This window comes from Bacillus tequilensis, assembly GCF_012225885.1.
Classification (GTDB): domain Bacteria; phylum Bacillota; class Bacilli; order Bacillales; family Bacillaceae; genus Bacillus; species Bacillus tequilensis.
This window is the reverse complement of record NZ_CP048852.1, coordinates 102501-333186: the sequence shown is the minus strand read 5'-3', so window position 1 is coordinate 333186 and position 230686 is coordinate 102501. Positions and strand designations below refer to the sequence as shown.

At 44.8% G+C, this 230686-nt stretch carries 220 protein-coding genes, 11 tRNA genes, 9 rRNA genes, 10 pseudogenes and 3 other annotated features (2 of these 253 only partly in view); of the genes and pseudogenes, 49 read left to right on the top strand and 201 right to left on the bottom strand.

The genetic code is table 11. The annotated features are described in order from the left end of the window. From putR to G4P54_RS01800, 7 genes are all read right to left on the bottom strand, one after another. A protein-coding gene (gene putR / locus G4P54_RS01830; protein ID WP_024715506.1) for a proline utilization transcriptional regulator PutR crosses the window boundary here: on the bottom strand, positions 1 to 49 show its 5' end (the start). 1187 nt of this gene lie to the left of the window's left edge; 49 of the gene's 1236 nt are visible here — the first part of the coding sequence; the start codon lies at positions 47 to 49; its stop codon lies off the left edge, out of view. Positions 50 to 201: 152 nt separating this feature from the next. Continuing rightward, complete coding sequence (putP, locus tag G4P54_RS01825) at positions 202 to 1656, bottom strand: sodium/proline symporter PutP (protein ID WP_167873800.1); 1455 nt, start codon at positions 1654 to 1656, stop codon at positions 202 to 204. Positions 1657 to 1749: 93 nt separating this feature from the next. Continuing rightward, positions 1750 to 3297, bottom strand: coding sequence for an L-glutamate gamma-semialdehyde dehydrogenase (gene pruA / locus G4P54_RS01820; protein WP_167871597.1), 1548 nt, complete (start codon positions 3295 to 3297; stop codon positions 1750 to 1752). Between the two features lie 16 nt (positions 3298 to 3313). Next, positions 3314 to 4225 (bottom strand): proline dehydrogenase PutB, encoded by a 912-nt coding sequence (gene putB / locus G4P54_RS01815; protein ID WP_167873799.1) that lies wholly within the window; start codon positions 4223 to 4225, stop codon positions 3314 to 3316. Positions 4226 to 4414: 189 nt separating this feature from the next. Further along, the gene (locus G4P54_RS01810; protein WP_167873798.1) at positions 4415 to 5197 is read right to left on the bottom strand and encodes a nucleotidyltransferase domain-containing protein; all 783 of its coding nucleotides are present in this window, start codon (positions 5195 to 5197) and stop codon (positions 4415 to 4417) included. A gap of 83 nt (positions 5198 to 5280) precedes the next feature. Beyond that, positions 5281 to 6237, bottom strand: coding sequence for a cephalosporin C deacetylase (gene cah / locus G4P54_RS01805; protein ID WP_167871596.1), 957 nt, complete (start codon positions 6235 to 6237; stop codon positions 5281 to 5283). A gap of 71 nt (positions 6238 to 6308) precedes the next feature. Continuing rightward, positions 6309 to 7283: a LysR family transcriptional regulator gene (locus G4P54_RS01800; protein ID WP_167871595.1), complete on the bottom strand. Its 975-nt coding sequence runs from the start codon at positions 7281 to 7283 to the stop codon at positions 6309 to 6311. Between the two features lie 118 nt (positions 7284 to 7401). Between G4P54_RS01800 and G4P54_RS01795 the strand changes: the two are divergent. After that, positions 7402 to 8162: pseudogene (locus G4P54_RS01795) on the top strand (class I SAM-dependent methyltransferase). Between the two features lie 57 nt (positions 8163 to 8219). On the opposite strand, the gene G4P54_RS01790 reads toward G4P54_RS01795, so the two are convergent. The 4 genes from G4P54_RS01790 to G4P54_RS01775 all read right to left on the bottom strand — a co-directional run bounded on the left by G4P54_RS01790 (position 8220) and on the right by G4P54_RS01775 (position 11838). Then, a protein-coding gene (locus tag G4P54_RS01790; RefSeq protein ID WP_167871594.1) for an IS3 family transposase occupies positions 8220 to 9370 on the bottom strand; the annotation gives its coding sequence in 2 pieces (ribosomal slippage) (positions 8220 to 9097 and positions 9097 to 9370; 1152 coding nt in all). Between the two features lie 109 nt (positions 9371 to 9479). Continuing rightward, positions 9480 to 10040, bottom strand: coding sequence for a shikimate kinase (locus G4P54_RS01785; protein ID WP_024715514.1), 561 nt, complete (start codon positions 10038 to 10040; stop codon positions 9480 to 9482). A gap of 250 nt (positions 10041 to 10290) precedes the next feature. Next, positions 10291 to 11109, bottom strand: a complete 819-nt coding sequence (gene nadE, locus G4P54_RS01780) for an NAD(+) synthase (protein ID WP_167871593.1) — start codon at positions 11107 to 11109, stop codon at positions 10291 to 10293. Between the two features lie 132 nt (positions 11110 to 11241). Next, complete coding sequence (locus tag G4P54_RS01775; RefSeq protein WP_167871592.1) at positions 11242 to 11838, bottom strand: DUF1989 domain-containing protein; 597 nt, start codon at positions 11836 to 11838, stop codon at positions 11242 to 11244. A 129-nt stretch (positions 11839 to 11967) separates the two neighbouring features. Between G4P54_RS01775 and G4P54_RS01770 the strand changes: the two genes are divergently transcribed. After that, positions 11968 to 13308 carry an amino acid permease gene (locus G4P54_RS01770; protein WP_167871591.1) on the top strand — a complete coding sequence of 447 codons (1341 nt, stop codon included), beginning with the start codon at positions 11968 to 11970 and terminating at the stop codon, positions 13306 to 13308. A gap of 1 nt (position 13309) precedes the next feature. Here G4P54_RS01770 and G4P54_RS01765 read toward each other — a convergent pair whose 3' ends face one another. The 3 genes from G4P54_RS01765 to G4P54_RS01755 form a co-directional block, all read right to left on the bottom strand. Further along, the gene (locus G4P54_RS01765; protein ID WP_167873797.1) at positions 13310 to 14071 is read right to left on the bottom strand and encodes a YqcI/YcgG family protein; all 762 of its coding nucleotides are present in this window, start codon (positions 14069 to 14071) and stop codon (positions 13310 to 13312) included. Positions 14072 to 14140: 69 nt separating this feature from the next. Beyond that, the gene (locus G4P54_RS01760; RefSeq protein WP_024715520.1) at positions 14141 to 14770 is read right to left on the bottom strand and encodes a LysE family translocator; all 630 of its coding nucleotides are present in this window, start codon (positions 14768 to 14770) and stop codon (positions 14141 to 14143) included. A gap of 74 nt (positions 14771 to 14844) precedes the next feature. Continuing rightward, positions 14845 to 15309, bottom strand: a complete 465-nt coding sequence (locus tag G4P54_RS01755; protein ID WP_024715521.1) for a MarR family transcriptional regulator — start codon at positions 15307 to 15309, stop codon at positions 14845 to 14847. A gap of 112 nt (positions 15310 to 15421) precedes the next feature. Between G4P54_RS01755 and bmr3 the strand changes: the two genes are divergently transcribed. Beyond that, complete coding sequence (gene bmr3, locus G4P54_RS01750; protein WP_167871590.1) at positions 15422 to 16960, top strand: multidrug efflux MFS transporter Bmr3; 1539 nt, start codon at positions 15422 to 15424, stop codon at positions 16958 to 16960. A 40-nt stretch (positions 16961 to 17000) separates the two neighbouring features. Here the strand turns inward: bmr3 and G4P54_RS01745 are convergent, their stop codons facing one another. The 5 genes from G4P54_RS01745 to G4P54_RS01725 all read right to left on the bottom strand — a co-directional run bounded on the left by G4P54_RS01745 (position 17001) and on the right by G4P54_RS01725 (position 24058). Beyond that, positions 17001 to 18626, bottom strand: a complete 1626-nt coding sequence (locus tag G4P54_RS01745) for an L-lactate permease (RefSeq protein WP_167871589.1) — start codon at positions 18624 to 18626, stop codon at positions 17001 to 17003. Between the two features lie 32 nt (positions 18627 to 18658). Beyond that, positions 18659 to 19618, bottom strand: coding sequence for an L-lactate dehydrogenase (locus G4P54_RS01740; protein ID WP_167871588.1), 960 nt, complete (start codon positions 19616 to 19618; stop codon positions 18659 to 18661). 175 nt (positions 19619 to 19793) lie between these two features. After that, positions 19794 to 21773, bottom strand: a complete 1980-nt coding sequence (amyE, locus tag G4P54_RS01735; RefSeq protein ID WP_167871587.1) for an alpha-amylase — start codon at positions 21771 to 21773, stop codon at positions 19794 to 19796. Between the two features lie 244 nt (positions 21774 to 22017). Further along, positions 22018 to 22509, bottom strand: a complete 492-nt coding sequence (locus G4P54_RS01730; protein ID WP_167871586.1) for a DUF6773 family protein — start codon at positions 22507 to 22509, stop codon at positions 22018 to 22020. Between the two features lie 115 nt (positions 22510 to 22624). Next, positions 22625 to 24058 (bottom strand): YfcC family protein, encoded by a 1434-nt coding sequence (locus G4P54_RS01725; protein WP_024715527.1) that lies wholly within the window; start codon positions 24056 to 24058, stop codon positions 22625 to 22627. 148 nt (positions 24059 to 24206) lie between these two features. Here G4P54_RS01725 and G4P54_RS01720 point away from each other — a divergent pair, with 148 nt between their 5' ends. Continuing rightward, positions 24207 to 25358, top strand: a complete 1152-nt coding sequence (locus tag G4P54_RS01720; protein ID WP_167871585.1) for a M20 peptidase aminoacylase family protein — start codon at positions 24207 to 24209, stop codon at positions 25356 to 25358. A 37-nt stretch (positions 25359 to 25395) separates the two neighbouring features. Here G4P54_RS01720 and opuAC read toward each other — a convergent pair whose 3' ends face one another. The 3 genes from opuAC to opuAA are packed head-to-tail and all read right to left on the bottom strand — an operon-like array spanning position 25396 to position 28383. After that, positions 25396 to 26277, bottom strand: coding sequence for a glycine/proline betaine ABC transporter substrate-binding protein OpuAC (gene opuAC, locus G4P54_RS01715; protein ID WP_024715529.1), 882 nt, complete (start codon positions 26275 to 26277; stop codon positions 25396 to 25398). Continuing rightward, the gene (opuAB, locus tag G4P54_RS01710; protein ID WP_003241221.1) at positions 26277 to 27125 is read right to left on the bottom strand and encodes a glycine/proline betaine ABC transporter permease subunit OpuAB; all 849 of its coding nucleotides are present in this window, start codon (positions 27123 to 27125) and stop codon (positions 26277 to 26279) included. Before opuAB ends, opuAC begins: the two co-directional genes overlap by 1 nt. Position 27126: 1 nt before the next feature. After that, on the bottom strand, positions 27127 to 28383 hold the full coding sequence (gene opuAA, locus G4P54_RS01705) for a glycine/proline betaine ABC transporter ATP-binding protein OpuAA (RefSeq protein ID WP_167871584.1): 1257 nt from the start codon (positions 28381 to 28383) through the stop codon (positions 27127 to 27129). Between the two features lie 286 nt (positions 28384 to 28669). On the opposite strand from opuAA, the gene G4P54_RS01700 reads away from it, so the two are divergent. Beyond that, the gene (locus G4P54_RS01700; protein ID WP_081719893.1) at positions 28670 to 28972 is read left to right on the top strand and encodes an ArsR/SmtB family transcription factor; all 303 of its coding nucleotides are present in this window, start codon (positions 28670 to 28672) and stop codon (positions 28970 to 28972) included. A 68-nt stretch (positions 28973 to 29040) separates the two neighbouring features. Further along, a complete protein-coding gene (locus G4P54_RS01695; protein WP_167871583.1) occupies positions 29041 to 30198 on the top strand; it encodes an MFS transporter in 1158 nt (385 codons plus the stop codon). A gap of 36 nt (positions 30199 to 30234) precedes the next feature. Here G4P54_RS01695 and niaP read toward each other — a convergent pair whose 3' ends face one another. The 7 genes from niaP to G4P54_RS01660 form a co-directional block, all read right to left on the bottom strand. Further along, positions 30235 to 31437 carry a niacin permease NiaP gene (niaP, locus tag G4P54_RS01690; RefSeq protein ID WP_101562676.1) on the bottom strand — a complete coding sequence of 401 codons (1203 nt, stop codon included), beginning with the start codon at positions 31435 to 31437 and terminating at the stop codon, positions 30235 to 30237. A gap of 121 nt (positions 31438 to 31558) precedes the next feature. Beyond that, the gene (locus G4P54_RS01685; protein WP_024715534.1) at positions 31559 to 32650 is read right to left on the bottom strand and encodes a toxic anion resistance protein; all 1092 of its coding nucleotides are present in this window, start codon (positions 32648 to 32650) and stop codon (positions 31559 to 31561) included. Between the two features lie 15 nt (positions 32651 to 32665). Further along, a complete protein-coding gene (locus tag G4P54_RS01680) occupies positions 32666 to 34279 on the bottom strand; it encodes a YceG family protein (protein ID WP_167871582.1) in 1614 nt (537 codons plus the stop codon). Between the two features lie 83 nt (positions 34280 to 34362). After that, positions 34363 to 35136, bottom strand: a complete 774-nt coding sequence (locus G4P54_RS01675; RefSeq protein WP_024715536.1) for a TerC family protein — start codon at positions 35134 to 35136, stop codon at positions 34363 to 34365. A gap of 51 nt (positions 35137 to 35187) precedes the next feature. After that, positions 35188 to 35766, bottom strand: coding sequence for a TerD family protein (locus tag G4P54_RS01670; protein WP_024715537.1), 579 nt, complete (start codon positions 35764 to 35766; stop codon positions 35188 to 35190). A 34-nt stretch (positions 35767 to 35800) separates the two neighbouring features. Further along, the gene (locus G4P54_RS01665) at positions 35801 to 36382 is read right to left on the bottom strand and encodes a TerD family protein (protein ID WP_024715538.1); all 582 of its coding nucleotides are present in this window, start codon (positions 36380 to 36382) and stop codon (positions 35801 to 35803) included. 21 nt (positions 36383 to 36403) lie between these two features. Further along, positions 36404 to 37003 carry a TerD family protein gene (locus G4P54_RS01660; RefSeq protein ID WP_024715539.1) on the bottom strand — a complete coding sequence of 200 codons (600 nt, stop codon included), beginning with the start codon at positions 37001 to 37003 and terminating at the stop codon, positions 36404 to 36406. Between the two features lie 283 nt (positions 37004 to 37286). On the opposite strand from G4P54_RS01660, the gene G4P54_RS01655 reads away from it, so the two are divergent. Next, entirely contained in the window at positions 37287 to 38282 is a 996-nt protein-coding gene (locus G4P54_RS01655) for an LLM class flavin-dependent oxidoreductase (protein ID WP_167871581.1), read from the top strand. A gap of 37 nt (positions 38283 to 38319) precedes the next feature. Here the strand turns inward: G4P54_RS01655 and znuB are convergent, their stop codons facing one another. The 6 genes from znuB to rapJ all read right to left on the bottom strand — a co-directional run bounded on the left by znuB (position 38320) and on the right by rapJ (position 44726). Further along, positions 38320 to 39162, bottom strand: coding sequence for a zinc ABC transporter permease ZnuB (znuB, locus tag G4P54_RS01650; RefSeq protein WP_167871580.1), 843 nt, complete (start codon positions 39160 to 39162; stop codon positions 38320 to 38322). Continuing rightward, the gene (gene znuC / locus G4P54_RS01645) at positions 39120 to 39815 is read right to left on the bottom strand and encodes a zinc ABC transporter ATP-binding protein ZnuC (protein WP_167871579.1); all 696 of its coding nucleotides are present in this window, start codon (positions 39813 to 39815) and stop codon (positions 39120 to 39122) included. Before znuC ends, znuB begins: the two co-directional genes overlap by 43 nt. Positions 39816 to 39869: 54 nt before the next feature. Further along, positions 39870 to 40823 carry a metal ABC transporter substrate-binding protein gene (locus G4P54_RS01640; protein ID WP_024715543.1) on the bottom strand — a complete coding sequence of 318 codons (954 nt, stop codon included), beginning with the start codon at positions 40821 to 40823 and terminating at the stop codon, positions 39870 to 39872. Positions 40824 to 41004: 181 nt separating this feature from the next. Continuing rightward, a complete protein-coding gene (locus G4P54_RS01635) occupies positions 41005 to 42696 on the bottom strand; it encodes a glycoside hydrolase family 13 protein (protein ID WP_167871578.1) in 1692 nt (563 codons plus the stop codon). A gap of 24 nt (positions 42697 to 42720) precedes the next feature. Beyond that, the gene (locus G4P54_RS01630; protein WP_167871577.1) at positions 42721 to 43497 is read right to left on the bottom strand and encodes an SDR family oxidoreductase; all 777 of its coding nucleotides are present in this window, start codon (positions 43495 to 43497) and stop codon (positions 42721 to 42723) included. A 107-nt stretch (positions 43498 to 43604) separates the two neighbouring features. Next, positions 43605 to 44726 carry a response regulator aspartate phosphatase RapJ gene (rapJ, locus tag G4P54_RS01625; RefSeq protein ID WP_024715546.1) on the bottom strand — a complete coding sequence of 374 codons (1122 nt, stop codon included), beginning with the start codon at positions 44724 to 44726 and terminating at the stop codon, positions 43605 to 43607. A gap of 122 nt (positions 44727 to 44848) precedes the next feature. On the opposite strand from rapJ, the gene cwlK reads away from it, so the two are divergent. Further along, entirely contained in the window at positions 44849 to 45352 is a 504-nt protein-coding gene (gene cwlK / locus G4P54_RS01620) for a peptidoglycan L-alanyl-D-glutamate endopeptidase CwlK (RefSeq protein WP_024715547.1), read from the top strand. A gap of 5 nt (positions 45353 to 45357) precedes the next feature. On the opposite strand, the gene G4P54_RS01615 is transcribed toward cwlK, so the two are convergent. Then, positions 45358 to 46719, bottom strand: coding sequence for a YcdB/YcdC domain-containing protein (locus G4P54_RS01615; RefSeq protein ID WP_167871576.1), 1362 nt, complete (start codon positions 46717 to 46719; stop codon positions 45358 to 45360). A gap of 185 nt (positions 46720 to 46904) precedes the next feature. Next, entirely contained in the window at positions 46905 to 48320 is a 1416-nt protein-coding gene (locus tag G4P54_RS01610; protein ID WP_167871575.1) for a YcdB/YcdC domain-containing protein, read from the bottom strand. A 173-nt stretch (positions 48321 to 48493) separates the two neighbouring features. Between G4P54_RS01610 and G4P54_RS01605 the strand changes: the two are divergent. Continuing rightward, positions 48494 to 48645, top strand: a pseudogene (locus G4P54_RS01605) (hypothetical protein). Continuing rightward, positions 48646 to 49710 (top strand): DUF4352 domain-containing protein, encoded by a 1065-nt coding sequence (locus G4P54_RS01600; RefSeq protein ID WP_167871574.1) that lies wholly within the window; start codon positions 48646 to 48648, stop codon positions 49708 to 49710. 37 nt (positions 49711 to 49747) lie between these two features. On the opposite strand, the gene G4P54_RS01595 is transcribed toward G4P54_RS01600, so the two are convergent. From G4P54_RS01595 to natA, 3 genes are all read right to left on the bottom strand, one after another. Next, positions 49748 to 50680: an aldo/keto reductase gene (locus tag G4P54_RS01595; RefSeq protein ID WP_024715551.1), complete on the bottom strand. Its 933-nt coding sequence runs from the start codon at positions 50678 to 50680 to the stop codon at positions 49748 to 49750. A 135-nt stretch (positions 50681 to 50815) separates the two neighbouring features. Continuing rightward, positions 50816 to 51976: an ABC transporter permease gene (locus tag G4P54_RS01590; RefSeq protein WP_167871573.1), complete on the bottom strand. Its 1161-nt coding sequence runs from the start codon at positions 51974 to 51976 to the stop codon at positions 50816 to 50818. Then, positions 51977 to 52717 carry a sodium ABC transporter ATP-binding protein NatA gene (gene natA / locus G4P54_RS01585; protein ID WP_167871572.1) on the bottom strand — a complete coding sequence of 247 codons (741 nt, stop codon included), beginning with the start codon at positions 52715 to 52717 and terminating at the stop codon, positions 51977 to 51979. Positions 52718 to 52860: 143 nt separating this feature from the next. Here natA and natR point away from each other — a divergent pair, with 143 nt between their 5' ends. Together natR and natK are read left to right on the top strand one after the other, a co-directional pair. Then, positions 52861 to 53562, top strand: coding sequence for a two-component system response regulator NatR (gene natR / locus G4P54_RS01580; RefSeq protein WP_024715554.1), 702 nt, complete (start codon positions 52861 to 52863; stop codon positions 53560 to 53562). A gap of 12 nt (positions 53563 to 53574) precedes the next feature. Beyond that, the gene (gene natK / locus G4P54_RS01575; RefSeq protein WP_167871571.1) at positions 53575 to 54531 is read left to right on the top strand and encodes a two-component system sensor histidine kinase NatK; all 957 of its coding nucleotides are present in this window, start codon (positions 53575 to 53577) and stop codon (positions 54529 to 54531) included. A 38-nt stretch (positions 54532 to 54569) separates the two neighbouring features. On the opposite strand, the gene G4P54_RS01570 is transcribed toward natK, so the two are convergent. Next, complete coding sequence (locus G4P54_RS01570) at positions 54570 to 55646, bottom strand: helix-turn-helix domain-containing protein (RefSeq protein ID WP_167871570.1); 1077 nt, start codon at positions 55644 to 55646, stop codon at positions 54570 to 54572. Between the two features lie 233 nt (positions 55647 to 55879). On the opposite strand from G4P54_RS01570, the gene G4P54_RS01565 reads away from it, so the two are divergent. Continuing rightward, positions 55880 to 56263 (top strand): RDD family protein, encoded by a 384-nt coding sequence (locus G4P54_RS01565; protein ID WP_167873796.1) that lies wholly within the window; start codon positions 55880 to 55882, stop codon positions 56261 to 56263. A 34-nt stretch (positions 56264 to 56297) separates the two neighbouring features. Here G4P54_RS01565 and estA read toward each other — a convergent pair whose 3' ends face one another. Continuing rightward, positions 56298 to 56939 carry a lipase EstA gene (gene estA / locus G4P54_RS01560; RefSeq protein WP_167871569.1) on the bottom strand — a complete coding sequence of 214 codons (642 nt, stop codon included), beginning with the start codon at positions 56937 to 56939 and terminating at the stop codon, positions 56298 to 56300. Between the two features lie 158 nt (positions 56940 to 57097). Next, positions 57098 to 58231, bottom strand: a complete 1134-nt coding sequence (locus G4P54_RS01555) for a type II asparaginase (protein ID WP_167871568.1) — start codon at positions 58229 to 58231, stop codon at positions 57098 to 57100. Positions 58232 to 58443: 212 nt separating this feature from the next. On the opposite strand from G4P54_RS01555, the gene lmrA reads away from it, so the two are divergent. Both lmrA and lmr(B) read left to right on the top strand, forming a co-directional pair. Beyond that, positions 58444 to 59010 (top strand): transcriptional regulator LmrA, encoded by a 567-nt coding sequence (gene lmrA / locus G4P54_RS01550; RefSeq protein WP_167871567.1) that lies wholly within the window; start codon positions 58444 to 58446, stop codon positions 59008 to 59010. 46 nt (positions 59011 to 59056) lie between these two features. Then, positions 59057 to 60493, top strand: coding sequence for a lincomycin efflux MFS transporter Lmr(B) (lmr(B), locus tag G4P54_RS01545; RefSeq protein WP_277348619.1), 1437 nt, complete (start codon positions 59057 to 59059; stop codon positions 60491 to 60493). Between the two features lie 61 nt (positions 60494 to 60554). On the opposite strand, the gene G4P54_RS01540 is transcribed toward lmr(B), so the two are convergent. Beyond that, a complete protein-coding gene (locus G4P54_RS01540; RefSeq protein WP_167871565.1) occupies positions 60555 to 61667 on the bottom strand; it encodes an aminotransferase class V-fold PLP-dependent enzyme in 1113 nt (370 codons plus the stop codon). Positions 61668 to 61746: 79 nt separating this feature from the next. On the opposite strand from G4P54_RS01540, the gene pcp reads away from it, so the two are divergent. Next, on the top strand, positions 61747 to 62394 hold the full coding sequence (pcp, locus tag G4P54_RS01535; protein ID WP_024715563.1) for a pyroglutamyl-peptidase I: 648 nt from the start codon (positions 61747 to 61749) through the stop codon (positions 62392 to 62394). Here the strand turns inward: pcp and tatC are convergent. The 7 genes and pseudogenes from tatC to G4P54_RS01500 all read right to left on the bottom strand — a co-directional run bounded on the left by tatC (position 62391) and on the right by G4P54_RS01500 (position 67037). Then, entirely contained in the window at positions 62391 to 63116 is a 726-nt protein-coding gene (gene tatC / locus G4P54_RS01530; protein WP_167871564.1) for a twin-arginine translocase subunit TatC, read from the bottom strand. The genes pcp and tatC overlap by 4 nt on opposite strands. Positions 63117 to 63175: 59 nt before the next feature. Then, positions 63176 to 63388 (bottom strand): sec-independent protein translocase protein TatAD, encoded by a 213-nt coding sequence (tatAD, locus tag G4P54_RS01525; protein WP_003223835.1) that lies wholly within the window; start codon positions 63386 to 63388, stop codon positions 63176 to 63178. A 13-nt stretch (positions 63389 to 63401) separates the two neighbouring features. Beyond that, positions 63402 to 65153: an alkaline phosphatase PhoD gene (gene phoD / locus G4P54_RS01520; protein ID WP_167871563.1), complete on the bottom strand. Its 1752-nt coding sequence runs from the start codon at positions 65151 to 65153 to the stop codon at positions 63402 to 63404. An 18-nt stretch (positions 65154 to 65171) separates the two neighbouring features. Continuing rightward, on the bottom strand, positions 65172 to 65348 hold the full coding sequence (locus tag G4P54_RS01515) for a hypothetical protein (RefSeq protein WP_167871562.1): 177 nt from the start codon (positions 65346 to 65348) through the stop codon (positions 65172 to 65174). Between the two features lie 5 nt (positions 65349 to 65353). Continuing rightward, positions 65354 to 66135: pseudogene (locus G4P54_RS01510) on the bottom strand (vWA domain-containing protein). Positions 66136 to 66223: 88 nt separating this feature from the next. Then, positions 66224 to 66652 (bottom strand): cell wall hydrolase CwlJ, encoded by a 429-nt coding sequence (gene cwlJ, locus G4P54_RS01505; protein ID WP_024715566.1) that lies wholly within the window; start codon positions 66650 to 66652, stop codon positions 66224 to 66226. An 82-nt stretch (positions 66653 to 66734) separates the two neighbouring features. Continuing rightward, positions 66735 to 67037 carry a serpin family protein gene (locus G4P54_RS01500; RefSeq protein ID WP_167871561.1) on the bottom strand — a complete coding sequence of 101 codons (303 nt, stop codon included), beginning with the start codon at positions 67035 to 67037 and terminating at the stop codon, positions 66735 to 66737. A gap of 122 nt (positions 67038 to 67159) precedes the next feature. On the opposite strand from G4P54_RS01500, the gene G4P54_RS01495 reads away from it, so the two are divergent. Further along, positions 67160 to 67546 carry a YndM family protein gene (locus G4P54_RS01495; RefSeq protein ID WP_014112528.1) on the top strand — a complete coding sequence of 129 codons (387 nt, stop codon included), beginning with the start codon at positions 67160 to 67162 and terminating at the stop codon, positions 67544 to 67546. Positions 67547 to 67591: 45 nt separating this feature from the next. Here the strand turns inward: G4P54_RS01495 and G4P54_RS01485 are convergent, their stop codons facing one another. The 9 genes from G4P54_RS01485 to glnK form a co-directional block, all read right to left on the bottom strand. Then, positions 67592 to 68278 (bottom strand): ABC transporter permease, encoded by a 687-nt coding sequence (locus G4P54_RS01485; RefSeq protein WP_167871559.1) that lies wholly within the window; start codon positions 68276 to 68278, stop codon positions 67592 to 67594. Then, entirely contained in the window at positions 68278 to 69219 is a 942-nt protein-coding gene (locus tag G4P54_RS01480; RefSeq protein WP_167871558.1) for an ABC transporter ATP-binding protein, read from the bottom strand. The genes G4P54_RS01485 and G4P54_RS01480 overlap by 1 nt, the downstream gene beginning before the upstream one ends. 94 nt (positions 69220 to 69313) lie before the next feature. Further along, the gene (locus tag G4P54_RS01475; RefSeq protein ID WP_167871557.1) at positions 69314 to 70249 is read right to left on the bottom strand and encodes a HAMP domain-containing histidine kinase; all 936 of its coding nucleotides are present in this window, start codon (positions 70247 to 70249) and stop codon (positions 69314 to 69316) included. A gap of 1 nt (position 70250) precedes the next feature. Next, complete coding sequence (locus tag G4P54_RS01470; RefSeq protein ID WP_167873795.1) at positions 70251 to 70931, bottom strand: response regulator transcription factor; 681 nt, start codon at positions 70929 to 70931, stop codon at positions 70251 to 70253. A gap of 96 nt (positions 70932 to 71027) precedes the next feature. Then, positions 71028 to 71963, bottom strand: a complete 936-nt coding sequence (locus G4P54_RS01465; protein WP_167871556.1) for a DMT family transporter — start codon at positions 71961 to 71963, stop codon at positions 71028 to 71030. Between the two features lie 20 nt (positions 71964 to 71983). Then, on the bottom strand, positions 71984 to 72145 hold the full coding sequence (gene rtpA / locus G4P54_RS01460) for an anti-TRAP regulator (RefSeq protein ID WP_024715573.1): 162 nt from the start codon (positions 72143 to 72145) through the stop codon (positions 71984 to 71986). A gap of 93 nt (positions 72146 to 72238) precedes the next feature. Next, positions 72239 to 72487, bottom strand: a binding site (T-box leader). Between the two features lie 56 nt (positions 72488 to 72543). Beyond that, positions 72544 to 73458: a macrolide 2'-phosphotransferase MphK gene (mphK, locus tag G4P54_RS01455; protein ID WP_167871555.1), complete on the bottom strand. Its 915-nt coding sequence runs from the start codon at positions 73456 to 73458 to the stop codon at positions 72544 to 72546. Between the two features lie 353 nt (positions 73459 to 73811). Beyond that, on the bottom strand, positions 73812 to 74756 hold the full coding sequence (glnL, locus tag G4P54_RS01450) for a glutamine utilization two-component system response regulator GlnL (RefSeq protein WP_167871554.1): 945 nt from the start codon (positions 74754 to 74756) through the stop codon (positions 73812 to 73814). 10 nt (positions 74757 to 74766) lie between these two features. Further along, a complete protein-coding gene (glnK, locus tag G4P54_RS01445) occupies positions 74767 to 75999 on the bottom strand; it encodes a two-component system sensor histidine kinase GlnK (protein ID WP_167873794.1) in 1233 nt (410 codons plus the stop codon). Positions 76000 to 76288: 289 nt separating this feature from the next. Here glnK and G4P54_RS01440 point away from each other — a divergent pair, with 289 nt between their 5' ends. From G4P54_RS01440 to mmuP, 4 genes are all read left to right on the top strand, one after another. Further along, positions 76289 to 77272 carry a glutaminase gene (locus G4P54_RS01440; RefSeq protein ID WP_167871553.1) on the top strand — a complete coding sequence of 328 codons (984 nt, stop codon included), beginning with the start codon at positions 76289 to 76291 and terminating at the stop codon, positions 77270 to 77272. Between the two features lie 22 nt (positions 77273 to 77294). Further along, positions 77295 to 78731, top strand: coding sequence for an alanine/glycine:cation symporter family protein (locus G4P54_RS01435; RefSeq protein ID WP_167871552.1), 1437 nt, complete (start codon positions 77295 to 77297; stop codon positions 78729 to 78731). A 126-nt stretch (positions 78732 to 78857) separates the two neighbouring features. Next, on the top strand, positions 78858 to 79805 hold the full coding sequence (mmuM, locus tag G4P54_RS01425) for a homocysteine S-methyltransferase (protein WP_167871551.1): 948 nt from the start codon (positions 78858 to 78860) through the stop codon (positions 79803 to 79805). A 120-nt stretch (positions 79806 to 79925) separates the two neighbouring features. After that, complete coding sequence (gene mmuP, locus G4P54_RS01420; RefSeq protein ID WP_024715579.1) at positions 79926 to 81338, top strand: S-methylmethionine permease; 1413 nt, start codon at positions 79926 to 79928, stop codon at positions 81336 to 81338. Positions 81339 to 81373: 35 nt separating this feature from the next. On the opposite strand, the gene G4P54_RS01415 is transcribed toward mmuP, so the two are convergent. The 3 genes from G4P54_RS01415 to gamR form a co-directional block, all read right to left on the bottom strand. Continuing rightward, the gene (locus G4P54_RS01415) at positions 81374 to 82444 is read right to left on the bottom strand and encodes a branched-chain amino acid aminotransferase (protein ID WP_167871550.1); all 1071 of its coding nucleotides are present in this window, start codon (positions 82442 to 82444) and stop codon (positions 81374 to 81376) included. Between the two features lie 208 nt (positions 82445 to 82652). Next, positions 82653 to 82928, bottom strand: coding sequence for a DUF1648 domain-containing protein (locus G4P54_RS01410; RefSeq protein ID WP_167871549.1), 276 nt, complete (start codon positions 82926 to 82928; stop codon positions 82653 to 82655). A gap of 31 nt (positions 82929 to 82959) precedes the next feature. Further along, entirely contained in the window at positions 82960 to 83667 is a 708-nt protein-coding gene (gamR, locus tag G4P54_RS01405) for a transcriptional regulator GamR (RefSeq protein ID WP_167871548.1), read from the bottom strand. A 217-nt stretch (positions 83668 to 83884) separates the two neighbouring features. Here gamR and nagB point away from each other — a divergent pair, with 217 nt between their 5' ends. From nagB to gltP, 3 genes are all read left to right on the top strand, one after another. Continuing rightward, positions 83885 to 84634 carry a glucosamine-6-phosphate deaminase gene (gene nagB / locus G4P54_RS01400; protein ID WP_167871547.1) on the top strand — a complete coding sequence of 250 codons (750 nt, stop codon included), beginning with the start codon at positions 83885 to 83887 and terminating at the stop codon, positions 84632 to 84634. A gap of 20 nt (positions 84635 to 84654) precedes the next feature. Beyond that, positions 84655 to 86550, top strand: a complete 1896-nt coding sequence (ptsG, locus tag G4P54_RS01395; RefSeq protein WP_167871546.1) for a glucose-specific PTS transporter subunit IIBC — start codon at positions 84655 to 84657, stop codon at positions 86548 to 86550. A 145-nt stretch (positions 86551 to 86695) separates the two neighbouring features. Next, positions 86696 to 87940, top strand: a complete 1245-nt coding sequence (gene gltP / locus G4P54_RS01390; RefSeq protein ID WP_024715585.1) for a glutamate-aspartate/proton symporter GltP — start codon at positions 86696 to 86698, stop codon at positions 87938 to 87940. Between the two features lie 35 nt (positions 87941 to 87975). On the opposite strand, the gene trhO is transcribed toward gltP, so the two are convergent. The 11 genes from trhO to purT all read right to left on the bottom strand — a co-directional run bounded on the left by trhO (position 87976) and on the right by purT (position 97574). After that, positions 87976 to 88944: an oxygen-dependent tRNA uridine(34) hydroxylase TrhO gene (gene trhO, locus G4P54_RS01385; RefSeq protein ID WP_024715586.1), complete on the bottom strand. Its 969-nt coding sequence runs from the start codon at positions 88942 to 88944 to the stop codon at positions 87976 to 87978. Positions 88945 to 89152: 208 nt separating this feature from the next. Continuing rightward, positions 89153 to 90031 (bottom strand): helix-turn-helix domain-containing protein, encoded by an 879-nt coding sequence (locus G4P54_RS01380; RefSeq protein ID WP_167871545.1) that lies wholly within the window; start codon positions 90029 to 90031, stop codon positions 89153 to 89155. A gap of 105 nt (positions 90032 to 90136) precedes the next feature. Then, positions 90137 to 91477, bottom strand: a complete 1341-nt coding sequence (locus G4P54_RS01375) for an erythromycin esterase family protein (RefSeq protein ID WP_167871544.1) — start codon at positions 91475 to 91477, stop codon at positions 90137 to 90139. A gap of 105 nt (positions 91478 to 91582) precedes the next feature. Further along, a complete protein-coding gene (locus G4P54_RS01370) occupies positions 91583 to 91861 on the bottom strand; it encodes a hypothetical protein (RefSeq protein ID WP_167871543.1) in 279 nt (92 codons plus the stop codon). Between the two features lie 36 nt (positions 91862 to 91897). Continuing rightward, complete coding sequence (locus G4P54_RS01365; RefSeq protein WP_167871542.1) at positions 91898 to 92710, bottom strand: phosphatidylserine decarboxylase; 813 nt, start codon at positions 92708 to 92710, stop codon at positions 91898 to 91900. Beyond that, positions 92703 to 93191 (bottom strand): DedA family protein, encoded by a 489-nt coding sequence (locus tag G4P54_RS01360; protein WP_024715591.1) that lies wholly within the window; start codon positions 93189 to 93191, stop codon positions 92703 to 92705. The genes G4P54_RS01365 and G4P54_RS01360 overlap by 8 nt, the downstream gene beginning before the upstream one ends. Next, on the bottom strand, positions 93182 to 93715 hold the full coding sequence (gene pssA / locus G4P54_RS01355; protein WP_024715592.1) for a CDP-diacylglycerol--serine O-phosphatidyltransferase: 534 nt from the start codon (positions 93713 to 93715) through the stop codon (positions 93182 to 93184). The genes G4P54_RS01360 and pssA overlap by 10 nt, the downstream gene beginning before the upstream one ends. Before the next feature lie 200 nt (positions 93716 to 93915). Further along, positions 93916 to 94800, bottom strand: a complete 885-nt coding sequence (gene cesB, locus G4P54_RS01350) for an enantioselective carboxylesterase CesB (protein ID WP_167871541.1) — start codon at positions 94798 to 94800, stop codon at positions 93916 to 93918. Between the two features lie 173 nt (positions 94801 to 94973). Then, a complete protein-coding gene (locus G4P54_RS01345; protein ID WP_167871540.1) occupies positions 94974 to 95372 on the bottom strand; it encodes a YbfJ family protein in 399 nt (132 codons plus the stop codon). After that, positions 95335 to 96276 (bottom strand): serine protease, encoded by a 942-nt coding sequence (locus G4P54_RS01340; protein WP_167871539.1) that lies wholly within the window; start codon positions 96274 to 96276, stop codon positions 95335 to 95337. The genes G4P54_RS01345 and G4P54_RS01340 overlap by 38 nt, the downstream gene beginning before the upstream one ends. 143 nt (positions 96277 to 96419) lie before the next feature. Then, positions 96420 to 97574 carry a phosphoribosylglycinamide formyltransferase 2 gene (gene purT / locus G4P54_RS01335; protein ID WP_240939711.1) on the bottom strand — a complete coding sequence of 385 codons (1155 nt, stop codon included), beginning with the start codon at positions 97572 to 97574 and terminating at the stop codon, positions 96420 to 96422. 305 nt (positions 97575 to 97879) lie between these two features. Here purT and G4P54_RS01330 point away from each other — a divergent pair, with 305 nt between their 5' ends. From G4P54_RS01330 to G4P54_RS01315, 4 genes are all read left to right on the top strand, one after another. Beyond that, the gene (locus G4P54_RS01330) at positions 97880 to 98905 is read left to right on the top strand and encodes an ADP-ribosylglycohydrolase family protein (protein WP_167871537.1); all 1026 of its coding nucleotides are present in this window, start codon (positions 97880 to 97882) and stop codon (positions 98903 to 98905) included. Positions 98906 to 99056: 151 nt separating this feature from the next. Continuing rightward, on the top strand, positions 99057 to 99884 hold the full coding sequence (locus G4P54_RS01325; protein ID WP_024715597.1) for an AraC family ligand binding domain-containing protein: 828 nt from the start codon (positions 99057 to 99059) through the stop codon (positions 99882 to 99884). Then, complete coding sequence (locus tag G4P54_RS01320; RefSeq protein WP_167871536.1) at positions 99881 to 100801, top strand: DMT family transporter; 921 nt, start codon at positions 99881 to 99883, stop codon at positions 100799 to 100801. Before G4P54_RS01325 ends, G4P54_RS01320 begins: the two co-directional genes overlap by 4 nt. A gap of 490 nt (positions 100802 to 101291) precedes the next feature. Continuing rightward, positions 101292 to 101717, top strand: coding sequence for a hypothetical protein (locus G4P54_RS01315; protein WP_167871535.1), 426 nt, complete (start codon positions 101292 to 101294; stop codon positions 101715 to 101717). Between the two features lie 26 nt (positions 101718 to 101743). Here the strand turns inward: G4P54_RS01315 and G4P54_RS01310 are convergent, their stop codons facing one another. The 3 genes from G4P54_RS01310 to G4P54_RS01300 all read right to left on the bottom strand — a co-directional run bounded on the left by G4P54_RS01310 (position 101744) and on the right by G4P54_RS01300 (position 104252). After that, a complete protein-coding gene (locus G4P54_RS01310) occupies positions 101744 to 102997 on the bottom strand; it encodes an MFS transporter (RefSeq protein ID WP_167873793.1) in 1254 nt (417 codons plus the stop codon). Further along, positions 102994 to 103911, bottom strand: a complete 918-nt coding sequence (locus G4P54_RS01305; RefSeq protein WP_167871534.1) for a bifunctional helix-turn-helix transcriptional regulator/GNAT family N-acetyltransferase — start codon at positions 103909 to 103911, stop codon at positions 102994 to 102996. The genes G4P54_RS01310 and G4P54_RS01305 overlap by 4 nt, the downstream gene beginning before the upstream one ends. Before the next feature lie 92 nt (positions 103912 to 104003). Next, on the bottom strand, positions 104004 to 104252 hold the full coding sequence (locus G4P54_RS01300) for a YbeF family protein (RefSeq protein WP_024715602.1): 249 nt from the start codon (positions 104250 to 104252) through the stop codon (positions 104004 to 104006). 295 nt (positions 104253 to 104547) lie between these two features. Between G4P54_RS01300 and glpT the strand changes: the two genes are divergently transcribed. Both glpT and G4P54_RS01290 read left to right on the top strand, forming a co-directional pair. Then, a complete protein-coding gene (gene glpT / locus G4P54_RS01295) occupies positions 104548 to 105882 on the top strand; it encodes a glycerol-3-phosphate transporter (RefSeq protein WP_167871533.1) in 1335 nt (444 codons plus the stop codon). A gap of 91 nt (positions 105883 to 105973) precedes the next feature. Beyond that, positions 105974 to 106852: a glycerophosphodiester phosphodiesterase gene (locus G4P54_RS01290; protein WP_167871532.1), complete on the top strand. Its 879-nt coding sequence runs from the start codon at positions 105974 to 105976 to the stop codon at positions 106850 to 106852. Between the two features lie 37 nt (positions 106853 to 106889). Here the strand turns inward: G4P54_RS01290 and aimA are convergent, their stop codons facing one another. Next, positions 106890 to 108509, bottom strand: coding sequence for a glutamate/serine transporter AimA (aimA, locus tag G4P54_RS01285; protein ID WP_024715605.1), 1620 nt, complete (start codon positions 108507 to 108509; stop codon positions 106890 to 106892). Positions 108510 to 108777: 268 nt separating this feature from the next. Between aimA and G4P54_RS01280 the strand changes: the two genes are divergently transcribed. Continuing rightward, positions 108778 to 109038 carry a YbyB family protein gene (locus G4P54_RS01280; protein ID WP_024715606.1) on the top strand — a complete coding sequence of 87 codons (261 nt, stop codon included), beginning with the start codon at positions 108778 to 108780 and terminating at the stop codon, positions 109036 to 109038. A 38-nt stretch (positions 109039 to 109076) separates the two neighbouring features. On the opposite strand, the gene cypC is transcribed toward G4P54_RS01280, so the two are convergent. The 5 genes and pseudogenes from cypC to G4P54_RS01255 all read right to left on the bottom strand — a co-directional run. Then, complete coding sequence (gene cypC, locus G4P54_RS01275; RefSeq protein WP_167871531.1) at positions 109077 to 110330, bottom strand: CYP152 family fatty-acid peroxygenase CypC; 1254 nt, start codon at positions 110328 to 110330, stop codon at positions 109077 to 109079. A gap of 237 nt (positions 110331 to 110567) precedes the next feature. Then, complete coding sequence (locus G4P54_RS01270) at positions 110568 to 110759, bottom strand: DUF5370 family protein (RefSeq protein WP_024715608.1); 192 nt, start codon at positions 110757 to 110759, stop codon at positions 110568 to 110570. A 17-nt stretch (positions 110760 to 110776) separates the two neighbouring features. Then, positions 110777 to 111025, bottom strand: coding sequence for a sigma-G-dependent sporulation-specific acid-soluble spore protein CsgA (gene csgA, locus G4P54_RS01265; RefSeq protein ID WP_167871530.1), 249 nt, complete (start codon positions 111023 to 111025; stop codon positions 110777 to 110779). A 111-nt stretch (positions 111026 to 111136) separates the two neighbouring features. Then, positions 111137 to 112525, bottom strand: coding sequence for an amino acid permease (locus tag G4P54_RS01260; protein WP_167871529.1), 1389 nt, complete (start codon positions 112523 to 112525; stop codon positions 111137 to 111139). A 293-nt stretch (positions 112526 to 112818) separates the two neighbouring features. Then, a pseudogene (locus G4P54_RS01255) lies at positions 112819 to 112950 on the bottom strand (DUF4885 family protein); the annotation flags it as partial. Between G4P54_RS01255 and G4P54_RS01250 the strand changes: the two are divergent. Next, a pseudogene (locus tag G4P54_RS01250) lies at positions 112931 to 113342 on the top strand (hypothetical protein); the annotation flags it as partial. The pseudogenes G4P54_RS01255 and G4P54_RS01250 overlap by 20 nt on opposite strands. Positions 113343 to 113427: 85 nt before the next feature. Continuing rightward, positions 113428 to 114198, top strand: a complete 771-nt coding sequence (locus G4P54_RS01245) for a serine/threonine protein kinase (RefSeq protein WP_167871528.1) — start codon at positions 113428 to 113430, stop codon at positions 114196 to 114198. On the opposite strand, the pseudogene G4P54_RS01240 reads toward G4P54_RS01245, so the two are convergent. The 30 genes and pseudogenes from G4P54_RS01240 to G4P54_RS01095 all read right to left on the bottom strand — a co-directional run bounded on the left by G4P54_RS01240 (position 114183) and on the right by G4P54_RS01095 (position 140052). After that, a pseudogene (locus tag G4P54_RS01240) lies at positions 114183 to 114445 on the bottom strand (hypothetical protein). The gene G4P54_RS01245 and the pseudogene G4P54_RS01240 sit on opposite strands and share 16 nt — an antisense overlap. A 58-nt stretch (positions 114446 to 114503) precedes the next feature. Beyond that, positions 114504 to 115490 carry a two-component system sensor histidine kinase YbdK gene (gene ybdK, locus G4P54_RS01235; protein ID WP_167871526.1) on the bottom strand — a complete coding sequence of 329 codons (987 nt, stop codon included), beginning with the start codon at positions 115488 to 115490 and terminating at the stop codon, positions 114504 to 114506. Beyond that, complete coding sequence (ybdJ, locus tag G4P54_RS01230) at positions 115487 to 116158, bottom strand: two-component system response regulator YbdJ (protein ID WP_167871525.1); 672 nt, start codon at positions 116156 to 116158, stop codon at positions 115487 to 115489. The genes ybdK and ybdJ overlap by 4 nt, the downstream gene beginning before the upstream one ends. Position 116159: 1 nt before the next feature. Beyond that, complete coding sequence (locus tag G4P54_RS01225) at positions 116160 to 117137, bottom strand: alpha/beta fold hydrolase (protein ID WP_167871524.1); 978 nt, start codon at positions 117135 to 117137, stop codon at positions 116160 to 116162. Between the two features lie 165 nt (positions 117138 to 117302). Then, positions 117303 to 117728 (bottom strand): TlpA family protein disulfide reductase, encoded by a 426-nt coding sequence (locus tag G4P54_RS01220; protein WP_167871523.1) that lies wholly within the window; start codon positions 117726 to 117728, stop codon positions 117303 to 117305. Between the two features lie 5 nt (positions 117729 to 117733). Next, positions 117734 to 118249, bottom strand: coding sequence for a HEAT repeat domain-containing protein (locus G4P54_RS01215; RefSeq protein ID WP_167871522.1), 516 nt, complete (start codon positions 118247 to 118249; stop codon positions 117734 to 117736). A gap of 45 nt (positions 118250 to 118294) precedes the next feature. Next, a complete protein-coding gene (skfF, locus tag G4P54_RS01210; protein ID WP_167871521.1) occupies positions 118295 to 119710 on the bottom strand; it encodes a sporulation killing factor system integral membrane protein in 1416 nt (471 codons plus the stop codon). Next, entirely contained in the window at positions 119703 to 120425 is a 723-nt protein-coding gene (locus G4P54_RS01205; RefSeq protein WP_167871520.1) for an ABC transporter ATP-binding protein, read from the bottom strand. Before G4P54_RS01205 ends, skfF begins: the two co-directional genes overlap by 8 nt. Before the next feature lie 17 nt (positions 120426 to 120442). Next, positions 120443 to 121933: a CPBP family intramembrane glutamic endopeptidase gene (locus G4P54_RS01200; protein WP_167871519.1), complete on the bottom strand. Its 1491-nt coding sequence runs from the start codon at positions 121931 to 121933 to the stop codon at positions 120443 to 120445. Then, positions 121926 to 123161, bottom strand: coding sequence for a sporulation killing factor system radical SAM maturase (skfB, locus tag G4P54_RS01195; RefSeq protein WP_024715628.1), 1236 nt, complete (start codon positions 123159 to 123161; stop codon positions 121926 to 121928). Before skfB ends, G4P54_RS01200 begins: the two co-directional genes overlap by 8 nt. A gap of 66 nt (positions 123162 to 123227) precedes the next feature. Then, complete coding sequence (skfA, locus tag G4P54_RS01190; RefSeq protein WP_024715629.1) at positions 123228 to 123395, bottom strand: sporulation killing factor; 168 nt, start codon at positions 123393 to 123395, stop codon at positions 123228 to 123230. A gap of 415 nt (positions 123396 to 123810) precedes the next feature. Further along, positions 123811 to 124162, bottom strand: a pseudogene (locus G4P54_RS21145) (hypothetical protein); the annotation flags it as partial. A gap of 102 nt (positions 124163 to 124264) precedes the next feature. Beyond that, positions 124265 to 125437 (bottom strand): MFS transporter, encoded by a 1173-nt coding sequence (locus tag G4P54_RS01180; protein ID WP_167871517.1) that lies wholly within the window; start codon positions 125435 to 125437, stop codon positions 124265 to 124267. 130 nt (positions 125438 to 125567) lie between these two features. After that, a complete protein-coding gene (locus tag G4P54_RS01175; RefSeq protein ID WP_024715632.1) occupies positions 125568 to 125870 on the bottom strand; it encodes an ArsR/SmtB family transcription factor in 303 nt (100 codons plus the stop codon). Positions 125871 to 126133: 263 nt separating this feature from the next. Beyond that, a complete protein-coding gene (locus G4P54_RS01170; RefSeq protein ID WP_167871516.1) occupies positions 126134 to 126499 on the bottom strand; it encodes a Na-translocating system protein MpsC family protein in 366 nt (121 codons plus the stop codon). Between the two features lie 57 nt (positions 126500 to 126556). Continuing rightward, positions 126557 to 126847, bottom strand: a complete 291-nt coding sequence (locus G4P54_RS01165) for a DUF6407 family protein (protein WP_167871515.1) — start codon at positions 126845 to 126847, stop codon at positions 126557 to 126559. Continuing rightward, positions 126832 to 127387, bottom strand: a pseudogene (locus G4P54_RS01160) (carbonic anhydrase). The gene G4P54_RS01165 and the pseudogene G4P54_RS01160 overlap by 16 nt, the downstream one beginning before the upstream one ends. Positions 127388 to 127447: 60 nt before the next feature. After that, positions 127448 to 130063, bottom strand: coding sequence for a DUF2309 domain-containing protein (locus G4P54_RS01155; protein ID WP_167871514.1), 2616 nt, complete (start codon positions 130061 to 130063; stop codon positions 127448 to 127450). Between the two features lie 14 nt (positions 130064 to 130077). Next, positions 130078 to 131595 (bottom strand): NADH dehydrogenase subunit 5, encoded by a 1518-nt coding sequence (locus G4P54_RS01150; protein WP_167871513.1) that lies wholly within the window; start codon positions 131593 to 131595, stop codon positions 130078 to 130080. Between the two features lie 591 nt (positions 131596 to 132186). Continuing rightward, complete coding sequence (glmS, locus tag G4P54_RS01145; protein WP_024715638.1) at positions 132187 to 133989, bottom strand: glutamine--fructose-6-phosphate transaminase (isomerizing); 1803 nt, start codon at positions 133987 to 133989, stop codon at positions 132187 to 132189. Positions 133990 to 134418: 429 nt separating this feature from the next. Then, positions 134419 to 135765, bottom strand: coding sequence for a phosphoglucosamine mutase (glmM, locus tag G4P54_RS01140; RefSeq protein WP_167871512.1), 1347 nt, complete (start codon positions 135763 to 135765; stop codon positions 134419 to 134421). Between the two features lie 18 nt (positions 135766 to 135783). Beyond that, positions 135784 to 137232 (bottom strand): CdaA regulatory protein CdaR, encoded by a 1449-nt coding sequence (cdaR, locus tag G4P54_RS01135; protein ID WP_167871511.1) that lies wholly within the window; start codon positions 137230 to 137232, stop codon positions 135784 to 135786. Next, complete coding sequence (cdaA, locus tag G4P54_RS01130; RefSeq protein ID WP_003223651.1) at positions 137225 to 138046, bottom strand: diadenylate cyclase CdaA; 822 nt, start codon at positions 138044 to 138046, stop codon at positions 137225 to 137227. The genes cdaR and cdaA overlap by 8 nt, the downstream gene beginning before the upstream one ends. A 160-nt stretch (positions 138047 to 138206) precedes the next feature. Beyond that, complete coding sequence (gene rsiW / locus G4P54_RS01125) at positions 138207 to 138833, bottom strand: anti-sigma-W factor RsiW (protein ID WP_024715641.1); 627 nt, start codon at positions 138831 to 138833, stop codon at positions 138207 to 138209. A 13-nt stretch (positions 138834 to 138846) separates the two neighbouring features. Next, on the bottom strand, positions 138847 to 139410 hold the full coding sequence (sigW, locus tag G4P54_RS01120) for an RNA polymerase sigma factor SigW (RefSeq protein ID WP_024715642.1): 564 nt from the start codon (positions 139408 to 139410) through the stop codon (positions 138847 to 138849). Positions 139411 to 139638: 228 nt separating this feature from the next. Next, a tRNA-Gln gene (locus G4P54_RS01115) sits at positions 139639 to 139710 on the bottom strand. A 4-nt stretch (positions 139711 to 139714) separates the two neighbouring features. After that, positions 139715 to 139799, bottom strand: a tRNA-Tyr gene (locus G4P54_RS01110). 22 nt (positions 139800 to 139821) lie between these two features. Then, positions 139822 to 139894 (bottom strand) — tRNA-Thr (locus G4P54_RS01105). Positions 139895 to 139898: 4 nt separating this feature from the next. Then, positions 139899 to 139974: transfer RNA gene (locus G4P54_RS01100), tRNA-Val, on the bottom strand. A gap of 3 nt (positions 139975 to 139977) precedes the next feature. Continuing rightward, positions 139978 to 140052: transfer RNA gene (locus tag G4P54_RS01095), tRNA-Glu, on the bottom strand. Positions 140053 to 140232: 180 nt separating this feature from the next. Between G4P54_RS01095 and G4P54_RS01090 the strand changes: the two genes are divergently transcribed. From G4P54_RS01090 to G4P54_RS01030, 13 genes are all read left to right on the top strand, one after another. Next, a complete protein-coding gene (locus G4P54_RS01090; RefSeq protein ID WP_167871510.1) occupies positions 140233 to 140688 on the top strand; it encodes a 2-thiouracil desulfurase family protein in 456 nt (151 codons plus the stop codon). Between the two features lie 12 nt (positions 140689 to 140700). Beyond that, entirely contained in the window at positions 140701 to 141189 is a 489-nt protein-coding gene (locus G4P54_RS01085) for a GNAT family N-acetyltransferase (RefSeq protein WP_024715644.1), read from the top strand. Positions 141190 to 141292: 103 nt separating this feature from the next. Continuing rightward, positions 141293 to 142213, top strand: a complete 921-nt coding sequence (gene murQ / locus G4P54_RS01080) for an N-acetylmuramic acid 6-phosphate etherase (protein WP_167871509.1) — start codon at positions 141293 to 141295, stop codon at positions 142211 to 142213. A 16-nt stretch (positions 142214 to 142229) separates the two neighbouring features. Further along, positions 142230 to 143081 (top strand): MurR/RpiR family transcriptional regulator, encoded by an 852-nt coding sequence (locus G4P54_RS01075; RefSeq protein ID WP_167871508.1) that lies wholly within the window; start codon positions 142230 to 142232, stop codon positions 143079 to 143081. Positions 143082 to 143106: 25 nt separating this feature from the next. Next, entirely contained in the window at positions 143107 to 144468 is a 1362-nt protein-coding gene (locus tag G4P54_RS01070; RefSeq protein ID WP_167871507.1) for a PTS transporter subunit EIIC, read from the top strand. A 53-nt stretch (positions 144469 to 144521) separates the two neighbouring features. After that, positions 144522 to 145838: a penicillin binding protein PBP4B gene (pbp4b, locus tag G4P54_RS01065; RefSeq protein WP_167871506.1), complete on the top strand. Its 1317-nt coding sequence runs from the start codon at positions 144522 to 144524 to the stop codon at positions 145836 to 145838. 27 nt (positions 145839 to 145865) lie between these two features. Beyond that, the gene (locus tag G4P54_RS01060; protein WP_167871505.1) at positions 145866 to 147779 is read left to right on the top strand and encodes a glycoside hydrolase family 3 protein; all 1914 of its coding nucleotides are present in this window, start codon (positions 145866 to 145868) and stop codon (positions 147777 to 147779) included. A 14-nt stretch (positions 147780 to 147793) separates the two neighbouring features. Next, the gene (locus G4P54_RS01055) at positions 147794 to 149038 is read left to right on the top strand and encodes an exo-beta-N-acetylmuramidase NamZ family protein (protein WP_167871504.1); all 1245 of its coding nucleotides are present in this window, start codon (positions 147794 to 147796) and stop codon (positions 149036 to 149038) included. Between the two features lie 189 nt (positions 149039 to 149227). After that, positions 149228 to 150820, top strand: a complete 1593-nt coding sequence (btr, locus tag G4P54_RS01050; RefSeq protein WP_024715651.1) for a bacillibactin transport transcriptional regulator Btr — start codon at positions 149228 to 149230, stop codon at positions 150818 to 150820. Between the two features lie 90 nt (positions 150821 to 150910). Next, on the top strand, positions 150911 to 151864 hold the full coding sequence (gene feuA / locus G4P54_RS01045; protein WP_024715652.1) for an iron ABC transporter substrate-binding protein FeuA: 954 nt from the start codon (positions 150911 to 150913) through the stop codon (positions 151862 to 151864). Between the two features lie 18 nt (positions 151865 to 151882). Continuing rightward, positions 151883 to 152887 carry a FecCD family ABC transporter permease gene (locus G4P54_RS01040; RefSeq protein ID WP_024715653.1) on the top strand — a complete coding sequence of 335 codons (1005 nt, stop codon included), beginning with the start codon at positions 151883 to 151885 and terminating at the stop codon, positions 152885 to 152887. Beyond that, the gene (feuC, locus tag G4P54_RS01035; RefSeq protein WP_167871503.1) at positions 152880 to 153890 is read left to right on the top strand and encodes an iron ABC transporter permease FeuC; all 1011 of its coding nucleotides are present in this window, start codon (positions 152880 to 152882) and stop codon (positions 153888 to 153890) included. The genes G4P54_RS01040 and feuC overlap by 8 nt, the downstream gene beginning before the upstream one ends. After that, positions 153887 to 154639 carry an alpha/beta hydrolase gene (locus tag G4P54_RS01030; RefSeq protein ID WP_167871502.1) on the top strand — a complete coding sequence of 251 codons (753 nt, stop codon included), beginning with the start codon at positions 153887 to 153889 and terminating at the stop codon, positions 154637 to 154639. The genes feuC and G4P54_RS01030 overlap by 4 nt, the downstream gene beginning before the upstream one ends. A gap of 9 nt (positions 154640 to 154648) precedes the next feature. Here the strand turns inward: G4P54_RS01030 and G4P54_RS01025 are convergent, their stop codons facing one another. Beyond that, on the bottom strand, positions 154649 to 155569 hold the full coding sequence (locus G4P54_RS01025; RefSeq protein WP_167873792.1) for a bile acid:sodium symporter family protein: 921 nt from the start codon (positions 155567 to 155569) through the stop codon (positions 154649 to 154651). A 146-nt stretch (positions 155570 to 155715) separates the two neighbouring features. Then, a pseudogene (locus G4P54_RS01020) lies at positions 155716 to 156480 on the bottom strand (SulP family inorganic anion transporter); the annotation flags it as partial. On the opposite strand from G4P54_RS01020, the pseudogene G4P54_RS01015 reads away from it, so the two are divergent. Further along, positions 156477 to 156734: pseudogene (locus G4P54_RS01015) on the top strand (MFS transporter); the annotation flags it as partial. The pseudogenes G4P54_RS01020 and G4P54_RS01015 sit on opposite strands and share 4 nt — an antisense overlap. 105 nt (positions 156735 to 156839) lie before the next feature. On the opposite strand, the gene rrf (G4P54_RS01010) reads toward G4P54_RS01015, so the two are convergent. The 15 genes from rrf (G4P54_RS01010) to G4P54_RS00940 form a co-directional block, all read right to left on the bottom strand. Further along, positions 156840 to 156955: ribosomal RNA gene (gene rrf / locus G4P54_RS01010) — 5S ribosomal RNA — on the bottom strand. A gap of 54 nt (positions 156956 to 157009) precedes the next feature. Next, positions 157010 to 159937 (bottom strand): 23S ribosomal RNA (locus tag G4P54_RS01005). 169 nt (positions 159938 to 160106) lie between these two features. After that, a 16S ribosomal RNA gene (locus G4P54_RS01000) occupies positions 160107 to 161656 on the bottom strand. 188 nt (positions 161657 to 161844) lie between these two features. Next, positions 161845 to 161960 (bottom strand): 5S ribosomal RNA (gene rrf / locus G4P54_RS00995). 54 nt (positions 161961 to 162014) lie between these two features. After that, positions 162015 to 164942, bottom strand: a 23S ribosomal RNA gene (locus G4P54_RS00990). Positions 164943 to 165111: 169 nt separating this feature from the next. Beyond that, positions 165112 to 166661 (bottom strand): 16S ribosomal RNA (locus G4P54_RS00985). Between the two features lie 173 nt (positions 166662 to 166834). Continuing rightward, positions 166835 to 166910: transfer RNA gene (locus G4P54_RS00980), tRNA-Ala, on the bottom strand. Positions 166911 to 166917: 7 nt separating this feature from the next. After that, a tRNA-Pro gene (locus tag G4P54_RS00975) sits at positions 166918 to 166994 on the bottom strand. A gap of 26 nt (positions 166995 to 167020) precedes the next feature. Further along, positions 167021 to 167097 (bottom strand) — tRNA-Arg (locus tag G4P54_RS00970). A gap of 32 nt (positions 167098 to 167129) precedes the next feature. Next, positions 167130 to 167204, bottom strand: a tRNA-Gly gene (locus G4P54_RS00965). A 62-nt stretch (positions 167205 to 167266) separates the two neighbouring features. Then, positions 167267 to 167339: transfer RNA gene (locus G4P54_RS00960), tRNA-Thr, on the bottom strand. 2 nt (positions 167340 to 167341) lie between these two features. Next, positions 167342 to 167416 (bottom strand) — tRNA-Asn (locus G4P54_RS00955). 44 nt (positions 167417 to 167460) lie between these two features. Continuing rightward, positions 167461 to 167576, bottom strand: a 5S ribosomal RNA gene (gene rrf / locus G4P54_RS00950). Positions 167577 to 167630: 54 nt separating this feature from the next. Further along, positions 167631 to 170558, bottom strand: a 23S ribosomal RNA gene (locus G4P54_RS00945). A gap of 169 nt (positions 170559 to 170727) precedes the next feature. Further along, a 16S ribosomal RNA gene (locus G4P54_RS00940) occupies positions 170728 to 172277 on the bottom strand. The 16S, 23S and 5S rRNA genes sit together here with 6 tRNA genes alongside, the layout of an rRNA operon. Positions 172278 to 172694: 417 nt before the next feature. On the opposite strand from G4P54_RS00940, the gene pdaB reads away from it, so the two are divergent. Then, positions 172695 to 173459, top strand: a complete 765-nt coding sequence (gene pdaB, locus G4P54_RS00935) for a polysaccharide deacetylase family sporulation protein PdaB (protein WP_024714067.1) — start codon at positions 172695 to 172697, stop codon at positions 173457 to 173459. On the opposite strand, the gene kbaA is transcribed toward pdaB, so the two are convergent. Further along, on the bottom strand, positions 173460 to 174056 hold the full coding sequence (gene kbaA / locus G4P54_RS00930) for a KinB-signaling pathway activation protein (protein WP_167871501.1): 597 nt from the start codon (positions 174054 to 174056) through the stop codon (positions 173460 to 173462). 109 nt (positions 174057 to 174165) lie between these two features. Between kbaA and gerD the strand changes: the two genes are divergently transcribed. Then, on the top strand, positions 174166 to 174723 hold the full coding sequence (gerD, locus tag G4P54_RS00925; protein WP_167871500.1) for a spore germination lipoprotein GerD: 558 nt from the start codon (positions 174166 to 174168) through the stop codon (positions 174721 to 174723). A gap of 35 nt (positions 174724 to 174758) precedes the next feature. Here the strand turns inward: gerD and salA are convergent, their stop codons facing one another. The 70 genes from salA to mcsB form a co-directional block, all read right to left on the bottom strand. After that, positions 174759 to 175817: an iron-sulfur carrier protein/transcriptional regulator SalA gene (gene salA, locus G4P54_RS00920; RefSeq protein ID WP_167871499.1), complete on the bottom strand. Its 1059-nt coding sequence runs from the start codon at positions 175815 to 175817 to the stop codon at positions 174759 to 174761. 95 nt (positions 175818 to 175912) lie between these two features. Further along, positions 175913 to 176626, bottom strand: a complete 714-nt coding sequence (cwlD, locus tag G4P54_RS00915) for an N-acetylmuramoyl-L-alanine amidase CwlD (RefSeq protein WP_167871498.1) — start codon at positions 176624 to 176626, stop codon at positions 175913 to 175915. Between the two features lie 59 nt (positions 176627 to 176685). Continuing rightward, a complete protein-coding gene (locus tag G4P54_RS00910) occupies positions 176686 to 177129 on the bottom strand; it encodes a YbaK family protein (RefSeq protein WP_167871497.1) in 444 nt (147 codons plus the stop codon). A 194-nt stretch (positions 177130 to 177323) separates the two neighbouring features. After that, positions 177324 to 178091 (bottom strand): class I SAM-dependent methyltransferase, encoded by a 768-nt coding sequence (locus G4P54_RS00905; protein WP_167871496.1) that lies wholly within the window; start codon positions 178089 to 178091, stop codon positions 177324 to 177326. A gap of 456 nt (positions 178092 to 178547) precedes the next feature. Further along, the gene (rpsI, locus tag G4P54_RS00900; RefSeq protein WP_003225846.1) at positions 178548 to 178940 is read right to left on the bottom strand and encodes a 30S ribosomal protein S9; all 393 of its coding nucleotides are present in this window, start codon (positions 178938 to 178940) and stop codon (positions 178548 to 178550) included. A gap of 20 nt (positions 178941 to 178960) precedes the next feature. After that, the gene (gene rplM / locus G4P54_RS00895; protein WP_003225844.1) at positions 178961 to 179398 is read right to left on the bottom strand and encodes a 50S ribosomal protein L13; all 438 of its coding nucleotides are present in this window, start codon (positions 179396 to 179398) and stop codon (positions 178961 to 178963) included. Positions 179399 to 179559: 161 nt separating this feature from the next. After that, positions 179560 to 180303: a tRNA pseudouridine(38-40) synthase TruA gene (gene truA / locus G4P54_RS00890; protein WP_167871495.1), complete on the bottom strand. Its 744-nt coding sequence runs from the start codon at positions 180301 to 180303 to the stop codon at positions 179560 to 179562. Positions 180304 to 180312: 9 nt separating this feature from the next. Next, positions 180313 to 181110 (bottom strand): energy-coupling factor transporter transmembrane component T family protein, encoded by a 798-nt coding sequence (locus G4P54_RS00885; protein WP_024714059.1) that lies wholly within the window; start codon positions 181108 to 181110, stop codon positions 180313 to 180315. Continuing rightward, positions 181107 to 181976, bottom strand: coding sequence for an energy-coupling factor ABC transporter ATP-binding protein (locus G4P54_RS00880; RefSeq protein WP_167871494.1), 870 nt, complete (start codon positions 181974 to 181976; stop codon positions 181107 to 181109). Before G4P54_RS00880 ends, G4P54_RS00885 begins: the two co-directional genes overlap by 4 nt. Beyond that, a complete protein-coding gene (locus tag G4P54_RS00875; protein WP_014112350.1) occupies positions 181952 to 182797 on the bottom strand; it encodes an energy-coupling factor ABC transporter ATP-binding protein in 846 nt (281 codons plus the stop codon). Before G4P54_RS00875 ends, G4P54_RS00880 begins: the two co-directional genes overlap by 25 nt. Positions 182798 to 182927: 130 nt before the next feature. After that, a complete protein-coding gene (gene rplQ / locus G4P54_RS00870; RefSeq protein WP_003225836.1) occupies positions 182928 to 183290 on the bottom strand; it encodes a 50S ribosomal protein L17 in 363 nt (120 codons plus the stop codon). Between the two features lie 83 nt (positions 183291 to 183373). Beyond that, a complete protein-coding gene (locus tag G4P54_RS00865) occupies positions 183374 to 184318 on the bottom strand; it encodes a DNA-directed RNA polymerase subunit alpha (protein WP_024714056.1) in 945 nt (314 codons plus the stop codon). Positions 184319 to 184494: 176 nt separating this feature from the next. Then, positions 184495 to 184890 (bottom strand): 30S ribosomal protein S11, encoded by a 396-nt coding sequence (gene rpsK / locus G4P54_RS00860; RefSeq protein WP_009966385.1) that lies wholly within the window; start codon positions 184888 to 184890, stop codon positions 184495 to 184497. Positions 184891 to 184909: 19 nt separating this feature from the next. Continuing rightward, entirely contained in the window at positions 184910 to 185275 is a 366-nt protein-coding gene (gene rpsM, locus G4P54_RS00855; protein WP_003235095.1) for a 30S ribosomal protein S13, read from the bottom strand. A 22-nt stretch (positions 185276 to 185297) separates the two neighbouring features. Continuing rightward, positions 185298 to 185411, bottom strand: coding sequence for a 50S ribosomal protein L36 (gene rpmJ, locus G4P54_RS00850; RefSeq protein ID WP_003156543.1), 114 nt, complete (start codon positions 185409 to 185411; stop codon positions 185298 to 185300). Between the two features lie 33 nt (positions 185412 to 185444). After that, the gene (gene infA / locus G4P54_RS00845) at positions 185445 to 185663 is read right to left on the bottom strand and encodes a translation initiation factor IF-1 (protein WP_003156508.1); all 219 of its coding nucleotides are present in this window, start codon (positions 185661 to 185663) and stop codon (positions 185445 to 185447) included. A 310-nt stretch (positions 185664 to 185973) separates the two neighbouring features. Continuing rightward, complete coding sequence (gene map, locus G4P54_RS00835) at positions 185974 to 186720, bottom strand: type I methionyl aminopeptidase (RefSeq protein WP_167871493.1); 747 nt, start codon at positions 186718 to 186720, stop codon at positions 185974 to 185976. After that, positions 186720 to 187370 carry an adenylate kinase gene (locus tag G4P54_RS00830; RefSeq protein WP_024714055.1) on the bottom strand — a complete coding sequence of 217 codons (651 nt, stop codon included), beginning with the start codon at positions 187368 to 187370 and terminating at the stop codon, positions 186720 to 186722. The genes map and G4P54_RS00830 overlap by 1 nt, the downstream gene beginning before the upstream one ends. A 54-nt stretch (positions 187371 to 187424) precedes the next feature. Next, complete coding sequence (gene secY, locus G4P54_RS00825; protein ID WP_024714054.1) at positions 187425 to 188720, bottom strand: preprotein translocase subunit SecY; 1296 nt, start codon at positions 188718 to 188720, stop codon at positions 187425 to 187427. 1 nt (position 188721) lies between these two features. Beyond that, positions 188722 to 189162: a 50S ribosomal protein L15 gene (gene rplO / locus G4P54_RS00820; protein WP_003225819.1), complete on the bottom strand. Its 441-nt coding sequence runs from the start codon at positions 189160 to 189162 to the stop codon at positions 188722 to 188724. A gap of 30 nt (positions 189163 to 189192) precedes the next feature. Beyond that, the gene (gene rpmD, locus G4P54_RS00815) at positions 189193 to 189372 is read right to left on the bottom strand and encodes a 50S ribosomal protein L30 (RefSeq protein ID WP_003156497.1); all 180 of its coding nucleotides are present in this window, start codon (positions 189370 to 189372) and stop codon (positions 189193 to 189195) included. Positions 189373 to 189385: 13 nt separating this feature from the next. Further along, positions 189386 to 189886 (bottom strand): 30S ribosomal protein S5, encoded by a 501-nt coding sequence (gene rpsE / locus G4P54_RS00810; RefSeq protein WP_003328273.1) that lies wholly within the window; start codon positions 189884 to 189886, stop codon positions 189386 to 189388. Positions 189887 to 189910: 24 nt separating this feature from the next. Then, positions 189911 to 190273 carry a 50S ribosomal protein L18 gene (rplR, locus tag G4P54_RS00805; protein ID WP_003241994.1) on the bottom strand — a complete coding sequence of 121 codons (363 nt, stop codon included), beginning with the start codon at positions 190271 to 190273 and terminating at the stop codon, positions 189911 to 189913. A 32-nt stretch (positions 190274 to 190305) separates the two neighbouring features. Next, positions 190306 to 190845 (bottom strand): 50S ribosomal protein L6, encoded by a 540-nt coding sequence (gene rplF, locus G4P54_RS00800; protein WP_004399690.1) that lies wholly within the window; start codon positions 190843 to 190845, stop codon positions 190306 to 190308. 29 nt (positions 190846 to 190874) lie between these two features. Beyond that, positions 190875 to 191273 (bottom strand): 30S ribosomal protein S8, encoded by a 399-nt coding sequence (rpsH, locus tag G4P54_RS00795; RefSeq protein WP_003241998.1) that lies wholly within the window; start codon positions 191271 to 191273, stop codon positions 190875 to 190877. 31 nt (positions 191274 to 191304) lie between these two features. Continuing rightward, on the bottom strand, positions 191305 to 191490 hold the full coding sequence (rpsN, locus tag G4P54_RS00790) for a 30S ribosomal protein S14 (RefSeq protein ID WP_003156488.1): 186 nt from the start codon (positions 191488 to 191490) through the stop codon (positions 191305 to 191307). 22 nt (positions 191491 to 191512) lie between these two features. Continuing rightward, positions 191513 to 192052, bottom strand: a complete 540-nt coding sequence (gene rplE / locus G4P54_RS00785) for a 50S ribosomal protein L5 (protein ID WP_003225809.1) — start codon at positions 192050 to 192052, stop codon at positions 191513 to 191515. 26 nt (positions 192053 to 192078) lie between these two features. Continuing rightward, a complete protein-coding gene (rplX, locus tag G4P54_RS00780) occupies positions 192079 to 192390 on the bottom strand; it encodes a 50S ribosomal protein L24 (protein ID WP_003156486.1) in 312 nt (103 codons plus the stop codon). A gap of 36 nt (positions 192391 to 192426) precedes the next feature. After that, a complete protein-coding gene (rplN, locus tag G4P54_RS00775) occupies positions 192427 to 192795 on the bottom strand; it encodes a 50S ribosomal protein L14 (RefSeq protein ID WP_003225805.1) in 369 nt (122 codons plus the stop codon). A gap of 40 nt (positions 192796 to 192835) precedes the next feature. Then, on the bottom strand, positions 192836 to 193099 hold the full coding sequence (rpsQ, locus tag G4P54_RS00770; RefSeq protein ID WP_024714052.1) for a 30S ribosomal protein S17: 264 nt from the start codon (positions 193097 to 193099) through the stop codon (positions 192836 to 192838). Between the two features lie 22 nt (positions 193100 to 193121). Next, complete coding sequence (rpmC, locus tag G4P54_RS00765; RefSeq protein ID WP_003225802.1) at positions 193122 to 193322, bottom strand: 50S ribosomal protein L29; 201 nt, start codon at positions 193320 to 193322, stop codon at positions 193122 to 193124. Continuing rightward, positions 193312 to 193746: a 50S ribosomal protein L16 gene (rplP, locus tag G4P54_RS00760; protein WP_003225801.1), complete on the bottom strand. Its 435-nt coding sequence runs from the start codon at positions 193744 to 193746 to the stop codon at positions 193312 to 193314. The genes rpmC and rplP overlap by 11 nt, the downstream gene beginning before the upstream one ends. A gap of 1 nt (position 193747) precedes the next feature. After that, the gene (rpsC, locus tag G4P54_RS00755; protein WP_014478628.1) at positions 193748 to 194404 is read right to left on the bottom strand and encodes a 30S ribosomal protein S3; all 657 of its coding nucleotides are present in this window, start codon (positions 194402 to 194404) and stop codon (positions 193748 to 193750) included. 3 nt (positions 194405 to 194407) lie between these two features. Then, positions 194408 to 194749 (bottom strand): 50S ribosomal protein L22, encoded by a 342-nt coding sequence (gene rplV / locus G4P54_RS00750; RefSeq protein WP_003156475.1) that lies wholly within the window; start codon positions 194747 to 194749, stop codon positions 194408 to 194410. 16 nt (positions 194750 to 194765) lie between these two features. Beyond that, complete coding sequence (gene rpsS / locus G4P54_RS00745) at positions 194766 to 195044, bottom strand: 30S ribosomal protein S19 (RefSeq protein WP_003156472.1); 279 nt, start codon at positions 195042 to 195044, stop codon at positions 194766 to 194768. A gap of 57 nt (positions 195045 to 195101) precedes the next feature. Further along, positions 195102 to 195935, bottom strand: coding sequence for a 50S ribosomal protein L2 (gene rplB, locus G4P54_RS00740; RefSeq protein ID WP_024714051.1), 834 nt, complete (start codon positions 195933 to 195935; stop codon positions 195102 to 195104). A gap of 31 nt (positions 195936 to 195966) precedes the next feature. Beyond that, on the bottom strand, positions 195967 to 196254 hold the full coding sequence (gene rplW / locus G4P54_RS00735; protein ID WP_003225793.1) for a 50S ribosomal protein L23: 288 nt from the start codon (positions 196252 to 196254) through the stop codon (positions 195967 to 195969). Then, positions 196254 to 196877, bottom strand: coding sequence for a 50S ribosomal protein L4 (gene rplD / locus G4P54_RS00730; protein WP_024714050.1), 624 nt, complete (start codon positions 196875 to 196877; stop codon positions 196254 to 196256). The genes rplW and rplD overlap by 1 nt, the downstream gene beginning before the upstream one ends. 27 nt (positions 196878 to 196904) lie before the next feature. Next, the gene (gene rplC / locus G4P54_RS00725; RefSeq protein ID WP_024714049.1) at positions 196905 to 197534 is read right to left on the bottom strand and encodes a 50S ribosomal protein L3; all 630 of its coding nucleotides are present in this window, start codon (positions 197532 to 197534) and stop codon (positions 196905 to 196907) included. 39 nt (positions 197535 to 197573) lie between these two features. Further along, positions 197574 to 197882, bottom strand: a complete 309-nt coding sequence (gene rpsJ, locus G4P54_RS00720) for a 30S ribosomal protein S10 (protein WP_003156464.1) — start codon at positions 197880 to 197882, stop codon at positions 197574 to 197576. A 236-nt stretch (positions 197883 to 198118) separates the two neighbouring features. Then, entirely contained in the window at positions 198119 to 199075 is a 957-nt protein-coding gene (locus G4P54_RS00715; RefSeq protein WP_024714048.1) for an alpha/beta fold hydrolase, read from the bottom strand. A gap of 101 nt (positions 199076 to 199176) precedes the next feature. Beyond that, positions 199177 to 200367: an elongation factor Tu gene (gene tuf / locus G4P54_RS00710; protein ID WP_024714047.1), complete on the bottom strand. Its 1191-nt coding sequence runs from the start codon at positions 200365 to 200367 to the stop codon at positions 199177 to 199179. 119 nt (positions 200368 to 200486) lie between these two features. Further along, positions 200487 to 202565: an elongation factor G gene (gene fusA, locus G4P54_RS00705; RefSeq protein WP_024714046.1), complete on the bottom strand. Its 2079-nt coding sequence runs from the start codon at positions 202563 to 202565 to the stop codon at positions 200487 to 200489. 51 nt (positions 202566 to 202616) lie between these two features. Continuing rightward, on the bottom strand, positions 202617 to 203087 hold the full coding sequence (gene rpsG / locus G4P54_RS00700; RefSeq protein WP_003225784.1) for a 30S ribosomal protein S7: 471 nt from the start codon (positions 203085 to 203087) through the stop codon (positions 202617 to 202619). 41 nt (positions 203088 to 203128) lie between these two features. Then, positions 203129 to 203545: a 30S ribosomal protein S12 gene (gene rpsL / locus G4P54_RS00695; protein ID WP_003225781.1), complete on the bottom strand. Its 417-nt coding sequence runs from the start codon at positions 203543 to 203545 to the stop codon at positions 203129 to 203131. 113 nt (positions 203546 to 203658) lie between these two features. After that, positions 203659 to 203907 carry a 50S ribosomal protein L7ae-like protein gene (locus G4P54_RS00690; RefSeq protein WP_024714045.1) on the bottom strand — a complete coding sequence of 83 codons (249 nt, stop codon included), beginning with the start codon at positions 203905 to 203907 and terminating at the stop codon, positions 203659 to 203661. A gap of 178 nt (positions 203908 to 204085) precedes the next feature. After that, on the bottom strand, positions 204086 to 207685 hold the full coding sequence (rpoC, locus tag G4P54_RS00685) for a DNA-directed RNA polymerase subunit beta' (protein WP_024714044.1): 3600 nt from the start codon (positions 207683 to 207685) through the stop codon (positions 204086 to 204088). Between the two features lie 61 nt (positions 207686 to 207746). Beyond that, positions 207747 to 211328, bottom strand: a complete 3582-nt coding sequence (gene rpoB, locus G4P54_RS00680) for a DNA-directed RNA polymerase subunit beta (RefSeq protein WP_024714043.1) — start codon at positions 211326 to 211328, stop codon at positions 207747 to 207749. Positions 211329 to 211572: 244 nt separating this feature from the next. Continuing rightward, positions 211573 to 212178, bottom strand: coding sequence for a class I SAM-dependent methyltransferase (locus tag G4P54_RS00675; RefSeq protein ID WP_240939709.1), 606 nt, complete (start codon positions 212176 to 212178; stop codon positions 211573 to 211575). Positions 212179 to 212267: 89 nt separating this feature from the next. Continuing rightward, positions 212268 to 212639: a 50S ribosomal protein L7/L12 gene (gene rplL, locus G4P54_RS00670; protein ID WP_003156436.1), complete on the bottom strand. Its 372-nt coding sequence runs from the start codon at positions 212637 to 212639 to the stop codon at positions 212268 to 212270. Positions 212640 to 212685: 46 nt separating this feature from the next. Continuing rightward, positions 212686 to 213186 carry a 50S ribosomal protein L10 gene (rplJ, locus tag G4P54_RS00665; protein WP_024714041.1) on the bottom strand — a complete coding sequence of 167 codons (501 nt, stop codon included), beginning with the start codon at positions 213184 to 213186 and terminating at the stop codon, positions 212686 to 212688. A gap of 65 nt (positions 213187 to 213251) precedes the next feature. Then, positions 213252 to 213392: a sequence feature (ribosomal protein L10 leader region), on the bottom strand. Between the two features lie 45 nt (positions 213393 to 213437). Further along, positions 213438 to 214136 (bottom strand): 50S ribosomal protein L1, encoded by a 699-nt coding sequence (rplA, locus tag G4P54_RS00660; RefSeq protein WP_024714040.1) that lies wholly within the window; start codon positions 214134 to 214136, stop codon positions 213438 to 213440. A gap of 94 nt (positions 214137 to 214230) precedes the next feature. Beyond that, positions 214231 to 214656, bottom strand: coding sequence for a 50S ribosomal protein L11 (gene rplK / locus G4P54_RS00655; RefSeq protein ID WP_003156430.1), 426 nt, complete (start codon positions 214654 to 214656; stop codon positions 214231 to 214233). A 167-nt stretch (positions 214657 to 214823) separates the two neighbouring features. After that, positions 214824 to 215357 (bottom strand): transcription termination/antitermination protein NusG, encoded by a 534-nt coding sequence (gene nusG, locus G4P54_RS00650; RefSeq protein WP_010332761.1) that lies wholly within the window; start codon positions 215355 to 215357, stop codon positions 214824 to 214826. Between the two features lie 178 nt (positions 215358 to 215535). Further along, entirely contained in the window at positions 215536 to 215715 is a 180-nt protein-coding gene (secE, locus tag G4P54_RS00645) for a preprotein translocase subunit SecE (protein ID WP_010327716.1), read from the bottom strand. 33 nt (positions 215716 to 215748) lie between these two features. Next, positions 215749 to 215898: a 50S ribosomal protein L33 gene (gene rpmG / locus G4P54_RS00640; RefSeq protein ID WP_032681880.1), complete on the bottom strand. Its 150-nt coding sequence runs from the start codon at positions 215896 to 215898 to the stop codon at positions 215749 to 215751. Between the two features lie 92 nt (positions 215899 to 215990). Next, entirely contained in the window at positions 215991 to 216647 is a 657-nt protein-coding gene (gene sigH, locus G4P54_RS00635) for an RNA polymerase sporulation sigma factor SigH (RefSeq protein WP_024714039.1), read from the bottom strand. 62 nt (positions 216648 to 216709) lie between these two features. Then, positions 216710 to 217222: a ribosome-dependent mRNA decay endonuclease Rae1/YacP gene (gene rae1 / locus G4P54_RS00630; RefSeq protein ID WP_024714038.1), complete on the bottom strand. Its 513-nt coding sequence runs from the start codon at positions 217220 to 217222 to the stop codon at positions 216710 to 216712. 6 nt (positions 217223 to 217228) lie between these two features. After that, positions 217229 to 217978 (bottom strand): 23S rRNA (guanosine(2251)-2'-O)-methyltransferase RlmB, encoded by a 750-nt coding sequence (gene rlmB / locus G4P54_RS00625; protein ID WP_167871492.1) that lies wholly within the window; start codon positions 217976 to 217978, stop codon positions 217229 to 217231. Continuing rightward, positions 217962 to 218393 carry a mini-ribonuclease 3 gene (locus G4P54_RS00620; protein ID WP_024714036.1) on the bottom strand — a complete coding sequence of 144 codons (432 nt, stop codon included), beginning with the start codon at positions 218391 to 218393 and terminating at the stop codon, positions 217962 to 217964. Before G4P54_RS00620 ends, rlmB begins: the two co-directional genes overlap by 17 nt. Positions 218394 to 218396: 3 nt before the next feature. Beyond that, positions 218397 to 219797: a cysteine--tRNA ligase gene (gene cysS, locus G4P54_RS00615; RefSeq protein ID WP_167871491.1), complete on the bottom strand. Its 1401-nt coding sequence runs from the start codon at positions 219795 to 219797 to the stop codon at positions 218397 to 218399. Continuing rightward, positions 219794 to 220447: a serine O-acetyltransferase gene (cysE, locus tag G4P54_RS00610; RefSeq protein ID WP_024714034.1), complete on the bottom strand. Its 654-nt coding sequence runs from the start codon at positions 220445 to 220447 to the stop codon at positions 219794 to 219796. Before cysE ends, cysS begins: the two co-directional genes overlap by 4 nt. 70 nt (positions 220448 to 220517) lie before the next feature. Beyond that, positions 220518 to 220748, bottom strand: a binding site (T-box leader). A gap of 2 nt (positions 220749 to 220750) precedes the next feature. Further along, positions 220751 to 222202 (bottom strand): glutamate--tRNA ligase, encoded by a 1452-nt coding sequence (gene gltX, locus G4P54_RS00605; protein ID WP_167871490.1) that lies wholly within the window; start codon positions 222200 to 222202, stop codon positions 220751 to 220753. Between the two features lie 89 nt (positions 222203 to 222291). Next, on the bottom strand, positions 222292 to 222768 hold the full coding sequence (gene ispF / locus G4P54_RS00600; RefSeq protein WP_167871489.1) for a 2-C-methyl-D-erythritol 2,4-cyclodiphosphate synthase: 477 nt from the start codon (positions 222766 to 222768) through the stop codon (positions 222292 to 222294). Continuing rightward, positions 222761 to 223459 (bottom strand): 2-C-methyl-D-erythritol 4-phosphate cytidylyltransferase, encoded by a 699-nt coding sequence (ispD, locus tag G4P54_RS00595; protein WP_167871488.1) that lies wholly within the window; start codon positions 223457 to 223459, stop codon positions 222761 to 222763. Before ispD ends, ispF begins: the two co-directional genes overlap by 8 nt. A gap of 14 nt (positions 223460 to 223473) precedes the next feature. Continuing rightward, positions 223474 to 224574 carry a PIN/TRAM domain-containing protein gene (locus G4P54_RS00590; protein WP_024714030.1) on the bottom strand — a complete coding sequence of 367 codons (1101 nt, stop codon included), beginning with the start codon at positions 224572 to 224574 and terminating at the stop codon, positions 223474 to 223476. Positions 224575 to 224691: 117 nt separating this feature from the next. Next, positions 224692 to 225774 carry a DNA integrity scanning diadenylate cyclase DisA gene (disA, locus tag G4P54_RS00585; protein WP_024714029.1) on the bottom strand — a complete coding sequence of 361 codons (1083 nt, stop codon included), beginning with the start codon at positions 225772 to 225774 and terminating at the stop codon, positions 224692 to 224694. Positions 225775 to 225777: 3 nt separating this feature from the next. Beyond that, the gene (gene radA / locus G4P54_RS00580; RefSeq protein WP_024714028.1) at positions 225778 to 227154 is read right to left on the bottom strand and encodes a DNA repair protein RadA; all 1377 of its coding nucleotides are present in this window, start codon (positions 227152 to 227154) and stop codon (positions 225778 to 225780) included. Between the two features lie 91 nt (positions 227155 to 227245). After that, on the bottom strand, positions 227246 to 229678 hold the full coding sequence (clpC, locus tag G4P54_RS00575; protein WP_024714027.1) for an ATP-dependent protease ATP-binding subunit ClpC: 2433 nt from the start codon (positions 229676 to 229678) through the stop codon (positions 227246 to 227248). Then, positions 229675 to 230686, bottom strand: the 3' portion of a protein-coding gene (gene mcsB, locus G4P54_RS00570) for a protein-arginine kinase McsB (protein ID WP_167871487.1). It continues 80 nt past the right edge of the window; 1012 of the gene's 1092 nt are visible here — the last part of the coding sequence; its start codon lies beyond the right edge, outside the window — the gene reads right to left on this strand; the stop codon is at positions 229675 to 229677. The genes clpC and mcsB overlap by 4 nt, the downstream gene beginning before the upstream one ends.

The window sequence follows — 230686 nt, the reverse complement described above, 5'->3', positions numbered from 1 at the left end:
GCTTATCAACATCTGAAAATGAAAAAACTCTCTCTAAAAGCTCTTCCATACCTTTTTCTCCTATACTTTTTTTACTTTAATCATATCCATACGGGGTCTATTTGTATAGAAAAAAATACGTTTGTTTCCAAAAGACAAAAACACTCGCTTAAAAGGAGAAAAGAGGAAAAGGGACAGCCCCCTTCCTCCTCCTTTCAATCTTTATTGTGACATTGTATCTTGGTAGTCGTTGAACTGATCTGTGACAGCTTGTGACGGAGCCTGCGTCAATACGCTGACGACAAAAACAGATAATAGACTCGCAGCAAACCCAGGTATCATTTCATACAGAAAGTCCGAAAGACCGGCATTCGCCCAAATGATTACAGTTGCTGCTCCCACAATCATGCCGGCGAGTGCCCCCCATTTGGTCATTCGTTTCCAAAACAGACTGAGCAGTACAACCGGCCCGAATGAAGCGCCGAAGCCCGCCCACGCGTAGCTGACTAATCCAAGGATCGTATTGTTTTTCTCCCAAGCCAGCACCAACGCGATGATTGAAACAGCCAGAACAGCCAAACGGCCTAAAAACACTAGCTCTTTATCAGAAGCCGAACGTCTGAACATCGACTTATACAAATCTTCTACCAGAGAGCTTGATGTCACAAGCAGCTGGGAAGAAATTGTACTCATAATCGCGGCCAAAATAGCCGAAATCAGAAAACCGGTAATAATCGGATGGAACAAAATATTTCCTAATTGAATAAAAATCGTCTCAGGGTCCTTCAGTGTCATACCCCGCTGATGGTAATAAGCGATTCCGCCCAAACCGGTCAGCACGGCGCCGACTGCCGACAAAACCATCCAGCCCATTCCGATTCTGCGCGCTCTTTTGATCTCTTTGACAGACGTGATCGCCATAAAACGCACAATGATATGCGGCTGGCCAAAGTAGCCCAACCCCCAGGCAAACAAAGAAATAATGCCAAGGACGCTCGTTCCTTTAAAAATATTAAACATATCTGGATCAACAGAGCGGATTTCAGCAACTGTATCACTTGTCCCTCCCGTGTGGAAAAACGTAACGATCGGCACAAGAATGAGTGCGGCAAACATAATAATTCCCTGAACAAAATCTGTCCAGCTGACAGCCAAAAAGCCGCCAAACAGGGTATATGCCACAACAACACCAGTCACAACCCACAATCCGGTGTGATAATCCATCCCCAAAATACTGTTGAATAAAACACCGCCGGATACCATTCCGGACGATACATAAAATGTGAAGAAGACTAAAATGACAATCCCCGAAAACAGTCTGAGAAGCTTCGTTTGATCTCCGAAGCGATTTTCAAGGAATCCGGGAATTGTAATGGAATTCCCCGCTTTTTCAGTATAGGTTCTCAGCCGCGGCGCAACGTAGAGCCAGTTTGCCCACGCTCCAAGACAAAGTCCGAACACAATCCAAACTCCGCTCAGACCCGTTGAAAACATCGCGCCCGGAAGCCCCATCAGCAGCCAGCCGCTCATATCGGCGGCACCCGCACTGAGAGCGGTTACAGCTGGACCTAAGGAACGTCCTCCCAGCATGTAATCCGTCAGATTCGACGTACGCTTGTAAGCAAAGTAGCCGATCAGCAGCATCCCCGCCATATAAATACAAATCGAAATAATCAGCTGTGTGTTTTCTATGGCACTTCCTCCTCTTTTTTATAGTTTTATGGATGAAATGGACACCCTCCGCAGGGAGGATGCCCATTTAGTCCCGCTTTAGAACATTTCACTAATTGTTTTTGCCTGCATGTGCAGTGCCAAGTAATCCGGTCCGCCCGCTTTTGAATCTGTTCCGGACATTTTGAAGCCGCCAAACGGATGGTAGCCGACGATAGCGCCTGTACAATTGCGGTTGAAGTACAGGTTTCCGACATGGAATTCCTGTTTCGCACGCTCAATGTGCTTGCGGTTGTTTGTGATCACCGCGCCTGTCAGACCATATTCAGTATTGTTTGCCACTTCTAAAGCTTCATCAAAGTTTGACACTTTAGAAAATGCCACGACAGGTCCGAAAATTTCTTCCTGCATGAGTCTTGCTTTCGGATCAAGGTCAGCGAAAATCGTCGGTTTGATGAAGTATCCTTTCGAATCGTCACCAGTACCGCCGCTTACTAAACGGCCTTCCTGTTTTCCGATTTCAATATAGCTCATAATTTTATCATAAGAACCTTGGTCAATGACAGGTCCCATATAAACATCTGCGCTGTCAGGTTTTGCTGTTACTTTTGATTCCGTAATTTCAATGACACGCTCCAATACTCGATCGTACACTTTTTCATGGACAACTGCACGTGAACCTGCAGAGCATTTTTGTCCCGCGAAGCCGAATGCTGATGTAAAGATGGATTGAGCCGCCAATTCAATGTCCGCGTCCTCATCGACAACAACCGTATCTTTACCGCCCATTTCAGCGATGACACGCTTTAAGTGCTGCTGGCCCGGCTGAACTTTCGCCGCGCGTTCGAAGATTCTCGTACCAACTTCTCTTGACCCCGTAAATGTGATCAGGCTTGTTTTCGGGTGGTCAACAAGGTAGTCGCCGACTTCCGCTCCGCTGCCGGGAACAAAGTTGACGACACCTTTCGGCAGACCGGACTCTTCAAGAACCTCAACAAATTTCGCAGCGATCACAGGTGTAGCGCTCGCAGGTTTCAGAACGACTGTGTTTCCAGTAACGATCGGCGCCACTGTTGTTCCCGCCATGATCGCGAACAAGAAGTTCCACGGAGGAATGACGACTGTTACACCAGTCGGCGTGTACACATATTGGTTTTTCTCGCCTTCACGGCTGTTGACCGGTTTGCCTTTTGCCAGTTCGATCATTTGGCGGGCATAGTACTCCATAAAATCGATCGCTTCAGCCGTATCAGCATCCGCCTCGTTCCATGGCTTTCCTGCTTCTTTTACAAGCAAAGCGGAGAATTCATGTTTTCTTTTGCGGACTTTGGCAGCAGCGCGGAACAGGACAGCCGCTCTTTCTTCAGGAGACGTGTATCTCCATTCTTCGAATGCGTTCGCAGCCGCTTCAATCGCTTGCTCAGCGTGCTCTTGGGAAGCTTTTGACACTCTGCCGACGACCTCTTCTTTATCAGCCGGATTGATCGAAACGATTTTCGCTTCTGTTTCCACTCTCTCGCCGTTAATGACAAGCGGGTAGTCTTTTCCTAAATATTCGCTTACTGTCGCAAGCGCTTTTTTAAACGCTTCTACGTTGTTTTGGTCTTGGAAATTTGTGAATGGCTCGTGTTTGTAAGGTGTTGTCATGATAATCTCTCCTTTTTTACTTCTTTGTCATTCCTTTGAAAGCAAATGCAATGTTTGACGGACGTTCTGCAAGGCGTCTCATAAAGTAGCCGTACCAATCTTCGCCGTATGGCAGGTAGACTCTCATGTTATAACCTTCTTTTACGAGGCTGAGCTGGGTTTGCGACCGCATGCCGTACAGCATCTGAAATTCAAACATGTCATTGGCAATGCCATGTTCCTTGGCAAGCTGTTTTGTATAGTCGATCATTTTGTCGTCATGTGTGGCAATCGCTGTGTAGTGGCCGTTTAAGAGCTGCTTTCGGATGATTTTTTTGTAATTGTCATCGACATCGCTTTTCTCCGGGAAAGCTACTTTTTCTGATTCTTTATAAGCTCCTTTTACAAGGCGAAGGAACGGGTTTAAAGAATCCAAATCGTCAATGTCTTTTTCCGTCCGGTACAGATAGGCTTGCAGCACTGTGCTCACATGCTCGTATTTTTTTCTGAAATCTTTGAAAATATCGAGCGTTTTCTGGCATCTGACTTCATCTTCCATATCAATGGTGACCATGATGTTATGCTTCTCAGCCGTCTGAAGGATTTTCGTCATATTTTCATACACCAGATCCATATCGATATCCAAACCCAGAGACGTCATTTTTAAAGAAACGTGTGAGTTCAGCTGCTGATCCGCAATGGTCGCAATGGTTTGAATGCACTCTTCCGTACGCTCCCGCGCGACCTCGGCGCTGTTCACAAACTCGCCTAAATGATCGACAGTAACTGACAAGCCTTGGCTGTTAAGCTGTCGAATGGTCGGGATTGAACTGTTAAAATCATTCCCGCCGATAATTTTACCCGCTGCTACCCGGCTTCCCCAGTTCTTCGCCATTTTATTGAGAAAGCCGCTTTTGGATAAAAATAAGAAAAAATCTCTTGTGATCACTTCCAACCTCAACACCCCGCAATCTAAGAAGTATTTGTATGAGTTTATTGTAAATGGACAAAACCATCGTTCACAATATTCTCAAAATACAAAGATTCTGATAATTTTTGTGGGTTTGCCACAATCAGATGGTTAGAAAGTCGGGGGACATTCTGTCGAATAAAGGAGAAAAGGAAGCGACAAAAATCATCAGCTTCCTCCATTCTTCCACACTTCTTCAACTGTATTCAAAAGCAAACGATTCAATTCAGGTGTCATATCCTTTTGTTCTGCTTTCAGCATTTTTGCCGCTTCCATGATTCTGTCGATTTCCGTTTCAATGAATTCGTGAATGACATGAATTCTTGCCTCGAGATCAAGCTCTTCGCCTCTTCTTTTCCGCTCAAGCAAGGTTTTCATTTCTGCCTTCAGTTCAGGGTCAGTCACAAGTTCATTCATTAAAACCGTAAAGTCCATAGGCGGAATGGTTCCGTGCTTTTCAATCCATTTGCAGGCCAAAATAGGCCGGAGCACGTAGAAATACTTTTTGATTTTGACCTCTTGCCCTTGAAGGTAATCCTTGACGTTCCTTCTCGCCATGTTGATATAGTGATAGACGCTTGCTTCAGGCTTAAATGCTTCCATCCGCAGTTTTCTTAACTGCTCTGCGGTCGTAAATGCTTCGTAATACACAATGTCAGAGGACAGCCATTCAAGGAGCGGCGGGTTGGACTTTTTAAAGAGGCGCAGCGTCTTTCTCAGCTCCCAGCCGCTGACATCCAGCAAATCGTGAATCGGTTCCTCAATGACATCCCGCTCCTGTTCAATCGAAAAATACCACTCCTTTTTCGGCACATAAATAAAGCGGACATCGTAATCACTGTCCTGCGAGGGAAATCCCCATGCGCGGCTTCCTGACTCAACGGCATATACGATTTTGACTCCGTATGACTGCTCAATCCGTTTTAATTCATCAATGATTCTTTGTTTCATATCTATTCGTCTCCAGTCTGTTCTCATTCCGGCAATTTGCAGAAAAAAACCGCCTGATGAAGCACGGCGGCTTTTCACGTTTATCAGCCTTTAAGATGCTGCTTAAAGAAAGCGAGTTTTTCCGTTTGAAAGGCAGGAATATACTCATGCCCAAAGTAGCGGTACACCTTAAGCTCTTTTTCTGTCTCCAAATGGTTGTAGGCGGCAAACACGGTGGACGGCGGCGTAACCTTGTCAATCAGACCGATCGACATCAGGACAGGCACTTTCACACGGTCAGCGAGATTCATAATATCGAAATATGAAAGTGTCTTCATCGCCTGCACCTCTGTTTCCGGGCTGCCATTTCTTCTAAAGAAGGAATTGATTTCAAGGTACGGCTGTTCAAGCGCCACATCAATGGCCCGCTCAAAATTGCTTAAATAGGGATAATCGGCAACTGCGGATTTGGGAATGTTTGACAGAGCCGCCGCGGCAATGGTTAATCCCCCGCCTTGGCTTCCGCCTGTCACACCGATTCGTGTTTCGTCAACTTCGTCAAAGCTGCTGATCACTTCAAGCGCGCGTACGGCGTCCATATAAACGCCCCGGTAATAGTATGTATCTTTATCAAGAATGCCTTTTGTCATCCAGCCCAACGCGTGGCCGTGCGGAGAAATACTCGTATCCTCGCTGCTTTGCTGGCCGCGGACAAGCATTCCGAATGCGGCATATCCGTGAAGCGCCCAATTCACCATTTCATGAATCTCACCGTCATAGCTTGCGTTGTAACCGTGATATTTGACGATCGCCGGATGCGGGCCTTCCTTGTCAGGCACAGCGTACCATCCGGCAATGCGGGCGTTCCCGAAGCTTTTATAAGTGAGGCGGTACACCTTGACTCCATCAGCAGGATAATCAACCGGCTGTAAATCAGGTGATGCTTGGATTTTCGCAAGTTCGTCCAAAGACGATTTCCAAAACTCAGAAAAATCATTCGGAGTTGTTTTTTCAGGCTTATACGTTTGCAGTTGGTCGAGCGGCAGATCGAATAGTTGCATTTCCGATTATCCCCCTTTGTTTTATAAGATTTGATTTGTATTCTTATATTACCACGTTCCGAACCTATTTTCTAAATATTTTCACTTTTATTTTCCACACTGCCTTCATCAAACGTTTGTTTAAGACTTTCCCGGCTTAGTTCAATAAAGGACTGAGCTGTCAAACTGATATAGCGGTTCTTTAGAAATACAAAGACGAGGGTTCGTGATGGCGCGGATTGAATCGATAAATAGATCACAGCCGGATCTTTATCCCTTTTGACCATATTCGGCGCCATTGTCACACCTAAACCATTGGCCACAAGAGATTGGGCGGTTTCAATATGGCTCGTCTTAAAGGCTGCATTCGGCTTAAAGCCGCTTTCCGCACAGAGATCAAGCACCGTCCGTCGAAAACCGAATCCTTCTTTTAACAAAATAAATGGTACGTTCCTTACCAAATCAAGCGGCACGCACGGCCGCCGGCCCTCCTCGCCCTCCAGCGCTTTCTCAATCAGCGCGGCCATTTCCGGCGGCATCCATCGTTGTTTTTCCTTTGGCACTGCAAGGACAATCGGTTCCGTGAGCAAAGGTGTAATGGCGAGCCGCTCATCCTCGATTGGCAAGGATAAAACAGAAAGGTCAACCTCTCCCTTTGCCGTCATTTCCTCTAAAGAAACCGGATCTTTTTCAACAAGCTGAACCTCCACATGAGGATAACGCGCCAAAAACTGTTTCAGCAGCGGCGGAAAGAGGTACCTCCCCGTTACAGCAGGAATCCCAATGGAAAGCTTGTGCCCGATCCCCTGCGACCGCTCCTGCATCTCCCTGAGCAAGTCATCTCTGGAACGAATGATGTCCTCGGCTTTTTCAATGAACCGCCGGCCGTGGGGTGTCAGCGTAACAGAGCCGTGAGATCTGTGAAAAAGAGGAAGCCCCAGCTCAGCCTCAAGCTTTTTGATTTGCTGACTAAGAGATGGCTGAGCGATATGAAGATGCTCTGCCGCCTTTGTAAAACTTTGGCGCCGGGCGATTTCCGCTGCGTACTCCATCACTTTAATATCCATTTCAGCCTCCATAGGTTGAACCTATCGTTTTTATCATTTTTATATCTTGGACGAATCATAACAAAAATTGCTAACATAATCCATATCATCATTTGCAAAAAAAAAGGAGCTGGTCCAGATGACAAACGAAACACCGTTTTCTAAAAACGCCGAAATGTATCGGGATGAGAAAGTTTTTGCCGAGGGAGAAGATTTGGGGTTAATGATCAAAACGGCAGATTGCCGGTCAGAACATCGGGTGCTGGATATCGGAGCGGGCGCCGGCCATACTGCACTGGCATTTTCCCCATATGTACTGGAATGCGCAGGCATTGATGCGACGAAAGAGATGGTAGAGGTTGCGTCCTCCTTTGCGCAAGAAAAAGGAGCTGGAAACGTACGCTTCCAGCAAGGAACAGCAGAGTCTCTCCCCTTCCCCGACGATTCATTTGATATCATCACCTGCCGATACGCTGCCCACCATTTTTCAGATGTCCGTAAAGCCGTCAGCGAAGTGGCACGCGTGCTGAAAAAGAACGGCCGTTTCCTCTTGGTCGATCATTACGCGCCAGAAGCCCCGCTCTTGATGAGTTTGTCAATCACCTGAACCGGCTCCGAGACCCCTCCCACGTCCGGGAAAGCTCATTATCAGAATGGCAGGCGATGTTCGCCGCCAACCAGCTGGACTATCAGGACATCCAAAAGTGGAATTTGCCGATCCAATACGAAAGCTGGATCAAACGGGGCGGAACCCCGGCCGATCGGGAAAAACAGATTATCAGCCTTTTACATCAAGCATCAGAAAAAGCACGTGATACGTTCTGCGTCAAATTCACCCAAAACGGACATCCCGACTCCTTTTGCTTAAAAGCGATTTTGATACAAGGCATAAAACGATAAAAAAAGCCGTGCGCACGGGACTGACCCCCGTTTTTGAGACAGGGATCAAAACACCTTTTAAACAGCCAATTGCCGATAGTTTATCGGTGATTGGTTGTTTAGTTTAGTTTGGATACGAATATTGTTATAATAATGAATGTATTCTATGACAGTGCGTTCTACGATGGCGGTCGTAGTTCGATCAATGCTGTTAAGATAGAACGTTTCAGACTTTAGTGAGGAATGAAACGATTCGATGGAGGCATTATCAGCGGGCGTCCCTTTGCGGGACATGCTCATGGTAATGCCTTTTGTTTTAACAGCTTTTTGATACTCGTAAGATGTATACACAGAACCTTGGTCACTATGTAACACGCAGTTCTCAGGCAACATTGGCAGCTGATCAAGTGTGTCTAAGACAAAGGCTGTATCCTGCTTATCCCCAATCGTAAAAGCAATCACTTCTCCATTGTATAAATCCAATATACTGGAAAGGTACAATTGTTTCTGTCCATAAGGCAAATACGTAATGTCCGTTACTAGTTTTTCAAGAGGGCGATCAGACTGAAAGTTCCGATCCAATATATTATCGACCACGGCATATGGCTGCCCATCCTTCTTGCGCTTTTTCACCTTAACCCGGCACTGCCATTGATTTTTCTGCATAATACGTTGAACCGTTTTATGGTTAATATGCATACTCTTTTTTAGTATAGCTGTGATTTTTCGATATCCATATCGATACTTGTGCTCTCGGCACAACGTGCCGATTTGTTTTTCCAAATGGCGCTTGGGATGATCCTTCATCGGATTCTTCTTCCAGCGATAATAAGACGCTCGAGAGATACCTAAATGAATACAGATATCCTGTATGGTCATTGTGCTGTTCAATATTTCTACAAGTTCGACTGACGTTTCGCTATCAACTTCCTTTCCAATTCGTTGTACTTTTTTAAAACTTCATTCTGTTGTCTCAGGTAACGAATCTCTGCCTGCATTTTCTCTAATTCGGAAGAATACTCCGGACCTTTTCCGTAAGTGTATTGCTTTCCAACAGGCTGTTCGAATCGATGTGTATCCCCAGCCTTATGCCATCTAACCCATGTCTGAACCTGTGTCTTATTCTTAATATTCAACTCCTGCATGATCTCTTTCATAGGTACGCCTGCCAATCTCATTTCTACAGCCTTCTGTTTCACTTCAACCGGATAACTCACTCTTGTCCCCATAGAAAAAACACCTCCAAGTCTAATTTCGGATAACAATCATCCGTATTCAAACTTGAAGGTGTTTTTTATTTGTCTCATCTTATGGGGTCAGTCCCCACCGCACGGCTTTTTACATGGGCTGATAAAGATCCCAGCCGATTTTTAATGTCTCTACAATGTAATCGGCGACCTCTTCCGGGGAAAGGTTGTCTGTCGCCACTTTTGAATTGTGTTTGTCGTAAATGACTTTTCTTTCATTAAACAGCTGTTCCATTTCATCCATTGAACGGTTATGCAGCACCGGGCGGCTCTCGATCAATAGATTCGCGCGCTGCTTCCAGTTCTCCCAAGACAGATCCAAATGCAACACGAGACAGTTTTCCAGACAGCACGTTCTGATTTCCTCTTGTTTAAAAGACCCGCCGCCCAGAGACACGATCTTGAATCGTTTATGATGGCAGATGTCCAAGATATATTCCTTCTCCGTTTTCCGGAAAAAGTCTTCTCCCTTTTCCTCAAACATCTCAGGAATTGTCATGTTGAAATCTTTTTCGATCTCTTGATCAACATCAATAAAATCTCTATATAATTTCTTAGCGACCAATTGGCCGATTGTCGTTTTCCCCACACCCATGAATCCGATCAGGACGATATTTCTTTCTCTTACTGGGATGGCTCGTTTAGCGTTCATCTTCGGCGAAATCCTCCTAAGGAATGAAATTTTATATTCATTATATGCTTATTTAGCGAATATTTATATAGATACCGGCTTGTGTCCATTTCCGTTCAAACGTTTTTGCCTGAATGACATTCATTTTACAACATATCCGCAGGCATTTTAATACTTCGACGCAAAAAAGCATTAAAACAATATAGACAGCGCTTCATCATACCATCCCGCACATAACAAAAGCCCGCTCCGAGAGCGGGCTTTCTTCATTTTATTTCCACCAGTCATCAAACATAGATGCCGGAACCTGACGTTTATGCTCAGTTATGCTATAGCGTTTTTCCAGTGCTTCTGACACTTTCGCTGACACTTCTTTCCCTTCGAGATAATCATCAATTTCCTCGTAGGAAATGCCCAGCTCTGTTTCATCCGTCTGCTGCGGCTTTTCGTCGAGCAGATCGGCAGTTGGCTCTTTTAAGTATAAACGTTCCGGTGCGCCCAGCTCTTTCAGCAGGCTTCTTCCCTGGCGCTTCGTCAATCCAGTCAGCGGCAGGAGATCCGCTCCTCCATCACCGTACTTCGTAAAGAAACCGGTGACAGCCTCAGCTGCGTGGTCAGTGCCAATGACAAGAAGGCCTTCTTGTCCGCCGATCGCGTATTGAGCGATCATTCGCGTTCTTGCTTTTACGTTTCCTTTATTAAAGTCAGTCAGCTGATCACCCGTCTCCTGCTGATACTGATCAGAAAACGCGCTGACTGTCGACTTAATGTCAAACTTCCATGATTTATCCGGTTTAATGAACTTCAATGCAAGCTGGGCATCGTCTTCGTCCTGCTGTGTGCCGTGCGGAAGGCGTACCGCGATAAATTGAGCGTCTCCGCCCTCTTCGCGAATGCGCTCAGCCGCAAGCTGAGCCAGTCTTCCCGCAAGTGTGGAATCCTGTCCGCCGCTGATTCCCAATACAAAGCCTTTAGCACCGGTTTTCTTTACATATTGTTTTAAAAAATTGATTCGGTCCTCAATTTCTTGCTTTGGATCAATTGAGGGCTTCACATGTAATTCACGCATAATCTTTTCCTGCATGCTCATCCCAATCATTCCTCCTGTACAATTCGCTGTTTCTTATTTGATCATTTCCCGAAATTGATGAAAATGAATCATGACAATGATGTATCCCTATTAAATATAGCACAGGTCTTCATTCACAGTGAACAAGAGAGATCAGCTGATTTCCACCCGTATAGACGTGACACTTTCGCCATTGCACTTTCCTTTTTCAATCGGGCAGGAAGAAAACGCGACGATCAAATCCATTTCCGCCCGCAGCCTTACATAGTCCCCGGCATTCGAGAGCGGCGTTTCCACAGACAGGTTCCCTTTTTCATCAAGAACCGTGTTCATAAAAATCGCAAATGGGTAATGCATGTGGGGCTTTGGCACGCCAAACTGTTCAAGCGCACGGTTCATATTGTCATAGCACGTATCCTGGAATTCATCCTTTTGCTTGCCGTATAACAGCCTGTTCATATCAGGGCGGCAGGCGGGAAGCAGCAGATCATGCTTGCCGACCGTATCCTCGATCAGCGTCAGCATCGGTTTGTACAGATTAGAGTAGATATGGTCATTCACCTTTACGTTTATGGAATGATTGGCATCAATTGTCGCTCCCTGATCAAGATGCTCGTAAAAATCCTTGGCATGGTACGCGACAAAATCAGCCACCTGCTGCCCTTCAACGTCAACCACCTTCAAAATCTGCCCCTTTTTCAGCTTCAGTCCAAGCCCTTTTTTCGGCTCTACGATATATTGCTGTGCCATAGCTTTACTCCTTTTTTCATTAGTATGAGCGTTCGCCGCCTTCTCCATGTAAAAAGAGGCAAAAATCCGATGCATATAAGCTTCGGGCGGGTCACAATCTAATCTTAGAAAAAAGGGGTTGAAATGATTATGGGTCAAACTAAAAAAGACCAGCAAAAAGGGAATCTGGCTTGGTGGCAGCTGTCTCTGATCGGAGTCGGCTGCACAATCGGAACAGGATTTTTTCTCGGGTCCAGCATCGCAATTGTCAAAAGCGGTTTTTCCGTTCTCCTTTCATTTCTTATCGCAGGGATCGGTACTTATTTTGTCTTTGAACAGCTCGCCAAGCTGTCGGCGAAACAGCCTGAAAAAGGCTCGTTTTGTGCGTATGCGCGAAAAGCGTTTGGCAAATGGGCTGGCTTCAGCAACGGCTGGGTGTACTGGTCCTCAGAAATGCTGATTACCGGAAGCCAATTGACAGCCATTTCGCTATTTACAAAGCATTGGTTTCCTCAAGTTCCGTTATGGGTGTTTGCTTCAATCTACGCCGTACTCGGGCTTCTCATTATTTTCACCGGGCTGTCTGTATTTGAGAAGACTGAAAACGTGCTGGCCGTCATCAAAACAGCCGCTATTTTTATGTTTATTGTCATTGCCATCCTGGCATTATGCGGCATCCTGTCCGGCGGAAAGCCTGATGTACAGGTTCCAAACAAGACAAGTGAATTTTTTCCATACGGCGCTATGGGACTGTGGACAGGCTTAATTTACGCGTTTTACGCCTTTGGCGGAATTGAAGTCATGGGGCTGATGGCGGTTCACTTAAAAAAACCAGAGGAAGCGTCAAAATCAGGGAAGCTGATGCTGGAAACACTGGCGATTATTTACATTATTTCAATCGGGCTGGCTTTGCTTTTGGTTCCGTTAAACACGTTTACAGAAGAGGACAGCCCGTTCATTACGTCGTTAAAAGGGCATCACCTTGAGATCATCCTCGATATTTTTAACGGGATTTTCATTATCGCCGGGTTCTCGACGCTTGTCGCTTCGCTTTTCGCGGTTACGACATTGCTTTGTACGATGGCAGATGACGGCGACGCGCCGAAATGCTTTACCTTAAAGGAAGGCAAAAAAATATGCTGGCCTGCGCTGGGACTGACGTTTGCGGGGCTTGTTTTATCGATTATTCTGTCTTTAGTGCTGCCGAAAAACATTTATGAGCACATGACGACAGCAGCCGGGCTTATGCTTTTATACACTTGGCTGTTTATCCTGTTCTCCAGCAAAAAGCTGACCGAACCTGGGGGCATGGGGAAAACGCAAATTTATTTGGCGGTGATTCTGATTGCTGCGGCTGTGTCCGGTACATTGTTTGAAAAATCAAGCCGGCCCGGATTTTTTGTGAGCATAGGCTTTCTCGCGATCATTGCCGTCGTGACCATGATCTATCAAAAAAAACAGGGACATAAAGACCGCCCTGCCAGCTCGTGATTTATTTTAATTTGTTGAACATGTTCTTTAAATAAGAAAACGGGCACTTCGATACCTGTTTTTCATCATCACGGAGGAAATACTGTTTCCATTCGCGGTTATCCTTTCCTCCGTACCAGCCTAATTCCGGGTGAACCGGGGCTTGATCGTAGGCCTTTAACCGGGATCGGATCAGTCTGCTCATGTTGCGGCCAAAAGCGGTTGATCCATTTAAGTCTTCAAACACCCATCTTGGCTGAAACGTAATCATAAAAAAAGGAAAGCTTCGGCTTCTTCTCGCCTCGTGACCCGGCGTAGCGCACAGAATGAAGTACGGCTCGCCGTCAAAACAAAACTCCCATTTATAATGCTCGGGATCGGCCGGAATATCTTCCGGCCACTCTTTTTCGTCTTGTTCACTCAGTCTATTTAAAAAGCGCCAAAACAGCTCTTCATACGCTTCAATCGAATAATGCTCTGCCAAATCTTCCGGCGTATCAAACAACACAACGAGGGATGCGTATTTTCCGGTGTTCCGCGATATCTCGCCGTACGCCGCAAGCAACGGAGCCAGTTCCTCCGCTGTACGGTTTTCCCGCGGATCTCCGGCAAAAGCAATGCGAAGCTGGTCTGTCAGAAACGCCTGGCGTCCGGGAATGCACGGAAACGTATCCGCATGATCCGCCACAGTTTCAGCCAAAAGCTCAAAAGCGATTCGCTGCCAATCAGAAAGCTCATCTTGATTACGTTCCAGAAAACTTTTGGTGTAAATCCCATTCACTATCGATCCACCTCCAGTATCATCTGGATACTATATTAAAACGGGAGGCGGCAGGTGACTGTCCTTCATGAATCAGCCCAATAACTGTTTGATGCCCTGATAACCGAAGTAAAAGCCAAACACAAGGAGAGATATACCGGCGATTCCGGTCAATCCTCTCAACAGCTTTTCATGAAGCAGATTTCTGAACGTACTGGCTGTAATCGCCATGCAAAAATCCCAGATTAAAATGCCGATCATGATGCCGGAGCTATAGATAAGAAGCTGATTCATATTGTAGGCCTCTGCTGTTTTCGCAAGGATGCTTCCGTAAATCCCAAGCCAAAAAAGGATGCTCAATGGATTTGACAGTGAAATGAGAAAACCCGAGGCGAACGTTTTCCTGTATGACACTTTTCCCCGTGAGCTTCGCACATCCATTGCTTCTCTGACATTTTTCAGCGTTTCAATACCGGTATAGGTCAGCACAAAGAAGCCAAAGAGCCATAAAAACGTTTTCACGAATGGAGCGGTCAAAAACTGCGACAGTCCGAAATAGATGAAAAGCATGTACAGTCCATCAGCTGTCATGGCGCCTAAACCAAAAATCCATGCATGCCAGAAACCGTTTTTAATTCCTTTGTCTATTTGCGCCGCATTCACTGGTCCTACAGGCGCAGACAAGGACAGCCCCAGCACAATATAGCTCAAAAAAATGTTCACCGGCCCGTACTCCCTTCTCTTACGTAACTTGTACAATGTATTCGGGAACGGGCCAAGCTATGCACAAAATTCGCTTACTGTTTCAGACGTTCAAGCTCTTCCTCCATAATATCGGCGGCTTTGCCTACGAAGCTGAAAATGAGTTCCAGTTCTTCTTCCGTATACTCACGGCACAAATCCATCGTTGACTCGGACAGAGAGCGGAATAAATCCTTCACGTGTTTTTTCGAAGCGGTTAAAGGGACGATTATGACTCTTCTGCGGTCGTTCGGGTCCTTTTCCCGCGCCACATACCCCGCTTTTTCCAGCCGGTCAACAAGCGCGGTGACGGAACCTGTGCTGAGGCCTGTCTTTTTCCCCAGCTCTCCGGCGGTCATCGGCCCCGCTTCATTTAAGATGTCAGCTGATTTCAAATCGGTGGGAAACAGACCGAGGGCTTGAGCGGCTGCCTGATGAAACAGAACCGTTCTGGTGCCCAATTTCCGAAAAAGCTGAACGGAAGTCTTTTCCAACTCACTTCTAGAATTTCTTGTTGACAACTGACAGTCCTCCCTATAGAATCAAATTTATCTTGATAATCGAGATATTTAATGATCAAGCTATTATCATGATATCAGAACTTACATAGAAAAGTAAGAGGAGGTAGAACAAATGGACACAACAACTGCAAAACAGGCTTCCACCAAATTTGTGGTCCTCGGTCTCCTGCTGGGCATCTTAATGTCTGCAATGGACAATACGATTGTTGCCACCGCGATGGGCAGCATCGTAGCGGATCTTGGAAGCTTCGATAAATTTGCATGGGTCACGGCATCCTATATGGTGGCGGTCATGGCTGGAATGCCGATTTACGGCAAGCTCTCCGATATGTACGGCCGAAAACGTTTTTTCCTGTTTGGACTTATTTTTTTCTTAATCGGATCGGCTTTATGCGGGATTGCACAGACAATGAATCAGCTGATCATTTACCGGGCCATTCAAGGGATTGGAGGCGGCGCGCTCCTGCCGATTGCCTTTACCATTATCTTTGATTTGTTTCCGCCGGAAAAACGCGGAAAAATGTCCGGCATGTTCGGCGCTGTCTTTGGCTTATCCAGTGTTCTTGGGCCGCTGTTAGGTGCGATCATTACAGATGCGATCAGCTGGCATTGGGTATTTTACATCAACGTGCCGATCGGCGCATTGTCATTGTTTTTCATTATTCGCTACTACAAAGAATCTCTGGAGCACAGAAAGCAGAAAATTGACTGGGGCGGCGCGATTACTTTAGTCGTATCCATTGTATGCCTGATGTTCGCCCTTGAGCTTGGCGGCAAAACATACGATTGGAATTCCATTCAGATCATCGGCCTGTTTATTGTATTCGCCGTTTTCTTCATTGCCTTTTTTATTGTGGAGAGAAAAGCGGAAGAGCCAATCATTTCGTTCTGGATGTTTAAAAACCGTTTATTTGCCACAGCGCAGATTCTCGCTTTCCTGTACGGCGGAACATTCATTATTTTAGCGGTATTTATTCCGATTTTCGTTCAGGCGGTATACGGCAGCTCAGCGACAAGCGCGGGCTTCATTTTGACGCCGATGATGCTTGGATCAGTCATCGGGAGCATGATCGGCGGGATCTTCCAAACGAAGGCCAGCTTCCGCAATTTGATGCTGATATCTGTTATCGCCTTCTTTATCGGCATGCTGCTGCTTTCCAATATGACGCCTGACACAGCACGGGTATGGCTGACCGTCTTTATGATGATCTCAGGATTTGGTGTCGGCTTTAACTTCTCCCTGCTGCCGGCGGCATCGATGAATGATCTTGAACCTCGTTTTCGAGGGACGGCCAATTCTACAAATTCATTTTTGCGGTCACTCGGCATGACCCTGGGCGTTACTATTTTTGGAACGGTGCAAACAAACGTATTCACAAACAAGCTGAGCGACGCTTTCAGCGGCATGAAAGGCTCAGCGGGCTCCGGTGCGGCGCAACATATCGGCGACCCGCAGGAGATTTTTCAAGCGGGAACACGTTCCCAGATTCCTGAGGCGATCCTGAATCGCATCATTGACGCGATGTCATCAAGTATCACATATGTCTTTTTGCTCGCTTTGATACCAATTGTCCTCGCTGCGGTTACCATTTTATTTATGGGAAAAGCCAGAGTGAAAACAACAGCTGAAATGGCGAAGAAAGCAAATTAACACAAAAAGCAGTACATGCCAGCATGTACTGCTTTTTCTATTACAATCCTAATCTCGCAAGAATAAACGTCCATATACAAATGATCAATAACAGAATCAGGCTGTACGCTACTGTACGCTTAAACAGTTTAGATTCCTTGCCTGTCTGGCCGACCGCTGCGGCGGCGATGGCGATAGACTGAGGAGAAACAAGTTTCGCCATGACCCCGCCGGCCGTATTGGCAGCTAACAGCAAATCAGAACCCGCACCGATCTGCGCTCCGGTGACAACCTGCAAATGCCCGAACAAAGCGTTATTGCTGACAACAGAGCCGGTAATAAACACGCCGATCCAGCCAAGAACAGGACTGACAAACGGGAACAAGTCTCCTGTCTTCGCCAATGCCAGCCCAATTGAAGAGCTGAGCCCTGCAAAGTTGGCCAGATTGGCAAATCCCATCACAAAGCAAATCGTGATAATCGGCACCCACAGCTCTTTTCCCGTCTCCTTCAAGGAAGCAAAAGCATCCCGAGTCGAGAAGTTTTTACTGAACAGCCCTGTCACAATGACAGCCGCTAAAATCGCTGTGCCAGTCGCTGACAGCAGATCGACTTTAAAGACTGCATCTAACGGCAGGGAAGATGGCGCAATCGGCGGCATTTTCATGATTTGCTGATGCAGAACAGGCATTTTCAAAAGAAGTGTTGTCTGATATAACAGCCCGCCTTCTTGGAAAAGCGCTTTGAAGGCAGGAAGGCTCCAGATCGTGATCGCCGCGGTTAAAATATAGAAAGGAGACCACGCTTTCGCAATGTCAGCGGCACTGTATGTCTTTTTATCACCCGCTTCGCCGGCTCCTTCCTCCCGATAAATCTCCTTCGGCTGCCATTTGTGGAGGAAGAGCGCAAGCCCGCCCATGCTGCATAAGGCCGCCAAGATGTTTGCTAACTCCGGTCCGAGCACTGCCATTGTCAGTGTCTGAACAGCTGTATACAGACCGCTCACAACCAGCAGGGCAGGCCATGTCTGTCTGATTCCTTTCATCCGGTCCAACAGGAAAACGAGCAGAAACGGAATCAAAAACGAGATCAATGGCAATGTCCACATCAATGTACGTGACAGTTCAAGTGCTGATAAATCACCGATCTGCGCTCCTGTAATGACAGGAATTCCGATCGCTCCAAAGGCTCCTGAGGCTGCATTGGCAATCAAGCAGAGCGCCGCCGCTTTTAACGGTTTAAAACCAAGCTCGACAAGCAGCGCCGCGCTAATGGCAATCGGAACACCAAAACCGGCCGCGCCTTCCAAAAACGCGTTAAAACAAAAACCAATTAATAATAGCTGTATTCTTTGGTCAGGCGAAATGCCGGCAATGCTGGAACGGATAATGGTAAACTTTCCGGTTTTTACTGCAATTTTATACAGCCAAACCGCCATCAGGACGATGTAGCCAATGGGCCACAGTCCATTCCCAATCCCTAGCAAAACAGAAGAAATCGCTTTTTCAACCGGCATATGAAATGCCAAAACGGAGACGAAGAAACTGACGGCTAGAGTAAGAAATGCCGCAAGAATGCCTTTCATTTTAAAAACAGTTAAAGCCAAGAGAAAAAAGAGAATCGGAGTGAGCGCCACAAGTGCGCTCACATACTCATTTCCAAACGGATCATACAACTGCTCCCACATTGACAATCAGCCCTTTACTCTATAGTTGCGAATTAGATGACCTGAAGTTCTGCAAAATGCGGTTTTAAGATGTTTTTAAGGACGTCTGCACTGTGAAGGAACTGTTCTTTTTCTTTCTCATTTAAATTCAGCTCAGTGATGCCTGCAATTCCTCCGTGGTTCACGACAGCCGGAACGCCGATGTACACGTCATCTGTGCCGTATTCTCCGTCCAAATATGTGCTGACAGTTAAAATGCTGTTTTCATTATGAAGAATGGCTTTTGTAATGCGGGCAAGGCTCATCGCCACCCCATAATAAGTCGCGCCTTTTTTCTCAATAATATGGTAAGCGGCGTTTTTCACGTCGTCTACGATCTGGTCAAGTTCTTCTTGTTTATATGCATCGTTTTTCTCAACAAGTTCACTGACCGGCACACCGCCGACGTTCGCGTGGCTCCAAACAGGAAGCTCTGTGTCCCCGTGCTCTCCGATAATATGCGCGTGCACGTTTTGAGGCGCTGCACCGAAGTATTCGCTCAGCATGTAACGGAATCTCGCAGTATCCAGTGTTGTACCGCTTCCGATCACCCGCTCTTTTGGCAGGCCGCTGAATTGCCATGTTGCGTAAGTCAAAATATCAACCGGATTTGTCGCGATTAAGAAAATGCCGTCAAATCCGCTCGCCATGACTTCCCCGACGATGCCTTTGAAAATGTTTAAGTTCTTTTCTACTAATTCAAGGCGTGTCTCACCAGGTTTTTGGTTTGCACCGGCACAGATGCAAACAATATCAGCATCCCTGCAGTCTTCATATGTTCCATAAGATGTTTTGACCGGCTGCGGCGCAAACGCCTTTCCATGGTTTAAATCCATTACATCGCCCATTGCTTTTTCTTTATTTAAATCAATGATCACAAGCTCATCTGTGATCGCTTGGTTAATTAACGCAAATGCATAACTGCTTCCAACAAAACCTGCTCCGATTAAAGCTACTTTATTTACATGGTTCATATGAATCATCCTCCAAGTATGTTTATCTTTGATGTTTTGTTTGTGAAGTATTTCACATTTATATTGTGCAACATTTCACAAACTTTTGCAAGAAAAAAGTTTTACTGATTTGTGAACAAAAAAAAGAAACCATCTGAGATGGCTTCTTTGGGATTTTCATTTTGATCGCTTGCCTTCAATGAGGAAGAGAAGCGATTATGCCTGAGTCATTATATAAACCATTCTGCACATAATCAAAGCCAGGCTGATTTTGGCCGGGCACTTGGGCGCTGCCATTATTAAAAATCACTTTGGCGTTTGTTGTATCTGTATCTGCAGGCAGTGTCAGCGTGTAAATTCCATCTGCATTTTTAATCATTGCTTTACCCGGCCAAGATCCGGTCAATTCTATTGCCCGGCCCCCATCTTGTTTATAAATATAAGCATTTACTTGGCCCCAATGATTAGGATTTTGATAGCCGATGGTTTTAGCTGAAGACGGATCTCTTTTTACAAAACTGTATTTCTGGGTCCTCGTTACACCATCTTTGTTTATTCCTTTTAACGTGATGTTGTATGTTTTGCCAAACGGATCTCCTTTTCCGATCGTTAATTGGTCTCCATCCTTAAACGCAGTCTCTTGCCCATTATTTATTTGATACACGGCTTTTGTTGTATTCGCATTTGCACGCAGGGTGATCGTCAGCTGATCATTGAACGAATGCGTGATCTCTGTTTTGTAATTCTCAAGAGAGACGTGAGGCGCGCTGGCAGCACCGGCTGGGTACAGAACAGCCACAGATCTGGCCTCGATCGTGCCTGACAGTTTACCATCCGTTACTTGAAATGAACCGGCTCCCGCCTTATTATCATACTTGCCATCTGGTAACTTCGTTGAGGCATTGATGGCGACTGAAGATGAACCGGCATTCGCCAACACAACGCCGTGCGAGCCGCGTTCATTCATGAAGACCTGATTGTTTCCATTCGGATTTGAGAGCTTCTCAGGCTGCCCGGCCATTGCATTGTGAAATGCATTGATCGCAATGATAGCCTGATCTTTAAACAAAGCACTCCCGCGATCGCCTATTTGGGTTTTCCCCGGGAATCTCACACCGCTTCCGCCGCCCTCAGGCCTGGAAAAGAAGAGAGGCGTACTGCCTGAGCGAGAAGCAATCACTGCCCAGCCTAAACGGATGTCGTCATCGCTCATCCATGTTGACTCTTCCTCATCATTGGCATACGTATCATGCGATTCCACCCATGTGACCAATTTGTCGGCGGACACATCAGATGCATAATGGGAAATATTCGATACGCTCAGATTACGATTCTTTAAAGCGGATCTTATGGAATGTCCATAGTTAGATGCTGTCACATTCATATAATTCGCGTATGCTGCATCTCTGGAGGCACTATCTTGCAGGATTTCTCCATATTGGAACTCGGCAGATGTGTTTGTGATGTTCGTCCAGAATTGGCTTCCGTAATTCCCGTCATCCGGGAGCTCTATATGCTTGGCGGCATCATAGCGGAATCCGTCTGCTCCGTCATTCAATGCTCTTTCCAAGAAGCGTTTCAAATAGGCTTGTACCTCAGTATTCTGTGTATTCCAATCATACAGCCCGAGCAATGAATTCTGCGTGACATCCCATCGATCAGACCAGTTTTTAATTTGTGTGTTTCCATGCGTCCAGTTTGGAATACTCTTAATCTCATTGGAAATCGCGGCATAGTCACTTGTCGTATGATTGATGACCGCATCAACAATGACTTTTACGCCATATTTTTCTGCGGCTGCACACATTTCTTTAAATTCTTGTTCTGTGCCTAAGTAACGGTTGCCAATTTGGTACGATGTCGGCTGATACAGCCAGTACCAATTCGACATGCTTTTATTTCCTTGATTCCCTTCCTTTACTTGGTTAATCGGTGACGTCTGAATAGCTGTATATCCTGCATCATGAATATCCTTCATATTTTGTTTTAACGTATTGAACGACCAATTCCAAGCATGAAGAATGGTACCGCTTTCAATTGGTGGCGCTGCCAGTTCATTTGATGTGTTCTGCGCTTCAGCATTCGCAGCCGCCGGCCCTGCCAGAACCATATGAACCAGCAATAAAAATCCAGCAAATAACGGCAGTAAAGAGTTTTTGAATCGTTTTTGAAACATCCTTCACACTCCTTATTTGATTTTTGAAAATGACTGTGTAGCCAAAAATCCCTCTTACTTCATTCTTCCGCTTCCTCCTTTCAAACGAATATGAAGACTGGAGAATTTTGTTAGCGCTTACATCTCAAATTATCATATTCACTCTATCAAAACAACTTGATAGAGTGAATTCAAACCTATATTCCTATGAAATAGAAACGCCGCTCGTTTCCTTACTTTACAAACAAAAAAGAAACCACCTTTTCTAAGATGATTTCTTCCTTATTTCTTCTTTTATCGCTCTTCTGTATGCCAGCTTCACAATCACATATCGAAGCAGAAACAGAATGCCTCCGCAGACGACAAAAAGAAGAATCATTTTCAGCCAAGCGAAGAATGTATGGGGAATCCCCCTGTCGTACATCGTAAGCACCACTACCGCAAAGGCAACCGCAATTGATTCTATCCGCTGCTGCTTCACCCGTTTTTGCAGTTCTTCTTTGGTGTCTATTCTCGGCATGAGCATTCCCGACGCTCCTGCCCTGATGCAGTAATATAAGATGATGAGGAACAAAAACACAAGGCTTGCAGCCCATTCTTTAAACGGAAATTCAAACATAATGCCGCGAATGATCACATCAAGGAGCGCAAACGCTCCCGCTATCATCCCGATCTCCGACCAGATTTTTTGTTCTTTCTCTTTTACTCTCTTACTTTTCCCATTCACGCCTGAAAGTCTATTACGCAGATTATTCATGACCTTCCTCCCGCATTTTTACGAATGGCTTATGGCTTACATGTTACAATAACAGCCTGCGCCTCTGCAATGAATAACTCAAAAGCCCGCCGTACAAGCCGGCGGGCAGCAATCGTTAAAACGGCCCCCAATTCATCATGACACCGATCACAATAAAAACAAGCCCAATCAAAAACCAAATCAGAGCAAGCGGCACCATAAACCGCAGCCACTTGACGTACGGAATGCCGCTGGCCGCAAGCACCGCCATGAGAACACCCGACGTTGGGTTCACACAGTTGACGACTCCTTCTCCGAGCATAACCGCCTCCACAGCAACCTGTCTTGTTATCCCCATCAAATCAGCGAGCGGCGCCAGAATGGGAATAAATACAACGGCTTCGCCAGACCCTGAAGAAATGAGAAAGTGAAGAAGCGCACTGGCGATATACATGCCGATCGCGCCAGCAATCGGGCTGAAGCCGTCCAAAAGCGAAGCCAAAGCATTGACGACTGTATCGAGAAGCTTGCCATTTTCAAGAATGACGGAAATGCTTCGCGCCATCCCGACAATCAGCGCCCCGTATACAAGGCCTTGGCAGCCCGTAATGAAGGTTTTGGCAATATCGTTTGCCGCAAGCCCGCCTATTAAACCCGCAAGGACAGAAATAAAAATAAACGTCGCAGCCATCTGTGAGTCAGACCAGCCCAGCTTCAAAGCCCCATATAAAAATCCGATCAGCGACAGTCCCGCCGCAGCCAAAATCAGCTTATGGCGAACGGTAAACGGAACTGACTGATCTTCTTCTGTACCCGCTTCGCCCATTCCTGCCGCGGGGAACCAATTTGTTCCTAACACACTGGCATCCTTTGATTTTTTTAATTTTCTCGTATACAGATAGATATAAAAAATAGAAGACAGCAAAAAACATAAGTATATCACAACACGCAGTCCGATCCCCGAAAAGAGCGGCAGCTCCGCGATTGATTGTGATAAACCGAGCGGAGACGGCGATAAGATGGTAGAGTTAAATCCAGCGTAACAGCCGATGTAAATAACGGCGGCGCCCGCGACTGCGTCCCATTTTAAGGAGCGTGCGACAATGAGGCCGATGGGGATAAACCCAATCACTGAATTCACGACAATTCCGGTTGTTCCGAGAATAGAGAACAACGCGCCGACTATACAAATAAATAATAATTGCTTTGTGCGGAATTTGCTGATGACATTGTAAATCAGGCCGTTGATGGCACCCGTTTTTTCTAAAATCGCAATGGTGCCGCCTGTGAATAAAATCAGAAAAATGATGGGTGCTGATCCGACCATTCCATCCTGAAGAGAAGTAAAAAAGCTGATCAAGCTGACCGGAGACTGTTGAATGGAATGATAGCTGCCCGGAACGGCGGTCGTGACATCCCCCTTTGTTACGCGGTCAAATTCACCCGCAGGCACAATATACGAAGCAATGGCGCAAATGAAAGCAATGATAAATAAGAGGACATAGGCGTCAGGCATTTTAAATGTCGTTCGTTTTTTCTTAGGCTGTGTGTCGGCTGCTGGCATATTCATATTTTGATCCATCTCCTCTGTTTGAAAATATTAATTATTCTGAAAAGTCGCAATATGTGCTATATTATATACAGCCTATCTTTCTGTTTCAATAGAAATAAAGGAAAGCAGGTAAAATTCATTCTGATAAAAGGAGGTACTTCTTACCATGCAAAAGCTTTCCGAAGACATGAAACAAACCATTATGGACATCTTCGAGCATCTGCACGCGAACCCTGAAGTCAGCTGGAAGGAATATGAGACAACGGCATTTCTAAAACAAAAGCTTGGGGATTTAGGGTGCCGGACGCGCACGTTTTCAGACTGCACCGGAGTTGTCGGCGAAATCGGCTCGTGCTCGCCGGTTGTAGCGGTGCGTGCTGACATTGACGCATTATGGCAGGAGGTCAACGGGACATTTCGCGCCAATCATTCCTGCGGCCACGATTCACATATGACAATGGCATTGGGCACGTTAATGCTGCTGAAAAAACAGCCAGAGCTTCCGAAGGGAACAATCCGTTTCATTTTTCAGCCGGCAGAAGAAAAAGGAGGCGGCGCCTTGAAAATGATAGAAGAAGGCGTGCTTGATGATGTCGATTATTTGTACGGCGTTCACGTCCGTCCGATTCAGGAAACACAGAACGGCCGCTGCGCTCCATCTATTCTGCACGGATCAAGCCAGCATATTGAGGGGACGATTATCGGAGAGGAAGCCCACGGCGCACGCCCGCATCTCGGGAAAAACAGCATTGAAATTGCGGCATTACTTGTACATAAGCTCGGACTCATTCATATTGACCCGCAAATCCCGCATACCGTCAAAATGACCAAACTTCAAGCCGGCGGAGAAAGCTCTAACATCATTCCAGGAAAAGCATCGTTCAGCCTTGATTTGCGCGCGCAGACCAATGAAGCTATGGAAACGTTAATTGCCGAAACAGAAAGAGCCTGCGAATCGGCTGCCGCGGCATTCGGCGCGAAGATCGAACTGCAAAAGGAGCACAGCCTTCCTGCGGCAACACAAAACAAAGAAGCAGAAGCGATCATGGCAGAAGCCATTACGGATATCATCGGTGCAGAGCAGCTTGATGACCCGCTTGTCACCACCGGAGGCGAGGATTTCCATTTTTACGCCGTGAAAGTGCCGAACCTGAAAACAACCATGCTCGGTCTCGGCTGCGGACTCCAGCCCGGACTCCATCACCCGCACATGACCTTTGACCGAAACGCGATATTTACCGGCATTCACATTTTGGCTAATGCCGTAGTCAAAACCTTTCAGAAAGCGGAAACATCCGCTGCCGCTAACGCTTCTTAACGAAAAAAAGCAGCCTGGCTACAGGCTGCTTTCTCCATTACTTCTTCAAATCTTCAATTGAATTGACATTTTTCATATATTCCGGCACAACAAGGCCCATTTTCACGCCAGTCATGCTGGTGCCAATATCGTCATATTTGCCTTTATATTTGGCGGCGTATGCTTTATGGGTATTCGGCAGCCATGCGGAAAGGGATGCATCCGCGCTTCCCGTCGCAATTGCGGTCCACATTGGCCCGGCTTCTACCTGAGTAAGCGTCACGTCATAGCCTAAGTCTTCTAAGACTTTACCCATCACGTTTGTACTTGCAATCTCACTGTCCCACGCTACATAGGCAAGATTGATTTTATCACCATTTACCTTTTGAACACCTTTTGTCCACTCTGCAATCTGGTCCTTATGCTTTTTCACATAATCAGCAGCGACTTTGGCAGGTTTCTCGCCTTCTTCCACTCTGATCATCACTTCTCCCATCTCGTCTTGCGTCCATTTAAACTGGCTGAGAAGCTTTGCGGCATTCGGCTGTTCTTTGCTGAAGCCTTTGCGTGTGACCGTATGGATTTCCTCTGCGCTGCCGTAGGATTGCTTCGGATCATCGAGATATTTTAGCTTATATCTAGAGAACATCCAGTGCGGTGTCCACCCAGTAATGATAATCGGTTTCTTACGATCGTATGACTTTTTAAGCGTTGCGGTCATCGCAGCGCTTGACGCCGAAATCACTGTCCAGTCATTCAGGCCATAATCCTTCATCGCTTGGTCGGTCAGGGCCATAATCCCTGAACCGGGGTCAATCCCGATGATGGTCTTATTCACCTGTTCAGCCGCGGTTGCATTTTCATCGCTTTCTGAACCACAGGCCGCGAGTGAGAGCGCCAGCATGGCGGAAACGCCGATACCGATGATTTTTTTAAGCATCAGGCATTCCCCCTGCTTTTCTTCTTCACTTTGATATTTTGCGTAATACGGTCAAGCGTAATGGCAACGATAACGATAGCGATACCCGCCTCTACACCGACCCCTGTTTTCAGCTGTGTAACGGCGCTGTATACTTCAGAACCAAGTCCAGGCGCACCGACCATCGCGGCGATAACAACCATTGATAACGCAAGCATGATACTTTGGTTGATTCCGGCCAGAATGGTTTTTGTCGCAAGCGGAAGCTGAACTTTAAACAAACGCTGAGCTGTCGTAGAACCGAACGCCTCAGTCGCTTCAATCAGATCCGCCGGCACTTGTTTAATACCGAGAACAGTCATGCGGATTGTCGGCGGCATTGCAAAGATAACGGATGCAACAACCCCCGGTACAACACCGATGTTGAAGAAGAAAATTGCCGGCAATAGATATACGAAAGCAGGCATTGTCTGCATTAAATCAAGAATAGGCGTGACAATACGGCGAACCGTTTCTTTCTGGGACGCCCAAATTCCGATCGGAACCCCGACCACAATCGAAATAATCACAGATGTCAAAACAAGCGCCAATGTTTGAAGCATTGGATCCCAATAGCCTAAATAATCGATCAGGAGGAATCCAATCAATGTAAATAACGCAATTCCTCTCGTACTGATCCACCACGCGAGTGCGGCGAAAATAATCGTTAACAAAATAGATGGGATAAATCCAAGACCGCTGACAATTCCATTTACAAAAGCGGCCAATCCGTTTGCGATTCCGTCGAAGAATCCGCCAAATGTCATCGTAATCCAGTCAACAAAACGGTCAATGATATCTGCTAAAGGTATTCTAGGCAGTCTATCCATCTTATTTCACCTCCTGTACAGAAGGATCTTGTGTTTGTTCGTCAGTGCCTTCAGCGTTGATATACTCGTTATTGCCGGCAAGCGCGCCAATCAGTGCGCCTTTTACGACAATCCCTTTCATTCTTTGCTTCTCATCTACAACCGCAATTGGAATATTCGCATCAGAAACAGCGTCAAAAATCTCTGTCAGATACGTATTCTCTGGTACAGTCGTAAATTCTGTGTTCAAAATGTCTTGAAGAGGCATTTCAGACTCAGCCGCTTTTTTCGCATCAGACGCATAGACTACGCCCAACAATTTCTTTTGTTTGTCAACTGCGTAAATGGAAGAGATTCCAAGGTTTTTCATCAGTGTCAATGCTACGCGAGGCCCTTTATCAATCCGCACTGTTTCAGCGCGTTTCATAATGTGGCCTGCTGTGAGGACCTTAGATAAATCAACATCCTCAACGAATTTCTCAACATATTCGTTAGATGGATTCATCAGGATTTCCTCAGGCGTGCCGATTTGGACGATGTTACCGTCCTTCATTAGAACAATTCGGTCACCGATGCGCAATGCTTCATCCAAGTCGTGCGTAATAAAAATAATTGTTTTTCCGACATTATCGTGAAGATCAAGAAGTTCATCCTGCATATCTTTACGAATCAATGGATCGAGCGCACTGAAGGCTTCGTCCATCAGAAGAATGTCCGGATCATTTGTCAACGCGCGGGCAAGGCCGACACGCTGCTGCATCCCGCCTGAAAGCTGGTCAGGATATTGGTGTTCAAATCCTTCAAGGCCTACAAGCTTTAGAGACTCAAGCGCTTTTTGCTGGCGCTCTTGTTTGTCTACACCTTGAAGCTCCAGTCCGTATTCTGTGTTTTCAAGTATCGTTCTGTGCGGGAACAGAGCGAACTTTTGGAAGACCATGCTGATTTTTTTCCGGCGTACTTCCCGGAGCTGGTCTTTAGACATATTTGTTATCATGTCACCATCAATGTAAATATTTCCGGCAGTCGGTTCAATAAGCCGGTTTAATAGCCGTACTAACGTTGATTTACCGCTCCCTGATAGACCCATGATGACAAATATCTCACCATCATATACATCAAAATCAGCTTGATTTACCCCAACGGTTGATCCAGTCGCTTTCAGGATCTCTTTTTTTGTCTTTCCGTCGGCAAGCATCTGAACTGCTTTCTTTGTATGTTTCCCAAAAATTTTAGAGACTTTCTCGACTTTTATCTTAATTGGTTTCTCATCTACACTCATATTTTCCCTCCATATTAAGCAATCTTAATTAACGTAACATTTATGTAACATCTCCACAAACAGCATATTTCCTATTATTCTGTATCATTTCTTTATAAACATCCCTGTGGCCGTTTGACCTTATTTATGCTTCTAAATACTCTGTTATACTCCTTTATGATTGTATTTTACAGGTGATATTTCGCTCACCTATATTTGAAAGCGCTTTTAATGGAACTTAATTCCTCTTTTTTTCTATAATTGTTCTCCTTTACTGGAAAAATAAGTTGCTTTTCCACCTCCCATTATGTATTATAGTTTCATGACTATGAAACAATCAGATGATCAAATCAGAGCCCAAATCTTTAAAGCGCTGTCTGATGAATCAAGGCTTGCCATTATTCGAACGCTTTATTACAGCGGAAAAGAACTCAGCTGCGGTGAAGTAGGTGAAAAATGCGATATTGTCAAAACCACAGCATCCTATCATTTTAAAACGCTGCGGGAAGCGGGATTAACGGCAACCCGGAAAAATTCACGGACAAAATACGTCAGCCTGCGGGAAGACACATTTCAAACATACCTGCCCGGCTTTTTGGAAACCCTTTAACAAAGGGTTTCCTCTATACATATCTGTTTCATAGTTTCAAAGTTATAAAACTATAGGAGTGATAACATTTGAATCGTATTTGGCTTTTCTTCAGTGTGATGTTTGTCATTGGCACGGATACTTTTTTACTTTCTCCGCTTCTCCCGCTTTTACAGGATCAGTTTCATGTCTCTACCGATTTGTCGGGCTGGATGGTCAGTGCTTATGCACTCGGTTATGCGCTGTTCGCTTTAATTGCGGGCCCGATCTCAGACAGGCTTAACAGGAAAACAGTCATGCTGTGGGGACTTGCAGGCTTTATCGTATCCACGTTTTTATGCGGCATCGCACCCTCTTTTGCCGCCATGTGCCTGTTCCGTTTTGCCGCAGGCGTTAGCGCTGCGTTTGTGACGCCTCAAGTTTGGGCGTCCATCCCTGTCCTCGTCCAGCCTTCTCAGATCATGAAAAGCATGGGGATTGCAACAGCGGGATTGGCCGCTTCACAAATGCTCGGACTGCCGATCGGAGGTTTTTTCGCTTCCTTTACATGGCATACGCCCTTTTTCGTTTTGTCAGCGTGCTCGCTTATTCTTCTATTGATTCTGGCGGCTGTTATGCCTGATATTCGACCTACTGAACAAATAGCGCGCACGTCAATTTCCGCTCCATATCGGGAGCTGTTTTCGCTGCCGAAAACAGCGGTCATTTTGCTGGCCTATTTCCTCTTTCAAACCGGAAATTTCGCATCGTTCAGCTTTCTCGGCACTTGGCTTTCTGCGGATTATCATTTAACCGTGTCGCAAATTGGCGCCGCTATGCTTGTACTCGGACTGGGAAATATGCTCGGAAGCCTGCTCGGAAGCCGGATTTCAGAAAAGCTGGGCATGTTTAAAACATTGATCGGCGGCATGCTGCTGATGGGCGCTCTCTATTTCGCTCTTCCTTTCTTTCCTAACTTAATTTTAGTAGAAACAAGCTTTTTTCTCACATTCTTTACAGCTGGCATCATCTTTCCGTTAATGATGGGTGTTTTTCAATCCATTTCACCGAATGCGCGAGGAACCATCGCTTCCCTTTCCAATGCCGCTATGTATGCAGGTACCACTGTCGGCACATGTGCTGCAGGTTTTTTATATCAAAGCGCACACCATTTCGGAGCCGTCACAGGATTTACAGCCATTCTATTCATCCTGTCGATGACGCTCTACCAGACAACCGGGAATCGCCAATCCGCAGCCCGGGCGTAAATGTAAGAAAAGCACCTCAATCGCGAGGTGCTTTGCTTATTCAAGCTCAGTTTGTTTTGTTTCTTTCCCCATAATCAAAATACAAGCAACTGCGAGTAAGATGGCAATGCAAAAGATTGAAAAGATGACTGAAAACGAAATATGGCGGGCTGCGAGCGTTCCGACGAGCAGCGGGCCGAAGATGCCGCCGATTCTTCCAAACGCCGCTGTCGTTCCTGAACCTGTTGCGCGAATCGCTGTTGGGTATTGCTCCGGTGTATAGGCATACAGCACGCCCCACGCACCAAGATTGAAAAACGATAACAGCATGCCCGCCGTAAGCAGAAGGCCTAAGGAATCAGCTGTTCCGAAGAAATAGGCGCTTCCTGCCGTACCGATCAAGTAAATGACGAGTATCCGCTTCCGGCCCGCTTTTTCAATCAGCCATGCAGCGGAAAAATAGCCCGGAAGCTGAGCAAGCGTCATCAGCAGGACATATTCAAAGCTTTGAATCATGCTGAAGCCTTTCATCAGCATGACACTCGGCAGCCATAGGAACATGCCGTAATAAGAAAACACCACGCAGAACCACACGATCGACAGCATCACAGTCGGCCTTATATACTGTCTTGCCCAGACGCTTTTTACATTCTCCCACACCGATTTCTTTTTGGCAGAAAGCGACTCATATTTCGGCGAATCAGGCAGACCCGTCCGCAAGTACAGCGCATAAAAAGCAGTCAGCGCGGTTAACAGCAGGGCAGCCTGCCAGCCGAAGCTTGGGATCACAAAGTAAGAAATCAGTGCCGCTGCGAGCCAGCCTGCGGCCCAAAAGCTTTCCAGGAGCACAATCACTCTGCCGCGCTTCTCAGGCACAACCGCTTCCGATACAAGTGTTGAAGCAACTGGGAGCTCTCCGCCAAGCCCCATCCCGATGACAAAACGAAGAATGAGAAATGCTGATAAGCTCGTTACAAAAGCGGAAATGCCGCTTCCGATGGAAAAGCACAAAAGGGTAATGATAAACACTTTTTTGCGGCCGATTCGATCAGCCAGTAAACCAAACAAAAACGCACCCGCGGCCATGCCGATGGAATTGACGCTTCCGATCCATTTCATTTCTTCAGGCGACAGATTCCACTCCACATGGAGCGCGGCGATAATAAACGATAATATTCCGACATCCATTGCATCAAACAGCCACCCTAAGCCGGCGACGCCCAGCAGTTTACGCTGGGAAATAGGCTGTCGTTTTCCCATTGCCAACACCTCTGATATGCAAAATGATTACCGTTTAAGTTTACACCTGTCTTTACATGTTGTCATTAACAAAATGAAGGAAATGAAAAACCCCGCTTATGTTTCACAAGCGGGGTTCCTTTTATTGCTGCAAGGCTGCTTTTTTAATATTATCCTGCAGCTGGGCAATACGTCTCGCGCCTTCTTCGCGGAGGCGTTTGTTTTCTTCTTCGATTTGTTTTGTTTCCTGCATGCCGCTGACGATCGTGTTCCAAGACGATTCGATTGTTTCAATATCTATGCTTGGTCTGCCGGCCATTCTGGCAATTTCAACACTTTGGTTCGAGATGTTTTCGGCATTTCGTCTCAGCATCTCGTTTGTCCGGCGGTCAAGCTCGCTCATGGAGTCAGCCACAAGCTTTTGGCGTTTCACGGTAACAGCCTGAATAATGCCGTTTTTAAAAATCGGAATGGTGATAATGAACGCTGAATTGATTTTCCCGATCAGCTTTGCATTTCCGCGCTGCAGGAGACGGATTTGAGGTGCCGTTTGAAGAGCCACCATCCGTGCCATATCCAGATCATACACCCGTTCTTCAAGCGCCTGAATGCCATTGCGCAGTGTATCGAGCTGCATTTGCGCCAGCTGATTTCCGCTTGCCGCTTTTTCTTCATATGAAGGAAGGACCGACTGCATTTCTTCCAGCTTCATTTGCCCGGCAACGACGTATTTTTCAAGCTCCATATAGTATTTGATATTGTTTTCATACATTTCATCGAGCGTGTAGTTCGTCTTTGTCATCTCATCTTTGTATTTCGAAATCTCAACGTTGATTTTTTCAATCTCCCCGCCGAGTGTCTGATACTTTTTAAAGATTTTTTCAATCATGCTTCCGCCGCGTTTGAAAATTTTCGCCATTAATCCCTTCGGCTCATCAAAATCGTTTTTATCGAAGCGGTCCATGATTTTCCCGAGCTGAGTCAGCATTGTGCCGGAGTCTGTCACGCTTGTTGTTTTCATCATTCCCAGGATGCGGTCAGAGAACTTGGAAATTTCAACGGCCGGCTCCTTGCCGTACTCAAGCAGCTCCATTTGGTTTTTGACGTCTATTTGCTGAACAAGCCGCTTCACCTCTGGTTCCTGACGGAGCTGGAGACGGATATCGTCAGCTTTTTGCTGGGAAATTTCTTCGTTTTTATCGAGAACAAGAGGATTTTGGTTTTCAGTTGTCATGCTTTTCTTCTCTCCTTATTTTTGGGTAATCGTTCTGAACAGCCTGCTCACAATCGAAGGCTCTTTATAGTCCTGCTGAAACACCATGTCGTCGAGCCAGTGGATATCATACTGATCCTCTTCAATAAACTGCTCAATATCTTGATGGCCGGGAGGGTTATAAATCATGATGTCGATCCCGATTTCATTTAGGAACAGCAGAGCCACAGCATCCGAACGCGTGAGTCCGCCGCTCATTTCCGTATGATATAAAACGAGTTTCGGAACGGTTTGCGCGTAGTCGAACATGTGAATCAGTTTCAGCAGATGAGCAGGCAGGTTTGTTGTTTGTTTAAACAAGTAAATTTGAACATCTTTGATTTGTTCCTGAGGCAGGGCCTTAAGCCGCGGGTGTCTGCACATTCTCGAAATGGTCTTGGCAATGGCAGTCTGAACGCCCGCCGGCAGCTGCTTGTACTGCCACACATTGCTTGCCATCAGCTTGTCCGGATCAATGTTCCCCTCGTGATCAAGTGCGTGGCTGTAGTGAAATTGATAGTTTGACTTTATTTCTTCAGTAAACGGAAAGCTTCTGACCATTTCTGTTTCCTGATAATCCGCTAATGTATGAAGCCTGTTCCAATATTCTTTATTGTCTTTCGACACACCCATAATTTTGGCGAATACATTCGGAATCTCGATGGAATGTTTATCAGCTTTGAAATTCGGCCGAATAAAGGCGCGCTCTTTCGTGATTAAAAACAGTTCATCATAGGTCGTTTTCAATGTAACAGATACCGGTGTGTGATCTCTGAACTGCCATGGCTTGTACAGCATGGATTCTTCGTGATTGAGCACATGTTCAATTTCCTTTGTTGAGCGGTAGGCGACTGTTGATTTCCGGTCCGGTTTTTCTTTTGGAAATGGCTGAAGCTCTGAAACGTCGGGGAGCTTTTCCGTAAAACTGAGCTCCTGCTTCGGATCAACAAGCGTCAGCTGATCGGTACCCGCCGGATGGAACAACAGAACATCGCAGCCGACTAGCATCAGATAATATAAGAAATAGAGCTGGCTTTTCGTCGCGTCTCCGTACCAAACAACCTTTGGCATCTCCCGCTCTATATCGGTTTTTTCCAGCCAAGGATTCAGGTGATTCAAAGAAAACTTCGAAACATCAAGCAGCACTCTGCGAAAATCAGGATGATTCAGCCCCTTGTCATGACTGTCCGCAAAGGTATGTAAAAGCGTCATCAGCGCTTTTCTTAAATGGCGGTGCATCAAGGGATTTGAGTGCTTCGCAATCAGCTTTTCCCCGTCCAGAAAGGCAACAAAACGGCTGACTGACAGCCCTTTTTCTTTCTGATTGATGGAATGAATATGCTGAAGCTTTTGAAATGTTTCCGGTTCGATTGTTTTATCAAGCGTTTCACTCAGAATGGTAATGCGGTCGTTTACAGACAGCTCATACAGCTCGTTATAGTAGTCTGTCTCATCAATAGGCGTGCCTAATATCTGCCCGGCAAGACGAGAAAATGAAAGGCCTTGTTCTGTTTCATAGTGATCCCGCTCGGGCAGTGGCTGAAACAGCAGGCTTTTCCACTCTCCCTCCGCCGGAAGTGCTTTATGAATGGTTAGTTCTTCTTGTCTCATCTTATCCTCCTTTCCGGTTTGTCATGAGAAGATATTTCTGTAACAAAAAAGGAAGGACATTGAACCTCCCTCCTTGTTTTGTTTTATTCTTCTTTTGAAGCGGCTGTTTGTTCGCGCACCTGCTTTTGTTTGTTGATGTAGTGAATGATCAATGTTACCGCAAATGCTGCGATAATGATCATGAAGAATACAGAGTGCGGCATTTCGTAATGGAAAGCGCTCGCCGCCATTTTCAGCGCGATAATACCGATTAACACGAATGCTGTGTTTTCCAGCTCAGGAATTTTATCAATCAGGACAAGGAATACTTTCGCCACTGTACGCATCATCAGAATACCGAGCATACCGCCGATCAAAAGCACCCATACTTTTTCAGATACCGCAAACGCGGCAAGGATGCTGTCCACAGAGAAGGCAAGGTCCATTAATTCAACTGAAACGACAGTCGCCCAGAAGATCCCGAACGTGCGGACCATCCAAGAGTTTTTCTTCATGCCGTCCGCTTCCTCATCATTTTCGCCGATCCAGAAGTGCTTAATGACGAGCCAAGCCAGGTAGAGGGCGCCAAGCACCTTGATCCACCAGAATTTGATGAGGAGCATACCAAGCCCAATGAAAATAAACCTGAAAATATAAGCTCCAAACAAACCATACGTTAACGCTTTTTTCCGCTGTTTTTCCGGCAGGTGTTTGACCATGACCGCAAGAACAAGCGCGTTATCGGCCGATAAAAGGCCTTCCAGAACAACAAGGGAGCCGATCAGACCCCAGGAAACAGGATCAGTCAGCACTTCCCCCCACATTTTCCAATCGAAAAATGAAGCATACGTAGACATGATATGATGTAAAAAGTCCAAATTTTTTCCTCCTATTAATTTGAAACGGTGACTTCTCTATTTGTCACTCGCTTACACTTGCAAACCGTAGTTCCGGCACAATGCAGCCAGCCCGCCGGAAAAACCGCTGCCGATCGCATTGAATTTCCACTCTCCGCCGTGTCTGTAAAGCTCACAAACAACAACAGCCGTTTCAATGGAAAAGTCTTCTCCTAAATCAAAGCGAAGAAGCTCATTCTGCGTTTCTTCATCCACAACGCGCACAAACGCATTGGAAACTTGTCCAAAGTTTTGGCTGCGTGCGTCAGCGTCGTGAATGGTCACTGTGATGCCGATTTTTTCAATGTGAGCAGGTACCTTTGAAAAATCAACGATAATCTGCTCATCATCTCCGTCGCCCTCACCCGTGCGGTTGTCACCCGTATGGATGACACCGCCGCTTGGATGTTCAAGGTTATTATAGAAGACGAAATCGAGATCATTCACGCAGTTATCATGCGCATCAACTAAAAAGGCTGAAGCATCCAGGTCAAAATCGTCTCCGCCGGAGTACTTGTTTGTATCCCAGCCTAAGCCGATCACCGCTTTTGTGAGTCCCGGATTTGTTTTCGTTAAATCGATTCGCTGTCCTTTTGATAATTGAATGGCCATACTGCCTCTCTCCTTTCTGCTCTTCGTATTTGTCTTAACCGACTTGCAAACCGTAGTCCGTTGCGATGCGGGCAAGGCCGCCTTGGTAGCCTGAGCCCATAGCGGAGAATTTCCACTCGCCGTTATGTCTGTAAAGCTCCCCTGCAATGATTGCTGTCTCAATAGAGAAATCTTCCGCAAGGTCGTAACGGATGAGCTCTTCATTTGTTTCTTCATTTACGATGCGGACGAACGCGTTTGATACTTGTCCAAAGTTTTGGCTGCGCGCTTCTGCGTCGTGAATGGTGATAACAAATGAGATTTTATCAATGTTTGCCGGTACAGCGCTGAGATTCACTTTTACATTCTCATCATCGCCTTCGCCAGCGCCAGTCAGGTTATCGCCTGAATGAACGACTGAACCGTTGCCGCCTTCAAGCTGGTTGTAGAAAATAAAGTCGTTTGGAGACGCGCATTTGCCCGCCGCATCTAACAGAAACACGCTTGAATCAAGATCAAAGTCGTGCCCGCCGTCATACTTGTTCGTATCCCAGCCTAAACCGACAACAACCTTTGAAAGACCCGGATTTGTTTTTGTTAAATCTACTTTTTGTCCTTTTGCCAATGAAATTGTCATGTTTCATCCACTCCTTTTCTTTTATACGTATCGGTTGATAATATCTTCTAATCTCGTATCGTTTGTGCCTTCACCAATCGCCGCAAACTTCCACTCACTGCCGCTTCGGTAGATTTCTGCTGTAATGAGGCTTGTTCTGCCGGCATAATTGTCTCTCAAATTGTATTTGAGCATTTCTTCATGATTAGATTGGTTAACGACGCGGATAAACGCGTTTTGAATCATGCCGAAATCTTGTTTTCTTCTGACACAATCGTAAATGTTCACTACAAATACAAGCTTATCGATGTTTGCAGGCACTTTATTCAAATCTATCATAATTTGCTCGTCATCGCCCGCGCCGTCACCCGTCAAGTTGTCGCCTGTATGCTGTACACCGCCGCAGCGGCTTTTCAGGTTCCCGAAATAAACCAAGTTATTCTTATCAGTGAATTTTCCGTTTTCCAGCATCACCACTGAAGCGTCACAGTCGATATTCGGACCGCCTCCGCCAAGCAGTTTGCTGAAGAATCCTCCGCCTGAAGACACCGGGTCCCAGCCGAGACCGACCATCAATTTTGACAGGCCGGCTTTTCCTTTTGTTAAATCAATTCGCTGACCTTTTTCTAAAGAAATTGCCACACGATTCACTCCTACTCATCGAAATGTGAAGATAGTCACATTTATTTTTACGCTCACAAGGTAAATAAGCGGTAAATTATTAATATATACGTTTGTTATTATATCAAAGTTTCGTAAAAGTTAAGAATAATTGACGAAAAACCTCGAAAAAAAACTTCCATATTTGATATATGTTTTGCAGATGCTATGAAGTACGCATCTTAAACAAACCATTTGACGCGAGCGAGCCATTTTGCCTATTCTTGTGTCACATTCTAAAAACAGACAGAAAGGAAGCGGCCTTTTGATTCATTTAAGCGTACTTGATCAGGCACCTGTTTCTAAAGGAGAAAGCCCTGTGACGACTCTTCAGCATTCGGTTGAGCTTGCCGCACTGAGCGAGCAGTGGGGCTATAAGCGTTATTGGTTTGCCGAACATCACAGCACGAGAGGACTGGCAAGCACGGCGCCTGAAATTATGATCGCACGCATCGCGGCACAGACAAGCACGATTCGTGTCGGGTCAGGCGGCGTGCTGCTGCCCCAGTACAGCCCGTTTAAAGTGGCTGAGACCTTTCGCCAGCTTGAGGCGCTGTATCCAAATCGGATTGACCTTGGTGTCGGCCGTTCCCCCGGCGGCACGACAAAAACCCGTCTTGCGCTAACGGACGGGGTGAAAAAAAGCTTAACCGAATTTAACAGACAGCTGCAGGACGTCTCTTATTTTCTCACCGATTCCCTGCCTGCCGGGCATCCGTATATTGGAATCAAAGCGGCGCCCCTTATTGACACTGCACCTGAGCTATGGGTGCTCGGTCTCGGTGAAAACAGCGCAAGACACGCGGCGCAGCAGGGGATTGGATATGTGTTTGGGCATTTCATTAATCCAGAACGGGGTGAAAACGCGTTTCGCGTATATCGAGAAAGCTTTCGGCCTTCACCCCATTTTTCGTCTCCAGCAGCACTTTTTACGATTTTTGTCATTTGCGCAAAAACAGATGAAGAGGCAGAAGAGCTTGCGTTAAGCCAGGATTTATGGCTTCTTCGCGTCGGAAAAGGCTTGGACAGCCGCGTGCCGAGCATTGAGGAAGCAAAAGCGAATCCCTATACAGCGTCTGATAAAAAATTGATAGAAGAAAACAGAAAGCGGATGGTGATCGGTTCTCCAACCACTGTCAAACAGCAGCTTTTAGAGCTCAAAAACCTTTATGACACAAATGAAATTATGGTTCTGTGCAATGTGTTTGATTTTGAAGCGAAAAAAGAATCGTATGAGCGTCTTGCCGAGCTGTTTCTATAAAAAAAGCAGTTTTCCCTGTGGGAAACTGCTTTTCAAGCTACTGGCGCGCCTTTTTGCGCTGGGTTTCTTTTTTGATAAATGTCCAAACACCTTGAACCGCAAATCCGATCAAAAGCAGCACGATCAAAAGCAGGGTAATTGACGGCCCTGGGGGCGTTCCAAGCTGATAGGACGATGTCAGTCCCATAAATACGCTGAATAATGAAATCAGTATGGCTGTTATAAATACCATGTTAAAGCCTTTTGCAATTCTGATGGCGAATGCTGCCGGCAATACGAGCAGGGCTGATACAAGAAGAACCCCGATGATCGGAATAATGACTGAGATCGCAAGGCCTGTAACGATACTGAATGACATCGACAGGAAGTTTGTATTAATCCCCGATGTTTTCGCTGTTGCTTCATCAAATGTCAGCAGGTAGAGCGGTCTTTTCAGGACGATAAAGTAAAGCAGGATCAGCAGTGTAATGATACTGATAATGTACACCTGCTGCTGGTTTACCGTCACGAGCGATCCAAATAGGTATTGATCGATGCTCAGATTAGCGGTGCCCTTTGAAAGGCTGATTAAAAACATCGCAAATGACAAGCCGGCCGCCATTAAGATGGCAATGGACACTTCTGAATACGTCCGATATGCCCGCCGCATGTATTCAATCCCGATTGCGCCGGCGGTCACCACAACTATGCTCGCCGCGGTGATATTGGTGCTGAGAAAAAAGCTGATGGCAACACCCGATAAAGAAATATGTGAAAGCGTGTCAGCCATTAAGGCCTGTCTTCTGAGAACGAGATACACCCCTAAAATCGGGGCCATGATGGCGATCATGCCGCCTGCTAGAAAAGCTCGTCGCATGAATTCCAAGTCAAACATTTCCATCCGCCTTTTTCTCCTCTCTCTAATCGAATCACTTTATCTAAAAATTGCTGTACTTCATTTTGTTCATGAGTAACCATTACCACTGTGCGGTTGTGATTTTTCACGAGATGGTGCATAAATTCGTAAAATCCTTTTCTGCTGTCATAGTCAACGGCTGTTGTCGGTTCGTCCAGCATGAGAAGGTCAGGATTGCTGGCTAGCATTCTGGCGATACAGATTTTTTGCTTTTGCCCGCCTGATAAATCGCCGATTTTACGGTGGCGGAACTCCCACATTTCCACCATTTTCAGTGCTTTTTCTACCTCGATATGATCTTCTTCATTTAACCGTTTAAACCATTTCCCTTTTGCATAGCGCCCTGACTGAACAAGCTCGAGCACTGTGCTTGGAAAGCCGGCATTAAATGAAGAAATTTGCTGCGGGACGTATCCTATCGTCAGCCGTTTTCCTTCTGTATTCCTTTTACTGATCGTCACCGTGCCTTCCCACGGTTTCAGCATGCCGAGCATCACCTTTATAAGCGTCGATTTAGAGGCGCCGTTTGGTCCCGTGATGCCGACGAACTCACCGCTTTCAATATCCAGTGATACTTTATCTAAAACAGGCGTGTGGGAGTAGCCGAATACGATATCTTTCAATGAGACGAGATTCATGTTAATCTTCCTTTCTCACAAAGAAATAGTGTGCACCCTCCGGCGCACACCATCTTATGATTTAACCAATAGTGAATCTTTCAGAGCATCGAGGTTTTGTTTCATCACGTCGATATACCCTAAACCTTTGTCCTGTTCTTCTTTGCTTAAGCCTTCCAGTGTATTCAGCACTTCTGTCTTCGCGCCGATTTCACTGGCTAGCGTATCTGCGACCTTTGAGGATGCAATTTCTTCAAAGTAAATGACTTTTACGTTATGTTCTTTGGCATATGTTTTCAGCTTTGCCAAGTCGGCTGCGCTTGGTTCTTGGTCAGGCGAAAGCCCTGCAATCGGAACCTGCGTCAGGCCGTACTCTTTTGCCAGATAGCCAAAAGCTGTATGCTGCGTGATAAATTCTTTCTTCGCCGCTTTTTTTACGGTTGTACGATATAGTTTATCAAGATCCTGCAGTTTTGCAATATATTCTGCACTATTTTTCTCATAGTATTCTTTATGATCCGGGTCCTGCTTCACGATTTGCGCCGTAATATTTTTAACTTCCTTCTGCGCCAAAACAGGGCTGAGCCATATGTGAGGGTCTATTGCATGGCTGCGCTCATGCTCTCCATGCCCGTGCTCTTCTTCCTCAGAGCCTTCCATTAAATCAATGCCTTTGCTTGCATTGACGAAAACGGAATGACCTTGGCCCATGCTTTTTTCAGCTGACGGTACCCACGTTTCCATGTACTCACTATTATAAATGAACAAATCGGCATCCTGAATGTTGGCAATGTCTTTCGGCGTCGGCTCCCAATCATGCGGTTCAACTGAAGAAGGGATTAACAAATCCACATCGCCTTTGTCTTTTACTATTTGTTTTGTAAATTCATACATTGGGTAGAACGTTGTGACAATGTGCAGTTTATCACCTTTAGAATCCGCCGACCCTTTTGTTGATGAGTTGCCGCATGCTGCAACTAGTAAAAAGCACGCCGCAATCACGAACAAACCGCCCCATCTTTTAAACATATCGGATATCCCCTCTTTTCATAAACACTTAAATCAAAATGATAACGATTTTATAATCCTATATCATAATAAACCGAAGTCATTACGTTTTGCAAGATTAAATTTCATTTTGATTTTATTCTTCCCGGCTATGGCGCGAATATATGTACCTAAAAAACCCGGCTGAAAAAGCCGGGCTGAGTCATTTTATTGTATTGTCGAGAAGATACACTCTGCTCTCGAAAGGCTGGAACACCATTTCATCAGCAAGATCACCGCTGTTGCTATAATTGCTGAGAAGCAGAGATGCCTGGGCCATGCCGCAGTGCTCAGGCCATCGGAAAACGGCTTGCTCTTTTGAAAAGTTATTGACCGACAAAAGCTGCTGTTTGCCGTTTTCTCTCATGTATACAAACAGCTGCGGATCATCCGGAAGCAAAAGATCATAGCTTCCTTTGATGAGATCAGCGTACTGCTTTCTCAGGCGGATCAGCTTTTTGTAGTAAGTGAAGATCGAATCAGGGTCTGTCAGTGCTTCCTCGACATTGATGGATGTGAAGTTCGGGTTGACCTTCAGCCAAGGTGTGCCGTCAGTAAATCCGGCATTTTTGCCGCTGCTCCACTGCATCGGCGTCCGGGCGTGATCCCGGCTTTTAGCTAAGATTGATCTCATTACATCTTCTGGATCATAGCCTTTTTCAAACACCCGTTTATGATACATATGAATCGTTTGGATATCTTTGTAGTCCTCAATTCGGGTAAACGGCGCGTTTGTCATCCCGATTTCTTCTCCCTGATACATATACGGCGTGCCTTTCATGAGATAAAGAACGGTAGCCAGCATTTTCGCGGATGCTTTGCGGTATTCCCCCTCGTCTCCAAATCTGGACACAATCCGGGGCTGGTCGTGGTTGCACCAATATAATGTATTCCAGCCTTGATGTTCAAGCTTTTTTTGCCATGCTGTCAGTACCGATTTTAAATCAGAAAGCTCAAGGGGCTTTACATCCCAATGTTCTTTTCCGGGCTGCTGGTCAAGCTCCATATGCTGAAAATGAAAAATCATATTCAGCTCGTGCTTAGCTGTTCCCGTATACTTCAGGCCCTCTTCCGGTGTGACACTGCCGACCTCTCCCACAGACATGACATCATATTGAGAAAACACTTCATCTGTCATTTCTTTTAAGTAGTCATGGATTCGTTCGCCATTTGGCTGGAAAGGCTTCGGCTCAGCCTGCTGATTGACATAGTCCTCATACGAGGGAAGATATTCTTTCTTGGAAATGAGATGGAGCTGGTCTATACGCAAGCCGTCGACCCCTTTATCCAGCCAAAATTTCATCATGTCATACACCGCTTGGCGAACTTCGGGATTTTCCCAGTTTAAGTCAGCTTGTTTGACGGCATTCATATGAAGATAATATTCTCCCGTGTGCTCCTCATATTCCCAGACCGGTCGTCCATAGTTAGACACCCAGTCTGTCGGCGGACCGTTCTTTGTGCCGGGGCGCCAAATATAATAGCTGCGGTATTTGCTGTTTTTGTCCATTTCAGCCTCTTTAAACCACGGATGCTCGACAGAAGTGTGGTTTAACACAAAGTCCATCACCAGCTTTAACCCGCGCTGATGCACCTGGTCAACCAGTTCGTGAAAATCGTCCATCGTTCCATATGAATCCATCATTGCTTTATGGTCCGTCACATCATAGCCATAATCAACATTTGGAGAAGGATAGAGCGGGCAAATCCAAATCACATCCGCCCCGAGCTCCTTTATGTAATCAAGGCGGGACATGATCCCCCGCAGGTCTCCAATTCCATCTCCATTACTGTCCTGAAAGCTTCTCGGATAAATTTGATACACCACCGCATCCTTCCACCAGTCTGTTTTCATCCCGCAGTCCCCCTGTTTTGTGTTCTATTCAAGCTGAGACGGATAAAGTGTCATTCCGCCGTCGACGAATAGTGTTGTGCCGGTCACGTAGCTCGCTTCCTCAGATACGAGCCATGCCGCTGCCGCCGCTACTTCTTCCGGCTTTCCAAAGGCTTTCATCGGGATTTTTTCCAGTTGTTTTTGCCTGCTTTCTTCCTTTTTGGTATCCACATTTGATTCTGTCGCAATGGTACCGGGCGCTATCGCGTTGACGCGGATTCCTTTATCCGCATAGTTGACCGCCAGCGTTTCTGTCATCATCTTGATGCCGCCTTTGGACGTGGAATACTGGACGTTGACGGGGCGCGGGATCTGCTGGTGAACACTTGAGATATTCAGCACATTGCCTTTGATGTTGTTTTTCATCATGTGGTTAAGCGCTGCTCTCGCTCCCAGAAAGGTTCCCGTGACGTTAACATCAATGACTCTCTGCCAATCTTCAAGAGTCATCTCATGCGGCATAGCCTCCGCACCATTAAAGCCGGAGTTGTTCACCATCACATCGAGCGTGCCGAAATGCTCTAAAGCGGTATCCAAGAGCGCCTGAATCCCTGCTTCTTTTGACACGTCCGCCTCAATTGCGACAGCTTTTCCTCCGTTATGCTTAATGATGTCCACCGTTTCATCAGCTCCGGTCGGATCGCTGTGGTAGTTCACGACAACATTCATGTTCTCCTGACCGAACCGCTCCGCTATGGCTTTCCCGATTCCTTTTGAAGAACCTGTCACAATCGCTGTTTTACCTGTTAAATCTTTATACATAAACGATATCCTCCTCTGATTTTCCATTATGCAGTGGAAAATACCCCATTTTTCCGGGTTGAAAACAGCATAAAAAAGCAGAGAACCTGTATGTTCTCTGCCATCTTCTATTGAAAACGCTGGTCAGTAAGCTTCTTTTTAATATCCATTAGCCTGCGGTAAAAGAAAGCCGCGGATTCGTAACGTTCTTGCTGATTGAAACGTTCCGCTGTATCATGCAGCAGATCTTCTGCATCGGCAAGAAGCTGGCGGGATTCCAGCAGGTCAAAGCATTCTGTAAGCACGTTCCGGTCGCCGCTTCCAAGATACAGCTCATGAATGAGGCGGAATTTCGTCAAGTACATGTCATCGTCCCATTCAGTTGCACTCTTTATCCCGAGGCCATACGTCTCTGCCGCTTTATCGTATTTTCCTTCTTTACAGTAGATATGGGTCAGTGAAAAAAAAGCTTGAACGGCTTGCTGAAAGTTGTGCTCCTCAAAAATAGCGGCGGCTGTTTTGAAATAGTCCTCCGCTTCCTTGTAATCGCCCAGACTGTATTTACAGTGGCCGACATTATAATGGGCGGCGGCGATCATATACGCTTCTTCAAGCTGTCTGGCATGATCTAAGGCGCTGCACAGGTGTGTCAGTGCTTTTTCGTAATGATAAACATCGGCCAAATTCCCGGCGATAATAAATTCACACTGCACACGGCGGCGCCCGTACAATTCATATTTCGTATAGATATCAAGCGCCTGGCTCGCGTAATTCATTGAAAAATACGTTTGTTTGATGTGATAATACACTTCCGCAACCTTAAAAAGAAACTCGGCTTTTTCGATCTCATCCTCGACATACTCGAGCTTTTCCTCAGCATGCTTGTAATGGTCAATCGCTAAAATAAAATTTTTCTGCTTAAATTCGTACATCCCTCTGAAATAATAAAAGTAGTATTCCAATAAGCCCGTAAGTTTTTGCTGATTGCTTTCAATTTCGTTCAGCATATCAGAGAACGGAGGCTTGGTGTCGCTGTCTTTTACTGGCATCAGCTTATCAAGCATGATTCGGTGCCGGAATTCCATCAAAGAAAAATATAAAAGCAAGTCCTGATTTTCTTCCATATCTTCTAAATCGTATTCAATCTCCCGTTTTAACGCCTCTGCTTGGTCCGCTTCAAATGCGCGAATGAGCTTGTACCATTCATTTAGCTTTACTGCTACATCTTCAGATGGAATCTTTGCTCTCATCAGTCTGCCTCCTTCCTCCTGCTACTATTTATGTTATATTTTATCATAGCTGTTCACTTTTAGAGAGAGTCAATCACTTAAAAGCGTTAACATGCAGCACACCACGAGAAAGTGAGACTGATATGAAATTATCCGCGAAAACATCTGTTGTCTTATGTATTCTGTTTCTTCTTGATCTGTGTTTTAGCTATATACGGCATGAATGGCAATCTCAAAACGCCTTGCAGCATATGCCTGTCCCTTCGGATCTTCATCCGATTGTGAAGCAGAATGCCGATGCCCTCAAAGCAGCAGCAGCGAATCAAGGCATTACCGTCGTCATGACTGAAGGATTCAGGTCCTTTAAGGAACAAGACGAATTATATAAACAGGGACGTACAAAAAAAGGGAATATTGTCACCTATGCAAGAGGAGGGGAATCGTATCATAACTATGGCTTAGCTATTGATTTCGCTCTTCAAAAAAAGGATGGCAGCATCATATGGGATATGGAATATGACGGCAATCAAAACGGAAAATCAGATTGGCTGGAGGTTGTCGAAATCGCTAAGAAACTCGGTTTTGAGTGGGGCGGGGACTGGAAACGATTCAAGGACTACCCCCACTTGGAGATGGTTCCTCGCTAGACACCTCACAGCCTTTTCTTTTTCCTTATATGCGCATCAATATAGGGAGGATATACCGGATGATAGACAAGCTTGTATTGCTGATCGATGCCTGTTGGAAAATCAGGCTGCCACTTCAGCTTCACATCAAACGCGGCTAAAAATGTTTCTCTCGCTTCTTCAGCTGAAACATCCGGCCTGTGATTGATAGTTTCTAACTGTTCAGGATCAATATCCGGGGCCATAAAAGCGTCAATCATCCCGGTTTCCGGATTGACAATGATGCGGGCGGCGCCGAACCGCAGCGGCACGCCTTTATACCAGACAGAAAAATGATTGCGGACCCTCCCTCTATCATCAATTCGGACGGGATTCACTCTGAAAAATTCAGCCGCTCTCGGATAGAGGGCGTACAAAAACTGAAGCGCTGCCCTTTGACATTCTTCCGTTGAGCATGGGCGGCCGTTCTGCGGGTCAATAAAAGAGATCGCTGCTTTTAATTTCCCTGTTCTTTTATCAGTCTTCATTTTGATTGTATTTTTATTTCTCGTTTCAAAATAACTCCCTATGCTTAAATCCTTACGCTCCGGCGTATTGCCTTTGCGCCATGTGCTTCCTATTTCTTCTCCAAAGTCTCTTTCACTGACTTTCTGCATATCAGAGGTGAGTCCCAGCATGGCGTATATATCGATTTGTTCGTTGTTCTGAAGCGGCGGCAGAGGCGTCCCGTTTTCTATTCTTTCATCGGCGATATGCTGGTCAGGCACGATGTCGTCTACATCCGCAGGATAGCTGTATCCCGGCAGAATCGGTTCATACACAAGGCGGGGGGTTTGTTCGCCATCAATGACATCGTACATCAGCTGCAAAGACATTGTATTTAAGTAATGAGACACAACCTTCTCTTTTGCTACAAATTCCTTTGGAACTTCGGCTTTATACCCTTCTCCGTAATATAAAAAATGGACGATCTGTCCGCTTTTTGTCATTTCAATTAAAAAGCCTGAATTGGGAAGCGGAAGCCCTAATTCCATTTTGGTATAGATAAAACGAATGTGCTGTCCTCGCTCTTCCTTGCCTTGGAAATGAAAATTCATAAACGTATTGGGATGATTGGCAGCGGCGAACTGAAGAGCCGTCAGCTTCAGCTCGGCTTCCGGAAGTTTTTTGTCTGTCTCGGAGCGCACGGTTGTTGAAAAGGTAAGCAAAGCGCCGTCATTACCGAGTTCCACTGTAATGTGCTTTTCCGGATTTTCGGGGTCCTTCCAGATGAAGTATGCCTGCCTCTTCTTCTTTTGCTTTTGGTCGTAATCTTCTATTTCAAGCTCATAATGCGGCGGTACATTCCCGATCTCTTGCGCCTTCTTTTTCAGCTGTTTATTTACCAATGAAGTCATCCTTTCAAAGAGTCTACGACAAAGAGAATCCTGTTTATTATATATAAAGACCTTTCTTCATTTAAAGTGAAGAAAGGTCCTTTTCTATTATTGTCATTGCTTTTCAATATTCCTTCTGTTACTTTCGTCCTATATCACCTTTTATATCTCCGGCATTTGCGTGAATTTCAGCCGCTTTACCATGAACTGATCACAGGCTCTCCTGTATGGGCTTCTATAAAACGCGGATATACCGGCTTGTAGACGAGCCTGTAGCAGTGCGCTTCATCATCACGATATTCTCTCTCCCAGCCCAGCTCAACTTTAAAATGCTGCCAAAACATAGACTTGGCTTGTTCTGCTGAAATGGCCGGGACGGGATGAATGGCTTCCAGCTCTTTCGGGTCAATATCCGGTCCCATATAAACGATAATGTGACCCGTCTGGCAGCTGACGCAGATTCTGATCTGCCCGAACCGGAGCGGAACTCCGTGACAGTGCGCTTCAAATGTAAAACCAGCGACTGCGTTTTCTTCTTCATCCGGTTCTTTGTATCTGATCTTAAAATATTGATCGGCATTCGGAAATAAAGCAAACAGAAAACGAATGGCAATTTTTTCGCACTCTGCCTCACTTACTGTCAAAGGCCCTTTTTTCTCCATAAATGACATGACGCCTTCGAGTTTTCCGGTTTCTTTATTATGGATGGTTTTCACCACTTGATGATTCCGGCCTTTAAACCAGCTGTCCAAGCTTTTATCCTCCGGCTGATACAAAGGATCATTGGGATTTCGCCAAACGGTCCCGATTCTCCCGTCTCCCAAATCCGCTTCCCGCTCTTTGACAAAACCGTTTTCGATGCCGATCATGCTGCCGGGATCGACCTTATCGTGAATGCCTTCGAATAAAGGGAGGGGAAAGCTTTCCCGCTCCATGTCATCCTCATGATCAAGTTCTTGTTCTTCTTGAACCAAATCCGCAGGCACTGTAATGGCCCTGCAGTCAGGCTCATACACCAAATGCGGCTGATCGTCCCCATTTTTGTAAACAGAACGATGAAGGACCTCAAACAAAAGGTCGAACTCCACGTCCTTCTTCATAAAGGCAAGTGCCTCCTTATCATCGGCCACCCGCTGCGGCTTGATGATGCTGCCCACTTTGCCGTAATAACTGAAAGACATGATCTCACCTGATAAGGAAACGTCGGCCATAAATCCGCTCCTGGGCAGAGGAAGACCCTCCTCCATTTGAACATATGAAAATCTCACTTTATCGTCGTATGTACGGTCATCTTCTTCACGGACAAAGGCAGAGAGCGCTGCCGGATAATAAGTCTCAACAAATTGGCGCATGGTATCCTCCAATTGCTCCTCAGACAGCCTTTCTCCGCTTTCAGGCTCCATATCTCGAGAAAGGGATTCGAGCTGCCCGTCCGGTCCAAGTTCCACGCTAATGCCAGTATGCCCATCCTGAGGATCTGTCCAACAAAAATAGGTTCTTTTTTCATCACCGCCATCATTTTCAATTTCCAGTTTAAAGTGTGCCGGCACCCGGCCGATTTCCAGTGCTTTTCGTTTCAGTTCCTCTTTTTTCACAAATACGGCCCCTTCCATCGTTCTTATGTCCTCTTCAACTAATCAAAAAGTAATAGTCTGAAATACACAAATTTCTGAGTTTGCCAGTTTTACCAGAACATTTTTCACCAAAAATAGGTTAATAAACCTATTCAATATAAATGCTAATAATCTTAAAATTAATTCCGTTGTTACTTTTTACAGGTCCATTCATGACTAAGGAGGGCGGAGTTTCCAGAAAGCCCGGTGCAAATCGTGAGAAAAGAACCGATTTTTTGGTTATAAAATGCTAACCATTCAAAAAGATCCATTTTCTCAAAGACAAAAGACTCCCTTTCCCAAAACCATTTTAGGAGGAAAATGAATGTTTCAGAAAAAAACGTACGCTGTTTTCCTAATTCTTCTGCTGATGATGTTTACAGCTGCTTGTTCCGGCAGCAAAACAAGCGCGGAGAAGAACGAATCAGAAACAGAAAAAAGCTCAGATATCGCTCAAGTTAAAATCAAGGATGTCTCTTATGCGCTTCCGTCTAAATATGATAAGTCAACTTCGGATAACCAGCTTGTGTTAAAAGTCAATGTCGCTGTGAAAAACACAGGAAAAGATCCGCTGAGTGTAGACGGCATGGATTTTACTTTATACCAAGGTGATACCAAAATGTCCGACACAGACCCTGAAGACTATAACGAAAAGCTTCAAGGCAGCACGATCAACGCTGACAAATCCGTTGAAGGAAACTTGTACTTCGTTGTAGATAAAGGCGAGAAGTACGAACTTAACTACACGCCGAAATCTTACGGTGACAAAAAGCCAAAATCAATGACTTTTAAAATTGACGGTAAAGACAAAAAAATCCTGGCGACGGCAGATAAGCTCCAAGATTCCGCAAAAGCGTTATCGGCTTATATTGATGTCCTTCTTTTTGGTAAAAACAACGCTGATTTCGAAAAAATCACCGGCGCCAATAAAAATGAAATTGTAAATGATTTTAACAAGTCAGCCAAAGACGGCTACCTATCAGCTTCTGGCCTTTCAAGCACATATGCGGACAGCAAAGCACTTGATAATATCGTAAACGGCATTAAAGAAGGATTAAGCAAAAACTCATCCATTCAGGCGAAAACAACTTCACTCTCAAAAGACGAAGCCATTGTTGAAGCCACAATTAAACCTGTAGATGCGTCTTCACTTTCTGACCGCATCGAAGACAAAGTGAAAGACTACTACAGTAAAAATTCTAACGCCAGCTATGAAGAGGCTGTGAAATACGCGCTTCAAGTCTATCCTGAGGAATTCAAAAAGCTCGGACCTGCTTCATCAGAAAAAACGGTTGAAGTGAAAATGAAGAAAAATGACATCGACCAATGGCAGCTTGATATGGACGATTACAGAGCAGCAGAATTAGTCGAAGCATTCATCAAAGAATAAAACACCAAAAGGAAATAGCCTTCAGCTATTTCCTTTTTTATTTAAAAATCCCGCTGATAAAATTCGCCTCATCTTCGGTCAGTTCAATGTCCAAGGTCTTGAGATTATCTTTCAGCTGTTCAGGACGTTTGGCGCCTGGAATGATGGCGTCTATCGCCGGTCTCGTTAACAGCCACGCCAAGGCGACATGTGCCGTCTCCGCTTGTTTTTCCTCCGCTGCGGCTTTCAGCTTGTCTACTTTTTTGAGATTGTGAATAAATGTTTCTCCCTGAAATTGCGGCTTGTCCTTTCTGGAGTCTTCAAAGACCGTGTCTTTCGTGAATTTTCCCGTCAGCAGCCCGGACGCGAGCGGAAAATAAGGAATAAAGGAAATGCCGTGTTTTTCACAGTATGGAAGCAGCTCTTTCTCAGCATCACGCTGAATCAGCGAGTATTCTCCCTGAAAAACCTCTAAATAGCCGTCCGCATTATATTCCTGCAATTGCTGATAGTTGAGGTTCGAAGCGCCGATGGCTTTGATTTTCCCTTCATCCTTCAGCTCCTTCAGCGTGCCTGCCACTTCAGCAAGAGGCGTTTTGCCATCGGGAAAATGAACATAATACAAGTCAATGTAATCTGTTTTCAGCCGCTTCAGGCTCTTTTCCACCTCGCTGCGGAGAAAATCCCGGCTGTTGTCTAATTCAATGCTGCCGTTCACTTCTTTATGGGCCCCTTTGGTGGCGATGATGAGCTCATTCCGCACGCCGCGTTCCTGCACGACTTCGCCGATTAATTCTTCAGAACGTCCCAACCCGTATATAAAGGCGGTATCGATAAAATTCACGCCGCCATCCAATGCCGTGCGCACCAAATCTTTCCCTGTTTCATCATTCAGATTCGGAAATAGATTATGCCCTCCGACCGCGTTTGCGCCGAATCCGATCCGCTTCACCTGCAGCTTCGTCTCGCCAAGTGTACGTGTTTGATCCATTGTTCCTTCTCCTTTGAAACCAATTTTGATGAAAAATAGCGCAGGGTCACTTTCTGTATTAGATATCCTTTTTCTATTTTCCTTCTTTTTTCAGGATATACAAAAAGGAGAAAGTGTATTTCTCCTTTTGCAAGTTTATTTTGGCAGAACCCATTTGTCTTTCAGGAAGCAGGCTCTGGCCAGTAAAAAGAAAATGACGATGAGCACGGCGATAGTTCCTGATGTGTACAAAATAGCCGCCGGCTCAACCATTCCGAATAAAAGCTGTTTAAATAACGCGTGCAGATTCAGAAACGGGATGAGAAAGTACGATAAATCAAATTGATTCGGTCCTTTGCTCAGGATGAAAAACATCGGGAGCGTAGGCAAAAAGACGACGAGAGACATATAGCTTTGTGCTTCCTTTACCGAGCTGGAAATAATGCTGATGAAAAGCTCCATCGCAGCGATCAGCAATGCAGAAAGCACGATAATTAAGGCGGAAGCGCCGATTACACTCCACATATGATCTCCCAGCTGGAAGGCCGTTTTTAAATTTTCGGTAAATAACACGGTGGCCAAAATCAAAAACACCAAAGCCAATACACCCGAAGCAACTCCAAAAGTAGAAACCGCAAGCCACTTACCGACCAGCACTTTGTTTCTGCTGACTGGCGTTAACAGCAGCGCCTCAATTGATTTCCGATCCTTTTCACCGGCCATGATATCAAGAGCGATCGGCATTGCGCCGGAAACAATGGATGTCAGAATCAGCATGGGCAGAATGGCGGAAAGCATAATAGCGGAAACCCCTTTTTCCTCATCCGCTTCCTTTTGCTGAATCGTAAATGGCTGGATGACCGATTGATCGATGTGTTGATTTGTTAAACGTTCCTGCACAATTTCATTTTTGTACTGATCTAAGGCAGACTGTACAAGCTGCATGGCATTTGACGACCCCTGATCGACTGAACTGCCGTAAACATCAACCGTAAAAGGCGTCATGCTGTTGACATATGACTCGAACTCTTTCGGGATGTTCAGATAGGCATCTGCTTTTCCGTCATCGACCGCTTCTTTAGGCTTCGCAAATGTTTTTACGCTGATCTCGTCAATCGCATTAAGCTTGCTTTCCAGCGCGGGCGGCAGCGAATGGCCGACAGCCAATGTGTACTGCTCCCCTTTGTCCGACAGCATGCTTTCATAAAAAAAGACAAGTCCTAGCATTGTAATCATCGGCACTAATATTGTGAGTAAAAGTGTTTTTCTGTCGCGCAAAGCGTCGATCATTTCTTTTTTATAAATATGGCTCAGCATTTAAGAAATCCCCCTGACAAGCTTAGACATAAAGATGTAATTCAAATCCTCGCTGCGCTCGCTCTCGTATAATGATTCAAGCGCTCCCCGGTAAATCACCTCTCCGCTGTGAATCATGATGACACTGTCACAGAGCGCTTGCACTTCCTCCATAATGTGGCTGGAAAATAGAATCGTTTTTTGTTCTCTTTTCAGCTGCTGGATGAATTCGCGGAAGATGTTGCTGGATGTAATATCAAGCCCGGTAGTCGGTTCATCAAATAAAATGATGTCCGGGTCGTGAATCAGCGCTCTGGCAATTGCGACTTTCTGCCTCATGCCTTTCGAAAACCCGCCCACTCTCCGGTTCATATAATCGCGCATGCCGAACCGTTTCGATAAATCTTCTATTCTCGCTTTGATCTCGTGGCGATTCAGTCCGTACAGTCTGCCAAAATATTGCAGGTTTTCTTTAGCAGTCATCCTGTCGTAAAGCCCGGTTTCTCCCCCGAATAAGACGCCGATTCTTTTTTTGACCTCGGACGGCTGCTTGACCGTGTCAAACCCGGCTACCGTGATTGCACCCTGAGACGGTTCAAGCAAGGAAGCAATCATTCTCAGCATCGTCGTTTTGCCGGCACCGTTTTCTCCGAGAATACCGACAACCTCTCCTTTTTCAATGGTTAAGCTTACATCTCGCACCGCTTTGACTACTTTTTTCTTATCATGAAACCTGCGGCTGCAATCGGTCAGTGTAATCATGTCACAATCTCCCTTTTCGTTATGTCTAGTAATGACTATATACGAAATGCTGGATTTGTTGGATAAAGTTGTCGCGAAGAGTTCTTTTTATGTCGCGAAATGGGATAGAATAAAGATGATTCTATGTAACTAGGGGAATGATAATGGTAAAAGTCGGACTTGTCGATGACTATCGAGTAGATTTAGAGAAACTGGAAGCGATTGTATCCAGAATGCAGAATGTCGAAATTGTCTTTTCCACCGATTCAGCGGAGGAAGCCTACAGCCGGGTGAAGAGCGGAGACATTGATCTGCTGCTTGCAGATATTGAGATGCCTCATATGTCTGGCTACGAGCTTGCCGATTTGATCAGGTCCCACTCGCTTGATGTGGATGTGATTTTCGTGACAGGTAATGGCGGATATGCCGTTCACGCCTTTGACCTCAACGTTCATGATTATATTATGAAACCGTACCACGCCGACCGGCTGAATGCTTCATTCGACCGTTATTTGAAAAAGAAAACGGAAACGAGTTTAAATGGGCGGATATTGATCAAACAAAAATCTGAAATGCACGTCCTGCAAAAGAAGGATATCATTTTCGCAGAACGGACGGGACGTTCGACGACGATCGTGACAACTGCTGAAGAGGTGCAGACGTATCAAACATTAAATGATATTAAAGGCGACCTGCCGGAGAAGGATTTTCTCCGTTCGCACCGTTCCTTTATTATCAACATTCATTACATAAAGCACTTTTCCGCTTATACTAAGCATTCGTTTACGGTTTCCTTTGAGGGAACGGCTAAAAAAGCGATGATCACCAAGCAGCAGCTTGATTATTTTCAAAACTACTATTTTTGAGGAGTTCAGAACGTGATTGCTTTTTTTCAATGTCTTTATTTGTTTTTATTTAGTTTCATATTTTATCAGGGGGCGGCCGCTCTTTCGCATAGTACGGCTTGCTCTTTGCTCGCAGCTGCTCTAAGCGCGGCTGCTGCAGGATTTTACCTATGGAAAACGAAGCGGGTGTGGGGCCGCAGTTCCTTCCAGCTTTGTGCGTGGATCGCCGTGATTCAAGTGATGTCAGCGGCGGTGGTGCTGATCGGCACAGACACAATGCCGGCATTGTTTGTCATCGTGATATTCGCAGCGTGTGAAGGGCTCCGTATCGGACAGGCTGCCTCACTGGCTCGGTTTTCTGATCAAATTGATAAGCTCGCTCAAGCTGAACAGCATGCCAATCGCATGCTGATGGACGTCAGAAGCCGGAATCACGACACAATGAAGCATATAACAGCGATCCGTTCAGCGCAGTCCAAGGAAGATACACAAGCATATATCCAAAACTGGACGGATCAGTACAGTCAATATGACCGTTTTTTAAAGGGCGAGAATGCATACGTTGCAGGGGTGCTTTATGATTTTCTTGAAAAAGCGCACGCCTCGGATGTGAATGTTTCACTGCATATGCATACACCGCTTTCTGCACTTCCGTTTTCACCCGCTGATCAGGTCAGCTTGGTCGGCAACATCTTGGAAAACGCGCTCGACAGCGCGGCGGGGACACGAGAAAAAGCGGAGATTAAGCTGGAAACTTCGTTGCGCAGCGGACTTTATGTGCTGATTTGTGAAAACAGCACGCCCGGAATGGACGCAAAAGTGCTCGATACACTGTATCAATCGTTTGGCCTTTCAACGAAAAGCGGCCCCCATGAAGGAATGGGCACGTATATCATTCAAAAACTGGTGAAGAGCGCTAGCGGCAGGCTGGATTTCACCTATCGCCACCCCGTCTTCCGGCTGGAAATTAAAATTCCGTTCCAAAAATAAAAAACCTTGAAAAGCCCGGCTTTTCAAGGTTTTTTTCATTACGATGATAATGCTTGTGCAAAACGGTCCGCTTCATCTTGAAGCGTGCTTTCAATTTCTTTGTAGCGGCTGGAAATCGTTGATGCGCTGACGCCGTATTTTTTCGCCAGTTTGGCTTGAGAAACAGACGCACCGTTAAGAGAAATCGCATTTACATAATACTCAACTGCCGCCGCAAAAGCTTCCGGTTTTCTAATGACAGGTGATTTTTTCTCGCAGAATGTTTTCCAGATGTCAATGACGGCCGGAATCAATTCAGTCGGATACTCATCTCCGCTCAAACCTTCTTCAATAGCCGCGGCTGTTTCTTTCTCCATGTCATTTGCCCACTCAACACTGCTTTCTTCCGCTGCCTCTGCTTGCGGCTCTTCGTCTTTCTCGGCTAACAGCGCGAACAGAACGTTGTTGAATTCTTGCTTCATGAAGTCCTCCGGCGTTTTGCCGTTCTTCACAGCGGCATCCGCATATTTCTTCACTTTGCTGATCAGTGCTTCTGTTCTCTTCACCGGGAAGATCGTGAATTGCATGAAGAACTCCGCTTTTTCCGCTTCGTGGATTGGATATCCGAGAATCAGGCTTCCCACTGGCGGAAGGTCTTGATTGCTGGCGTCCATTTCCACTTCGAATTGTTTATTCGTAATGACATCCTCAAAGTGAATGACACCTTCTTTCAAGTCTTGCAGCAGCAATAAAGCAGGCGTCATGCTCTTCCATGATTCAACGATCTCGCGCGTTTTCGGACGAGTGATCGAATCGCCTTTTTTCTGAAGGTACTCTTCGAAAATCGTCTTTTCACCAGCAAGCGGGTGGAAGAAGATACCCCAGATTCCCAAATTAAATACGCTGATGTCTTTCGTCTGTCTGTCCATAGCTGAAAGAAAATCATGCTGGTTGATAAAGCCTGAAATGCTTTCTCTATGTACTGTGAAGGCATACTCCACTAGGTCTTCCTGAATTTGTTTTGCTTCTTTTGCCGCTAGTTCAGTCGGGAAGTCGACAACTTTGCTTCCGCAGCATTTTTTATATTTCTTGCCGCTGCCGCATGGGCAAGGGGCATTTCGTTTCACTTTTCCCACAATAAACCCTCCGAATTCTGTTGTAACTTTTCTATTTTAACAAAAATAACTTCTGAGGGCTTGTTTTCAGGCTAAAAAAGAATTGGTAATATGACCAGCTGGCTAAACATGCCAATTCACCTATGACATTTTTATCATCTTTTGTGATTTAAGACTTATAACCTATTCCCTCTTTAGGCCCTTCTTTTTTACAATCATTAGGTATTTATCTCATATTTTAAGGAGTGTTTATGTTGGAACTAGCTGGTTTTATGCTGCGCGCCTGCGCTCTTATACTGGATGCGGTCATTGCCGCAGCAGTCATTTTGGCGGCCGGATTTACGTTTGGCGACGGCTCTGCAGGCGTCATTATTGTCGCCATACTGATGCTGCTTGTGTACCCGTTGCTGATGCCGCTGACAAAGTGGAAGGGCACGCTCGGCAAAAAAATCATCGGACTGCAAATCGTAAGAGACGAAACACACGAGAACATTTCTTTCTTACAGGCGATTGTCCGCTACATAATAGCGTGGGTGCATGTGTTCTCCCGCCTGATCTATTTGACAGCCGCATTTACGAAGAAAAAACAAGCCGTTCATGATATGGCGGCGAAAACTATTGTGCTAAAAGCAAAATAACCTTGAAGAATAGGACTCTTCAAGGTTATTTATCTCATTGGTTTGTATTTTGGCCCCCGCCATTCAGCCCTTCTTTAATCAGGCTGTTGACTTGGCTGCTGTACAGAAGGCCGATGTGTCCAACACCATGAATTTGAACGTTTCTAGCACCGTCTAATCTTGATATATAATTCATGACAATCATATCGGCACTGCTGTAAATGGATGTGTATAAAATCTTTTGATTTGGATCAGTTCCCGGAAGCGCCTTGCCTGTCGTCAAACGGTTCGCGCCGCCAAGCGTCACGACGTTTTCAATTTTGTTTCCGCCGTCCAGATTTTTTATGTAGTAAAGTGTGTTTGCGCCCCCCATGCTGTGAGCGACAATATCCACTTTTTTCGCACCCGTTTCATCTAAAACCTTTTTCACAAATCGTGATAATACCGGGCCATTATTAAAATTCGTGCCTGTCTTGTCCCAAAAATCAACTGCATACAGCTTGTCCCGCGACCAGCCCTGAGATACGAGATAGCTTTTAATTCCCGCAAAATTGTATGATGCTCCTCCAATACCGTGAACCATAACCACTGGATTGTGTTCAGCGGCTTTTGCTGACGGCTGCAGCGCAAAAAGCGATGTAGCAGACAGCATCAAAATTGTTACAAGTGTAATGACCTTACTTTTTACAAATTTCATAATATCCTCCTTTTTTTGTAACAAATTCTTCAAATATATTACGTTACCAAATTAATTAAGTAAAGGGTATTTTTTACTTATTTTAAAGAAATTTTAAGATTTGGAGGATATTTTTTGAAAATGCCGAAAAAAAAGAAGGCTTATTCGCCTTCTTTACTTTAATACTCATTGAAATACTCTTGGATTTTTTGCGAATCGTTTGTTTTAGTGAGCGCCAGCATCAGCAATATCCGTGCTTTTTGCGGGTTTAAAGAATTCGATGCCAGCAGGTCTTTTTTCGCATACTCTTGGTTTGGTGTCACGACTCCATTTCCCGTACGGGATGAACGCACAACAGTGACGCCTTTTTTGACGGCGCTGACCGCTCCTTTTTCGGATGCATCAGATAAAGATCCGTTTCCTGTACCAGCGTAGACAATCCCTTTTGCTCCGGCTTTCACAGCAGCATCAAACAAATAGCTTCCTTCATTTTGGTATCCATAGACAATGTCTACTTGGGGCAGCTGATCAAGATCAGAAACAGAGAAATCCGTGTCCTTCGTATGCTTGCGGGTCATTACATTATTAAAATAAATATCATCAGCAATCGTTCCGATATAGCCCATTTCCTCTGATTTAAATGTATCCGTTGTGGTTGTGTTTGTTTTTGAGACATAACGTGCTGAAGCAATTCGGTCGTTAAGAACGACGAGTGCCCCTTTTCCTTTAGCCTCAGGTGTGCCTGCTACTTTAACCGCATTGTACAGGTTAGAAGGCCCGTCAGCGCTGATGGCTGTGGAAGGTCTCATCGAACCGACAACAACAACCGGTTTATCGCTTTTCACAGTGAGGTTCAAAAAGTAAGCTGTTTCTTCCAATGTATCAGTTCCGTGGGTCACGACGACCCCGTCTACATCATCTGAAGCGAGCAATTTGTTGATGCGTTTTGCCAGCTTCAGCAAGATTTTATTATCAATATTTGTGCTCCCTACGTTGACAACCTGCTCGCCGCTGACGTTCGCAATGTCCTTCATTTCCGGAACTGCCTCAATCAGTGATTCAATGCCAACGACACCTGCTTTATATTCAGTGGTTGAAGTTTTTGATTTATCGGCGCCTGCAATCGTGCCTCCTGTCGCTAAAATTTTAATGTTTGGCAAGTCCTTTTTTCCAGAGGCAGAAGCCGAAGAAACTTTTTGTGTTTGCGGTTTTTCTTTCGGAGATTCTTTTGTTTCAGGAGATTGTGAACATCCAGTAAACGTAAATAATAGTGCGATAAAAAGAGTGAATATGATCCATCGTTGTTTTTTCATCTATTTCTCTCCTAACATCCTTATAATGTTTGATTATCAAATATTTTTCCTATTCTGTCAAAATATATATTAATTTTTCTTTAAGCTTTTTTGTAATATCCTTCTTTTTTTGTCTTTTTATTCACTGAATTTCTCTTGACAATGAATAAGCAAATCATGATAATAGACCAGTCACTATATTTTTGATTGCAATTCAGTAAGGTGGGAATGTTATGAGTTATGGAGATTCCCGTGAGAAAATCCTTTCGGCAGCTACCCGGCTATTTCAGCTGCAGGGATATTATGGCACGGGGCTGAACCAGATTATAAAGGAAAGCGGCGCGCCTAAAGGCTCTCTTTACTATCACTTTCCGGGCGGCAAAGAACAGCTGGCGATAGAAGCGGTGAATGAGATGAAGGAATATATCCGCCAGAAAATCGCGGACTGCATGGAAGGCTATGCAGATCCGGCGGAAGGCATTCAAGCCTTTTTGAAGGAGCTCTCCTGCCAATTTTCTTGTACGGAAGACATTGAAGGCTTGCCTGTCGGGTTGCTTGCGGCCGAGACGTCATTGAAAAGCGAACCGCTGCGGGAGGCCTGCCATGAAGCCTACAAAGAGTGGGCCTCTGTTTATGAGGAAAAGATTGTGCAGGCGGGCTGCAGTGAAGAGCATGCCAAGGAAGCCAGCACTGTGATTAACGCAATGATCGAAGGCGGTATTCTTCTATCGTTGACGGCAAAAAACAGCACACCGCTCCTTTATATCTCCAGCTGCATTCCTGACCTGCTGAAGAGATAAAAATAAGACGCGTATATTACATTCAGTTGATTGAGAGGGGAAATGTATTTTGGAAACAGCAGCTAAAGCATCTCAGCCATACAAAGTGATGCCGATTATGATTTCCTTGCTGTTGGCCGGTTTTATCGGCATGTTCAGTGAAACAGCGCTGAACATCGCGTTAACCGATCTGATGAAGGAATTAAACATAACAGCAGCAACCGTTCAATGGTTAACGACTGGCTACCTGCTTGTACTCGGTATCCTCGTTCCTGTATCGGGACTGCTATTGCAGTGGTTTACAACAAGACAGCTTTTTACCGTGTCACTTATCTTTTCAATAATAGGGACGCTGATCGCGGCGCTTGCGCCAAGCTTCCCGTTTTTATTGGCGGCGAGGGTCGTTCAGGCACTCGGAACCGGTCTTTTACTCCCGCTGATGTTTAACACGATCCTGGTGATTTTCCCGCCTCATAAACGGGGCGCGGCGATGGGTACGATCGGGCTTGTCATTATGTTCGCGCCCGCCATCGGCCCGACGTTCTCCGGATTGGTTCTGGAGCATCTTAACTGGCACTGGATTTTCTGGATTTCTCTTCCGTTCCTTGTGCTGGCGCTTGTTTTTGGTATTGCATATATGCAGAATGTATCTGAAACGACAAAGCCAAAAATCGATGTGTTGTCTATCATCCTGTCTACGATTGGCTTCGGCGGCATTGTCTTCGGATTCAGCAACGCGGGTGAAGGCTCCGGAGGATGGTCCAGCCCGACTGTGATCATCTCACTAATTGTCGGCGTTGTCGGTCTTATCCTGTTTTCAATCCGTCAGCTGACAATGAAGCAGCCGATGATGAACCTCCGTGCGTTCAAATACCCGATGTTTATTTTGGGTGTGCTCATGGTGTTCATTTGCATGATGGTCATCCTGTCATCTATGCTGCTGCTGCCGATGTATCTGCAAGGCGGCTTAGTCCTGACGGCATTTGCTTCTGGCCTCATTCTCTTGCCGGGCGGTATTTTAAACGGATTTATGTCCCCTGTTACAGGCCGTCTGTTCGACAAATACGGACCGAAATGGCTTGTCATTCCGGGATTTGTGATTGTCACTGTTGTCCTTTGGCTCTTTTCAAACGTCACGACTGCTTCAACGGCTGTGCTGATTATCATCCTGCATACCTGCTTGATGATCGGGATCTCTATGATTATGATGCCTGCGCAGACAAACGGTTTAAACCAGCTTCCGCGCGAGTTTTATCCAGACGGCACCGCCATCATGAACACGCTGCAGCAAATGGCGGGCGCTATCGGAACAGCGGTTGCGGTCAGCATTATGGCTGCAGGACAGCATGATTATATGAGCAAAGTCAAAAACCCCGCTGATCCGGCAGTCATCCCGCATGCCTTGACAGCGGGCGTGCAGCACGCGTTTGTGTTCGCAATGATTGTTGCGATTATCGGTTTAATTGGCGCTTTCTTTTTGAAGCGGGTTAAGGTCGATCATTAATATGAAAAGCCCCTGATCACAAGGTCAGGGGCTTTTGTATGTGTACATGTGTGATCCGCAATCAGCGCGCGGCTAAAACCGCTGCGATTTCATCAATGGCATGATGCAATTCTTCACTCGTGTTATAAAAGTGAGGAGCCAGACGGATGACAGCGTCCCGCGGCGCGCAAATCACTTTTTTCTTTCTCAGCAGCATCGCTGTTTCCGATGCCCGTTCATCCCGGATCGCAACCATGCCCGGCTGACATCCCGCTTGTGCCGCCGCCGGCTGAAGGCCTTTTTCAGAAGCGTATTGACATGCATCGGCACAGATCGTTTTCACATGATCCCGGATATGAGAAACCCCGATATGATTCAGCAGCGATAAAGCCGCCGCAGCTGCATACACGCTGATAAAAGCTGGGGTGCCCGTTTGAAAACGCCGCGCGCCTTTCGCATATTCCGCAGGCAATCCGTTCTCCCGTCCAAACCAGGCTGATGCTTTCGGCTTCAGTGCGTCCGCCAGCTCCTTTCTCACATAAAGAAACGCCGCACCCGGTATGCCGAGCAAATACTTTCGGGTGCCCGCCGCCAGCATATCAACGCCCCACTCCTTCACATCAATGGGAATATGCCCCGCAGATTGATAGGCATCCACAAACAACAAAGAATCCTTTCTCTTAGAAATCTCAGCGACCGCTTTTATATCCTGAACAAAACCGTCACGGTAATGAACGTGCGGAACACACGTCAGCACTGTTTCATCCGTTATATGCGTTTCATATTGCTCGGGCGGCAGGCCTCCGTCTATTGACGGAATCACAGATACGTTATAATCGGATTGTGCCTGCCATACATGAGACACTGCCGGAAAATCCATCTCCGTATACACAACATGCTTCTTTCTGAAAGCAGACAAGGAGGATACTGCAGAAACCAGCGCGTCAGAAACTGATGGCACAATCGCAATTTCATCCGGTTCCGCCCCTATCAGCTTTGCAAACTCGATTCTGGCACTCTCTGTTTTTTCGATCGCTTCATTCCAGTTCGTCCCCATATGCAGCAGGCTGTCGTGATAATCTTTGATCGCTCTCGATACAGGCTCTGCCAGCGCGCTTTGAGAACAGCTGGCAAGCATCGTATGTGTCTGCACGGTTGGGAACAGCTGGCGATACCGCTGCGGCAAATGCTCCATTGTGATTCACCCCTTTTCATTATTTTGATGAAAAATCCAAAAATAAACAATAGAATAAAAGAAAAAAGGAGATGGGAAGATGCGAAAAAAAGTGCTGATCACAGGCTTTGACCCTTTTGATAAAGAAACCGTCAATCCATCGTGGGAAGCAGCAAAACGGCTGAATGGCTTTGAGACAAACGAAGGAATCGTCGCGGCAGAACAAATTCCGACTGTCTTTAGAACCGCTCTGGACACATTAAGGCAAGCCATTCAAACACATCAGCCGGATATCGTGATTTGTGTCGGCCAAGCCGGAGGGCGGATGCAGATCACGCCGGAACGGGTGGCGATCAACCTTGCAGACGCACGCATCCCCGACAATGAAGGACAGCAGCCGATCGATGAAGAGATTTCTCCAGGAGGACCCGCCGCTTACTGGACGGGACTTCCCGTGAAACGAATGACTGAAAAAATGAAGGAAAACGGCATTCCAGCCGCCGTTTCCTATACTGCCGGCACATTTGTATGCAACTATTTGTTCTACGGATTAATGGATCATATCAGCCGGACATCCCCGCACATCCGCGGCGGGTTTATTCATATCCCTTTCATCCCGGAGCAGACTATAGACAAAACAGCGCCGAGCCTCAGCTTAGACACGATTGTCCGGGCATTGAGGATCGCCGCTGTTACGGCCGCACAATATGATGAGGATGTGAAATCACCGGGCGGTACGCTGCACTAAGCAGCCGCCGTTTCGTCTGTCAGCCTCTTTTTGTAGACAAACGCCGATAGGGTGACACTCACTTCAAACAGGACAAGAAGCGGAATCATCACGAGAAAATCAGAAATAAAATCAGGCGGTGTAATCAATATGGACACGACGATCAGCATAAAATAAGACAGCTTTCTCGCTTTGGCCAGCCTGTAAGGATTTAAAATGCCCAGCCTTGTTAAAAACATCACCACCAAAGGCATTTCAAACAGAAAACCGAACGGCAGGCTCAAATTCACCATAAACCTGAAATAGCGGTCAGCCGTAAACATCGTTTCGAAGTGGCCGGAAGACAAATGAGTCAAAAAGCTGAGCACGATCGGAAACAAGACAAAGTACCCGAAAGAAATGCCCGCCAAAAACAATGCAAATAATCCCGGTATGTACATGAGCGTCACCTTGCGCTCCGTTTTCGTGAGCGCCGGCGCAACGAATCGCCACAGCTGGTACGCGGCAACAGGGATGGAAGCCGCAATGGCACAAATGCCGGAAAGCATCATATACACCCAGAGGATTTCACTCGGCCCAAGCACCGCCAGCTTTCCATCCAAATCCCTGATCAGCCAGTCATAAATGTCCTGCACAAACAAAAAAGCCGTGATCAGAAATAGAAGAAATGCCGCGAGGGTGATGATAATCCGGCGGCGAAGCTCTTCAAGATGCCCAATCAGATGGGTTTCTTTTTTATCCATTCAAAAAGGCCCTCCCTTTCATAAAAAAGAGGCAGACTAGGTGTCTGCCTCATCAGCACTCAGCCCGCATTTTTGTCCTGCTTTACCGCTGTCAGCTCAGCTGATTTTTCTTCTTTTTCATCACCAGACACAAGTGATTTTGTGGCGCTTTTAAATTCCAGCAGTGTCCGTCCGGCGGCACGCCCGATTTCCGGCAGCTTTGAAGGGCCAAAAATAATCAGAGCGATGACAAAGATCAGAATCAAGCCAGGTATTCCAATGTTTGAAAACATGTTTTTTCACTCCTTAATTCGTGATTTTTGCCCGTTTCTTAATCATTTGTTTTTCGTGGGCTTTGTTGTGCGCAAAAAAACGATCCTCTTCGACCTCGTTAGATTGCTTCACTCCGCCTTGGATCGTTGTAGATGACACCTTTCTCAAGCCGGTTTGTTCTTTCTGGTAAACAAATGAAGCCCGTGTTGAAATGGCTGCGCCCGGCTCTGTCACAAACGGCATCACCCGATAATCAGCTTTCCACTGGTGAGGCGTCACTGTACAGCGGACATATCCGCGATAATCGTTAAAGAATTTGATATGCGGATTTTCCTTTAAAATTTGGTCTGTATCCGCCCGCTTATCCGCGCCGTTTCCTCCGGATGTGATCGAGGTTCCCACAAATTCAGCTCCGAAAATTTTTGAGCTTGTCTTCTCAAAGTCGACATGCAGATTCGACGCCCAGTTTGCGTGCACATCTCCTGTCAGCACGACAACGTTATTCAGATTTTTACTATTAATGAAATTGATAACTCGTTCGCGCTGAGCCGGGTAGCCATCCCACGAATCCATACTGTAGATCGGGCTTGCGCTTGTCCCGAAATTCCACTTCGCAAAGAAAATCTGCTGCGCCAGCACATTCCAATGGGCTGTCGAGCTGCTCAAATTGTTGAAGAGCCACTGCTCCTGTTCTTTTCCTAACAGGGTCCGATTCGGATTGCGCCATTCATCAGAAGGCGGCTTATTGCCATCGTTATTGGCTTGGTCATCCCTGTACTGGCGGGTATCAAGAACATTGAAGGACGCCAGATTTCCGTACGTAAAGTGCCGGTACAGCTGCATATCCGGACCATTCGGCAAAGAAGAGATGCGAAGCGGCATATGTTCATAGTATGCCTGATACGCAGCCGCGCGGCGGAGCACGAATGCTTCAACCGATTGTCCCTTTTCCGGTATTTTATTGGCATAGTTGTTTTCGACTTCATGATCATCCCACGTCACAACCCAAGGGAACGCTGCATGTGCAGCTTTCAGATTCGCGTCGGAACGGTATTGGGCGTGGCGGTTCCGATAGTCCTGCAGCGTATAGATTTCCGCACTGCTATGGGTGCGGACATTGCCTGTTTTTGACACATATTCATTTGGGCCGTATTCATATATGTAATCACCGAGATGGAAGACAAGATCAAGCTTTTCCTTCGCCATATGCTTGTAAGCCGTATAATACCCGTGTTCATATTGCTGGCAGGAAGCGAATGCAAAGGTCATTTGCGGCACATTGGCGCCAGGGGCTGGCAGCGTTTTCGTTTTTCCGACAGGGCTTAGTTCATGTCCGGTTTTGAAACGGTAATAGTACACTTTGTTCGGCTCAAGTCCGTCTGCTTCGACGTGAATGGAGTGGGCGAGACTTGGCTTGGCCATTTCAGTGCCCTTTCTCACAATTTTGCGGAAATGCTCATCCGTTGCGACCTCCCATTTGACAGGCACCGCCTGATTCGGCATTCCCCCGCCGTTCAGCGGATCTGGCGCCAGGCGCGTCCACAGCACGACACTGTCAGAAAGCGGATCACCTGACGCGACCCCCAATGTAAACGGATAGCTTGAAAACTTAGGCGCGGCATTTACTTCAAATGCACCAACTGACTGAGCAATGGTCAATCCAAGAGAAAGTCCAGCAATCTTCCCCGCTCCTTGAATAAATTTGCGGCGGTCAAACGTATTGTTTTGAAAACTTTCCTCTTTCAATTTCTGTACCCATTCATCAAAACGACTGTCGTGTGCCATTCAAGATCCCCTCTCTTTTCATTGATCGTCTCCATTATAGGAAATCATTGTTAAATGATTATAAAGAAGTGTGAAGCGATTGTAAGCACTGAACATCAGAAACAGGTCTTCACTCACAAACTTGTCGCTGAAAGATGCCGAAAACTGGCTGAATGGCGCGTTTTCGGCATATCCTGTCGTTTGCAAGCCGCCCATTCGGACTATTTTTCTTCACATGATCTTAAAAAAACAAAAACACCGAGCCATTTCGCAGAATGACTCAGTGCCGTATCCATTATTTCGAAAACAATCGGCTTTTCAGCAGGGGGCTCTTGTTCTCTTACAATTCCTTTTTCCCTCGCTTTTTTTGAGCCAAAATGGAAATTCAGTAAGAAGAGCATGATAAAGCTCATCATCAAATGCGGTCAATCTCTTCGATCTGCAGGGAGTTCGTGTTATCAACAACGCGCCCTTCTAACGTATCCAGTTGATTGAGAAAATCGAAGTTTCCGTTTCCGATGCCGACAAACTGCCAGAACACCGGTTTATCAGAGGAGGCTTCAATGATCGGTTTGATCGATTTCTTACAGCCCCCATCATTGATAAATACGGTGAATGCCGGATATGAACTCGCTTCCTCCGTAACATATTTGCGCAGCACGTCTTTCATGACCGGCGGCTCATCATTTCTGCCGAATTTATGCAAGCTGTCATTATTTAAAATTTCACGATCGACATAGCCTGAAAAATCCTTTTCAGAAACTGGCTTTCATCGGGAGAATTCGTTATCATACACCCATACATCCAGCGAGCCGTTATCATCAAATTAATCAGCCACTGCCAAAATCCGCTCCACCACGTTTTAGACCGTGCCGTTTTTGTAGAGCGTTCTCATTGAACCCGTAATGTCAAGCACCAGTCCGACACGAGCCGTCACCTTCGTTAATTGCTTTTTCTCAAGTACGATCTTTACGCTTTTCTCTTGCAGGTCGATTGTTGCCAATTTTTCATCTCCGTCAGCTCTCTCTTTCAATTACCTATGTGTCTGTTTTCAAAGAAAAACACCGTTCAATTTGAACGGCGTCCTGCCTCTAAAATGTGTTATAAACATTTTCACATGTTTCTGCCGTCGGCTGATAGAAGCAATGCGACTTAAATCTGGCCACCAAAGGCTGGTTATACCACTGGGCTGGACAGTTTCCCTCCGGCTTGAAATACCATAAACTAAATTTTGCAGGCCAGCGCCTTTCGCCATTAATCGACCGGCGTGCAAGGGATCGCTCAGTATCACGGGCCCTTTGATAAAAATATCCATGAGTCACTGCCTCAAACGCGTGCGGCTGATAAATCATCTGCCTGATGGTGCGGAGGCCTTTAAAATCTGAGCAATTCGCCCGCAGCCGATTCACTCCCACGTTGCCGACAAGCAGCATCCCCTGCTTTCCTTCGCCTTCCGCTTCCGCTCTGAGCAGCCTTGCCATTAAATCGACATCCGCACTCGTTGCTCTTACGACCGCCATCACGTCACCTCCCCTTGATCTCTTTTCATCATATTTCATTACTTCAAAAGTGATGACGGAGGGACAGGAGAAGTTTTTAAATTTATTCATTCGGATTTGCAGCAAAGCCCAAAAACAAAAGACTTGCTGTTTGTTCGTCTATGATGGCAAAGAAAAATAGGCGGTTGGCCGTCAAGGCAGCGTCTGGCGCGAGCTGGGACTCAACAATTTCAGCTGACGAGGCAGCCGCAGCCTCGGTTCCGAATATACGCTCCGCTTCAATGAAACCGTCATGAATATCATAAGCTTTGTTTTTTGCAGAACCAGATGGAGCAGGTGATGCCAATTTTTCAGCAGGTTGGCAGCCGCCTCCGACAGGCATAAACATCAGCAGGATTGTGAACATTTTCCCTTTCGTATAAACGGCTCACTCCCTTTACTTGAGGTAAAAACGCAGTATAAGGTTTAACTTTCTGAATTTGAGGAATCATACATAACAAATCGAATCACAGAAGGAGGTACTTTGGAATGACACATGTGAAAGCGCTCGCGATTAAAGGTATTATGACGATTATTGTATTATATCTAGTGCTTGGTCTGGGCTTTGGTTTCACGTTTGGTGATACGCTCTTAATGACGATTGTGTTAGGGGTTATTTCTTATTTGCTGGGCGATCTTTATGTATTGCCGAGATGGAATAATATGATTGCGACGTTAGCTGATTTCGGTTTGGCCTTTCTCGTTATTTGGCTGATGGGCATGCCGCTTTCTATGGGAATGACTGGCGGTGAAGTTGCTTTGGCGGCTTTATTTGGCGCGATCGCCATGGCCATCGGTGAATATTGCTTCCATTTTTATATGATGAGCAAAGAGATTGGCAAGAAGCATTATCTTGAAACAAGAACAGACTCATAATGAAAAGGCCGATGCTGGCAGCATCGGCCTTTGTAGACGCCGCATTCAAGCATCCTGTTTGTCTGCATTCATGATCGCCATGTAGGAAAAAATGAAACCGACGGCTGCTAAAGATAAGGGGATATACACAACAGATGAAATTGAGAAGCCCGGACTTGTTGAGCTGATGAGCATCACAATCACAACAGACGAAATGATGGTTGCCGGAACCGAGTGTCTACGCATCCCAAAAAAGATGGGCACTAAACTCGTGCCAGCGGCGCCAAAAGCGAAAACCGCCATTTTCACCGCCTGCTGAGAAATGATTTCGGATGTCAGCTCCCCCTGTATGAACTGGTAGATCGAGTTCAGCCAAAAGAAACCCGTTACTATAAGTATATTTGATAGTAAAATCGTGATAAACGTCAGTCCGGCCGCAATCATGAGTTTAGCAGTGAGCAGTTTTTTACGGCTGATCGGGTACGTGAACATCACAAGAATGGTTTTGTTTTTATATTCCGAAATCACCAATTTTACGAGCAGCACAGCGCCAAATACGATAAATACCGCTCTGACGAAGGTTCCGATGATGAGAAACGCTTCATCCATGCTTTGGAACGAAACCCCGCCATCGACTTTCTCGGAATAGCTGATCAGCCACATAAAGCCCATAATGATCACGTTGGCAATGAGGACACCTCTGACATACCAGCCCATCTTCATTTTTCTTAATTCGATTCTGATCAAATTCATCAATGTGTCTCACCCCTTTTCACACCGATGCTATTGCCGTTGATCAAGTTGATAAAATAATCCTCCAGCGACGTATACTTTTTGTTCATTGATTCAATGTCTACATCATTTAAAATGAGCGCTTTAGATATGGTAGCTTGAGAAGCTTCCGTTTCGTAAATACGGATTGTTTTCTCGTTTAAGATTTTAAAATTGGTTAATTGCAGCTCTTTCTCCAGCACAAAGCAGGCTCTTGTCTGATTTGGCGTGACGAGCTCGATGTATTCAGTGTTCTGGCCTCTGACATCCTCCATTGAGACCTCTTCAAGCAGACTGCCGTCTCGAATAACCCCAATCGTGTCCGCAATTTGTTCGATTTCACCCAGCAAATGGCTTGAGATCAACAGCGTCATGCCGTACTCTTTGCTCAGCACCTGAAACAGCTGCCTGATCTTTTTAATGCCTAGAGGATCAAGCCCATTCACCGGTTCATCTAAAATAAGCAGGTCAGGCTTCGTGAGGATGGCACGCGCAATCCCAAGGCGCTGCTTCATACCGAGTGAAAATGTTTTGACAGGCTTCTTGTCGATTTGCTTTAAGTTCACCATATCCAGCACTTCTTGAATGGCTTTTTTATTATGGTACCCCATGTATTCACAATGCAGATCTAAATTTTCTGCCGCTGTCAGGTTTTCATAAAATATCGGATATTCAATCATGCTGCCGATGCTCCCCAGCATCTCGTATGATGTATGGGTGAGCTTATTCCCTAGGATGCTGATTTCACCGCTTGTCGGTTTGACAAGGCTCGTCAGCATTTTCATAATGGTTGTTTTACCCGCGCCGTTCGGGCCGAGAAAACCATAGATCTCGCCTTTTTTAATATGCATGCTGACATTGGAGACGACTTCTTTACCCTGATACGTTTTGGTTAGTCCGTTTGTTTGTACGATATACGTCAACTTTGTTTCTCCTTCCCTCTCTTTTCCTGTTTTCTATTGTAGCGGCGGGTCCTGTCATTTTTATTTCTCAAATCTTAAGAAATTCTTACGTTTGTTAATAAGTCATTCGTTTCAATGTGATCGTAAACGCAGTCCGTTCGTACGGCTTGCTTTGAACGGATATAGAGCCTCCCATTTTTTCTGTAAGCCGTTTCGTGATGGTTAAACCGAGACCGCTTCCTTGAAAAGCTTTATTTCTGGATTCTTCAAGTGTGTACAGCCTCTCAAACACCCGCTGCTGATCGGTTTCACTGATCCCCTTTCCGCGATCCCATACGGTAACGGCAATGTTCGTCTCATCATATGACAGTGTCATGCCGATTAACTTGCCGGCTGCGCCATATTGAATCGCATTGGATAATAGATTTTGCAGGATTCTGTCCAGCGCTTCTTCATTCGCCTGTGCATACACCGGCGTATCCGGGATATCGATGGCAGCTTGAAAGCCTTTTGACTGAACAGCGTCATAATAATGCAGGATATTTCGTTTACATATGTCGTTCATATGTATTTTGGTAATCGGAATGTCTTTATCTTCAGATTCTAATTTCGCTAAATCAAAAAAGGAGTTGATCATCTGAATGAGTTCATTTGTTTTCTGACGGAGCTTCTCCAGCAATCTTTCCCGCTCTTCGTCCGGCATGTCCGGGTCACTTTGAATGGCCTCGATATAACCGAGAATGACCGTTAACGGCGTTTTCAGATCGTGCGACATATTGGTCAGCATCCGCTTCATGGATTGCTCTGTTTTGGCGAACTGAGCGCTGATCTGCTGACGATTCTCAACCAATCGGTTGATGTTGACAAGTAAATCTTTAAGCGCCTGATCGTCTGTCTGAAGTAAAATCCGTCCTGCCGACTCACGATTGAGCATGGCGCCAAGCTGTTCCGCCGTGTATCCCAGATTCCCGTCCCGCTTCTTTTTCATCATAAACTGAATCACATTCAGACATGCCAAAACGATGACAGCGGCCATCCATAACACTGTCATGCTAAAACTCTCCTAATTTATAACCGATGCCCCATAACGTTTTAATGTATTGAGGTGCAGAGGGGTCATCTTCAATCTTTTCTCTAAGCCGCCGCATATGTACGTTAATAATGTTTTGATCGCCAAAATACTCTTCATTCCAAACGGAACGGTAGATTTGTTCTTTCGTAAACACTTTTTTAGGATTTGCCGCAAATAGGCACAGCAGCTGCCATTCAGTTGACGTCAGCTGAAGCGGCTCTCCATTTTTCATCACTGAGACGTTATCTATATCTATCGCAAGCTGGTGAATCCGGATCACCTTTTTCTCTGCCGGTTCCTCCGCCGAATATTGCGTCGCCCGCCGTATCGCGGCTTTCACTCTTGCTGTCAGCTCAATCATTGAAAATGGTTTGGCAATATAATCATCCGCCCCAAACCCCAGTCCCAATGCCTTGTCCACTTCTCCGTCTTTCGCCGAAATCATCAAAACCGGAATGTTGCTTTTTTCGCGGATGATTTTCAGAAAATCCATGCCGTTCAGCTTCGGAAGCATGATATCAAGGAGAATCAAATCGTATGAACCCTGATGAAACAGCCGTACGCCCTCTTCCCCATCGAAAGCATGCACCATCTCAAATCCTTCTTTTGTTAAATAATGGCCCACCATTTCACTGATGGATTGATCGTCCTCCACAAGCAATATGCGCTTCATCTTCTCACCTAACCTTTGCAAAATCAAAAAACATACACGTAATTACACTTATTGTAATTGAAAAACGTGTATGTTTTACAAACATTATTTTTTTCCTCTTTTTAGTTTCCTGTATTCCATGCCCGTAATGATCAAAAATACGGCTGTACATCCGATGGCTTGAATAAGCCGTAGCCGTTCACCAAGAAATAAAGCCCCATAGAAAATCGTCAGGACAGGTCCTGCCATTGAAATGATGGCAGCTCGCTGTGCTCCTATTCGTTTGATGCCCTCAAGCATCAGCACAAATGGAATCACAGTGGTCACGACTGCGATTAACACAAACAAACCATAGACAGCGGGCGGATATGCTGCTATTGGTATATTCAGACCGATCGTCGATTTGATGCCAATGTAAAGCATCATGGCCGCTCCGGCAGCTGTCATCCCGTACGCATTAAGACGGATGCCTCCGATTTGATGGACGAGCCGTCCGGAAAGGACAAGATAACCCGCATAGACGGCTGAGGATAACAAAATGCATGCAGATCCAATCATATTTGCTTGAAAGAGCTTATTATCCCAGCCGCCAAGCGCAAAGAAAAGGGCGAACATGACCGCCAGCACTGTGAAAAGGTCCTGTATGGTAACCATTTTCCGGTCACGGCATGCGGTAAATACGATTACAAATATCGGGCAGCTCATCAGCAAAATACGCTCAACCATTGCGGATACATGGTTCAGCCCGATAAAATCAAGCAAGGGAGACAGGAAAAAACAAAACACGCCCGCGACACACGCCCTCCATCGATCTCCTTTTTTCATACCGTCAGGCATTGGAGGACGGTATAGCAAAAAAATCAGCCAAAACAGCGGAACAGCAAACAGCTGTCTGTATAACAACACCGCGTCTGGATCAGCACCCATTTCAAATGCCCATTTAATCCAAATAGACTTGGACGCAAAACAAACCGTTCCGATCAGCAAAAAAATTGTACCTATTGCGGCCTCTCGAATCTTCCTCTTCTCTTCTGCTCTCATCTCAGCTCAGCTTTTCTCCTTTACTTATTCAAATGCTTTTGTATAAAATCCAGCAGCGTATTTCCTTGAGCCGTCAGAATGACGCCTTTCCCGCCGCAAGCCGGACATGGGCTGCCTTCGATTTCTCCGGCTCTTTCACATCTAGGACATGCGGCCTCAAGATCATCAGTTGCTATGACCATTTGAATCCTCCTTTCTATTGATCTGTTATGCACCACCAGCCATCATCCATCGGCCGTCACCTCCTTTAAGAAACACAAAAAACCCCGTCCTATGCAAAGGACGAGGGTCTCGCGGTACCACCTTTATTAACAGCTATACAGCCGTTCACTCTCAGTACAGAAAACATCCGTTTCGATACTCCTCTCTTGGTAACGGGGAGAGAATCCCGGCATCGCCTACTATCCGTTCAGCAAAGCAATTCAGAAGCCCATTCGGCATCATAGGAGGATCGGTTCACACCAGCCACCGACTCTCTGAACCTCACACATTGATGCGTACTTACTCTTCCTCACAATTGTTGATCCGTTCTATTATTTGTAGAGTTTATAATACTCTGATTATTTTTTGAAGTCAATTCTTACACCGATTTAACACCAAGTGCTTCCAGCGCCATATTCATATGCTCCTCCTGCTGTGTCTGCTGAGCGAGCATAGCAATTTCCAGCGGATACGCCGCCTGCATCTCTGAGATGTGTTCCTGCATTTTTGCCCATATCCGGCCGCCTGCTTGATCATAGTATTCAAGTAAACGGGCAGTTTCTTTTTCTCCGAAAATGGTTTGATAAAGGACAAAATCCTTGGCTGGATCGGCAACCTTCGCTTCTGTCCAATCCAGAAGACCTGTGACACGTTCGTTTTGATTGATCAGAATATGCGGCGGATGGAGATCGCCGTGTATCAGTGCAGAGAAATCAGGCCAGTATGCATCATCGTTTATCCACGTTTGCCATCTTTCCCAAAGCTGACTAGATACGCCAAGCTTACTCTTCACATCAGCCATAGACTTTGCTGTCATTTGTCTGAAATCCTCTGGCATGATCACTTCGATTCCGGATTGTCCGGCAGATGTTTGATCCATGCCATGTAATTCAGCCAGTATACCGGCAAGTGATTGGACAAAATCGTCTGACGGCGGCTGATGATTCATATTCCACACATATTGTTTCTGTTCCAGATCAATCCCAGCCGCCGGCGTTCCTTTTAACATGGGGTAAGCGATCAATTCCGGTGTATGAATTCTCCAATCCGGCACATCAGCTGTAAGATTTGCGCGGAGAAAGGCAAGCGTTCTGCCTTCTGAAGCCGCTCTTTCCACAACATCGCTTCGCCGCGGTTTTCGCAGCACCCATGGGATACAATCATCATCCTCGGCGAATACAACTTGAAAATCCATTCCAGTCTCATTCAATTGCGCGTTTTCGGAGCGGACCGCCAAACCTTGGCTGCGTGCAAGCCCGACAATCTCAGTAATAAGCCGTTTCTTGTTTGTCATTTCTATTCCCCTTTCTCATGTTCCGCCTGTCGTAGAGAAGGGATGTTTTGAAGGCACAAAAAAGGGGGCACTTTTTTGACGATATAAGGCCTTATCCATAGGCAGACCCATCCCGCTTCTCCGCATTTAGGCGAGAGTCATTCACTATTGAATTTGTGATAATCGGAATCTCATGAATGTCATGCGGCAGACCCTCCGTTCTTTGTACACCAACCACACTTTTGATTATATTGCAATTCGAAATCCTAAAAAAGTAAATATTTTCATTTTGTGATCTTTCATAAAAATACCGTGAATTGCTGACCCACAGATTCCGGCACAGCAAAAAACAGCCGGGGACCCGGCTGTTTTGGTTATATCCTTCTTTCTTTCATCGTCTCGCACAAAAGTTTCGCTTCCAAAAAGAACACGTGAATGAATTTTTTCATATTCACTTTGGCTGGGGCGAGAGGTTTTGCATCCTTTGATTGGAGTTCTTTCATTTTCTGGCTGACAACTGAAAAGTCAAAGAATCTCGATGCATAGGTTTCAAATTTCGGATTCGAAAAATCAGTTGTGCCCAGTGAAGCAAAATGGTGGAGCGAATGGATAATCGCTCTGCGGATGCGCTGCTCCGAGGCTTTCATTTCGCGATTGACTTCCGTTTCAGATGCCCCTGCCCCCAGCTTTCGTTCCGCTACTTGAGTGAAAATCTGTTTGAGCGAAGGGATGTGTTTTTCATAGGGCTCAGATTGCTCGTGCTCTGATAAATACTGCAGCACAGCCATGAGATCATGTGAGCCGCCTTCCCCCATCATGCCCAGCTCGGACAACAGAAATGTTCCCGCTTCTTTTAAGCCGCTGTCACTTTTCTGCTGTGGACGCGCTTTCGGTTCAGTCCGGTTGCCGAGCCGGCTTAGAGAGTGCTGAATAGCCCCAATCGACTGCTCAAGCTCAATCCGCTCCTTCACCTTTTGGAGAACTTTGACAATTTCAACGCGGTTAATCGGCTTATGGATAAAATATTCGATGCCGAGCGAGTATGCTTCTCCAACCATTTCCTTCGCTTCCACTTGAGAGATCATCACGATTTTGCCGGAGTATGTATTCTGGAGCTGGCGAATCGTCTCAATGCCGTCTCTTTCGGGCATTAACAAATCGATTAATAAAATATCAATCTGCTTGAATTGCAGCATATGCCCTTCCACTTGGCTCCCGTCTTCCGCTTCACCAGCAGCTTCCCCGAGATCCTCATCCTCAATGATCTGCCTTAAAATCGACCGTACTGCGCGGTCATCATCAGCGATAAAAAAACGCATAGCTTTCGGTTCACCCTTTCTGAATCAAATGCCGTACAGGCAGCCTGATGGCAAACACCACTCCCCGCTGCTGATTATGAAATGTAATGTCTCCATCTAGTTCAGTCACCATTTCCTTCACATAGGAAAGTCCGATTCCCGTAGAAGGGGTGCCAAATTCATCATATTTTGAAGTAAAACCCGGATCAAACACAATGTCACCGATTTTCTCCGAAATGCCGGGACCATTGTCTTCCACCTGGAATTCTACCACACGCTCATTTGGCCTAAGGAGCCTCAGGCTGATCGTTCCCCCTTCGCCCATAGCTTCTACCGCATTTGCCGTTAGATTATTAATGATCGAAAGCACGATAAATACGTGATATTCGCCATGCTCCCCTTCGATCGAGCAGTGAAAATCAATCTGCTTCCCCAGTGCTTCAGCGTACTTTTCATTCATTCGAATCACAAGCCGGAGCAAATCAGAAGCCCTCATATAATCTCTCAAACTCTCATTCGAAATCAGTTTTGAAAGCCCTGCGAATATCCGCTGGTTGTCCTTTTTCACTTCATGAATCTCTCCGGCCAGCCTCAAAATTCTTCCGCTAAGCTGATCATCCTTGCCCTTTACTTCCCGATAGAGCTGATACGAATCGTTTGTCACTTTCTCTGTCGTTTTCAATGTCTTTTTTAAATGCACCGTCTCTTCATACAGATTGGAAACGATCATCAGCATATGCTCATGCTGCTGCCTTGTCTGTTTTTCTCTCGACTGCGTTTCATACAGCTTCAGCACAGTATAAAAACTCATCACGATAAATGTGTGAGAAATCGCAATTACCGCGATATCGGTAATTTTCTCAGGCGTCACAACCGTATGGAAAATGAGAAACTGCACAGCCAGCTCGACACAATCCGACACAATTTCAATCATAAATCCGATGAAACCGAGCATAACCGGGCGTTCGTGGAAACGATTAGCCTTTAATACGGAAAACAGACAAGCATAAGACATATAAAAGAAAAACCCAGACGCTTGGTCATACAGAATCGGAGTCAGTCCATCGTGTCCCCCGCCCCATAACTCCAGAAGGACGCGAAACACGAAAACCGCCGCTCCAGTCAGAACCCCCGGCAGCACAGCGGGCACATGCCGCAGCAGCGATAAGAAGAAGAAAAAAACCGGTGCGCCAAAGCTGATCCGGAATTCTTCATTAAGGGGATAAAATTTCAGTTCACCGGCCAGCGGCACCGTAATCAGCATAAGAGCCAGTATATATCCGTCTTTTTCGAAAAAGCGTTCCAGTTTTATGATGATCACATCCTCGCTTTTATTTTGGGGAAACAGCAGAAAACCTGCAAATTTCTTTTGACCCAGTACATGAGGTTTTTATAAATCCAACGGCTTATTTTCAACATATTTTTGTCGTATTTTGTATGATTCTGTAGTCGCCATTGTACAGTAAATATACCTTCCGCTTTTATGAAAGCGTTTAATGCCCCTTTAATCTTCTCTCAATCCTTAAAGAAGAAAAACAGTGAGGAGGAATTCGATGAAAGAACTCATCATAGAGCGCCAACAAGAAAAAGATCCAACGTCACAGCTGCATGATTGGGTGGAGCACTATCGCCCCTTTGCCGCCAATGGACAAAGTGCAAATTACATCCCCGCTTTAGGAAAAGTCAATGACTCACAGCTCGGCATTTGTATATTTGAGCCCGACGGAACAATGATACACGCCGGTGACTGGAACGTTCCTTTTACCCTGCAAAGCATTTCAAAAGTGATCAGCTTTATCGCCGCCTGCATGAGCCGGGGCATTCCCTATGTGCTCGATCGCGTAGATGTAGAGCCGACAGGCGATGCCTTTAATTCCATCATTCGGCTTGAAATCAACAAGCCGGGGAAGCCATTTAACCCTATGATCAACGCAGGTGCCCTCACCATCGCCTCGCTCCTTCCGGGTGAGTCGGCACACGATAAGCTCGAGTTTCTTTACTCGGTAATGGAAACTTTAATAGGAAAACGGCCGAGAATTCATGAGGAAGTGTTCCGGTCTGAATGGGAAACCGCCCACCGCAACAGAGCGCTGGCCTACTATTTAAAAGAAACAAACTTTTTAGAAGCGGATGTAGAAGAAACGCTTGAGGTGTACTTGAAGCAGTGCGCCATGGAGGGCACGACAGAGGACATCGCATTGATCGGCCTGATCCTTGCCCATGACGGGTATCATCCGATTCGACGCAAACAGGTCATTCCAAAGGATGTGGCCAAGTTGGCCAAGGCGTTAATGCTGACGTGCGGCATGTACAACGCTTCAGGCAAATATGCTGCGTTTGTCGGCGTGCCTGCCAAAAGCGGCGTCTCCGGCGGCATCATGGCTCTTGTTCCTCCAAGCGCCAGAAGAGACCAGCCTTTTCAATCCGGATGCGGCATCGGCATTTACGGACCTGCCATTGATGAATACGGCAACAGCCTCACCGGCGGTATGCTGCTGAAGCATATGGCACAGGAGTGGGAGCTCAGCATTTTTTAAACTATAAAAAAGAGGTGATTGTATGCAGAAAATCCTGGAACATATCGTCGGTATCGCCAATGATCTTTTGTGGTCAAAGCTGTTAATTGTATTGCTCCTTTCACTAGGAATCTATTTTACGTTTAGGCTTAAGTTTTTGCAGGTTCGCATGCTGAAAGAAATGGTGAGAGTGTTAAGAGAAGGTGCTGCATCCCGGTCGAAAAACAGCATTTCTCCGTTTCAAGCCTTTTGCATCAGCATGGCAGCCCGTGTCGGCACGGGAAATATTACGGGCATTGCCATCGCCATTGCGCTCGGCGGACCCGGTGCGATCTTCTGGATGTGGCTTATCGCCATTATCGGATCAGCATCAAGCTTTGTGGAAAGCACATTGGCTCAAATTTATAAAGTAAAGGATACAAACGGCTTCCGCGGCGGGCCGGCGTATTACATGGAAAAAGGGCTGAACAAAAGGTGGATGGGCGCACTGTTCGCTGTGTTAATCACCCTATCGTTCGGTATTGTCTTTAACTCGGTTCAATCAAATACAGTCAGCCTCGCCTTTGAAAACGCGTTCGGCACAAACCGCCTGACATTGGGACTCATTTTTATTGCTGTATTCGGCATGATTATTTTTGGCGGTGTAAAACGCATTGCGAAGCTGGCTGAATCCATTGTCGTCGTATTGGCTGTCGTGTATATCGGAGTCGCGTTTTTCGTGATTTTCACCAACATTACGCAGCTGCCACACGTGCTTGCGCTTATCGTAAAAAACGCATTTGGCTTTGACCAGGCCGCTGGCGGCGCTTTGGGAGCGGCATTAATGCAGGGCGTCAGACGGGGAATTTTTTCAAATGAAGCGGGAATGGGAAGCGCACCAAATGCCGCTGCCACCGCAACGACAAGCCATCCTGTCAAACAGGGGCTGATTCAGGCGTTTGGTGTGCTGACAGATACACTCGTTATTTGTACGAGCACCGCTTTTATCATCCTGTTTTCGGATGCCTATCATACGCCGGGACTAAGCGGAATCGCCTTGACACAAGCCTCTCTAAGCTCCCATGTCGGATCATGGGCATCAGGCTTTCTCGCCATTCTGATTTTGTTATTCGGTTTCTGTGCTTTAATCGGAAACTATTACTATGGCGAAACCAATATCGGCTTTTTAAACAAAAGCAAAAAACTGATATTCGTCTACCGTATCGGCGTGCTGGCAATGATTGTGTTTGGCTGTGTGGCCAAAGTCCAGCTCGTCTGGGATCTGGCTGATTTGTTCATGGGCTTGATGGTCGTCGTGAACTTAATTGCGATTTTCTTATTATCAAAAGTCGTGTTTACGGCGCTGAAAGACTATACAAGCCAGAAAAAAGCGGGCAAAGATCCGGTCTTTTATAAAGATGTGCTCCAAAACCACAATGGCATTGAGTGCTGGCCGCTTTCTGATACAGAGGCTGACAGCCCCAATAAACAAATATCGTAAAAAAAGGGTGTTCAGACATACGGCTGAACACCCTTTCCTTTTTCATTCATTGACAAATATGTAAGCGTCCATTACGATTTTCATATCTTTTTCAAAAAAATCTGAAAGAAGGCATCGGTACATTTTATGAATCCTATCCAACACATCCTAGATACATACCCGCTTATTGTGCTAGACGGCGCCATGGCGACCGAGCTTGAACGCAAGGGCTGTGATTTGAACGACAGTCTTTGGTCGGCAAAAATCCTGATAGAAGAGCCGAACCTGATTAAACAAGTTCATATTGATTATTTCGCGGCAGGCGCCGACTGTGCGATCACCGCCAGCTATCAGTCTACGTTTGAAGGCTTTGCCGCACGCGGGCTGAGCGAAGCGGAAGCACGCCGGCTCATCGAGATGTCCGTCAGCATCGCAGCGGAAGCACGCGATGAATTTTGGGCGCTTGAAGAGAACCGTATGAACCGGCCAAAACCGATTATTGCCGCTTCTGCAGGCCCTTATGGCGCTTATCTTGCAGACGGGTCTGAGTATCGCGGCGACTACGGAATCTCAGAGGATGAACTGATTGAATTTCATCGTCCCCGGATCAAAGCGCTGATTGAAGCGGGAGCTGATGTATTGGCATGTGAAACGATTCCGTGTCTGACCGAAGCGAAAGCAATTGTGCGGCTGCTGAAGGAATTTCCTGAAACATATGCGTGGATCAGCTTCAGTGCAAAAGACGGTCTGCATATCAGTGACGGAACACCTGCCGCTGACTGTGCGTCGTGGCTCAATGAGCACCGCCAAATTGCAGCGCTCGGCATCAACTGCACGCCGCTTCAGCATATCCCTTCCTTGATCGAGGAGTTAAAAAAGCACACATCAAAACCGATCATCGTCTATCCGAATTCAGGTGAACAATATGATCCGGAGACAAAAACGTGGAACGGTATGGCATGCGCAGCACCTTACGGAGAAACCGCCCGAACTTGGCATGAAAAAGGTGCGAAGCTGATTGGCGGATGCTGCCGGACAACACCTGAAGATATTGCAGAAATTGCGGCTTGGGCACGCTCTTTAAAAACAACTTGACTTATCGGAATTGTTTGTATATTCTATCTAAAAGCCGGTTCGCCGGAGTCTCGTGTCACTCGCTGGCATGGGATTTTTTATTAGGAAGGAAATAAACCGCCGATAGAAAGTTGGTAAAAAATGAAACCTGCTCACAACAAGAATGAGACAAACTTTCAAAGAAGTATGAAAAGCCGGCACCTCTTTATGCTTTCCTTAGGAGGTGTCATCGGAACCGGTCTGTTTTTAAGCTCAGGCTATACCATTCAGCAGGCAGGCCCGGCGGGAACGATACTCGCCTACTTAGTCGGCGCCGGAATCGTCTATTTGGTCATGCTGTGCCTTGGTGAACTCTCTGTAGCCATGCCCGTGACAGGAGCCTTTCACACTTATGCAGCCAAATACATAGGACCTGGCACCGGATTTACGGTAGCATGGCTGTACTGGCTGACATGGACCGTGGCATTGGGATCAGAATTCACAGCAGCAGGCCTGTTAATGCAGCGCTGGTTCCCCCATACGTCCGTTTGGATGTGGAGCGCCGTCTTTGCGCTGGTCATTTTCTTACTTAACGCATTTTCGGTCAAGTTTTTCGCAGAATCAGAATTTTGGTTTTCCAGCATCAAAGTATTAGCCATTGTATTGTTTATTCTTTTAGGCGGCTCTGCCATGTTCGGCATCATCCCGATCAAAGGGGGAGAGGCCGCTCCGATGCTGTCCAGCTTCACAGGGGAAGGCGGGCTCTTTCCCAATGGATTTGTCCCCATCTTAATGACGATGCTGTCCGTCAATTTTGCTTTTTCGGGAACGGAACTGATTGGTATCGCCGCGGGTGAAAGCGTTGATCCCGACAAGACGATACCAAAAGCGATAAAAACAACGGTCTGGCGTCTCTCACTCTTTTTTGTCGGAACCATTTTTGTGCTGTCAGGGATGATTCCGATTCAGGATGCAGGCGTCATCGAAAGCCCGTTTGTCGCAGTCTTTGACAGAGTCGGTGTCCCGTACGCAGCCGATATCATGAACTTTGTCATTCTGACAGCAATCCTGTCAGCGGCAAATTCCGGACTCTACGCTTCATCAAGGATGCTGTGGTCTTTATCAAAAGAAAAAACGCTTCATCCGACATTTGCAAAGCTGACATCAAAAGGAACCCCGTTTAACGCGCTGGTGTTCAGCATGATTGGCGGGATTCTGGCACTGCTGTCCAGCGTATTTGCGCCGGATACTGTATACGTTGCGCTCGTGTCGATTTCCGGTTTTGCGGTCGTTATCGTGTGGATGGGAATCGCCGCTTCTCAATTCATGTTCAGAAAACGTTATATTGAAGCGGGAAACAAGGTCGCCGATTTAAAATACCGGACTCCCTTGTATCCGTTCGTGCCGATTGCCGCGTTTCTGTTATGTCTGGCTTCTGTTATCGGCATAGCCTTTGATCCGAACCAAAGAATCGCATTGTATTGCGGCATTCCGTTTATGGCCGGCTGCTATGCAGTGTATTATGCGAAAAACCGAAAAAGACAGCCGGCTGCTGATATGACGCATGCCAAATAAAAAGAACCTGCCTCCGCGCAGGTTCTTTTTCATCTTCAAACTTCCACCGTCCAGTTGACCGGCCCTTTCACTTTGCCAAGCTGAATATCTGTTATCGATTCATACAGTTTTTTCGAGATGCCCCCGATTTGCCCGTCGCCTACAATCACGGTCTTCCCATGAATATTGAGTTCACCCACAGGCGTAACGACCGCTGCCGTACCGGTGCCAAAAACCTCTGTCAATTCTCCGCGTGCAGAGGCCGTGTAAATCTCATCAATTGAAATCCTCTCTTCACGAACCGGAATGCCCCAGCTGCGGATCAGTTCAATCGCAGATGCTCGTGTAATTCCGCTTAAAATGCTTCCGCTTAAAGCAGGTGTGACAGCTTCCCCGTTGATGACGAAAAAGATGTTCATGCTTCCTACTTCTTCCACGTACTTCTTTTCAATGGCATCAAGCCACAGCACCTGGTCATAGCCCAGATCATTCGCCTTTCGCTGCGCCTGAAGACTGGCGGCGTAATTTCCAGACGTTTTTGCATTGCCGACTCCGCCATTTACCGCCCGCACGTATTCATCTTCGACATAGATTCTGACCGGCTTCAGCTGATCGTCGCCATAATAGGAGCCGACAGGCGAAAGCACGATCATAAATGTATAGCTTTTGGATGCCTTTACCCCGAGACTCGGTTCTGTGGCAATGACAAACGGACGAATATACAGTGACGTTCCCTTTTCCTTAGGAACCCAATCTTTCTCCAGCTCAACTAATTGTGTCAATGCTTCGAGCACAAGCACTTCGTCTAAAGGAGGCATGCTCATGCGCTCACACGATCTGTTCAGCCGTTTGATATTTTGATCCGGCCGGAACAGCAGCACCCTGCCATCTTCTGTTCTGTACGCTTTTAACCCTTCAAAGACAGCCTGGCCGTAATGAAAAACAGATGCAGACGGATCAAGCGTAAGCGGAGCGTATGGTGCAATTCTCGGATGGTACCAGCCCATTCCCTCTTCATAGTCCATTACAAACATATAATCTGTGAAATATTTCCCGAATTCCAAGGATGACGGATCGGGTTTCACCTTATGAAATGTGATTTTTTCTCGTTCAATAAGCTTATTCAATCTAATCAGCACACCTTTCACTCGTAGTTGTTTAAATATTCAGTCTTTTTAAAGCTACAAAAAAATAAAGCCTCAATTGATGATACGCCCGCTCCACGCTATTAAATTTCAGAATATTCTTTATTATCATCAGCTATTATACACTACTTTCATGATCAGATGAAGCTGAAATTAAAGAAAACAGCCAGATTTATTCTGGCTGTCTGATTTAGACCGCTAAACAAAGGATGACAATGTGGCAAATCAGCAAAATATACACTACAATCACAAATTGCCAATTAACCTTCTGCGCCCATGCAAACACCAGCATCAAAATAGGCAGCATCACTGATCCCGCCAGCTTGTTAACCGTCAGATCCGGGCTGTTCGCTGCATCATAATGAATCGGCATCTCCGACGGAAGAAAAGGATAAAACACGATTGAAAGGATGAAAGCAGCAACGACAGACCCCCACATTAACTTTTCATTCGTCAATAGAAACATAGAACGACCATTCCTTTCCTATCACATATTGTTATGAATCATATGATTGTTCTACGGTGAATTTCGTTCGGTCTCCCCGCGTAATAATTTGCGCATACTCCACTACTTCTTCATTTTTATCATAGGTGAGAGATTCTGATAAAAACGCCGGCGCTCCGACATTGGTTAATAAGTGGCCGCTGATCGTTTCATCCGTTAAAATCGGCTCAATCGATTCCGTCCCTCTGCTGATTTCAATGTTGTATTTTGTCCTTAACAGCTCAAACAGCGAACCGGTGCACTCTTCCTGTGCCAGGCCCGGTGCCGCTTTCCAAGGAATATATGAGATGTGATACTGCAACGGCTCCCCCTCGGCGTATCTGACTCTGACAAGCTTGTTGACAGGTTCATTCTCTTTCATCTTCAAAATCTCGGAAATGGAGTGATCAGCAGGGATCACCACAAGCTCAAGCACTTTTGATTCAGAACGCAGACCCCTCATTTGTTTTGCAAAGCTCGTAATCTTATGCGGAATCGGTGTTTGTATTTTTGCAGCCGATACAAATGTTCCTTTTCCTTGAATTCTCTTAATATATCCCTCAAGCTCAAGCTGCTGCAGAGCCAATCTCACAGTTGTTCTGCTGACATCATATTGCTCGCAAAACTCGCTCTCGGTCGGCAGCTGATCATTCGCCTGATATTTCCCTGACTTCATTAATTCAATGATTTTACATTTGATCACAGAATATAAAGCTGTCATTTCATTCTCCCCATTCCTATGGAAACCGTTCTTTTTGATCGAGACCATAATACCATTCGCCTTCCCAATATAAAAGATTTGTATTCTTCTTTTATAACGAATTTTCAGAAATTCATATTGACAGTTTGACAAGAGCGGTGCTAAATTCGTAATAACAACTATCAGAAAATTGACATAACAAATATGATGCTTGTCTATCTCTTTGAGGGGGTGTCACATGAAGATTATAATCGCTGAGCACTATGACGAACTCTGCAAGTTAAGCGCTGTCATTATTAAAGAACAGATACAAGCTAAGAAAGATGCCGTCCTCGGACTGCCGACAGGAAGCACGCCGGTCGGCTTGTACAAGCAGCTGATTTCATACTATCAGGCAGGCGAAATTGATTTTTCAAAAGTTACTACATTTAATTTGGATGAATACGCCGGCCTCTCTCCATCTCATCCGCAAAGTTATAACCACTTTATGCATGAGCAGCTTTTTCGGCATATCAACATGCAGTCCAGCCATATCCATATCCCGCAAGGAAACAATCCGCAGCTTGAGGCTGAATGCAAGGTATACGAGGAGCTCATCCGTCAGGCGGGGGGCATTGATGTACAGATTCTCGGCATTGGCGCCAATGGCCACATCGGTTTTAATGAACCGGGATCTGATTTTGAAGATCGGACACGAGTGGTGAAGCTGTCAGAAAGCACGATACAAGCAAATGCCAGATTCTTCGGCGGCGATCCTGTGCTGGTGCCGAGACTTGCGGTGTCAATGGGCATTAAAACCATCATGGAATTCAGCAAACATATTGTGCTTTTAGCGAGCGGCGAGGAAAAAGCTGACGCCATTCAAAAGATGGCTGAAGGCCCTGTCACAGCTGATGTGCCAGCCTCCATTCTTCAACAACACAATCATGTAACCATTATCGCCGATCAAAAAGCGGCTCAAAAATTAAGAGAGGCATCATACTCATAACATCATAAAAGGAGACTGTCATGTTTAAAAAGGCATTTCAAATTCTGCAGCAGCTTGGGCGCGCGTTGATGACTCCGGTTGCCGTCCTGCCGGCAGCCGGTCTTTTGCTCCGTTTCGGAGACAAGGATTTACTGAACATCCCTATTATAAAGGATGCGGGCGGCGTTGTATTCGATAACCTGCCGCTGATTTTCGCCGTGGGGGTCGCGATCGGTTTAGCCGGCGGCGAGGGTGTAGCCGGACTTGCCGCTGTCATCGGGTACCTCATTTTAACCGTCACCCTTGATAACATGGGAAAACTGCTCGGCCTTCAGCCTCCGTATGAAGGCGCCGAGCACCTGATAGATATGGGGGTTTTCGGAGGAATCATCATCGGGCTTCTCGCCGCCTATTTATATAAGCGGTTTTCATCCATTGAGCTGCATCCGGTCCTTGGATTTTTCTCTGGAAAACGCTTTGTCCCGATTATTACTTCTGTCAGTTCATTGGTGATCGGCGTGATTTTCTCATTCGTTTGGCCTCTGATCCAAAACGGAATTAACGCAGCCAGCGGTTTAATTGCCGATTCAACCGTCGGCCTGTTCTTTTACGCAACGATCTATCGTTTGCTGATTCCTTTTGGCCTGCATCATATTTTTTATACACCTTTCTATTTTATGATGGGAGAATACACAGACCCGTCCACAGGCAATACCGTAACCGGCGACCTGACAAGGTTTTTCGCGGGAGACCCGACAGCCGGGCGATTTATGATGGGAGATTTCCCTTACATGATTTTCTGTCTGCCGGCAATTGCTCTCGCCATTATCCATACCGCGCGTCCGGAAAAGAAGAAAATGATCTCCGGCGTTATGATATCTGCGGCGCTCACATCTATGCTGACGGGTATTACAGAGCCGGTTGAGTTTTCATTCTTGTTTGTTGCGCCCGTGCTCTATTTCATTAACTCGATTCTTGCCGGCGTCATCTTTGTCGTTTGTGATGTATTCCATGTGCGCCACGGCTATACATTCTCAGGCGGCGGAATTGACTACGTCCTGAACTACGGGCTGTCGACAAACGGATGGGTTGTCATTCCTGTCGGGATCGTGTTTGCCTTCATTTATTATTATTTGTTCCGATTCGCGATTTTGAAGTGGAACTTGAAAACGCCAGGCCGTGAAACAGATGAAGCCGATCAGACTGAGGCAAAAGCGCCTGTCGCAAAAGATCAGCTTGCCTTTCATGTGCTGCGGGCCTTAGGCGGACAGCAAAATATCGCCAACCTGGATGCATGCATTACAAGGCTTCGTGTGACCGTTCATCAGCCGAGCCAAGTCAGCAAGGATGAATTAAAACGGCTTGGCGCAGTAGGTGTGCTTGAAGTCAACAACAACTTCCAGGCGATATTCGGAACAAAGTCCGATGCCTTAAAAGACGACATCAACACGATCATGGCCGGAGGAGTTCCTGACACCGCCGCTGCGCTGGATACGGAAACTGATAAACGGCAAAAGCCGGCTTCCAGTGAGACCTTTATTTATCCGATTAAAGGCGAAACAGTCTCTCTGGCAGACGTGCCTGATCAAGTCTTTTCAGAGAAAATGATGGGCGAAGGGTTTGCGATTGATCCATCAGAAGGAAAAGTCGTTGCTCCTGCGGACGGGGAAATCGTCTCCATTTTCCCAACGAAGCACGCTATCGGCTTTAAAAGCGCCGGCGGCACAGAAATCCTGATTCACGTCGGCATTGATACAGTCAAATTGAACGGGGAAGGCTTTGAAGCCCATGTCACGAGCGGACAAGCCGTCAAACAGGGCGAACTGCTTCTTACATGTAATCTCGACTATATCAAGCAGCATGCCGCATCGGCTGTGACACCGGTTATTTTCACGAATGCATCTGAAGAAGAGATGAAACACATCCACATGAAGTAAAAAAGACCCCCTTCTTAGCAAGGGTCTTTTTTACCAACATAATGAAAGCGCTATCAAAATAAAATAATCTGAAAAAAGGTGTTTGCCTTTGATTCACGAATGATATGAATATGCCTGTATTCTATCATTCTAAAGGGGGATTCATTTGAAAAAATTAATTGCATTTCAAATTTTAATCGCTTTGGCAGCCGGTGCAGTGATCGGACACTTTTTTCCTGATTTCGGAATGGCACTGCGGCCTGTCGGTGACGGGTTTATCCGTTTGATTAAAATGATTGTCGTGCCGATTGTGTTTTCTACTATTGTCATCGGAGCCGCAGGAAGCGGAAGCATGAAAAAAATGGGCAGCCTCGGCATCAAGACGATCATTTGGTTTGAAGTGATTACCACGCTTGTATTGGTGCTTGGCCTTTTATTAGCGAATGTCTTAAAACCGGGTGTCGGGCTTAATCTCTCCCATTTGGCGAAAAAAGATATCAATGAACTGTCAGGCTACACAGATAAAGTTGTTGATTTCAAACAAATGATCCTCGATATTATCCCTACAAACATTGTTGATGTGATGGCCAGAAATGATTTGCTTGCCGTTATTTTCTTTGCCATTTTATTCGGTGTCGCCGCTGCCAGTATTGGCAAAGCCTCTGAACCAGTGATGAATTTCTTTGAATCCGTTGCTCAAATTATGTTCAAACTCACGCAAATCGTCATGGTGACTGCTCCTATCGGCGTATTAGCCTTGATGGCGGCTTCTGTAGGCCAATATGGCATCGAGCTCCTTCTCCCTATGTTTAAACTTGTTGGCACGGTATTCCTTGGTCTGTTCCTGATCCTCTTCGTCCTCTTTCCGCTTGTCGGTCTCATTTTTCACATTAAATATTTCGAAGTGTTAAAAATGATATGGGATCTGTTTTTGATCGCTTTTTCCACCACCAGCACAGAAACCATTCTCCCCCAGCTGATGGACAGAATGGAGAAATACGGCTGTCCGAAACGAGTGGTATCATTCGTCGTTCCCTCCGGCTTGTCATTGAACTGTGACGGCTCCAGCTTATATTTATCGGTTTCCTGTATTTTTCTGGCGCAGGCCTTTCATGTAGACATGACCTTGTCCCAGCAGCTGCTCATGATGCTTGTGCTGGTCATGACCAGTAAAGGCATTGCAGCTGTTCCGTCAGGCTCGCTTGTTGTTCTTCTGGCGACTGCCAATGCTGTAGGGCTGCCGGCTGAAGGTGTTGCGATTATAGCGGGCGTTGACCGCATCATGGACATGGCGAGAACAGGCGTAAATGTGCCAGGCCATGCGATAGCCTGCATCGTCGTATCAAAATGGGAAAAAGCCTTCCGTCAAAAAGAATGGGCCTCCGTAAACGGACAAACCGAAAGCTTATAAAAAAAAGAACACCTCATTCCCGAGGTGTTCTTCCTTTATTGAGCAGCAGCTTGATCTGCATTTTCAATCGCTGCCAGTCTTGCATTTATTTCTTCCTCTGTCATATTGTGCTCTTTGACATACATATTTCTCGGGTTCGTGCGGCATTCGTGGCTGCAGCTGCGCATATATTTATACTCATTTTCCGGTGTGCATATCATTTTTTTGTTGCATGCTGGATTTGCGCAGTTCACATAACGCTCACACGGCTCGCCTGTAAAGTAGTCTTTTCCGACAATCACATGCTCAACACGGTTGACCGGCACGCTGATTCTTTCATCGAATACGTAGCACTGGCCGTCCCAAAGCTTACCCTGCACCTCAGGATCTTTTCCGTACGTCACGATTCCGCCGTCAAGCTGTGACACATCTTCAAAGCCTTGCTTCATCAGCCAGCCAGAGAATTTTTCACAGCGCACGCCGCCTGTGCAGTACGTTAAAATCTGTTTGCCTTCAAGCATATCTTTGTTTTCTTCGATCCATTCAGGCAATTCACGGAAGGCTTCAATGTCAGGGCGGACAGCGCCTCTGAAATGGCCAAGATCATACTCGTAATCGTTGCGAGCGTCGATCACAACTGTATTTGGATCCTGCATTTTCTCATAAAATTCCGCAGGCTTCAAATGCTGTCCTGTTGTTTCATTCGGATCCACATCATCATCAAGACGAAGCGTTACAAGCTCCTTCTTATGACGGACGAAGATTTTTTTGAACGCATGACCTTCTTCTTCATCAATTTTAAATACCATATCAGCAAAACGAGGATCAGCTTTCATTGTTTGCATATATGTTTCGGTCTGCTCAAACGTACCTGATACCGTACCGTTAATTCCTTCAGAAGAAACAAGAATACGGCCTAATAAACCAAGCTCCTTACAAAAAGCCAGATGCTGTTCTCTGAACGTCTCTGGATCTTCAATCGGAACATATTTATAGTAAAGTAATACTCTGTATTGTTTTTCCATGATTTAAACACCCTGTTCAATTATAGTTAGTTGCTATGCACACTCTTACTATATCATACAGGAAAATGCCGCAAAGATGAACATATCCGCCCAGACTGATAAAAATATCCAAGCTCTTACAAACTCACGCGGCACAAGGGGTTATAAACACAGAATGGTATTTCCCATTAACTTACTAACTAAAGTAGTTATCTGAAAACTAATTTTATCATTCTTCTTCAAAAGATAGATTTACCGGCTCATCCAAGAGTTCTCCCGGCATTTCAAGGTTTGTTGAAGGAACGCTCTCATCTACCTCTTCAAAAACAACATGATCCATCCACACTTGACCAGGACCTGATAATTGGACACCAAAAGATATCACAGCGCTGTTTTCAGGGACATCTAAAACGACAGCATAATGATTCCAATTGGTTGTTCCAGTAATAGGCCTGTTGCTCATATTATCAAATTGGAGAACATCATCAGCGGCACTGTCAACCCTCATCCAAAGGGAGGCAAAATGCTGCACTCCTTTTGTTTTGATAAAACTGGATAGACGAAGCCTTTTCCCCAGATAGCGATCTGCTTTAAATTGCTGCATCATCGTCGCAAATTCGCCGATATCCTGCACCATCGTTGATTTTAAATACCCTGACACTTTTCCCTGGTGTACATTTTCCCGGTCAACCCCCATTTCGAATTGGAATGGATGGCTCCCGCTCAATACCCAGCCTTTCATTTTTTTCTCCATGCAAGATTCCTCCTTTTTTGAAGTGAAACGCTTCATAAATGTTCGATATGCTCCAGGCGGCATGTGGTACAGTTTTTTGAACGTCCTCGTAAATGCTTCTTGAGATTCAAACTGATAACACAAAGCAATATCAATAATGCGAACATCTGTATAAAGCAAAGCTGCCGCTGCATTTGCGAGACGTCTTAACCGAATATAAGAAGCAACCGACATGCCGACTTCTTTTTGAAAAATCCGATGAAAATGGAATTTGGAAAAGCCTGAAACACTTACAATATCCTCGTGTGATATTTGTTCATGTAAATGTGATTCAATCCAATCGATTGTTTTCTGGACAGCTTTTTCATAATACATTCACGCTTCAATCTCCTTTCTGTTTTAGACTAATGGATCACAGCTTTCTTGTTTTGATTATTTTTGCGATATGTAAAAATCCCCTGTTGCCACAGGGGATATCTCTCACTTGATAATGACTGATGGCGTGATATGCTCCAGCCAAATGATACCGTCATATTGTTCCTTCACGATCATCTGCTCTTCCGTGCGCCCCCAATAGAGTGCTGCCCGCGGGGTATACATCCACGAAGTGCCTTTCTTGTTTTTGGTATGGAGAACATCAACAAAGACAGCTGGATGGCCTGCAGATTTGAGCAAAGCTTCAAGGCTTCCAGCCGGCGGCGGGCTTGTGACTGGGATAACCGTCTTATTATCAATGCTGTCCAGACTCGCACCTGAATACGCATAAATGCCAATCGTATATGTTTGTTTTTTCAGCCTGTCCGGTAAATAATCACCCATGTTAGGTCCGTTTGCGTACGTCCAATCTTGTATCATTTTGGTATTCTGTTTGCGAAGATGGTAATTGTGGCCCCAGACGATGATTTTCTGTTTCGGATAAAGGGTATCCGCGACCCACTCAAATTGTTCAGCCATCATGCGATCTCTTAAAATAAACGGGACATCTTCTAATCTCTCCAGTGGTTCTTTTAGATTTTGTTTCATTTCTTGGGGCATATATATTTCCATGACGTCAATTCTCAGCTGAAGAGAATGCATAAAGATCTCATAAGCCTTTGGCTCTTTCGGAAGGTGTGCTTTTAGCGCTGAAGCGTTATTTTCAGCGAACTTGATAAGCTCCTGATAGTTTTTTACAAGCGCTTCCTTCTTTTGCGTAAATTCTGCAAACGTGCTGCTGTCTGTCACCAATTTTGAAAAATCGTTTTCTGATTGGGAGAGCAGCTCCGCTTTTTCCGGGTCCACGGCTTTTACCCATTGATTCGCGGCATCATTGAATGAATTCTTCATGCCTTGAATATCAAAACCGGTAAGAATCAGCGGATCGCCTTTCTCTTTTTGCTCTTTCATATAATCAAACAGCTCAACGACATCTTCTGTGTGCCATACAGCATAAATGGAGTTTTTCATCGTGCTCTTAGGTGTGGATTGGTCCATATTGAGGTAGGAGGCATTAGTATCGGTAAAGGCAGATTCAAAGGCCAACACATCATATCCCAGTTCTTCATGAAGGTATTTGATCATGCGTACCTTGGTGGCGTTGATTTCGCCAGCACCGTGTGTGGTTTCTCCTAATTGAACGATTCGTTTTCCTTTCAGCACCTTCTTCAGAAAGCGCAGGTCTTTGTTTGAAGCAGCGGAAGCATCCAGCGGTTGTGCATGTTTTTCAATCCAGCGCCCCCAATGCTTTTCTTCAGAAGCAGCACGCGCGGAGGCTGAAAAAGAAGTAAACACCAAACAGACAATCAGCAGCGGCAGGGCCGTTTTCACTATCATTCGTTTCAAATCTATCTCTCCTTTTCTATTAGGTTCTCTAGGAGTTACGAGATTGACATAGAAAAAGTTTCCTTTTTTTAATCAACAAAAAAAGCTTCTCGATTGATAGAAGCTTTATCTGGTCCCTCTCATCACCTGATGAAAGTAAAACCGATACGTATTTCGTAAAAATGTCTCAACCGGAAGCTGCACACCCGCTTGATATTTGCTGATGATGAACGGAAACCGCTCGATTCCTTTCTCACGCAAATCACTCACTTGCTCTTCATCCGCTGCCTTCTCCCGCAGAACCGATTCAACGATCGGCCAGCACGCTTCCCGCAGCTGTCTCAGGACGGTTTCATCTCCGGTGTTCTGATAATCCGTGATCCAGCTGATGATTTGTTTCTCCATGAGCCTCACCTTTCTTCAAAAAAAGAGGCGCTGCGTCTATGCAAGCTCCTCTTTATGCTCTTCATAACCTATCAGTTCTCCGACTTGAACTTCCTGGCCTTCTGTTATATTGGCAGATGGCTGGAACGCGTCCTTTTCAAAAATCAAAATGACGGTTGAGCCGAATGAAAAGTAGCCAAGCTCCTCGCCGATCGCCAGCTCGTCCCGTGTGCTCGTCTGCACGATAGAATTAATATTCATCGCCCCGACGGGAATCATCAGGACATTTTGACTGCCGCCGCCATTCAGCTTGTATACAAGCCGGTAGTTTTTCGACAGCACATCTTTTCCGTACTTTAACCCTAATTGATTTACCGGGTATGAGCGATTTCCAAGCTCGGCCAGTTTTTGATACTTGCAGCTGATCGGAGAATGGAAACGGTGATAATGACGCGGGCTTAAATACAGAACGATAAAGTATCCGCCGTTGTATTGATGGTCTGCGCTTTTACAGCCGGTCAGCTCAGCGAATGAGTAATCTTTTCCCTTTACCGTAAAGGTTTGATTCGGGTTAATCTTTCCTATCGTCTGAACAACACCGTCAACCGGGCTGACCACCGCATGCGACTCTTTTGAAACAGGGCGCCGCTCCAAATTAATACGCCGGATGAACAATTCGGACAGTGATCCGTAATCAGCAGACGTGCCATCTACATCATCCCAGTTGATCCGAAAATGCTTCGAGAAAAGCGGAATAACCGGCTTACTGATCTTTGACTCGCAAAACCCTTTAATCATATAAGACGACAGACGATGATTTGTCAGCTCTATCAATGATCGATACAGAATCTTTACAGCCGTATTAAACATGAATAATCCCTATAACCCTTCCGATTGTAATAAAAATAAAGCACCATAAAAAGGCGCCGATTGCCGCAAACGCAATATACGTTTTTAGGTCCATTTTGCCGATTCCCGAGAAATAACACGTTACATGTCTGACACCGGGAATGAAATAACCTAAAATAAGAGAATATGGACCGTATTTATTCATCCATTTTTCTACTTTTATCATTCTCTTTTCTTTTAAACCGACCCACTTGCCATACTTGTCGATGAACGGGCGCCCGGCTTTTCTGCCGATCATGTAGCTAATCAGCATACCTAACAAAGCGCCGACGAAGCTGATCAAAATCGAAAGCTCATAATTCAGCACATGCGTATGTGTAAAGTAGCCGACGACTGTCATCATCACTTCATCTGGAATCGGCAATCCAACAATTCCGAGCACCAGCATTAAAAAAATAGCGAGATAACCGTAATCCGCTATGAGTTGCTGAACTAATTCCATCTTTCAGACTCCAGGTTGTCTGCCGCATGTTTTTTAAAGTGAGGAAATTTGATTTTACTCACCATTAAATATGAAAGTCCGCACGTTCCGATCGCCAGCAGAATCGGGTTATAGACGAAGCTTAGAATAACGAGACACATGCCCGCAAATGGAATCGGCATCCCGATAAATGTCGGAAGCTTGCTTTGTTCAATGTTAAATTTAGAGAGTCGAAGCATTCCGCAAATGCTGTACGTCAATGCGCATAAAATCCCGATAAATGGAAGGGCGTACAATGCGACACTGTAAGCCAGCATAGAAGGGGCCACGCCAAACGTCACCAGGTCGGCAAACGAATCCAGTTCTCTTCCCATATCAGAAACGGCATTCAGCTTACGTGCAGCCAACCCGTCAAAGAAATCGAGTAACATGCCGGTAAAAATGAAAAGCACTGCTGAATGAATATTGTGATATAACAATGAGTGAATCGCCAGCAGTCCGCAAGTAAAGTTTCCTATCGTAATCATACAGGGGATATAATTCACAGTGTAACCAAACCTCCAATTGTAAAAACCATCTATATCATTCGACGATATGGATCGAATAGCGTTACAGGAAAAAATTTTCTCTATTAAGCATGATAACATAGAATGCTCTCAAAAAAAGCAGCACCAAATTCTATTATTATACATCATTTGTTACCCTTTGAACAATGAATGCCAATCTTTACATGTTTCTTACAATTTTACTCCCCGCTTAAAAAGGATAGGACACGCTGATTAACGTACTCAGGCTGCTCCAGAGATAACAGATGTCCGGCGTTCTTCACGATTTCAGCCTGAATTCCAGGTACCAATACCGAAGCCCGCTCTAAAGCCATTTGCTGATGGAACATGACCTCGTGCTCACCGAGCATCAGCAGGATCGGGACCGCAATCGATTTCAATTCCCGGTCTGTGAACACGTATGGGAAACCGTTTTCTGTCGGCCTAAGGGTTCTTTGTTCATCCTGCCATTCAACACCTGCCGCAATTTGTCTTTGCAGCACAGGATGCAGATCATAACGGCCATCCGTGATCCACTTGATATATGCCTCGGCTCCGCTTGCACTTGTAAGCGCCGCAGCATATTTATAGACATCCGGATGAAATGAAATAAACGCCTCAGCAGGACTCATCACAACCGCCCGCTCTACTCTCTCAGGCGCTTGGAGCAAGAAATTGACGATATATGATCCTCCAAGCGAAAAGCCGGCCAAATGTGCCGTCTGAAGCTCGAGCGAATCGCATACGTCTTTCAGCCATTCGGCACAATCAGCTCTCGTATGCAGAGCAGCTGTTGGTATGCTTTTATTTTTGTCTCCTATTATATCGACAGCATATGTACGAAATTGACTGCTCCACGCCGCAACATTCGGATACCACATTGCAGAGCTGAAAAGTCCCCCGTGAAGCAAAATGAGCGAAGGTGCGTCCTTTGGCCCACTTGCTATGATATGTGTTTTTCCAAAACGAGTAGAAACATAAAATGCTTCCGACTCAATTTGCCACAAAGAAAGGCTTTGATCATATGCCTGGTAAAAGCGAAGACCGCTTTCAGCCGCGGCAAATTGCATCGAATCTTGTGTCATCTTCTTCTTTTTCCTCCAGATTTTGATTGATATAAAATAAAGGCTACTGCCCTTTTTGTCTCGTAAGAAAAAATACCTATTTCTTATTATCTCACATTATAAATTTCCAGTATATAGATTGACTTCCTTGGTGCATAAAAAAAGACAGTTCCCCTTGAAATCAGGGAAACCGCCTATTCTTTGAAGACTAATGGAATGACCTTATCTTTTTTATCCTTCATTAAGGAGATGTGATGGCTTACCGATTTTTCACCCTTCGTCAATGCGACTGAGTAGTCACCTTTTCTGCCAGTATCCCATTTGATGTCTCCGTTTTTGTCTGTTTTTCCGAGGATTTCGCCAATCTCTGTAGTTGGCTGCTGATCTGAGGCGGGCGCTTGGACAATCGTCACTTGAACCCCTTCGACCGGCAGCCCCTTGGCATCCTCTACATGAAGAGTGACAGGGATAGCCGTTTCTTTCTGGACAGAATGCGTCTGAGAGCTGCATCCGCATAAAAACAAAATAGACATAAAAACCGCTAGTTTGCTGTATTTATTGATTTGCCCAATATTTAATATTGTTGAATACATCGTTCGTCACCCTTGTTCCCAAGTTATATGACGATCCTCCGTTCGTGTGAATCGCAATGGCTGTCTGCCCTGTATCACTGTAGTTTCGATAAACAGGCGAGCCGCTTTGGCAGCCGTACGTATCGGTTGTATAAGTCAGTTTATACGTTTCAGCAGAGCGAATCGGCTTGGTGTCGGACCACATCGTGCCAAATGTCTTGTCACACGGGAATCCTGTTACAGACGAGGAAAGGCCCGCGGGACTGCTGCTGTTTGTTGTCCGATAGCCGTACCAGCCAACCGTGTTTCCAGGAGAACCGTTTAATTTGATAGCTCCGTAATCATAATTGGTGTTTTTGTTTTCCGTCCATCCTTTGACGGAGTAAAACATCGTGCCAGCATACGTTCCGTATGGATATGATGAATCATTGCGTCCCGGTGCCGCAGTTATTGTCGAAGCCCATCCGTGATCCTGGCTGTACACACAATGTCCAGCCGTTACAACAGTATTCGGGTTCACTAAAAATCCGGTACATCCATAAGTGCTTGAAGTGTTGGGATACTTGATTGAAAGTTGAACAGTTGCTCTGTAAGGAAAAGACGTTGTGCTGGAGATTCTCGTGCGTTCATCGGTTCCGATGATGCTTGAAGGCTGTAAGGTTTGAATGTTTTTTTCCAGTTCCGTTTGGCCGCCGAATAATGATTTACTTGTTTTCCCGGTTCCCTCATAAGGGGCTGAAACCTGTTCTGATTTTGACGTTTGGTTTTTCGAGGCATCTGCTTCTTCACCGATATTCGATACAGAAGTTTGCGGGTTCTCTGCCGCTTGCGCCCGTGCGCCGAAAGGTACCGCCGCTGCCAAAGCCAGGCACAAAACCGTTAAGTAAACGAACCATTGTTTTTTGAAAATTAGAACTAATTTCATTTTGTCATCTCCCTCCTTTTGTGTCAACCACCCTTTCAGGTGGAAGACTTTTACATTATAATCAGGTTTCTGATTCTTATGATAAAACTTTTAGCTGGATGAAAAAAAACAGACCTTTGTCCAAGACAAGGCCTGCTCAAACTCTATTTGATAGACAGCTGATCCAATGCTTTCTTTGCGTTCTCTCTCGCTGTTTCGACTGTATCGGCAGCAGAAAGCGCAACCGCCATACGGCGTCCGGCTTTCGTTATCGGCTTACCAAAGACGCGCACTTGGGTCTTCGGCACTGCCAGTGCGTTTTCCAGTCCTTCAACAGTATAATCCGCTGCTTCTTCCGGTGCTTTGAGGGGCCGGCTGGCGCCAGGTGAAAGCTGTGTGATTTCTGTAATTGGAAAGCCGAGAATCGCCCGGACATGCAGCGCAAATTCTGACAAATTTTGCGTCACCAGCGTGACAAGGCCCGTATCATGCGGACGAGGAGATACCTCACTGAAATACACCTTATCTTTTGCAAGGAACAGCTCAACGCCAAACAGGCCGTACCCGCCAAGATCATCCGTAATGGCTTTTGCAATATGTTTCGCTTCTTCCATCTGCTGCTCTGTCATATGATGCGGCTGCCATGATTCGATATAGTCTCCGTCCTTTTGCACATGACCGATCGGCTCGCAAAATGTCGTGCCGTTAACCGCACGTACGGTTAAGAGTGTAATTTCTGATTCGAATGGAATAAACTCCTCTACGATCACGCGCCCGTTTTTCACCCGACCGCCTTCCATCGCCGTCTCCCAGCACCTTTCTAAATCCGCTTCAGAGCGGCACACGCTTTGGCCTTTTCCAGATGAACTCATTAACGGTTTAACGACACAAGGGAAACCGATCTGAGCTGCCGCTTGTACAAATTCATCATATGTATTCGCAAACTCATAGCCTGCCGTCGCAAGTCCAAGCGTTTCCGCCGCAAGCCGCCTGATACCTTCCCGATCCATCGTCAGCTTCGCCGCACGCGCATTCGGGATGACGTGAAATCCTTCCTCTTCAAGCTTCAGCAATTCATCCGTCGCGATGGCCTCAACCTCAGGCACAATCAAATCCGGCTTTTCTTTCTCAATGATGGTTCTGATCTGCTCGCGGTCCAGCATGTCAACGACATAGCTATGATGCGCGACCTGCATTGCCGGAGCATGCCCGTAACTGTCAACCGCCACCGTCTGTACCCCAAGACGCTGCGCTTCAATCACTACCTCTTTTCCTAACTCACCCGAACCTAACAATAAAACCTTCTTTGATTGATACATCTTTGCCCCTCCTATCTGTTTCCCAATCATTATAACTGAAATGTTTGAAAAATGAGTTTTTATTAAAAATAAAAAATAGGGAGTCATCCGAAGCTTTTATCTTCAGAGGGGGTTCAAAAAACCTTGTGCGACATTTGGACTCTTCAACAAGTCGTTGACTCCATAAATGAAGCATATAAAATATTCTTGAAACAAAAAACACATATGAAGGACGGACAACAGAAAATTCAAAAATTCCTTTACTAATGACATTTAAGAAATATAGGACGATGATTATAAAACATTTCTATTAAGCGGGTGAAAAAATGAGAGGCAGAAGAATGATAGACAGATGGGAAGATGACAATAAGAGCTTTCTTAGACTTAATATAAAAAACAAAGTTCTTCCAACAATATACGGCGGCATTATAGGAGATATGTTAGGAGTTCCTGTTGAATTCAAAAAAAGAGAAGATTTTCATGTTCAGGATGTAGTAGGATACGGCACCTATAATCAACCTCCTGGCACTTGGTCTGACGATACGTCTCTGACCTTGTGCTTGGTGGAGAATATGATTGAAAAAGGGAACACAAATGATTTAATGCAGAAATTTAAGCAGTATCAAGATGAAGGTTACTGGACGCCGTATGGGGAAATGTTTGACATTGGCAGGACGACTGTTGAAGCGATTACCCGATTTAGGAGAGGGGTTCTGCCAGAAAAATGCGGCGGTCAGTCAGAATTTGATAATGGAAATGGAGCATTAATGAGAATTTCACCATTAGTATTTGTTTTGCATAAGGAATTTGATTTTGTAAAAAAAGCGGAGATGATCAAGAAATACACTGAAATAACCCATGCCCATCCACGTGCAATAGTTGGTTCTATTATTTATGTTGAGCTATTACTAAGACTATACTATAACAATTCAATTGATCAATCTTTAAGAGAGGTAAAAGAGCTTTTCGATGAGAATTTCACAAAAGAACATATATACCATAAAGAGTTAACACATTATGAAAGAATTTTCGACCAAAGTTTTTTAAATACACCAAGAGAAGAAATACGGTCGGACGGGTATGCCGTCCACACTTTAGAAGCGGCAATATGGTGTTTCGGCACTACAACTTCATTTACCGAAGCTGTACTGACGGCAGTGAACTTAGGAGAAGATACTGATACCGTAGCATCAATAACTGGAGCAATAGCGGGAATGTATTATAAGATGGAGGGAATTCCTGAAAATTGGTTAGCTAAAATAGCTCGTAAACAAGATGTTGATAAATTAATTAAAAATTTCTATGAGTATTGCGCGGATAAAGCGATTATCGATGAGTATGGAAATATTTAATTGTTTTTAAAGCATATAATAATACATGGAAACAAAAGCAGACCGCCAATAACGGTCTGCTTTTTCTATTCCTAACAGCAACATCATACAAGAAATTCCCAAAAATCATGCTACACTTAACCCAAGACACCATATCGACAGGAGGCATCCCATGCAAAACGAAACCCGCACACTGCATCTCGACCCGCATCTTAATATCGAGGCCTACCGTTTCCAGGGAATTATGCAGAAATTCCCGAACCACTTTCACGATTATTATGTGATCGGCTTTATTGAAAAAGGACAGCGGTATCTGGCCTGTCAGGATCAGGAATATATCATCAATCCGGGTGATCTTCTCCTCTTTAACCCCCGTGACACGCATAGCTGTGAACAGATTGACGGCCGGACGCTTGATTATCGGTGTATTAACGTAATGCCGGATGTTATGGAGAAGGCTGTTAAGGAGATTACTGGCGCCGAGCATCTCCCTTATTTTTCCCAGCATGTGTTATTCCGCCACGAGCTGACATCCAGCCTGCAGGAATTGCACATGTTGATATCCGATGAAAAACAGGCTTTGCACAAAGAGGAGCTGTTTCTACACCTGCTGGAAGAGCTGATTCGCCATTATTCTGACGTGACGTTCCTCAACAGCATTCCCGAACCATCCGACGAAGTCAAAATGGTTTGCGAATTTCTAGAAAAACATTATGCCGAAAATGTCACGCTCAATGATTTAAGTGAATTAACAGGCTGGAGCAAGTACCATTTACTGCGTTCATTTACAAAACAAAAGGGAATTACGCCAAATAGCTATCTAGAAACAATCCGGATTAATCAAGCGAAGAAACTTCTTGAACAAGGGGTAAGACCGATCGACGCGGCAGTTCAGACAGGATTCAGCGATCAAAGCCATATGACGAAGTTTTTCAAACGGCAGGTGGGGCTGACACCGAAGCAATACATGAAGATTTTTGAAAAGGAGCTTCAAAGATGAGCATACAAAGTGAAACTTCCGGGCATATTGCAGCCATTGTGACCATCCTGATTTGGGGGACGACCTTTATTTCGACAAAGGTGCTGCTGGCAGACTTCACTCCGACTGAAATCTTATTTTACCGGTTTTTGATGGGCTTTATTGCTCTTATCCTCGTCCGCCCCAAAATGATTCCGTTCAGAAATTGGCGGCATCAGCTGTTATTTGCCGGGGCTGGTTTATTTGGCGTAACCTTATACTTTCTATTAGAAAATATAGCTCTCACCTATACATACGCATCCAATGTCGGCATGATCGTGTCCATTATTCCGATGATTACTGCTATACTGGCTCACTTTCTGCTTGAAGGCGAAAAACTGCGGCTGACCTTTTTCATTGGATTTGGAGCGGCACTGATCGGGCTTTTATTAATTACATTCAACGGCAATATCGTACTGCGTCTGAATCCGTTCGGAGACATCCTGGCAGCCGGTGCCGCTCTCGTATTTGGCGGCTACTCGATTTTCATGAAAAAATTAAGCGATTACAATTATCATATCATCGAACTGACACAGAGAGTGTTTTTGTACGGTTTGTTGTTTATGGTTCCCGCTTTATTTTTGTTCGACTTCCACTTTGACCTGAGCCGACTTTCATCTGCTTCGAACGTACTCAACATGCTTTTCCTCGGCATTGGCGCTTCGGCCCTGTGCTTCGCCACTTGGAACTATTCAGTCGGCGTGCTTGGCGCCGTCAAATCCAGCGCGTATATTTACATGGTGCCGGTTATCACAATCGCCGCTTCCGTCCTGATCCTGCATGAAAAGATGACATGGATCGCTCTTCTGGGAGGTGCGCTCACGCTTTTAGGCCTCTACATTTCAGAGCTGAAACCGAAAGCGAAGCTGGTGAAAGACGGATATCATATGGATGCTTAGCGGACTTCATTTCTGTAGGTTGCCATTTGTTCTTATTATATGAGCTAATTTTAATACAAAACTGCATGAACATAAGTTAAAATATGCTCATGCAGTTTTTTAGCTTTTTTTGAAGGTTTATCAATTTTTAAAAAACAAAAACATCGTTCAGGATATCGATCAGATGCAAAATCAACAGGAGATAACAGATTATCCTTTTCACCAAGTTTCTCTTACACTCGACCAGTTAAAGCACTAATATGCTGACCTTTCCCTTCCGCTACAGTTTCTAGTGAAAGTAGCAGTTTTGCATGTAGACAGCAACGACTTTAGGACAAATCAATTACATTGATTTACCAGACATGTTTAAGTGATTATTCTGGAATTTGGACAAAAAACCGAATAGTTGCGGATGAAAGATATTCTTACAGTAAGATATAACACAAAAATCCTTTAGATTTGTTACCCTAACTAAAAAATATGTAATGATTGTACCTAGGAGATGTATGTATTGAATGTAGACCAACAAACATATAAAGAAACAGAAACAGCGGCAAAGTTTATTTTAGAACATAGAAAAGATGATAAAGAACTCCTGATTTTCCTAAACAAACAGGATTCTATCATGCTGAATCAACTAAAAATATTCTTTAGCGAGCCCCAGCTCACATTCAAACACACCGTCAAAATCGTTTGTTTCGTGACATTTGTAACTTTATATATTTATTTTTTCAGCACTCGTTTCAATGAGTTAATAGAATTAACTGTACAAATGTTTTTTGCTTTGATCGGTCTTATCTGGGTATTTGGCGTTTTTCCATTTTCAAGAAAAGTTCAAATTTCTGATCGCTTCAAACAAAAATCCGAAAACGCCCGTATTGTCGGAATGATTGATTTCGTATTAGAACAAAAATATAAAAAAAGCATCTCTGAATAACCCTCAGAGATGCTCCTCAAACTTTCCTACACCTTCTCCGCCACAGCCGCACTGTCACGTGTGACCGCCGCGGGCTCCCTCAGCATCACATTCATCACACTCGCCAGCACAAGCATCCCGATCGACAAATAAAAAGCCCATGTATACTCACCCGTTACCGTATAGATGACGCCTGGCACATACGCGCCGAGTGCCGAGCCGATTTGATGGGCGAGCGACAGCCAGCCGATCATGAGGCCGATCGAGTAGTTTTGAAAGTACTGTGTTGCAAGCATTTGAGTCGGCGCCACCGTTGCGAAGTCCACTAACCCAAACAGAATCGCAAAGGCTAAAAGCAAGTAGGGCTCGTGGCTGTAAATGAGAATCACAATCGACAGCGCGCGCACCGCATATAAAAAGCACAGGATTTTCCGGCTGCTCCACCGGTCCGCTACAATTCCGGACAGCAAGATGCCAGCGATATTAAAGCCTGCCAGCAGACTGACAGCGGCACTTGTGACTGTCGTTGAAAAGCCGTGATCGTGAGAAAACGGAATCAAATGAGTATCCATCAGCCCCACGGTCGTAAATCCGCAGATCAAAAACGGCAACATCAAAAACCAGAATGGCTTCATGCGAAACATCCCTGTCACTGAAAGAGCTGTTGTTTTGGGTGCTGTTTCTTTTTCTGAATCAGCCTGTCCGCCTATCGGCTCTGCATTCATTTCTGAAGGGTTGTTCCGCAGCATCAGCAGGGCAGCCGGAAAGACAATCACCATTAACAGCAGTCCCAACACCACCACCGTCAGCTTCCAGCTAAACCAATGGATCATCATAAGTGAGCCGGGAACGAGAAGCATTTGCCCCGCTCCAAAACCTGCTTCCATAATCCCAAAGGCTAGTCCCCGCTTTTTGCTGAACCAATTGACGACCAGCACACTTGCGGCCACATTCGACGCGCCGCCCACTCCAAGCGAGACACCCAGCCCATAAAGCAGAAACAGCTGCCAAGGCGAGGCGGCAAAGTATGTTAAGAAAATACTGACTCCTGTCAGTAACGCGCTCCATGACAAAACTGCCCGGGCACCCCATTTGTCAACAAGCCGCCCGATCACAGGCTGTGATATGCCATACACAATAAAACTCAGTGTAGAAATCAGCGAGATGGTGCCTCTGCCCACTGAAAACTGCTGTTCCCACGGCTCCACAAACGCTCCAAACGACAGCCGCACCCCCTGAACAGCCAACAAGGTCAAAAAAGTGACGGAGACGATGATCCAAGCATAGTGCAATCGTTTCATGACAGCACCAAATCCCAGCGTTCTTCTGTCAGCCGCTGCCCCCATAATGGCGCTTCTTGTTTCACTTCACTTATCCTGAATCCACATTTTTCGTAGAGCGGACGGGCCTCAGCCATGGTGCTCACCGTCCAAAGGAAAATACGGTCAAACTTCATGTCCCGGCAGTATGCAATAAGATGCTCCAGCAATTGCGTGCCGAGCCCTCTGCCTCGAAAAGCGGCATCAACCAGAAACCATCTAAGCTGCACTGTCTTTTCATCATGTTTGACCAGCCCAACACATCCGGCAAATTTCCCGACGCTTTCAGCAATCCATATGTTTTCGATTTCCGCATCAAATGTCTCAAGAAGATAAGCTAAAAACGTGTCGTCCCAGCCATGAGCCTCAGCATAAAATTGTCTCTGTTTCTCAATAATGAGCTGAAGATCATCAGAAAGATAATAATCTCTAATTGATATCTCTGACGTTCTGGAAGAAAGCGAGTGTGAAAGGATTGCCTCAATTTCTGCCATCGCTTCCGCAAGCTTATGCTGGTCTTTTTGATTGATTTCCCCCAGCATCAGTTCCACTTGTTCGTTCGCTTTTCCCTCCAGCTTTTTATAAATCGTTTTCCCCGTTTCCGTAACAAAAATATAATGGTGGCGGGCGTCCTCTTTGCTCTTCTGTTTATAAATTAAATCTTCTTTTTCAAACTGCTTCAAAATTCTGCTGACATAGCCCCGGTCAAGCCCAAGCTGATCCTGAAGAGCTTTTGCTGTACAATTCGGCGTATGATAAATCTCAAATAAAATCCGTGTTTCTGTTAAGGAAAACGGACTGTCGTAAATGTGCTCATTAAGGAAACCAAGGACATTTGTATAAAATCGGTTGAACTTTCTGAATTTTAATCCGACAGATGATTCACTGGTTTTCAAACTCATTCCCACTTTCGTATATCGTTGATTAAGGCAATTATAATCAAACATAGTTGCCAAAGTCAACGACATGTTAAGAAAGTGAGGTATTTTCATTTACCTGATGCTTTCCTTTTCCTGATTACAATCAATGTAATATAGGATAAAACCAGTGACATCAAGCAATAAACAACAACCCACCCTAAAAATGATTGATTAAAAATGGTAAAGGTGAGCACGAGCGAAATGATCAAACTAAGCACCGGCATCAAATACACGTTTTTACAAACACACGTCCCGACAATTGATAACACCATAATTCCTAACGGCAAAATAACGAACGCGATATCTAATTCATCCACCTGTAACAGCCTCCCTCCAAATTTTTATGCTACTAACAAAAAAACATAACCGCAACAGTAAAAGGATAATATTCACATTTAGTTTTCCTTTTGAAAATTATCCGTTTACATACACTCCAGACTATGATAATTTAAGAAAGCGCTATCATTATAAGTTAATAGCTTGGATGGAGATGAGGAGAGCCAGGATTCCAACCCCTTTTGACAAGGGGTATTTTCTGGCTCTTTTCGTTTTTCGTAAAGGAGGCATGCCTCACCTCACATCCAGCATAAACAGCAAAGGGGGATGATGTTGATGCTTCACATCTTTAAGCCGGCTCCTCATATTGAGAGATTGGATGATTCAAAGACGGATGCTGCTTATAAACGGCTTAGGCTGCAAGTATTCATTGGCATTTTCATTGGCTACGCGGGCTACTACCTGCTGCGGAAGAACTTTGCCTTTGCCATTCCTTACCTGCAGGAGCAGGGTTTTTCAAAAACGGAATTGGGCTTGGTGCTGGCCGCTGTGTCGATTGCGTACGGATTTAGCAAATTCATCATGGGAATGGTGTCCGACCGCTGCAATCCGAGGTATTTTCTCGCGACAGGCCTATTTTTATCAGCAATCGTTAATATTCTCTTCGTCTCAATGCCTTGGGTGACTTCGAGCGTCACCATCATGTTTATTTTTATGTTTATCAACGGATGGTTCCAAGGAATGGGCTGGCCGCCATGCGGCAGGACAATGGCCCACTGGTTTTCCATTAGTGAACGCGGCACAAAAATGTCCATCTGGAATGTCGCCCACAACATTGGCGGCGGTATTCTCGCCCCGCTTGTCACTCTTGGCATCGCGATGTTCGTGACGTGGAAAAGCGTTTTTTTCTTTCCTGCCATCATCGCCATCATCATTTCATTTTTGATTGTTTTATTGGTTCGCGATACGCCTCAATCCTGCGGACTCCCGCCAATTGAAGAGTATCGGAATGATTACCCAAAACACGCTTATCAAAATCAGGAAAAAGAATTAACAACAAAAGAAATCCTTTTTCAATATGTACTCAACAACAAATTCCTCTGGTACATCGCGTGTGCGAATGTATTTGTTTATTTTGTTCGCTACGGCGTGGTTGACTGGGCGCCTACTTACTTAACAGAAGCCAAAGGCTTTTCTCCTGAAGACTCGCGCTGGTCGTATTTTCTTTACGAATATGCCGGCATACCGGGAACCATCCTGTGCGGCTGGATCAGTGACCGATTCTTCAAAAGCCGCCGGGCACCGGCAGGCGTTTTGTTTATGGCGGGCGTTTTCATTGCCGTATTGGTGTACTGGCTGAATCCGGCCGGCAATCCGCTCGTAGACAACATCGCCCTGATCAGCATCGGCTTCTTAATCTACGGGCCTGTTATGCTCATCGGCCTGCAGGCGATTGACCTCGCGCCGAAAAAAGCAGCCGGAACTGCAGCCGGTTTGACCGGATTTTTTGGCTACATCGGCGGATCTGCTTTCGCCAACGCCATTATGGGCTTTGTCGTTGACCGGTTTGATTGGAACGGCGGTTTTATCATGCTGATTTCTTCCTGTATTCTGGCTGTCGTCTTCTTAGCGATGACGTGGAACACAGGAAAGCGGGCTGAGCACGTTTAAGAAACAAACATAAAAGATTAATCATTTTCCAACACGCCGTTTACATCTGTTTTTTAATATGAAAGACAGTTATGGATAAGGAGGGGAAATTATGCGGAAAAATAGAATACTAACCTTGGTTCTTCTGTCGCTGGGCTTACTCTTATTTATGATGACGCCGGTGTCGGCGGCAAAAGGAAATCTGCTGTCACCTGACCGTATCCTGACGGTCGCGCACAGAGGGGCTTCCGGATATGTACCTGAGCACACGATCCTGTCTTATGAAACCGCACAGAAAATGAAAACGGACTATATTGAATTGGATCTGCAAATGACAAAAGACGGAAAATTGATCGTCATGCACGATGAAAAACTGGACCGCACCACAAACGGAAAGGGCTGGGTAAAAGACCATACGCTCGCAGACATTAAGAAGCTTGATGCCGGTTCTTGGTTTAATGAAGACTATCCGGAAAAAGCAAAGCCGCAGTATGCCGGCCTTAAAGTTCCTACATTAGATGAAGTATTAGACCGTTTCGGAAAACACGCGAACTACTACATTGAAACAAAATCGCCTGACACCTACCCGGGCATGGAAGAAAAACTGATCGCTTCTTTGCAGAAACATAAATTACTAGGCAAACATGCTAAGCGCGGCCAAGTGATCATTCAGTCGTTCAGCAAAGAAAGCCTGGTAAAAGTCCATCAATTACAGCCAAACATACCGACGGTTCAATTGCTGGAAGCCAAGCAAATGGCATCAATGACAGATGCTGCTTTGGAAGAAATCAAAACATACGCTGTCGGCGCGGGTCCGGATTACAAAGCGCTGAATGCAGAAAACGTCCGTATGATCCGCAGCCACGGCCTCTTGCTCCACCCTTACACAGTCAATACAGAAGCGGATATGCGCCGTCTGCTTGACTGGGGTGTGACAGGAGTGTTCACCAACTATCCTGACCTTTTCCGCAAAGTAAAAAAAGGGTACTAAAAGAAAAAACCTTGCGCCCTCCGCGCAAGGTTTTCGTTTATTCTTTTCCGGCAGCAGCTTCTGACTGACTGTTCAGCAGCTGCGAATTAATCTCTTTCGCATCCTTTAAGTATTCTGTCTGGTAGCCGCTCTTCAGCGCCCACACATAGAATACGAGCGATACAATTGCAATCAGAACCATATCCCAGCCGTAATGAATGACATTCAGGCCGCCGAATTTATCACTGCCCAAATAGGAAATAATCATCATAACGAGCAGATAAAACACCATCCAGATGCCGCCTTTGAAGTTCTGGCCGAACCCTTTCCATTTCGCCTTCGCTTGATAATAGAAATAAATCGGAAGACCGATCAGGATGATAAACAGAACCTGACCTGTTAACGGCCAGCGGGCCCAATACAGCACGAGCGACGCAAAGATAAATCCAAGCGGCGCAATCACGTTTAAGCCTTTTAAACGAAGAGGCCTGTACAGGTCTTTCCCCGTCCGTCTCAATGTCATCACTGTAACCGGGCCGGTGATATAAGAAATTAACGTGGCGACAGAGATGATTTCCGCTAACACGCCCCACCCTCTGAACAGGAACAAAAAGATGAATGAAACAATCAAGTTAAAAAACATCGCTTGGCGCGGAACGCCGTAAATCGGATGAAGCTTTCCGAATATACTTGGCATATATTTGTTTTTCTCCATACCGTAAATCATGCGGGATGTTGTCGCCGTATACGTAATACCAGTTCCTGACGGTGACACAAATGCATCCGCATATAACACGATGACAAGCCAGTTGATATTCAATGCAATCGCCAAATCAGCAAAAGGAGAATTAAAATTCAGATGGCTCCAGCCATGAGCAATATCAGAAGGATTCACTGCTCCGATGAAGGCGATCTGCAGCAGGACATAAATGACTGTTGCAACGATAAGGGAGCCGACAACCGCGATCGGAATCGATTTCCCCGGATTTTTCGCTTCTCCCGCCATATTAATCGGGCTTTGGAAACCGTTAAACGCGAAGACGATACCGGAAGTTGCAACCGCCGTCAGCACACTCGCCCAGCCATTCGGTGCAATGCTTTGACCAGACGTAAAGTTTTCTCCGTGGAATCCAACAAACAGCAAAGCCCCGATTGTCAGACCCGGAATGATAATTTTAAAAATTGTAATGAATGAGTTCGCTTTGGAAAATAGATTGACTGTCCAGTAGTTCAGCAGGAAATAAATAAGAAGCAATACAGAGGCAAATGCTAATCCTTCCCCAGTCAGCGTTCCATTCTTCACCAAACCGCTTGTCCATTTTGCCCACTCCCAAGGCCACGAGCTCATATATTGAACAGAGGCCACTGCTTCAACCGGAATAACGGACACAATCGCAATCCAGTTGGCCCAGCCCGCGATAAACCCGATGAACGAACCGTGTGAATATTGCGTATATTTTACCATTCCCCCGGCTTCAGGGAACATAGAACCTAATTCACTGTAAGAAAGAGCAATAAATAAAATGACGACCATTCCAATAATCCATGAAATGATAGCAGCTGGTCCTGCTATTTGGGCCGCACGCCAAGCCCCGAACAGCCAGCCTGAACCGATCATAGATCCGAGCCCGACCATCATGAGGGAAAACGTTCCCATTCTTCGATGCAATTGATTCATATCGTAAACACCTTTCATGTATGATGACATTTTCTTGCTAATTATATTATTATTCTGATTACTTTACTTTGTCAATATTTATCGAATTATGGCTAAAAATAATAATACGTCAATGTATATTACCTTCCAATACAGGAATGAAGTCACTAGTTTCTTCACAAATGGTTTTTATTGTAAATTTCATCAGTAAAAACACAAGAGGTTTAGCGATAACCAAAACGGGAATGATACAGGAAACACTACTCTTAAAATAGAAAGGAGTATCACCATGAAACAAAAGCTGTTACTTTCAGGTCTCGCTGTTTCAACCGTCGGCATCACTTCTTATCTATTAAAAGATCCGTCAAATCGCCAAAAAGCAAGAGAATTCATTCACAGCATGAAAATGAAAATGACCAAACAGCCAAGTATGGAATCGTTCCCAGTCGATAAAGCAGGACACCCGCACCCGGAAGATATTGAAGATAACAAAATGGTATCAGAAGGCTCCATGTACCCTGTCCAATATTACGATGAAAAAAAGAAGTAAACCAAAAGCTCCCTTCATTAAAAAGGGAGCTTTTTGATTTACCTCTTCCATCTGATGCCGCTCATCACAAATCCGCTTTCAGGCAATGACGGCATTCTGGCGAGACTGTAATGCAGCGATTGTTCCGGAACGTCGTATTCAATCCGATTAACGAGAAAATCCAAACTTGCTTTCATAACCTCAATCGTAATGCCTTCCCCAGGACAGCGATGACCTTTCTCCGCGTCGCCTCCGCCTTGAGGAATCAAATCAAACGGATTTTCTTCTCGTTCTTCAAAACGTTCCGGCTGGAATTCATCGGGACGATCCCAAAGGCGAGGGTCGTGATTTGTTCCATATACATCAAGCAGCACCGATGTGTCCTTCTTAAACACACAGTTATTCCATACAAAATCCTTTTTGACAAGCGCCCCCAAAAACGGGCCGAACGGATAGTATCTGCGGACCTCCTGTACAAACATTTCTCTTTCCCTGCCGCTTCCCGACCGCAGCCATTCCTTATACTTCGGATGCTCATGAAGCGCCAACGCTGAAAAAACAAGAAAGTAAGAAATGGCAACAATCGGCCGCAGAACATTAATCAGCTCAATGGCTGCCATCCGGGAATCAAGCTCGTTTCCATCTTCTTGCGTGTGGAACGCCATTTCATGCAGCGCAGTATTCGCAGGTGTTTTCAGCAGGCCGGCACGAACATCTTCAATCATTCTTTCAATCCACTCTTCCGCACGCGGCCTTGCTCTCCTTCCCTTCCAATGCCTCGGCCCCACAGCACCGAACGCGTCGACCATATCAATGAAATCATCCGCTCTCTCTTTGACTTCTGTTTCCTTCAGCGGAACACCCGCCCAATAGCACGCTACCCGGCATAGAATTTCTTTTGCTTCCTCAAATAGCACAACCTGATCTGCCTTCTCCCATCTTGTGACTGCCGCTTCCCACTCCTCTGTCATCAGTTCAGCCAGCCGCTTTTGATGCGCTGGCGTCATTAATGACAAAAAAAGCATCTTCCGATGGATATGCGCGCTGCCATCCATCGTCTGAATCGCATTCACGCCAAACAGCGTTTTCTGCACCCGCTTCGGCAAAGCATTCTGCCGCTGAAACCGCTCCGTATCATAAAACAGCTTCGCCGCCTCAGCGCCGGTCATGCAAATAAACGTTTTTCCCAATAAACGAGCCTGAAACAAATCTGATTGATAGCGCTCTGTTCTGTTTTTTACAAACAAATATCCTTCCTGCATCAGCGTCAGGCTGTTGTCGAGACTTTTGTCATGTGGAATCTGCTCATTCATCCGCTAAGCCGCCTTCCTTTTTACCCTCTTTTTTCACGTGATTTGATATGTATAAACCCTATAACAGTATTTGTTTACAGAATCCGATTCAAGCACTAGTAAGTGCTTTTCAGCTGTCATGAACATCTTTATCGGGCGGAATACGAGATAAGGGTGAACCTGTTTGGCATTCCGACACAAAAACCATAGACGACCTGATCCATCCTAATTAATGTAGAAGCCCTGCAATGCAGGGCTCTAAATCTCATGCTCAAAACAATAATGATTCACAAGCTCTTCAATCAAATCGTGATCGGGATATTCCCCGTTAAATTCAAATTCGATTTCTTCCACAAACTCTCCGTAATGGTACACATGGATGGCTCCGTTTTGACGGACGACGCTAAACTCCGGCTGAAATGTATATCCGCTTCGTTCAATTGCTCCCATTTCTCACCCCGCCTTTCTCAAAGCAATAATTCATACACCTCGTTTAATTCTTTGGCCCGCTTTTGATCCTGTTCACTCTGGGCATACTTAATTTCTTTTTCTAAGACGTGGTTCAAAAAAGACATTTCATTGTCATCTAAATCTTTTACAAATTCCTCTTCATTCACATACCGCTTCGCGAGCATTTTCTTGCAAATCCGCTGGCAAACTTCATTTTCAAGATGGTTTGAAAGTGATTCGCGCAAATAACCGAGTGTAACATCCATTTTATGAACACCTTTCCTTTTGCTATCTTTACCCTATAGCTTGCTGAAATAGGAAAAATCCATACGCCAAAAAACAAAAAAAAGAGACATCCGTGAATGTCTCTTTTCCTATTATTCAACCGCTTGATCGCTTTTTGCTAAATTGGCCTGCGAACGCTTGCCAATCCCGAACACATAATAACTAATGACCACAAACGCTAAGAAAATCACGCCTACAATCAGAGAGATACGAGTATCATCATTGAACCACATGCCGACCAGAACCATCAGTAAGAAAGCAATCGTCATATAATTCGTGAAAGGGGCAAACGGCATTTTGAATGGATGTTTATCTAATGCAGCGCCCTTCGCTTTTCTGAATCCGATGTGGCTGATCAAAATGATAAACCAAGGAATCATGCCAGGCAGCACGCTTGCGCTGTATACATATACAAAAATCTTCGGCGGCGCGATATAATTCAGCACAACACCGGCAGCCAAACCGAGCAGCACCGCGATTGTGCCATAGAGCGGCACCCCATTGCGTGACACCTTCGTAAAGAATTTCGGTGCTTGTCCATTTACACCCAGAGTATAAAGCATACGGCCCGCGCTGAAAATTCCGCTGTTACAGCCGGACATTGCCGCTGTAATCACGACAAAGTTAATGATGCCGGCCGCTGCCGTTATTCCGATTTTCGAGAATGTAGACACGAACGGACTTCCGAGTGAGTTCAGCTCATCCCATGGATACACTGTTACGATTACAAAAATAGCGCCAATATAGAAAATCAAAATACGCCAGATAATACTTTGAATCGCACTTCTTAGCGTGTTTTGCGGGTCTTTCGCCTCACCGGCTGTAATCCCGATCAGCTCAACCCCTTGATAGGCCGCAATAACAAGTGACAGTGCAAAGAAGAATCCAGAGAAACCGCCTGCAAAGAAGCCCCCGTGAGACCACAGATTCGACAAGCCGATCGCATCCCCGCCGTTGCCAAATCCAAAGAAAATAATTCCAATTCCAGCAATAATCATCAAGATAATTGTCACGATTTTAATCATCGCAAACCAAAATTCAAACTCGCCAAAAGACTTAACAGAAATTAAATTCGCCGCACCAAGAATCACCATTGCCACGATACCAGGTATCCAAGCAGGCAAATCCGGGAACCAATACTTCATATAAGAGCCGACAGCGATAATTTCTGACATGCCGACGATAATCCACTGGAACCAGTTGCTCCAGGCTGTTATATAGCCTGCCAGCGGGTGAATATATTGATGGCCAAATGTCGCAAAAGAACCTGTGCTCGGCTCGACATAAAGCATTTCACCCATCGCACGCATAATAAAAAAGATAAAAATTCCGGATATTGCATACGCCAGAAGGACAGACGGGCCAGTCCATGAAATGGTGCTGGCAGAACCCATAAACAAGCCAACACCGATCGTACCGCCCAAGGCAATCATCTGAATATGACGCGCGCCCAGGCCCCTCTTTAATTCTTTATTTGCCACTTCTCTTCCTCCTCTTAACCACATACTCGAAAATGAGAAAACAGCAGAACAGCTTGCCTTCTCAACAATCAGAAAATTCAAACTCAAAATTGTTATATAATCTCCAAAATTACTTATTTCATCATAATAAATTTCTCTGGAAAATACAATTGTTTTTTTCAGGTAAACACATATATCCAGAGTTTTTCACCAAAACTTCAATTAAAATCTTTTATATAAATATAGTTAAATTATTAGAATATTAAAATTTTATTTCCTGTAAAAAAATAAGCTGTTCTCAATGGACAGCTTACCTAATAATTCACGCCAGTTTGGCGCTTTAATGTTTCAAGCCACCCGGTATCTCCGGTGCCATAGCTCTTGCTTTGCCCCACATCTCTCAAAGATCCATTGCTGTAATCAATTGATAAAATAAAATCCGGCAGCGGAACGTTCCCATTCAGCGGTGTTGCTGAAAATAAAGGAAACACAGCCCTTAGCCCCTCAGGTTCTGACTCCAGCGTGATCAAGGTTGATTTAACAAACCAAACCGGCATATCGCGCGATGCCATTGTAACCAGAGTCCAAACAACCGCCACTCAAACACCAAGCCAGGGAAATGCATGCCACTTCATCATGACAAACGAAAACAACGAATGGCCGCCGGGCACTTGTCATTAGCTCGACGTCAGGGTCTTATGATATATCATTGTCAGATCAACTCAGTGTCGCAAAGGTATGGAGTTTTAAATATAATACATTAGCGACGGTTAGATCGACGATGAGTAATGTAAAAGCTAAAATAGACTATGAATACGATGTTACAAAGCAGTTTTAACTTATATCGAGCCGGTTTTCCGGCTCTTTTTTATTTTTAGCTTAGAAGGTAAACTATAGTCAGTACAACCAAGGGAAGTGCAGACATGGCATTAAAACAGCTAAAAAAGTTATTTTTTGACCGCCCTCTAAAGGACAGCGTTATCCTAAATCATCATTACAGAATCGAAGAATGCCTCGGCATGGGCGGCTATGGCTTGGTTTATTTGTGCACGGATGTTCATACTCAAACACCTTATGTGCTAAAACAGCTGCGGCCCACAAAAGCCAAAAAGGAAAAAGAAAGAGTCCGGTTCCAGCAGGAAATGAAACTGCTCAAAAGCATTCATCACCCGCAAATCCCAGCCTTTATAGAAGATTTCATCATAGACGGACAGGCATATTATGTCATGCAGCTCATTGAGGGAGAGAATATAGAAGAATTATTATTTTTCCAAAAACAGCCGTTTACAGAGCTCATGGCGTTACAGCTGCTTTCACAGCTGCTCGGGATCGTCGAATACCTGCATGATCGCTTCATATTTCACAGCGACATCAGAACGCCTAATATCATCATCAATGACGGCAGGCTCTGCCTCATCGATTTCGGCCTTGCAAAGCAATTGACTCCTGAAGAAACGGAGGAAATAAAGGTGAGAAAACAGGATGATTTCTTCGATCTCGGAGAAACGCTGTTGTTCCTGCTCTACTCTCAATATAAAGGGAAAAAGAAGAAAAACGGCACCTGGCTGGAAGAATTAACGCTCACAAATGAAATAACCCTGCTGCTGAAAAAATTATTAGGCATTGATGAAGAGTACCAGCACACCGCTTTCATTCGCGAAGACCTAAACCGCGCCATTCAATCGGTCACATAAAAAAACCCTTGTCCCAAAAGCGGAACAAGAACTTTTTTGGATTAACTGCTGCTGTAGCTCCGACGTTTGTAACGATGACTGCCGCCATAACGATCATAGTGTCTTCTTTTGCCTGAGCTGCTGCTGTAACTTCGGTAATGTCTGCGCCGGCTGCTGCTGTAATGCCGGTGTCTGCGATATCGGTCACTAGAGCTGCTTGAGAGGTGCTTGATCGTTTTGATGAATTTTTTAAACATATGCTGATCACCTCATTTCTTTCTTCCTATTATAAATAGTTTATGGGAGAAAGAAAAACATCAGCGGGGTCACTCTTTTGTAAACAAAAACCCCGTTCCATTTTCATTTGTCTGTAGCTCATATGTTATCGCAAGCAGCCTGCATACGTCCTCAATAATCTTCAACCCAAGCCCCTCACTGTTCTCATTCTGATCAAATCCAGTCCCATCATCGCGAATAGAAACAGTGCCATCTTCGATCATGACTTCCATCTTTTCAGCTTTTGAATGCTTTAACGTATTTTGAAAAATATTATCAAACAGCCTTTGCATCCATAACGCGTTGCTCATCCATATCACATCTTGATCTGCCGGCTTATAGTGCAATTCAATCCCATTCATACTGTATAAATAATCCCACTTTTTCACCGTTGTTTCTAACAGCTCGTTTAGACGCACTTCTTCATTTACAATATAAGAGCTTTCCAGCGTCTCAGCAGAATATAGATTGAATTCATTGGTTAGTTCCGAGATATAACCGATTTGCTGATACAGCGATTCGAATACGGCCTGATCATGACATTGGCCCTCCAAATAAAACAACTGCAGCCTGAGAGCGGTCAAAGGTGTATTAATGTCATGCCGCAGTTTTTGCAAAAGCTCTTTTTTGATTTCCTCCTGCTGTTTCAGTTCCAGTTCACGATATGTCGTCCGTTCAATTAACAAATTGACAGACTTAATCAGCTCCCCGATTTCATCAGCTCGTTTCACCTCTATTTTATCCGGCACCTTTTGATCACTCGCCAGATGCCGAATGGTATGATGTAATAGATTGATTTTATGCAGCAGAGAATGAATCGACTTCGAAAATAAAAAAGCTAACAATAAGAGTGATAACAAAAATACAACGAGCATCGCCGGATACGCAAAAGACCTATGAAAAGGCGTACCGTGATTCATTGATTTAAACATGTTTTCATAAATGACAGACATCAAAATACTAACCGCCAGCAATAGCACCGGCACACTAATGACAGCCGTACATAATAACAACTGATATTTTGTCTTTAACTTCATTTCTTCACAACGGTATTCAGCCGATACCCTTCTCCATATATATTTTCAATAATCTCACCCGCTTGATCATTGATTTTGGCTCTGATTTTTTTAATGTGCACATTGACGATATTCGGGTTTCTGTCTTCGAGCTGCCACAGATATTCAAAGAAATGATCCTTTGTCAGGGTACTGTCCCTATTTTCATATAAATAAAAGAAAATTTTCCGCTCAATCGCAGTAAACAACACCTCATCATGCAGGCTTTCATTGAACACTTTTTTGGTTTCAGCATCAATATACAAGTGCTTGATTTGCGTAAAGGTCCCATAATGATGCTCAAGCATATTCTGTATTCTTAACAGCAGCTCTCTCGGATCAAAGGGCTTCACCATATAATCCTCGCCGATCTGCAACCCTTGGAGCTTGCTGTCCATATCATTGCGGGCCGAAAGAAAAATGACCGGAATACGAAGCCCCAGCTTTTTGATTTTTGCAGACATTTGATACCCGTCTTCACCCGGCAGCATCACATCCATAATGACCAAATCCGCCTTTTGAATCACTGAAAGCACATCCGCCCCATCTGTTTTCCACATCACATGATAGCCCTCACGCTGCAAAATCTTCTGCAGCAGATCACCAATCATCACATCGTCTTCCACGATTAAAATATGATAACTCTTCATCCTAGCGAACCTTTCTAATAAACTCCATGGAAAGTTTATATATTTGATCAGGCTGATATAAATAAATACTGTGTGTTCCCCTCAGTTCCTTTATATCGGCTGTATTGAATTGAGCCGCAAACGCTTCATAATCTTTTCGGTTTCGTATGGCATACTTTGAATTTCTATTTTGGTCAGAAACCGCATCTAACAATAAGACAGGAGTTTCTTTCGGGGCCGGCAGATTCACAGATTTGTTACCGTTTTGGTAAAACTGTAAAAGCTCATGCTCCATATCAGCATTAAAAAATTGCTTAAAGTTAATGGCTTTATAGATTTCTTTTTCTTTATCGGTTAAAAACGACTGACGAATCACCTCAGGGTTATATACAGCGGAAGGCATAAATCGATGAAAACCAATCGACGTTAACAGATGGAATCCTCTCACTTTCAATCTGTCAATCCCACTCAACTTATATGTGACATACTGCTGAGGCAAGCCAATATCCATCGCAATAATGGCTTTGATTTCTTTAGGATATTTCTGTGCCCAATAAATCGCCTCAATCCCGGATATGGAATGAGGCATTAAAATATAAGGAGGCTTATTCCCGCTTTTCATAAGCGCTTTCCTTGTCTGTTCCAGTATCGTATCAATATCTCTATCATCGTTAGACACATCACTGTATCCATAACCTGCCCGATCAACAACAGCAATCTTATTTTCTTTTGAAAATTTGCTGTACAAACCTTTCATCTCATAAGCAGGCGCAGCAATCCCCGAACCGGACATAAACACAAACGTATCCTTCCCGCTTCCCTCTTCATACACATTCAGCTTTTTCCCATCAACATCGACTACTGTGCCTTTACCTTTAAGAAGTGCCGCTTCCTTATTTAATTGATAGTGGTGATAAATAAATACCGAGACGGATACAAGCAAAATCAAAGCAGCCAAAACGCCAAAAACGATCTTTAGGACTTTCCATAATGTTTTCATATGATGCTCCTTTCACGTGATACGGAAAGGATACGATATGAAAATAAATTTCTGATTAACTTTGGGAAATTTTATTTTGACATTAAAAAACCTTCCCGCTCATAGGAAGGATCGTTTAATCATAGTATTAACCGTTTGTCGTACATACTTATAAGACGGAAAAATTCACAAGTCTTGAACCTTTTTTATCATCTTACCCCAACCGATATCTCCCATCGTTTTAGCTACGACCTGACCGTATTGACTTATTAGACAAAAGCTAGGAATACCTTGTATATGACAACTTGTGACGATATCATAGTTTTGGTCTAATACTATCGGAATAGATATTCCCCTATCAAGAGCGTACGTCGAGACAACCTCCACAGATTTCTCTTCTTCTATATAAGGGACATGTACTCCGATTACTTTCACATTCATATCCTTTTTATCTTGAAGGACTTTGTCAGTTAATTGGTGACAGTTTGGACAGCTCATTGACCAAAAATAAAGAAGATGATATGTGTCACTTGGAAATATCAAATCATTCTGTGATTGATTCAACCAGGGTAAATGACTTGGCCATTCATTCATTATTTGTTCAGGTTTCATCCTTTCTAATCCCCCTTATCTTTCAGCTGAAAAGCAATCAGCTTTCCCAATGCCTCTTCAGCCGCAAACGGAGCAACCATCCCTGAAGGATGTTCATGCTCATGTTTCAGGCATTCATACATCTTCGGTTCAATACGAGACGGATCGATCCATGCAATACACCATGACGCCCAAAAGCATGATTCCCCTTCATTTTCTTGAGCGATTTTAATGACAAAGGGCAGACTGGGCTTCCCGATTCTCATTAGCGAAATAGCTGCAGCCATTCGAGTATCTTCGGCATGACTTTTTAATAAACGTGACAGCTCCTCCGCTGCTTCACTCGCATCTTCCCCAAACTCGCCTAAAACAGCCGCAGCGATATTCCGCAAAGCGCCTTCCTCTTTTAAGGCCTCAACCAAAACAGGTATCGCATCTTTTCCTGATTTCTTTAGCTCCCCTATCGCTTGAACAATTGTGATCTCATTTGTATTTGCCAAATTCTGAACAGATAACGACAATTCATCACCATTTGAATTCATAAAAGAGCCCCTCTCCTCGTTAAAAAGCAATAATTCTACAATCCACTATCTGAAACGATAAAACAGGCACCAACAAAGGCTCCCTATACAGACGACCAACACTAATGTATACCAGCCGGCAGTCAATAAATGAATGACATACAAACAAATGCCGCTCAGCCCTAACGCCATAAAAAATGACTTGTAGTATTGAGGCAATGAAAGCTTAAAATCATTTCGGTTTGTATTGGTAAAAGCAAACAGTCTTATTGTCATGAACCATATATATATCCCTAAGCCATATATATACCAATAAACTAAATTCTCAACCCCCATGAAAGCAATAGAGACACAGTAAAGAATAAACAACCAGACTGTATTCGTCAGTTCTAGAATCATGATTTTCCCCAAAAGTGCACCAGGGAATAAATGAAGGGCCCCTGATTGCGAATGCCTGACTATTCCTGAATAATAGGAACTCAACATGACTGCCGAGACGACGAGAAAGAAGAGAAGATTAAACCATTCTGGATATATAAAAATGACGACATAAAAGACGCAGCCCATCATGACGGTATGAATGCTATGAAAAAATAAATGTTTTTTCATGAGCAACAGTTCCAACCACAGAAATGACCAAATACCATTTAGACTTTGTAGTCCCCACCAAGTTGTCCTTGTTTTCTGCATAATTTGCCCTGATCCAAATTGACGTTCTTGAAACTCCTCCCAGAATTCAGCTTCCTTCACCAACGATTCCTTCATTTCTACCTGGCTGCTCGTAAAAGAAATTGTCATAAAAGAAACCGCAATGATCCCAATAAATACAGCCGCATACAATGGTGACAATGTCTTAAACACTACACCTACACCACTAATAAAACGACCAATATCCTCCCACAGCCCAGGTGAAGGTTGTAGAAAGTAGAGTTGAAAAAGACATATAGAGTAAATACCTAGCATTAAAAGAAAGACTGAAATGTATATCCTTTTCATTTTCTTCACTGTTCTGGCACATGAGACTGACATCAACCATACTTCAGCGATAAAAAAGAGCCCTACAAAAATTATGGATCTGCCTATTAAATTGATATGCTCACCCGACAGAAGAACAATCACTACATTACTGAAAATGGCTGAAATGATCCAAAGCAAAGCCTTCCAAGTGACACTGAAAAATAAAACACTATACACAACTTTTGAAAAAGATGTTGGAGTGCCATACAGCCACATGATATCGGCCATCTGACTTGGCAATCGATTGGAGAAAAGTCCAAATGCCGTATAAAGGATAAAAACACCTGTAAGCACCCAACCAGTAACACTCATATCCCATATTGCAGATCTTGAAACAAAACTTACTTGAAATCCGGTGGCTCCAACAAAAAGGAGCATGATCAGAAAAGGCATTCTTTTTTCCTGACCTTGATTAACAAAACGCCTTTTTGACTGAAGCCATAAAAAAGAAATGATATTATTCATCTGACCATTCCCCTAGAAGACGAATCACTTCTTTTCTCCATTCCGATTGTTCCTCTTTGAATTGAGGAACAGACAAACTCTTCATAAGTTCCCCATCTCGAATTAATAACACTCTGTCTGCTGTCTCTAATACAAACTCAAGACTATGAGTTGACACAAATGCTGCGCAGCCTTGATCAGTCTTGGCTTTTAACCAGTTTGAGAGCCACTGTTTTGATGGAATATCGAGACCTACAGTCGGCTCATCCAATATATAAAGCAAGGCATCCTGAACTATTGCCCCCGCTAAGACAACCCGCTGCTTCTGGCCTCTTGACAGCTGACCACACAATTCATCTGCTTTCTCCTCCAAGTGTACTTCCTTCAATGCATCATAAACCCGTTCTTTTAAATCCTTTTTATCTTGATGAAATCCTCTTGCCCTGAACTGAATATGTTCAGCAGCTGTTAATGTAGGGTACAGGTGAGGCTGATCCGGAATGAGCGCTACTTTTTTTTGAACATTTACATGGCCCGGAGGAGAACCATCGATGAGGATATTTCCTTTATCTGGCTTGTAAAGCCCCGTCAAACATCGAATTGTCGTAGTTTTTCCAGCTCCATTTGGTCCTAATAGCGCCACAATTTCTCCTCGCTGAATTGAGAAAGACAAATGTTCAATCCCATCACCATTCCGGTAGCACTTGCTTAAATCTTGCACTTGCATTAATTGCATCAAATCTTCTCCTAATATTAGAATGAAGTAGTCTTTGGTTTATCGTTATGCATATGTCTCTGAAGTTTAAACTGCCACAGCGGCATACAGACGAGCACTAAATTATGAATGAAATGAGCTGCTAATACACATATAAAACCAAATTTGATAAATAGAACTCCCAAAAAGCAACCGAATATAAATAGATGCAGCCAACGTATCCACCTTGGGTCATATCCAGTTACTTGGTGCATAACCGCCCACAAAAAGGAAGATATAACAATGGAAATAATGATATTTCCACTCAGCCACCAAATGACTGAAATCATTAGCAGCCGATAGATAACCTCCTCTCCAGCCGAACTTTGTATGCTCATATTCAATCCTTGCCTAAAAGTAAAACCTGATAGAAAGACGGTTCGGTTAGAAAGCTCAGGAGATATACTTACATAATGCTTTTTCTCTAATAAGTTAAACAGCAGTGAAGTCACTCCCAAACTAATGAGCCCCGCTCCTATTCCGTAGAAAACCTGAATCATTGGCTGTTCAAACGTTTTCCATCCTAATTCACCAGTAAGCGCATTTCCTGCCAATGAACATATAAATACTACAAACCCTGTTAATAATCCTGTAAGAAGTGTGGACAAAACGCCTAAAATGCTGACCGTTTTGACACTCATTCTTGCATCATAGGCATTTACAATTGTCAATTGGATATCTTCTTTTAGTGTCAAAGACTGGCACATGATAATCAACAAACCCAGCACAAGGCTGGCGATTATGCTTGTTTGCACATCCATAAATACAAGGATGAGAATCGCAACTATCATCGCTACAGCTGAGCCCAACATACCAGATACTCCGAATGTCGACTCCACTTGTTCATCTCGAATCACTTTACTCATTTGATCAGTTAGTATTTCTTGTTCAGTACCAATATATGAAATTCGGCCGCCCTGTAATTCAACCGTCACCTTAAGTCGGATATCTCCCGCTTCCGCTATGTACCAATAAGTACTAACCTCATGAAAATCCTCTTCTTTTTTACCGCTACCAGTCATATTTGCTCTAGACCAAAGTCCATCAGGCGAAACCATTAACCTCTGCTTGAGTGCCTCTGGAGAAACTTGTTCGAACTTCCCAGAGAGAGATTTTTTCGGAACATCCGCATAAAAAAAAGTAATTTCTCGATTGGCATTGACACCGACTACAAATGATTGATTTTGGTGAACGAACCGGACTCTCCATGCTTCGACCAACCCAATATTATATAAAACCGTTCTGTTTTTCTTAAGTATACCTAAGTGATGAAGTTTATTAACTGTATCATGGTCATACCAATATACTGAGTAAAAATCCCAGTTCTCCACATCAATCCCAACAAATTCTCTTATAAATTGCACACTTATTTCTTTTGCCTCATCTTTGCTTAAGAGCAGTGAAGCAATTGTTGGAGGTTTAAATTTAATAAATAACAGTAATCCAACAATCGCCAAAATAATCCAAAATACTACTGGTAGACTATTCATTCCTGATCCCTACCTTGACTTCTTTTTGAAAAGGCAAGTCCGGTTCAGATAACTCGATTTTCCCAATACATTTGCAATTTTTAGCATCACATTTTAATTGAAGCAGACGAGCAGGTGAACCAATGTCTGCCATGCTATCTTCTAAAATATGGCCTAGTGGCAAATCCTCTAATTGGCAGGGAGTTACATATCCATCTGCTCTAATGTACCAGGCAAGATATCCTGGTGTACAAAAATCTGTTGTGAAAGAACTTTCTTCATGCTCCCAATCAATAATGTTCAGGCGGTCTCCCCATCGGTCACGGGCTTCCCTAAGCTGCTTTTGAACCAGCTCTTCAAAATCAACAGCCAAACCCCTAAAACCTTCTGTTGCTCGTCCGACAGATAACGTTTTTCCTGCACGAAAGATAAAAGCACCAGCATTGGCACATTGCTCCACCACATCAGATACCTCGCCGGCATTAGACTCATTGATGGTCATAGCAACAATCACTGGGATGTTTGCTTCTGATAATTTTTTGATGGTATTCATACTTTCTTTAAAACCGCCTTTTCTGCCTCTTAATTTGTCATGCGTATTATCAATACCATCAATGCTGATCTGCACAGAAACATTACCTAGGTGACTGAGTAATTCAACTTCATCGTCTCGCCAGTTCAATCCATTACTAAATACATTTACATTGGTAAATAGCGAACTTGCAGCAACGACTAATTCTTTAAACCCTTTTATTAGCTTAGCTTCCCCTCCGGTCAGTGTAATATCTGCAACTCCGTGGGCTGCTAGCTTTTGCATAACCAAAATCCATTGTTCACTATATAGTTCCTGCGGATATGGTTTTCCTGAGCTGGCATAACAAAAAGAACAGCTTAAATTACAGGCATTTGTCAACTGCAGGGTACAACTTATAGGTAAATATGAATCTAACGAACCTGAAACATGTAAAGGCTGATCCAACAGCCCTTGCGTCCAAGCCTCTGTAAAGGGATGGGCACTAAGCTCTTCTTTTAATTGTTCAGCACTCATCTCTTCTTTCTTTACAATCTCCCAAATACGTGCCGTTTTGTGGAGGTTTTTGTTTTTTGATAAAAGAAACGCCAACTGTGCTCCACGTCCGCTGAGTCTAAAATAAAACATGCTTTTTCTATCAATCATTACTGCACCATGAGGCTGTAAATGAACCGCTAACTCTGGTAAATCAAAATCTTTAACACGATCATTCGACATATAAAATCCCCCTCAAGAGAAAATAAGGAGTATAAGCAAATATGCTCAACTCCCTATTCTCAAATGTTAAATTGCTTTCATAGCAGGATGCGGAAGTGCACAAACACGTGTCATAGCAATACTCTTCGAGGCCCAACAGCCCATACAGCCAGCTGCCTTTACAATCGAAGTACCCCCTGGCTTTATAAGGCCTTTTTTACTCACAGATTCCCATTCTTTTTGGTTTCTTTTCATAAGTAAAACCTCCTCTCAATTTTTGCATAGAGTCTATAGACATAGCTTCCATGCGATACGATAATACCAGAATGCAAATGTCGAAGTAAGGGGAATTTTGTATTTTATCCTAAATATTACATTAAATAGATATAAATAGAATATATTAACCCTTTAAAGATAGAAAATCTTCCATGCTATCCTCTCGAGAAAAACATGAGCTCACCCTAATTTTCACTTATGTTTTGAATATTGTGTTGTTCTATGAACAAAACCTCAAAAAGGCGATCTATTTTTATATAAAAATTCTGATGCCTATTAGATTGACAAACAACCTCTTTAAGGAAATTAAATCAAGAGATGATTTTCCAAAACTTTAGTGATTATATAAATACAATGACTTTAGTTAAATGAATGAAGTCTCCTATAATTTATATCAATTATCCATACTAAAAACCCCTTCGGCTAAATAACCAAAGGAGTTAAACTTATTAATACGCGATTTATTAACATCACAGCCGCGGTGCAGTGCAGCATACATAGTAAGAGCGATCAGCTGCAATGGAACAACTGAACCCAACGAGAATGATGCACTAAATGTGCTTTCGACAGTAGGAATCTGTCATCGGCATCGTTTAGGTCATTCAAGATGATGCATGTGTTTGCTCCGCCTTCTTTGACATTTTCGCGAATGCTGACGAATACTTAAGTGCTTTGTTCAAGACAATCATACCGTGCTTCAGCTCTCCGTCGGCAAAAATCTCTTTTGGCTTCTGCGGACCTTCTACTTGACGGAATTTCACAAAAAAACACCCGCTTATATTACAAGCGGATGCTAGATCTTTCGAAATAAAACCATTGAATGTTAAGGATGAAAACAAAGCATTGTATTATTGATTAATATCTTTTAGCATCTGTTTCGGCTGTGAATAAAAAATCAGCAATGATGCAATAATCGCAATCATAACTCCTAACGCGCCAACCCAGGTAATCGAAGCCAATGATACGTTTTCTACAAAAACTCCCCCTATTCCTGCGCCGACTGCCATGGCAAGTTGCATCATGGACTGATTCATGCTGAGCAATACACCTGACATTTCCGGTTCTATTGTAGCCAGATGGAATTGCTGTGTCGGACCGGTGGACCATGCGGCAAATGACCATAATACAAGAGTCACCAACACGCCGATATAGGAATGAGTGACAAGTGACAGCAGAATCAATGTGATAATGTGCAATGTCATCCCGCCAACAAGTGTGATCGGCACTCCCCATTTGTCTGTGCTATATCCCCCAAACTTCGATCCAACCAAACTGGCAATTCCAAATATAAGCAAAACACCGCTAAGCAGTTTGCCGCTTATTCCGGAAATGTGCAAGAGATACGGCGACAGATAGGTATAAGCAACAGAATATCCCCCGAGCCAGAAGAAAGTGATTGATAACCCCATCGCCACTTTCCGTTTTTTGAAAAGAGCAAGCTGCTGAAGCAAGGGTACAGGCTTATCCCCTTCAGTATGCGGAAGAGTCAAGAATATAACGATCATTGCGATTAATCCCAATAAAGCAATTGCACCAAATACAGACTTCCAGCCGAATGCTGTTGCTATCATTCTTCCAAGCGGAACACCAATGATTAAAGAAGCGGTAAATCCCATCACGACAGTAGCGATGGCACTGCCTTGCTTCCCTTCCGATGCAATCTTAGCGGCAATTGTTAATGCGGTGACAACAACCACACCCGCTCCCATCGCCATAATGATCCGCGCTGCAATAAACCATCCATAACCAGGCAGGATAAGGGCCAAGATGTTGCCGAACACAAACAAACCGAGGGCATACATCATCAATTTGCGTCTATCCATACTTGCTGTCAACGCCATAAGTACAGGTGTGGAAAGAGCATATACAAGTGAAAAGATTGTAATAAGCTGGCCCGCGGCAGCCAAGGTTATCCCCAGTGTATGAGCGATCTGATCCAAAATACCGGAAATGATGTACTCTGAGGTTCCAACTAAAAAGCTGACAATGGCTAAAATGTAAATTTTCCAAGTGTTAGACATAAAAACATTCACTCCTTCAGCATTAATAAAACAACATATCACGAAATGTCGATATATAATTTAAAAAATAAACACATCGCAATATGTCGATATGTATGACGTAAAAATAAACATCAATTGATGTTTATTTTTATATCTCTGTTTTAAGAAAGTCAGCAAGTTTCCCAATGGCTTCTTCATCTCTTTTGTAATACGTGTACTTCCCGATTCGTTCGGCCTTAATCAGACCGGCTCTTAAAAGGATGGTAAGATATTGAGATGCCGTCGATTGCGTCATTTTCAATTTGTCGGTTATTTGACTGACACATACCCCGATTGTGTTCATATCAATCCCTTCATGGGGAGCAAAATGACGATCAGGCTCCTTCAGCCAATGTAAAATTTGCAGCCTTGATTCATTTGATAAGGCTTTGAATACTTCAATTGGTTCCATATGGATTATTATATCGTTATATTCCGATATGTCAATTCGTTTTTTGAATTTCTGACTAATTCCACGAAATGAAACTGAAGACAGCATATCAAAAATGGCCTCTAATCAAGTCATTGTACGCTTTTGGGAACCCGGCGTTGGCTTTGTTAGTTGCCTTTTACCAGTCATCAATGAAAAGAAGCGGAAGATGATGATGTTCAATCAGCTTCCAGCCCCTATGAAAATTCAAGCTCTGCTTGGCTTGAATAGTATTGTTTCATTCTTCATCTCAAAGATTTTTCTAGATCATTAACTAATTTAAATACCATCACTCGTTCACCTGTACGCGAGCTTAAATCAGTATGAAAACTTGTCACTTCTTCTCCGGTTATCCTCAGGATAATATCCTTAAGTTCTTCTATACCTGATTCAACTAATTCCGAACGAGTTTGTTTGATAGATAACATACCCTCTTTTGATTCACAAACTGCATATTCAGCCGGTGTTAAAACTCCTTTTAAATTAACAATGATCATATCCCGCAGTATATCGGTCTTAACAGATACAGACCCGCGCCCAAGATAATCTTTTTCCCATTGAGTGATTGTCTTGCTGATCTCTGATTCAAAAGAACCTTTCGACTTTTTCATATATCAAACATCTCCTGAGCAAATAAATTGGCATATTCTATTTATTATATCGTCTCATTAATATTCTCTTATCACATGTCCTTCATATACACCTTCAATATCCAAATCAGTTTTACCGTTTCTTAAGACGACTATCATTTTAGATAACATATTTTCTTCCATCATAGAGTGTATATGCAAAAACCGCACACTTTCTAAATCGGTTTTCTCAACTTCTTCATAAGATTTTAAATGATAATAATCAATTGCTTTTCTCATTACTTTTTTCAAACATTCCATATTTTCACGATCAAACGGACTCATTTCCTCTATTGTTTTCGTTACAAAATCAGTTAAATTAGATTGCATACATTCTCCTTAGGTGACAAGCAATAATCAGATAAGGCTTGACGCTGTTTTAATAGCAGGAACAGGAACCTCCATAATTGAGGATTCTCCATCCTTATGATTAACGATTAACCCTCTCACTTTAACAGATGACGGCACTAGTGGATGTTGGCGAATGATATCAACGCTTTTTTTAATACCGCCGCTGCTGTTTTCATTTAACCATTCATCGACCGTACCGCCTAAAAACTCAGGCTTGCAATGTTGGAAAAGATAATCCAATGTTTGTATTTTATCTTTCATTGTTTTAAGTTGCGTTAGTCCATTACCTGTGGAAGCTCTCTTATCTTTTGTTCCTACAACAAAAATCTCCTCAACATTTTCCTGATAAATCGCAAAAATAACAGACCGCATGATTTCTCCATAAGGATGCGAGACACTGGCACCGTAGCTTTGTATCGTCAGCATATTTTCCGCTGGAGTGTCAGTCACTTCTTGTAAAATAGGCTCCAAGCCGTTTTCAATGTCCGTCAAAAACAATACTTTTTTATTTACATTCATACAGCACACCTCTTCTTTATATTGAGTAAGGAATCCATCGGATAATGTTTATATGAATAGTTACCAGCTTTCCCAACGTCCTTCTGGATCAATACTGGCCAGTCGGACCCATCCATTTTGAACTTTTTGCAGAAATACTGAGTTGTTATTTAATAGCCGTTCTACATATTCCCTCGGTGCTTGAATAACGATCAATAAACGAAGGGGAGAATGATAAGCCTCGTGATCTGATTTCATGACGGATTGCCAAGGCAGTCCCGTTAACAAGTCACTTGCATTTCCCTGCATAACGCCAAGACCCGCAGTAACGGTTTGAGTCGCTTTATTTCCGCTGCCATAATAATGAGGTGCTACTGTTGATGCGTAATACTGTAAATTAATCCATTGGGCCACGGTTCCAGGACCTGCAATAATATTTGCCAGGATATCACCGCTTTCGTCCTGTTTCCAATCATAATTATGAAGAAAGGCTCTTCCTTCTAAATCACAATCCTGAGTGAGTTCACGTTGGCCGATTATAAAAGATGCATTACGAGCCAGTCCCCATTCCGGACGTATCTCACTCCAATCCTCCGCATATCGATGTGCCTCTGCCATCGGATTTTTACGTTTCGATTGGAAATTAGGCAATTGGGCCAGACGTTCTGCATTTACGTGATGCTTCACTTTCGGCATAACAGCTTCGATGCGTTCAAATGCTTCTTGTGCAGCTTCAGAAAGCTCTGGTACATAAAGCCAATGTAATTCATCCACCGTTGTATCATGTTCAGCGGCTGCAAACACCGTATCCTCAGGGATTGCAATTCCTTCAGTTAAAAGAGCTTCTCTTACCTCTGAAAGATTACATAAAGCAGCTAAAACTCTGGCATTGAATCCGCCGGCCGCTCCGCCGCAGGCACCACAATCAAGAGCAGCGGCATAAGGATTATTCGTACTTTGACTGCCATGGCCGCAAATCACGACTAATGGAGCGAAGTTCTTTGTTAATCCCATCATTTTTAATGCTTGGCGAGCATAGTTCACTTTTTCTTCATCAGTAAAACCTACAGGTATTTCTGCCTCTGTGTCACCATCATAATGAAGTGAAAGTTTTGTATCGGGTTTACGTACCCAAGCATCACGGAGATGACGAATGAAACGATCCGTTTTTCTTGGCACAAAGGTGCGTGCTGCCATTTGCAGACTAAGCCAAGGCCCGCTTAGCTCAGGCAGAAGCAAGCTCGCAAGTACATTCTGTTTCATCGTTTTAAATGTATGGCTTACGGAATGAACTGCTTGCTTGCGCTGCTTATATGTTTGGAAGACATCTTCATCTGCGAACTCTTTTATTTTATGTTGCGGTTTTTGTATGATTGGCAAGGAGGCATGACTGTGTTTACTGCCAAGTTCACAAGTTGCAATCGGCACCCCAAAGAAACCGGCAATACCAATCGTTTCAAACGGACCTTCTTTTTCCAGCTGACGGCGAAAAGGTTCTGATCGTACGTCGATGCAGAATGCTAATTGAGCTAATGCGGATTTTTTATTGTTTTCACGTTGCTTCGAGATGATCTTCTGACTTAATCGATCAGTGTATGTTTGCTCCCAAGCCTCTAGCCAAAGTTTCCGACGAAGTTTCTCATCAAAGAGATAAGCAAACGATAAATATTCGTTTTGTTCACTGGCCGGCATCTGAGACCATTCCTCCAGTGTAAGGCCCCCCCAATGAATCCAAGCTGCTAAAAGGGGAGTCATCGGAATCTTTTTCTCAGATCGTACTTTTTCCAAAGGCAAATATGGCTTTGTAAGGGCCAACTCCATGGATAGTCGAACCGCTAAATATTCCGTCAGGAGTGCATGTTCATGGCTCGATTGTTGAGAGCGCCAAAGCATCATCCCTGCCCATCCAGGCAAGGAAAGCAAATGGCCTTCAAGATAAGTCTGGATTTCTGATTCTGGGATTTCCAGTGCGAATAAAGCTTCTTGTAAAGCCATATGGGCGTCTTGCGGCCAACTTTTTAATCTTTTACGCTCCTGTTTAGTAAGTGCTGGATCATATTGAATGAGATGCTGCCATGCACGATAGAATCCTTCCTCACGATTGGGCATAGTCCAACCCGCTTGAGAGTCATCAAGATATAATTTACTCCACTTAATGACATGCTGATCAAGTATATTGACTACCCTTTCACCATCTTGATTCTCTATATATGAACTTATTGGTTGTGCATAAAAACTCTCGATGCGATCAAATCCACTACATCCATTCACCAATTTCTCCAGCTTATGCGATGATAAGAGGCTGGAAGGCAGCGGATCTAATTTTAATCCAGCACGGCAAAATCGCTCCGCTACGTCCTGCGGGATGGTAAAGGAATGCGAATCAAGCCAGCGCTGCAGTCCCATTTCCAAAAAATCTTCATCAATCTCACCTTTATTCTTTGCTGAATGGATCATAGCTGCACTAGGGTATATATCAACATCACGAGTGTTTTTCAACCAGCCTGCAACCTGATCAAAAGGTTGGTTTTCAAGCCCCATCCACGGATTGCGTGCAGCAAATGTAGAAATAGGCCAGAGCGGCGCGATCACTCGGCTGGCGGACTGAATGAAAACGTTAAGATCATTTCCTTGAATCTCAATATCTGTATCTTTCTTTTTTACATTTTCTTTCGTTAATACGGATGTCATGCCCATCTCAGATTAGCTCCTTATGATAAATATTGTTTAAGGTAGTCTGGGTGATTCTCTACTGTCTTTCGTTTTGCTTCCCCTAATCGCAGTAACCAAAGATAGATTACCGCGGAGAAAACGGAAGAACGATGACGAACAACCCACGTACTCAGAACACCGCCAAATAACAATAGACATACAACAATGATGACAGCTGACATTGGAGGGTGAACACTTTGTAAAACGGTTGTATGCAGCCAATGATAGAAGAGGTTATGAATGATAAAATAGACGAGGGCTGCTCCTCCTAAAAATGTTAAACCAACAATTCGACCCCATTTCCCCTCTCCAAAAGCTACAAGCTGAGTCCAAGAAACGGACAATGACCACCCTAAGATCAACGCACTAATGATTTGATACCCCTCTCCAGGAGCAGCGAGCCAAAAAGCAACGCCTATCACTAAGGCTAACGTACGACCAGCCACAATCCATAAATAGGATGATCTCTCATTAGCCCGCGTCGATCCTTCATGACGCTGTACGACTGAACCAGCCTGTAAAAACAACGTAGCTTTGAATAAACCATGTAATATAAGATGAATAATGGCCGCTATATAGGCCCCTAATGCACACTGAATGAGCATAAATCCCATTTGCGCAATCGTGGAGCCTACTAACTGGCGTTTATAGTCAACCTGAACTAAACTAATACCAGCTCCAATCAATACAGAGATACCGGCAAGCAGAAGTAAAATAATTGATGCGATACCACCATGAAATAAAGGTGAAAATCGAGTGAGTATAATCCCGCCTGCGTTTACTAAACCTGCGTGCATAATCGCAGAAACAGGAGTTGGAGCAACAATAGACTCAATCAGCCATCTTTGGAATGGCCATTGAGCAGCAGGTATGACCACTGCTAACACAATCAATAAATGTATCCCTGTTCGCTCCCAAATCCCCAGTTGAGTTAAACTTTCATTTATTAAAACCAATGATAGCCGCCATTGACCTGTGACTTGAAAAAGCCAAATCATCACGAAAAACAAAGAAAACCAGCTTAACAAAAATAACCGGCCAGAAACCTTGGCTGCTTCACCAGCCACATGCCAAGCACTGTTCAACCTGATAAGTAAGGTTAAACCGACAAGAGTTGCTCCCCAAAAGATAACCATCAAGCGAAGATCGCCACTTAACCATGTAATAGAAGCAGCACCTGTAGTGAACGTGAAAAGCGTAAAATATTTTCGATAAGAACGATCTCCCATTAAGTAACGCACAGAAAAACGCTGAATGACGAATCCAATTGCGAGAACAAAGAAAGTCATTAAACAAGCGATGGAATCTAAGTGCCAAAGGCCAATATCTGCATTCACATTGCTATTGATAAGCAGCAGAAAGGAAACCAAAAGCGGTAAAACCAAAATCCCAATATGAATGCGAACATAGCTCAAGGGAACTCGTGGAACCAAAAACAATAATCCACTTATCCCGGAAATCATAAGCATAATAAAAAATAATGTTAATAATGATGACAAACTCAGCGAAAACAACATTTCAAATTCTCCCTTAGGTAAAATTCTCTTCTGTAATTTAGTACAATTTTATTTATCTCTTTGAATGGAGTTACGTATTTTTCCAAATAAAAAAAGCCGACAACATCAAAACTCAATGATGATCTTAGTCATTGAGTCTTGAAAATTGTCGGCTTCACTTCAACTAACTTCAGCGAAGTTTTTTGAAGTGCTACCTTATGATTGGTCATTTTACTATATACAATATTTTAAGTTCCGTCTAAAGGAATGGAATATCGTCAATTTAGTGCCTTGAATTATAAAATAAATCGACTTATGTTCCTTTTCGTTTTTAATTAGGATACTTTTTCATCCTATCAAGATTTAAGAATTAAAATTAAATATTAAAAGAATGCTAAAGTCCTAATTTTATGAGCAAAAATAAACATCTGCTCCGATTATTGAGTTAAGTATAAGATATGCTAAATTTTAAACATTGTCAACCAAAACTCATATTCCAGTTCGTGGGAATCCTTTGGAATACAGAGAAAGCAAAATAAAACGATCCGTTCACTTATAAACGACGGGTATACAAAAACCCCTTTGGCTAAACAACCAAAGGGGTTAAACACTTTATTCCACAGTAACACTCTTCGCAAGGTTACGTGGTTTATCAACATCACAGCCGCGATGAAGCGCAGCATAGTAAGCGATCAGCTGCAATGGAACAACAGACACCAACGGAGCAAGCGCTGGGTTTACTTCCGGCAGTACGAATCTGTCATCCGCATCGTCCAGGCCTTTCAGTGAGATGATGCATGTGTTTGCTCCGCGAGCGGCAACTTCCTTGACGTTTCCGCGGATGCTTAGGTTTACGTGCTCTTGCGTTGCCAATGCGAATACTGGTGTGCCTTGTTCGATCAAGGCAATTGTACCGTGCTTCAGTTCTCCGCCGGCAAAGCCTTCTGCCTGGATGTAAGAAATCTCTTTCAGCTTCAGTGCGCCTTCGACACATACAAAGTAGTCAAGGCCGCGTCCGATGAAGAAAGCGTTTCTGGATACAGTCAGGTATTCACGGGCGATCATTTCCATTTCGTCTTTCTGGTCGCAAAGGGCTTCCATTGCGTTCGCAGCGATACCAAGTTCTTTGACGAGATCAAATCCGATATCAATACCGTTTTTGTCAGCGGCTACAGATGCAAGAACCGCAAGAACTGCGATTTGGGCAGTGTATGCTTTCGTTGACGCAACAGCGATTTCAGGGCCTGCATGAAGCAGCAATGTGTAGTCAGCTTCACGAGAAAGCGTTGATCCCGGTACGTTTGTGATTGTCAGTGCCTTGAGTCCGAGCGCTTTGACTTGAACAAGAACCGCGCGGCTGTCCGCTGTTTCCCCGCTTTGAGAAAGGAAAATGAAGAGCGGTTTCTTAGACAGAAGCGGCATGTTGTAAGAGAATTCACTCGCTACATGCACTTCAACCGGCACGTTTGCCCACATTTCAATATATTGTTTACCGACAAGCCCTGCATGGTAGCTTGTTCCGCAGCCGATGATATAGATGCGGTCTGCTTCAGCTACAGCAGAAGCGATATCTCCAGGCACGGACAGCTTGCCGTTTTCATCTTGATACGTTTGGATGATTTTGCGCATAACAACAGGCTGCTCATCCGTTTCTTTCAACATGTAGTGAGGGTACGTGCCTTTCTCGATATCACTGGCATCAAGCTCAGCAATATAAGACGCACGTGTAATCACGTCACCATCAAGGTTTTTGATGACAACTTGGTCGTCAGTGACGATAACCATTTCTTTATCCATCAGCTCTACGTATTCGTTTGTTACTTGAAGCATCGCCATCGCATCAGATGCTACGACGTTAAATGTGTCTCCAAGACCGACTAATAGAGGGCTTTTGTTCTTCGCAACAAAAATCGTTTCTCTGTTGTCGTTGTCGAATAAAGCAATTGCATAAGAGCCTTTTAACAGTGTAAGTGTTTTGCGGAACGCTTCTTCTGTCTCAAGTCCTCCGTTTACAAATTGCTCGATTACTTGAACGACTACTTCTGTATCAGTGTCACTTTTTAGCTCTACATCTTGTAAATACTCTTGTTTCAGCTGAACATAGTTCTCGATCACGCCGTTATGAACAAGTGTAAAGCGGCCCAGTGCGCTTTGATGCGGGTGAGCGTTCAGATAGCTTGGTTCGCCGTGTGTTGCCCAGCGAGTATGGCCAATTCCGGCTTTCGCTTCTACATTGGCATCCACAACTTCACGAAGATCCGCAATGCGTCCTTTTTCTTTGAACACATGGACTCCCTGTTCGTTGGCAACAGCGATACCGGCAGAGTCATATCCGCGGTATTCAAGCTTTTCTAACCCTTTCAACAAAATTTCCTTCGCATCAAGCTGACCGATATAACCTACGATTCCACACATATTTTCTTCCTCCTAAGATTGCAAAAGGAGACGAAGAAAGTCAAATTTCAAGGGGACTTTCAATCGTCCCCTCCTACATGTTTTTGGAAGATCATGTGATTTCTCTTTGTGCAAGGAGTCACCCCCTTGGTTTGAAGAAATCCTTACGGCTGTGATCTGCACACTCAGCCGGGAGGCATCCGCCGAAAATTCGATAACCTCCATCCTCGTCAACTAAGCCTTTTTCCGGGCGCTTAGTTCGGGCGCTATTATTATAGGTAAAGCAATAATCCCGTCTTTTCTTCCTCAGAGAAATGAGAACAAGACAAGCTTGATTTTACAGCATGTGCCATGAACGGTCAATTGTTTTTTAAACAACTTTGCCGCATGTTTCACAATTATCATATGTAAGTCCCGCTTGTCTCGTTCGCTCTCTGATGATAGACTTCGTTACTCTAATCCCATTTCTGACCGGACGACTTCAACAATGCGATTGACATATTCATCGCACAGCTCTTTCGTCTTCGCTTCAGCCATTACACGGACGAGCGGTTCAGTGCCTGAAGGACGCACCAAAATCCGTCCGTCGCCGTTCATTTCTTTTTCAATTTCAGAAATAACAGCTTTTACTTTTTCGTTTTCTTCGACTTTATATTTATCAGTTACTCTCACATTGACCAGCAGCTGCGGGAACTTTTGCATTTCAGCCGCAAGCTCTGACAGCGGCTTGCCTGTCGCTTTCAATGTGTTCATCAGCATGATAGCGGACAATAATCCGTCGCCTGTTGTGTTGTAATCAAGGAAAATAAGATGTCCTGACTGTTCTCCGCCGACATTGTAGCTGTCTTTTTTCATCGCTTCCACTACGTACCGGTCGCCGACAGCTGTCTGTACGCTTTTGATGCCTTCTTTTTCGAGCGCTTTATAGAAGCCGAGGTTGCTCATCACAGTGGAAACCACTGTATCATCCTTTAAACGGCCCTCAGTTTTCAGGTGTTTTGAGCATATGTACATGATTTGGTCGCCGTCAACGATATTTCCTTTTTCATCGACAGCAATCAAGCGGTCGCCGTCACCGTCGAACGCAAGCCCGAGATCAGCGTTTTTCTCTTTGACAAATGCGCTGAGCGCTTCCGGATGAGTCGATCCGACGCCGTCATTAATGTTTAATCCATTCGGGGAAGTCCCCATTGTTGATACATCTGCATCTAAATCAGCAAACAGGTGTGTCGCCAAGGACGATGTTGCGCCATGCGCACAATCCAGCGCCACATGAATGCCTGTAAAGTCTTCATCAGCAGTCTGCTTTAAGAATTGCAGATACTTTTGTCCGCCTTCAAAATAGTCATTTACAAGTCCGAGGTCGGCTCCGACCGGTCTTGGCAGCTTATCCTCCGGTTCGTCCATCAGGCGTTCAATTTCAGCCTCCTGTTCGTCAGAAAGCTTAAATCCGTCACCCCCGAAGAACTTGATGCCGTTATCCTGCACTGGGTTATGAGAAGCGGAAATCATGACGCCTGCCTCTGCGTCCATCGCTTTTGTTAAATAGGATACACCAGGTGTAGAAATGACACCCAGACGCATGACTTCTGCGCCAATGGATAAAAGTCCGGCGACAAGGGCTCCCTCCAGCATATGGCCGGAGATCCGTGTATCGCGGCCTATCAGCACTTTTGGACGTTGTTTATCTTTCGTCAGCACATACCCGCCGAAACGTCCGACTTTAAAGGCCAGCTCAGGTGTAAGCTCACTATTGGCGACACCTCTTACACCGTCTGTTCCAAAATACTTGCCCATTTTATAATCGCTCCTTTTTTATTCTGATGAGGATTGTGAATCCGCAGCGGACTCATCCTGATCTTGGTTTTGATCTTTATTTTCGTCTTGTTTTTGATCATTGCTGTTTTTATCATTGTTTGTTGTATCTTCTCGCTGTTTGTTATCTTGATCATTCGTTTGCTTATCTGTGTCATCCTGGCTCCCTGATGTATTGCTGCTGTTGCCATTCCTGGATGTAGTGCTCTTTTTAGACGTCAGCTTGATTTTGGCATTCTTCTGCCCCAAGGACCAGGTTACATTCTGCGGCCCGTTCACTTCAAGCTGCACGCTATGCTCCCCGTCCTCTAAATCTGAAACATTCACATACAGTTCTATATCTGATTTCTTCAGTTTTCTTATATTGGCGGGGGAGCCTTTAGCCGTCACATCTATCGCTTGCGATTCAGGATCAAGAAATTCGATGTTTTGCGAGCTGCTCAGCCCCACAGTCTTAATTGAGACATTTTCAAACTTCTGATCCGCTTCACTATCAACTTCTATATGCAATGTCACCTTTGACGGCGAGATTTTTTTGACGCCGTCAGGAAGCGGAATATCTGCCTCGATATCGGAATCCTTGTTGATTTTGCTTAAATCTAAGCTGACGCCGTCAACAAATTCAAGAGAATCCAACACATCCTGCGAGCCGTAAACCGTTACCTCACTGGGGCTGGATTCAATATTTGCTATGCTGACACCGTCTGGAAGGCTTCCTGTCCGTTCAATTTTAAAGGGCACTTTTTTACTCGGGCTCGTCACCGGAACAGTAATCTTAATGACCGATGGCTCTACATCAACAGGAAGCGCGTTTCCATCCTTATCATAGACAGTCACTTTCGCTTCCTGATCAATCGTTTCATCTGCATTTTCCAAATTCACTGAAGCTTTCACAAGAGAAATATTATCGATTACATTTTTAGATCCGGTAATCTGCACATTTTTCGGACTGACAATCGGCTGCTCCGGGGAATAGCCTTTTTTCATTTTGCTTTTGTTGTAATACTCCACTTCTACGGGAAAGCTTTTAGTCGTCCGTTCTTGAATGGTCACTGTCGTAACAGACGGATTGATTGAAATTGTCAGCCCATCCGACACGTTTTTGGCCTTAAGCTCGACCTTATGTGTGCCGGTTTTCAAATGTTCCATATCGGCATATATTTCAAAGTTCTTTGTCTGCCTAGCCTTTTTCACGGCGCTTGTCGAACCTTTTATCGTGACATTAACCGTTTGCGGCACACCCGTCACGACATAATTTTCATCATCATAATACGCTTTGACCGGAATATCAGTCAGTGTTGCCTCATCTGTTGTTGATGTCGGAAAGAAAGATTCACCCGGTTTTTTCGGAGTCGGTGCTTGATTGCTGTTAACCGCCACATAAAGCAAGAGTGCGAAAAGCAGAGCGATAATTTTCACAGCCCAGCGGTTGTTTAAGAATTTATCCATTTTTCTTGCCCCTCCAATACCAGCGGTTAGAAGAAGTGTCTCTGGTGTTTTTCTTAAACTCGGCTTCAAGCATTTCTTTCAGCGCTTCTTCAGTCAGCTCTCTGTGAAGGTCGCCGTTCTTCGCCACACTGACGCCGCCGGTCTCTTCAGACACAATAATCGTCAAGCTGTCTGTTACTTCACTGATGCCGACAGCCGCTCTGTGCCGCGTACCCAGTTCTTTCGAAATAAACGGGCTTTCAGAAAGCGGCAGATAACAGGCGGCCGCGGCAATTTCATTATTCTTCATGATCACCGCACCGTCATGAAGCGGGGTATTCGGAATAAAAATATTGATCAGCAGCTCAGAGCTGACTTTGGCATTCAATGGTATGCCGGTCTCAATATAATCCCCCATTCCAGTATCCCGCTCAATGGTCAGCAGAGCGCCTATACGGCGTTTCGCCATATAATTGATCGCTTTTGTGATGGCCTCAATGGTTTTCTGCTGCGCTTCTTCGACAGGCGTACCGCTCCTTGAAAAAAAGCGGCCGCGGCCGAGCTGTTCAAGCGCTCTTCTCAGCTCAGGCTGAAAAATAATAATAATTGCTAAAAATCCCCATGTTATCGCTTGGTCCATCAGCCATTGAAGTGTGCTGAGACCCAAGTATTGGCTGGCCATACGGACAAGCACGATCACAACAATTCCTTTTAACAGCTGGACCGCTTTCGTGCCGCGTATCACCATAATCAATTTATATATCACATACCAAACAAGGAGAATATCAACGGCATTGCCGAGGTACTGCAAAAAAGGGATATCCTCAAAAGCCATTTCCTCGTCCTCCACGAATTCAGTCATTTCGTATTTTGTGTTTTACGTGTTACGCATATGTACTTTACATAGCGAGCCCATTATACCACATTTCGATTTGGCAAGTGAAATGTGCCCACCCTTTCAGCCCGCAAAAAAAGAGCAAAGCGGCTGATACGCTTTACTCTTTTCCGTTTGGATCTAATGCATGGAATATGCTTTTCCCCGCAGACTTCATCTTGTACCATGTCCAGTCGAATAATTGATTGATTTCTTCAATCTGACCGGTGACTTGTCCAGCAGAGGCCATATACTTTTCGCCGTTTACGACAGTTACATCCCCGTCTATTTTTCCTTTAATGATCAGCTTGCCGTTTTTGACAGTCACATCACCTTTGACCGTCTCACCCTCAGGCACGATCACAGTGCTGTTATGCACCACTAGATTCGGCTGCTTGGACACGCTGAAATTGTGGTCATTATGCCAGCTGTTAAAAAAACCTCCGCCCATCAAAATGATGAATACCGCAGCAGCTGCGATAACGGGATGGGATCTGAACCATCTTTTCACAGAAGCTCTTTTCTTCTCCTTAGGCAATTTTGCCATGACGTTAGCGGTAAAATTTGCGGGGGCTTCAACATGCGATGTGCTCCGGACGAGCGCTATGGATTTTTCCATCTCATAAAAATGCTTTTTGCATTTCTCGCATGTCTCAAGATGTTCCTTTAATTCGTGTTCATCTTTTGGAAGGATATCTCCATCAAGATGCATATGCATAAGCTGCACAATTTGTTCAGGACAGCTCATTTCATCACCCCACTTAAAGATCCCTTAATTGTTTTCTGAGAGCCTCTCTGCCTCTGTGAATCCGCGTTTTTACAGTCCCAACAGGAATATTCAGAATCTCGCCGATTTCAATTAATGAGAGTTCGTCAATATACTTTAATACGATGACGGTTCTGTATTTGTCAGGAAGCTTTAAAATTTTCTGCTGAATCGTGTGTGAGAGCTCCAGCGACACAACTGCATCCTCAGGCAAAACTCCGTCTGCGGCGATTTGCGAATACATCGTCAAGCCTTCCGTACCAGCCACCACTGCATCGAGGTAATAATCTGGCTTCTTTTTGCGAATGCGGTCAATGGTCAAATTGGTGGCAATTCGGTAAAGCCAAGTTGAAAATTTCCGGTTAATATCAAAACTGTCGATATTAACGTACGCTCTGATGAAAGCCTCCTGTGCAATATCCTCCGCCTCATGCACATTGCCAAGCATACGGTAGCAAAGCTGATAAATTTTATCTTTGTAAATATCTACGATGTCTGCAAATGCATTTTGATCGCCTTTTTTGACTTGCTTAATTCTCTTTTTAATCATCATTTCCATATTTATCTAACCTCTGCCTTCACCGGTCTGTATGTATACGAGCTTCGTTTCAAAAGGTTTCAACTTTTTTATAGAATAAGTTTATCAAATTTTTGGCAGGGTGTAGATGGTAATTCGTGAATAAACTACCTTAACATATTTTTAAAATTATTATACAGACTGAACAGTTAGAAGTTGAAATGATTTAAAAAAAGAAAAAAGACACCTTTTGGTCAAAGGTGTCTGTGACTGGGCTAGCTGGATTCGAACCAACGCATGACGGAGTCAAAGTCCGTTGCCTTACCGCTTGGCTATAGCCCAATAATGGTGGAGGGGGGCAGATTCGAACTGCCGAACCCTGAGGGAGCGGATTTACAGTCCGCCGCGTTTAGCCACTTCGCTACCCCTCCATATTAATAGTAAGAAACACAGTGCCGGCAAGAGGACTTGAACCCCCAACCTACTGATTACAAGTCAGTTGCTCTACCAATTGAGCTACACCGGCAAGATGGTGGAGGATGACGGGCTCGAACCGCCGACCCTCTGCTTGTAAGGCAGATGCTCTCCCAGCTGAGCTAATCCTCCAAATGGTGACCCGTACGGGATTCGAACCCGTGTTACCGCCGTGAAAGGGCGGTGTCTTAACCGCTTGACCAACGGGCCGTTTGTGTTCTCGTCGAGCTGACAAAAGTTATTATATACAGGTTATCCCCCCTTTGTAAAGGGGAAAATTAAATTTTTTATTTTCAAACTTTTTAACTCCTTTTTTAACTGAAAAAGCCTCCTGCCATTAGTCATTTATTTTATGATAGAGACAAGCAAAGTAAGAGAGGAGAAACCATTATGATTCTAGTCAGTTCTTGTCTTGGAGGCATTGAATGCAGATATAACGGCTCTCACGCCGCGTCAGCGAAAATCAGAAAACTCGTCGATGAAAATAAAGCGGTCATGGCTTGCCCTGAGCTTCTCGGCGGCTTCTCAACTCCCCGTGAGCCTGCAGAAATCATCGGAGGCACCGGTGAGGATGTTCTCAATGGCAACGCGAAAATCGTGACAGCTTCTGGGGAAGATGTCACAGAACTATATATGAAAGGTGCCGCTAAAACGTTAGCTTACGCAAAAGAAATCAGCGCCTCTGCCATCATCTTAAAAGAAAACAGTCCATCGTGCGGAAGCGGATTTATTTATAACGGCACGTTTTCTGGCAAAAAAATCACCGGCAGCGGAGTAACCGCAGCACTGTTAAAACAAGCGGGCTACCGTGTCATTTCAGAAAACCAGCTAGACGATATATTGTAAGGAGGCCGCCACATGACTTCAGACATTTCTTTATCCTTCTATAAGCCTGAACACTTGCCGGAGCTTCAATCATTCACGCTAAACAATGATGACAAACGCTTTACCGCTCTTCCCAAAGAGGTGCTGACTCAAGCTTTGGGCGTACAGGACCGGTATCCGGTTGTCATCTTAAAAAACGATCTGCCAGTCGGTTTTTTTATTTTACACACATCAAGAGAAACGCTTGCGCCCTATTCTAACAATCCATTTGCTTTACTGCTCAGTTCCCTGTCTTTAAACGCTGTGCATCACGAAAAAGGCTATGCAAAAAAAGCAATGCTTCAGCTTCCCGCTTTTGTGGGCGGTTATTTTCCATGGTGTGATGAAATCATTTTGGCCGTCAATCATTTGAACACACGCGCAAAGCACCTTTATATGAAATGCGGGTTCCTTGATAAAGGGCGGAGAAGAATCGGACCGCTTGGCGAACAGCTCATTCTGCATTATTTCTTATCACCTTGAATGAAATAAAATTTCAAAAATTCAAAAACATAGTTGAAATATCATGACATAAATGAATATACTGAATATTGGGATATATCATTTTTGAACAGGGGGCATCCTCATGTCAGAATCAGAACTATTAAACCTTCATCATCTTACAACGGAATCACGCAATCGCCAAACAGCGGAAATCCACAAAGCAAGCACATTCGGCATCCTCCAAATGATCAACGACGAAGATCAGAAAGTCGCTGCCGCCGTTCAGCGGGTTCTACCCGATATCAAAACAGCTGTAGACTGCGCATATGACTCATTTCAAAATGGAGGGCGCCTCATATACACAGGCGCCGGCACAAGCGGCAGACTCGGTGTCATGGATGCTGTTGAATGTCCTCCCACTTATAGCGTAAGCCCGGATCAGGTCATCGGAATCATGGCTGGAGGCCCCAAAGCATTTTTGCAGGCGGCTGAAGGAATTGAAGACAGTGAAGAAGCAGGAGCTAAGGATTTAAAAAACATACAACTCACTTCAAACGACACCGTCATTGCTATTGCAGCAAGCGGCCGCACACCTTATGCTGCTGGCGCTCTAACATACGCCCGCAAAGTCGGAGCACACACCATCGCCCTTACCTGTAATGAAAATTCCGCCATCAGCAAAAACGCGGATCACCGCATTGAGGTTGTCGTCGGACCTGAGGCCATTACAGGATCAACACGTATGAAAGCGGCAACCGCTCATAAAATGATTCTAAACATGATCTCCACCACAGTAATGGTCAAAATCGGCAAGGTTTACGAAAACTTGATGGTAGACGTCAACGTCAGCAACAAAAAGCTAAAAGAACGCGCCATCAGCATCATCCAAAGCCTCACCAACGCTTCATACGACACAGCCAGAAACACACTCGAACAAGCCAATCATCACGTAAAGACGGCAATCGTCATGCTCAAAACGAGCACAGATCAGAATCAAGCCAAGACATTGCTCGATGAAGCAAACGGTTTCATTGATAAAGCAATCGAAAATTACCATCCATGATAAGGAGAGACCAAGAATGGCATCAGGCGGTTTAGCGATTATCCAATCCATGAAGCATAAGCTACCTCCATCCGAACGTAAACTTGCAGATTATATCCTAACTCATCCCCACAAAGCAATCGAAAGCACCGTCAGTGAAATCAGCACCTTAGCCAATTCAAGTGACGCCGCCGTCATCAGGCTCTGCAAATCACTCGGATTAAAGGGATTCCAAGATTTAAAAATGAGAGTGGCAGGCGATCTGGCAAAGCCTGCTGTACAAGGCTACCGGGACATTGCGCCTCACGAACCGCTGTCCTCCATTTCTGAAAAAGCGGCAGGCAACGCCATTCAAGCTATCCAGGATACTTCGGACCTGATGGACTACAAAGAGCTTGACCGAGCGGTTTCTCTGCTTCTCAAAGCTCATACCGTTCATTTTATCGGCGTCGGAGCTTCAGGAATTGTCGCCAAGGACGCCCAGCAAAAATGGCTTCGCATTCATAAACAAGCAACCGCGTTTACAGACACTCATCTTGTGGCATCACTCATCGCAAATGCAGATAAGGATGACATCGTATTCGCCATTTCGTTTTCGGGAGAGACGCAGGAAATGATTGAACTGCTCACCATGGCTAAGGAAAAGGGCATCACAACGATCAGCCTTACACAATTCAGTCAGACATCCGTCTCCGCGCTGGCTGATGTCCCGTTGTACACGGCACATTCCAACGAAGCCTTGATTCGAAGCGCAGCCACTTCCTCCCGCCTCGCCCAGCTTTTTATGATTGATGTTTTGTTTTTAGGCATGGCGGCTGAGCAGTATGAAGAAACAACCGGCTATATTGATAAAACAAGAGCAGCCATACAATCTATGAGAAAAAAATAGGACGGCTTGAAGAGGAGGGGTTTTGATGAGCAAAGAAAACAACTACCATCATCTCGCAAAGAAAATCCTTGCGCTATGCGGAGGAAAATCCAATATTTCTTCGTATACGCATTGCATGACACGCCTGCGTATTACGATTTACGATGAAAATAAAGCAGATGCTCAGGCTTTAAGGGAGCTTGACGGCGTATTGGGGGTGGTCGAAGCTGAAACCTTACAAATCATCCTCGGCACCGGAGTCGTTAATCATGTGACAGCCGCTTTCTCAAAGCTGTCAGAAGAAGTTGTCGATGTCAAAGAAGCAGCGGCAAAAAAGAAAGCCGATATCAACCGAAAAAACGCCACTCCTTTTAAACTATTCTTACGTAAAGTTGCCAGCATCTTTATTCCTCTTATTCCCGCACTCGTGGCTTCCGGTTTAATCACCGGGATTACAAAAGCCATCATTCAAGCCGAATGGCTCTCAGCAGAATCACAAATCGCCATTATCCTGACAGTGATCGGCTCAGGGCTGTTCACATATCTCGGTATTCTCGTCGGCATCAACGCATCGAAAGAATTTGGCGGGACACCCGCCCTTGGAGCTTTGGCAGGGATCTTGATTATAAATCCGGAGATCGCAAAGATCAGTTTATTCGGAGAACAGCTTCTTCCGGGAAGGGGAGGTCTGATCGGGGTTCTTTTCGCAGCCATATTCATTGCTTACACCGAACAATTTATCCGCCGTTTTATTCCTCAATCACTCGATATCATTGTCACCCCAACCGTTTCACTGTTACTCACCGGAATCGTCACGTATGTCGTATTTATGCCTTTAGGCGGCTTCATTTCTGACGCCATTACATCAGGCCTTCTCTCCATCTTGGACATCGGCGGCATCGCTGCCGGCTTTATTCTGGGCGCAGCCTTCCTTCCTCTCGTCGTAACCGGACTGCATCAAGGCTTAACGCCAGTGCACATGGAACTGATCAATTCAATCGGCAATGATCCTTTGCTCCCTATTCTGGCGATGGGAGGCGCAGGACAGGTAGGCGCTGCCTTTGCCATTTTTGTAAAAACAAAAAAAACAACCTTGAGAAAAGCAATCGCTGGAGGGCTGCCTTCGGGGCTGCTCGGCATCGGTGAACCGCTTATCTTCGGCGTCACGCTGCCGCTCGGCCGTCCGTTTATAACAGCATGCTTAGGAGCTGGAATCGGCGGCGCTTTTCAAGCTTATTTTCAAGTAGCCACCAGTGCGATCGGGGTCTCCGGGCTGCCGCTTTCCTTTCTCGTCCTGCCTTCGCAAATCATCCTATATATCATCGGACTCTTTATTTCTACTGTAGCCGGCTTTTTATTGACCTACGCCTTCGGATATAAAGATGAAATGGCTTCTCAGTTCGATTAAATTATGTCTGTTCAGGGATAATAACCCGATAGAAGCACGAAAGGAGCAACCTTGTGAAAACGAAGGCCCTGTTCTTGTTCTGTGCCATTGTAACCCTATCTATATTGACGCCAAACGAAACCTTCGCGCAAACAACAATCGAGACGACAACCATAGATGAAGAAATTGCACAATTCTCGCCAAAGAAATTAAGGAAGGTTGATCAGATGATCGAACGGGATATTGCAGCAGGATTCCCAGGCGCCGTTCTTGTCGTCGTGAAGGATGGCCGCATCATAAAAAAAACAGCATATGGCTACAGGAAAAAGTACGAAGGAGCAGAACTGCTGCGCCGTCCGGCAAAAATGAAAACCCGCACGATGTTTGACTTAGCCTCAAATACGAAAATGTACGCTACTAATTTTGCATTACAGCGCTTAGTCAGCCAAGGAAAGCTCGATGTCTATGAAAAGGTTTCTGCATATTTGCCTGATTTCAAGGATCAGCCCGGAGACCTTTTGAAAGGAAAAGATAAGATTCGTGTCATCGATGTCCTACAGCACCAGTCTGGGCTCCCCTCAAGCTTTTACTTTTACACGCCGGAAAAAGCCGGCAAGTACTATTCTCAGGAGCGGGACAAAACGATCAAATATTTGACGAAAGTTCCGCTCGATTATCAAACAGGGACAAAACACGTATACAGTGACATCGGATATATGCTCCTTGGCTGCATTGTCGAAAAAGTCACCGGTAAACCGCTTGATGTCTACGCGGAGCAAGAGATCTACAAGCCGCTGGGACTGAAGCATACCTTATACAATCCACTGGAAAAAGGCTTTAAACAAAAGCAGTTTGCAGCTACTGAACGCATGGGCAATACACGGGACGGCGTTATTCATTTCCCTAACATACGTACAGATACGCTGCAAGGAGAAGTGCATGACGAAAAGGCGTTTTACTCAATGGATGGTGTGTCCGGCCATGCCGGGTTGTTCTCAAATGCAGATGATATGGCCATACTGCTGCAAGTCATGTTAAACAAAGGGTCATACCGAAACATTTCTTTATTTGATCAAAAAACAGCTGACCTGTTTACAGCGCCTTCAGCAACAGATCAGACATTTGCTCTTGGCTGGCGGCGAAACGGAAGTAAAAGCATGGAATGGATGTTTGGCCCTTATGCCAGCGAAAACGCTTACGGACATACCGGCTGGACAGGGACGGTTACCGTCATTGATCCAGCATACCATTTAGGCATCGCATTATTAACAAACAAAAAGCATTCACCAGTTGCTGATCCAGAGGAAAATCCAAATGTGTTTGAAGGTGATGAATTTCCAACAGGCAGTTACGGGAGCGTCATTACCGCGATTTATGAAGCAATGGAATGAACGATTCAACGATAGGAGGAAGTTTCTATGAAACCTGTCTTTCCGCTTATCCTTTCAGCCGTTCTCTTTCTTTCATGTTTTCTCGGCGCCAGTCAGACAGAAGCCGCTGCATCCAGCGGCTCAACAGACGCCAAACAGATTGTCAATCGCATGACATTAGATCAAAAACTCGGCCAGATGCTGATGCCCGATTTCAGAAATTGGCAAAAGAAAAGCGAGTCCTCTCTGCAAGCCTTTACAAAAATGAATGAGGAAGTCGCCGGCCTCATCAAAAAATATCAATTCGGCGGCGTTATCCTTTTTTCAGAAAATGTAAAAACAACAAAGCAAACTTTACAGCTGACAGACGCTTACCAAAAGGCGAGTCCTAATATCCCGCTGATCCTGAGTATTGACCAGGAAGGCGGCATCGTAACGAGATTAGGGGAGGGCACTAATTTCCCAGGGAATATGGCGCTGGGCGCAGCCAGAAACAGAATCAATGCCTATCAGACCGGCAGCATTATTGGAAAAGAGCTTTCTGCCTTAGGCATTAATACAGATTTCAGCCCTGTCGTGGACATTAATAATAATCCTGATAATCCGGTGATCGGCGTACGGTCATTCAGCTCGAATCGGGAACTGACAGCGCGACTCGGTTTATATACGATGAAAGGTTTGCAGCGGCAGAATATCGCCTCTGCCCTCAAACATTTCCCGGGACATGGAGACACGGACGTTGACAGCCATTACGGACTGCCGCTCGTTTCCCATAATCAAAAACGGCTCCGTGAGGTTGAGCTTTATCCTTTTCAAAGAGCAATTGATGCCGGTGCTGATATGGTGATGACAGCGCATGTTCAATTTCCTGCCTTTGACGACACCACATACAAAAGCAAACTCGATGGATCGGACATTCTGGTGCCGGCTACACTCTCGAAAAAAGTGATGACAGGTCTTCTTCGTCAAGAAATGGGCTTTAATGGCGTGATCGTTACCGATGCTCTCAATATGAAAGCAATAGCGGATCATTTCGGCCAGGAAGAAGCTGTCGTCATGGCTGTAAAAGCCGGCGTTGATATTGCATTGATGCCTGCCTCAGTTACTTCTTTAAAAGAAGAACAGAAATTCGCACGTGTCATCCAAGCTTTAAAAGAAGCCGTGAAAAACGGAGACATTCCTGAACATCAAATCAACAAATCAGTTGAAAGAATCATTTCCCTGAAAATAAAACGCGGTATATATCCGGCTCGAAACGACGACAGCATAAAAGAAAAAATAACGAAAGCCCAGAAAATTGTAGGCAGCAAGCGTCACCTGAAAGCTGAGAAAAAAATAGCTGAAAAAGCAGTAACCGTATTAAAAAATGAACAGCACACCTTGCCGTTTAAGCCTAAAAAAGACAGCCAAATTTTAATTGTCGCGCCTTACGAAGAACAAACTGCTTCGATTGAACAAACCATTCGCGATCTCATCAAACGAAAGAAAATGAAACACGTGTCCCTCAGCAAAATCAATTTTGCCAACCAAGTATTTAATGCCGAGTATGAAAAACAAATAGAAGCGGCTGATTATATCATTACCGGCTCCTACGTCGTAAAAAATGATCCTGTCATCGACGACACCGTATCAGATTCAAGCAAATGGGCCACCGTATTTCCAAGGGCTGTAATGAAAGCCGCACTGCAGCACAACAAGCCATTTGTTTTAATGAGCCTGCGCAACCCATATGATGCAGCCAATTTTGAAGAAGCGAAAGCACTCATTGCTGTCTATGGTTTTAAAGGATACGCAAATGGACGTTATTTACAACCCAATATTCCGGCAGGCGTTAGGGCGATATTCGGTCAGACAAAACCTAAAGGCACTCTTCCAGTCGACATTCCGTCAGTCATGAAACCGGGAAACACCCTTTATCCATATGGCTACGGATTAAATATCAAAACGGGAAAACAGCTTTAACAAGGAGGGGACACATGAGAAAAACAATACTTGCTTTTCTCACAGGGCTTATGATGTTCGGAACGATAACAACTGCCTCGGCATCACCCGATTCCAGAAATCAAACTGCTAAAAAACCTAAAGTCCAAACCGGCATAGACACGCTTTTGCCAGATTATAAAAAGCATCTCAAAGGAAAACGAATCGGATTGATCACCAATCCCACCGGGGTAAACGCATCTCTGAAAAGCAGTGTCGATATTCTCTACGAGAGCCCTGATATCAAGCTGACAGCTTTATTCGGCCCTGAGCATGGCGTCCGCGGCGACGCTCAGGCGGGAGACGAAGTCGGCTCTTACATTGACGAAAAAACCGGGATTCCCGTATACAGCCTCTACGGAAAAACAAAGAAACCGACACCAGAAATGCTGAAAAATGTCGATGTTCTCATATTTGATATTCAGGATGTCGGGACCCGCTTCTACACGTACATTTATACAATGGCATACGCAATGGAAGCCGCTAAAGAAAACGGCATTCCTTTTATGGTGCTGGACCGGCCGAATCCACAAGGCGGGAAACATACTGAAGGACCGATCTTAGAGCCTGAATACGCCTCATTTGTCGGACTGTATCCCATTCCGTTAAAGCATGGAATGACCATTGGCGAATTGGCTTTACTGTTCAACAAAGAATTTGACATTGATGCCAATCTGACAGTGGTGAAAATGAAACACTGGAAACGCAAAATGGATTTTGACGACACCAGACTGCCTTTTGTCCTCCCTTCACCGAACATGCCAACGGTGGAAAGCACTTTTGTTTATCCCGCAACCGGACTGATTGAAGGAACGAATATATCCGAAGGGCGGGGGACGACAAAGCCTTTCGAATTGATTGGGGCTCCCTTCATTAAAAGCACAGAACTCGAAGAAACGTTAAACAGCCTCAACCTGCCTGGTGTGACATTCAGGGCGGCCTCCTTTACGCCGACATTTTCTAAACATCAAGGCACACTTTGCCACGGGGTGCAGCTCTATGTGACAGACAGAGAAAAGCTTGAAGCGGTTAGAACAGGTCTGTCACTCATTAAAACCATACACGATCTCTATCCTGAGGATTTTGAGTTCCTCTCAACAGGATCATTTGACAAACTGGCAGGCAACGGCTGGATCCGGACAAAAATTGAAAACGGCGCTTCTATGAAAGACATCATAGACAGCTACGAAAAACCACTCCAACAATTCAGCAAAACGAGAAAAAAATATCTCATCTATTAAGACGTAAGCATCGTATGTTACACGTGTAACATTTTCTTACCGAACAAAAGACCCTTACTTTTAAAATGAAGTAAGGGTTTATTTCATGACAAAAACCTACCCGCTTTATATAGGAAAACTTTCATTAATTTGGTACAATTTTATTGAAAATGATTATCAATTGAATGTTTCTAAAAAGGTGGTCTCCTCTTGCAGCACACAGTGATTTATCATCCTATACAAATTGAATATCTGAAAAAAACGAGTGATCTCTTCTCAGAACAGCAATTAGCCGATTCATTCGTGCTGATCTTTCATTTAAAAGGGAACGGTCATATTTCGATCGGAACAAGAGTCAGCCCTTTGCAAAAAAAGACACTCTATGTTTGTCCGCCTCACGAGACCTTCGGCTTTACGCCAGCAGAGAGAGGACATAATATAGATGCCTGTCTGATCAGACTGCAAAGCTATATCAAGGAAACCGGGCAAGATATCCTAACACCATGTACAGAAACAGAATTAGCCAAATTGAAGCATGTACATGTTTCACATATCGAAAACCTTGCAGTCCGGCTTCAAGAGCTTGCTGAGCTATGGAACGAATCGTCTCAGCTTTCTCGGCTGAAATGTGTGATTGAAGTACAAAGCCTGATTTATGACCTCTTCACCGCCAGCTTATCTGAACAGACGGATACACATTCAGCAATCGAAAAAACAAAACAATATATTGAAACACATGCCGATACAAAAATGACTCTGACCCAGTTGTCGCAAATGGCTGGAATCAGCGCCAAACACTATAGCGAAAGCTTTAAAAAATGGACAGGTCAGAGCGTAACAGAATTCATCACAAAAACGCGAATCACCAAAGCAAAACGGCTCATGGCGAAATCAAACTGCAAATTAAAAGAAATCGCGCATCAAACCGGCTATCAGGATGAATTTTATTTCAGCAGAATCTTTAAAAAACATACAGGTTGTTCACCTACAAGTTATATGAAAAAACGCGAAAAAAAAATAGCCGCATACGGAAGGGGCACCATAGGCCATCTCATTCCCCTTCATCACATACCGTTTGCGGCCGCGCTGCATCCAAAATGGACCTCATACTACTATCAGCATTATTCAACAGATATACCCGTCCAGCTCAGCGCATACCGGTTTAATGAAAAATGGGAAGAAAACCTTCACACGTTATCACAGGCTGAACCAGATGTAATTTTCAGTATGGATTCTATTTCTCCCGAAGAACAAAATCGACTGAATCGCATCGCAGAAGTCATGTATCTTCCGTCAAAAGAAAGCTGGAGAACTCACTTTCTGCAAACCGCTTCATTTTTAAAAGAAGAGATCGAAGCAGAAAAGTGGCTCGCGGCTTATAACAAGCAGACAGAAGCCGCCAAAAGAACACTTCAGCACGCTCAGGGGCTGCGTTTCCTCTTTCTGAGGCTGCATAAGCAAAACTTCTATCTGGCACATAACCGAAGCATCCGCGAAGTCTTCTTTGGAGATTTAGGATTCTGCTCGGCAAAACCGGCAGACATGTCTTCAGATCAAGCCATTTCGTTAGAAAATATCGCAAATGACCAAGCTGACTGCATTATGCTTTTTCTATTTAAAGAGCCTGAAACCATTGCCTATTACCAGCAATTGCAACAGACAGAAGCATGGCAAAGCCTAAGCGCGGTGCGGAATAACCGTGTTTATCTTCTATCCTTTGACCCTTGGAATGAATACTCGGCTTGCGGACACGAACGGATGGTTCAGCAAACGATTTCCATACTATCCGGTGATTATCCATGATAAATTTGGAATTTGTCCATGGTGTTATATCTGTTCATTCTCTATAATTCCAATTGATAATAGTTATCAATTGAACAGGGGGCTCTATAGATGAAAAAGATATCTCTAACCTTATTAATCTTGCTTCTCGCGCTGACAGCAGCAGCCTGCGGCAGCAAAAGCGAATCGACTGCCAGCAAAGCAAACGGCACAGCGTCTGAGAAGAAGAAAATTGAATACTTGGATAAAACATATGAAGTAACAGTACCGACAGACAAAATTGCCATTACGGGAAGCGTTGAATCAATGGAGGACGCGAAACTGCTTAACGTTCATCCGCAAGGTGCGATTTCATTCTCCGGCAAGTTCCCTGATATGTTCAAAGACATCACAGATAAAGCCCAATCAACCGGGGAAAAAATGGAGCCAAACATCGAAAAGATTCTAGAAATGAAACCGGACGTCATCCTTGCTTCAACTAAATTCCCGGAAAAAACACTGCAAAAAATAAGCACAGCCGGCACGACGATCCCAGTTTCTCATATCTCTTCAAACTGGAAGGAAAACATGTTGCTGCTTGCCCAGCTGACTGGAAAAGAGAAAAAGGCGAAAAAAATTATTGCAGATTATGAACAGGATCTAAAAGAAACAAAAACAAAAATCAATGAAAAAACAAAAGATTCAAAAGCGCTTGTCATCCGAATCAGACAAGGCAACATTTACATTTACCCTGAGCAGGTGTACTTCAACTCCACACTTTATGGTGACTTAGGCCTTAAAGCGCCAGACGAAGTCAAAGCTGCAAAAGCACAAGAGCTGATTTCATTAGAAAAATTAAGCGAAATGAATCCTGACCATATCTTCGTCCAATTTTCTGATGATGAAAATGCAGACAAACCTGAAGCATTAAAAGATTTAGAGAAAAATCCAATCTGGAAAAGCCTGAAAGCAGTCAAAGAAGATCATGTGTACGTCAACTCAGTGGATCCTCTTGCACAAGGCGGAACAGCTTGGAGCAAAGTCCGCTTCCTGAAAGCGGCTGCTGAAAAATTGACACAAAACTAATTCAGAGTAGGTTTTTGTATGTATTCAAAACAGTGGACACGTATCATATTGATTACTTCTCCATTTGCAATTGCACTGTCGCTGCTGCTTTCAATCCTTTATGGCGCAAAGCATTTAAGCGCAGATATTGTTTTTACATCGCTTATTCATTTCGATCCGGGAAACACAGACCATCAAATTATATGGCATTCCCGGATTCCAAGGGCTGCCGGCGCTCTGCTCATAGGGGCAGCCCTTGCTGTTTCTGGGGCGCTTATGCAAGGCATTACGCGCAATTATTTAGCTTCGCCCTCCATTATGGGCGTTTCAGATGGTTCCGCGTTTATCATCACGCTTTGTATGGTTCTGCTTCCGCAATCGTCTTCGATTGAAATGATCATTTACTCATTTATCGGCTCAGCGTTAGGAGCTGTGTTAGTATTCACCCTTGCCGCCATGATGCCCAACGGGTTTACCCCCGTGCAGCTTGCCATCATCGGCACAGTCACAAGCATGCTGCTCAGCAGCTTATCAGCGGCCATGTCGATTTATTTTCAAATTTCACAGGATCTCAGTTTCTGGTACAGCGCCAGACTTCATCAAATGAACCCTGATTTCCTGAAGCTGGCCGCTCCGTTTTTCCTAATTGGCATCGTAATGGCTATATCTCTTAGCAAAAAGGTGACCGCTGTATCATTAGGCGATGACATATCTAAAAGTCTGGGGCAAAAGAAAAAAACCATTAAAATTATGGCGATGCTTGCAGTCATCATTTTAACCGGCAGTGCAGTAGCGCTGGCTGGAAAAATCGCGTTTGTCGGGTTGGTTGTTCCGCATATCACAAGATTCCTTGTCGGCTCTGATTACAGCAGGCTGATTCCTTGTTCCTGCATATTGGGCGGAATCTTTTTAACCCTGTGTGATCTCGCAAGCAGATTTATCAATTATCCGTTTGAAACACCGATTGAAGTCGTGACATCTATTATTGGCGTGCCTTTCTTCCTTTATTTGATTAAACGAAAAGGAGGGGAGCAAAATGGCTAAAAAATATGCCGTGTGCGTCGCTTTAATTCTCGTTGTCAGCTATTTCAGCTTAACGAGCGGATCCTTTTCTGTTCGTCCGGCTGAGTTGCTCTCCACTCTTTTTCAGATCGATCCGAATCCGCAGTATGAAATTTTGCTGTTCGGTTTAAGACTGCCGCGGGTTGTCATGGCAGCCATTATCGGACTCGGTCTTGGCATTGCGGGCACCGTCATCCAAGCCATTACAAGAAACGGGCTTGCAGACCCGGGAATTCTCGGAATCAACGCAGGGGCGGGCGCCGGTGTTGTGGCGTTTATGCTCTTGTTCCAAGGCCAGAAAGAGGTGACATCTATAGCTGCGGCGATGGGAATGCCGTTTTTCGGATTGATAGGCGGACTCATTGCGGCAATCCTGATTTACATATTTGCATGGCACAGAGGCCATTTAGATTCCGGAAGAATTATTCTGGTAGGAATCGCGATCAATTCAGGATTCAGCGCCCTGTCTTTGTTTTTATCTTTAAAAATGGACCCGCAAGACTATCAAATGGCCATGGTGTGGAAAAACGGAAGCATTTGGTCTGCCAACTGGACGTATATCACAGCTGTTCTCCCATGGATGCTGCTGTTTATACCTATTCTTATCGCCAAATCCCGCTTGCTCGACACCATTCGTTTTGATGAAGACACAGTCAGAAGTCTCGGTATTTCATCAAATAAAGAAAAAACCATTCTGCTGGTAGCCTGTGTAGCGATCATCAGTGCCTGCGTCTCTGTAGCAGGAAGCATGGCGTTTGTCGGCTTAATTGCTCCCCATATTGCACGGAGATTAGCCGGTGTCGAACACCGCTTTATCCTGCCGCTGAGCGGTTTAATCGGCATGCTTCTTGTGATCAGCGCAGACTTTGCCGGAAAACTATTTTTCCAGCCAGCGGAAGTGCCTGCAGGCATCATTTTGGCGATCCTTGGTGTTCCTTATTTTTTATATTTGCTCTTCAAGCAAAAAAAGGGGGAAAATGCGTGAACGGATCTCTTTCTGAGCATAAAGCCGGCAAAAGGAGGTTCACGCTGTACCTCCCTCCTTCCTACAGCCAGGACACTGAGAGATTTCCTGCTGTTTACGTGCAGGATGGCAGTTCTTTGTTTCAAGACCACACCGAATTATTAGAAAGCAAATTTCAACAGCGCATACTGCCTGAGCTTGTGCTGATCGGTATCGAACCTGACAACCGCCTTGACGAATACACCCCTTGGCCAGCTGCATCACTCAGTGATCGGTTTCCGGACTTCGGCGGATTGGGGGATCACTATCTGTCTGATATCACAAACCGCTTTATTCCGTTTATTGAAGAAAACTGGAATGTCACCAAGGAACCGCAATCAAGAGGAATGATCGGTGCCTCATTAGGCGGCCTTATCTCAATGTTCGCCTTATTAAAGTATCCGACAGTATTCAGAAAAATAGGCGCTATCTCAGGTTCATACTGGTATGAGAACGCAGTTGAAACCATTCATTTATCTTCTTTAAAACCTGAGACTGCACGTGTTTATATGTCTGTCGGCAGTGAAGAAGGCCGTGAAAAACAATCCATTCAGCAACATATGCTGCAGAATACAATACAAGTGCATCAAAGTCTCAAAGAAAAAGGCTTCACAGAAGACCATCTGTGTCTTTCAGTTGAAAAAGGGGCAGTGCACCACCGCAAGTACTTCTGCAAACAGTTCATCACTGCCCTCGAATGGCTATACGGAAAAAACCGCTCAATCCAATGAGCGGTTTTTTCATGCTTTCTGCAAAACAGGTTTTAATTCAAAACGATTCAGCATATAACCAAACAAAGCGGCCAATATTTGCTGAAACAGCATGCCGATGACAACGGGTACGGCAACCTTGGACGGGAAGAACGCAACGGCAAGAACTGCGCCGGCACTGATATTTCTCATGCCTCCCGTAAAAATAAGAGATACGATTTCCTCCTGCTGCCTTTTCATCATTTTGCCGATCAGCCAAGCAGCCGCATAGCCTGTTAACGCGATAAAGAAGACCGTCACAGCTATTCCTATGAATCTCAAATCAACCGCTTTGAAATAAGGAGCAATTGCCGAACTGTTAATCGCGATCACGGCCATCAGACATAGTTTTGAAAAAGGAGACAGCGCACTGCTCACAGATGCAGTTCTTTCTGGAGGTGACATCTGATTAAACAGCATGCCCAGGAAAGATGGAATCACGACCATCACAATAAGCCCCTTCACCATTCCCCACACATCCATATGAACCTGAGCGCCGGCCAGCAATGAAAGGCTCAGCGGAACGATAAACGGCGACAGAACCGTATCAACCAAGATAATCGAAAGCGTCAGACCGACATTCCCTTTGTACATCGCTGCCCAAATCAAGCTCGTGATCCCGGTAGGAATTACAACAGCCAACGTTAAGCCGGTGATCGTCAAAGAATCGCCTTTGAAGATAAGATGCCCGCTTCCCCAAGCAAAAAGCGGCATAAAAATATGAAGAACAAAAAGTGCAAGAATCATAGGAAGAGGGTGAGACAATGCATGTCTCAAAGATTGAAAGTTAGCGCTCAAACTGCCTGCAAACGTGATAAAAGCAAAGATCCAAGGCACAGCGCTTTCATATCCATTTAAAAACTGAGACAGCAGCACGCCCAGCACCACACTAGTCGGCGTTAAAAGCGGCATCACCCTCCCCAATACACGGTTCAGCTTCTGAAGCATCATATGCAAGTCCCCTATTAACAATTTGTTTCTTTCTCTATTATATCAATGCTGTTCAACACTATGTCACATAAAAAAGCCCAGATCTATTCAATCTGGACTTTCATACATTATGCCATCTGTTTCATAAGGTTTTTACTCGCATGGTTTAAACCTTTTAACTCAGCCTCAATGCCTTGCTCTTTACATTTCGCAACAATCTTATCAAGCGCAGCCGCTCCTGAATCATCCCACACGTGAGCCCCAGTCAAGTCAATCACGATTCGCTCAATATCCTCTTGATAAATAAACGCATTCGTAAGATCAGTCACTGACGTGAAAAAGATTTGCCCCTTTACTTGATATGTTCTCAGCTTTTGATTCTCTGCGTGAGAAACAATTTTAAGCTTCGAGGTTTTTGCCACAAAGAACACGGCACTTAAGAGAGCGCCGACGAATACGCCTTTAGAAAGGTCATCCGTCACAACCATGACAATTGAATCTGTAATCGGCGCTTTTTTGAGGCCTTTTAAAGAAGACCAATCAAATGTGCCGACAGAAACCATCACCATAACAGCCACTAAGGCAGCCATCGGAATTTTCACCACGACATGACTTAACACCGCAATTAAAAACATCAGAAAAGCACCGGCAATAAATGCAGACAAACGTCCGCCCGCTTTTGTGTTAATAACAGATTGTGCGATCATCGCGCCCCCTGCCGTTCCGCCAAAGAATCCAGTCACGATATTTGCAATTCCCTGTCCGCGGCTCTCTTTATTCTTGTCACTGTCCGTATCTGTCATTTCATCAATAATCTGTGCTGTCAGCAAAGATTCAAGCAACCCGACAAACGCTAAAGCAATCGAATAAGGAAAAATGATTTGCAGTGTTTGTACTTTGTTTCTTTTTAGGATTATTTATGGCTGAGATGTTTGCCATTGCTTTAATTATCACCAATCAATTCTACCCGGAAAAAACAGAACAAACAACAAGCATGCTACTCGCTGCTAATGGATTAGGCGGTTCTATCCTGCCAATCGCAGTCGGATGGAGTCTGGATGAATTCCCTGTTCAAACTGCATTTTGGTTATTTACAACTCTCATGCTGGTCATGCTGGGGATTGTATTGGTTTTAAAAGTATTATAGAACTTGAAAAGCAGAAAGACCAATAACATGGATACCGAGGAAAGGAAAGCAAATCAGTACAGATATAAAATAAAAAACCCAGCTCAATGAGCTGGGTTTTACCTTGCTTGGCGGCGTCCTACTCTCACAGGGGGAAACCCCCGACTACCATCGGCGCTGAAGAGCTTAACTTCCGTGTTCGGTATGGGAACGGGTGTGACCTCTTCGCTATCGCCACCAAACAAATTGAGAGTGTTCTCTCAAAACTAGATAACAGGTGTGACATCATTCAACATGTGGTTAAGTCCTCGATCGATTAGTATCTGTCAGCTCCATGTGTCGCCACACTTCCACCTCAGACCTATCAACCTGATCATCTTTCAGGGATCTTACTTCCTTGCGGAATGGGAAATCTCATCTTGAGGGGGGCTTCATGCTTAGATGCTTTCAGCACTTATCCCGTCCGCACATAGCTACCCAGCGATGCCCTTGGCAGAACAACTGGTACACCAGCGGTGCGTCCATCCCGGTCCTCTCGTACTAAGGACAGCTCCTCTCAAATTTCCTGCGCCCGCGACGGATAGGGACCGAACTGTCTCACGACGTTCTGAACCCAGCTCGCGTACCGCTTTAATGGGCGAACAGCCCAACCCTTGGGACCGACTACAGCCCCAGGATGCGATGAGCCGACATCGAGGTGCCAAACCTCCCCGTCGATGTGGACTCTTGGGGGAGATAAGCCTGTTATCCCCGGGGTAGCTTTTATCCGTTGAGCGATGGCCCTTCCATGCGGAACCACCGGATCACTAAGCCCGACTTTCGTCCCTGCTCGACTTGTAGGTCTCGCAGTCAAGCTCCCTTGTGCCTTTACACTCTGCGAATGATTTCCAACCATTCTGAGGGAACCTTTGGGCGCCTCCGTTACCTTTTAGGAGGCGACCGCCCCAGTCAAACTGCCCACCTGACACTGTCTCCCCGCCCGATAAGGGCGGCGGGTTAGAAGGTCAATACAGCCAGGGTAGTATCCCACCGATGCCTCCACCGAAGCTGGCGCTCCGGTTTCCAAGGCTCCTACCTATCCTGTACAAGCTGTACCAACATTCAATATCAGGCTGCAGTAAAGCTCCACGGGGTCTTTCCGTCCTGTCGCGGGTAACCTGCATCTTCACAGGTACTATAATTTCACCGAGTCTCTCGTTGAGACAGTGCCCAGATCGTTGCGCCTTTCGTGCGGGTCGGAACTTACCCGACAAGGAATTTCGCTACCTTAGGACCGTTATAGTTACGGCCGCCGTTTACTGGGGCTTCAATTCGCACCTTCGCTTACGCTAAGCGCTCCTCTTAACCTTCCAGCACCGGGCAGGCGTCAGCCCCTATACTTCGCCTTGCGGCTTCGCAGAGACCTGTGTTTTTGCTAAACAGTCGCCTGGGCCTATTCACTGCGGCTCTCTCGGGCTTGCACCCTAACAGAGCACCCCTTCTCCCGAAGTTACGGGGTCATTTTGCCGAGTTCCTTAACGAGAGTTCTCTCGATCACCTTAGGATTCTCTCCTCGCCTACCTGTGTCGGTTTGCGGTACGGGCACCTCTCACCTCGCTAGAGGCTTTTCTTGGCAGTGTGGAATCAGGAACTTCGCTACTATATTTCGCTCGCCATCACAGCTCAGCCTTATGGGAAACGGATTTGCCTATTTCCCAGCCTAACTGCTTGGACGCGGATATCCAATACCGCGCTTACCCTATCCTCCTGCGTCCCCCCATTGCTCAAATGGTGAGGAGGTGGTACAGGAATATCAACCTGTTGTCCATCGCCTACGCCTTTCGGCCTCGGCTTAGGTCCCGACTAACCCTGAGCGGACGAGCCTTCCTCAGGAAACCTTAGGCATTCGGTGGAGGGGATTCTCACCCCTCTTTCGCTACTCATACCGGCATTCTCACTTCTAAGCGCTCCACCAGTCCTTCCGGTCTGGCTTCACAGCCCTTAGAACGCTCTCCTACCACTGTTCGAAGAACAGTCCGCAGCTTCGGTGATACGTTTAGCCCCGGTACATTTTCGGCGCAGAGTCACTCGACCAGTGAGCTATTACGCACTCTTTAAATGGTGGCTGCTTCTAAGCCAACATCCTGGTTGTCTAAGCAACTCCACATCCTTTTCCACTTAACGTATACTTTGGGACCTTAGCTGGCGGTCTGGGCTGTTTCCCTTTCGACTACGGATCTTATCACTCGCAGTCTGACTCCCAAGGATAAGTCATTGGCATTCGGAGTTTGACTGAATTCGGTAACCCGGTAGGGGCCCCTAGTCCAATCAGTGCTCTACCTCCAAGACTCTTACCTTGAGGCTAGCCCTAAAGCTATTTCGGAGAGAACCAGCTATCTCCAGGTTCGATTGGCATTTCACCCCTACCCACACCTCATCCCCGCACTTTTCAACGTGCGTGGGTTCGGGCCTCCATTCAGTGTTACCTGAACTTCACCCTGGACATGGGTAGATCACCTGGTTTCGGGTCTACGACCACGTACTCATGCGCCCTATTCAGACTCGCTTTCGCTGCGGCTCCGCATCTTCTGCTTAACCTTGCACGGGATCGTAACTCGCCGGTTCATTCTACAAAAGGCACGCCATCACCCATTAACGGGCTCTGACTACTTGTAGGCACACGGTTTCAGGATCTCTTTCACTCCCCTTCCGGGGTGCTTTTCACCTTTCCCTCACGGTACTGGTTCACTATCGGTCACTAGGGAGTATTTAGCCTTGGGAGATGGTCCTCCCGGATTCCGACGGAATTTCACGTGTTCCGCCGTACTCAGGATCCACTCAGGAGAGAACGAAGTTTTGACTACAGGGCTGTTACCTTCTATGGCGGGCCTTTCCAGACCTCTTCATCTACCTCGTTCTTTTGTAACTCCGTACAGAGTGTCCTACAACCCCAAGAGGCAAGCCTCTTGGTTTGGGCTGATCCCGTTTCGCTCGCCGCTACTCAGGGAATCGCATTTGCTTTCTCTTCCTCCGGGTACTTAGATGTTTCAGTTCCCCGGGTCTGCCTTCTCATATCCTATGTATTCAGATATGGATACCACTCCATTACGAGTGGTGGGTTTCCCCATTCGGAAATCTCCGGATCAAAGCTTGCTTACAGCTCCCCGAAGCATATCGGTGTTCGTCCCGTCCTTCATCGGCTCCTAGTGCCAAGGCATCCACCGTGCGCCCTTTCTAACTTAACCGTTAAAAAGAATCACTATGTGATATCTTGTCTTACTAATTGAATGTGATGTCTACTGTTATCTAGTTTTCAAAGAACACGTTTCGAAGGAATGATCCTTCAAAACTAAACAAGACAGGGAACGTTCTGTTTATAAGACCCAAGGTCTTATATTCCGTATATATCCTTAGAAAGGAGGTGATCCAGCCGCACCTTCCGATACGGCTACCTTGTTACGACTTCACCCCAATCATCTGTCCCACCTTCGGCGGCTGGCTCCTAAAAGGTTACCTCACCGACTTCGGGTGTTACAAACTCTCGTGGTGTGACGGGCGGTGTGTACAAGGCCCGGGAACGTATTCACCGCGGCATGCTGATCCGCGATTACTAGCGATTCCAGCTTCACGCAGTCGAGTTGCAGACTGCGATCCGAACTGAGAACAGATTTGTGGGATTGGCTTAACCTCGCGGTTTCGCTGCCCTTTGTTCTGTCCATTGTAGCACGTGTGTAGCCCAGGTCATAAGGGGCATGATGATTTGACGTCATCCCCACCTTCCTCCGGTTTGTCACCGGCAGTCACCTTAGAGTGCCCAACTGAATGCTGGCAACTAAGATCAAGGGTTGCGCTCGTTGCGGGACTTAACCCAACATCTCACGACACGAGCTGACGACAACCATGCACCACCTGTCACTCTGCCCCCGAAGGGGACGTCCTATCTCTAGGATTGTCAGAGGATGTCAAGACCTGGTAAGGTTCTTCGCGTTGCTTCGAATTAAACCACATGCTCCACCGCTTGTGCGGGCCCCCGTCAATTCCTTTGAGTTTCAGTCTTGCGACCGTACTCCCCAGGCGGAGTGCTTAATGCGTTAGCTGCAGCACTAAGGGGCGGAAACCCCCTAACACTTAGCACTCATCGTTTACGGCGTGGACTACCAGGGTATCTAATCCTGTTCGCTCCCCACGCTTTCGCTCCTCAGCGTCAGTTACAGACCAGAGAGTCGCCTTCGCCACTGGTGTTCCTCCACATCTCTACGCATTTCACCGCTACACGTGGAATTCCACTCTCCTCTTCTGCACTCAAGTTCCCCAGTTTCCAATGACCCTCCCCGGTTGAGCCGGGGGCTTTCACATCAGACTTAAGAAACCGCCTGCGAGCCCTTTACGCCCAATAATTCCGGACAACGCTTGCCACCTACGTATTACCGCGGCTGCTGGCACGTAGTTAGCCGTGGCTTTCTGGTTAGGTACCGTCAAGGTACCGCCCTATTCGAACGGTACTTGTTCTTCCCTAACAACAGAGCTTTACGATCCGAAAACCTTCATCACTCACGCGGCGTTGCTCCGTCAGACTTTCGTCCATTGCGGAAGATTCCCTACTGCTGCCTCCCGTAGGAGTCTGGGCCGTGTCTCAGTCCCAGTGTGGCCGATCACCCTCTCAGGTCGGCTACGCATCGTCGCCTTGGTGAGCCATTACCTCACCAACTAGCTAATGCGCCGCGGGTCCATCTGTAAGTGGTAGCCGAAGCCACCTTTTATGTTTGAACCATGCGGTTCAAACAACCATCCGGTATTAGCCCCGGTTTCCCGGAGTTATCCCAGTCTTACAGGCAGGTTACCCACGTGTTACTCACCCGTCCGCCGCTAACATCAGGGAGCAAGCTCCCATCTGTCCGCTCGACTTGCATGTATTAGGCACGCCGCCAGCGTTCGTCCTGAGCCAGGATCAAACTCTCCGATAAAGTAGTTTGACTGACTACGCACATCGCTGTGCGATTTGTTTAAAAATGAATTAACAGGTACGTTTTGTCTTGTTTAGTTTTCAAAGATCATTCGTTTGTTCGCTTTGTTAAAGCAACTTTATTAGTATACAATGTTGCTTGTTTAAAGTCAACAACTTTTTTCTTTTTAATTGCACTAACGTGCAATTGCTTGGCGGCGTCCTACTCTCACAGGGGGAAACCCCCGACTACCATCGGCGCTGAAGAGCTTAACTTCCGTGTTCGGTATGGGAACGGGTGTGACCTCTTCGCTATCGCCACCAAACAAATTGAGAGTGTTCTCTCAAAACTAGATAACAGGTGTGACATCATTCAACATGTGGTTAAGTCCTCGATCGATTAGTATCTGTCAGCTCCATGTGTCGCCACACTTCCACCTCAGACCTATCAACCTGATCATCTTTCAGGGATCTTACTTCCTTGCGGAATGGGAAATCTCATCTTGAGGGGGGCTTCATGCTTAGATGCTTTCAGCACTTATCCCGTCCGCACATAGCTACCCAGCGATGCCCTTGGCAGAACAACTGGTACACCAGCGGTGCGTCCATCCCGGTCCTCTCGTACTAAGGACAGCTCCTCTCAAATTTCCTGCGCCCGCGACGGATAGGGACCGAACTGTCTCACGACGTTCTGAACCCAGCTCGCGTACCGCTTTAATGGGCGAACAGCCCAACCCTTGGGACCGACTACAGCCCCAGGATGCGATGAGCCGACATCGAGGTGCCAAACCTCCCCGTCGATGTGGACTCTTGGGGGAGATAAGCCTGTTATCCCCGGGGTAGCTTTTATCCGTTGAGCGATGGCCCTTCCATGCGGAACCACCGGATCACTAAGCCCGACTTTCGTCCCTGCTCGACTTGTAGGTCTCGCAGTCAAGCTCCCTTGTGCCTTTACACTCTGCGAATGATTTCCAACCATTCTGAGGGAACCTTTGGGCGCCTCCGTTACCTTTTAGGAGGCGACCGCCCCAGTCAAACTGCCCACCTGACACTGTCTCCCCGCCCGATAAGGGCGGCGGGTTAGAAGGTCAATACAGCCAGGGTAGTATCCCACCGATGCCTCCACCGAAGCTGGCGCTCCGGTTTCCAAGGCTCCTACCTATCCTGTACAAGCTGTACCAACATTCAATATCAGGCTGCAGTAAAGCTCCACGGGGTCTTTCCGTCCTGTCGCGGGTAACCTGCATCTTCACAGGTACTATAATTTCACCGAGTCTCTCGTTGAGACAGTGCCCAGATCGTTGCGCCTTTCGTGCGGGTCGGAACTTACCCGACAAGGAATTTCGCTACCTTAGGACCGTTATAGTTACGGCCGCCGTTTACTGGGGCTTCAATTCGCACCTTCGCTTACGCTAAGCGCTCCTCTTAACCTTCCAGCACCGGGCAGGCGTCAGCCCCTATACTTCGCCTTGCGGCTTCGCAGAGACCTGTGTTTTTGCTAAACAGTCGCCTGGGCCTATTCACTGCGGCTCTCTCGGGCTTGCACCCTAACAGAGCACCCCTTCTCCCGAAGTTACGGGGTCATTTTGCCGAGTTCCTTAACGAGAGTTCTCTCGATCACCTTAGGATTCTCTCCTCGCCTACCTGTGTCGGTTTGCGGTACGGGCACCTCTCACCTCGCTAGAGGCTTTTCTTGGCAGTGTGGAATCAGGAACTTCGCTACTATATTTCGCTCGCCATCACAGCTCAGCCTTATGGGAAACGGATTTGCCTATTTCCCAGCCTAACTGCTTGGACGCGGATATCCAATACCGCGCTTACCCTATCCTCCTGCGTCCCCCCATTGCTCAAATGGTGAGGAGGTGGTACAGGAATATCAACCTGTTGTCCATCGCCTACGCCTTTCGGCCTCGGCTTAGGTCCCGACTAACCCTGAGCGGACGAGCCTTCCTCAGGAAACCTTAGGCATTCGGTGGAGGGGATTCTCACCCCTCTTTCGCTACTCATACCGGCATTCTCACTTCTAAGCGCTCCACCAGTCCTTCCGGTCTGGCTTCACAGCCCTTAGAACGCTCTCCTACCACTGTTCGAAGAACAGTCCGCAGCTTCGGTGATACGTTTAGCCCCGGTACATTTTCGGCGCAGAGTCACTCGACCAGTGAGCTATTACGCACTCTTTAAATGGTGGCTGCTTCTAAGCCAACATCCTGGTTGTCTAAGCAACTCCACATCCTTTTCCACTTAACGTATACTTTGGGACCTTAGCTGGCGGTCTGGGCTGTTTCCCTTTCGACTACGGATCTTATCACTCGCAGTCTGACTCCCAAGGATAAGTCATTGGCATTCGGAGTTTGACTGAATTCGGTAACCCGGTAGGGGCCCCTAGTCCAATCAGTGCTCTACCTCCAAGACTCTTACCTTGAGGCTAGCCCTAAAGCTATTTCGGAGAGAACCAGCTATCTCCAGGTTCGATTGGCATTTCACCCCTACCCACACCTCATCCCCGCACTTTTCAACGTGCGTGGGTTCGGGCCTCCATTCAGTGTTACCTGAACTTCACCCTGGACATGGGTAGATCACCTGGTTTCGGGTCTACGACCACGTACTCATGCGCCCTATTCAGACTCGCTTTCGCTGCGGCTCCGCATCTTCTGCTTAACCTTGCACGGGATCGTAACTCGCCGGTTCATTCTACAAAAGGCACGCCATCACCCATTAACGGGCTCTGACTACTTGTAGGCACACGGTTTCAGGATCTCTTTCACTCCCCTTCCGGGGTGCTTTTCACCTTTCCCTCACGGTACTGGTTCACTATCGGTCACTAGGGAGTATTTAGCCTTGGGAGATGGTCCTCCCGGATTCCGACGGAATTTCACGTGTTCCGCCGTACTCAGGATCCACTCAGGAGAGAACGAAGTTTTGACTACAGGGCTGTTACCTTCTATGGCGGGCCTTTCCAGACCTCTTCATCTACCTCGTTCTTTTGTAACTCCGTACAGAGTGTCCTACAACCCCAAGAGGCAAGCCTCTTGGTTTGGGCTGATCCCGTTTCGCTCGCCGCTACTCAGGGAATCGCATTTGCTTTCTCTTCCTCCGGGTACTTAGATGTTTCAGTTCCCCGGGTCTGCCTTCTCATATCCTATGTATTCAGATATGGATACCACTCCATTACGAGTGGTGGGTTTCCCCATTCGGAAATCTCCGGATCAAAGCTTGCTTACAGCTCCCCGAAGCATATCGGTGTTCGTCCCGTCCTTCATCGGCTCCTAGTGCCAAGGCATCCACCGTGCGCCCTTTCTAACTTAACCGTTAAAAAGAATCACTATGTGATATCTTGTCTTACTAATTGAATGTGATGTCTACTGTTATCTAGTTTTCAAAGAACACGTTTCGAAGGAATGATCCTTCAAAACTAAACAAGACAGGGAACGTTCTGTTTATAAGACCCAAGGTCTTATATTCCGTATATATCCTTAGAAAGGAGGTGATCCAGCCGCACCTTCCGATACGGCTACCTTGTTACGACTTCACCCCAATCATCTGTCCCACCTTCGGCGGCTGGCTCCTAAAAGGTTACCTCACCGACTTCGGGTGTTACAAACTCTCGTGGTGTGACGGGCGGTGTGTACAAGGCCCGGGAACGTATTCACCGCGGCATGCTGATCCGCGATTACTAGCGATTCCAGCTTCACGCAGTCGAGTTGCAGACTGCGATCCGAACTGAGAACAGATTTGTGGGATTGGCTTAACCTCGCGGTTTCGCTGCCCTTTGTTCTGTCCATTGTAGCACGTGTGTAGCCCAGGTCATAAGGGGCATGATGATTTGACGTCATCCCCACCTTCCTCCGGTTTGTCACCGGCAGTCACCTTAGAGTGCCCAACTGAATGCTGGCAACTAAGATCAAGGGTTGCGCTCGTTGCGGGACTTAACCCAACATCTCACGACACGAGCTGACGACAACCATGCACCACCTGTCACTCTGCCCCCGAAGGGGACGTCCTATCTCTAGGATTGTCAGAGGATGTCAAGACCTGGTAAGGTTCTTCGCGTTGCTTCGAATTAAACCACATGCTCCACCGCTTGTGCGGGCCCCCGTCAATTCCTTTGAGTTTCAGTCTTGCGACCGTACTCCCCAGGCGGAGTGCTTAATGCGTTAGCTGCAGCACTAAGGGGCGGAAACCCCCTAACACTTAGCACTCATCGTTTACGGCGTGGACTACCAGGGTATCTAATCCTGTTCGCTCCCCACGCTTTCGCTCCTCAGCGTCAGTTACAGACCAGAGAGTCGCCTTCGCCACTGGTGTTCCTCCACATCTCTACGCATTTCACCGCTACACGTGGAATTCCACTCTCCTCTTCTGCACTCAAGTTCCCCAGTTTCCAATGACCCTCCCCGGTTGAGCCGGGGGCTTTCACATCAGACTTAAGAAACCGCCTGCGAGCCCTTTACGCCCAATAATTCCGGACAACGCTTGCCACCTACGTATTACCGCGGCTGCTGGCACGTAGTTAGCCGTGGCTTTCTGGTTAGGTACCGTCAAGGTACCGCCCTATTCGAACGGTACTTGTTCTTCCCTAACAACAGAGCTTTACGATCCGAAAACCTTCATCACTCACGCGGCGTTGCTCCGTCAGACTTTCGTCCATTGCGGAAGATTCCCTACTGCTGCCTCCCGTAGGAGTCTGGGCCGTGTCTCAGTCCCAGTGTGGCCGATCACCCTCTCAGGTCGGCTACGCATCGTCGCCTTGGTGAGCCATTACCTCACCAACTAGCTAATGCGCCGCGGGTCCATCTGTAAGTGGTAGCCGAAGCCACCTTTTATGTTTGAACCATGCGGTTCAAACAACCATCCGGTATTAGCCCCGGTTTCCCGGAGTTATCCCAGTCTTACAGGCAGGTTACCCACGTGTTACTCACCCGTCCGCCGCTAACATCAGGGAGCAAGCTCCCATCTGTCCGCTCGACTTGCATGTATTAGGCACGCCGCCAGCGTTCGTCCTGAGCCAGGATCAAACTCTCCGATAAAGTAGTTTGACTGACTACGCACATCGCTGTGCGATTTGTTTAAAAATGAATTAACAGGTACGTTTTGTCTTGTTTAGTTTTCAAAGATCATTTCGTTTGTTCGCTTTGTTAAAGCAACTTTATTAGTATACAATGTTGCTTGTTTAAAGTCAACAACTTTTTTAGAAAATATTTGGTGGAGCCTAGCGGGATCGAACCGCTGACCTCCTGCGTGCAAAGCAGGCGCTCTCCCAGCTGAGCTAAGGCCCCATAAAAATGGTCGGGAAGACAGGATTCGAACCTGCGACCCCATGGTCCCAAACCATGTGCTCTACCAAGCTGAGCTACTTCCCGATTTCTTGTTTGTTCTATTAGAATAATGGCGCGCCCGAGAGGAGTCGAACCCCTAACCTTTTGATCCGTAGTCAAACGCTCTATCCAATTGAGCTACGGGCGCAATCAATTTTACAATATCCCGTTGGGATAAAATGGAGCGGAAGACGGGATTCGAACCCGCGACCCCCACCTTGGCAAGGTGGTGTTCTACCACTGAACTACTTCCGCATATCGCAATAAAAAAAGCTTTCTCGTTTTTTGAGAAACCTTAGTAATAATACATTTAATAAAGCTTCCAAGCGGGCTCGAACCGCTGACCTCTTCCTTACCATGGAAGTGCTCTACCTGCTGAGCTATGGAAGCAATGGCTCCGCAGGTAGGACTCGAACCTACGACCGATCGGTTAACAGCCGATAGCTCTACCACTGAGCTACTGCGGAATAATATAAGCTTCATAAACAAACATGGTAGATATAAAAAATCTGCTTGGCGGCGTCCTACTCTCACAGGGGGAAACCCCCGACTACCATCGGCGCTGAAGAGCTTAACTTCCGTGTTCGGTATGGGAACGGGTGTGACCTCTTCGCTATCGCCACCAAACAAATTGAGAGTGTTCTCTCAAAACTAGATAACAGGTGTGACATCATTCAACATGTGGTTAAGTCCTCGATCGATTAGTATCTGTCAGCTCCATGTGTCGCCACACTTCCACCTCAGACCTATCAACCTGATCATCTTTCAGGGATCTTACTTCCTTGCGGAATGGGAAATCTCATCTTGAGGGGGGCTTCATGCTTAGATGCTTTCAGCACTTATCCCGTCCGCACATAGCTACCCAGCGATGCCCTTGGCAGAACAACTGGTACACCAGCGGTGCGTCCATCCCGGTCCTCTCGTACTAAGGACAGCTCCTCTCAAATTTCCTGCGCCCGCGACGGATAGGGACCGAACTGTCTCACGACGTTCTGAACCCAGCTCGCGTACCGCTTTAATGGGCGAACAGCCCAACCCTTGGGACCGACTACAGCCCCAGGATGCGATGAGCCGACATCGAGGTGCCAAACCTCCCCGTCGATGTGGACTCTTGGGGGAGATAAGCCTGTTATCCCCGGGGTAGCTTTTATCCGTTGAGCGATGGCCCTTCCATGCGGAACCACCGGATCACTAAGCCCGACTTTCGTCCCTGCTCGACTTGTAGGTCTCGCAGTCAAGCTCCCTTGTGCCTTTACACTCTGCGAATGATTTCCAACCATTCTGAGGGAACCTTTGGGCGCCTCCGTTACCTTTTAGGAGGCGACCGCCCCAGTCAAACTGCCCACCTGACACTGTCTCCCCGCCCGATAAGGGCGGCGGGTTAGAAGGTCAATACAGCCAGGGTAGTATCCCACCGATGCCTCCACCGAAGCTGGCGCTCCGGTTTCCAAGGCTCCTACCTATCCTGTACAAGCTGTACCAACATTCAATATCAGGCTGCAGTAAAGCTCCACGGGGTCTTTCCGTCCTGTCGCGGGTAACCTGCATCTTCACAGGTACTATAATTTCACCGAGTCTCTCGTTGAGACAGTGCCCAGATCGTTGCGCCTTTCGTGCGGGTCGGAACTTACCCGACAAGGAATTTCGCTACCTTAGGACCGTTATAGTTACGGCCGCCGTTTACTGGGGCTTCAATTCGCACCTTCGCTTACGCTAAGCGCTCCTCTTAACCTTCCAGCACCGGGCAGGCGTCAGCCCCTATACTTCGCCTTGCGGCTTCGCAGAGACCTGTGTTTTTGCTAAACAGTCGCCTGGGCCTATTCACTGCGGCTCTCTCGGGCTTGCACCCTAACAGAGCACCCCTTCTCCCGAAGTTACGGGGTCATTTTGCCGAGTTCCTTAACGAGAGTTCTCTCGATCACCTTAGGATTCTCTCCTCGCCTACCTGTGTCGGTTTGCGGTACGGGCACCTCTCACCTCGCTAGAGGCTTTTCTTGGCAGTGTGGAATCAGGAACTTCGCTACTATATTTCGCTCGCCATCACAGCTCAGCCTTATGGGAAACGGATTTGCCTATTTCCCAGCCTAACTGCTTGGACGCGGATATCCAATACCGCGCTTACCCTATCCTCCTGCGTCCCCCCATTGCTCAAATGGTGAGGAGGTGGTACAGGAATATCAACCTGTTGTCCATCGCCTACGCCTTTCGGCCTCGGCTTAGGTCCCGACTAACCCTGAGCGGACGAGCCTTCCTCAGGAAACCTTAGGCATTCGGTGGAGGGGATTCTCACCCCTCTTTCGCTACTCATACCGGCATTCTCACTTCTAAGCGCTCCACCAGTCCTTCCGGTCTGGCTTCACAGCCCTTAGAACGCTCTCCTACCACTGTTCGAAGAACAGTCCGCAGCTTCGGTGATACGTTTAGCCCCGGTACATTTTCGGCGCAGAGTCACTCGACCAGTGAGCTATTACGCACTCTTTAAATGGTGGCTGCTTCTAAGCCAACATCCTGGTTGTCTAAGCAACTCCACATCCTTTTCCACTTAACGTATACTTTGGGACCTTAGCTGGCGGTCTGGGCTGTTTCCCTTTCGACTACGGATCTTATCACTCGCAGTCTGACTCCCAAGGATAAGTCATTGGCATTCGGAGTTTGACTGAATTCGGTAACCCGGTAGGGGCCCCTAGTCCAATCAGTGCTCTACCTCCAAGACTCTTACCTTGAGGCTAGCCCTAAAGCTATTTCGGAGAGAACCAGCTATCTCCAGGTTCGATTGGCATTTCACCCCTACCCACACCTCATCCCCGCACTTTTCAACGTGCGTGGGTTCGGGCCTCCATTCAGTGTTACCTGAACTTCACCCTGGACATGGGTAGATCACCTGGTTTCGGGTCTACGACCACGTACTCATGCGCCCTATTCAGACTCGCTTTCGCTGCGGCTCCGCATCTTCTGCTTAACCTTGCACGGGATCGTAACTCGCCGGTTCATTCTACAAAAGGCACGCCATCACCCATTAACGGGCTCTGACTACTTGTAGGCACACGGTTTCAGGATCTCTTTCACTCCCCTTCCGGGGTGCTTTTCACCTTTCCCTCACGGTACTGGTTCACTATCGGTCACTAGGGAGTATTTAGCCTTGGGAGATGGTCCTCCCGGATTCCGACGGAATTTCACGTGTTCCGCCGTACTCAGGATCCACTCAGGAGAGAACGAAGTTTTGACTACAGGGCTGTTACCTTCTATGGCGGGCCTTTCCAGACCTCTTCATCTACCTCGTTCTTTTGTAACTCCGTACAGAGTGTCCTACAACCCCAAGAGGCAAGCCTCTTGGTTTGGGCTGATCCCGTTTCGCTCGCCGCTACTCAGGGAATCGCATTTGCTTTCTCTTCCTCCGGGTACTTAGATGTTTCAGTTCCCCGGGTCTGCCTTCTCATATCCTATGTATTCAGATATGGATACCACTCCATTACGAGTGGTGGGTTTCCCCATTCGGAAATCTCCGGATCAAAGCTTGCTTACAGCTCCCCGAAGCATATCGGTGTTCGTCCCGTCCTTCATCGGCTCCTAGTGCCAAGGCATCCACCGTGCGCCCTTTCTAACTTAACCGTTAAAAAGAATCACTATGTGATATCTTGTCTTACTAATTGAATGTGATGTCTACTGTTATCTAGTTTTCAAAGAACACGTTTCGAAGGAATGATCCTTCAAAACTAAACAAGACAGGGAACGTTCTGTTTATAAGACCCAAGGTCTTATATTCCGTATATATCCTTAGAAAGGAGGTGATCCAGCCGCACCTTCCGATACGGCTACCTTGTTACGACTTCACCCCAATCATCTGTCCCACCTTCGGCGGCTGGCTCCTAAAAGGTTACCTCACCGACTTCGGGTGTTACAAACTCTCGTGGTGTGACGGGCGGTGTGTACAAGGCCCGGGAACGTATTCACCGCGGCATGCTGATCCGCGATTACTAGCGATTCCAGCTTCACGCAGTCGAGTTGCAGACTGCGATCCGAACTGAGAACAGATTTGTGGGATTGGCTTAACCTCGCGGTTTCGCTGCCCTTTGTTCTGTCCATTGTAGCACGTGTGTAGCCCAGGTCATAAGGGGCATGATGATTTGACGTCATCCCCACCTTCCTCCGGTTTGTCACCGGCAGTCACCTTAGAGTGCCCAACTGAATGCTGGCAACTAAGATCAAGGGTTGCGCTCGTTGCGGGACTTAACCCAACATCTCACGACACGAGCTGACGACAACCATGCACCACCTGTCACTCTGCCCCCGAAGGGGACGTCCTATCTCTAGGATTGTCAGAGGATGTCAAGACCTGGTAAGGTTCTTCGCGTTGCTTCGAATTAAACCACATGCTCCACCGCTTGTGCGGGCCCCCGTCAATTCCTTTGAGTTTCAGTCTTGCGACCGTACTCCCCAGGCGGAGTGCTTAATGCGTTAGCTGCAGCACTAAGGGGCGGAAACCCCCTAACACTTAGCACTCATCGTTTACGGCGTGGACTACCAGGGTATCTAATCCTGTTCGCTCCCCACGCTTTCGCTCCTCAGCGTCAGTTACAGACCAGAGAGTCGCCTTCGCCACTGGTGTTCCTCCACATCTCTACGCATTTCACCGCTACACGTGGAATTCCACTCTCCTCTTCTGCACTCAAGTTCCCCAGTTTCCAATGACCCTCCCCGGTTGAGCCGGGGGCTTTCACATCAGACTTAAGAAACCGCCTGCGAGCCCTTTACGCCCAATAATTCCGGACAACGCTTGCCACCTACGTATTACCGCGGCTGCTGGCACGTAGTTAGCCGTGGCTTTCTGGTTAGGTACCGTCAAGGTACCGCCCTATTCGAACGGTACTTGTTCTTCCCTAACAACAGAGCTTTACGATCCGAAAACCTTCATCACTCACGCGGCGTTGCTCCGTCAGACTTTCGTCCATTGCGGAAGATTCCCTACTGCTGCCTCCCGTAGGAGTCTGGGCCGTGTCTCAGTCCCAGTGTGGCCGATCACCCTCTCAGGTCGGCTACGCATCGTCGCCTTGGTGAGCCATTACCTCACCAACTAGCTAATGCGCCGCGGGTCCATCTGTAAGTGGTAGCCGAAGCCACCTTTTATGTTTGAACCATGCGGTTCAAACAACCATCCGGTATTAGCCCCGGTTTCCCGGAGTTATCCCAGTCTTACAGGCAGGTTACCCACGTGTTACTCACCCGTCCGCCGCTAACATCAGGGAGCAAGCTCCCATCTGTCCGCTCGACTTGCATGTATTAGGCACGCCGCCAGCGTTCGTCCTGAGCCAGGATCAAACTCTCCGATAAATGGATCACAGATTAAGTTCGCCGCATCCTGCGACGACATCTGTGTGACCTGCATCGTGCAGGCCCTAGTTTGACTGACTACGCACATCGCTGTGCGATTTATTTAAAAAATGAATTAACAGGTACGTTTTGTCTTGTTTAGTTTTCAAAGATCATGACTGCCGCTTAACGAAGCAGCTTTATTACTATAACATTCAGCCTCTTTTAAGTCAATAACTTTTTTCAAAGTATTTAATGAAGCTTTTAGTTGATGTCGGCTGTTTATCAGCGACGAATAATAATATATCACGGATATTATTAAAAGGTCAATAACAAATTTAAGCTGAATTTAAAGAAACTTTTTATCGGTTATATTCAATTGGCCATGCTCATAAGATGTAACACAAGAATGATGGACAAGATAAGGAGGCATCATCAGTGAATCACTTCTATGTGTGGCACATTAAACGGGTGAAACAATTAATTATCATACTTATCGCAGCATTTGCAGCAGCCAGCTTTTTTTATATCCAAAGAGCTGTCCCGCTTCCCGTGTTTTCAACTGACACTGGACCTAAAGCCATTTATAAAGGAGAAACAGATTCAAAAGACATCGCACTTACTTTTGATATCAGCTGGGGTGATGAGAAAGCAGAACCCATTCTTGATACTCTGAGGGCAAACGGCATTAAAAATGCGACATTTTTCCTTTCCGCTTCTTGGGCAGAACGCCATCCTGACACAGTGGCCCGAATCGTAAAGGATGGCCATCAAATCGGGAGCATGGGGTATGCCTATAAAAACTATGCCAATTTAGAGAGCAGCGAAATAAAGAAGGACATGAATCGTGCGCAAACCGCCTTTGAAAAGTTAGGGGTCAAAGACATACAGCTATTAAGACCCCCTACCGGCCAATTCAATAAGAAAGTTCTAAAGGTTGCAAAGCAATACAATTATACAGTCGTTCATTACAGTGTGAACTCTCAAGACTGGACAAATCCAGGAGTTGAAAAAATCATCGACAATGTGACCAAGCAAGTTGCCGGGGGAGACATTATTCTTTTACATGCCTCCGACTCGGCAAAACAAACAGAGGAAGCCTTACCCGATATCATCCATCAGCTGAAAGAAAAAGGATTAAAAAATGTAACCGTAGGAGATCTCATCTCAAATTCAGATGCCAAATCCGCGGAAGTAAAGTAATTACTTCGCTGCAAACTTCGGCAGCATCAGCAATTGGAAAGCATTGCACGCCATTAACGGAAAAAGCATTAAATAAAGCCAGTCCTCATCATTTACTCTTAGCGCAGGGAACCATTCTAATGCGGTAATCACAACCATCAAAAACAACGATGACATAAACGTTTTCTTAGAGGACTGCTTTTGCTTTATATAAGCTGTGATCACACCAAAGATCAGTAAAAACACCGGTAACCACGCATAGCCCGCCATCGATTCTCCGCTCTCTCCAAAAAACAAAAAACGAACGTACATGAGATCAAAAGCAACAAACAGTACGAAAAACAACTGAAGCAAATTCCATAGAGATGAGGACCTTAATATCTCAAGCGCAAACCGGTGAACTGTTAGAAATACGAAAAAACCCATTTGGCTGATCACACTGAAAATCATGCCCACGCCTATAAACCAAAATAAAACAGAGAAAATCTGTCCCGCTTCAAAAGCAAGAAACAGCCCCTTATATTCTCCCCATTTTAAAGCAAAACCAACCATACTCGTGATAAGCGCTCCAACAGCTAAAATAGAAAAGAAAAAACGAACTAAACCACGGCTTTTCATTTCTTTATTCAACCCCTCAAAAATCGCTGACTGCGATATTTTGTTATGTATAATTCCAAACAGGTGAATCATATTAAAGGTAAGACAAGTATGTGAAAGGAGCTTAAGTATGTCAAAAGCCAAAACGCTATTGATGAGCTGTTTTTTGTTATTATCTGTAACAGCTTGTGCTCCAAAAGACCAAGCAGCGGATATGGACTATGATCAGACCAAAAAAATGGTCGTTGATATATTAAAAACTGATGATGGAAAAAAAGCCATTAAGGAATTATTAAACGATGATGCGATGAATGAAGCGTTGGTGATTGACCAAGATGCGATTAAGGGAACGATAGAAAAAACACTTACCTCTAAAAAAGGTGAAGAGTTTTGGAAAAACATCTTTGAAGACACTGGTTTTGCCGAAGGATTTGCTAAAACTCTTCAGACAGAACATGAAAAAGTGATAAAAAAATTAATGAAGGATCCGGATTACCAGAAGATGCTGATGGGTGTTATGCAAGATCCGGGTATGAATAAAAAGTACAGCGAACTCGCAAAAAGCCAAGAATTCCGAAGTTATTTAGAAGAGGTTATTAACGAAACACTTTCTAGTCCGCTTTACAAAAAACAGTTCGAAGATGAGCTGAAAAAAGCAGCAAAAGACACTGCCAAAGAAAGCGAATAAGGAAAGCCGGGATATAGTATCCCGGTTCGCCTTATTTATACTTGCACTGACATTTTTGCAACTATTTCTTTTGCAATGTCCTGATATATTTCTCCGATGGGGTGATTTTCGTCATAAACAGACGGAGCAAATTGATCCTTATCCCAATCAGGCTGTTTCAGCGGGATTCTGCCGAGCAAAGGCACATTTAGTTCCTCAACTAGTTTATCTCCGCCGCCTTTTCCAAAGACATATTCTCTTTCCCCTGTCTTTGCGCTTTCATAATAAGCCATGTTCTCTATGACACCAACCACCTCATGATCGGTTTTAATCGCCATAGAGCCCGCTCTGGCCGCGACAAAAGCAGCCGTTGGATGCGGTGTTGATACGATGACTTCTTTGCAGCTTGGAAGCATTGTATGTACGTCGAGAGCAACGTCTCCTGTTCCAGGCGGAAGATCAAGAACGATATAGTCTACTTCTCCCCACTCTACTTCGTGGAAAAAGTTATTCAGCATTTTGCCAAGCATCGGCCCTCTCCATACGACCGGTGCATTTTCTTCTACGAAAAAGCCCATGGACATCACCTTTACCCCGAAGCGTTCAACAGGAAGCAGTTTCTCTCCTTCAATCGTTGGACGCACAGTGATACCCATCATATCCGGAACGCTGAAGCCATAAATATCCGCATCAATTAAACCGACCTTTTTCCCAAGACGAGCCAGAGAAATAGCAAGGTTTACTGACACAGTTGATTTGCCCACACCGCCTTTTCCGCTTGCTACAGCAAGAAAGACTGGCGGGTTATCCATATTTAACAATGTTTTTTTCTCAGCTGACGGCGCCCGGAATTTAGCAACCGTTTCTTCAGGCAGCTCTTCAAATCGAAGGCCGACCGTCTCAGCCCCTGCCCCTTTTAAGACGTTTACGATCTGTTGCTGAATCTGCATTTGTTCTGCAGTACCGGTTTTTGCAAGAGCGACTTTTACACTGACATGCCGTTTTTCAGGCTTTATTTTAATTTCCTTAACGGCATCCAATTCTCCCAGAGGTCTTTGAAGAAAAGGTTCGCGCATTTCACCAACTAGTTTTCTTACTTCATCTTCTCTCATCATCGAACCTCACCCTTTTGTGTATTCGTTTACAATCAATATTATATCATACATAAATGGCGGGTGTCTTATGCTTCGAACCGTAAGAAAACCCTCCTTTACTCCGGAGGGTCTCCTTTTTCTGTGAAGTATCGCAAAACGCCGTTATATATGGAAGATGCCACCTTGTCCTGGTATTTCGGTTTCCCGAGCAGCTTTGCTTCACTTGGATTAGATAAAAATCCGACTTCTACAAGCGCCCCCGGTTTAGTGACGTTTTGCATTAAGTAGATCCCATGAATTCGTTTTGCTTTCCGAGTTGTGTTTTCCAGATTTCTTCTCAACTCATCCTGAATGTATTTCGCGACTTTCTCATTTTCCGCATATTTTCCGTAATAAAAGCTTTGGGCTCCGCTCCATTTTTGCGACGGAATTGCATTGAGATGAATGCTGATATAGAGTTCCGCTTCTGAATGGTTTATTAATTTAACTCGCTGTCTTAAATCTTCCGCTTTTCGTCTGCTGTAGCCCTTTGTTCCTTCCGGAGCGAGATCGGTATCACTTTCTCTGGTCATGATAACAAGTGCTCCTTGTTCCTGCAGATAATCTCTGACTCTAAAAGCGACTTCCAGGGTTACATCCTTCTCTAACATCTTCCCGCCGACTGCTCCGCCGTCAGGCCCGCCATGACCTGGATCTAAATATATAATTTTCCCGCTCAAGGGCAGGCTCCACGGCTTCCAAGAATCATTATTGCTGAACTGATACTTAAATAGAAATAGTAATACAATGAAGCCTAACAAAAAAACGAGCCATTTCAGCTTTTTCCTCATCCCTTCCCCTCCCGCTTGTCCGTTATTACATAACTATGGGACAGGGCTGGGAAATATGATTACCGCATGCGAAGCTTACATTGTTTTTCTCTTTGGACAACCCCCGCTGTCCACCATTCTTTAATGAACTTGCGTGCTGCTTCATAAACCGTGTTTTTATCAAATGTCGCGTATTGCTCATGTATCCAATTATAGAGATAATCAAAAAACTCCAAACGAAGCTCTTTTTCTTCTCTTGCAGAGCGGGCACTGATGCTCTGCATGGATTCACCGTAATAACCAAATATCCCAAAACGCCCGCCTAACAAATAAGCTTCTATGGCAAAATCAATACAGCCTTCGCTAATAATCTCTCTTTCATCATGTAAAAACGGGAATAACGGTTCCAAACAGTCCCTAACAGACTGAATAATTTGTCTCAGAGAGAGTTCTTTGAGCAAGTTCTTTTCTAATTCAAAATCCTTTTGGCGTTTCACATCCATAAAAGATAGTACTTCTGCCATATAAATTCACTCTCCTTATACCGGTTATTTTGAGGTTTGGATGGTGAAACAATGCCCGAAATCGGTTGGAAATTCGTCCAAATGAAGGTGTAAATTGAGAAAATGAAGAGGGTTAGGCAGCTTTCTGCAGGGTGTGGAACAAACGTTCGTTAATGATTGTTAAAAAAGCAGCCCCTCTAATAGGCTGCTGCTCTTCATAATTTCACGCTTCTTGTTGCACAATATGTATGGATATATTGGTCCAAAACAAATCCGCCTTTATCTTCATAAAAACCAGTGACGATAAAACCGGCATCTATTTGACCCTTGATTTGGTCTTCTAAGGAATGGCCGAATTCCAGAGCCTCATTATTTTCAATCAGGCGTTTCACTTTATGTTTTGGAAGATCTTCTGAATCGGCATATGGAATGGAGTGTTTTACTTTTAAGATCCCTTGCTGTTCTAATTCTACATCAAACAGAAATACGACAGGATTGACAAAACCTGAGATTAGCGCGCCGTTTCTTTTCAGCACACGATGCGCTTCCTTCCAGACAGGGAGGACATTCTCAATAAAAACATTGGCAACAGGATGTACAATGACATCAAAAGATTCATCCTTAAATTGACTGAGATCGTTCATCGTTCCTTTGACAGTATGTATCGTAAGGCTATCGCGCTCCGCAACCATTCTATCCTGATCCAGCTGTTTTTCCGAGTTATCTAATACAGTGACATCCGCTCCTGCGGCTGCCAAAACAGGGCCTTGCTGGCCGCCGCCTGATGCCAAACAGAGCACCTTCAGCCCTTTGATAGGAGGAAACCAATCCTTTGGAACATTTTTCATTGGTGTTACCCTTAAATCCCAATTGCCTGCTTTCGCTTGTTCAATGACATGCTGCTCAACAGCAGCAGTCCATTCATTGCCTGTTTCTACTTTTCGATCCCAGGCTTTGCTATTATGGTCTACTAACGCATTCATGAATCTTCTCCTTACTTTAGTGTATAGAGTATAACAAATATTTCTAGATTGATACCGCTTTCCCTTTGCATATTTAGAAAAAAGTTCATAAAAAAGCAAAAAAATCACAAAGGTGATAAGTGATTTACGCCAGCTTACAGTTATTCGTCATATGTGTCACGAGCAAAGCGTTAGTTTTTCTCCGGACTATGATATAGATGAAGAATCTGCAGGGAGATTTAACAGATGGAGATCAGGGGTTAGAGTGAGCTGGACTGACGACATAACCATTAAAGCTTTAACCAGATTGCCAATTAGATGAACTGGTAATCAATGAAAGCTATCATGATTATTACAGCGGGATGGTTTATAAGCAAGCATTTTGCTTAGTTCTTTCAAGCGTGCGCACAGGTGCCAAGATATTTAACAAAACAAAAAAGCTCCCAACACAAGGTCGAGAGCTTTGAAAACGTAAAATTAACGTTTTGAGAACTGAGGTGCACGACGAGCGCCTTTAAGACCGTATTTTTTACGTTCTTTCATACGAGCGTCACGAGTCAGAAGACCAGCACGTTTAAGTGTCGCACGGTATTCTGGATCTGCTTCAAGCAAAGCACGAGCGATACCATGACGGATTGCTCCAGCTTGACCAGATAAGCCGCCTCCATGTACGTTTACTAAAACATCATAAGTACCAGCTGTTTCAGTTAAAGTTAATGGTTGTTTGATATCTTCGATTAGAGCTGGAGATGGAATGTGCTCGCTGATTTCACGATTATTAACGACGATACGACCTTCTCCTGGAACTAAGCGCACACGCGCTACAGAACTTTTACGACGGCCAGTACCGTAATATTGAACCTGTGCCAAATTGGTAACCTCCTTTTTAATTAACCGCGAAGTTCGTAAACTTCAGGTTTTTGTGCTTCATGTGGATGCTCAGAACCACGGTATACGTTCAATTTTTTGAACATTTGACGACCTAGAGAACCTTTTGGAAGCATGCCTTTGATAGCAAGCTCAAGCATTTTCTCAGGGTAGTTTGTACGCATTTCAAGAGCAGTTCTTGATTTTAATCCGCCTGGATGTTGAGTGTGACGGTAGTAGATTTTGTCAGTTAACTTTTTACCAGTTAACTCGATTTTTTCAGCGTTGATGATGATCACATGATCTCCAGTATCAACGTGTGGTGTGTAAGTCGGTTTGTGTTTTCCGCGAAGGATAGATGCAACTTCTGTAGAAAGACGTCCTAGAGTCTTGCCAGCAGCATCAACAACTAACCACTTGCGTTCAATAGTACTTGCGTTAGCCATAGGTGTTGTACGCATTGAATTTCCCTCCTAAATGATCTGTCATTTTCAATAAACTTCGATTACGTTCTATTTCACAACACAATAAGTTCCGGGGCTTATCGTGGGGTTGAAATACATACCATATGATATCTTATAACTTTATGCAGACTCTGTCAAGAAAATATTATACACCTGGTTTAGTTGTCATAGTAAACGTTCCATAAATATAGCCCGTGCCCCGGTGCTGTGCGCCCTGCTGCTTCGCGATCCTTCGCTTCAAGCATGGATTTCACATCATCGGGAGAAATTTTTCCAGTACCTGCATCAAGCAAAGTACCCGCAATAATTCTGACCATATTATATAAGAAGCCGCTGCCTATGATCCGCATTTGCAGGCCATCATCTGTCTCAGTCCAATCAAGTTCGTAAATCGTTCTTACCTTGTCCTGCACGTCTGTTTTAACCGCGCAAAAGCTTGTAAAATCATGTGTTCCTATAAGATGCTTTGCCGCTTCTCTCATGTTCTGCACATTAAGGTGATATGAAAAATGGTAAGCGTAATGCCGTTTAAATACGTCCGGGTGTTTCTCCGTGTATACAAAGTAGCGATATTCTTTTTTGACCGCGCTAAATCGTGCATGGAACCCATCATCCGCAATTTCTGCCTGTTTAACTGCAATATCGTCCGGAAGCAGTGCATTTAAGGCGTACGGCCATCTCTCCGCCGGGATAGACAGCGGCGTATCAAAATGAATCACCTGTCCGGCTGCGTGAACCCCGCTGTCTGTTCTTCCTGAAGAAACGACCGGAATTCTGTCTTGCGATTTATGCAGGACAGCCAAGGCCTTCTCAAGCTCATTCTGAACCGTTCTTTTGCCCGGCTGAACCTGATAGCCGTAAAACAAATGTCCGTCATAAGAAATCGTGCATTTCAGTCTCATACAGCACCTCTAAGTCCTTAAGAAAAATAACAAAGCAGCCAGGATCATCAAGCTGACAATGACAGAAGTATCTTTTCCTGTCCATACAAGCTTTCTGTATTTCGTGCGTCCTTCTCCGCCTTGATAGCCTCTTGCCTCCATGGCTACCGCAAGCTCTTCGGCGCGTTTAAATGCACTGACAAAGAGCGGGACAAGAAGCGGGACGATAGCCTTCACTCTGTCTTTGACAGGTCCGCTTGTAAAATCAACGCCTCGCGCCATTTGAGCCTTCATGATCTTATCTGTCTCCTCCATCAAGGTCGGAATAAACCGCAGAGAAATTGACATCATAAGAGCCAGCTCGTGAACAGGAAGCTTTAATTTTTTCAATGGATTCAGCAGCTGTTCCATTCCATCGGTAATCTCAATCGGTGTTGTTGTCAGCGTCAGTAAGGTTGTGATGAAAATCAGATAGACAAACCTAAGAGAAATGAATATCCCTTGAACCAAACCGCCTTCATAGACTTTGAAAAAACCTATTTGAAGGATAACCGGTCCTTCATGTGTCATGAGAATGTGAAGAAGGAACGTAAAAAGGACAATCCAGATGATTGGCTTCAGCCCTTTCATTAAAAAAGAGAAAGGTACTCTTGTTAAAGAAATGACGCCAACTGTAAATAATCCAAGCAGCGCATATGTCTGCACATTATTGGCTAGGAATACGATGCAGACAAATAAAAAGATCGTGATGAGTTTTGTTCTGGGATCAAGCCGGTGGACCAGTGAAGAGCCCGGTACATACTTGCCGATAATCATGCTGTCCATCATAGGCGTTTCTCCTCCTGAAAAAGAGCACGTATTTCAGCTGCGGCATCCTCAATTGTAAGCATAGGCTCTTTAAATCTGACACCAAGTGCAGCTTCCAGCTGTCTTTGGAATTTTATCGTTTCCGGGAGATCCAGCCCCCAGCCAACCATCTCTTCACCTTGTAAAAATAAATCACGCGGACTGCCTGATGCTTGAATCGTTCCTTTGTGCATGACTATCATTTCATCAGCGTATGCAGCTGCATCCTCCATGCTGTGTGTCACAAGCATTGTCGTCAGGTTCCCACGTTGATGAAGCTCATAAAACATGTCCATAATCTCTTTTCGCCCTCTTGGGTCCAACCCCGCAGTCGGTTCATCCAGAACCAGCACTTCAGGATCCATTGCAAGGACACCGGCAATTGCAACTCTGCGCATTTGCCCCCCGCTTAATTCAAAAGGGGATCTGTCCAGAAGCTCTTCTGATAAACCTACAAGCTTCAGCATCTCCCTCGCTTTTTGTTCAGCATCCTCTTTTTTTACCCCAAAGTTCATCGGTCCGAACGATATATCTTTGAGAACTGTTTCTTCGAATAATTGATGCTCAGGAAATTGGAAAACGATTCCGACTTTTTTACGAAGGGCTTTCAGCTCTTTATTCTTTTTACCGGCCTGAATAACAGTATTGCCTAATGATATCTGTCCCTTCGTCGGCTTTAAGAGACCATTCAGGTGCTGAAGAAGAGTGGATTTGCCAGAGCCCGTATGTCCGATTACGGCTACGTAGCTGCCTTCTTTAATCGATGCATTGATATCATACAGTGCAAGGCGCTCAAACGGCGTCTTCATCTGATAACGATGCTCTACATCTTCGATTGTAATGTCCATAGCTCTTTCACCAGCCCTTCCTGAGTCAAATGATTTTCTTCCAAAGCCAGTCCATTTTCTCTTAAGAGCTGGCTAAGCTGGAATGAGAAGGGTAAATCAAGCCCAATTCGAACAAGTTCCTTATTCAATTTAAATATTTCTTCAGGCAGCCCTTCGGCATATTTTTTCCCGCCATTCATGACAATGATCCTGTCTGCTTTAGCTGCCTCATTCAGATCATGTGTAATAGAAATGACAGTCGCCATGCCCTGCTCCTTTAAATGCCTTACCGTTTCAAGCACTTCTTCTCGCCCGATCGGGTCAAGCATGGATGTTGCTTCATCTAAGATAATAATATCAGGACGCGCGGCAATTACACCCGCTATCGCCACTCTCTGCTTTTGGCCTCCGGAGAGATGGTGCGGCTCTTGATCGAGAAAATCTTGCATATTCACCTGTTTTACTGCCCAGTCTACTCTCTCAATCATTTCTTCCCGCGGTACACCATTGTTTTCTAAACCAAAAGCCACATCATCGCGAACTGTTGTTCCGACAAATTGGTTATCCGGATTTTGAAAGACCATACCGATCTTCTTACGCACTTCCCAAACCGATTCCTCTGTTAATTGAATCCCGGCAACCTCAATGTCGCCTGATTCAGGAAGAATTAAACCATTCAATGCCCGGGCCAGTGTTGATTTCCCTGAACCGTTATGACCTACAATTGCAAGCCATTCACCCTCATACACCTGCAGGGAGACGCCGTCTAGTGCTCGTCTTTCTGCGTCTTTCCGATACCGAAATACGATATCCTCTACCGATATCAACTGATTTTGATTCATGGAAAACCGGCCTCCTCTCAGCTAATGCTCTGCTTTTCTCTCTATATAAAAAAATTGCAGTATCTAAAAAAAGGGCATAGATCCAGTTAGAAACTGTCCCGCCCTTCTTTAGACACACAAAAATATGTGATTAAACCAATTCGATAATTGCCATTGGTGCTCCGTCACCACGGCGAGGACCAAGCTTCATAATACGTGTGTATCCACCTTGGCGCTCCTCGTAACGAGTTGCAATGTCAGAGAATAATTTTTGAAGTGCATCTTGGTTATTTTCTTCGTTTGCAACCTCGTTGCGGATGTATGCAGCAGCTTGACGGCGAGCGTGAAGATCACCGCGTTTGCCAAGCGTGATCATTTTTTCAACTACAGAGCGAAGTTCTTTCGCACGTGTTTCAGTTGTTTCGATTCTTTCGTTGATGATCAAATCAGTTGTAAGATCACGAAGCATAGCTTTACGCTGTGCACTCGTACGTCCTAGTTTTCTGTATGACATGTGATGTCCCCTCCTTTATTGGAATGCTGTTTCTGTTTCTGATTAATAAACACACGAAAATCCTAGTTCACAAGCGAAACTAGTCAATCGTCTTTGCGAAGGCCGAGTCCAAGTTCTTCTAGTTTCGCTTTCACTTCTTCAAGTGATTTGCGTCCTAGATTACGAACTTTCATCATATCTTCTTCCGTCTTGTTCGCAAGCTCTTGAACCGTGTTAATACCCGCACGCTTTAAACAGTTGTAAGAGCGAACAGAAAGATCCAATTCTTCAATTGTCATTTCAAGAACTTTCTCTTTTTGATCTTCTTCTTTTTCAACCATGATTTCAGCATGCTGAGCTTCGTCAGTTAAACCAACGAATATATTAAGGTGTTCAGTTAAAATCTTTGAACCAAGCGCAATTGCTTCTTTCGGTCCAGTGCTTCCATCAGTCCAAACATCAAGTGTAAGTTTGTCATAGTTTGCAACTTGGCCTACACGAGTGTTCTCTACCTGATAAGATACACGAGAAACTGGCGTATAGATAGAATCGATCGGAATCACGCCGATTGGCTGATCGTCTCTCTTGTTTGCGTCAGCAGGCGCATACCCACGTCCTCTTTGAGCAGTAAGGCGAACTCGAAAACTCGCATTCTCACCAAGAGTTGCGATATGAAGATCAGGATTTAAGATCTCTACATCACTATCGTGTGTAATATCAGCTGCCGTTACAGTTCCTTCACCCTGTACATCAATTTCTAGCGTCTTCTCTTCATCAGAGTAGATTTTCAATGCAAGCTTTTTAATGTGTAAGATAATCGTTGTAACATCTTCCACAACGCCTTCAATTGTCGAGAATTCGTGCAGTACACCATCTATCTGGATTGATGTTACAGCGGCACCAGGGAGAGAGGATAAGAGGATACGACGTAAGGAGTTACCCAGAGTTGTACCATATCCACGCTCAAGTGGCTCTACGACAAACTTACCAAATTTGGCATCGTCGCTGATTTCAACCGTTTCGATTTTTGGTTTTTCAATCTCGATCATTACTTAAAACCCTCCTTCAAAACGTCGAAACCTCGAATAGAATCATATGAGATTCCATCCGAAATTCCCCATTGTTTAGTCCCGTATGTGCTCAGGCAACGAGTCGGTGCATTCGTTTCATAAATAACTGTATCATAACCCATTATTGACAGGGACACAAAATCTATACAAACAAATTACACGCGGCGACGTTTTGGTGGACGGCATCCGTTATGAGGAACAGGAGTTACGTCTCTGATAGCAGTGACTTCTAGTCCAGCAGCTTGAAGTGCACGGATTGCAGCTTCACGGCCTGAACCAGGTCCTTTAACAGTAACCTCTAGAGTTTTAAGACCATGTTCGATTGAACCTTTAGCAGCTGTTTCAGCAGCCATTTGTGCAGCAAAAGGAGTAGATTTACGAGAACCTCTGAATCCTAAAGCTCCGGCACTAGACCAAGAAATAGCATTACCATGAGTGTCAGTGATCGTAACGATCGTGTTATTGAAAGTTGAACGAATATGAGCAATTCCAGACTCAATATTCTTTTTCACGCGACGTTTACGCGTGTTAGATTTACGAGCAGCAGCCATTGTTAAGAACCTCCCTTACTTATTTTTTCTTGTTAGCTACAGTACGACGCGGACCTTTACGAGTACGCGCATTGTTTTTAGAGTTTTGTCCGCGAACAGGTAATCCTCTGCGATGACGGATTCCGCGGTAGCTTCCGATTTCGATCAGACGTTTGATATTAAGAGAAACTTCACGGCGAAGGTCACCTTCTACTTTCAGTTTGTCAATAATATCACGGATTTTACCAAGTTCTTCTTCAGTAAGATCGCGCACACGAGTATCTTCAGAAACTCCAGCTTCTTTTAAAACTTGCTGAGCCGTTGTGCGGCCAATTCCGAAGATGTATGTTAAAGAAATAACAACACGTTTGTCACGTGGGATATCTACACCAGCAATACGAGCCATTCTCTGGGCACCTCCTTATAAATTATCCTTGTTTTTGTTTATGCTTTGGATTTTCACAGATCACCATTACTTTTCCTTTTCTGCGAATAACTTTACATTTTTCGCAGATTGGTTTAACTGATGGTCTCACTTTCATGTGTTTCCAACCTCCTTCAGTTTCCGGAGTGCTTTATTTGTAACGGTACGTAATTCTGCCACGAGTTAAGTCATATGGAGATAATTCTACCGTAACTTTGTCTCCAGGTAAAATGCGAATGAAGTGCATGCGGATTTTACCAGATACATGAGCCAAAACAGTGTGGCCATTTTCAAGTTCAACTTTGAACATCGCGTTTGGCAGTGTTTCGACTATAGTACCTTCCACTTCAATTACATCGTCTTTCGCCATTCAAGTGTTCTCCCTTCTTCAAATCAGTAACTTGCTTTCTGACAAATTTCAAAAGAAGTTTGTCACACGCCCTGTTTCGTTTATACTGTTCTGAACTTCCGGAGATACGCAATCATAAAGGGTTAAATGATTGATATTCTTTTTATTAGGAGAATGTAATGTACGCATTTCTCCGTCTGCAGTTAGTACATTGATGATGGTCAACAATTCCAATGACGGCGGCAAGATGAATTCGGTCCTGCCAATGTTCATCCAAACTTTCTGCCCTATCAAGCCGGAAAACATCTATCCTCGGAATTATTTTCATCACCTAGACTCTCGTCAGTATATCAAAACCCGTTTCCGTAATCGCAATCGTATGTTCAAAATGAGCACACTTTTTCCCATCTACCGTTACAACCGTCCAGTTATCAGCCAATGTTTTCACGTAGCGGCTGCCAGCGTTCACCATAGGTTCAATAGCGAGAACCATGCCAGGTTTGAGCCGTGGTCCTTTGTTGGGCGGACCGTAATGAGGAATTTGCGGGTCCTCATGCAAGTCTTGACCAACACCATGTCCGACATACTCCCTAACAACTGAAAACTGCTCATTTTCGACATACGTTTGTATTGCGTGGGAAATATTCGACAAACGTTCACCTGGTTTTGCTTCCTGCAAGCCTTTATATAAAGACTCCTCTGTCACTTCCAGAAGTTTTTTGTCATCATCACTGATGTTTCCTACTGGATATGTCCATGCAGAGTCACCATGATAACCATTTAATTTAGCACCGATATCAATACTGATGATGTCACCGTCCTTTAGCACCCTGCTGCCAGGAATGCCATGAACGAGTTCTTCATTAACTGATACGCAAATGCTCCCGCGAAACCCATTATACCCCTTAAAAGATGGGATTGCACCCTGCTTCTTAATAAAACGTTCGGCAATTTGATCCAATTCTTTTGTCGAGATTCCTGGTTTAATGTACTTTTTTAACTCTTCATGAGTTAAAGCCACGATTCGCCCTGCTTCCCGCATGATACCAAGTTCACGTGGGGTTTTACAGATAATCATTATTTTAATCCTCCAAGAAGATCCTTCACATCTGCGTAAACGTCTTGAATGTCCTGTTGGCCATTCACGTTTGCAAGATAACCTTTTTCAGCATAAAAATCGAGTAAAGGCTGAGTTTGCTTCATATTTACCTCAAGGCGTTTAGAGACGGTTTCTTCATTATCATCTGCCCGTTGATAAAGTTCTCCTCCGTCTTTATCACAAACACCCGGCGTTTTCGGCGGATTAAAGACTAAATGATAGGTTGTGCCGCAAACACTGCAAATTCTGCGTCCAGTCAGACGTTCCATTAGAGCGTCTTTGTCGACTTCAATGTTAATGACATAATCAATCGGCTTGCCGTATTCCTCAAGAATTTCTTCAAGAGCTTCGGCTTGAGCGACTGTTCGCGGAAATCCGTCCAGAAGAAAACCTCTTTCACAATCGTCTTTGCCAAGTCTTTCTTTTACAATTCCGATTGTGACTTCGTCAGGCACGAGCTCGCCCTTATCAATATAAGATTTTGCTTCGAGTCCGAGTGGTGTCTCTTCTTTCATAGCAGCACGGAACATATCTCCTGTTGAGATATGAGGAATCCCATAATCCTCAACAATTCGTTCGCCCTGTGTACCTTTACCGGCACCAGGAAGCCCCATTAAGACTAAGTTCATTCGGATTTCCCCCGTCCTCTCTTTATTAAGAGGGAATGGATAAATCCATTTCCTCTAGTTTTTCATAAATCCACGGTAGTTTCGTTTCACCAACTGGCTTTCTAGTTGTTTCATTGTCTCCAAGGCTACCCCGACAACAATTAACAAAGATGTTCCGCCAATTTGTGCACTTTGAGGCAATCCAGCGAATTGAATGAAAAAGATAGGAAGAATGGAAATCACGGCTAAGAATATAGAACCCACAAACGTAAGTCGATACAAAATGCTCGTAATTCTATCTTGAGTCATTTTCCCTGGACGAACCCCCGGGATATAGCCACCCTGTTTTTTAAGGTTATCTGCCATTTGTTCAGGATTAACCTGCACAAAAGCATAAAAGTACGTAAAGGCAATAATCAACGCAACATATATCGCCATACCCACCGGATGCGTATTATCAAAGTAGTTTTGAATCCACTTTGTCACATCGTTTGTTCCAAAGAATGACGCGATCGTCCGCGGCGTTATCAAAAACGCAACCGCAAAGATTACCGGAATAACCCCTGCAGGATTCACTTTCAATGGAAGGTGTGTAGACTGACCACCGCCAGCAGGTGAACGACCTGTGCCTTTAGCATATTGAATCGCAATTTTTCGCACAGCTTGCTGAATGAAAATAACTCCAACAATAACTGCTAAAATCGCAATCACAAGAAGTGCGACTTTCACAATATGAATAAACAGCTGATCGTTGCTGCCGACAAATTGAGTCTCATATATTTGTCCAACCGTTTTTGGAATACTAGACACAATCCCCGCGAAGATAATGATCGATATTCCATTGCCTACTCCATGAGACGTAATTTGTTCTCCAAGCCACATTAAAAAGGCAGTTCCGCCAGTAAGCACTAAAGCAATGATAAGATATGTCGATACACCGGAGTTCTCAATCAGCATACCGTTTGCCAGATTGTTGAATCCGTATGACATACCTAACGCCTGGATAAAACCAAGCACAATCGTAAAGTACCTTGTGAACTGAGCTAATTTACGGCGGCCAACTTCACCTTGCTTAGACCACTCGGTAAACTTCGGTACAACATCCATCTGAAGCAGCTGAATGATGATTGAAGCCGTGATGTAAGGAGTAATTCCCATTGCGAAAATGGAAAATTGGTAAAGCGCACCGCCGCCAAATGTATTAAGGAGATCAAAAACACCCATTTGAGACTGCGCCTGTAACGCTTTAGCGTTAACGTAAGGCACAGGAATAAACGCACCTATGCGAAAGACGATAAGCATGAGTAAAGTGAATATGATTTTATTCCTGATATCACTCACACGCATAAAGTTGGAGATTGTTTTAAACAAGTTAGATCACCTCAGCTGTACCGCCAGCAGCTTCAACAGCTTCTTTCGCAGAAGCAGAGAATTTATTGGCTTTTACAGTTAATTTTTTCTCTAATTTACCGTTGCCAAGAATCTTTACTCCTGCATTAAGTTTACTAATAACGCCAGTCTCAAGAAGAAGTTCAGGAGTGACTTCCGTTCCTTCTGCAAAACCGTTCAATTTGTCTAGGTTGACTACAGCGTATTCCTTGCGGTTGATGTTAGTGAAACCGCGTTTAGGAAGACGTTGGAATAAAGGCATTTGTCCCCCCTCGAATCCAGGGCGTACACCGCCGCCAGAACGAGCGTTTTGACCTTTGTGACCTTTACCAGCTGTTTTACCGTTGCCAGAACCAATACCACGACCAACGCGATTACGCGTTTTACGTGAACCTTCTGAAGGTTTTAATTCATGAAGTTTCATTAGGACACCTCCTTATCCGATCAATTATTTTTATTGTTCTTTAACAGAAACTAAATGAGATACTTTATTAATCATACCACGGATCGCAGCGTTATCTTCATGAACAACAGTTTGGTTTGTTTTCTTTAAACCAAGTGTTCTAACAGTAACGCGTTGGTCTTCCGGGCGACCGATTACACTTCGTTTGAGGGTAATTTCTAATTTAGCCATTAATGTTCCCTCCTTATCCTAACAGTTCTTCTACAGATTTTCCACGAAGCTTCGCAACGTCTTCAGCACGTTTAAGCTCACTTAAACCTTGAAGAGTTGCACGAATCATGTTGATCGGTGTGTTAGAACCTAGAGACTTAGAAAGGATATCAGCTACACCAGCAAGCTCAAGTACCGCACGTACAGGGCCTCCAGCGATAACTCCAGTACCTTCAGAAGCAGGTTTTAACAAGATGTTACCTGCACCGAAACGTCCGATGATTTCGTGTGGAATTGTAGTTCCAACCATTGGTACTTCAATCAAATTCTTTTTCGCATCTTCAACAGCTTTGCGGATCGCTTCTGGCACTTCTTGTGCTTTACCAGTACCGAATCCTACGTGTCCGTTTTTGTCACCGACAACGACTAGAGCTGCGAAGCGGAAACGACGACCACCTTTAACAACTTTCGCTACGCGGTTAACCGTAACTAAGCGTTCTTCTAACTCTAATTTGCTTGGGTCAATACGACGCATAATCATGTGTCCCTCCTTTTTTTATTAAAATTTAAGTCCAGCTTCACGAGCGGCATCAGCTAACGCTTTTACACGTCCATGGTATAAGTATCCGCCACGGTCAAATACTACGTCAGAAACGCCTTTTTCAGCAGCGCGTTTTGCAACTAATTCTCCAACTTTAGTAGCAGCAGAAGTATCTCCAGTGCTTTCAACGTTCAAGTCTTTATCGAGAGTAGATGCACTAGCAAGTGTAACACCATTTACATCATCGATGATTTGAGCGTAAATGTGCTTGTTAGAACGGAAAACGTTCAGACGCGGTCTTTCAGCAGTACCGGAAAGTTTAGCGCGAACACGAGCGTGTCTTTTAAGACGAGCAGCATTTTTGCTAGTTTTCGTAATCATCTAGGTCACTCCTTTCTTCACTTTAAGCGATCTTACTTAGCAGATTTACCTTCTTTGCGGCGAACAACTTCACCTTCGTAGCGGATTCCTTTACCTTTGTAAGGCTCTGGAGAACGTACAGCGCGGATGTTAGCAGCAATAGCTCCTACACGTTCTTTGTCTGTACCTTTTACAACTACTTTAGTTTGAGAAGGAACTTCGATTTCGATGCCTTCTTCAGGAACGATCTCAACAGGGTGAGAGTATCCAACGTTTAAAACAAGTTTATTTCCGGATTTAGACGCACGGTAACCGACACCGACTAATTCCAAACCTCTTTCAAATCCTTTAGATACACCTTCAACCATGTTGCCAAGCAGACTGCGAGTTGTACCATGCAGCGCACGGTGCTCTTTTTGATCAGAAGGACGAGCGACTGTAAGCACATTGTCCTCTACTTTAATCTCCATATCAGGGTGAAACGTACGAGTTAATTCTCCTTTTGGTCCTTTCACAGCTACAGTGTTGTTATCGTTTAACGTTACTGTAACATCAGAAGGAATCTCAAGTAACTTCTTACCTACACGAGACATACCAAACACCTCCATTCATGTTAAACTTCTTACCAAACGTATGCTAGAACTTCTCCACCAGCTTGTTTTGCACGGGCTTCTTTGTCCGTTAAAACACCTTGTGATGTAGAAATAATCGCGATTCCAAGACCGTTAAGTACGCGAGGTACTTCGTTAGATTTAGCATAAACACGCAAACCAGGTTTGCTGATTCTTTTAAGACCAGTGATTACGCGCTCGTTGTTTTGTCCGTATTTCAAGAAAACGCGGATGATACCTTGTTTGCTGTCTTCTACGAACTCAACGTCACGAATGAAACCTTCACGCTTTAAAATTTCAGCAATTTCTCTTTTCAATTTAGAAGCAGGAATTTCAAGCTTCTCATGACGTACCATGTTTGCATTGCGAATACGAGTTAGCATATCTGCAATTGGATCTGTCATAACCATTATATAATTACCTCCTTCCCTTTCTTGGGGATTACCAGCTGGCTTTTTTCACGCCAGGAATTTGTCCTTTATATGCAAGCTCACGGAAACAAATACGGCAAAGCTTAAATTTACGAATGACTGAATGCGGACGTCCGCAGCGTTCACAGCGTGTGTACTCTTGTACTTTAAACTTTGGTGTACGTTGTTGTTTCGCAATCATAGACTTTTTAGCCACGATTTCGCCTCCCTTTCATTGATTATTTCTGGAACGGCATACCTACTTGAGTTAATAGCTCACGAGCTTCTTCGTCAGTATTAGCAGTTGTTACGATAACGATGTCCATTCCGCGAACCTTTGTTACTTTATCGTAGTCAATTTCAGGGAAGATTAACTGTTCTTTGATACCAAGTGTGTAGTTACCGCGACCGTCGAAAGATTTTTTAGAAACCCCGCGGAAGTCACGTACACGCGGTAAAGATACAGAAATAAGTTTATCAAGGAAATCATACATGCGTTCTCCGCGAAGAGTTACTTTCGCACCGATAGGCATTCCTTCACGAAGACGGAATCCAGCAATTGATTTCTTCGCACGAGTAACGACAGGTTTTTGACCTGCGATAAACGTTAATTCTTCAACAGCACTGTCGATCGCTTTCGCGTTTTGAACAGCATCACCAACACCCATGTTGATTACGATTTTTTCGATTTTAGGCACTTGCATAACTGAATCATAATTGAACTTAGTCATTAAAGCAGGTGCAATTTCTTTATTGTACTTTTCTTTAAGGCGGTTCATGAGATAGACCTCCCTTCCTTTTAATACTATTTATCTAGAACTTGCCCAGATTTTTTTGCAACACGAACTTTTTTGCCATCTTCCACTTTGTATCCTACGCGAGTCACTTCACCTGTTTTAGGATCGAGCGGCATAACGTTTGATACATGAATTGGCGCCTCTTGATTAGAAATACCGCCTTGAGGGTTAGCTTGAGTTGGTTTAGAGTGTTTCTTTACCATGTTAACACCTTCAACTAAAACGCGGTCCTTTTTAGGGAAAGCAGCAAGGATTGTACCTTGTTTGCCTTTATCTTTACCAGAGATAACCATAACTTTATCGCCTTTTTTTACATGCATCCTGATCGCACCTCCTTGAGTAAGGCATTTATTTCATTAGATAACTTCTGGAGCTAGAGAAACAATTTTCATAAAGTTGTTTTCACGCAATTCACGAGCAACCGGTCCGAAGATACGAGTTCCGCGTGGGCTCTTGTCGTCACGGATGATAACACATGCATTCTCATCGAAGCTGATGTATGAACCGTCACTTCTGCGCGCTCCGCTTTTCGTGCGAACGATAACAGCTTTTACGACTTCACCTTTTTTGACAACGCCTCCTGGTGTTGCTTGTTTAACCGTGCAAACAATTACATCACCAATGTTAGCTGTTTTACGTCCAGAACCACCAAGAACTTTAATAGTAAGTACTTCACGTGCGCCAGAGTTGTCAGCTACTTTTAAACGAGTCTCTTGTTGAATCATTATTTGTTACCTCCCTTCGGAAAAAGAATTCCGAACTTTATTAGATAATAACAGCTTCTTCGACAACTTCAATTAGACGGAAACGCTTAGTTGCAGACAATGGACGAGTTTCCATGATCTTTACGATGTCACCGATTTTAGCTTGATTATTTTCATCATGTGCTTTGAATTTTTTTGAGTATTTTACGCGTTTACCGTAAAGTGTATGTTTTTTGTATGTTTCAACAACAACAGTAATGGTTTTATCCATTTTGTCAGAAACAACACGGCCTTGGTAAACTTTGCGTTGGTTACGTTCGCTCATGCTCACGACCTCCCCTCAGTGATTATTTATTAGAAGCAATTTCTCTTTCACGAATCACAGTTTTCATGCGCGCGATAGCTTTGCGCACTTCACGAATGCGAGCAGTATTTTCAAGTTGTCCTGTCGCTAATTGAAAGCGAAGATTGAAAAGTTCTTCTTTAAGAGACTTTACTTTTTGTTCAATTTCAGCAGTGGTAAGGTCACGAATTTCATTAGCTTTCATTTGATTCACCACCAATTTCTTCACGTTTTACGAACTTCGTTTTAATTGGCAATTTATGAGATGCAAGACGAAGCGCTTCACGAGCAACCTCTTCAGACACACCAGAAATTTCAAATAAAACTTTGCCCGGTTTTACAACAGCTACCCAACCTTCTGGAGCCCCTTTACCGGATCCCATACGTACCTCAAGCGGTTTAGCAGTGTAAGGTTTAGAAGGGAAAATTTTAATCCAAACTTTACCGCCACGTTTCATGTAACGAGTCATCGCAATACGTGCTGCTTCGATTTGACGGTTAGTGATCCATGAAGCTTCAAGAGCTTGGATACCGAACTCACCGAAATGTACTTCAGTACCGCCTTTCGCACGGCCACGCATTTTTCCGCGATGCTCTCTGCGATATTTAACGCGTTTTGGTAATAACATATTATTTTCCTCCTTCCTCTTTTTTCTTCTTAGTAGGAAGAACCTCTCCACGATAGATCCAGACTTTCACACCAAGCTTACCGTAAGTAGTATCAGCTTCAGATGTTGCATAGTCAATGTCCGCACGTAATGTGTGCAATGGAACAGTTCCTTCACTGTAATATTCAGAACGAGCGATATCTGCACCGCCAAGACGACCAGAAACCATTGTTTTCACACCTTGTGCTCCAGCACGCATAGTACGTTGGATTTGTTGTTTCTGCGCACGGCGGAAAGAAACACGGTTTTCTAATTGACGAGCGATGTTGTCAGCAACTAGCTGTGCATCAAGATCTGCTCTTTTGATTTCAAGAATGTTAATGTGTACACGCTTGCCAGTAAGGCTGTTAAGGGCTTTACGAAGTGCTTCAACTTCAGAACCGCCTTTACCGATAACCATACCAGGCTTAGCTGTGTGGATCGTAATGTTAACGCGGTTTGCTGCACGCTCGATTTCTACTTTAGAAACAGAAGCGTCAGAAAGGCGTTTGCTAATGTATTCACGAATTTTTAAATCTTCGTGCAGGAAGTCAGCGTAATCTTTACCAGCGTACCACTTAGATTCCCAATCACGAATGACTCCGATACGAAGACCGACTGGATTTACCTTTTGACCCACTACTTATCCCTCCTTCTTTTCTGATACAACGATTGTAATGTGGCTCGTACGTTTGTTGATTTGGCTCGCACGTCCCATAGCACGCGGGCGGAATCTTTTTAACGTAGGGCCTTCGTCAACGAATGCTTGAGAAATAACCAGGTTGTTAGCGTCCATTTCATAGTTATGCTCAGCATTTGCAATAGCGGATTTTAATACTTTCTCGATAATTGGAGAAGCAGCTCTTGGTGTAAGGTTCAAGATTGATACTGCCTCACCTACTTGCTTGCCTCGAATCAGGTCCATTACTAGACGAGCTTTACGAGGAGCAATACGGACTGTTCTTGCAACAGCTTTAGCTTGCATTTAAAAGCCTCCTCTCTTAGCGTCTTGTTTTTTTGTCATCACTAGCATGACCTTTGTACGTACGAGTTGGAGCGAATTCACCCAACTTGTGCCCTACCATATCTTCAGAGATGAATACAGGCACGTGTTTACGTCCGTCATAGACTGCAATTGTGTGACCAATAAACTGTGGGAAAATAGTAGAACGACGAGACCAAGTTTTCACGACTTGTTTCTTGTCAGTTTCATTTAATTTCTCGATTTTTGTCATCAAGTGTCCATCGACAAATGGTCCTTTTTTCAAGCTGCGAGCCATTTTGGAACCTCCCTTCGTGATTGCACTACGGTCCGAAGTGAACCGTAGACAACCCCGTTATTTATTTTTACGACGACGTACGATAAATTTATCGGATTTGCTCTTTTTCTTACGTGTCTTGAATCCAAGAGTCGGTTTGCCCCAAGGAGACATTGGTGATTTACGTCCGATTGGCGCACGTCCTTCACCACCACCGTGTGGGTGATCGTTAGGGTTCATTACAGAACCACGAACTGTAGGACGGATGCCTTTCCAGCGAGAACGTCCGGCTTTACCAATGTTGATAAGTTCGTGCTGTTCGTTACCTACTTGACCGATAGAAGCACGGCAAGCAGAAAGAATCATGCGAACTTCTCCAGAGTTCAGACGTACAAGAACGTATTTACCTTCTTTACCAAGAACCTGAGCAGATGTACCAGCTGAACGTACAAGCTGTCCGCCTTTACCAGGTTTCAATTCAATGTTATGCACAACTGTACCAACAGGGATGTTGATAAGTGGAAGTGCATTACCTACTTTAATGTCAGCTTCAGGACCTGACATGATTTCAGTACCCACTTGAATTCCTTTAGGAGCAAGAATGTAACGTTTTTCTCCGTCTGCATAGTTGATTAGAGCGATGTTAGCTGAACGGTTTGGATCGTATTCAACTGTAGCAACGCGTCCAGGTATACCATCTTTATCGCGTTTGAAGTCGATAACACGGTATTGGCGTTTATGTCCGCCACCTTGGTGACGTACAGTCAATTTACCTTGGTTGTTACGTCCGCCTTTTTTGTGAAGGGGAGCAAGCAAGGATTTTTCCGGCTTGTCAGTCGTGATTTCAGCAAAATCTGAAGTTGTCATGCCACGACGTCCATTAGAGGTCGGTTTATACTTTTTAATCGCCATTTTGAATTTCCCTCCTTCTTTTTACAGATAATTAAGCTTCAAAAATTTCGATTTCTTTGCTGTCTGCAGTAAGTTTTACGATCGCTTTTCTGCGACGGCTAGTCATACCAGTGTAGCGTCCGACACGTTTTGATTTACCTTTGTAGTTCATGATGTTGACTTTGTCAACTTTCACTCCAAAGATGCTTTCAACCGCGTCTTTCACTTCTGTTTTATTAGCTCTTACATCAACTTCAAAAGTGTATTTCTTTTCAGCCATTAAATCAGCAGAACGTTCAGTAATGACGGGGCGCTTTAGAACATCACGAGGATCTTTCATTATGCAAGCACCTCCTCTACTTTTTCAACCGCTGCTTTTGTAATCAGAAGCTTCTCGTGGTTGACAACGTCTAAAACGTTGATTCCGTTAGCTTCAACTACAGTAACTCCAGGAATGTTGCGAGCAGATAAAGCTACAGCTTCGTTAGCATCCGCAGTTACGATTAAAGCTTTTTTCTCAACAGATAATCCTTTAAGGATAGCTGCCATTTCTTTTGTTTTAGCCGTATCAAGAGTAAGATCTTCGAGAACGATCATGTTGTTGTCGTTTACTTTAGAAGACAATACTGATTTGATTGCCAAGCGGCGAACTTTTTTAGGTAATTTGTAAGAATAGCTGCGTGGTGTTGGGCCGAATACGACACCACCTCCGCGCCATTGCGGTGAACGGATAGAACCTTGACGGGCACGTCCAGTACCTTTTTGACGCCATGGTTTACGACCTCCGCCGCGTACTTCAGAACGATTTTTCACTTTGTGAGATCCTTGACGTAAGGAAGCTCTTTGCATAAGAATAGCGTCGAATACAACACTCTCATTTGGCTCGATACCAAATACAGAAGCGTTTAATTCGATGTCACCAGCAGTAGAACCGTTTTGGTTGTATAATGCTACTTTTGGCATGATCAATTTCCTCCTTTCCTAAGAGAGTTATTTAGATTTAACAGCACTTTTAACAGTGATTAAAGATTTTCTCGCACCAGGTACGTTACCTTTGATCAAAAGAAGATTGCGTTCTGCATCAACTTTTACGATTTCAAGGTTTTGAACAGTGATTTGCTCTCCGCCCATACGTCCAGGTAATAATTTACCTTTGAATACACGGTTAGGATCTACAGGTCCCATTGAACCAGGACGACGGTGGTAGCGTGAACCGTGAGACATAGGTCCGCGAGATTGTCCGTGGCGCTTGATCGCACCTTGGAAACCTTTACCTTTAGATACTCCTGTTACATCTACGATTTCTCCAGCAGAGAAAATTTCAACCTTGACTTCCTGACCAACTTCATACGCATCCATTTCCACTCCGCGTAATTCTTTAACGAAGCGCTTAGGAGCAGTTTCCGCTTTTGCAACGTGCCCTTTTTCAGGTTTGTTAGAAAGCTTTTCACGCTTGTCGTCAAAACCAAGCTGGATTGCTTCGTAACCGTCGTTTTCAGTTGATTTCTTTTGAAGAACAACGTTTGGAGCAGCCTCGATAACAGTTACCGGAATAAGATCACCATTTTCAGCGAATACTTGCGTCATACCAATTTTTCTTCCTAAGATTCCTTTGGTCATTCGTCACACCTCCTATTAAGATCATTCTATATTTTAGAATTAAAGTTTAATTTCGATATCGACACCAGATGGTAAATCTAATCGCATGAGAGCATCAACAGTTTGTGGTGTTGGGTTCACAATGTCGATTAAACGTTTATGTGTACGCATTTCAAATTGCTCACGAGAATCTTTGTATTTGTGCACCGCACGAAGGATCGTGTAAACTGATTTTTCAGTTGGCAACGGAATCGGACCAGATACGCTGGCACCAGAACGTTTTGCCGTTTCAACAATCTTCTCTGCAGATTGATCAAGGATTCTATGATCATATGCTTTCAAACGAATACGAATTTTTTGTTTTGCCATTATTTTCCCTCCTTTTCGCCTACATCACGTTAGACAGTTCTCCGTGAGAAAAACCTGAACACCTTGCCATGGCAAAGCGGCCGGGTGTGTCAGCAACCTCTCACTTCATCGCAGTCAAAGACCAACATACACCATTATACAGAAAATAGACGTATGTTGCAAGACTTATTTAGAATGTGCATGGTTTGCACACTTTTTTTATTATACAGGTGTTTTTCTTATTAATCAAGGCTCTATCATAAGTGGTGCAGTGCATGGCTGCTCAGTGTACTGGCAAATAATGAAGGCTCCTCAATATGCGGGGTGTGAGCGGAATTCTCAAACTGAAACCAGTGCTTTTCAGGCGCCTCAAGCGCTTGATAATACTGCTTAGATATTTCAGAAGGAACAATGAGATCATATCTCCCCGACATGAAATAGCACGGTACATTAATAGAAGGAACAGATGCAAATGCATTAAACCGGTACAGCTCCTCAGTTAAATGTTTTTTGCTGAACCGCAGTCCATTGAGGAACTTGGGAATGTTTCTTATTCCATACTCTTGGCCTGTAAGCATTTGAAACAATATAGCAAGAGATTGTTGATGATGATGAGTGAGTCCTCCCCTGCTCAGTTCCACACATAACCGATAGATAAGATGCTGGATATCCTTCTTCCAGGGCGGAGCGCCAATAAACCGTATGAGCGGCGATCGCAAACTGGCTCTCTTTCTGCCAGAGATGTTGCGTATATATTGATAAGATGCTGATTCTTCATGGCGAGGGTTGACGACCTGACTGATTCCATAATAGGCGTAAAATAAATCCGGACGCTGCTGCAGTACATGAAGTGCTATCAGTGACCCCCATGAATGGCCGGCAAGATATATTTTTGTTTTTGAAAATCGGCTTAGAAGCCATTCAGTGATTTGAATAGCATCGTTCACAAGTTGACTGATTGTCATGGAGTGATGCGGAATTCGTTTAGAGTAAGAAAGCCCAGATCCTCTTTGATCCCAATGTACTACTGTGAAATGCTCTTCCAGCTCTTTTTGATAGTGCCTAGCATATCCGATTTGGGATGTCCCCGGTCCGCCATGTAAAAAAAGCAGTATTGGATTTTTTATATCAGCTCCATCAATCATCAGCATTTGCTTTGTATGTTCAATGCTCAGTTCCTTCATAATGGAGATTGATCTCTTTTCAGGAATCATAAGAAAATTAGCCCCTTGAATATGATAGATCTTATTATACAAGAAAAAGGCAAGCAAACAAAAAACGAGACCCCTTAGGGGTCTCGTTTATCATCATGCGATTACTCAGTGATTGTAGAAACAACGCCTGAACCAACAGTACGTCCGCCTTCACGAATAGAGAAACGAGTTCCTTCTTCGATAGCGATTGTAGAGATAAGTTCAACGTTCATTTCAGTGTTATCTCCAGGCATAACCATTTCTACGCCTTCTGGAAGATGGATGATACCAGTTACGTCAGTTGTACGGAAGTAGAACTGAGGACGGTAGTTAGAGAAGAATGGAGTATGACGTCCACCCTCTTCTTTAGAAAGAACATAAACTTCAGCTTTGAATTTGCTGTGTGGAGTGATTGTACCTGGTTTAGCAAGTACTTGACCACGTTGGATGTCTTCACGAGCTACACCGCGAAGAAGGGCACCAATGTTGTCACCAGCTTCAGCATAATCAAGAAGCTTACGGAACATTTCAACACCTGTAACAGTTGTTTTCTTGTTCTCTTCTTGTAGACCGATGATTTCAACTTCGTCACCGACTTTAACTTGTCCGCGTTCTACACGGCCAGTTGCAACTGTACCACGACCAGTGATTGAGAATACATCCTCAACTGGCATCATGAATGGTTTTTCAGTGTCGCGTTCTGGAGTTGGGATGTACTCATCAACCGCATCCATAAGTTCGAAGATTTTCGCTTCGTAATCAGCGTCACCTTCAAGAGCTTTAAGAGCAGAACCTTTAATTACTGGTACATCATCACCAGGGAAGTCGTATTCGCTAAGAAGATCGCGAACTTCCATTTCAACTAGTTCAAGAAGCTCTTCGTCGTCTACCATGTCGCATTTGTTTAAGAATACAACGATGTATGGTACACCAACGTTTTTAGAAAGAAGGATGTGCTCACGAGTTTGTGGCATTGGGCCATCAGCAGCAGATACTACAAGGATAGCTCCGTCCATTTGCGCAGCACCAGTGATCATGTTTTTAACATAGTCAGCGTGTCCTGGGCAGTCAACGTGTGCATAGTGACGAGTTTCAGTTTCGTATTCAACGTGTGCAGTAGAGATTGTGATACCGCGCTCACGTTCTTCTGGAGCACCATCAATTTGATCGTACGCCATAGCTGTACCTTTACCAGATTTCTTATGAAGTACTGTTGTGATAGCAGCAGTTAAAGTTGTTTTACCATGGTCAACGTGTCCAATTGTACCAATATTGGCATGTGATTTGGAACGGTCGAATTTTTCTTTAGCCATTCTAAAATCCTCCTTAAGAGCTTTTAATTAGTAATGTATAGAGTGATAGGAAGTGAAAGAAAGCTTTCACTTCCTCATCTTACAATAGTAGTTATACTTGAGTTAAGCGGCAAAATCAATTATTCGCCTTTATTTTTTTTGATAATTTCTTCTGCAATGCTCTTCGGCACTTCTTCGTAGTGATCCATGTGCATAGTAAACGTACCGCGACCTTGCGTATTAGAACGAAGTGCAGTAGCGTAACCGAACATTTCAGCAAGAGGAACCATAGCGCGAACAACTTGAGCGTTACCGCGTGCTTCCATACCTTCTACGCGTCCACGACGTGAAGTAACATCACCCATGATATCTCCCATGTATTCTTCAGGAATTACCACTTCAACTTTCATGATTGGTTCAAGAAGAACTGGGTTACATTTGCTGACTGCATTTTTCAATGCCATAGAAGCAGCAATTTTAAATGCCATTTCGTTTGAGTCAACATCATGGTAAGAACCATCGAAAAGTTTTGCTTTAATGTCGATAAGCGGGAAGCCTGCTAGTACACCATTTTCAAGTGAATCTTCCAGACCTGCTTGAACAGCTGGGATATATTCACGCGGAACAACCCCACCGACAATCGCATTTTCAAACTCGAAGCCAGCGCCTTCTTCGTTTGGTTCGAATTCGATCCAAACGTGTCCGAACTGACCACGTCCACCAGACTGACGTACGAATTTACCTTCAACTTTGGCGCTGCTACGGAATGTTTCACGGTATGCAACCTGAGGAGCACCAACGTTTGCTTCTACTTTAAATTCGCGTTTCATACGGTCAACAATGATATCAAGGTGAAGTTCACCCATACCAGAGATGATCGTTTGGCCAGTTTCTGGGTTTGTTTGAGTACGGAATGTAGGATCTTCTTCAGCAAGTTTCGCTAAAGCGATACCCATTTTATCTTGGTCAGCTTTTGATTTAGGCTCAATAGCAACGTCGATAACTGGTTCTGGGAATTCCATTGATTCGAGGATAACAAGATCCTTCTCATCACATAGAGTATCTCCAGTAGTCGTATCTTTTAGACCTACAGCAGCTGCGATATCCCCTGCGTAAACAGTAGAGATTTCTTCACGGCTGTTAGCGTGCATTTGAAGGATACGTCCAACACGCTCACGTTTACCTTTAGTAGAGTTTTTCACATATGAACCAGAATCAAGTGTTCCAGAGTACACACGGAAGAACGTCAACTTACCAACGTAAGGGTCAGTCATAACTTTAAATGCTAATGCAGAGAATGGCTCTTCATCAGAAGAATGACGCTCAATCTCTTCATTTGTATCAGGACGAGTACCTTTGATTGCAGCAACGTCAGTTGGAGCAGGAAGGTAGTCAAGAACAGCGTCCAGTACCAATTGAACACCTTTGTTTTTGAAGGCAGAACCAACAAGAACAGGGTAGAATTCAACATTTAATGTACCTTTACGGATACCTGCTTTTAACTCGTCAATAGTGATTTCTTCACCCTCAAGGTATTTATCCATAAGCTCTTCATCAAGCTCACATACAGCTTCAATGAGGCTGTTGCGAAGCTCTTCAGCTTGCTCTTTGTACTCTTCAGGGATTTCTTTTGCTTCTGAACGAGTTCCAAGGTCATCTTCGTAGAAATACGCAACGTTTTCTACAAGATCGATGATACCTTCGAAGTTATCTTCTGCACCGATCGGCAATTGAATTGCATGAGCGTTTGCTTGAAGACGGTCTCTCAAAGTTCCTACAGAGTAAAGGAAGTCTGCACCGATTTTGTCCATTTTGTTAACAAAAACGATACGCGGTACTCCATAAGTAGTCGCCTGGCGCCAAACAGTTTCTGTTTGAGGCTCAACGCCTGATTGTGCATCAAGTACAGCAACAGCACCATCAAGTACGCGAAGAGAACGTTCAACTTCAACTGTGAAGTCTACGTGTCCTGGAGTATCGATGATGTTTACGCGGTATCCTTTCCATTGTGCGGTTGTCGCAGCGGAAGTGATTGTGATACCACGCTCTTGCTCCTGCTCCATCCAGTCCATTTGTGAAGCTCCTTCATGAGTTTCACCAATTTTGTGGATACGACCAGTGTAGTACAAGATGCGTTCTGTAGTAGTCGTTTTACCGGCATCGATGTGAGCCATGATCCCGATATTACGAGTTTTGTCTAAGGAGAACTCTCTTGCCATTGGGTAATTTCTCCTTCCTTATTGGGAAATGTGTTTTTTAGTGTATAAATCCTACCAACGATAGTGAGCAAATGCTTTGTTTGCTTCAGCCATCTTATGAGTATCTTCACGTTTCTTAACAGCAGCACCAGTGTTGTTTGCTGCGTCAAGGATTTCGTTAGCTAAACGCTCTTCCATCGTTTTTTCTCCACGAAGACGAGCGTAGTTAACTAACCAGCGAAGCCCAAGAGTCGTACGACGTTCAGGACGAACTTCTACAGGAACTTGGTAGTTCGCACCACCTACACGGCGTGCTTTTACTTCAAGTACAGGCATGATGTTTTTCAATGCTTGTTCGAAAACCTCCATTGCATCATTGCCAGTACGTTCTTTAATGATATCGAATGACTTGTATAGGATTGTTTGAGACTTACCTTTTTTACCATCGATCATCATTTTGTTGATTAAACGAGATACAAGCTTAGAGTTGTAAATCGGATCAGGTAAAACATCTCTTTTTGCTACAGGACCTTTACGTGGCATCTGAATATCCTCCCTTCATCAATTATGCGTATTTTCGTTTATTATTTTGCTTTAGGTTTTTTCGTACCGTATTTAGAACGGCCTTGTGCACGGTTTTCAACTCCAGCAGTGTCAAGCGCACCACGAACGATGTGGTAACGTACCCCTGGTAAGTCTTTTACACGTCCGCCGCGGATAAGTACAACACTGTGCTCTTGCAGGTTGTGACCGATACCAGGAATGTAAGCAGTAACCTCGATTCCGTTAGTTAAACGAACACGAGCATATTTACGAAGTGCTGAGTTCGGTTTTTTCGGTGTCATTGTACCAACACGAGTACATACCCCGCGTTTTTGTGGAGAAGATACGTTAGTGTGCTCTTTTTTAAAGCTGTTGTATCCTTTGTTAAGTGCAGGAGACTTTGAGTTTTCTACTTTACTCACGCGTCCTTTGCGAATTAGCTGATTAATTGTAGGCATGAAATTTTCCTCCCTTCATTACGTTTTATAACCCACATACCCAGGTGGTTCATCAAAAGGCAAAAAACAATGTCTTTACATAAGATGAAATCTTACGCAAAAACAAAAGTACGTTATAAAATAATGGCAACAGCGGCTGCTCCTACCTCAATTCCGCAGGCTTTGCCGAGCTTTTTCATGGATTCAACCATCGAGACAGAGATACCTTGATCTTCCGCAAGTGAAACAACACTTGACGTAAGGATCGGATCTGCGTCTATTGCAACGACTACTTCCTTTACTGAACCTCGTTTTAGAGCTTTCACTGTTTGCTTCGTACCAATAATAATTGATTTAGCCTGTGATACTTTATCATAAGACATAAACACATCCTCCAAAGTAACAGGTTTATTTCGAGCACCTTGGTTATATTATCATTCTAGGAGACGAATGTCAACAAGGTATGACGTTTTTTAGTTTCGTTCTTCTCATAGAGTGATTTTTTATTAAATATATCTGCTGAAAGACTGTTTTGGCAGTCTCTCAGCAGATTTACATTATTTATTCAACCGGAACCATGTCTTCAGATGGCTGAACATTTGAAACTGGTTTTACTTTACGGTATTTCATCATACCTGTACCAGCCGGAACAAGTTTACCGATGATAACATTCTCTTTCAAGCCGAGGAGCTCATCACGCTTACCTTTGATCGCTGCGTCTGTCAGGACACGTGTTGTTTCCTGGAAGGAAGCAGCAGATAAGAATGAATCAGTTTCAAGAGATGCTTTTGTAATACCGAGCAAGACAGGACGGCCTGTAGCAGGACGATTGCCTTCAAGCAATACCTTTTTGTTTGCTTCAGTAAATTGGTGGATATCAAGTAATGTACCCGGAAGCACATCAGTGTCACCAGCGTCAATCACACGGACTTTGCGAAGCATCTGGCGAACCATTACCTCTACGTGTTTATCGCCGATTTCAACACCTTGCATACGATAAACCTTTTGAACCTCATGGAGAAGATACTCTTGAACAGTAGTCAGGTCAGTCACTTTAAGAAGCTCTTTCGGATCGATTGAACCTTCTGTCAGTACTTGGCCTCGAGTAATTTTATCTCCTTCCGCTACTTTCAGGCGGGAGTTATAAGGTGCTGTATAAGAACGTGTTTCCACTGCGCCTTGAACCACAACTTCCTGTTGCTTATCACGAACTTCATTAATTTCAACAACTGTACCGTCGATTTCAGTAATTGTCGCCTGCCCTTTCGGATTACGCGCTTCGAAAAGCTCTTGGATACGCGGAAGACCTTGTGTGATATCGTCTCCGGCAACCCCGCCTGTATGGAAGGTACGCATTGTTAACTGTGTACCAGGCTCACCGATTGATTGGGCAGCAATGATACCGACAGCTTCACCGACTTCAACATCGGAGCCAGTTGCAAGATTTCGGCCATAGCATCGTTTACATACACCATGAGGCGTATTACATGTGAAGGCAGAACGGATCCACACTTCTTCAATGCCGGCTTCCACAATCTCCAGTGCTTTATCTTCATCGATCAGTTCGTTTTCATTTACAAGCACTTCACCTGTTTCAGGGTGCTTCACTTGTTTTCGTGCAAAACGGCCGATTAAGCGTTCTTCTAAGCGCTCAATTGTTTCAGTGCCTTCTTTAAGAGGCTGAGCAAGAATGCCTCGATCAGTTCCGCAATCCGTTTCACGGATGATAACATCCTGTGCAACATCAACGAGACGGCGTGTAAGGTAACCTGAATCAGCAGTTTTAAGGGCGGTATCGGCAAGACCTTTACGCGCACCGTGAGTGGAGATAAAGTACTCCAATACTGTCAGACCTTCACGGAAACTTGATTTGATCGGCAACTCAATGATTCGTCCAGCCGGGTTGGCCATCAGACCGCGCATTCCGGCAAGCTGCGTAAAGTTAGACGCGTTACCACGGGCACCAGAGTCACTCATCATGTAAATCGGGTTGAGTTCATCGAGTGATTTCATCAGTTTGCCTTGGATAACATCTTTTGCAGAACTCCAGATAGAGATGACTCTCTCATAGCGTTCTTCTTCAGTGATAAGACCGCGGCGGAACTGTTTCATAACGTTGTCAACTTTGCTTTGCGCTTCCTCAAGAATTTCTTGTTTATCATCGAGAACGACGATGTCTGAAACCCCAACTGTAATACCAGCTTTTGTTGAATATCTGAAACCTAGGTTTTTCATGCGGTCAAGCATTTTAGACGTTTCCGTAATGTGGAATCGTTTAAAGATTTCCGCGATGATTTTACCCAGAATGCCTTTTTTAAACGGTGCATTGATTGGCTGCTTTTCAATGACAGCTTTTACATCGGCACCTTTTTCTAAGAAGAAACGGTCAGGTGTTTTCTCTTCAATGTTGCTCTTCGTTGGTTCATTCATGTAAGGGAATGATTCTGGAAGAATTTCATTGAAGACAAGCTTACCGACAGTTGTAATTAACAATTTTGAGCGCTGTTCTTCGGTAAATGTCACATTCTTAAGGGAGTTAGCTGCAACAGCTACTCTCGTATGAAGGTGAACATATCCGTTTTGATAAGCAAGAAGCGCTTCGTCTGTATTCTTGAAGACCATACCTTCACCGACAGCACCGGCACGCTCAAGTGTCAGGTAATAGTTACCCAGTACCATATCCTGAGACGGTGTTACAACCGGTTTACCATCTTTAGGGTTCAAGATGTTTTGAGCGGCAAGCATCAGGATGCGTGCTTCAGCTTGTGCTTCAGCAGATAATGGTACGTGAACCGCCATTTGGTCACCGTCAAAGTCAGCGTTGTAAGCTGTACATACGAGCGGGTGAAGACGGATTGCGCGTCCTTCAACAAGCGTTGGTTCAAACGCTTGGATACCCAATCTGTGAAGTGTAGGGGCACGGTTCAGAAGTACCGGATGCTCCTTAATAACTGATTCCAGTACATCCCATACTTCAGGCTGTACGCGCTCAATCTTACGTTTCGCACTCTTAATGTTGTGTGCAAGACCTTTTTCAACAAGTTCTTTCATAACGAAAGGTTTGAAAAGTTCAAGCGCCATTTCCTTCGGTAATCCGCATTGGTACATTTTCAAATGAGGACCAACGACGATTACAGAACGTCCGGAGTAATCGACACGTTTACCAAGAAGGTTTTGACGGAAACGGCCTTGCTTCCCTTTCAGCATGTGAGAAAGAGATTTCAACGGTCTGTTACCAGGACCTGTTACAGGTCGTCCGCGGCGGCCGTTGTCAATTAGAGCATCGACAGCCTCTTGAAGCATACGTTTTTCGTTTTGAACGATGATGCTAGGCGCACCAAGATCCAAAAGGCGTTTCAAACGATTGTTACGGTTGATGACACGACGATAAAGGTCGTTCAGATCAGAAGTCGCAAAACGTCCGCCATCTAGCTGAACCATCGGTCTAAGCTCAGGAGGAATAACAGGAAGCACATCAAGGATCATCCAAGAAGGCTTGTTTCCTGAGTTACGGAAGGCTTCTAAAACTTCAAGGCGTTTGATCGCACGAGTACGACGCTGCCCTTGTGATGTCTTCAGCTCTTCTTTTAACATATCAACTTCTTTTACAAGATCGATATCTTGAAGAAGTTTATGAATCGCTTCTGCACCCATCGAAGCTTGGAATTTATTACCGTATTTATCGAGATATGCACGGTATTCTTTCTCAGACAGAAGCTGTTTCTTTTCAAGCGGTGTATTTGCCGGATCAGTTACAACGTAAGAAGCAAAGTAAATGACTTCTTCTAAAGCACGAGGTGACATATCCAGCACAAGACCCATACGGCTTGGAATACCTTTGAAATACCAAATGTGGGAAACTGGGGCAGCCAGTTCAATGTGCCCCATTCTCTCACGACGGACTTTAGCCCGTGTTACTTCGACTCCGCAGCGGTCACAAACTACGCCTTTATAACGAACTCGCTTGTACTTCCCGCAATGACATTCCCAGTCCTTAGTCGGTCCGAAAATGCGTTCGCAGAATAGACCGTCCTTTTCAGGTTTTAACGTACGATAGTTTATCGTTTCAGGCTTTTTCACTTCACCAAAAGACCATGAACGGATTTTATCCGGTGAAGCAAGACCGATGTTCATATACTCAAAATTGTTCACATCTAGCAAGGGGCCTACCTCCCTTATTATCTTCGGATTAACCGATGTCACTTGCCTTTATAACTAGAGATTATTCTTTTGTTACTACATCGCGTTCAACGTCTGCAGATGCTGTTTCTTCCGGCTCTTCATCACCCGATAATGCCAGGCCGTCAGCTTGTTTCGCATCTTCTTCGTCTTCTAAGTCTCTCATTTCTATTTCTTCTTCATCACCGGAAAGGATTTTGACATCCATACCTAAGCTTTGAAGTTCTTTGATTAATACTTTGAATGATTCCGGAACACCTGGTTCTGGAACGTTATCGCCTTTAACGATGGCTTCGTATGTTTTCACACGTCCAACCACGTCATCGGACTTAACAGTCAGAATTTCTTGAAGAGTGTAAGCTGCACCATAAGCTTCAAGTGCCCAAACCTCCATCTCACCAAAACGCTGTCCGCCAAATTGCGCTTTACCGCCAAGAGGCTGCTGCGTAACAAGTGAGTAAGGACCTGTAGAGCGTGCATGAAGTTTATCGTCAACCATGTGTGCCAGTTTGATCATGTACATGATACCGACAGACACGCGGTTATCAAACGGCTCTCCAGTACGTCCGTCGTAAAGCACCGTTTTGGCGTCACGAGACATGCCGGCTTCTTCAAGTGTTTCCCAAACATCCTCTTCTCGCGCTCCATCAAATACAGGAGACGCAATGTGAATGCCGAGGTAACGAGCGGCCATACCCATATGAAGCTCCAATACCTGCCCGATGTTCATACGTGATGGTACGCCCAGCGGGTTAAGCATGATGTCAATTGGTGTGCCGTCAGGAAGGTAAGGCATATCCTCTTCAGGAAGAATCTTAGAGATAACACCTTTGTTACCGTGACGACCGGCCATTTTATCCCCTTCAGAAATCTTACGTTTCTGAACGATATATACGCGTACCAACTGGTTTACACCTGGAGGAAGTTCGTCTCCGTCTTCACGGTTGAAGACTTTAACGTCGTGGATAATTCCGCCGCCGCCGTGAGGCACACGAAGAGAAGTATCACGAACCTCGCGGGCTTTTTCACCAAAGATGGCGTGAAGAAGGCGTTCTTCAGCAGTCAGTTCGGTTACACCTTTAGGCGTTACTTTACCAACAAGAAGATCTCCGTCTTTTACTTCTGCCCCAATACGGATGATTCCGCGGTCATCAAGATTGCGAAGCGCATCTTCACCGACGTTTGGAATATCGCGAGTGATTTCTTCAGGTCCAAGTTTCGTATCACGTGCTTCTGATTCATATTCTTCAATATGGATAGATGTATAAACATCATCCTTCACAAGACGTTCACTCATGATGATGGCATCCTCATAGTTGTAGCCATCCCATGTCATGAAGCCGACCATTACGTTACGGCCAAGTGCAAGTTCACCAAGCTCCATAGAAGGACCGTCAGCAAGGATTTCTCCTTTTACTACTTCATCGCCGACACTTACGATCGGACGCTGGTTGTAGCACGTTCCTTGGTTAGAGCGGACAAATTTCAGCATGCTGTATTTATCCAAGTTTCCTTTTACTTTTTGACCGTCTACTTCTTCATAACGGCGAACCCAAACGTTTTTCGCTTCTACGCGCTCAACGATACCAGGGTGTTTACAAATAACAGCGGCACCAGAGTCTTTACCTGATACGTATTCCATACCAGTTCCAACGAATGGCGCTTCCGGCTGCATCAAAGGCACAGCCTGACGCTGCATGTTCGCTCCCATGAGGGCACGGTTGGAGTCATCGTTTTCTAAGAATGGGATACATGCAGTCGCAGCAGAAACAACCTGCTTAGGCGATACATCCATGTAGTCCACACGGTTTCTGGCAACAACGGTGTTCTCCCCGCGGAAACGGGCTACGATGCTGTCATCAATAAATGCACCTTCGTCATCAAGACGAGCGTTCGCTTGAGCGACAACATAGTTATCCTCTTCATCAGCAGTTAAGTAATCGATTCTGCCCGTTACCTTTCCTGTTTCAGGATCAACACGGCGATATGGCGTTTCGATGAAGCCAAAACGGTTTACTTTTGCATATGATGAAAGTGAGTTGATCAAACCGATGTTAGGGCCCTCAGGCGTTTCAATCGGACACATACGGCCATAGTGGGAGTAGTGAACATCACGCACTTCCATTCCGGCACGCTCACGTGTTAATCCGCCCGGTCCTAATGCTGACAGACGGCGCTTATGTGTTAATTCAGCAAGCGGGTTCGTCTGGTCCATGAATTGAGAAAGCTGAGAGCTTCCAAAGAACTCTTTAATGGACGCAATAACAGGACGAATGTTGATCAGCTGCTGAGGTGTAATTGTATTCGTATCTTGAATAGACATTCTCTCACGAACCACACGCTCCATACGGCTTAAACCGATACGGAATTGGTTTTGGAGAAGCTCACCTACAGAACGTAAACGGCGGTTTCCAAGATGATCGATATCATCTGTGTCGCCTACTCCGTGCAGCAGGTTGAAGAAGTAGCTGATAGAAGAAATAATATCAGCAGGCGTGATGTTTTTAATCTCTTCTTCAATGTAAGCATTGCCGATTACATTAATAACCTGTTCTCCTTCTTGATCAGTCGGAGCATAGATTTTAATCGATTGAAGAGTCACTTCATCTTCAACAACGCCGCCATTCGGGTACAGCTTTCTGAAACCGATTCCGTTTTCTAAGTATGGCAGTACCTTATCAAGTGTTCTTCTATCAAGAATCTGACCTTTTTCAGCCAGGATTTCTCCTGTTTCAGGATCAACAAGCGTCTCAGCAAGTCTCTGATTAAAGAGGCGATTCTTAATATGAAGTTTTTTGTTAATTTTATAGCGTCCTACATTAGCAAGATCGTATCGTTTCGGATCAAAGAAACGAGAATCAAGCAAGCTTTTCGCATTTTCTACTGTAGGCGGCTCTCCTGGACGGAGACGCTCGTAAATTTCAAGCAGCGCTTTGTCGCTGTTTTCTGTGTTGTCTTTATCAAGTGTATTTCGCAGGTATTCGTTTTCTCCTACGAGATCAAGAATCTCTTGATCGGAACCGAAGCCGAGAGCACGCAAAAGAACCGTAACCGGCAACTTACGTGTGCGATCAATGCGGACATAAACAACATCTTTCGCATCAGTTTCGTATTCTAACCATGCGCCACGGTTTGGAATGACAGTTGCGGTAAAACCTTTTTTACCGTTTTTGTCTACTTTACCACTGAAATATACACTTGGAGACCGAACAAGCTGGGAAACGATAACACGTTCCGCACCGTTAATGATAAAAGTACCTGTGTCTGTCATAATAGGGAAATCACCCATGAAGACATCTTGGTCTTTTACCTCTCCAGTTTCTTTGTTAATCAAACGAACCTTCACTCTTAGCGGAGCTGAGTAAGTCACATCGCGTTCTTTTGATTCCTCTACAGGATATTTAGGATCACCTAAACTATAATCAATGAACTCAAGAGAGAGGTTACCAGTGAAATCCTCAATTGGCGATATGTCTTGAAACATCTCTCTAAGACCCTCATCAAGAAACCACTGATAAGAAGAGGTTTGAATTTCAATGAGATTTGGTAATTCTAACACTTCGCTAATGCGAGCATAGCTTCTGCGCTGGCGGTGTCGTCCATACTGAACTAGTTGACCTGTCAACTGATTCACCCCTCAAATCATGCGTATTATATGTGTAATAAGCATTTCTTCCAAAGAAAGAAATACTTTTACAAGACAAAAGAAAAAAGGGTTTCTAATTAAGAAAACCACATCCAAAAACAAATACCGATTTTATTAGCATTTCCATACTTGTATAATTTATACATAGATATTGACAATTCATCATATCAAGCAAAATATATACATTGGCATTTTATAATGTTAACATAGCTAAAATACCGAGTCAAACTTTTTTTGCTTTTATGATATAATAGCCTTTCTTTTTTTGAACAACAGAAACTTCACCGAACAGTTCCTCGAGTTTTTCAATGGCAGAAGGCGCGCCTTGCTTTTTCTGTATGACGATCCACAACTCACCTGAAGCTTTTAAGTGTTCAGCGCTTTTCTCAAAGATAGCATGGACAACTTTTTTTCCGGCTCGGATTGGGGGATTTGTAAGAATAGAAGCAAATGTTTGAGCAGAATCAACATTCGAAAACAAATCACTTTGATAAATCTTAACGTTTGTTATTCCGTTTTGTTCCGCATTTTCATTTGATAGCTCTACAGCTCTTTCATTAACGTCAATCATGTGGATGGTCCGGTCTTTAAAGGCGCTGGCAAGCGATAGACCAATCGGGCCGTACCCGCAGCCTACATCCAGAATGCCGCCCTCAACTTCAGGATCTTCAAAAGAATCAATCAGCAAACGGGAACCGAAATCAACTTCTTTTTTAGAAAAAACCCCGCTGTCGCTGGTAAACGTGAATTCTTTATTCCGAAGCCTAAAAGACCAGGTTTGCTTGTTGCTTTTTACTGAAGGTTTTTCTGAATAATAATGCTCACTCATTATTAGAACCTCCTTTTTTTCATGTCTTAAAGAATGGCAAAGAAAAAGCTCGCCTCATAAAAGCGAGCTTCCCCTCAGGTAAGTGAAGATTACTTAACTTCTACAGAAGCGCCAACTTCTTCAAGTTTAGCTTTAAGCTCTTCAGCTTCTTCTTTAGCAATACCTTCTTTAAGAGGTTTTGGAGTGTTGTCAACAAGTTCTTTAGCTTCTTTCAAGCCAAGACCAGTGATTTCACGTACAACTTTGATAACTTTGATTTTTTGAGATCCTGCACCAGCAAGGATAAGATCGAATTCGCTTTGCTCTTCAGCAGCTCCGCCTGCAGCAGCTCCGCCAGCTACAGCTACAGGAGCAGCAGCAGTTACGCCAAATTCTTCTTCGATTGCTTTTACTAGGTCGTTCAATTCAAGTACAGTTGCTTCTTTAACGGAAGCAATGATTTCTTCGATATTTAAAGCCATTTGTAATTCCTCCATTTTTGTTTTAATTTATGAAAAACTGATTAGATTAAGCACCTTGTTCTTCTTTTTGTTCTGCCACAGCTTTTGTAGCAAGAGCAAAGTTGCGAACTGGAGCTTGAAGTACGCTAAGCAACATAGAAAGCAAGCCTTCGCGTGATGGAAGTTCAGCAAGAGCTTTCACTTCTTCAACAGTAGAAACTTTACCTTCGATAACGCCAGCTTTGATTTCAAGAGCTTCGTGATTTTTAGCGAAGTCATTAAGAACTTTAGCCGGAGCGACAACATCTTCAGTGCTGAATGCGATCGCGTTCGGTCCAGTTAAGAAATCATTCAAACCATTAAGCTCAGCTTGTTCAACCGCACGGCGAGTCATCGTATTTTTGTAAACTTTGAACTCAACGTTAGCTTCGCGAAGCTGTTTACGAAGTTCTGTTACTTCAGAAACGTTAAGTCCGCGATAATCAACGATGATCGTTGATTTGCTTTCTTTCAGTTTAGAAGCAATTTCTTCAACAACAACTTTTTTTGTATCAATTGCGCTGCTCATGGTTACACCTCCTGTAGATTCTTGTGTAACACTTATACCGTTAGGTGATCACGACCGAGACGACGGATTCCATATAAAAAGCCTCCATGAGACATGGAGGCTGTATATACAAGCATACGTAACGTAATAGCTGTGATAATATACACCTCGGTAGGATGATTAAGCGGTTAGGCCCCTACTGTCTACGGTATAAATGATATTCTATTTTACAACATTTTGAATCATATCAGAATGTTGTTGTCATGTCAATATTATTTTACGTTAAAAGTTGAAGCGTCTACTTTGACACCAGGTCCCATAGTAGATGTTACAGCAACGTTTTTCACGTAAACGCCTTTAGCTGCAGCAGGTTTAGCTTTCAGGATTGTATCGTACATTGTTGTGAAGTTCTCAACAAGTTTTTCGTCCTCGAAAGAAACTTTACCGATAGGAACATGAATGTTTCCAGCTTTATCAGCACGGTATTCAACTTTACCAGCTTTGATTTCGCCGATTGCTTTTTCAACTTCGAAAGTAACTGTACCAGTTTTAGGGTTTGGCATTAAACCTTTTGGTCCAAGCACACGACCGATTTTACCAACTTCACCCATCATGTCAGGTGTAGCTACGATTACATCGAAATCGAACCAGCCTTGTTGAATTTTGTTGATGTAGTCAGTATCGCCAACGAAATCTGCACCAGCAGCTTCAGCTTCTTTCGCTTTTTCGCCTTTTGCGAAAACGAGAACGCGCTGAGTTTTACCAGTTCCGTTTGGAAGCACGACTGCTCCACGGATTTGCTGATCGTTTTTACGAGTGTCAACCCCTAGACGAAAAGCCACTTCAACTGTAGCGTCGAATTTAGCTGTGTTTGTTTTTTTAACGAGAGCTACTGCTTCAGAAACGTCGTAAGCTTTTGAACGTTCTACAAGCTTAGCAGCTTCAACGTACTTTTTACCTTTTTTAGCCATTTTAAAATTTCCTCCTTATGTGGTTATAGCGGAATAACCTCCCACGAATAAGGGTTGCGAACTTGTGAAAACTCGCAACCCGACAAGAAACAAATTAATCCTCGATTACAATACCCATACTGCGGGCAGTACCTTCAACCATGCGCATTGCCGCTTCAACGTCTGCTGCGTTTAAGTCAGGCATTTTCGTTTCAGCGATTTCGCGTACTTTATCGCGCTTAACGGTTGCCACTTTATTACGGTTTGGTTCACCAGAACCAGACTCAATTCCAGCTGCTTTTTTAAGCAATACTGCAGCAGGTGGAGTTTTTGTAATAAATGTAAATGAACGGTCTTCGTAAACCGAAATTTCAACAGGAATGATTAAACCAGCTTGGTCAGCTGTACGAGCGTTAAACTCCTTACAGAATCCCATGATGTTAACACCGGCTTGACCAAGTGCAGGTCCAACTGGTGGTGCTGGGTTAGCTTTTCCAGCAGGAATTTGCAATTTTACAACTTTTACTACTTTTTTAGCCACGAGACACACCTCCTTAAGTCCGTGATGTGGTAATAGGGTAAACCCTCCCACTCAAGGTTTCATTCTTTATATGAATGATGAAATATCAAGCTAGTTGCCTTGGATAAGTCCAAGACGTACCTTTGCTATATTATCATTTATATATAGCAATTTCAAGTTTTTTCACATTACAATTTATCGATTTGGGTAAATTCCAGCTCAACCGGCGTTTCACGGCCGAACATATTAACGAAAACTTTGACCTTGCTTTTATCATAATCAATCTCTTCAATTGATCCTGTAAAGTTCGCAAAAGGCCCGTCTATCACTTTCACTGTCTCTTTCAGTTCAAAGTCAATATCCGTTTTGCGTTCGTCCATGCCCATTCTCTTCAAAATGGTTTCTGCTTCGCCCGGAAGCAGCGCCGTCGGTTTTGAACCAGACCCGGCAGACCCTACGAATCCCGTAACACCCGGCGTGTTGCGGACAACATACCAAGAGTCGTCTGTCATTACAATTTCAACAAGCACATAACCAGGGAATACTTTCTTTTTCACTACTTTTTTCTTGCCGTTTTTGATATCGGTTTCTTCTTCCTCAGGTACGACTACACGAAAAATTTTATCCTGCATCCCCATTGATTCAACACGTTTTTCCAAGTTGGCTTTTACTTTATTCTCATAACCAGAGTACGTGTGAACAACATACCAATTCTTTTCCATTCTCTTCAGGACTGTCCAGTCCTTCCCTCCCCGCATTTGGTTTTAGTGAATTACCATAACGCTCAAAAAAATAGGCAGCAAGCCTATGATGACTTTCATTTTAAGCCACAATAAAAAACCCGCTGAACGGGTTTTGGCAAGTGATATTATGATCTATTATAGCACGTATTGCTGATCATTATTCAACTATTAAACGAATTAATTGAGAAATTCCTGTGTCAAGGAGGGCAAAAAAGATAATAAAAAAGATAACTGTTGAAATCACCGTAATGGTATAACGCGTTAACTCTTTTCCTTTAGGCCAGCTTACCTTTTTCATTTCTTTCCCAACATCTTTAAAGAATCTCATAATACGCATGTAAAAGACCTCCACAATTTAAAAGCGCAAACACTATTTTGTCTCAAGATGAGCTGTATGTGAATTGCAAGTATTGCAGTATTTCTTTACTTCTAATCGCTCAGCCGCTGATGCAGAGCTCTTCATTGTCGTATAATTACGGTTTCCGCATGTTTTGCACGCTAACGTAATCTTTTTTCTCATGTCATTACACCTTTTTCTAAATAGACATTAGTTCTTATCTTTAGTAACATATCATAGTCAGAAAAATACTGTCAATATTACATAAATCCCTATTATAAACTGATTTCACGAATTTCCAAGTACTTCTCCAGCTTGCGTTTCACACGCTGAAGGGCATTGTCGATCGATTTCACATGGCGATTCAGCTCATCGGAAATCTCTTGATAACTTCTGCCATCGAGATATAGGACGAGTACTTTTCTCTCTAAATCACTTAATAGTTCTCCCATTTTCATTTCAATATCATCGAATTCTTCTTGATTGATAATCATTTCCTCTGGATTTAAGGTTTTCGCTCCTGAAATGACATCAAGCAGCGTTCGGTCTGATTCTTCATCAAAAATCGGTTTATCTAATGAGACGTAGGAATTCAAAGGAATATGTTTCTGGCGAGTAGCTGTCTTTATTGCGGTAATAATTTGGCGGGTGATACATAACTCTGCGAAAGCTTTGAATGAGGTAAGCTTGTCCTCTTTGAAGTCACGAATAGACTTATAGAGGCCTATCATACCTTCCTGAACAATATCCTCTCTGTCCGCTCCTATTAAAAAATAGGATCTTGCTTTAGCGCGAACAAAGTTTCGGTACTTCGTAATCAAGTAATCTAACGCATCACTGTCCCCAACATGAACCTTTTCAATGACCTGCTCGTCCTCCAACTGGCAAAACTGCTCTTTGTTGAGTTTTCCCTTGCTGTTCTGTAGATTCACTCCGATCCCCCCGGCGCACGTAGATAGAAATATTATACAGTATTGGGCAAAAAAGCGTCAACTTAATCTAATTCCCCGCGTCTCCACTTTTCAAACGTTTTCAAAACCTCTTCCGATAAAGCAATTTTACCCGCCGGCTTTTCGGAAGTGATTTTTCTTACCCGTCTCTCTATTCGCCTTTCAATCGCTTCTACCTCTCTCAAAAGCTCCCGGGCCGATTTTCGCAATGCCCCCTGTCCGAAAATCGCCCACTGCTCAGTGTAGTCAGAGGTTGCAACATGTATTTGAGTCGCAATATTATTCAAAGCCTGAGCAAGCTTTTCAATCCGCTCATCAGCCGTCTCATTTTCTTTTGTAAAAATCACTTCAACCCTGTGGTTGGTCTGTTTTTTCTCAAGCCCTTTAACGAGATGCGCGTCAAAAACAACAATTACCCTGTTTCCTGTATACGATTGATATTCCGCCATTTTCTGAATCAGTACGTCTCTCGCCTCTTCAAAACTGTTCGCTTTTAAATCCTTCAGCTGCGGCCAGGCTCCAATCATGTTGTATCCGTCTACTAACAGGATATCCATGGGTCTTTATTCCCCCAGAGGGTTTCGTTTCCGGTAAACTTCATACATCAAAAGACCAGCCGCAACAGATGCATTCAGTGAAGTTACCTTCCCGGCCATCGGGAGATTAATGAGAAAATCACACTTTTCTTTAATAAGGCGGCCCATGCCTTTTCCTTCGCTTCCGATGACTAAAGCCAGGGGCATATTGCCGTCCATATTGCGGTAATCCTCACGCGCGGATGCGTCCGTTCCGACAACCCAGATACCCCGCTCTTTCATTTCTTCCAACGTCCGCGCCAAATTGGTGACTCTTACTACAGGAATATGCTCAATTGCCCCTGTTGAAGCTTTTGCCACTGTTGTCGTCAGCCCGACAGCTCTCCGCTTTGGAATTACGATGCCATGGGCGCCGGCCGCATCAGCCGTTCTCATAATGGAACCGAGGTTATGAGGGTCTTCAAGCTCGTCCAGAATGAGGAAGAAAGGCTGTTCATTTCTTTCTTCGGCTGCTTTATATAAATCGTCCAGTTCTGCATATTCATACGCAGCAACCTGTGCCACTACGCCTTGATGCTGCCCTGTCACCATTTGATCGAGTTTTTTTCTCGGGACATACTGAATTGTGATACCCTGCTTTTTCGCAAGCTCAATCACCTGCTGCGCTTGTCCCTTTACAGTGTTTTCCGCCATCCACAGCTTATACAGCTTCCGATCTGATTTTAACGTCTCGATCACTGCATTTTTCCCTATGACGTAATCATGTTGCTGACTCATTTGTTTTCCTCCCTGACGTCCCAAATTGTATAGCTTCGGCAACGAGCTGACTAAGTCTTTCCTCTTTTTTCTCTAGAAAAAGATAGCCCAGCACCGCTTCAAATGCTGTACTATAGCGGTACGTCTGAACATCTGTATTTTTAGGTGTTGTTCCCGACTTGGCATTTCTGCCTCTTTTCAGAACCGCTTCCTCTTCTTCTGTAAAAAATGATTGATCCTGCAGATAAAATAGGATCTGAGCCTGTGATTTTGCCGAAACGATCCGGCTTGATTTCTTATGAAGATCATTTGGTTTGGTAAAACCCTGCTTAAGCAGGTGATGCCTTACATACACTTCAAAAATGGCATCACCTATATAAGCAAGCGCAAGACCGTTAAGCTGCTTTGAGTCTTTTATCGTTTCAAAATCAAGCATTCGTTATTCTCCCCGTTTCCAGCGAGTGCCTTGAGCAGTATCTTCAAGAATGATATTCATGCTTTTCAGCTGGTCGCGGATCTGGTCTGACAATGCAAAATCGCGATTCCGCCGCGCTTCGTTTCTTTTTTCGATTAAGTCTTCAATCTCTTGATCGAGAAGTTCCTGCTCACCCAATGAAAAACCGAGAACAGACACAATGCGGTCAAACATCTCGATAAATGCCTTAATCACATGATCTGCCGTATGGTCTTTCTGAAGATAATAATTGGCATGCTTCGCTAAGTCGAACAAGACAGAAATGGCATTCGCCGTATTAAAGTCATCGTCCATCGCTTCTTCGAATGCTTTGCGGTGCTCTTCTACTTTCTCCAGCCATTGATCGTCATCTTCCGTTAAATTCGTACTGCTGTTCAGACGGTGCTGAAGGTTGCTGTACGCTGTTTTTAAGCGGTTAAACGCGCTTTTCGTATTCTCCAGAAGCTCTTCTGAATAGTTAATCGGATGGCGATAATGAACAGAAAGCATAAAGAATCTCAAAAGCTGCGGATCATGCTGTTTAATAATGTCATGCACAAGCACAAAGTTGCCCAGTGACTTTGACATTTTTTCATTATCAATATTGATATAGCCATTATGGAGCCAGTACTTCGCAAACGTTTTGCCTGTCAGCGCTTCTGATTGCGCAATTTCGTTTTCATGGTGAGGGAAGGTTAAATCCTGTCCGCCAGCATGGATATCAATTTGGTCACCCAAATACTTTTTCACCATCGCTGAGCACTCAATGTGCCAGCCCGGTCGTCCTTTGCCCCAAGGGCTATCCCAAGAAATTTCTCCTTCTTTCGCCGCTTTCCACAATGCAAAATCAAGAGCATCTTCTTTTTTCTCGCCGACTCGGATGCGTGCACCTGATCTCAGTTCATCAATTGATTGCTGAGAAAGCTTTCCGTACCCTTCAAATGCTCTTGTTTTAAAATAAACGTCACCTTCTGATTCATAGGCGTAACCCTTTTTCACGAGCTGATCGACGAATTCGATAATGGCATCCATGTTTTCCATCACTCGCGGGTGAAGGTCGGCTTTTCGGCAGCCAAGCGCACCTACATCTTCAAAATATGCATTAATAAAACGCTCTGAAATGGCAGGCACATCCTCACCAAGCTCATTTGCCGCTTTAATTAATTTATCGTCTACGTCTGTGAAGTTAGAGACATACTGCACATCATAGCCTTTATACTCCAGATAGTTTCGAACCGTATCGTATACGATAGCCGGACGCGCATTCCCGATGTGAATGTAATTGTAAACTGTCGGTCCGCATACGTACATTTTCACTTTTCCCTCTTCAAGCGGAACAAACGTTTCTTTCTGTCTAGTCAATGTATTATAAAGTGTGATTGTCATTTTTGATTGATCCTTTCTTTTCTGTCTTCAAGTTCTGCCTTCAGCTCTAAAATCTGCTGTTCCAAAGACTTAAAGCGATCAGCAACCGGATCGGGCAAATCCTGATGGTTTAAATCGCGTCTTACTTTTTTTCCATTTTGTACAACAACCCGCCCAGGGATGCCGACAACTGTTGAAAAATCAGGAACATCATGCAGCACGACTGAGCCAGCGCCAATCTTTGAGCCTTCACCGACCGTAATAGAACCGAGCACTTTAGCACCTGTGGCTATCAATGCGTCATCTTTAATCGTTGGATGCCTTTTTCCCTTTTCTTTCCCCGTTCCCCCGAGGGTAACCCCCTGAAAAACGGTTACGTTATTGCCGATTTCGCATGTCTCCCCAATGACAACCCCCATGCCGTGGTCTATAAAAAATCTGCTCCCGATTGTAGCGCCGGGGTGGATTTCGATCCCGGTAAAAAATCGGCTTACCTGAGATATAAGGCGTGCAAGGAAATAAAATTTTCGTTTATATAAAGCATGTGCAATCCGATGCGACCATATAGCATGTAAACCGGAATAAGTTAAAATCACTTCAAAATAGCTTCTTGCTGCAGGATCTTGATCGAACACAGTATCAATGTCTTCTTTGAGCATTCTAAAAAACACATGCTTCCCCCCATTTCTCTATCTGATTTCCTCTTTGCCCAATAAAAAAAGCGCCTCTGCATGTAAACATGACAGAGACGCTTTAACCGCGCGGTTCCACTCTGTTTGAAAAGCAGATTTCTGCTTTTCCAACTTCAGCCTGTAACGACGGCAGCCGCCTTTGAATACTGATTCCGAAAAATGTTCTTCAAAGGTCTTAAGGGCGCACTTCTAAAACCCGGCTCATGGATCTCTCTCAGCCAACGAAGATCCTTTCTGTAAAGGCCTGAAGTTTTATACTCTTCCCTGTCAACAATCATCTATTTAGATGTTTTTTAAACGCTGAATCGCAGTCTCTTTACCGATCAATTCAATTGATTGCGGCAGTTCCGGACCGTGAGTTTGCCCTGTTACAGCAACACGGATCGGCATAAACAGTTTTTTCCCTTTATGGCCAGTTTCTTTCTGCACTGCTTTGATCGATGCTTTGATGTTATCCGGAGTAAACTCCTCAAGCTCTTCAAGCTTCGCAGCGAATGTGCTGAGCACTTCAGGAACCTGTTCCTCTTCCAGAACAGCTTTTGCTTCTTGATTATACTCGATCTCATCCGTAAAGAACAAATCAGTCAGCTCAACAATTTCCGCACCGTAGCTTAGCTGCTCATGATACAGGGAAATCAGTTTGCGAACCCACTCTTGTTTCTCAGCAGAAAGCTCAGTGCCAACTTTGCCGGCTTTTTGCAAATGCGGAAGCGTCAGTTCAACAACCTGATCAAGATCCAGCTTCTTCACATATTGGTTGTTAACCCATTTTAGCTTATGCATATCAAACAAAGCTGGTGATTTAGATAAACGGTTTACATCAAAAATTTCAATAAACTGCTCTTTTGTGAAAAGCTCTTCTTCTCCAACCGGTGACCAGCCCAGCAGGCCGATAAAGTTGAACAGCGCTTCTGGCAGGTAGCCAAGCTCTTCGTATTGCTCAATAAATTGAATAATGGATTCATCACGTTTGCTGAGCTTTTTGCGGCTTTCATTTACAATCAGCGTCATGTGTCCGAACTGAGGAACATCCCATCCGAATGCTTGATAAATCATAATTTGTTTCGGTGTGTTAGAAATATGATCCTCACCGCGCAGCACGTGTGTCATTTTCATTAAGTAGTCATCAATCGCTACCGCGAAGTTGTAAGTCGGCGTACCGTCCTTTTTCACAATAACAAAGTCGCCAATGCCATCTGTTTCGAAAGAAATTTCACCTTTTACGATATCGTTGAAGGCAATGACTTTTCCTTCCGGCACGCGGAACCGAATACTCGGCTTTCTGCCTTCAGCGATAAATTTCTCCTGTTCTTCCGGAGTCAGGTCTCTATGTTTTCCGGAATAACGCGGCATTTCTCCGCGGGCAATCTGTTCTTCACGCTCTTTTTCCAGCTCTTCTTCCGTACAGTAACATTTATAAGCAAGCCCTTTTTCAAGAAGCTCTTCATAGTATACTTTATAGATATCGTTACGCTCTGACTGACGGTATGGGCCGTACTCACCGCCGACATCCACACTCTCATCCCAGTCAATACCAAGCCATTTCAGATAATTCAGCTGGCTTTGTTCTCCGCCCTCAATGTTGCGCTTTTTATCAGTGTCCTCAACACGAATAATAAACTTACCGCCTTGATTGCGGGCAAATAAATAGTTAAAAAGCGCCGTTCTGGCATTTCCAATATGCAAATGTCCGGTTGGACTCGGTGCATAACGGACGCGTACTTCGTTTCCCATTTTCAAATACTTCCTTTCATGTCATCTATGGCCTCTGGCTAAATGTATGAATCTATTCTACCACCAAATAGACCCCGCATCAAAACAAGTTAGCTTTTTTGTATCAGTACTGTCGCCTGAGCCGCTATTCCTTCCGCCCGGCCTGTAAAGCCTAGTTTTTCTGTCGTTGTTGCTTTTACATTCACTTGAGAAACATCCGCATCAAGACCTTCAGCGATTCTTTTTCTCATATCTTCTATGTACGGCAGCATCTTCGGCTTTTGTGCAATGATGGTGCAGTCAATGTTTCCAAGGACATAACCCTTCTGTTTCACAATCCCCCAGACGTGCTGAAGTAATTTGAAAGAATCTGCGTCCTTGAACTCAGGATCAGTATCAGGAAAATGCTTGCCGATGTCGCCTTCTCCAACAGCTCCAAGACAGGCGTCAGCGACCGTATGCAGCAATACGTCTGCATCAGAATGGCCGAGCAACCCTTTTTCATAAGGGATTTCAATTCCGCCAATAATCAGAGGGCGGCCCTCCGCTAATTGATGCACATCAAATCCTTGTCCAATTCTAAACATGTTTATTCCCACTTTCTGATTCCATGATAGCTTCAGCTGACATCAAATCGTCTGGCGTTGTCAGCTTAATATTCGTATAGCTGCCTTCTACAACACGGACCGAACCGCCTGCCATCTGTTCCACGAGGCTGGCGTCATCCGTCCCTAAAAATCCTTTATGCTCCGCCTCAGCATGAGCCTGCATCAATAAAGAAAGACGAAAAGCTTGTGGCGTTTGGACAGCCCACAAGCTTGAACGTTCAATCGTCTCACTGACTTTTAAATCTTGAACGCGTTTAATCGTATCTTTTACCGGGACAGCGAGGATGGCCGCTCCTGTCTGCTCCGCTTCAGCGATCAGTTCGTCAATTTGTGTATGCTTTATAAAAGGGCGTGCCCCGTCGTGAACTAGGACAATCTTTTCTTGTTTTACGGCTTTCAGCCCTTTATAAACACTGTGCTGGCGTTCATCTCCGCCTGCCACAAGCTCAATAGCGGTTTGAAACGGATAATCGGACAGCAGTTGCTGAAATTGCTCCCGCTCCTGCTCGTTAATCACCAAAATGATTTTTTCACACGGCCGGTGACTGTCAAACACTCTCAACGTGTGAATGATCACCGGGTCTCCTTTTAGCTCAATGAACAGTTTATTTCTCCCTGCCTTCATCCGTTTCCCCTGTCCGGCTGCAGGAATGACCACATCATAACGCATTGTTTTTTCTCCCTTTACAGCGCCTTCTCCAACAGCTTGGGCTTAGCAAAAATCATTCGTCCCGCTGCTGTCTGCAGCACACTTGTAACGAGCACATCAATATGCTTGCCGATATAATTGCGTCCTTCTTCAACGACAATCATCGTACCGTCATCCAAGTAGGCAACTCCCTGATTATGCTCTTTCCCATCCTTAATGACCTGAACATTCATTTCCTCGCCAGGAAGCACAACAGGCTTGACCGCATTGGCAAGGTCATTAATGTTTAATACTGCTACCTTCTGAAGCTCGCATACTTTATTTAAATTAAAATCATTCGTTACGACGACCCCGGATGTCAGCTTAGCAAGTTTGACAAGCTTGCTGTCCACCTCCTGAATATCTTCAAAGTCGCCTTCATAAATCTCAACTTCAATATCTAATTCTTTCTGAATACGGTTCAGGATATCAAGACCGCGTCGTCCTCTGTTCCGTTTCAAAACATCTGAAGAATCAGCAATATGCTGCAATTCCTCAAGGACAAACTGCGGAATGACGATAACTCCTTCTAAAAAACCTGTCTGGCAAATATCTGCTATTCTCCCATCAATAATAACACTAGTGTCCAAAATTTTCAGCTTCTTGTCCTGAACCTCATGTTCTTCATCGCCTGTTCCTTTTTTCTTTTGCATTCTGCCGGAAATAGAAAACAGGCTGATCAATTCATCCTTTTTCTTAAAGCCCACTTGGAAGCCGAGATAACCGAGGAAGAAAGCCAAAAACACAGGGATAATTGTGCTGAATATACGATAAGGTATATTGTCTAAAGGAATAACATTTACGATAAGATAAGCAATTATAAGTCCAAAAACCAAGCCAAGACTTCCAAATAACAAATCTGGAACCGGCGCTTTTAACAATGAATCCTCTATCCACTTCACCCAGTTCACAACGTATTCTGTACCCCATATACTGATGAGAAAAAAGATAATTGCCCCTATTGCAGCAGACGTATATGCGTTTGTTAATAAAGGTATGTCCTGTATACTTAACAGTACAAACAATTCAGGTATTAAAAATATACCAACAACGCCGCCAAAGATAATGAAGAACGCCTGAACTATTCGTTTTAACATACCCCCCACCTCCTTTTTAAACATTTTTATTTCATAAAGTTTTATGCATCCTACGAATATCAGAATAAACAAAAACCAACATTAATATACCCGTATTTCATAAGGTTTTAACCGAAATCACAGCTGTCGGTCTAAATAATGTTTTTCTTGCAGTCGTTTTAATCCTTTTTTGATTTTTTGGGCTCGTACTTCACCGATTCCCTCTACTTCATCTAATTCTTCTGCACTCGCCTCAATAATCCTTGGAAGGACTCCAAATGCTTCTACCACATTTTCAACAATCGGCATCGGGAGACGCGGTATCTTATTTAACAGCCTGTATCCTCTAGGCAAGACATAATCATCAAGATTTGTAGAAGCCGGATAACCGAGCAGCTTATAAACAATGGAATCATCCAGCAGATCATAACTGGACATATCCTGAAGCTCTTTCAAGAGAACAAACGGATCTTTAATCTTTTCTTTCACATAATCCTTAATAAATAAAGCTGCCTCTTCTTCCATATCTGTAATCAGTTCGATGACCTGCAGCTTAATCAAATGACCTTCTGTCCCCAATTCCCTAATATACATGTTAATTTCATTTTTGATTCTCAATACCATTTCGTAACGGTGCATCACTGACAGAACGTCGCTGAATGTAACGAGTTCCTCAAACTCTAATGCATTCAGTGCATTAATGGTTTTGTCCAGAATCGTTTTATATTTTTCAAGAGTTTGAATGGCTTGGTTCGCTTTTGTTAAGATAAACCCTATGTCTTTTAGTGTATACTTCATGCTTTCCTGATATAACGTTATAACATTTCTTCTTTCAGAAATTGCGATCACGAGGCAGCCCGTCTGCTTAGCTACTCTTTCGGCAGTGCGGTGCCGCATTCCTGTTTCCGACGAAGAAATTGTGGCTTCAGGCATCAGCTGTGTATTGGCGTATAGGATCTTTTGACCAGAATCACTTAAAATAATCGCCCCATCCATTTTAGCCAGCTCATATAAATGCGCCGGAGAAAAAGCAGTGTTAATGTGGAAACCGCCATCCACGACTTCTTTCACTTTATCATTATATCCAAGCACAATCAGACCGCCTGTATTTGCTCTCAGTACATTTTCAATTCCGGCTCTGAGCGGAGTACCCGGAGCAACAAACTGCAATATAGATGACAGGTCTAACTCGTGTTTCGCCCCTTTTTTCTCTTTTTCCATCTATTATCCTCCTAATGAAGTACGAAGCGCCTCTGCAACATTTGCTACTCCGATAACCTCAATCCCTTTTGGTTTTGTCCATCCATCCAGATTTGCCCCGGGTATGATCATGCGCTTAAAACCAAGCTTAGCCGCTTCTTTCACACGCTGTTCAATTCTTGAAACCCGCCGGACTTCTCCGGTTAATCCCACTTCTCCTATAAAACAATCTGCAGGATTTGGAGGTGTATCTCTAAAGCTTGATGCGATGCTGATCGCAATGGCAAGATCAATTGCCGGTTCATCAAGCTTAACGCCGCCAGCCACTTTTAAATAAGCATCCTGGTTTTGCAGCAGCAGCCCCACTCTTTTTTCTAACACAGCCATTAACAGTGACACTCTGTTATGGTCTATTCCCGTTGCCATGCGCCGCGGATTGCCGAAGCTTGTTGGCGAGATGAGCGCCTGGATTTCTACGAGAATCGGTCTTGTACCTTCCATAGAAGCGGTTATGCTTGAGCCTGCGGATCCCGCTGAGCGTTCTTCTAAGAAAATCTCTGAAGGATTCAAAACCTCTGTGAGCCCCTCTTCACGCATTTCAAAAATGCCCATTTCATTAGTAGAACCAAAACGGTTTTTCACAGCCCGTAAAATACGGAAAGTATGGTGACGTTCCCCTTCAAAATATAAAACTGTGTCAACCATATGCTCCAACAGTCTCGGCCCTGCAATAGACCCTTCTTTCGTCACATGCCCTACGATAAAAATCGGGACTCCTTTTGTTTTTGCAATCTTCATCAGTTCAGCCGTACATTCTCTGACCTGTGATACACTGCCCGGAGCTGATGTGATATCGCTTTGGTAAACCGTTTGAATAGAGTCTACAACGACAAACGCTGGATTCATCTCTTCTATAGCAGACGAAATATACTCCATATCGGTTTCAGATAAAACATGCAGTGACGGATTATTAATGCCGAGGCGGTCTGCTCTCAGTTTTGTTTGTTTCACTGATTCTTCCCCTGAAATATACAGGACACTGTTTGAGGAATCTGATAATTGAGCGGAAACCTGCAGTAATAATGTTGACTTTCCGATACCAGGATCGCCGCCGATTAAAACGAGTGAGCCTTTCACGACGCCTCCGCCAAGCACTCTGTTAAACTCGCCAAGCTGGGTTTTCACCCGGGGTTCTTCTGATGTTTCAATTGATGTAATAGGTGAAGGTTTCTGTACAGTTTGAACAGAATGAGAAAAAGCCGCTCTCCGATTGGCCGGCGCTTTTTTAATCATTTCTTCCACCATTGTATTCCAAGCACCGCAGCCCGGACATTTCCCCATCCATTTTGGAGACTCGTAACCGCAGGATTGGCAGATGAATTTCGATTTTGTTTTAGCCATATATAGTGTAAGACCTCTCCCTTGTTCTATTTCTTGATATGAAAGTGAGGCATACACTTACATGCTGTATGCCTCATTTCCGTCTTCTATATTAATTCGTTTTAGCAGTCGTTTTTACGACAAATTCGCCATCTTCTACGTCAAGAACAATATGCTGTCCTTTATGAATATTTCCTCTGAGAAGTTCTTCGGATAAACGGTCCTCAACATGCTTTTGGATCGCTCTTCTTAACGGACGGGCACCGTATTCCAGGTCAACACCCTCTTCCGCGACTTTCGCTTTTGCGGCATCTGTCAACTCGATAGAAAGATCCTGTTCTTTCAATCGTTTCGTTAATTGGTCAGACATCAATGAAACGATTTCAGTGAGGTGTTTCTTCTCAAGTGAATGGAAAACAATGATTTCATCAATCCGGTTGATAAACTCCGGTCTGAACGCGCGTTTCAATTCACCCATCACTTTATCTTTCATGTCTTTATGATTCTGCGTCTCATCCTGAACATTAAAGCCGACATACTTATTGCGTTTCAGCTCACTTGCCCCGACGTTTGACGTCATAATCAGAATGGTATTGCGAAAATCGACTGTACGTCCTTTAGAATCAGTCAATCGCCCGTCTTCAAGAACTTGCAGGAGGATATTGAAGACATCAGGGTGCGCTTTCTCAATCTCATCAAGAAGCACGACAGAGTAAGGTTTTCTTCTGACTTTCTCTGTTAACTGGCCGCCTTCATCGTATCCCACATATCCCGGAGGTGAACCGACAAGCCTTGAAGTTGAGTGTTTTTCCATGTATTCAGACATATCGATTCTGATCATCGATTCTTCATCGCCGAAAATGGATTCAGCAAGTGCCCGCGCAAGCTCTGTTTTACCTACACCTGTAGGGCCTAAGAAAATGAATGAGCCGATTGGACGTTTCGGGTCCTTTAATCCTGCTCTTGCACGTCTGACTGCTTTTGCAACAGCTACAACTGCTTCATCCTGGCCGATGACACGGGAGTGAAGAATGCTCTCCATATTGAGAAGCTTATCGGTTTCAGTTTGGGCGATTTTAGATACAGGCACCCCAGTCCAGCTGGATACAACCATCGCAATATCGTCAACAGTAACCTCAGAGTTCTCCTGCCCTTGCTTCTCTTTCCATGATTTCTTCGTATCCTCTACTTGTTCGCGCAGGCGCTGCTCAGTATCACGCAAGGAAGCGGCTTTTTCAAATTCTTGGCTTTGGACTGCTGCATCCTTCTCTTTACGAACCTCATCAAGCTTCTGTTCAAGCTCTTTTAAGTTAGGAGGCGTTGTAAAGGAGCGCAGTCTCACCTTTGAACCCGCTTCATCAATCAAGTCAATGGCTTTGTCCGGAAGGAAGCGGTCAGAAATATATCTGTCAGAAAGCTTAACCGCAGCTTCAATCGCATCATCCGTAATGGAGACGCGGTGGTGAGCCTCGTATCGGTCACGCAAGCCTTTTAAAATTTGAATACTTTCATCTGCAGATGGCTGATCAACCTGAATTGGCTGAAAACGGCGTTCCAACGCTGCATCTTTTTCAATATATTTACGGTACTCATCAAGAGTTGTCGCTCCAATACACTGAAGTTCACCGCGAGCAAGTGAAGGTTTTAAAATGTTAGATGCATCAATGGCACCTTCTGCTCCGCCCGCTCCGATTAATGTGTGGAGCTCATCGATGAATAGAATGATGTTTCCTGCCTGACGAATTTCGTCCATGACCTTCTTTAGGCGATCCTCAAATTCTCCGCGGTATTTTGTGCCGGCAACAACTGTTCCCATATCTAATGTCATCACGCGTTTATCACGCAAAATTTCGGGAACTTCGTTATTGATAATCTGCTGTGCTAACCCTTCAGCAATTGCCGTTTTACCTACACCTGGTTCTCCAATAAGAACAGGGTTGTTTTTCGTTCTGCGGCTTAACACTTCAATGACACGCTGGATTTCCTTGCTTCTGCCGATAACAGGATCAAGACTGTCTTCCTTCGCAATAGCAGTTAAGTCTCTTGCCAAGCTATCAAGCGTAGGCGTATTCGCATTGCTGTTTGTTCCTGCAGCTGATGAACCTGTTTCATTGCTTCCAAGAAGCTGAAGCACTTGCTGTCTTGCTTTATTTAAGCTGACACCGAGATTATTCAGAACTCTTGCAGCAACACCTTCTCCTTCACGAATCAGACCAAGAAGAATATGTTCCGTACCAACATAAGAATGACCGAGTTTTCTTGCTTCATCCATTGAAAGCTCAATGACTTTTTTGGCTCTTGGAGTATAATGAATCGTTTGAGACATTTCCTGCCCGCGCCCGATTAAACTTTCAACTTCTTTTTGAATTTTATCTGAACCAAGACCAAGCGCTTGAAGAGCTTTAGCAGCAATTCCTTCTCCTTCTCGTACCAGACCTAATAAAATATGCTCTGTGCCAATATTATTATGACCTAAACGGAGTGCTTCTTCCTGTGCAAGCGCCAGTACTTTCTGAGCTCGTTCTGTAAATCTTCCAAACATCATATCGATTCATCCTCCTGTCTTTTCCCATTCATTTCTAAGTGAAGCCGTTCTCTGATGAGAGCCGCTCTTCGAATGTCCCTTTCGTTCGGACGCAAAGCGCCTCCCGAGTACTGCTGTAAAAATCCTGGCTGTGTCAAAATCATTAATTCGTTAAGTATGTTGCTTGAAAGTCCTTTAATAATGCCTAGGTCTATGCCTAACCGGACATCTGAAAGGCACTTTGCAGTTTCCTTTGATTCTATCATCCGGCAATTGGACAAGACCCCATAAGACCGATACACCTTATCCTCAAGTTCAGTTTTAGAAGTTTGATAAAGCGCTTCTCGGGCAGAGCGTTCTTGTTCAATCAGTTGGGCAGCAACACTGTTAAGGTCATCCACAATATCCTGCTCTGACTTACCAAGCGTGATCTGATTTGAAATTTGAAAGATATTCCCTACTGCTTCGCTGCCTTCCCCATAAATTCCTCTAACAACTAAGCCTAATTGATTAATTGCCGGTATAATTCGATTTATTTGCCTAGTTAAAACCAGTGCCGGCAAATGCATCATGACTGAAGCCCTTAATCCCGTACCTATATTTGTAGGACAGCTGGTTAAATATCCTCTTTGCTCATTGAATGCATAATCAACCTTTTCTTCAATCCAGTCGTCGACCTGGTTTGCAGCTTTCATTGCCTCTAAAAGCTGAAATCCAGGAAAAAGACATTGAATTCTAATATGATCCTCTTCATTTAGCATAATGCTTACTTCCTCGTTTTCAGAAAGCAAACAGCCGCCAAAAGGAGATTCCGTCAGATTTGGGCTGATTAGATGCTTTTCAACAAGGACACGCTTTTCTAAGGGCTGTACATCATTCATTCTGATCAAAACGAATTTGCCGATTCCGGGAATTTCTTGGTCTGAAAACTGATCTTCAAATTGCTGAATGATGGATGAGGCTTCTTCATTGGAAAACCGCGTAGGGAATCGTATATGTTCAAAGTTCCTGGCTAAACGTATGCGGCTG

Coding starts and splice junctions, on each gene's coding strand:
- znuB (WP_167871580.1), bottom strand. CDS start 39,162: ATGGAAATGTTTGACTTGGAATTCATGCGACGAGCTTTTCTAGCAGGC.
- G4P54_RS01215 (WP_167871522.1), bottom strand. CDS start 118,249: ATGAATTCAAATGGTGATGAATTGTCGTTATCTGTTCAGAATTTGGCA.
- mmuP (WP_024715579.1), top strand. CDS start 79,926: ATGAAACCTGCTCACAACAAGAATGAGACAAACTTTCAAAGAAGTATG.
- G4P54_RS01410 (WP_167871549.1), bottom strand. CDS start 82,928: ATGTTTCTATTGACGAATGAAAAGTTAATGTGGGGGTCTGTCGTTGCT.
- G4P54_RS01290 (WP_167871532.1), top strand. CDS start 105,974: ATGCGGAAAAATAGAATACTAACCTTGGTTCTTCTGTCGCTGGGCTTA.
- phoD (WP_167871563.1), bottom strand. CDS start 65,153: ATGGCACACGACAGTCGTTTTGATGAATGGGTACAGAAATTGAAAGAG.
- G4P54_RS01730 (WP_167871586.1), bottom strand. CDS start 22,509: ATGAATAATCTGCGTAATAGACTTTCAGGCGTGAATGGGAAAAGTAAG.
- G4P54_RS01340 (WP_167871539.1), bottom strand. CDS start 96,276: ATGAAATTAGTTCTAATTTTCAAAAAACAATGGTTCGTTTACTTAACG.
- G4P54_RS01540 (WP_167871565.1), bottom strand. CDS start 61,667: ATGGAGCATTTGCCGCAGCGGTATCGCCAGCTGTTCCCAACCGTGCAG.
- nadE (WP_167871593.1), bottom strand. CDS start 11,109: ATGAGCATGCAGGAAAAGATTATGCGTGAATTACATGTGAAGCCCTCA.
- rplO (WP_003225819.1), bottom strand. CDS start 189,162: ATGAAACTTCATGAATTAAAACCTTCAGAAGGTTCACGTAAAACGCGT.
- salA (WP_167871499.1), bottom strand. CDS start 175,817: ATGATGAGAGAAGATGAAGTAAGAAAACTAGTTGGTGAAATGCGCGAA.
- rpsH (WP_003241998.1), bottom strand. CDS start 191,273: ATGGTTATGACAGATCCAATTGCAGATATGCTAACTCGTATTCGCAAT.
- G4P54_RS00590 (WP_024714030.1), bottom strand. CDS start 224,574: ATGTTAAAACGAATAGTTCAGGCGTTCTTCATTATCTTTGGCGGCGTT.
- G4P54_RS01685 (WP_024715534.1), bottom strand. CDS start 32,650: ATGACAACTGAAAACCAAAATCCTCTTGTTCTCGATAAAAACGAAGAA.
- ybdK (WP_167871526.1), bottom strand. CDS start 115,490: ATGAAGTTAAAGACAAAATATCAGTTGTTATTATGTACGGCTGTCATT.
- rplR (WP_003241994.1), bottom strand. CDS start 190,273: ATGATTACGAAAACTAGCAAAAATGCTGCTCGTCTTAAAAGACACGCT.
- disA (WP_024714029.1), bottom strand. CDS start 225,774: ATGGAAAAAGAGAAAAAAGGGGCGAAACACGAGTTAGACCTGTCATCT.
- rpsL (WP_003225781.1), bottom strand. CDS start 203,545: ATGCCTACAATTAATCAGCTAATTCGCAAAGGACGCGTGAGTAAAGTA.
- G4P54_RS01370 (WP_167871543.1), bottom strand. CDS start 91,861: ATGGAGAAACAAATCATCAGCTGGATCACGGATTATCAGAACACCGGA.
- G4P54_RS01320 (WP_167871536.1), top strand. CDS start 99,881: ATGAGCATACAAAGTGAAACTTCCGGGCATATTGCAGCCATTGTGACC.
- rpmG (WP_032681880.1), bottom strand. CDS start 215,898: ATGAGAAAAAAGATTACGTTAGCGTGCAAAACATGCGGAAACCGTAAT.
- G4P54_RS00715 (WP_024714048.1), bottom strand. CDS start 199,075: ATGATTCCTGAAAAGAGATCAATCTCCATTATGAAGGAACTGAGCATT.
- G4P54_RS01280 (WP_024715606.1), top strand. CDS start 108,778: ATGAAACAAAAGCTGTTACTTTCAGGTCTCGCTGTTTCAACCGTCGGC.
- G4P54_RS01345 (WP_167871540.1), bottom strand. CDS start 95,372: ATGTATTCAACAATATTAAATATTGGGCAAATCAATAAATACAGCAAA.
- G4P54_RS01800 (WP_167871595.1), bottom strand. CDS start 7,283: ATGGATATTAAAGTGATGGAGTACGCAGCGGAAATCGCCCGGCGCCAA.
- G4P54_RS01670 (WP_024715537.1), bottom strand. CDS start 35,766: ATGGCCATTCAATTATCAAAAGGACAGCGAATCGATTTAACGAAAACA.
- G4P54_RS01025 (WP_167873792.1), bottom strand. CDS start 155,569: ATGCCGCTTTTAACGCCGACTAGTGTGGTGCTGGGCGTGCTGCTGTCT.
- rplV (WP_003156475.1), bottom strand. CDS start 194,749: ATGCAAGCTAAAGCTGTTGCAAGAACAGTCCGTATTGCTCCTCGTAAA.
- G4P54_RS01085 (WP_024715644.1), top strand. CDS start 140,701: ATGACTTCAGACATTTCTTTATCCTTCTATAAGCCTGAACACTTGCCG.
- G4P54_RS01740 (WP_167871588.1), bottom strand. CDS start 19,618: ATGAACCATGTAAATAAAGTAGCTTTAATCGGAGCAGGTTTTGTTGGA.
- G4P54_RS01075 (WP_167871508.1), top strand. CDS start 142,230: ATGGCATCAGGCGGTTTAGCGATTATCCAATCCATGAAGCATAAGCTA.
- G4P54_RS01555 (WP_167871568.1), bottom strand. CDS start 58,231: ATGAAAAAACAACGATGGATCATATTCACTCTTTTTATCGCACTATTA.
- G4P54_RS01070 (WP_167871507.1), top strand. CDS start 143,107: ATGAGCAAAGAAAACAACTACCATCATCTCGCAAAGAAAATCCTTGCG.
- G4P54_RS01500 (WP_167871561.1), bottom strand. CDS start 67,037: ATGTTCACAATCCTGCTGATGTTTATGCCTGTCGGAGGCGGCTGCCAA.
- cwlD (WP_167871498.1), bottom strand. CDS start 176,626: ATGAGGAAAAAGCTGAAATGGCTCGTTTTTTTGTTAGGCTTCATTGTA.
- G4P54_RS01515 (WP_167871562.1), bottom strand. CDS start 65,348: ATGGGCGGCTTGCAAACGACAGGATATGCCGAAAACGCGCCATTCAGC.
- G4P54_RS01465 (WP_167871556.1), bottom strand. CDS start 71,963: ATGAGAGCAGAAGAGAAGAGGAAGATTCGAGAGGCCGCAATAGGTACA.
- znuC (WP_167871579.1), bottom strand. CDS start 39,815: ATGAATCTCGTCTCATTGAAAGATATCGTATTCGGCTACTCCCACACG.
- G4P54_RS01635 (WP_167871578.1), bottom strand. CDS start 42,696: ATGAAAACAGACTGGTGGAAGGATGCGGTGGTGTATCAAATTTATCCG.
- G4P54_RS01665 (WP_024715538.1), bottom strand. CDS start 36,382: ATGACAATTTCATTGGCAAAAGGACAAAAAGTAGATTTAACAAAAACA.
- G4P54_RS00885 (WP_024714059.1), bottom strand. CDS start 181,110: ATGATGGACAGCATGATTATCGGCAAGTATGTACCGGGCTCTTCACTG.
- G4P54_RS01170 (WP_167871516.1), bottom strand. CDS start 126,499: ATGAAAAAGTCGAAAGGTTCTTTTGAATCAGAGATCAGCAAGACAATC.
- gerD (WP_167871500.1), top strand. CDS start 174,166: ATGTCAAAAGCCAAAACGCTATTGATGAGCTGTTTTTTGTTATTATCT.
- aimA (WP_024715605.1), bottom strand. CDS start 108,509: ATGAATCAATTGCATCGAAGAATGGGAACGTTTTCCCTCATGATGGTC.
- trhO (WP_024715586.1), bottom strand. CDS start 88,944: ATGGAAAAACAATACAGAGTATTACTTTACTATAAATATGTTCCGATT.
- rapJ (WP_024715546.1), bottom strand. CDS start 44,726: ATGAGAGCAAAGATTCCATCTGAAGATGTAGCAGTAAAGCTAAATGAA.
- rpsQ (WP_024714052.1), bottom strand. CDS start 193,099: ATGAGCGAACGTAACCAACGCAAAGTTTACCAAGGCCGTGTTGTTTCT.
- G4P54_RS01325 (WP_024715597.1), top strand. CDS start 99,057: ATGCAAAACGAAACCCGCACACTGCATCTCGACCCGCATCTTAATATC.
- csgA (WP_167871530.1), bottom strand. CDS start 111,025: ATGGATGTTACACTCGGTTATTTGCGCGAATCACTTTCAAACCATCTT.
- cwlK (WP_024715547.1), top strand. CDS start 44,849: ATGAAATTATCCGCGAAAACATCTGTTGTCTTATGTATTCTGTTTCTT.
- G4P54_RS01365 (WP_167871542.1), bottom strand. CDS start 92,710: ATGTTTAATACGGCTGTAAAGATTCTGTATCGATCATTGATAGAGCTG.
- bmr3 (WP_167871590.1), top strand. CDS start 15,422: ATGGACACAACAACTGCAAAACAGGCTTCCACCAAATTTGTGGTCCTC.
- rplN (WP_003225805.1), bottom strand. CDS start 192,795: ATGATTCAACAAGAGACTCGTTTAAAAGTAGCTGACAACTCTGGCGCA.
- G4P54_RS01745 (WP_167871589.1), bottom strand. CDS start 18,626: ATGTGGGAGCAGTTGTATGATCCGTTTGGAAATGAGTATGTGAGCGCA.
- G4P54_RS01770 (WP_167871591.1), top strand. CDS start 11,968: ATGGGTCAAACTAAAAAAGACCAGCAAAAAGGGAATCTGGCTTGGTGG.
- rsiW (WP_024715641.1), bottom strand. CDS start 138,833: ATGAGCTGTCCTGAACAAATTGTGCAGCTTATGCATATGCATCTTGAT.
- glmM (WP_167871512.1), bottom strand. CDS start 135,765: ATGGGCAAGTATTTTGGAACAGACGGTGTAAGAGGTGTCGCCAATAGT.
- G4P54_RS01270 (WP_024715608.1), bottom strand. CDS start 110,759: ATGGGAGCAATTGAACGAAGCGGATATACATTTCAGCCGGAGTTTAGC.
- G4P54_RS01165 (WP_167871515.1), bottom strand. CDS start 126,847: ATGCAATCTAATTTAACTGATTTTGTAACGAAAACAATAGAGGAAATG.
- G4P54_RS01725 (WP_024715527.1), bottom strand. CDS start 24,058: ATGAATATGCCAGCAGCCGACACACAGCCTAAGAAAAAACGAACGACA.
- cypC (WP_167871531.1), bottom strand. CDS start 110,330: ATGAATGAGCAGATTCCACATGACAAAAGTCTCGACAACAGCCTGACG.
- rae1 (WP_024714038.1), bottom strand. CDS start 217,222: ATGGATATCCTGTTAGTAGACGGATACAACATGATTGGAGCCTGGCCG.
- rplQ (WP_003225836.1), bottom strand. CDS start 183,290: ATGTCATACAGAAAACTAGGACGTACGAGTGCACAGCGTAAAGCTATG.
- rpsM (WP_003235095.1), bottom strand. CDS start 185,275: ATGGCTCGTATTGCTGGTGTAGATATCCCACGTGACAAACGTGTTGTT.
- cysS (WP_167871491.1), bottom strand. CDS start 219,797: ATGACAATCACACTTTATAATACATTGACTAGACAGAAAGAAACGTTT.
- G4P54_RS01775 (WP_167871592.1), bottom strand. CDS start 11,838: ATGGCACAGCAATATATCGTAGAGCCGAAAAAAGGGCTTGGACTGAAG.
- G4P54_RS01785 (WP_024715514.1), bottom strand. CDS start 10,040: ATGAACGCTAAACGAGCCATCCCAGTAAGAGAAAGAAATATCGTCCTG.
- G4P54_RS01595 (WP_024715551.1), bottom strand. CDS start 50,680: ATGGATCAAACACGTACACTTGGCGAGACGAAGCTGCAGGTGAAGCGG.
- G4P54_RS01495 (WP_014112528.1), top strand. CDS start 67,160: ATGACACATGTGAAAGCGCTCGCGATTAAAGGTATTATGACGATTATT.
- map (WP_167871493.1), bottom strand. CDS start 186,720: ATGATTATCTGTAAAACCCCACGTGAACTTGGTATCATGCGGGAAGCA.
- ybdJ (WP_167871525.1), bottom strand. CDS start 116,158: ATGAAGAGTTATCATATTTTAATCGTGGAAGACGATGTGATGATTGGT.
- G4P54_RS01155 (WP_167871514.1), bottom strand. CDS start 130,063: ATGGGCATGACATCCGTATTAACGAAAGAAAATGTAAAAAAGAAAGAT.
- G4P54_RS01475 (WP_167871557.1), bottom strand. CDS start 70,249: ATGACAGTGTTATGGATGGCCGCTGTCATCGTTTTGGCATGTCTGAAT.
- nagB (WP_167871547.1), top strand. CDS start 83,885: ATGAAGATTATAATCGCTGAGCACTATGACGAACTCTGCAAGTTAAGC.
- clpC (WP_024714027.1), bottom strand. CDS start 229,678: ATGATGTTTGGAAGATTTACAGAACGAGCTCAGAAAGTACTGGCGCTT.
- G4P54_RS00620 (WP_024714036.1), bottom strand. CDS start 218,393: ATGCTTGATTTTGAAACGATAAAAGACTCAAAGCAGCTTAACGGTCTT.
- G4P54_RS00875 (WP_014112350.1), bottom strand. CDS start 182,797: ATGAATCAAAATCAGTTGATATCGGTAGAGGATATCGTATTTCGGTAT.
- rpmJ (WP_003156543.1), bottom strand. CDS start 185,411: ATGAAAGTGAGACCATCAGTTAAACCAATCTGCGAAAAATGTAAAGTT.
- G4P54_RS01225 (WP_167871524.1), bottom strand. CDS start 117,137: ATGAAAACATTATGGAAAGTCCTAAAGATCGTTTTTGGCGTTTTGGCT.
- rplC (WP_024714049.1), bottom strand. CDS start 197,534: ATGACCAAAGGAATCTTAGGAAGAAAAATTGGTATGACGCAAGTATTC.
- ptsG (WP_167871546.1), top strand. CDS start 84,655: ATGTTTAAAAAGGCATTTCAAATTCTGCAGCAGCTTGGGCGCGCGTTG.
- rlmB (WP_167871492.1), bottom strand. CDS start 217,978: ATGAGTCAGCAACATGATTACGTCATAGGGAAAAATGCAGTGATCGAG.
- kbaA (WP_167871501.1), bottom strand. CDS start 174,056: ATGAAAAGCCGTGGTTTAGTTCGTTTTTTCTTTTCTATTTTAGCTGTT.
- cdaA (WP_003223651.1), bottom strand. CDS start 138,046: ATGGCTTTTGAGGATATCCCTTTTTTGCAGTACCTCGGCAATGCCGTT.
- G4P54_RS01485 (WP_167871559.1), bottom strand. CDS start 68,278: ATGAATTTGATCAGAATCGAATTAAGAAAAATGAAGATGGGCTGGTAT.
- cdaR (WP_167871511.1), bottom strand. CDS start 137,232: ATGGATAAATTCTTAAACAACCGCTGGGCTGTGAAAATTATCGCTCTG.
- nusG (WP_010332761.1), bottom strand. CDS start 215,357: ATGGAAAAGAATTGGTATGTTGTTCACACGTACTCTGGTTATGAGAAT.
- rplP (WP_003225801.1), bottom strand. CDS start 193,746: ATGTTATTACCAAAACGCGTTAAATATCGCAGAGAGCATCGCGGAAAA.
- opuAA (WP_167871584.1), bottom strand. CDS start 28,383: ATGAGTGTAGATGAGAAACCAATTAAGATAAAAGTCGAGAAAGTCTCT.
- opuAC (WP_024715529.1), bottom strand. CDS start 26,277: ATGCTTAAAAAAATCATCGGTATCGGCGTTTCCGCCATGCTGGCGCTC.
- G4P54_RS01090 (WP_167871510.1), top strand. CDS start 140,233: ATGATTCTAGTCAGTTCTTGTCTTGGAGGCATTGAATGCAGATATAAC.
- glmS (WP_024715638.1), bottom strand. CDS start 133,989: ATGTGTGGAATCGTAGGTTATATCGGTCAGCTTGATGCGAAGGAAATT.
- cwlJ (WP_024715566.1), bottom strand. CDS start 66,652: ATGGCGGTCGTAAGAGCAACGAGTGCGGATGTCGATTTAATGGCAAGG.
- G4P54_RS00830 (WP_024714055.1), bottom strand. CDS start 187,370: ATGAACTTAGTCTTAATGGGGCTTCCTGGTGCCGGTAAAGGTACACAG.
- rplJ (WP_024714041.1), bottom strand. CDS start 213,186: ATGAGCAGCGCAATTGATACAAAAAAAGTTGTTGTTGAAGAAATTGCT.
- G4P54_RS01810 (WP_167873798.1), bottom strand. CDS start 5,197: ATGAAACAAAGAATCATTGATGAATTAAAACGGATTGAGCAGTCATAC.
- G4P54_RS01040 (WP_024715653.1), top strand. CDS start 151,883: ATGTATTCAAAACAGTGGACACGTATCATATTGATTACTTCTCCATTT.
- ispF (WP_167871489.1), bottom strand. CDS start 222,768: ATGTTTAGAATTGGACAAGGATTTGATGTGCATCAATTAGCGGAGGGC.
- natA (WP_167871572.1), bottom strand. CDS start 52,717: ATGATTACACTGACCGATTGCAGCCGCAGGTTTCATGATAAGAAAAAA.
- skfB (WP_024715628.1), bottom strand. CDS start 123,161: ATGTCGAATGATCGTGTTAAAGATTTTGATTTACCAGAGTTAGCGGTT.
- fusA (WP_024714046.1), bottom strand. CDS start 202,565: ATGGCAAGAGAGTTCTCCTTAGACAAAACTCGTAATATCGGGATCATG.
- estA (WP_167871569.1), bottom strand. CDS start 56,939: ATGAAATTTGTAAAAAGTAAGGTCATTACACTTGTAACAATTTTGATG.
- G4P54_RS01640 (WP_024715543.1), bottom strand. CDS start 40,823: ATGTTTAAAAGATGGGGCGGTTTGTTCGTGATTGCGGCGTGCTTTTTA.
- rpsJ (WP_003156464.1), bottom strand. CDS start 197,882: ATGGCAAAACAAAAAATTCGTATTCGTTTGAAAGCATATGATCATAGA.
- natR (WP_024715554.1), top strand. CDS start 52,861: ATGGTAAAAGTCGGACTTGTCGATGACTATCGAGTAGATTTAGAGAAA.
- rpsG (WP_003225784.1), bottom strand. CDS start 203,087: ATGCCACGTAAAGGTCCTGTAGCAAAAAGAGATGTTTTACCTGATCCG.
- glpT (WP_167871533.1), top strand. CDS start 104,548: ATGCTTCACATCTTTAAGCCGGCTCCTCATATTGAGAGATTGGATGAT.
- ispD (WP_167871488.1), bottom strand. CDS start 223,459: ATGCGTTATGATGTGGTCATTCCTGCAGCCGGACAGGGGAAACGGATG.
- tuf (WP_024714047.1), bottom strand. CDS start 200,367: ATGGCTAAAGAAAAATTCGACCGTTCCAAATCACATGCCAATATTGGT.
- G4P54_RS01360 (WP_024715591.1), bottom strand. CDS start 93,191: ATGGAATTAGTTCAGCAACTCATAGCGGATTACGGTTATCTCGCTATT.
- G4P54_RS00910 (WP_167871497.1), bottom strand. CDS start 177,129: ATGGCAGAAGTACTATCTTTTATGGATGTGAAACGCCAAAAGGATTTT.
- glnL (WP_167871554.1), bottom strand. CDS start 74,756: ATGCGTTTTTTTATCGCTGATGATGACCGCGCAGTACGGTCGATTTTA.
- mmuM (WP_167871551.1), top strand. CDS start 78,858: ATGAATCCTATCCAACACATCCTAGATACATACCCGCTTATTGTGCTA.
- G4P54_RS01700 (WP_081719893.1), top strand. CDS start 28,670: ATGTATTATAGTTTCATGACTATGAAACAATCAGATGATCAAATCAGA.
- rplX (WP_003156486.1), bottom strand. CDS start 192,390: ATGCATGTAAAAAAAGGCGATAAAGTTATGGTTATCTCTGGTAAAGAT.
- lmrA (WP_167871567.1), top strand. CDS start 58,444: ATGAGTTATGGAGATTCCCGTGAGAAAATCCTTTCGGCAGCTACCCGG.
- G4P54_RS01220 (WP_167871523.1), bottom strand. CDS start 117,728: ATGAAACCTGAACAAATAATGAATGAATGGCCAAGTCATTTACCCTGG.
- cesB (WP_167871541.1), bottom strand. CDS start 94,800: ATGACACAAGATTCGATGCAATTTGCCGCGGCTGAAAGCGGTCTTCGC.
- G4P54_RS01720 (WP_167871585.1), top strand. CDS start 24,207: ATGCAAAAGCTTTCCGAAGACATGAAACAAACCATTATGGACATCTTC.
- pcp (WP_024715563.1), top strand. CDS start 61,747: ATGCGAAAAAAAGTGCTGATCACAGGCTTTGACCCTTTTGATAAAGAA.
- niaP (WP_101562676.1), bottom strand. CDS start 31,437: ATGGGAAAACGACAGCCTATTTCCCAGCGTAAACTGCTGGGCGTCGCC.
- G4P54_RS01630 (WP_167871577.1), bottom strand. CDS start 43,497: ATGTATAAAGATTTAACAGGTAAAACAGCGATTGTGACAGGTTCTTCA.
- tatC (WP_167871564.1), bottom strand. CDS start 63,116: ATGGATAAAAAAGAAACCCATCTGATTGGGCATCTTGAAGAGCTTCGC.
- G4P54_RS01150 (WP_167871513.1), bottom strand. CDS start 131,595: ATGTTGTTTTCGCTGAGTTTGTCATCATTATTAACATTATTTTTTATT.
- G4P54_RS01600 (WP_167871574.1), top strand. CDS start 48,646: ATGTTTCAGAAAAAAACGTACGCTGTTTTCCTAATTCTTCTGCTGATG.
- G4P54_RS01610 (WP_167871575.1), bottom strand. CDS start 48,320: ATGGAAGGGGCCGTATTTGTGAAAAAAGAGGAACTGAAACGAAAAGCA.
- tatAD (WP_003223835.1), bottom strand. CDS start 63,388: ATGTTTTCAAACATTGGAATACCTGGCTTGATTCTGATCTTTGTCATC.
- mphK (WP_167871555.1), bottom strand. CDS start 73,458: ATGACAAACAAGAAACGGCTTATTACTGAGATTGTCGGGCTTGCACGC.
- G4P54_RS01310 (WP_167873793.1), bottom strand. CDS start 102,997: ATGAAACGATTGCACTATGCTTGGATCATCGTCTCCGTCACTTTTTTG.
- rplL (WP_003156436.1), bottom strand. CDS start 212,639: ATGGCTTTAAATATCGAAGAAATCATTGCTTCCGTTAAAGAAGCAACT.
- rpmD (WP_003156497.1), bottom strand. CDS start 189,372: ATGGCTAAATTAGAAATTACCCTCAAACGAAGTGTAATCGGTCGCCCG.
- rpsK (WP_009966385.1), bottom strand. CDS start 184,890: ATGGCTGCTGCTCGTAAATCTAACACGCGTAAACGTCGCGTGAAAAAG.
- truA (WP_167871495.1), bottom strand. CDS start 180,303: ATGAGACTGAAATGCACGATTTCTTATGACGGACATTTGTTTTACGGC.
- G4P54_RS01200 (WP_167871519.1), bottom strand. CDS start 121,933: ATGAATAGTCTACCAGTAGTATTTTGGATTATTTTGGCGATTGTTGGA.
- G4P54_RS01440 (WP_167871553.1), top strand. CDS start 76,289: ATGAAAGAACTCATCATAGAGCGCCAACAAGAAAAAGATCCAACGTCA.
- G4P54_RS01590 (WP_167871573.1), bottom strand. CDS start 51,976: ATGCTGAGCCATATTTATAAAAAAGAAATGATCGACGCTTTGCGCGAC.
- gamR (WP_167871548.1), bottom strand. CDS start 83,667: ATGACAGCTTTATATTCTGTGATCAAATGTAAAATCATTGAATTAATG.
- G4P54_RS01680 (WP_167871582.1), bottom strand. CDS start 34,279: ATGAGACAAGAAGAACTAACCATTCATAAAGCACTTCCGGCGGAGGGA.
- rplW (WP_003225793.1), bottom strand. CDS start 196,254: ATGAAAGATCCTCGTGATGTTCTAAAGCGCCCCGTCATTACTGAACGT.
- G4P54_RS01330 (WP_167871537.1), top strand. CDS start 97,880: ATGAGAGGCAGAAGAATGATAGACAGATGGGAAGATGACAATAAGAGC.
- murQ (WP_167871509.1), top strand. CDS start 141,293: ATGTCAGAATCAGAACTATTAAACCTTCATCATCTTACAACGGAATCA.
- pruA (WP_167871597.1), bottom strand. CDS start 3,297: ATGACAACACCTTACAAACACGAGCCATTCACAAATTTCCAAGACCAA.
- G4P54_RS01175 (WP_024715632.1), bottom strand. CDS start 125,870: ATGGAACCAATTGAAGTATTCAAAGCCTTATCAAATGAATCAAGGCTG.
- secE (WP_010327716.1), bottom strand. CDS start 215,715: ATGCGTATTATGAGATTCTTTAAAGATGTTGGGAAAGAAATGAAAAAG.
- sigW (WP_024715642.1), bottom strand. CDS start 139,410: ATGGAAATGATGATTAAAAAGAGAATTAAGCAAGTCAAAAAAGGCGAT.
- G4P54_RS01060 (WP_167871505.1), top strand. CDS start 145,866: ATGAAACCTGTCTTTCCGCTTATCCTTTCAGCCGTTCTCTTTCTTTCA.
- G4P54_RS00905 (WP_167871496.1), bottom strand. CDS start 178,091: ATGAATGCGTTAGTAGACCATAATAGCAAAGCCTGGGATCGAAAAGTA.
- skfA (WP_024715629.1), bottom strand. CDS start 123,395: ATGAAAAGAAACCAAAAAGAATGGGAATCTGTGAGTAAAAAAGGCCTT.
- rpsS (WP_003156472.1), bottom strand. CDS start 195,044: ATGGCTCGCAGCTTGAAAAAAGGACCATTTGTCGATGGACACTTGATG.
- G4P54_RS01435 (WP_167871552.1), top strand. CDS start 77,295: ATGCAGAAAATCCTGGAACATATCGTCGGTATCGCCAATGATCTTTTG.
- radA (WP_024714028.1), bottom strand. CDS start 227,154: ATGGCTAAAACAAAATCGAAATTCATCTGCCAATCCTGCGGTTACGAG.
- rplF (WP_004399690.1), bottom strand. CDS start 190,845: ATGTCTCGTGTAGGTAAGAAGTTACTTGAGATTCCTTCTGATGTTACA.
- rpmC (WP_003225802.1), bottom strand. CDS start 193,322: ATGAAAGCTAATGAAATTCGTGACCTTACCACTGCTGAAATTGAACAA.
- rplB (WP_024714051.1), bottom strand. CDS start 195,935: ATGGCGATTAAAAAGTATAAACCGACCTCTAATGGACGTCGTGGCATG.
- rplD (WP_024714050.1), bottom strand. CDS start 196,877: ATGCCAAAAGTAGCATTATACAACCAAAACGGTTCTACTGCTGGTGAC.
- opuAB (WP_003241221.1), bottom strand. CDS start 27,125: ATGGATAGACTGCCTAGAATACCTTTAGCAGATATCATTGACCGTTTT.
- G4P54_RS01055 (WP_167871504.1), top strand. CDS start 147,794: ATGAGAAAAACAATACTTGCTTTTCTCACAGGGCTTATGATGTTCGGA.
- G4P54_RS01380 (WP_167871545.1), bottom strand. CDS start 90,031: ATGTATTATGAAAAAGCTGTCCAGAAAACAATCGATTGGATTGAATCA.
- infA (WP_003156508.1), bottom strand. CDS start 185,663: ATGGCGAAAGACGATGTAATTGAAGTGGAAGGTACTATAGTCGAAACA.
- G4P54_RS00880 (WP_167871494.1), bottom strand. CDS start 181,976: ATGGACATTACAATCGAAGATGTAGAGCATCGTTATCAGATGAAGACG.
- skfF (WP_167871521.1), bottom strand. CDS start 119,710: ATGAATAATATCATTTCTTTTTTATGGCTTCAGTCAAAAAGGCGTTTT.
- rplE (WP_003225809.1), bottom strand. CDS start 192,052: ATGAACCGCCTTAAAGAAAAGTACAATAAAGAAATTGCACCTGCTTTA.
- cah (WP_167871596.1), bottom strand. CDS start 6,237: ATGCAACTATTCGATCTGCCGCTCGACCAACTGCAAACGTATAAGCCT.
- amyE (WP_167871587.1), bottom strand. CDS start 21,773: ATGTTTCAAAAACGATTCAAAAACTCTTTACTGCCGTTATTTGCTGGA.
- G4P54_RS01245 (WP_167871528.1), top strand. CDS start 113,428: ATGGCATTAAAACAGCTAAAAAAGTTATTTTTTGACCGCCCTCTAAAG.
- G4P54_RS00675 (WP_240939709.1), bottom strand. CDS start 212,178: ATGAGTGAGCATTATTATTCAGAAAAACCTTCAGTAAAAAGCAACAAG.
- rtpA (WP_024715573.1), bottom strand. CDS start 72,145: ATGGTCATAGCAACTGATGATCTTGAGGCCGCATGTCCTAGATGTGAA.
- feuA (WP_024715652.1), top strand. CDS start 150,911: ATGAAAAAGATATCTCTAACCTTATTAATCTTGCTTCTCGCGCTGACA.
- G4P54_RS01180 (WP_167871517.1), bottom strand. CDS start 125,437: ATGTCTAACACTTGGAAAATTTACATTTTAGCCATTGTCAGCTTTTTA.
- feuC (WP_167871503.1), top strand. CDS start 152,880: ATGGCTAAAAAATATGCCGTGTGCGTCGCTTTAATTCTCGTTGTCAGC.
- rplM (WP_003225844.1), bottom strand. CDS start 179,398: ATGCGTACAACACCTATGGCTAACGCAAGTACTATTGAACGCAAGTGG.
- G4P54_RS01205 (WP_167871520.1), bottom strand. CDS start 120,425: ATGCAATTAATGCAAGTGCAAGATTTAAGCAAGTGCTACCGGAATGGT.
- G4P54_RS00865 (WP_024714056.1), bottom strand. CDS start 184,318: ATGATCGAGATTGAAAAACCAAAAATCGAAACGGTTGAAATCAGCGAC.
- G4P54_RS00690 (WP_024714045.1), bottom strand. CDS start 203,907: ATGTCTTATGATAAAGTATCACAGGCTAAATCAATTATTATTGGTACG.
- rplA (WP_024714040.1), bottom strand. CDS start 214,136: ATGGCTAAAAAAGGTAAAAAGTACGTTGAAGCTGCTAAGCTTGTAGAA.
- gltX (WP_167871490.1), bottom strand. CDS start 222,202: ATGGGAAACGAAGTACGCGTCCGTTATGCACCGAGTCCAACCGGACAT.
- purT (WP_240939711.1), bottom strand. CDS start 97,574: ATGTATCAATCAAAGAAGGTTTTATTGTTAGGTTCGGGTGAGTTAGGA.
- glnK (WP_167873794.1), bottom strand. CDS start 75,999: ATGCTGATTACGGTGCCGCTGGCCGGTGAACTGAAATTTTATCCCCTT.
- rpsE (WP_003328273.1), bottom strand. CDS start 189,886: ATGCGTCGTATTGACCCAAGCAAATTAGAGTTAGAAGAACGCTTAGTT.